This is a genomic window from Aureimonas endophytica (genome assembly GCF_014642635.1).
Classification (GTDB): Bacteria; Pseudomonadota; Alphaproteobacteria; order Rhizobiales; family Rhizobiaceae; genus Plantimonas; species Plantimonas endophytica.
Genome location: NZ_BMIQ01000001.1, coordinates 667,769 through 891,388 on the forward strand (window position 1 = coordinate 667,769; position 223,620 = coordinate 891,388).

A 223,620-nucleotide genomic window follows, 5' to 3' on the forward strand; every position below is an offset into this window, starting at 1 on the left:
ATCTCCTGGACATTGGCCTGGGTGATGCCGAGCTCCTCGGCGTTCAGCAGCGCGAAATGGGTCCACTTCACCACGTCGAACCACTGCGAATCGCCTTGGCGCACGGCCGGCGCCAGCGGCTCCTTCGAGATGATCTCCGGCAGCACGACATTGTCGTCCGGCTTGCTCATTTCGAGACGCGAAGCGTAGAGGCCGGACTGGTCGGTGGTCAGCACGTCGCAGCGGCCGCTGTCATAGGCGGCGTTCACGTCGTTCTGCGCCTCAATGACGACAGGGTTGAACTGCATGTTGTTGGCGCGAAAATAGTCGGCGAGGTTCAGCTCGGTCGTGGTGCCGCTCTGCACGCAGACCGTGGCGCCGGAGAGCTGGAGCGCCGAGGTGACGTTCAGCTCCTTCTTCACCATGAAGCCCTGGCCGTCATAGTAGTTGACGCCCGCGAAATCGAGGCCGAGCGCCGTGTCGCGGCTGAGCGTCCAGGTCGTGTTGCGGGCGAGGAGATCGACTTCGCCGTTCTGGAGGGCCGGGAAGCGCTGCACCGCCGAGAGCGGGACATATTGCACCTTGGTCGCGTCGCCGAAGACGGCGGCGGCGACGGCCTTGCAATAGTCGACATCCAGGCCCTGCCACTCGCCCTTGTCGTTCTGCGAGCCGAAGCCCGGCAGGCCGGTATTCACGCCGCAGCGCAGCGTGCCGCGCGCCTTGACGTCGGCGAGCGTCGCGGCCGAGGCGCCGCTCGCCGCCAGACCGGCGATCGCGACGCCGAGAGCGGCCACCACGAGTTTCGTCTTCATACGCATTCGCCTCCAACGCGACAGGTCTTGAGGAAAAACCAGCGGGCCGCCGATCCGGCCGAGTCAGCCCGTTGCCTTCGGCCGAGTTCATGCCATAAAAATCAGCAGGTCAAGAAGCTGGCGCATTTTTTCCTCTGCACATTTGCTATGCAGAGCCAAGAGGTTAGTGCCCAGCTTCGCCATACCAAGGACAATTGCGTTGCACGATTCCGAAAATGCCCCACCGCGCGGCGCGGGCGCCAATACGCGCCTCGCCCACGCGGGCAACAAGCCGTTGAACTATCACGGTTTCGTCAATCCGCCGGTCGTGCATGCCTCGACGGTTCTCTATCCCGACATCGCGACGATGAAGTCGCATTCCCAGAAGTATCGCTACGGCCTCTGGGGCACGCCGACCACGGATGCCCTGGAAGAGGCGCTGACCGAACTCGAAAATGCCGCCGGCACCATCCTCCTGCCCTCCGGCCTCGCCGCCGTCTCGGTTCCGCTGCTCGCCTTCCTGTCCGCCGGCGATCACTGCCTCATCGTCGATTCCGTCTACGGGCCGACGCGCCGCTTCGCCGATACGGTGCTGAAGCGCATGGGCGTCGCGGTCGAATATTTCCATCCGCGCCAGGCCCCGGATCTCGCCGGCCTGATGCGGCCCCAGACGAAGGTCGTGTTTCTGGAAGCGCCCGGCTCGAACACGTTCGAGATGCTGGATGTCGCGGCGGCCGCGTCGATCGCGCGGGCGGGCGGCGCCCTGTCGATGATCGACAACACCTGGGCGACGCCCCTCCTCTTCCGCCCGCTGGACCAGGGCGTCGATCTCTCGATCCATGCGCTCACCAAATATCCGGGCGGCCATTCGGACGTGATGCTGGGCAGCGTCTCCGCCAATGCCCGCACCTATGCCCGGCTGCGCGAAACGCAGATGGTGCTCGGCGTCAACGCCTCGCCGGACGACACCTATCTCGTGCTCAGGGGCTTGCGGACCATGGGCGTGCGCCTCGCCCGCCATGCGGACACGGCGCTGAATCTCGCGACATGGCTGGACGGGCACCCGCAGGTCGCGAAGGTGCTGCATCCCGCCTTGCCGAGCTTCGAAGGGCACGAGCTCTGGAAGCGCCAGATGTCCGGCGCGAGCGGCCTCTTCTCCTTCGTGCTGCGCGGCTCGGAGGCCGAGGCCGCCGCCTTCCTCGATGCCCTGTCGATCTTCGGGCTCGGCTATTCCTGGGGCGGCTTCGAAAGCCTCGCCATCCTCGTCGATCTCTCCGACCGCGTCTTGGCGACCGCGCCGTCGGGCGGACCGGTGATCCGTCTGCAGATCGGCTTGGAGGATCTGGCGGATCTGCGCGCCGATCTCGAAAAAGGTTTCCTGGCGGCCAAATAATTCATCACGACGCAAGAAAGGGCAGACCGACCGGAACCGGACGCGACATGGCGCGTTCCCGAGGTAGGGAGACCGCGCCATGACAACCATCGACATCGACGCCCTGATCCGAGATCGCGCCTACGAGATCTGGGAAAAGGCCGGACGTCCGCAGGGACGCGAGCACGAGCATTGGGCCCGGGCGCGCGTGGAGATCGAGGCCGAGGTGGCGGCCCTGCCATCGGAAGCCAAGCCGGCCGAGGAAGAGGTTCGAGCCGAAGCGACGGTCGGCACGGGCGAGCCCGCCGAAATCGCCCGCCTGCGCCGCGCCCTCTACGATCCGGAGCCGTTCTCCTTCGAGCTCTTCGGCAACGAGTGCCCGAAGATCGATCATCCGATCATCCGGCGGCCGAGCGCGGCGGAGACACCCGCCCGCGAAAGCCGCCGAGCCGCCTGATTTCGAAGGTCGCCAACACCATGAGCCCGGCTGCGGCGACGCAGCCGGGCTTCGTTTTTCGAAGAACCGGCCCATCCGGGCGAACCCGAGGCATCGCGGATCGGGCGCCAAGGGCGCGACGCCGCGATCGTCCGGAAATGCCGGAGCGTCGGTCGAGGCGGATAAGACGTGGTGGAAAGTCGGCAGGTCCGCCGGCGGCGGGCGTGACGAGCCTTCGGCACCTTTGCCGGAACGTCGTCTAAACCTGCAAAAGCATTGGCGACCCCGGCAGGATTCGAACCTGCGACCATCGGCTTAGAAGGCCGGTGCTCTATCCTCTGAGCTACGGGGCCGAGGGGCCGGGGCGGCCCTTAGCAAGGAACCGGGCGTCAATGCGTCCAGGGCTGACGCCGGTCATAGCGGAAATTGTCGGAATAGGACACCCTGCGGCGCGAGGCTTCCTTGGGCTCCTCGACCCGGTAGGGGATCTGATGCCGTTCGGCGAATTCCACCGCCTGCTCGCGGCTGTCGAAGGTCAGCACCACCTGCGGCAGGGTATCGCTGGAGGACTGATAGCCCATCAAGGGCTCGATCCGCAGATCGCTCTGCCGATCGAAGGTCAGCCGCCAGTCCTTCGTCTGCGCCTTGCCGGACTGCATCGCCGTGCGGGCCGGGCGATAGATGCGGGCCACCATCCTCGAAGTCTCCTGAGGTTCATTCCAGGCGACGCGGGGCCGAATGGTCGGAGCGGCAGGATTCGAACCTGCGACCCTCTGGTCCCAAACCAGATGCGCTACCAGGCTGCGCTACGCTCCGTCCGGCTTCGCGTCGAATGTTCTGTAGTGAATGGCGCGAAGCGAGGCAAGCGGCGCGCCCGACTTCCCGCCCGCTTGGGAAACGAAGTTTCAAGCTGCTTGTTTCCCCTCGTGAAGGAGAGCGACGATGAACGACAGGATGCCGGCCCAGACAGACGAGCCGAAGGACGACGCGACGAAGGACCGGCCGGCGCCGAACCCGGCCGCCGGGCCGCATGCGAAGGCCGAACTGACGAACGATGCGGCGACGCCCGGCACCGGCGCCCTGCCCGAACACGAGGGCGAAGGCGATGCCGATGGCGGCGTCGGCTGACCCTTGGCGCCCCTGGCCGTCAGCCCGGCCGCACGCCGCATAAACCATTGCGTGAGGCGCTGAAGACAGGGCTTGGATTCCGGGTGGCGCCATCCTAGGTCGGAGGCGCAATGACGTGTTCGATTTCGAGTCTCTTCCATGCCAAAGGCCGGTGTCGTTGACCGGGAACTCGCAGCCCTCATCCGCGACGTCGTCGCCGCCGAGCTTCTCGCCCCCAACTCGCCCGAATTGAGGATCGCCGAACAGGTGGCGACGTCCGGCCTCGGAACGCTCGATGGCGAAGGCCGGCGCATCTGGGAGAACCGGCTTCTGCCGATCCTTTCCAAGCCGCTGAGCGAGCAGATCGCGATCGCCTCCATCCTGCGCCGGGGCGGCTACGTGCCGCGCCGCATCCAGATGTGATCGCGAGGAGCAGGGACCGCCCCGCCGGGCGCCGCCTACTTGCCTGCCGCAATCGCCGGATGGCGCAGATGATCGCCGAGCTTCACGCCATAGCGCGCGGCGGCGCCGCCATTCAGTTCCAGCACGTAGCGGACCGGCCCGCCGGATGGGATGAGGTCGAGCGATTCCGGCTGCGCCCGCTCCTTGATCCGCGTCACCTCGCCCCGCTCGTTCAAGAACAGCATGTCGAGAGGGATCAGCGTATTCTTCATCCACATGGTGACGGGGGCCGACTGGCCGAATTCGAACAGCATGCCGTGATCGGCCGGCATCGAGCGGCGGTTCATCAGCCCGATCTCCCGCTCCTTCGGCGTGGTCGCGAGCTCGACTTCGAGCTTGTGCGCGCCCGAAGCGGTGACGAGGTTCGCGGCGGAGGTTTGCGCGAAGGCCGGCTGCGCCAGCGCGGCGGCCAGCAACGCGGCGCCGCCGAGGCGGCGCATCGACGGGGAGAAGGGTATCGTCAATGCGCGGCCGGCTGGCTCGGGCCGTCGCTCGGGTGAACCTCGGCGGCCATCAGCCCCTTCGTCCCATTGCCGTAACGCACCAGCACCTCCTGCCCGGGCCGCAATTCCGCCATGCCGTAACGGCGCAGCGTTTCCATATGCACGAAGATGTCCTCGGTCCCCTCGCCGCGCGACAGGAAGCCGTAGCCCTTGGTGCGATTGAACCACTTGACCACCGCCGGCTCGAGGCCGCTCGTCGGCGTTACCGGCATGAAGCTGCGCGAGGGCGGCAGCTGCGACGGGTGGACGGCGCTCGAAACATCCATCGACAGCACGCGCAGCGCCTGCAGGCCGCGATCGCCGCGATGCACCTCGCAGACGACCTGGGTTCCCTCCAACGCCGTGGAAAAGCCGCCGCGCCGCAGGCAGGTCACGTGCAGCAGCACGTCCGGCCCGCCATCGTCCGGCACGATGAAGCCGAAACCCTTGGCCACATCGAACCATTTGATGCGGCCCGCGACGACGTCGATTCCCTCCCGCAGGGAATCCGCCGCCTGAGCTGCAGAGTTGCTATCTGTTTCTGGCATCGACAAAAAAGCGTTCCGGCCGCTCGGACGAATCGTTAGCATTTCAAGATAGCAAGATCTGGCGCTTTGTCAGCGGAAACTCGCCACCCTGTCGATCCCCTTCCGGCCCTGGCGAAGAGCGGCCGGCGCGCTAACCTTGCGGACGCTTCATCGAGGGAGTCTGGGTCATGAGATATCTGCACACGATGGTCCGCATTCGCGACATCGACCAGTCGCTGGACTTCTATTGCGGCAAGATGGGAATGGTCGAGGTTCGGCGCAGCGAAAGCGAGGCCGGGCGCTTCACGCTCGTCTTCCTCGCCGCGTCGGAGGATGTAGCGGCGGGGCGCGAGCATCAGGCACCGCTCCTCGAACTGACCTATAACTGGGACCCCGAGGATTATCAGGGCGGGCGCAATTTCGGCCATCTCGCCTACGAGGTCGACGACATCTACCAGACCTGCCAGACGCTGATGGATGCGGGCGTGACGATCAACCGGCCGCCGCGCGACGGCCGCATGGCCTTTGTCCGCTCGCCCGACGGCATCTCGATCGAACTCCTGCAGAAAGGCGGGGCAAAGGCGCCGGCCGAGCCCTGGCTGTCGATGAAGAATACCGGACAGTGGTAGTTGGGCCACAGGCCTGCCGCAATCTGGCCATATCAATTACAAGAATGTAAGGAGTCGGCTCATTTGTCGCAGCGAATCCCGTTGCGACGCAAGGTGGGGACCTTGGAGAGCTGCTTGAATGTCGGCCTTCGGGCGCGATCGGCAAAGCCGGTCCCGCGCTCGACCGCCGCGGTGGGGGATCGGTCGTCTCGACCGTCGCCGTCGAGAGGATCGAGAGGGGACGGGTTTGACGCCTTCCATTCGACGCATGTCCGTCGGCCGCCTTCGCCGCGACGCCTTCTTCGGAACGGTGCTGCTTGCGGTTCCGCTCGTCGGGGGCTGCGTATCGGCGGTCGAGGACAATGCGGCTTTCGCCGGCAAGCCGGCCGCGCTGGCCGAAGCCGGCAAGGCCACGCCGCAAGCCGATGCCGCCACTGGCGACAAGGCAGGCGACAAGGACGCTTCCGCCGCGAAGGAAGTCTCAACCGCGAAGGCCGAAGAATCGGTAAAGCTCGCGGCGGAGACCGATCGGGCGGCGCCCGGCAAGCCTGCCGCCCTTCCCGCCGCCAACGGCTCGGCCCGGGCCCTCGAAGCGGAAGCCAAGGGCAGCAAGGACGGACCGCTGGCGACGGGTCCCGCCGCCATCGCCGCCTTTGCCGGCTCCACCGTCCTGACGTCGAGCCAGACCGATCAGCCCTCGCTTGCGGCCGGGCGACAGGCGGACCACACGATGTTCGCCTCGCTCTACGCGCAGTCGAAGGCGAAGACGCCGATCCGCAATGTCGACATGGGCAAGACCCGGCGCGTGATCCTCGCCCGCCAGGGCGCCCCGGTCGCGGCAGACGGCGCCGCCGCGCTTCCCGGCGTGCGCAGCGCCTCCTCGCTCTTCGAGATCGGCCAGAAGGCCTCGGCCGATTACGATGCCGATATCATCGACGAAGCCAATGGCGAGGAAGGGCTCTACCAGACCGCCTCGATCAGCGGGCTCGCCCGCCTCGCGCCCAACGGCCTGATGGTGCAGCGGCCGGACGTGCAGACGAGCTGCTTTCAGCCGGATCTCGTTTCTATCATCAAGGCCGTCGAGACGCGCTTCCATACCAAGGTGGTCGTCACCTCCGGCTATCGCAGCCCGACGCACAATCTGCGGGTGAACGGCGCCAAGCGCTCCATGCATCTGCAATGCAAGGCGGCCGACATCATCGTGCCGGGCGCCGACAAGTTCCAGGTGGCCAATTTCGTGCGCGCCCTGCCGAATCGCGGCGGCGTCGGCACCTATTGCCACACCGTCGCCGTGCACGTGGATACCGGCCGCCAGCGCGACTGGAACTGGGCCTGCCGGCGCAACCCCACCGCCGATGCCTCCGTGCTCCTCGCCTCGCAGAAGGTGAGCCGCCCCGCCTCGGACGACTGAGTCTCCGCCGGAGGAGACGACACGGGCTCGATTCGCGCCGCTGGACCAATGCAAGCATGGCGCCGTCCAGCCCGCTCCAGCGAAATGCCCGTCGTCATTCCTCCGTTTCCTGTGGAAGTTTCACTTCGACGGCTTTTCGCTGCGAAAGTGCCTTGCGGCCCCGAGCGAAGCCCCCTATACACCCACCTGCCGCTGCGCCCATCGTCTATCGGTCAGGACGCCACCCTTTCACGGTGGAGAGAGGGGTTCGATTCCCCTTGGGCGTGCCACACAATCCCCCTCCCGATCTGAACTGACCAACCGCCCTCGGATCGAGCCGTCGCGTCCTCCGTCGTCATACGGTGTTGCGATCTGGCGATCGATAGGCGTCCTGGCATTCGCTGTCGCGAAGCGCTCCTGTCCCCGCCGTCGCGGGACTGAAGCGCGATAGTCGGCGGGATATCGCGTCTCACGCATACGTGTCGGTTTTTGATCGCGCCCAGCGCGAACTGGAATTGTTCCGATTCCAAGCTGGCCCATTTGGCAGCCGGACCGTCGGGTTCATCCTTCCCTTGCAGGTCTGTTCGGGCGCCGCTCTCGTGGCTCTTCGCGCCTCGCTCGCCTGCGGCAAGGATCTCCCGCCACCACCCTCGGCCCCGTCGCGGCGGGTCAAAGGATCGGGACGATTCCATGGACGATTGCAGAGATCTCGAACTCAACCGGCGCGACCTCATGGTCGGCGCCTCGACCTCCCTGGCGGTGACCGCCCTGCCCGGCATGGCCTTCGCGGCGGGCGAGGCCGAACCGGGGGCGCCCGTCACCTCGCGCATCGCGCTCACCGTGAACGGCGAGCGACACGAACTGGAGCTCGACCTGCGCACGACGCTTCTCGACGCGCTGCGCGAACACCTTCATCTGACGGGAACCAAGAAGGGGTGCGATCACGGGCAATGCGGCGCCTGCACCGTGATGGCGAACGGCCGGCGCATGAACTCATGCCTGTCGCTCGCCGTGCTGCACGAGGGCGACGCGATCACCACGATCGAAGGTCTCGGCACGCCGGACAAGCTGCATCCGATGCAGGCCGCCTTCATCAAGCATGACGGCTATCAGTGCGGCTATTGCACGCCGGGGCAGATCTGTTCGGCCGTGGCCGTGCTGGAGGAAGTGAAGGCCGGCCTGCCGAGCCATGTCAGCGCCGATCTTCTGGCCGCGCCGGACGCCAGCGCCGCCGAACTGCGCGAGCGCATGAGCGGCAATATCTGCCGCTGCGGCGCCTATTCCAACATCGTTGACGCGATGGTCGAAGTCGCGGGGAGGCCGGCATGAAGCCCTTCACCTTCGAGCGCGCCACGAGCCCCGCCGATGCCGCCGCCAAGGCCGCCGCGCGGCCGGGCGCGAAATTCATCGCCGGGGGAACCAACCTCCTCGACCTGATGAAGCTCCAGATCGAGACTCCGACGCATCTGATCGACGTCAACGGCCTCGCGCTCGACCGGATCGAGCCGACGCCGGAAGGCGGGCTGCGCGTCGGCGCTCTCGTCCGCAACACCGATCTCGCCGCCGACGACCGGGTGCGCAAGGATTACGGCGTGCTGTCGCGCGCGCTTCTTGCCGGCGCGTCCGGCCAGCTGCGCAATCGCGCCACCACCGCCGGCAATCTCCTCCAGCGCACGCGCTGCCCCTATTTCTACGACACCAACATGGCCTGCAACAAACGGCGTCCCGGCTCCGGCTGCTCGGCGCTGGACGGCTTCTCGCGCCAGCTCGGCGTCGTCGGGGTCAGTGACAGCTGCATCGCCACCAACCCCTCCGACATGAATGTCGCCTTGCGGGTTCTCGATGCCAAGGTCGAGACCGTGAAGCCGGACGGCGCGACGCGCGCGATCCCCATCGCCGAGTTCCACCGCCTGCCGGGCGACACGCCGCAGATCGAAACGGAGCTGACGCCGGGCGAGCTGATCACGGCGGTGACACTGCCGAAGCCCCTCGGCGGCCGGCAGATCTATCGCAAGGTGCGCGACCGCGCATCCTATGCCTTCGCCCTGATCTCGATCGCTGCGATCGTCCAGCGCGACGGCTCGGGCCGCGTCGCGGTCGGCGGCGTCGCGCACAAGCCCTGGCGCGTCGAGGCGGCCGAAGCCGAGCTGAAGCGCGGCGCCAAGCCCGCCGCCGACCGGCTGCTCGCCGATGCGCGGCCGACCGAGGAGAACGCGTTCAAACTGCCGCTGGTGGAGCGCAGCCTCGCCTCCGTCCTCGCCGAAGCCAGGAGCTGAGCCGATGAAGTTCGACACGCCCGCCACGACCAATCCGATCGACCGGATGCGCGTCGTCGGCCAGCCGGCCGACCGCATCGACGGCCGCTTCAAGACGACCGGAACCGCGCCCTACGCCTATGAGCGGCACGATGTGGCGCCCGATATCGCCTATGGCTACGTGCTCGGCGCCGCCATCGGCAAGGGCCGGATCGCGGCGATGGATCTCGACGCCGCGCGCCGCGCGCCCGGCGTTCTCGCCATCGTCACGGCGGAGAATGCCGGCCCGCTCGACAAGGGCCAGCGCAACGCCGCCAAGCTCCTCGCCGGGCCGGAGGTCGATCACTACCATCAGGCCGTCGCCCTCGTCGTCGCGGAGAGTTTCGAGGAGGCGCGCCACGCCGCCTCGCTGATCGAGCCGCGCTACGAGACGGCGAAGGGCCTCTTCGATCTCGCCGCGCAGCGCAGCGCGGCGGTGAAGCCCGAAAGCGAGGGCGGCAAAGAGCCGGACTCCACCATCGGCGATTTCGCCGCCGCCTTCGGCGCCGCGCCGGTGCGGCTGGACGAGACCTACACGACCCCCGATCAGGCCCATGCGATGATGGAGCCGCATGCCTCCATCGCCGCCTGGAATGGCGACGAGCTCACCGTCTGGACCTCCAACCAGATGATCGCCTGGGGCGCGGGCGACCTCGCCACGACGCTTGGAATGCCGAAGGAAAAGGTCCGGCTTGTTTCGCCCTATATCGGCGGCGGTTTCGGCGGCAAGCTGTTCCTGCGGGCCGACGCGCTCCTGGCCGCGCTCGGCGCCCGGGCGGCGAAGCGGGCGGTGAAGGTGGCGCTGACGCGGCCGCTGATGTTCAACAACACGACGCATCGCCCGGCGACGATCCAGCGCATCCGCATCGGCGCCGGACGCGACGGGCGGATCGCCGCCATCGGCCACGAGGCCTGGTCCGGCAACCTGCCGGACGGCCGGCCGGAAAACGCCGCCGATCAGACGCGCATGCTCTATGCCGGCGCGCATCGCGAGATCCGCACCCGCCTCGCCCGGCTCGATCTGCCGGAAGGCAATGCGATGCGCGCACCCGGCGAGGCGCCGGGTATGATGGCGCTGGAGATCGCTATGGACGAGATGGCCGAGAAGCTCGGCCTCGATCCGGTGGAATTCCGCATCCGCAACGACACGCAGGTCGATCCCGAGAAGCCGGAGCGGCGCTTCTCGGAGCGCCAGCTCGTCCGCTGCCTCCAGATGGGAGCCGAGCGCTTCGGCTGGAGCGCCCGCAACCCGAAGCCGGCTTCGGTGCGGGACGGCCGCTGGCTCGTCGGTCTCGGCATGGCCGCCGGCTTTCGCGACAGCCCGACCATGACCTCGGGCGCGCGCGTCCGCCTCGGCCGCGACGGCGTGGTGACGGTCGAGACCGACATGACGGATATCGGCACCGGCTCCTATACGATCATCGCCCAGACGGCGGCGGAAATGCTCGGCCTGCCGCTCGGCATGGTCGCGGTCAGCCTCGGCGATTCCAGCTTTCCGATCTCGGCGGGATCGGGCGGGCAATGGGGCGCCAATTCGTCCACCGCCGGCGTTTATGCGGCCTGCGTAAAGCTGCGCGAGGCGGTGGCGCAGAAGCTCGGCGTCAATTCCGCCGACGCCGTGTTCGAGGATGGCGAAGTGCGCTCCGGCAATCGCGCCATCGCCCTCGCCGAGGCCGCGCGCGACGGCGAGATCACCGTGGAAGACAAGATCGAGTTCGGCGACCTCTCGAAGCGCTTTCAGCAATCGACCTTCGCCGGCCATTTCGTCGAGGTCGGCATCGACGCGGCGACGGCGGAGGTGCGCGTGCGCCGCATGCTGGCGGTCTGCGCGGCGGGCCGCATCCTCAATCCGAAGACGGCGCGCAGCCAGGTGATCGGCGCGATGACGATGGGGGTCGGCGCGGCCCTGATGGAGGAACTGGCCGTGGACAAGCGACGCGGCTTCTTCGCCAATCACGACCTCGCCACCTACGAGGTGCCGGTCCATGCCGACATCCCGCATCAGGAGGTGGTGTTCCTCGACGAGGCCGACCCGACCTCCTCGCCGATGAAAGCCAAGGGCTGCGGCGAACTCGGGCTCTGCGGCGTCGGCGCGGCGATCGCCAACGCGATCCACAATGCCACCGGCATTCGCGTCCGCGACTATCCGATCACGCTCGACAAGCTGATCGACCGTCTGCCGAACGTCGCCTGACGGAGGGGCGGCGGGAGGGAGAAGCCGTCCCGCCGTCCGCTCCCGCCACCCTCATTCGAGATCGGCCGGATCGTCCTGCTTCGCGTTCTTGAACAGGACGCGGACAACGTTGTCGGGATCGGTCGGCTTGCGATGGACGGGAATGTCGTCGAGATCGTTCGGGATGAACCAGTCGTCATAGCCGGTGACGAAGATCACCGGGACACCGGTCTCCTTCAGCGCGGAGGCGATCGGAAAGGATGTGTCGTCGCCGAGCCGGATATCGAGGATCGACGCGTCGACGCCCCCCTCCTCGACGATGCGCAGCGCGCTTTCCACATCCGCCACCGGGCCCAGCACGATGCCGCCCACATTCCGCACCGCCTGGGCCATCTCTTCCGCCAGGAAATGCTCGTCCTCGACGATCAGGACCCGCTTGCCGGCCAGATCGGTGAAATCGCGCTCCATCGCCATTTAGGATCGTTCCTCAGGGTCGCACGCCATAGCTTTAAAGGGCCCGGCTCGGGGAAGCGCAACTGCGCCATAAAAGGAATGATCGGTCGGCCCCACGCAAAAACCCATTAGCCACGAAGTTACTCGGAAGTCATTTTCCCGACGGAACGCCGTTGCCACAGTATAGGCCGCAGCGAGACTCTCCGAACTGGAACGATCCTCACGCTCGAAGATACCATCTAAGGTCGAAAAAAAGGAAGCTGCAACTTTGTCGGCTTCTTGAAACACGCCTGGACGGGAACGACCTTCACGAAATCTGCAACCTTTGATTGTTCATACCTATGAGCTCAGTTGGCGGATCGTCCAGCGTCGCCCGTTGCTGCCGATCTCAAGCATCTGAAGCGGCTGGACATCGACGGATCGCGCGGCCCGCAGCGGCGCATTGAGGATATGAACAACCACAGCGCGCATTACCACACCGTGGGTCACGGCAAGCATCCGTCCGTCGGAGGCCAGGCGCGTGTCCAGCCAGCGGCCGATCCGCGCGTCGAGCTCCTCCAAGGATTCGCCCCCTCCTCCCGGCCGGGCCTCGGGATCCTCCAGCCAAGCGGCCAGCGCGCCGGGTTCGGTGGCGGCGACATCCGCGAAACGGCGCCCGGCCCAGGCCCCGTAGTCGACCTCGCCGAGCGCCGGCTCCAGGTCATGGACGAGGCCGAGCGCCTCGGCGGTCTCCCGCGCGGCGCGCGCCGGGCTCGTCACGACCGCGTCGACGCGCGGCCATCGCCGGGCGGCGACGCTCGCCGCCACCCTCGCCGCGTCCTCCAAAGGCTCGTCCGCCGGAAAGGCGGCTAGGCGGGTGGCGCGCGTCGCGCCCTGGCAGAGAAGATAAAGGCGCGCCGGCATGAGCGATCCATTGACACGCCCGCCCCGACCATCCAAGGCTGGAGCCCTAGCGATCGCGGTGCGGAAGCCGGTGGAAGCCCGGCACGGTCGCGCCACTGTGACCGATGGAACTCGCCATCGGAAGTCAGACCTGCCCGCGAGGATCGCTTGAACGCCGTTCGGGACGCGCAATCCCAGGGAAGCCTGACCATGACCGACACCCACCTTACGCCCGCCATCCGCCCGGAGGCGATCCCGCTCGCGCAGATCCTGCCCTGGGCGGTGTTCGCCGGCCTGCTGCTGCTGCTCGCGATCTATTTCGTCGGCGCCGAAGAAGGCGCGACCTCGCTGATCCATGGCATGGCCGTGCATGAATTCGTGCATGACGGCCGCCACCTTCTCGGCTTCCCCTGCCACTGAGGGAAAGACGACCATGGTGCGCTCTCTCCTTTGGCGCGGCCTGCTGGCCGGCGTCCTCGCCGGCCTTTGCGCCTTCCTGTTCGCCCGCGTCTTCGGCGAACCGCAGATCGACTATGCCATCGCCTTCGAGGCGCAGCGCGCAGCGGCCGACGCCGCCGCCGAGCCTGAACTCGTCAGCCGGGCGACGCAGGCCGGCATCGGCCTCCTGACCGGGCTCCTCGTCTACGGCGCGGCGCTCGGCGGGCTCTTCGCGCTGGCCTTCGCCGTCGCGCTGGGGCGCCTCGGCGGGCTGGGCCCGCGTCCGATCGCCGCGATCCTCGCCGCGATCGGCTTCGTCGCCTTCGTTCTGGTGCCGCAGCTGAAATATCCGGCCAATCCGCCGGCCGTCGGCGTCGAGGAGACGATCGCGGCGCGCACCCAGCTCTTCTTCGCCATGCTGCTGATTTCCGGCGCGGCGCTGGCCGCCGGCGCCTCGCTCGTCTCGCGGCTGGTTCTCTCGATCGGGCGCTGGAACGCGGTGCTCGCCGGCATCGCCGTCTTCCTGGCGATCGTCGGGCTCGCCGGCATCGCCCTGCCGGCGATCAACGAAGTGCCGGAAGAATTTTCGGCGACGATCCTCTGGCGCTTCCGCATCGCCTCGCTCGGGCTCCATGCTGTGCTCTGGGCCGGCCTCGGCCTCGGCTTCGGGGCCCTCGCGGACCATCTGCTCGCGCCCGCCCGGCGACGGCCGTCGCCGCTCGGCGCGCGCTGACCGGACATGCGTCGAGCCTTCCTGGCGGCGCTTCTCGCGCTGGCGGCCGTCTCACCGGCCGCCGCCCATGGCTCGGGCGCGGTCGGACCGATCGAGGGCATCGCCATACCCTCCCTCACCCATGGCCAGATGGCCGTGCTGCAGCGCTGGAACGGCGAGATCCTGGCGGAGGCCGCGCGGCAGCCGCGCAGCGACGAACGGTTCCGCCGGATCGCCAATTACGCCGCGCTGCAACGGGCCGCCTGCCTTTGGGGACTCGTGCCGGGCAGCATCGCGAACGAGGAAAGTTCCTTCAACGGCTGCATGCACGCGACGCTAGCGGCGGAGCGGCAGCTCATCGTCGAGATGCGGCGGCTGACGCCGGAACGGGCTACCCTCGCCGATCTCGCCGAGCGGATCGAGCGCGACATGCTGAGCGAGGGCGCCTCGCTCGTCCTCTGCCGCCATAGCGCGGAGGATTTCGATACGGCACGGATCGTCGCGCCCGACTGGCCGATCGCGCAAGCCGGCGTCGCGCCCCTCGCGGCCCTGGCCGGCGGCGTCCTGCTTCTCGCCGGCCTCGCCCGCAGCCGGTACCGGTCGCGAACCCGGCATTAACCCTTCGCCGCGATGATCCCCGATGCCGTCGCAGGGGGATGCTCGCATTGGCCGAACGTTCGAAGAAGAAGCCCGCCTCACGGAAAGCCGCGCCGCCCAAGCGGTCGGGCGGCCGCGGCTGGTTCTCGACCGTCGGCTGGCTCGCGACGGTGGCGGTCGCCGGCGCCTGGGCCGTGTCGGACGGGCGCCCGCTCCGCTACGCGATGTCGCTGACCGAGAAGGCGAAGCCCGAGACCCGCGAGATCGAGGCGGTCGGCGATCGCGTCGCGGCGCTGATCGAAGGCAGCACGCCCTGGCGCCCGGCGCCGACGCGCGAGACGGTCCGCCGCGTGTCCACGCCGGAGGCGCCGGAGCGGACGGGATCGATCCGCCCCGTCCCGCCCGTGCCGGCCGCCGTGCCGAGGCCGCCGGTCGCGCTCCCTCCGCCGCGCGGCGAAGTGCCGGTTCCGGCGGCCGCGCCCCTGCTGCCCTTCGCCAAGCCGCCGATGGAAGCCGCCGCGCCGCGCTCCGCCCCCATGGCCGCGCCGGCACCGATCGCCGCCCCGCCGCCACCGACCACGACGGATCTCGCGACCTCCGGCGCCGCCCAGCGCCATGCGACGCGCAAGCTCGCCGCCCATGCGGCGCCCGACGGCGCCTCGGCGCGTCTCGCCGAGATCGACAGCGGTTCGTCGGTTCTCGTCATGCGCGCGGCCGGCGACTGGCGCTATGTGAAGAGTCTGCGCAGCGGCAGCGAAGGCTGGGTGGACGGCCGCTTCCTCGCCGGCGAGGCGACGGCGGACGCCGGCGCGATGCCGCGCTAGCGCGGAATCTCCGCCGCATCGACGATCCGGAACGACACGGAATCCTGCCCGCGATAGCGGTCGATGGACAGGGTGCCGGCGAGATGCAGCGCCTCGCCGCGCTGGAGGAGCCGCGTGCCCAGCGCCGTCTCGGCGGCGCGAAAGGCGATGCCGGACAGGGTCGTGCCGTCGGCCCCCTGAAGGCTGGCGCGCACATGGCCCGCGCCCATCACCGAGGCCGAGACGACGCGATGGCGCGGCAGCGCGAAGATCGGCTGCGGATGGCCGGCGCCATAGGGACCGGCGCTTTCCAGCCGCGCGACGAGATCCGTCGTCGCGGCGCCGGCCGAGAGGGCGCCGTCGAGCAGCAGGTCGTGCTGGCCTTCGCCGAGCGCTTCGGCCGCGCCGGCCGCCGCTTCGGCGAAATCGCGGAAGTCGCCGAGACGCTCGCGCGCGATGGTGAGGCCCGCCGCCATCGCATGGCCGCCGCCCTTGACGAGAAGACCGGCATCGACCGCCCGGCGGACGAGCGCGCCGAGATCGAAGCCGGGCACCGAGCGGCCCGACCCGGTGCCCCGCCCCGACGCGTCGAAGGCGATGGCGAAGGCCGGGCGGCGATAGCGCTCCTTCAGCCGCGCGGCGATGAGGCCGACGATGCCCGGATGCCAGGTCGCCCGGGCGCCGATCAGGATCGGCGGCCCCTCGCCGCCGCCGATCTCGGCCAGAACCTCGGCCTCGGCCTCGGCGAGCATCGCCCGTTCCATGCCCTGCCGTTCCTCGTTGAGAAGGTTCAGCTCGTCGGCGAGCTCGCCCGCCTCCGCCTCGTCCTCGATCGTCAGGAGACGGGTCCCGAGATGGGCCTGACCGATCCGGCCGCCGGCATTGATGCGCGGGCCGAGGATGAAGCCGAGATGATAGGGATCGATCGGGCCGGAGAGGCGCGCGACACGGGCGAGCGCCCGCAGGCCCGCCTTCTCCTGCCGTCGCATCACGTCGAGACCGCGCATGACGAAGGCGCGGTTGAGGCCGGTCAGGGGCACGACGTCGCAGACCGTCGCCAGCGCCACGAGGTCGAGCAGCGCCATGAGGTCGGGCAGGCCGCGCGGATCGCGCCCCCGTCGGCGCAGCTCGCGCGACAGGGCCGTCAACGTCATGAAGACGACGCCGGCGGCGCAGAGCGCGCCGAGACCGGACAGATCGTCCTGACGATTCGGATTGACGATCGCGAAGGCCGGCGGCAGCGTTTCGCCCGGCTGATGGTGGTCGAGGACGATCGTATCCACCCCGCGCCGCCGCGCCTCGCCGAGCGCGTCGAGGCTCGACGTGCCGCAATCCACCGTGACGATCAGCGTCGCGCCGGCATCGATCAGTTCGCCGATGACACGCGGATTGGGGCCGTAGCCGTCCCTGATGCGATCCGGGATGCGGATCGTCGGCGGCAGGCCGAACTCGGCGAGATAGCGCCAGAGAAGGGCCGAACTCGCGGCGCCGTCGACATCGTAATCGCCGAAGATCGCGATCGTCTCGCGCCGCTCGATCGCGTCAGCCAGCCGGGCCGCCGCCGCGTCCATCGCGGTCAGCGTCGAGGGATCGGGCATCAGGTCGCGGATCGTCGGCGCGAGAAAGGCGCGGCTCGCCTCGACGGCGACGCCCCGGCCGGCGAGCACGCGGCAGACGATCTCGGGCAGGCCCGTCTCCTGCGCCATGCGCAGGGCCGCCGCTTCGGCGCGCGCGTCGAGGACATGCAGCCAGCGCTGGCCGGTGAGCGAGCGGCCGACATTCAGGAACAGGCGCGGACCGGCGCCGCTCATGCCCCGCTCCATTCCCCGCGCGGCGAGTCCCGCCATTCAGAGGCCGAACTTGCCGCGATCGTAATGTCTCGCCACGATCTCACGATAGGTCTTCGTCGCCGACCGCATCACCACCGTATGGGTCTCGATCCGGTCGCGATAGAAGCGCACGCCGTTCAGAAGGTTGCCGTCGGTGACGCCGGTCGCGGCGAAGACGACGTCGCCGCGCGCCATGTCCTGCAGCGAATAGATCCGGTGGGGATCGGAAATGCCCATCTCCTCGGCCCTCGCCCGCTTGTCCAACGTGTCGAGGCGCAGGCGTCCCTGCATCTGGCCGCCGACGCAGAGCAGCGCCGCCGCCGCCAGCACGCCTTCCGGCGCGCCGCCGATGCCGAGATAGATGTCGATGCCCGTCTCGTCCGGGTCGGACGTATGGATGACGCCCGCGACGTCGCCGTCGCCGATGAGGCGGATGGCGGCACCGGTCGAGCGGACATCCTCGATAAGCTGCGCATGGCGCGGGCGATCGAGGATGCAGGCGGTGATCTCCTGCACCTTCACGCCCTTCGCCTTGGCGAGGGCTTCCAGATTGTCGGGGGCCGGCCGCGACAGGTCGATCAGCCCTTCCGGATAGCCGGGGCCGATCGCGATCTTGTCCATATAGACGTCGGGCGCGTTCAGCAGGCTGCCGCGCGCGGCGATGGCGATCACCGCCAGCGAGTTCGGCAGGTTCTTGGCGCAGACCGTGGTGCCTTCGAGCGGGTCGAGCGCGATATCCACCGCCGCCCCATGCCCGGTACCGACCTTCTCGCCGATGAAGAGCATCGGCGCCTCGTCGCGCTCGCCCTCGCCGATGACGATCCGGCCGTCGATCGGCAGGGTGTTCAGTTCCGAGCGCATGGCGTCGACGGCCGCCTGGTCGGCGGCCTTCTCGTCGCCGCGCCCGCGAAGGGTCGCCGCCGCGACGGCCGCGCGCTCGGTGACGCGCGCGATCTCGATCGTCAGTCCGCGATCGATCCGGTCAAGCGAGGTGGCGCTCAAGGGTGTCGTCCAAGGTCCGAGGATGGAAGGTCGCCGCGATCCGCCGTCAATCCAGCGGCTCGATGCGGATCATGCGCGGTTCACCGGATAGATGTCCATCGCGGGAGATGGCGTCAATCGCCTTGCGCACCGCCGCCTCGGTGGTCTCGTGCGTGATGAGGATCACCGGCGCCTCGGCATCGGCCTCGTGTCCGGCGCGCTTGCGCTGGACGATCGATTCCAGGGAGATCGCGTTCTCCGCCATGCGGCGGGCGACGGAGGCGAAGACGCCGACGCGGTCGTGCACGGTGAGCCGGATATAGTAGCCGCCCTCATGCGCGCGCATCCGCGCCCGGCGATAGGGTACGAGCCCGGTCGGCGCGACGCCGAAGGTCGGGATGCGGGCGCCGGTCGCGACGTCGAGCACGTCGGAAAGAACCGCCGAGGCCGTGGCATTGCCGCCGGCGCCGGGGCCGGCGAGTAGGATCGAGCCGAGAAGATCGGTATCGACGGCGACGGCATTCGTCACGCCGTCGACCTGCGCCAGGGCGGAGCTTGCCGGGATCATCGCCGGATGGACGCGCTGCTCGATGCCGCTCTCGGTGCGCTGCGCCACGGCGAGGAGCTTGATGCGGAAGCCGAGCTCGGCCGCCGCCTCGATATCCTCGGCGGAGATCCGCTCGATGCCTTCGATGAAGACCGATTCCAGATCGATCTCCGAGCCGAAGGCGAGCGAGGTGAGGATGGTGAGCTTGTGCGCGGCGTCGAAGCCGCCGATGTCGAAGGTCGGATCGGCCTCGGCATAGCCGAGCCGCTGCGCCTCGGCGAGGCAGGCCTCGAAGCTCAGCTTCTCGCGCTCCATGCGCGTCAGCATGTAGTTGCAGGTGCCGTTGAGGATGCCGTAGACGCGGCTCACCATATTGCCGCGCAGCGCCTCGCGCAGCGTCTTGATGATCGGGATGCCGCCGGCGACCGCCGCCTCGAAGGCGATGACCGTGTTCTTGCGCGCCGCGAGCTTGGCGAGCGCCACGCCGTGATGGGCGAGCAGCGCCTTGTTGGCGGTGACCACCGGCAGGCCGCGATTGAGCGCCGCCTTCACCGATTCCAGCGCGGCGCCCTCGGCCCCGCCGACGAGTTCGACGAAGACGTCGATCTCGGCCTTCGCCGCGAGTTCCACCGGATCGTCGAACCATTGGAAGGCGCCGAGATCGATGCCGCGATCCTTGGCGCGGTCGCGGGCGGCGACGGCCGCGACCGCGATCGGCCGGCCGCTGCGCCGCTCATAGGCCTCGCCGTTCTCGCCGAGCAGGCGCACGAGCGACGCGCCGACCGTGCCGAGACCGGCGACGCCGAGTTTCAACGGGCTGGACATGGGATTCCTTGTCTAAGCGGAGGGAGCGCCCTTTCGGGCGCTCATGCCGTGCGGCTGAGCGGGACGACGTTTTGCCGTGCTTCCTGCGCCGGCGCAAGGAACCGCTTGATGTTGCGCGCCGCCTGCCGAATGCGGTGCTCGTTCTCGACGAGAGCGATGCGCACGTAGTCGTCGCCATGCTCGCCGAAGCCGATGCCGGGCGCCACCGCCACATCCGCCTTCTCGACCAGGAGCTTGGAGAATTCCAGGCTGCCGAGGCGGCGATAGGGCTCGGGGATGGGCGCCCAGGCGAACATGGTCGAGGACGGCGGCGGCACCTCGAAGCCGGCGCGGCCGAAGCTTTCGACCAGAACGTCGCGGCGGCGCTTATAGATGGCGCGCACCTCGGCGATGGCGTTGTCGCCGGCATTCAGCGCCGCCGTCGCCGCGACCTGGATCGGGGTGAAGGCGCCGTAGTCGAGATAGGACTTCACGCGGGCGAGCGCCGCGATCAGCCGCTCGTTGCCGACGGCGAAGCCGATGCGCCAGCCCGGCATGGAGAAGGTCTTCGACATGGAGGTGAACTCGACCGCGACGTCGATCGCGCCCGGCACCTGGAGGATCGAGGGCGGCGGCGCGCCTTCGAAGAAGATCTCCGCATAGGCGAGATCGGACAGGACGATGATGTTGTGCTTGCGGGCGAGCGCCACGACCTCGGCATAGAAGTCGAGATCGGCGACATAGGCCGTCGGATTCGACGGATAGTTGAGGATGATCGCCAGCGGCTTCGGGATCGAATGGCGCACCGCGCGGTCCACCGCCGCCAGGAACTCGTCGTCGGGCTTGGCGGGGATCGAGCGGATCGTGCCGCCCGCCATCAGGAAGCCGAAGGCGTGGATCGGATAGGTCGGGTTCGGGCAGAGGACGACGTCGCCCGGCGCGGTGATCGCCTGGGCCATGTTGGCGAAGCCCTCCTTCGAGCCGAGCGTCGCAACGACCTGACGGTTGGGATCGAGCTTCACGCCGAACCGGCGCTCGTAATAGGCGGCCTGGGCGCGGCGCAGGCCCGCGATGCCCTTGGAGGCCGAATAGCGATGGGTGCGCGGATCGCGGACCGTCTCGCAGAGCTTGTCGACGACGAAGCTCGGCGTCGGCAGGTCGGGATTGCCCATGCCGAGATCCACGATGTCGGCGCCGCGCCCACGGGCGGCGGCCTTGAGGCGGTTCACCTCCTCGAAGACATAAGGCGGCAGTCGGCGGATCTTGTGGAATTCTTCTGTCATCGGTCCTCGCCCCGGCCCTTTCCCGGGGCCACGTAGCTACTGCGGTCAGCGCCCCTCGATCTGGCGCAGCACGTCGTCGTTGGTCTTGCGGGCGGCGTTCTGCTGCACCTCGATGGAGGTGAGCTCCGTCACGTTCGCCTCATGCTGCGCCCGGATCTTCTTCGCCTGCGCGACGGACTGCTGATATTCCGCGGCGGCGGAGCGGACCTCGGCATTCTGCGCGCGCCCGGAGGCGAGCAGGCTCTGGCGGTCGCTGGCGACGGCCGCGCTGTCCAGCTGCGGCGCGGCCTGGTTCGGGAAGGCGCCGAGCAGCGGATAGCCGTCCTTGTCGAGCCGCTGGGCGGAAGGGCCGAAATTTCGGTCGGGACGCTGCGCCAGGAGCGACGGCCCTTCGGGCGGTATGATATTGCAGGCGGCGAGCGGGGCCGTGAGGCCGAGCATGCCGGCGAGCAATAAAATCCGGGACCAAGAGGTCATTGTCGTTACCTTGAACGCCGAGACATATTTAACCTCATATCCGAATCGCGAGGGGGCGGGAACCCGTCGCGAAGCGGAAGGGTAGCGGGCGCGAAGGCGCCGGGTTCATGCGCGTGGAGGAGAGATCATGTCATCGACCGCAGACCGAGCCGACAAGGCCGCGCCGGGCGGGGCGCCGGGGTCCTACGTCGTGTCCGATCCCGAGGCCTTCACGCGCAACATGGCGCATGTGATCGAGTTCATGGGCAAGGCGGCCTCCGCCTGGGTCGAGCCGCGCGAGCGCGGCGAAGTGGTCGACAATGGTCCGGTGAGCATTCCCGAACTCTTCGCGACCATGTCGAAGGTCGCCGATTTCTGGCTCTCCGACCCCCGGCGCGCCGCCGAAGCGCAGTCGAACCTGATGGCGAGCTATCTGGGCGTCTGGAACGACACGGTGAAGCGCCTCAGCGGCGAGGAGGCCCCGGCCGCCACCCCGCCCGCCGCCGTCGCCGACAAGCGCTTCGCGCACGAGGAATGGACGGCCAATCCGTTCTACGACGCGCTGAAACGCTTCTACCTCACCACCTCCGACTGGGCCGACGAACTGGTGCAGGAGGCGGAGGGCATCGACGAGCACACGCGCAGCAAGGCCGCCTTCTACATGCGCCAGATCAGCCACGCGCTCTCGCCATCGAACTTCGTCCTCACCAATCCCGAGCTGATGCGGGACACGGTGAAGTCGAACGGCGAGAACCTGGTGCGCGGCATGCGCATGTTCGCCGAGGACATGGCGGCGGGGCGCGGCAGCCTGCGCCTGCGTCAGGCCGACTATTCCACCTTCGAGGTCGGGCGCGACATGGCGCTGACCCCCGGCAAGGTCGTCGCCCAGAGCGAGGTCTGCCAGGTGATCCAATACGAGCCGGCGACGCCGACCGTCCTGAAGCGCCCGCTGATGATCGTGCCGCCCTGGATCAACAAGTTCTACATCCTCGATCTCAGCCCGCAGAAATCCTTCATCAAATGGGCGGTCGAACAGGGGCACACGGTCTTCGTCCTGTCCTGGGTGAACCCGGACGAGCAGCACGCCGCCAAGGATTGGCGGGACTATATCCATGACGGCATCGTCTTCGGCCTCGACACGGTGGAGAAGGCGACGGGCGAGCGCGAGGTGAACACGATCGGCTATTGCGTCGGCGGCACGCTGCTCGGCGCCGCCCTCGCCTATCTGAAGACCATCGGCGACGGGCGCATCCGGTCGGCGACCTTCCTCACCACCCAGATCGACTTCACCCATGCCGGCGACCTGAAGGTCTTCGTCGACGAGGACCAGCTCGCCACGCTCGACAACGCCATGCGCACGAAGGGCTATCTCGACGGCAGCCGCATGGCGGCGGCCTTCAACATGCTGCGCGCCGGCGACCTGATCTGGCCCTATTTCGTCAACAACTACCTGAAGGGCAAGGAGCCGATGCCCTTCGACCTTCTCTACTGGAATGCCGATTCGACGCGCATGCCGCGCGCCAACCACATGTTCTATCTGCGCAACTGCTATCTGGAGAACCGCCTGTCGCGGGGCGAGATGGAGATCGGCGGGCAGCGCGTCGATCTCTCCGGCATCGACATCCCGATCTACAATCTCGCGACGCGGGAGGACCATATCGCGCCGGCGCTCAGCGTCTATACGGGCAGCCGCTTCCTCGGGCCGAACGTCACCTTCGTCGTCACCGGCTCCGGCCATATCGCCGGCGTGGTGAACCCGCCCGACCGCAACAAGTACCAGTACTGGACCGGCCCCCGCCCCTCGGACGACATGCCCTACGAGGAATGGCTGCTCCGGGCGGAGGAGACCAAGGGCTCCTGGTGGCCGCATTGGCAGGCCTGGGTCGAGCCGCAATCCGGCCGGCGGGTGAAGGCGCGCAAGCCGGGCGGCCGGCGACTGACGCCGATCGAGGACGCGCCGGGCTCCTATGTCCGTATGAAGAGCTGAAACCCGGCCGCCGCGATGCGGCCGGCCCCGGCCGGAAGACTTGAAGCTTCGGCCGATCGATGCGACATGACCCTTCTGCGGCCCCTCCGCCGGAACCCATCAGGCCCGCGATGACCAGCTACCTCGAAGCCGAAATCCTTCCCGCCCGCAACACGGGCGCCATCCGTCTCTACGATGCCGAGGCCTTCGCGGGCATGCGGCGCGCCTGCCAGCTCACGGCGCGCTGCCTCGACGCGCTCGTCGCCATCGTCAAGCCGGGCGTCACGACCGACGAGATCGACCATTTCGTGCTGCGCTTCGCGCTGGAGAACGACGCTCTGCCGGCGACGCTCAACTATCGCGGCTACATGAAGAGCGTCTGCACCTCGATCAACCATGTCGTCTGCCACGGCATCCCGAACGAGAAGCCGCTGCGCGACGGCGACATCGTCAATATCGACGTGACGCTGATCGTCGACGGCTATCACGGCGACGCCTCGCGCATGTATCTCGTCGGCAAGGTGAAGCGCGCCGCCGAGCGGCTCTGCGAGGTGACCTATCGCGCGCTTATGCTCGGCATCGCCGAAGTGAAGCCGGGCGCGCGGATGGGCGATATCGGCGCGGCGATCCAGATCTATGCCGAGGGCGAGCGCTGTTCCGTGGTGCGCGACTTCTGCGGCCATGGCGTCGGCCGGCTGTTCCACGACGCGCCGAACGTCCTCCATTACGGGCGCCACGGCGAGGGTGCCGAGATGCGCCCCGGCATGATCTTCACCATCGAGCCGATGATCAATCTCGGCCGGCCGCATGTGAAGGTGCTGCATGACGGCTGGACCGCCGTGACGCGCGACCGCACGCTCTCCGCTCAGTACGAACACACGGTCGGCGTGACGGAAACCGGCTGCGAGGTCTTCACCTTCTCGCCCGCCGGCCTCGACACGCCCGGGCTCGGCACCGAGGAACAGGCCAGCCTCGCCGGCTGAGGCCGCCGTGAAGCGGCGACCCGACGGGGGAACGACGACCGAAGGATCGCTCCCTTTCGGCGTCGAGGAGGACGCGGCTCTGCCGCCCTCGCTCGCCAACCATCAGCACGGCCATCGCGAGCGGCTGCGCGAGCGCTTCGCGGAAGCCGGGTCGGACGCGCTGGCCGATTATGAACTCCTCGAACTCCTTCTCTTCCGCACCATTCCCCGCCGCGACACCAAGCCGTTGGCGAAGGCGCTGCTGCAACGCTTCGGCAGCCTCGCCGAGGTGCTGAACGCGCCGGAGGCTCGGTTGCGGGAGGTGAGCGGCATGGGCGAAGCGACGGCGCTCGACTTCCGCATTGTGCGCGCGGTGAACGAGCGGGCGATGCGCTCGGCCATCCGGCAGCGCGAGGTCCTGTCCTCCTGGTCGGCGGTGATCGACTATTGCAATGCCGCCATGGCCCACCAGACCCGCGAGCAGTTCCGCATCCTCTTTCTCGACAAGAAGAACGCGCTCATCGCCGACGAGGTGCAGCATACCGGCACGGTCGACCATACGCCGGTCTATCCCCGCGAGGTGGTGCGGCGCGCGCTCGAACTCTCGGCGAGCGCCCTGATCCTCGTCCATAACCATCCGTCGGGCGATCCGACACCGTCGCGCGCCGATATCGAGATGACGCGGACGGTCGCCGAGACCGCGAAGGCGCTCGGCATCGCCGTCCATGATCACGTCATCATCGGCACGTCGGGCCATACGAGCATGAAGGGCCTGAAGCTCTTCTGAGCGCGGCCCGTCCGCCTCAGTGCAGCTTGCCGAGATCGGTGACCATGCGGATCTCGTGCGGCGCGATGAGCCCGCGATGCATCACCTCCACGGAATGGATGGCGGCTTCGACCTCGCGTCGCCAATGGTCGAGGAAGCGCATCAGGCGCGGATAGTCTGGCGCGATATCGGTGAACTGCCAGAGGAAGGTCTGCAGGAAGGACGGATGATCGGGCATCCGATAGTGGATCTTGGCGGTAGTCAGACTGAAGCCCGACAGCATCTTCTGGAAGTCGGGATCGGCGACAGGACGTGTCTGCATCGTTACGCTCCATCGGTTCGGCCGGGAGGCATCCCGCCCGGCCCATCGATGCTGCGCCCCGACGATTAACCGAGGCTTATCGCCGCCTCGGTTCTGGGCATCGCGCCACCCTGCCCGTTCCGCGATCAGCGCGCGCGGGTATCAGCCTTTCACGCGCAGGGTCGAACGGCCGCCGTCGATGCCGATGACCTGACCGGTGATCCAGCCGCCCTCGGCGGTGAGAAGGAGTTCGGCCATTGCCGCCATGTCGGCGGCCCGTCCGAGACGCGGCAGCGGATGCATCTTCGCCACCGCATCCGCCATCCGTTCGCTGCCCGCCACCTTCTGGCCGAGCGGCGTGTCGGTCAGCGACGGGGCGATCGCGTTGACCCGGATCTCGGGCGCGAGTTCGGCGGCGAGCGTGCGCGTCAGCGCCGCGACGGCGCCCTTCGCCATCGCGATCGAGGCATGGGCGGCGAAGCCCTGTTCCACCGCCACCGTCGAGAAGAGCAGCACGCTGGCACCGTTCTTCGCGGCGCGGAGCTTCGGCAGCATGACCTGGACCGATCGCGCGGCCGCCACGGCATTGAGGCGGAAATCGCCGAGGAAGTCCTCTTCCGTCAGCTTCTCGAACGGCTTCAGGTTGATGGTGCCCACCGCGAAGACCAGTCCGTCCAGCCCGTCCGCGATGTTTTCCGCGAGGCGGGTCAGGTCCTCGTCTTTCAGCACGTCGCAGACGAGGGCGCGCGCGCCGATCCGCTCGGCCACCGCCCGCAGTTCCGGCTCGTTGCGGCCGGCGATGGTCACCTCGTGGCCGCTCGCCCGCAGGCGCTCGGCCACCGCCTCGCCGATCCCGCCATTGCCGCCGAAAATCAGATGATGTCCCATCGCCTCACCTCGTTCGCTTTCGCGCGCAAGTGCGGCGGGCGCCGGCTTCGCCAAGTGCGGCGACTGCGCGCGGCGCGGCGCCTAATTCGCGCCCGGCGGCCGGCCGCCGGCCAGAGCCAGCGCGTCCGGCGTGTCGACATCGAAGCTGGCAGCCCGGCCGATCTCCACCTCGATCACCAAAGGAGCGTGAGCGGCGAGGAGCGATTTCGCGCCGACATCGCCGTGCAGCCGAGCGACTTCATCGCGATAGAGCGTTCCGATGAGAACCGGGTTGAAGCGCTTTCCGCGATCGGTCGCCACGACGATCGAGCCGCGGCCGCTCGGCCGGAACGCCGCGATCAAGCGGTCGAGATGGCCCGCTTCGAGAAATGGCTGGTCGGCCAACATGATCACCACGCCAAGAGTCATCTCGCGCAGGCCGGAAAAGCCGAGCTTGAGCGAAGTCGACAGGCCCTCCGCATGGTCGGGATTGTGGCGCAGCTCCAGTGGCAGGCCTTCGAGCGCCGCCGCCATTTCCGCCGCGCGCGCCCCGAGGACGACGCTGACGCGTGCCGCCGTCGCGCCGAGCGCCACCCGCGCCGAGCGCCGCACCAGCGGTTCGCCGTCGAAGGTCGCAAGGAGCTTGTGAAACCGCCCGGTCCGGCTCGACCGGCCGGCGGCGAGAAGCAGGATCTCGATCGCCTCGTTCATCGCCCGGCCGGCTGGCGCGGCTGCGGGCGCGACGGGATCTCGGCGAGGAGCCCGCCTACACCCATGGCCCGGATGTCTTCGGACGTGACATGAATATCGGCCAGCAAACGGTTTACAACCCAATCGAAGCCGTTTTCCTTCGCGCTGCGCGCGCAGCCCGGTGCTCCAAGGATCGGCCGGTCCCGGAAGCGGCCGACGAGCAACAGATTGCCCGGATCGACCGGCATGCCGAGATGGTCGACATCGCCGCCGGCGAGACGGATCGCCGACGGGATCACGTCCTCGGCATCGATCACCGCCGAGGCGCCGAAGACGATCGCGAGATCGCAGTCTCCGAGGCTCGTGAGCGCATCCGCGAGGGCCTCGGCCGCGTGATCGCAGCGCCGTTCCTCGACGATCGCCGAACCGGCGGGCGCCAGCCGCTCGTCCGTCACGCGCCGCGTCTTGTCGAGAACGCTCTCCTTCAGCCCGGCGAGCCGCGTCTGGACGAGCGCGACGCGCTGCGGCCGGAAGCGGGCCAGCCGCAACGCCGGCCGCGCCCTAAGCAGCGCTGCCGCCCGGCGCACCGCCTCGCCCGGCACGGCGAGCGGGATGATCTTCACCGTCGCCACCATCTGGCCTTCGCCGACGGGCGCGAATTCGGAAAGCGTCGCCAGCGTCAGGCCGGCATCGACGCGGTTTACGCCATCGACCGACGCCCGCTCGACCACGAGAAGGCCGGCGCCGCGCGCGAAGAGATTGACGCGCCCGGTCGCGGCCGGCGCCGCCTCGATGCCGTCTGCCGCGAGCGCGGCGCTGAGCGCCGCCGCCGCCTCGTCCTCGGCGAGATCGCCGGGATCGAGCCGCGCCCCCGTGACGCTTGCGATGCCCGCCGCGCCGAGACGCGCGATCTCGTCGGGGCCGAGCCGGGTGCCCTTGGCGATGCGGCCGGTTTCGAGCTTCGCCGCATGGGCGAGGATCGCGCCTTCCGCCCCGGCGAGCGGCCAGGGGCCGAACCTCACGCGGCGCGCTCCAGGCCGCGCCGCCGGAAGGCGCGGATCACCGAACCGAGGATCGCGACGGCGATCTCGGCCGGCGTCGCCGCCGCGATATCGAGGCCGATCGGCGCCTCGATCCGGGCGATCTCCGCTTCGCCGAACCCCGCCGCGACGAGCCGTTCGACACGGCGGGCATGGGTCTTCCGACTACCGAGCGCGCCGACATAGAAGCAGCCGGCCCGCAGCCCCGCCGCGATCGGCCCGTCGTCGATCTTCGGGTCGTGGGTCAGGGCGACGAGGGCCGAATAGGGATCGAGCGGCTGGCGCGCGAAGACGTCTTCCGGCCATTCGGCCGAGAGCTTCAGTCCCGGAAAACGCTCCGGCGTGCCGAAGGCCGTGCGCGGATCGACGATCTCGATGTCGAAGCCGGCGAGGCCCGCCATCGGTCCCAGCGCCTGGGCGATATGGACGGCACCGATCGCCACGATGCGCGCCGGCGGCACCTGGACGTTCAGGAAGATCTCGCCCGCCTCCGCCGCGATCGTCGCCGAGCGGCCGGAGCGCAGAGCCTCGCCGATCGGCCCCGCCAGGGGGTCGCCCGCCGCCTCCGCCTCGCGCACCAGGCGTTGCGCGCCGCTGGCGAGATCCGTCACGACCACGGCCGCGCGCCGCGCCGCGCGCTCGGCGTTCAAGGCGACAAGAAGCGCCCGCTCCATCAGCCGAGCTTCTCGACATAGACGCGGATGCGCCCGCCGCAGGACAGGCCGACGCGCCACGCGGTCTCGTCGGCGACGCCGAATTCCAGTATCTTCGCCTGCCCCGCCGCGATCACGTCGAGCGCTTCGGTCACCACTTCGCCTTCGACGCAGCCGCCGGAGACCGAGCCCTCGAACCGGCCTTCGGCATCGATGACGAGATGGCTGCCGGTGGGACGCGGCGCCGAGCCCCAGGTCTCGATCACGGTGGCCAGCGCCAGGGACCGGCCCTCGGCGGCCCAGCGCTCGGCTGTCCGCAACACGTCGAGGCGCTCGGCCGGGGCGATGCTGTCGATGTCCATGGCGCGTCCTCCCGTTTCAGGCGGCCTCGGCCGCCTCCAGCCAGCGGCGCGGATCGGTCGCGGCGCCGGCCGGGCTCGACAGGGCGCGGCAGAGCGCCTCCATCGCGTCCAGCGAATGGACGGGCCGGAACTCGTCCACATAGGGCAGCATCGCGCGCACGCCCCGCGCCCGCGCCGCGAAACCGTCGAAGCGCAGGAGCGGGTTCAGCCAGATCAGGCGCCGGCAGGATTTCCTCAGCCGCTCCATCTCGCCCGCGAGGTCTTCCGTGCTGTCGCGCTCCAGCCCGTCGGTGATGAGGATCACGGTCGGCCCGCGCGTCAGGACGCGGCGCGACCAGTCCTTGTTGAAGCTGCGCAAAGCCTCGGCGATGCGCGTGCCGCCGGACCAGTCCTTCACCGCCGCCGAGCAGCGCTCCAGCGCCTCGTCCGGGTCCTTGTGGCGCAGCGCCCGCGTGACATTGCTGAGCCGCGTGCCGAAGAGAAAGGTATGGACGTGACGCCGCCGCTCACCCAACGCATGAAGAAAATGCAGGAAGATACGGGTATACTGGCTCATCGAACCGGAAATGTCGGCAAGGATGACGAGCGGCGGCTGGACCTCGCGCGGCACGCGGAACTTCGGCAGGATCAGTTCGCCGCCGCCCCGCGCCGAGGCTTGCAGGGTGCGGCGCAGGTCGATGCGCCCGGTGCCCGTCGCCGGGCGGCTGCGGCGCGTCCGCACCCGGTCGTCCGGCAGCCGCAGGGCCCGGATCGCCAGTTTCGCCGCCTCGACCTCGCTGGCGCTCATCTGCGCGAAATCCTTGTGCCGGAGCACTTCGCGGCCCGACATGGTGAAGCGCGCGTCGATCTCGATCTCCGGCCGCGTCTGCCGGCTCTCTCGCGTCCGCGCCCCTTCGAGAAGCGCGTCGGACGCGCGCGTCTCGCCGGCCCGCTTCTTTTCCGGCACCGTGTCGCGGGTGACGGTGGAAGAGAACATCGCGATCATCTTCTCGATCAGATCGCGCGATCGCCAGAACAGGCGGAAGGCCTCGGCGAAGACCACCTCGTCCTCCCGGCGGCTGACGAGCACCGCATGCAGCGTCCAGTAGAAGTCGTCGCGCGAGGACAGGCCGCCGGCCCGCACCGCCGCGATTGCATCGAGCACGGCGGCGGGCCCAAGCTTCATGCCGGCCCGGCGCAGGGTGCGGGCGAAATAGGTGATGTTGTCGGCGAGCCGCCCTTCGGGATCGGCGGCCGGGCTCCGCGCCTCGCTCATCCGGCCAGCGCGAGGTCGCGCTTCACCTCGGCGAGGATGTCCTGCCCCTCGCCCTTCGCCAGCCGCGCGATATCGTCCTGATATTTGAGGAGGACGCCCAGCGTGTCCGAGACCTTGGCCGGGTCCAGCGCCACGGCGTTCAGTTCCGTCAGCGCATTCGCCCAGTCGATCGTCTCGGCGACGCCCGGCGCCTTGAAGAGATCGACGGCGCGCAGGCGCTGGACGAAGGCGACGAGCTCGCGAGCGAGATCGGCATTGGCGCCCGGCGCCTTGCGCCGCACGATCTCCAATTCGCGTTCGGCCGCCGGATAGTCGACCCAATGGTAGAGGCAGCGGCGTTTCAGCGCGTCGTGGATCTCGCGCGTGCGATTGGTGGTGATGATGACGATCGGCGGCTCGGCGGCGCGGATCGTGCCGAATTCGGGGATTGTCACCTGATTGTCCGACAGGATTTCGAGGAGGAAGGCCTCGAAGGCCTCGTCCGTCCGGTCGAGCTCGTCGATCAGGAGCACCGGCGCGCGGCCCGGCGCGCCGTCCAGCGCCTGGAGAATCGGCCGGCGGATCAGGAAGGCTTCGGAAAAGATGCCGGCGCGCATCGCGTCGCGATCCGTGTCGCCGCTCGCCTCGCGCAGGCGGATCTCGACCATCTGCGCCGCATAGTTCCATTCGTAGAGCGCCGAGGCGACGTCGAGACCCTCGTAGCATTGCAGGCGGATCAGCGGGCGGCCGAGCGCCGCGCTCAGCACCTTGGCGATCTCGGTCTTGCCGGTGCCGGCCTCGCCCTCCAGGAACAGGGGCCGGCCCATGCGCAGCGCCAGAAAGAGGACGGTCGCCAGCGGCCGGTCGGCGACATAGTCCTGCGCCTCGAGCAGCGCCAGGGTCGCGTCGATCGAGCCCGGCAGGGCTTCTGTCGAATGGGAGCGGATCGTATCCGACAAGGCATCGTCCTTCGGGCGCCTCGGCCCATGCCAGGATATGGATGCCGGCCCGGCTTTCGCAAGCGCCGCGAGGCGCTTCGCGACAGCGCCTAGAGCAGGCGGTAACCGCGTGCGTGATAGAGAAGCGGCGGCGCATCCGCCCCTTCATGCACCGCTTCGACCTCGCCGATTAGGAGATGATGCGTCGCAATGCGGCGCGCCTCGACCAAGCGGCAGTCGAAGCCGACCAGCGCATCGGCGAGAAGCGGCGCGCCGGTCGCCGCCGCGCTCCAGGTGCCATGGGCGAAGCGCTCGGCGGGATCGGCATCGCCGCCCGCGAAGATGCGCGCGAGGCTCTCGCCGCGCTCGGCCGCCAGCACGTTCACGGCGAAATTGCCGTTCGCGCCGAAGCGCTCGTTGGCGGCGCTCGCGGCGTTGAGGCAGACGAGAAGCGTTGCGGGCCGATCGGACACGCCCAGCACCGCCGTCGCGGTGACGCCGCGTCGCCCGGCCGCCCCATCCGTCGTCACGATATGGACGGCGCTGGCGAAGCGGCTCATCGCATCGCGGAAGGCTTTCGGCTCGATGGTCATCGCGATGGCCGCACGCTGGAGAGACGCCGTGACGCCGGGGTCCTGGAAGCGCGGACGGAAGGCGTCCGAGCCTGCGTCGCAGATAGGCAAAGCCGGCGCAACCCTCGCCGCTGTCGCGGCGCGCCGATTCCCCAGGCGTCCGAAGGGGATCGCCATGCTTTCGGGCTCCATCTCTTAAGCCTCTTCCGCTAGGATGGGGCCGATGACTGTCCCACGCGCCCTTCTGGCGAGCCTCCTTCTCGCCACCCAGGTCCAGGCGGCCGAGCCGCCGCGAATCGGCGTCGCGGCGCCTCTGTCGGGCCCCAACGCCGTTCTCGGCACGCAGCTGCGCGAGGGCGCCCGCCTCGCCGCGCGCTCCCGGGCCGCCCTGGTCGAGGCCGATACCGCCTGCACCGCCGAAGGCGGCCGGAACGCCGCGAACCGCTTCGTCGCGGAAAAGGTCGGCATCGTCGTCGGCTTTCTCTGCACCGAGGCGCTGGAAGCCGCCCTGCCGATCCTGCGCCAGGCCGGCATCGCGACGCTCGATGTCGGCGTGCGGGCCGACCGCTTCACCGCCAAGCGGCGCAAGACCGGCGATCTCGTCTGGCGCCTCGCCCCCTCGTCCCACGCGGAGGCGGATGCGCTGGCGAGCCTCGTCGCCGCGCGCTGGCGCGACCTGCCCTTCGGCATTCTCGACGACGGCTCGGTCTATGCGCGCGACCTCGCCGACGCGCTGCGGCAGAAGCTCGAAGCCGGCGGCCTGAAGCCCTTCGCGCTCGACACCTATCGGCCGGCGGAGGAAAAGCAGTTCGGCCTCGCCCGGCGCCTCGCCCGCACCGGCGTGACGCATTTCGTCGTCCTCGGCGAGCGGGCGGATGCCGCCGTCATCGCCCGCGACGCGGCGGCGAACGGCCAGGCGCTGCAACTTCTCGGCGGCGAATCCCTGCTCGACGAGCCGAACGAGGCGGCCGAACTGCCGGTCGACACGCTGGCGACGGCGCCGCAGGACCGCTTTCCCGGCCTGACGCGCGGCGTCGGCACCGACAATGTCGAGCGCCAGGGCTATTTCGGCCCGGCCTTCGCCGCGACCGAAATCGCGATCGCGGCGGCGTCGAATGGGCAGCCGCCCGCCACTGCGCTGAATGCGGAACGCTTCGCGACCGGTCTCGGCCCGGTACGCTTCGACGCCAATGGCGACGGCGATCTCGCGCTCTTCCGCACCTTCCGCTTCAATGGCCGCGACTTCCGCGAAGAGACCGGGGGATGACCCCTCCCTGGCGCCCGGGACCGCGCAATCTCATGACGGACGTCGCCGGCCTGCGGGTCGGCAGTGCCGAGGACGCGGCGCTGAAGAGCGGCACGACCGCCCTTCTGCTCGACGCCCCGAGCGTCGCGGCGGTGGAGATCCTCGGCGGCGCGCCGGGCACGCGCGAGACCGATCTCCTCGCGCCCGACAAGCTGGTGCCGGGCGTCGACGCGCTGGTGCTGTCAGGCGGCTCGGCCTTCGGGCTCGACGCGGCGAGCGGCGTGCAGTCCTTCCTGCGCGAGGCCGGACGCGGTTTCGAGGTGGCGGGCTTCCGCGTGCCGATCGTGCCGGCGGCGATCCTCTTCGATCTCGCCAATGGCGGGGCGAAGGATTGGGGTCGCCATTCGCCCTATCGCGAGCTCGGCTGGCGTGCGGCGGAAGCCGCCGGCCCCGACTTTTCCATCGGCAGCCACGGCGCCGGCGCCGGCGCGACGACCGCCCTCGTCAAAGGCGGCCTCGGCTCGGCCTCCGCCGTCCTGGCGAGCGGCGTCACGGTCGGCGCGCTCGTCGCGGTGAATGCCGTCGGCTCGCCGCTGGTCGGCCAAGGGCCGCATTTCCGCGCCGCGCCCTTCGAGATCGATGGCGAGTTCGGCGGTCTCGGCCTGCCAGCGCCCTGGCCGGCGGACGGCGCCTTGCCGCTGACCAAACTCGCGCCGCGCCCCTTGCAGGCGACGACCATCGCCATCGTCGCGACGGATGCGGTGCTCGACAAGGCCGGCGCCAAGCGGCTGGCCGTCGCGGCGCAGGACGGCTTCGTCCAGGCGCTCTGGCCGAGCCATACGGATTTCGACGGCGATCTCGTCTTCGGGCTTTCGACCGGGACGAGCGGCGTCGCGCTGGAGGGCGCGGCGCGAATCGAGCTCGCGGCGGCCGCGACCGCGACCATGGCGAGAGCCATCGCGCGCGGCGTCTTCGCCGCGACGCCCGCCGCCGGCGACCGCGTGCCGGCCTGGCGCGCGTTCACCGCCGCGCGAGACGCCATTTGAGGTGAGCGCCCCGCTCTGTTAGAGCGCAGCCATACCCGTTTCAGCGCAGGTATGTTCCCCCGCAATTCGTGCGAATAGGCGAGCGCCCGATGATCCCCCGCTATTCCCGGCCCGAAATGGCCGCCGTCTGGTCGCAGGAGACCAAGTTCCGCATCTGGTTCGAGATCGAGGCCCATGCCTGCGACGCGCTGGCGGAGCTCGGCGTCATCCCGAAGAGCGCGGCGGAAACGATCTGGGAAAAGGGCGGCAAGGCGGTCTTCGACATCGAGCGGATCGACGCGATCGAGCGCGAGACCAAGCACGACGTCATCGCCTTCCTCACCCATCTCGCCGAGATCGTCGGGCCGGACGCCCGCTTCGTCCATCAGGGCATGACCTCCTCGGACGTGCTCGACACCTGCTTCAACGTGCAGCTGGTGAAGGCGAGCGACATCCTTCTCGCCGACATGGACGCGCTGCTGGCGGCGCTGAAGCGCCGGGCCTTCGAGCACAAGGACACGGTGACGATCGGCCGCTCGCACGGCATCCATGCCGAGCCGACCACCTTCGGCGTGAAGCTGGCGCTGGCCTATGCCGAGTTCGAGCGCTGCCGCAAGCGCCTCGTCGCGGCGCGGGAGGAGGTCGCGACCTGCGCCATTTCCGGCGCCGTCGGCACCTTCGCCAATATCGATCCGCGCGTCGAGGAGCATGTGGCGAAGGCGCTCGGCCTTCAGCCGGAGCCCGTCTCGACCCAGGTCATCCCGCGCGACCGGCATGCGATGTTCTTCGCGACGCTCGGCGTCGTCGCCTCCTCGATCGAACGGCTCGCCACCGAGATCCGCCATCTCCAGCGCACCGAGGTGCTGGAGGCGGAGGAATATTTCTCGCCCGGCCAGAAGGGCTCCTCCGCCATGCCGCACAAGCGCAACCCGGTGCTGACGGAGAACCTCACCGGCCTCGCCCGCATGGTTCGCTCCTACGCGATGCCGGCGATGGAGAACGTCGCCCTCTGGCACGAGCGCGACATCTCGCATTCCTCGGTGGAGCGCTATATCGGCCCGGACGCGACGATCACGCTCGATTTCGCGCTGGCGCGGCTCGCCGGCGTCATCGACAAGCTGCTCGTCTATCCGGAACGGATGGACAGGAACCTCAACCAGTTCCGCGGCCTCGTCCATTCGCAGCGCGTGCTGCTCGCCTTGACGCAGGCCGGGCTCAGCCGCGAGGATTCGTACCGCCTCGTGCAGCGCAACGCGATGAAGGTCTGGGAACAGGGCGCCGACTTCCTGACCGAGCTCCTCGCCGACCCGGAAGTGACCGCCGCCCTGCCCGAGGCGGAGCTCCGCGAGAAGTTCGACCTCGGCTATCACACCAAGCATGTCGAGACGATCTTCGCCCGGGTCTTCGGCGCGGCCTGATCGCGTTCAGTCGCGGATCCGCGCCACGAGGCGGAGCGCGACGATGGCGAGAAGAGCGTAGGCGACGAGTTCGACGCTCTCCTCGACACGCGGCAGATGCACCCGCTCGGCGATTTCGGCGAGCGCCAGGGTCAGCGCCGAAAGGCCGGTGATCCAGACATAGCGAAGATTGCGGAGATCGAGGACATCGCGCCAGTTCCATCGGCTGAAGCCCATCACCAGGAGGATGGCGAGGCCGACGATCGCGAGCGCGATGTCCTTGTCGGTCTGCGGCACACAGAGATCGCCGGCCGCATAGGGCCCGCCGCAGCGCGGCACCTCCCGCAGGGTCGCGACGAAGGAGGCGCCGGCCATGCAGAGGCTGAAGAAGGCCTTCGAATCCGTGCTCCGCCACGCGCTCCAGCAGAAGACCAGCGTCGTCACGGCCAGAAGCAGCGCCTGAAGGCTTTCGATCGGGCCGTTCTCGTCGAAGAAGGCGTCCGAGACCGAAAGCGCGTCCGAGGCCGCCGCGAAGACGAGCCCGAGACCGACCCCGACGACCGAGCCGATCAGCCAGCGCCGGGCGCTCGGCCGATCGCCGATCCGCCAGGACCGGGCACCGCCCGCCGGTTCCCCCCTTCCGGCGAGGGAATGTCTGGAAGCGGCCTTCGGCATGCGTGCGATCCCTTGCCGCCGGCAAGGTGCCGGCCCTTCGCATCGGCCATGCCGTCACACGAACGACATGAAACCGGCCAAGCGCTTAGGATCGCAAAGCTTCGTCGCGCAAGCGCCATTCGCCACGCCGGCAAAGGATCGCGGTTCAGGATGCGAGCGCCTGGCGCTCTTCCGCCGCGACGTCGATCTTGAACATCTTGTGGTCCGAGAAGGGCTGGTCGAGGATCTCGATCCGGCACCGGGCGCCGAGTTCGGCCGAGACGAGGCAGGTGTCGAGCGCCGCCCGCCAGGGGCCGAAGCGGAAGGTCGGCCCGAGCAGGCGGTTCGCATGGATCAGCCGCCCGCCGCGCAGGAGCGGCTCCAATTCGCCCTCGCCCGACATCGCGTTGAAGTCGCCGACGACGATGGTCGGCCCTTCCCGCTCGGCGATCCAGCCGGCGATCTGCTCGAACTGGCGCAGCCGGGTACGCTTCAGCAGCGCGCAATGCACCACCATCACGCGGATGCCCTCGATATCGATATCGTAGACCAGCCGCTTCTTGCCGTGGTCAAGATAGCGGCGGGTGAAGTCCACCGTGCGATTGGCGAGAAAGGCATTGGATTTGCCGCGCGAGACCGACAGGCGGCGGTATTTGCGCGTGGCGCTGTATTTGTTGTCGATGGTGCCGGTGAGATGGTGATCTTCGCGCAGCACGGGAAACTGGTCGAAGAAGCCGTTGGTGAAGGAGCCCTGGTCGATCTCCACGAAGCAGGAGAGATCGGGCTTCAGCTCGCGCAGAGTGTTCTTGACCAGCGCCAGGCTGCGCAGCTGCGCGGCGCGCGGCGTGAAGACATGGTGATGCATGCGCCGGATATGATGCGCGAGCGAGCCGTCGATCTCCCGCAGATAGCCGAGATTCGCGTAGACGATCCGGATCATCGGGGTCCTCCTCCCGTCGGACGGCGCGACGGGCCGCGCTTCCGATCCTTGGCCGGCTGTCGAGCCCGGCCCCGTGCCCCATATGCGCTGCGGCGCGGGAGCGGCAAGCGTCGGCGCGAACGGCGCCGAGCCGCGAGGCATGACCGAGGGATGAAGTGACGAGCCATTTCGAAGGGAGCCTGTGGTCGGTCGGCATCGCGCTCGTCACCTGGAGCATCGTCTTCGGCGCGCTCATCGTCATCCCGTTCCGCCGCTCGCCCGCCGCGGCCCAGGCCTGGCTGCTCCTGTTCTTCTTCCAGCCCTATGCGGCGCTGGCCTTCTATTTCCTCATCGGCGATTCCCGGCACCCGAAATGGCGGCGCGAGCGCATCAAGTCGGTGCCGAGCCTCGTCAAGCGCGCTTCGCTCGACATTCCGGCCGATGCGACGGATGCCGCCGCGACGCTGCCGCCGAAGAGTCGCACGGCGGCGCGGCTCGTGCGCTCGCTGGGGCAGCTGCCCTGCACCGCCGGCAACGGCATCCAGCTCGACGCCGACTATAACCGCGTGGTCGACCGCATCGTCGGCGATATCGAGGCGGCGCGCCGCCATGTCCATGTGATGTTCTACATCCTGCAGGACGACGAGGCGGGCAACCGCCTGCTGAACGCCATGGAGCGCGCTTCGACGCGCGGCGTCAAATGCCGCCTCCTGATCGACGCCGTCGGCTCGGCCCATCGCCGCAGCGCGATCGTGCGCCGCCTCGCGGGCACCGGCGTCGAGGTGCATCTCATCCTGCCCTTGCGCATCTGGACGCGGGCGACGCGGGCGGACCTGCGCAACCATCGCAAGATCGTGGTGATCGACGGGCGCGTCGGCTGGGTCGGCTCCCAGAACATGCATCGCATGGAATACGAGCCGAACACCTTCTATCGCGAGGTGATGGCGCGGGTGACCGGCCCGGTCGTGCTCGAACTCCAGTCGGTCTTCATCGGCGACTGGTTCCTCGAAACCGACGAGGACATTTCCGGCCAGGACGTGATGCCATGGCCGGAGGCGACGACCGGCAAGGCTAAGGCGCAGGTGCTGCCGAGCGGGCCGGACCATCCCGACAGCCGCATCGACACGCTGATCACCGATCTCATCCATGCGGCGAGCGAACGCGTGGTGCTGACGACGCCCTATTTCATTCCGAACGAGCCGCTCTCCCTCGCCTTGCGCACGGCGGTCGAGAAGGGCGTGAAGGTGACGCTCTTCATGACCGCCACCACCAACAGCCTGTTCATCGATCAGGCCCAGCGCTCCTATTACGACGAGTTGCTGCATGCCGGCGTCGAAGTGATGCTCTATCGCGAGCGCTTCCTGCACGCCAAGCACCTGTCGATCGACGACGAGATCGCGCTGATCGGCTCGGCCAATATCGACCGCCGCTCGTTTGAACTGAATTCGGAAGTGACGCTCGTCGTCTATGATGCCGGCGTGGTCGACCAGCTGCGCCGGATCGAGAACGACTATCGCGCCAAGAGCCGCCGCCTGACGATCGAGGAATGGGACAAGCGGGGCTTCTTCACGCGCCTCGCCGAAAACGCGATGCGTCTCGTCAGCCCCCTGCTATAGGCCGGAGATGAGCCCGACCCTCGTTCCCGAACTCTCCGTCACCGACTGGCGGCGGAGCACCGCCTTCTACCGCGACCTCATCGGCTTCTCGATTCGCTATGGGCGGGAAGACGAGGGCTTCGTCTATCTCGAACTCGGATCGGCGGAGCTGATGCTCGACCAGATCGGCATCGGCCGCGATTTCGAGACGGCGGAACGCCTTGCCGGCCCGCTCGGCGTCGGTCTGAACCTCCAGATCGAGGTGCCGGATGTCGCGGCGATCGCGGCGCGCCTCGACGCGGCCGGCATCGAGCTCGCCCTGCCGATGGAAGAGAAATGGTATCGCACCGGCGAGCGCGAGGCCGGGCAACGGCAACTCGTAGTCGCCGATCCCGACGGCTATCTCGTCCGTCCGGTCCAGTCGCTCGGCGAACGCGCGATCGGCTAACGGATCGGCGCTGCGTCTAGGCCGGCTCGTCGCGCATATAGGCCGCCGCCTCCTGCCCGGACATCGCCTCGTCCGCATAGGTGAACGTGCCCTCCTCCAGCACCTCGCGGCCGGCCCGCGCCAGGGCGCCGAGGGCGGCGCGCGCGAAGGAGCCGCCGACGCTGATCCGCTTCACGCCCGCCTCGGCCAGGTCCGCGACGGTGAAGCGGGCGCCGGTGAGGCCCATCACCACGTTCACCGGCCGCGACACGGCGGAGCAGACGGTGCGGATCGCATCGAGATCGCGCAGGCCCGGCGCATAGAGCACGTCCGCGCCCGCCTTCTCGAAGGCCTGGAGGCGGCGGATCGTATCATCGAGATCCGGCCGGCCGTGCAGATAGTTCTCGGCCCGTGCCGTCAGAACGAAAGGCAGACCGCGCGCCGCCTCCACCGCCGCCGCGACGCGCTCTGCGGCAAGCTCCAGTTCGAAGATGGGATCGGCGGCATCTTCGGTCGCGTCCTCGATCGAGCCGCCGACGAGCCCCGCCTCCACTGCGAGCCGGATCGTTTCGGCGCAGCTCTCGGGCGCCGCGCCGAAACCGTTCTGCAGATCGGCCGAGACCGGCAGATCCGTCGCCTCGACGATCGCCCGCGCATTGTCGAGAAGCGCCTCGCGCGAGATCGCCGTCGCCGCGTCGATCCGCCCGGCCGAGAAGGCGAATCCGGCGCTGGTCGTCGCCAGCGCCTCGAAGCCGAGCGCGGCGAGAATGCGCGCCGAGCCGGCATCCCAGGGATTGGGAATGACGAAGGCGCCCGGCCGGCGATGCAGCTCCACGAAGGCACGATGCTTGTCGATCTGCGAAACCATGGCCGTTTCCTCCCATCGCGAAGAGCCTAGCGCGATTCGAACAAAGGCGGAACAGCCTTGCGCCTCGCTCGTCTTTGACCCAACGCTCCTCCGCTGGCCGAAATCGCCGGTCCCGTCGCTCTCGGAGGATGCCACCCTTGCCGATCTCGATCGATCTGGTTTTCCCTCCCGGGCTCGACGAGCGCATCACCGTGCTGCGGGCCGGCGACGAAGTGGATGCGGTGTTCGTTCGAACCGAACGCTTCGGTGTTCTGATCGACACGCTGAGCACGCCGAGCCTGTGCCGCGAGGCCCTGCGGCGCCTTGGCGTCGATCCCGAGCGCCAGCCGCTGGTCGTCGTCAATTCGCACATGGACTGGGATCATTTCTGGGGCAATGCCGCGATCGCCGGCAAGGCGCCGATCCTCGCGCATGCCAAGGCCTTCCGGCGCTTCGCCGCCCCCGAAACATCGGCGACCCTGCGGGACAAGCGCGGCGAGGAGAACCGCTTCGGGGAGGTCGAGCTCGTCTCCCCGACGATCGGCTTCGACGGCGCGATGGTGCTGCATGGCGGCGATCTCACCCTCGAACTCCTCCATACGCCCGGCCACACACCGGATCACGTCGCGGTCTGGATCCCCGAGCTCCGCACGTGTCTGGCGGTCGATGCCGTCGAGTATCCGATCCCGGAAGTGTGGAGCGAGGCGCCCGAGGATCTGGCCGATCTGCGCGCTTCGCTGGATCGGCTCCGCCGCCTCGACGCGCGGTTCCTGCTGCCCGCCCATGGCCGCACTCATGCGCCCGAGCTCGTTCAGCGCAATATCGACTATTTCGACGAACTCGCGGCGCGCGTCGCGGCCATGCCCGACACGCGCCTGGCGGCCGACGATCCGGCTCTTTTGCCCGGGCTCGCCTTCGAGGATCTCGTGCCGGACTTCACCTCGGCGGAGACGGCGGTGCTCGCCTTCTATCGCCGGTGCCATGCGAGCAATCGGCGCGCGACGATCCGAACTCGACTGGACTCACTTCGGGACGGCGAGAAGACGGGTGCTTGACTTCACCCCTCGCCCTTTGCATCTGCCGCTTCCATGCGCGTATCCCAGGCAGACATCCTGATCGTTCCCGGCTACAAGGGCGCCGGGCCGGAGCATTGGCAGACGCGGTGGGAGCGTCGCCTCTCCACGGCGCGGCGGGTGGAACAGGCCGAGTGGTCGAAGCCGGTGCGCGAGGACTGGGTGAAGGCCGTCGCCGAGGCGGTGAACGCCTCGACCCGGCCCGTCGTCATCGTCGCCCATTCGCTCGGGGTCGCGACCACCGTCCTCGCGGTGCCGCATTTCCGGCACCATGTCGCGGGCGCCTTCCTGGTCGCGCCTCCCGATGTCGCCAATCCGAAGCTGCGGCCGAAGCATCTCATGACCTTCGGCCCCTATCCGCGCGAGCCGCTGCCCTTTCCGTCCTTCGTGATCGCCAGCCAGAACGATCCGTTCTGCGACTATGCGGTCGCCGAGGACATCGCCCATGCCTGGGGCGCGTTGATTCTCGATGCCGGCAATTCCGGCCATATCGATGCGGAAAGCGGCCACGGGCCGTGGCCGGAAGGGCTGCTCACCTTCGGCAAGTTCGTCTCGCGCCTGTCGACCGATCCGCTTCCCCGGCCGGACCTTACGACGTGACGGCGGCGACGAGTTCCGCCGCGCCGGTTCTTAGAAGGGCGATATCCGAGGCGACGCAGACATAGCGGAAGCCGATCTCGACATAGAGCCGCGCCTCCTCGGCGCTCGCCGCATAGATGCCCGCGAGCTTGCCGGCGGCGTTCGCGGCTTCGAGAATTCGTGCGATCGCCGCGCGCGTCGCGGACCCGCCGACATCGCGCCGCCCCTCGGGCGAAAGCGCGATCGACAGATCGGACGGGCCGACGAAGACCCCGTCGAGGCCGGGAACGGCGAGGATGGCGCCGAGATCGTCCAGCGCGGCGCGCGTCTCGATCATGGCGAAGGCCAGCGTCTCGCGATTGGCGACGGCCATGTAGTCGTCCGGCCCGGCATAGCCGTGAAGATCGACGGCGCGGGACGGGCCGAAGGAGCGCAGGCCCTCCGGGCTGTATTTGACCGCCGCGACGAAGGCGGCCGCCTCCGCCGGGGTCTCGATCATCGGCATGACGACGCCGGAAGCGCCGAGATCCAGCGCCCGCGCCGCCATCGCCCGATCCTCGATCGGCACCCTGACGATCGCGGGCTTGCCGAGCCGTGCCGCCGCCGCCACGCCCGCCGCGACGCTCGCCGTGTCGTGCAACCCGTGCTGCATGTCGAGAAGGATCGCCGCGAAGGGCGAGCGCAGCAGGGCCTCGTGCACGAGCGGATCGGCGAGGCTCGACCAGGCCGAGAGCGTCAGCGTCTCGGCGAGGCGTTCGCGAAGGGCGGGAAGCGGCATCCGATCCTTATTCCGTGAGGACCTGACGCTGGGCCTCGAGCATGTCCTCGTCCATCCGGCGGCGGATGCGATGATCGGACTGTTCGATGCGGCCGGCATCGAAGTCGGAGCGAATCTTCTGGAAGAGCCGCTCGTTGCCGTTCTTCTGCAACGCCGCGCTCACCACGTCCTGAGCATAGAGCGTGGCATCGTCGGAGGAAAGGCCGAGCTTCTCGGCGGCCCAGAGACCGGTCAGCCGATTGCGGCGCGCGGTGATCCGAAACTTCAGTTCCTCGTCATGGGCGAAACGATTCTCGAAGGCGCGCTCGCGTTCACGCATCATGGTCGGTCTGCCTCGTCCTGGTGGGTGGCGCTGACTGCGCCCGACAGGAGGGAAGATGCCATTGAGCTCTTGCCATTCGGCCAAGCGAAAAGCTGCAATTCTATCGAATTGGAACGAATCCGGGGAGGCGGCCGGGAGCCCGCGACGGGCGAGCATTGTTTCGCAAGGCCGTATGGTCTATTCACGCGGACGAGATCGACCTTTCGAACGCCTCCGGCCAGGCGTCTCAATCCGGATAGAGCGCTAATCTATGACACGTCGCCGCCGTATCTACGAGGGCAAAGGCAAAATCCTTTACGAAGGGCCGGAGCCCGGCACGCTCGTACAGTTCTTCAAGGACGACGCCACTGCCTTCAACAAGAAGAAGCACGAGATCGTCGACGGCAAGGGCGTCCTCAACAATCGCATTTCCGAATATATCTTCTCCCATCTGAACCGGATGGGCATTCCGACGCATTTCATCCGTCGGCTGAACATGCGCGAGCAGCTGATCAAGGAAGTCGAGATCATCCCGCTCGAAGTGGTGGTGCGCAACATCGCCGCCGGCTCGCTGGCCACGCGGCTCGGCATCGAGGAAGGCACCGTCCTGCCGCGCTCGATCATCGAGTTCTACTACAAGGCCGACGCGCTGGACGATCCGATGGTCTCGGAAGAGCACATCACCGCCTTCGGCTGGGCGACCCCGCAGGAGATCGACGACGTGATGGCGCTCGCCATCCGCGTCAACGACTTCCTGTCCGGCCTGTTCCTCGGCGTCGGCATCCAACTCGTCGACTTCAAGATGGAGACGGGACGTCTCTTCGAGGGCGACATGATGCGGATCATCGTCGCCGACGAGATCTCGCCCGATTCCTGCCGCCTCTGGGATATCCAGACGCAGGAGAAGCTCGACAAGGACCGGTTCCGCCGCGACATGGGCGGCCTCGTCGAGGCCTATCAGGAAGTGGCGCGCCGGCTCGGCATCATGAACGAGAACGAACCGCCCCGCCCCACGGGGCCGGTGCTGGTCAAGTAAGGCGGCGGCGCAAGGAGCCGCGGCCGGCATCGGCTTTGAAACTCGTCTATTCCCGGGACAGGCTTATCAAGTGATCAAGGCGCGCATCGTCGTCACGCTGAAGAACGGCGTTCTCGACCCCCAGGGCAAGGCCATTGAGGGAGCCCTCGGCACCCTCGGCTTCTCCGGCATCGGCTCGGTCCGGCAGGGCAAGGTCTTCGATGTCGAAGTGGAAGGCGAGGACCGCGATAAGGCCAGGGCCGAACTCGCCGCCATGTGCGACAAGCTCCTCGCCAATACGGTGATCGAGAACTATTCGGTCGAGATCGCCTGACGGAGGCCGCCATGAAATCCGCCGTCGTTCTTCTCCCGGGCCTCAATCGCGACCGCGACATGATCGCGGCGCTGCGCAGCATTTCGGGACGGGAGCCCGTCACCGTCTGGCAGACCGACACGGTCGTTCCCGATGTCGATCTCATCGTCGTGCCGGGCGGCTTCTCCTATGGCGACTATCTGCGCTGCGGCGCCATCGCCGCCCGCTCGCCGGTGATGCGGGCGGTGGCCGAACAGGCGGCGCGGGGCGTCTCCGTGCTCGGCGTCTGCAACGGCTTCCAGATCCTCTGCGAGGCAGGCCTCCTGCCGGGCGCCCTGATGCGCAACACCTCGCTGCGCTTCGTCTGCCGCGAGGTGAAGCTGGAAATCGCGAATGCGGCGACGCGCTTCACCCATGCCTATGCGCCGGGCCAGATCATCCGCTGCCCGGTCGCCCATCACGACGGCAACTACTTCGCCGACGAGGCGACGCTCGCCCGGCTGGAGGGTGAGAGCCAGGTCGTGTTCCGCTATGCCGAGGGCACCAATCCGAACGGCGCCGTCAACGACATCGCCGGCATCGTCAATGCGGCAGGCAATGTGCTCGGCCTGATGCCGCATCCCGAGAACCTGATCGAGCCGGACCATGGCGGCACCGACGGGCGCGGGATCTTCGAAGCGGCGCTCGGCCTCGTGAAGGGACTCGCCGCGTGAAGCGGCTGACGACCATCTTCCTGGCCGTCGTCGCGCTTCTCGGCTCGGCCTGCTCGACGGCGCGGCAATCGCCGCCGCCGCCACGCGCCCAATCGGCGCTCGACCGGATGGAGCGCGTCGCGCTCGCCGCCAATCGCTGCTGGTTCCGCTCGAAGGACCCGGCCTTTTCCGGCTACAGCCTCGCCCCGGAACTCTCCTCCTTCTCCGGCCGGCCGCGCATCCTGCTCGTGCCGAAGGGTCGGCCGGAGGCGAAACCGCTTCTGGTGGTCGAAGGGCGCGACGGCTCGTCGGAGATCGCCACCTACGGCCCGGTGATGGACGGCGCCCTCGCCGCCCGCGTCTCCGGCGACATCCGCCGCTGGAACGGCGGCGCCACGGGATGCTCGGCGTGAGGCGCCGCGCCGTCGCGGGTCTCGCCGCGATCCCGGCGCTGCTCTCCGGCTGCCTCTATGCCAGCGCCGGCTACGAGACCTTCGACTGGCGCGTCGAGCCGGCCGCCTATTCGCAAGGGGCCGCCGAGCCCGCCTTGAGCCCGACCGAGATCCGCTATGCCCGCGAGACGGCGCGCATCGTCTTCCGTCGGCGTGCCGCCGAGCGGACGGCCGGTTTCGTCTCGCAGGGACCGGAGGGCTATGCGCTCTGCCTGCGCGCTGGCCGCGACTATGCCCTCCTCGTCTTCGCCCGCCGCGTCTATGACGAGGCGATCAGCCAAGCCGCCGACGACAACACCATCCTGCGTTCCCCCGCCGACACCGCCGTCTGCCGCGCCAGCGGCCGGCGCTGGGTCGCGACCTGACAGTTCTCGAAGAGTCCGCCATGTCCGCCATCGCCATCACGCCGGAACTCGTCGCCGCCCATGGTCTGAAGCCCGACGAATACGAGCGCATTCTCGCGCTGATCGGCCGCGAGCCGACCATCGTCGAGCTCGGCATCTTCTCGGCCATGTGGAACGAGCATTGTTCCTACAAGTCCTCGAAGCGCTGGCTGCGCACCCTGCCGACCAAGGGCGAGCGGGTGATCCAGGGGCCGGGCGAGAATGCCGGCGTCGTCGATATCGGCGACGGGCTCTGCGTCATCTTCAAGATGGAAAGCCACAACCACCCGTCCTTCATCGAGCCCTATCAGGGCGCGGCGACGGGTGTCGGCGGCATCTTGCGCGACGTCTTCACCATGGGCGCGCGGCCGATCGCGGCGATGAACGCTCTGCGCTTCGGCGCGCCCGATCATCCCAAGACGCGCCATCTCGTCGCCGGCGTCGTCGCCGGGGTCGGCGGCTACGGCAATTCCTTCGGCGTGCCGACCGTCGGCGGCGAGGTGAACTTCCATCCGCGCTATAACGGCAACTGCCTCGTCAACGCCTTCGCCGCCGGCCTCGCGCGGACGGACGCGGTCTTCTATTCGAAGGCGGAAGGCGTCGGGCTGCCCGTCGTCTATCTCGGCGCCAAGACCGGCCGCGACGGCGTCGGCGGCGCCACCATGGCCTCCGCCGAATTCGACGAGAAGATCGAGGAGAAGCGCCCGACCGTGCAGGTCGGCGATCCCTTCACCGAGAAATGCCTGCTCGAAGCCTGTCTCGAACTGATGCGGACCGGCGCCGTCGTCGCCATTCAGGACATGGGCGCCGCCGGCCTCACCTGCTCGGCCGTGGAGATGGGCGCCAAGGGCGATCTCGGCATCGAGCTCGATCTCGACAAGGTGCCGGCGCGCGAGGCGCGGATGAGCCCCTACGAGATGATGCTCTCCGAAAGCCAGGAGCGCATGCTGATGGTGCTGCGGCCGGAAAAGCACGAAGAGGCCGAGGCGATCTTCGTCAAATGGGGTCTCGACTTCGCCGTGGTCGGGCGCACGACGGACGACCTGCGCTTCCGCATCCTGTTCGAGGGCCGGGAGGTCGCCAACCTGCCGATCAAGGAGCTCGGCGACGAGGCGCCGGAATATGACCGGCCCTGGATCGAGCCGGAGCCGGCGAAGCTCGTCCATGCCGCCGACCTGCCGGTGCCGGCGGATCTCAGCGCCACGCTCGTCAAGCTGATGGGCTCGCCGGACATCGCCTCGCGCCGCTGGGTCTTCGAGCAATATGACACGCTGATCCAGGGCAATTCGCTGCAGCGGCCGGGCGGCGATGCCGGCGTCGTGCGCGTCGACGGCCATCCGACCAAGGCCCTCGCCTTCACCAGCGACGTGACGCCGCGCTATTGCGAGGCCGATCCCTATCAGGGCGGTCTCCAGGCCGTCGCCGAATGCTGGCGCAATCTCACCGCCGTCGGCGCCGAGCCGATCGCGGCGACGGACAATCTCAACTTCGGCAATCCCGAGAAGCCCCGCGTCATGGGCCAGCTCGTGAAGGCGATCGAAGGCATCGGCGAGGCCTGCCGCGCCCTCGCCTTCCCGATCGTTTCCGGCAATGTCTCGCTCTACAACGAGACGCAGGGGCAGGCGATCCTGCCGACGCCCACCATCGGCGGCGTCGGGCTGATCGAGGACCGCACGAAGACGGCGCGCATCGGCGGCATGCGGGCGGGCGACGCCCTGTTCCTCGTCGGCGGCGAGGGCAGCCATCTCGGCGCCTCGATCTACCTGCGCGAGATCGCCGGCCGCGAGGACGGCGCGCCGCCCCGTGTCGATCTCGATGCCGAGAAGCGCCATGGCGATTTCGTGCGCGGTCTCATCCGCGCCGGTCAGGTCTCCGCCTGCCACGATCTGTCGGATGGCGGCTTCGCGGTGGCGCTGGCCGAGATGTGCATGGCCGCCGGCCTCGGCGCGGAAGCCACCCTCGGCGACACGCATGAACCGCTCCATGCGGCGCTCTTCGGCGAGGATCAGGCGCGCTACATCCTGGCGGTGCCGATGGAGGCGGCGCCGGATGTCACCGAGCGCGGCGCGGCGGCCGGCCTGCCCTTCCGCCGCCTCGGCATTGTGACGGAAGACGGACGGCTGCGCATCGGCGAGGCCGTCGACGTCGCGGTCGCCGACCTGACGATCGCCCATGAGAGCTGGTTCCCGGCCTATATGTCCGGCGAAGTCGTGCCGAGCGCGGCCGCCGCCTGAGCCTTGGAAGGCGGGCGCCAAAGGCGTATATTCCGCTCCGAGCCGGCAAGACGGCTTGGAGAGGACGATGGACCGGGATCACCGCAACGACGAAGCCCATGAGAATGGCTCTCGCCGCGAAGAGAACGATGCTTCCAGCTTTCGCCCGCTGGAGCAGCCTTCCGTCGAGCATGCGCCGCGCGAGCAGGTCATGAAGGCCGCGCGTGGCGTGATGGCGAGATACCATGGCGTGTTGAGAGAGCTGGCGAAGTAGGCACGTGAAGGTCTTTCTTCTGGGAAAGTCCGACGTGCTCCAGATTCATGCGGAGCAGATCGCCGAGCATGGAGGGCTGGCAGGGATTCGGGACGAAGGCCTTCTGGAATCCGCGCTGGCGCGGGCGGACAACCTCATCACCTATGGGCGCGCTGTCGGCATCTGCGACATCGCCGCATCGCTCGGCTTCGGCTTGGCACGCAACCATCCCTTTTTGGACGGGAACAAGCGGACATCGCTTGTCGTCGCCTTGACGGTCCTGGAACTCAACGGCCGCACGGTGGTGGTTCCGCCCGAGCAACTCCTGATCACCTGGCAGGCTTTGGCCGCCGGCGATCTGGGTGAGACGGCTCTCGCGGACTGGCTGCGTCTGAACTCGCAGCCTCTTTAGGGAGGCGCCCGATTGATCACCCCAGCCGCTCTGCCTATCCTTTTCGAAAGCTGCGGTGAATCCTCGCCGGAGTCGCGATACGGAGCCCGCCCATGCCGATGAACGCGAACGACATCGAGAAGATGATCAAGCAGGGGATTCCCGACGCGACGGTGACGATCCGCGATCTCGCGGGCGATGGCGATCACTATGCCGCCGAAGTCGTGGCGGAGAGCTTCCGGGGCAAGAGCCGGGTGCAGCAGCACCAGATGGTCTATCAGGCGCTCCAGGGGAACATGGGCGGCGTCCTGCATGCCCTGGCGCTGCAGACGAGCGCGCCGAAACCCTGACCCATTCAAATTCGCGGCCCGGCATCGTATCTATGGGGCCGAAACCCGATCCGGGCGCGACCCGGCAGAGCAGGAAGAAGCGATGAGCGGCATCAACGAGTGGATCGACAACGAGGTGAAGTCCAACGACGTCGTCCTCTTCATGAAGGGCACGCCGGCCTTCCCGCAATGCGGCTTTTCCGGTCAGGTCGTACAGATCCTCGACTATATCGGCGTCGAGTATAAGGGCATCAACGTCCTTTCCTCGGACGACCTGCGCCAAGGCATCAAGATCTACAGCAACTGGCCGACCATCCCGCAGCTCTATGTGAAGGGCGAGTTCGTCGGCGGCTGCGACATCGTCCGCGAGATGTTCCAAGCCGAGGAGCTGAAGGAGTTCTTCGCCGAGAAGGGCGTCGCCCTGGCCCCCGCCGCCGCCTGATCCCATCTCCCCAATCGCATTCCAAAGGCCCGCGAAACGCTCGCGGGCCTTTTGTCGTCTGAGCCTTCCGGTCACGCCGCGTCTCGCCGGCTTCGGAGGATGTGATCGCCTCTCGCGACGCAGCGCCTTCCTCGCGCTTGCAAAAGCCGCCCCCGGGCGTAATTGGTGCTGGCAACCCGGAAGGATCCGCGATGTCCGAAGCGTTACGCCCCAGCGCAGCGCAGCGCCTGCCCTATTGGGAACTCGTCACCATGATCGCTTCGCTGATGGCGCTGAACGCCGCGGCGATCGACATCCTGATTCCCGCCCTTCAGGAGATCGGCGCGACGCTCGGCGTCGAGACCGAGAACCAGCGCCAGCTGGCGATCAGCGCCTACATCCTCGGCTTCGGCGGGGCGCAGATCGTCTATGGCCCGCTGTCGGATCGCTTCGGCCGCCGGCCGATGCTCTTCGTCGGCCTCGCGATCTACGTGGCGGCGTCGTTCTGCGCGGCGATGTCGCCGAGCTTCGGCGCGCTTCTGTTCTTCCGCTGCATGCAGGGGATCGGCGCGGCGGCGACGCGCGTCCTCGCCACGTCCATCGTCCGCGACTGCTTCGGCGGCGCGCGCATGGCCAGCGTCATGTCGCTGGTGATGATGGTCTTCATGACCATCCCGATCATCGCGCCCAATATCGGCGTCGCGATCATGGCCTTCGGCAGCTGGCAGGAGATCTTCGTCCTGAACGGGCTCTTCGCCGCGCTCGTCACGTTCTGGGTGGCGCTGCGCCTGCCGGAGACGCTGCATCCCGAGGACCGTCGCCCGCTCACCCTGCGCGCGACGGCCGAGTCCTTCCGCATCGTGCTCGGCAACCGCCGCACGCTCGGCTATTCGCTGGCGACGGCGCTCATTCTCGGCGGCCTCTTCGGCTTCATCAACCAGGCGGAGCAGGTCTATACCGGCATCTTCGGCATCGGGCCGCTCTTCACGCTCTACTTCTCCGCCTCGGCGCTGTTCATGGCGGCGGCCTCGCTGACGAATTCGCGGCTGGTGGAGCGCATCGGCATGCGCCGCCTGTCGCATGGCGCGCTGTGCATCTTCGTGCTTCTGTCGGCGTTGCAGTTCCTGGCGGCGGCGATCTTCGGCGTGCCGCCGCTGCCGCTCTTCCTCGTCCTGATCATCGTCTCGTTCGGGATGTTCGGCTTCATCTTCACGAACTTCAACGCGCTCGCCATGGACCCGCTCGGCCATGTCGCCGGCACCGCCTCATCGGTGCTCGGCTTCATGCAGACGCTGGGGGGCGGCATTCTCGGCGCCCTGATCGGCGCCGGCTTCGACGGCACGCTCCGGCCACTCTTCGGCGGCTTCCTCGTCCTCTCGCTCGGCTCGCTGGTCTGCGTGCTCGTCGCCGAGCGCGGGCGGCTCTTCGCCCGCCCGCGCGAGGTTCATGCGCATCTCGCCGAGGCCGAGGCGCAGGCCCCGGCCGAATGAGACGGGCGTCTCAGCCGCCGAAGATCTCGCGGCTGAGCACCTCCCAGCTGGCCTCGTCGGTGGCGACGAGGAGGCCGCCGCCGACATGGCGCGGGCGGTAGGCGGAGCCATCGAGGCGGCGGAACATGCCGCCGGCCTCCTCCACGATCAGCGCTCCGGCGAGATGGTCCCAAGGCATCAGCTTGCCGAAGAACAGGAAGTGCACGGCGCCCGTCGCCATGGCCCAGTATTCGAGTTGCGCGCAGCGATAATTGCCGACGATCCGCAGCTTGTGGAGATTGGCGAAGATCGTCCCCTGCAGGTCCTTCTCGAAATAGCTGGCGCCGCCGGAGCCGACCATCTCGTCGAGCGGCACCGGATTCGCCACGGCGATGCGCGAGCGCTGGCCGCGCCGATCCAGAAACGCGCCGGCGCCCTTCTCGGCCAGGAGGAAGTCCTTGCAGAACGGGTCGTAGAGGAGGCCGCCGACGGTCTCGCCCTTCGCGACGACCGAGGCCATGACGCCGAAGGCGGGCAGGCCGGCGGCGAAATTCGCCGTGCCGTCGATCGGATCGACGACGATCGCGAGCTCGGCCTCGGCGAGACGCGGCAAGAGCGCCGGATCGGCCGCGACCGATTCCTCGCCGATGAAGAGCGCGTCCGGAAAGGCCTCGGCGCAGCGCGCCTTGATCAGCCGTTCGGCCGCCTCGTCCGCTTCGGTCACGAGATCGACGGCCGAGGTCTTCTGGCGCACGTCCCGATCGCCGAGATTGCGGAAGCGCGGCATGATCTCGGTGTCGGCGGCGTCGGCGAGAATGCCGGCGAGCGTCTCGATATTCACGGGGGAAGTCACGGCGTATCGTCCTGTGGCGTTGCGAGGGCGGAGAAGTCGAAAAGGGACGCGTCGAGCAGATGGCTCGGCCGGACGCTGGACAGGGCGCGGATCATCGTCTCCTTGCGGCCTGGAAAGCGCGCCTCGATCTCGCCGAGCATCGTCTTCACGACATTGCGCTGCAGCCCGTCCTGGCTGCCGCAGAGATCGCAGGGAATGATGGGGAATGCCATCGCGGCGGAGAATTTCGCGATGTCGTCCTCCGCGACGCAGATCATCGGCCGCAGCACCATCACGTCGCCCTCGTCGTTCAGAAGCTTCGGCGGCATCGCGGACAGGCGCCCGCCCTGCAGGAAGTTCATGAAGAAGGTCTCCAGACAATCCTCGCGATGGTGGCCGAGCACCAGCGCCTCGCAGCCCTCCTCGCGGGCGACACGATAGAGATTGCCCCGGCGCAGGCGCGAGCAAAGCGAGCAATAGGTGGCGCCGGACGGCACCTTCTCCGTCACGATCGAGTAGGTGTCGCGATATTCGATCCGGTGCGGCACGCCGTGACGCGCGAGAAACTCCGGCAGGATATGTTTCGGAAAGTTGGGCTGGCCCTGGTCGAGATTGCAGGCGAGCAGCTCGACCGGCAGATGGCCGCGCCATTGCAGGTCCGCGAGGATCGCCAGGAGCGCGTAGGAATCCTTGCCGCCGGAAAGGCCGACGAGCCAGCGCGCGCCCGGCCGCGCCATGGCGGCGGCCTCGATCGTCTCGCGCACCTGCCGCACCAGCCGTTTGCGCAGCTTGCGAAAGCCGACGGAGCGCGGCGCGTCGCGAAACAGGCTGTGCCCGCCGGCCTCCTCCTCCGCCGCGTCGGTCTCGTGATCCTGAACCTTGTCCAGCATGGCGCCTCCTGGCGGCGGACATACAGGCCGGCCGCGAAAAGCAAAAGGCCGCCCGAATGGAGCGGCCTTTCGTGACATCGGATCGAGACGGTGAAACCGATCAGCGCGAATAGAATTCGACGACGAGGTTCGGTTCCATCTGCACCGGATAGGGCACGTCCGAGAGGCCCGGAATGCGCTGGTAGGTCGCGACCATCTTGTTGTGATCGGCCTCGATATAGTCCGGCACGTCGCGCTCGGCGAGCTGGGTCGCCTCGATCACCACGACGAGCTGCTTCGACTTCTGGCGAACCTCGATGACGTCGCCGGCCTTGCAGACATAGGAGCCGATATTGGTGCGCACGCCGTTCACGTTCACATGGCCGTGGTTCACGAACTGACGGGCGGCGAAGATGGTCGGCACGAACTTGGCGCGATAGACGATCGCGTCGAGACGGCTCTCGAGCAGGCCGATCAGGTTTTCGGAGGTGTCACCCTTGCGGCGGGCGGCTTCCTCGTAGACCTTGCGGAACTGCTTCTCGGAGACGTCGCCATAATAGCCCTTCAGCTTCTGCTTGGCGCGGAGCTGCAGGCCGAAGTCGGAAACCTTGCCCTTGCGGCGCTGGCCGTGCTGGCCCGGGCCGTACTGGCGGCGGTTCACCGGGGACTTCGGACGACCCCAAATGTTCTCGCCCATGCGGCGATCGATTTTGTACTTGGATTCTGCGCGCTTTGTCATCGCATTTCCTTCAAACGAAAAAGCCCGGGCGGACCCTGATCCGCCGGGCGAGGAAACGCGCCCTCCTCTGCCCGCCTATCGGCGGACTGACAGGACGAGTGACACGAGAGACACCCATCCACGGGACACGTCGAAAACGACAGCGACATGACATCGCGGCCATCGCCGGTGTCGTTAAGGACCGGCGGCCGTCCTGTCAAGCATCGGAGGGATATTCGGCGATCTCGATGAGATTGCCGTCCGGGTCGCGGAAGTAGAGCGAGGTCATCTCGCTACGCGCGCCGTTGCGCCCGACGGGGCCGAGCTCGATCGCGACGCCCTGCCGCTCCAGATGCGCCCTGATCTCCGCCAGCGGCCGATCGGCCACGAGGCAGAAATCCGCCGCGCCCTCGGTCGGGCGGCGCGCCTTCGGCTCGAACGTATGGTCGGCCTGATGGACGTTGATCTTCTGGTCGCCGAAAAGCAGCGCCGCCGGCCGCCCCGGTCGGATCTCGCGTTCGAGACCGAGCACGCGCTCGTAGAAGCCGAGCGTCGCTTCGAGATCGGCGACCGTGATGACGAGATGATCGATCGCCTGGATCATGCGGCCCGCGCTCAATACTTGCCGATCACCCAGACCGCATGGATCACGCCCGGCAGCCAACCGAGAAGGGTGAGGAGGAGGTTGATCCAGAAATGCTTGCGGAAGCCCACCTGCGTGAAGACCGCCAGCGGGGGCAGGATGATCGCGATGAGGATGCGAATGAGATCCATGGAAGCTCCGTGACGCGCGCGATGCCGACGAGGTGATCGAGCTGGCCGAACGTTTCGCGACGGGCGGCGTTCCCGGCGGGAGGTCCGAAGGAGCAGCGATCCGATGATTTTCGTTCGAGCCGGTCTCGGCCTGGCGCTTCTCGTTTCGGCGGTGCCCGCCGCCTCGGCCGATCCCGCCTTTCTCGAACGGTTCGAAGGCGGCTGGCGGGGCTCGGGCTTCGTGCAGCGCGATGTCGATAAGTCGCCCCGGCGCGTCTCCTGCCGGGTGTCCGGCAGCCGGCCGGCGGAGAACCGGCTGTCGATTGCCGGCACCTGCCGGGCGGCCGTCGTCTTCACGCGCCAGATTGGGGCGGATCTGCGCTACGATCCGGGCTCGCAGCGCTTTTCGGGCACCTATACCGGGTCCAGCAAGGGTCCGGCCCGTGTCGCCGGCACGCAGCGCGGCGATGCGCTGGTCCTCACCATCACCTATCCGGTGCCGACCTACGGCGACCGGGTCGCGACCATGGTCATCCGCAATGCCGGCGCCGGCCGCTTCTCGATGGTGGTGGTCGACAAGGTGGACGGCGCCGACAAGGAGACGTCCAATATCGATTTCGGCGAGGGCTGAGCCTTCAGGCCGACAGTCCGAAGCCCTGCATCAGGCGCCGCGCCAGGGGATCGACCGCGCCGGAGGTGAAGACGGCGAGGTCCTTGCCGCGCGGCGCCGCCTCGCCATCGCCCGCCGGCAGGATAGACAGGGCGCGGCGGGCGATCGCCTCGGCCGGGTCCAGCCAATCGACCGGCCAGGGCGCCGTCTTGCGCATGCGATTGACGAGAAAGGGATAATGCGTGCAGGCGAGGACGACGATGTCGGTGCGCCGTCCCGCCTCCTCAATGAAGCACGGCTCGATCTCCGCCCGCACCGCCTCCTCGTCGACGAAGCCGTCGCGCATATAGGCTTCGGCCAGCGTCGCGAGCCGCACGCTGCCGACGAGCTTCACCTGACAGCGCGCGCCCCATTGCTGGATGAGATCGCGGGTATATTGCCGCTTGACCGTGCCGGGGGTCGCGAGAACCGACACGAGGCCGGAGCGCGTGCGCTCGGCCGCCGGCTTGATCGCCGGCACGGTGCCGACGAAGGGCGTCGCCGGATAGGCGGCCCGCAGCGCATCGAGCGCCAGCGTCGAAGCCGTGTTGCAGGCGATCACCGCGATTTCCGGGCGGTGCATTTCGATCAGCCGGCCGAAAAGCTCGACCAGCCGCGCCCGCAGCGCACCCTCCTCCCAGCCGCCATAGGGAAAGCCCGCATCGTCGGCGACATAGACGAACTGTCGGTCGGGCATCAGCACCCGCGCCTCGCGCAGCACGGTGAGGCCGCCGACGCCGCTGTCGAGCATCAGGACGGGTTTGGCGCTCATTCCTGGCCGCCGTCCAGCTTGAACTCGACATGCCGCAGCACGCCATGCAGCGCGTGGACCTCCATCCGGTTGAAATTCGCCTTGGTCAGCGTGGTGCGCAGCTTCTCCGACAGCGCGACCTTGCGCTCCGGCGGGCGGAAATAGCCGAGCCGGTCGAGAAGCGCTTCCGTATGGTCGAGGAAACGGTGGAGATCGCCCTTGTCGGCGGGCTCGGCCTCGGGCGGCGCGAAGCGGGGCGCTTCCTCCGCCCCGTCCTCGCCGCCGGACTGCATCCATTCGTAGCTCATGAGCAGCACGGCCTGCGCGATATTGAGCGAGGCGAAGGCGGGATTGACCGGGAAGGTGACGATCTCGTCCGCCAGCCCGACCTCCTCGTTCGACAGGCCGAAGCGCTCGCGGCCGAAGAGGATGCCGGCCGGCCGGCCGGCCGCGATGCGGGCGCGCAGCTCGGCGCTCGCCGATTTCGGGCCGCGCACCGGCTTCAGGCTGTCGCGCGGCCGCGCCGTGGTGGCGAGCAGCCAGGTGAGGTCGGCCACGGCCTCGCGCACCGTCTCGAAGACGCGGGCGCCGTCGATCACATGGTCGGCGCGGGAGGCCGCCGCGCGCGCCTTCTCGTTCGGCCAGCCGTCGCGCGGGGCAACGAGGCGCAGATCGGTGAGGCCGAAATTCGCCATCGCCCGCGCCACCATGCCGATATTCTCGCCGAGCTGCGGCTCGACCAGGACGATGGCCGGCCCGCCGGCAAGGGATTCCAGGGTTCGATCGGTGCCAGCCACGCTCATCTCCTTTGGCGCCTCGATAACCTTCGCCGATCCGCCGGCCAAGTCCGCCCGGTGCCTTTGCGCCTCGGAAACGCGATGCTATAGCCCGCCCGTTCCGAACCCGTCGAGGAAATGGCAATGGCGAAGATCAAGGTCGAAAATCCGGTCGTGGAGCTCGACGGCGACGAGATGACCCGGATCATCTGGCAGGCGATCAAGGACAAGCTGATCCATCCCTATCTCGACGTGGATCTCGAATATTACGATCTCGGCGTCGAGAACCGCGACGCGACCAACGACCAGGTGACGATCGACGCCGCCAATGCCATCGCCAGGCACGGTGTCGGCGTGAAATGCGCCACCATCACGCCGGACGAGGCCCGCGTGCAGGAATTCGGCCTGAAGAAGATGTGGAAATCGCCGAACGGCACGATCCGCAACATCCTCGGCGGCGTGATCTTCCGCGAGCCGATCGTGATGAAGAATGTGCCGCGCCTCGTGCCGGGCTGGACGCAGCCGATCGTCGTCGGCCGCCATGCCTTCGGCGACCAGTATCGTGCCACCGACTTCAAGTTCCCCGGCAAGGGCACGCTGTCGATCAAGTTCGTCGGCGAGGACGGCCAGGTGATCGAGCACGAGGTCTATCAGGCGCCCGGCGCCGGCGTGGCGATGGCCATGTACAATCTCGACGAATCGATCCGCGAATTCGCCCGCGCCTCGTTCAGCTACGGCCTCCTGCGCAACTTCCCGGTCTATCTCTCGACCAAGAACACGATCCTCAAGGCCTATGACGGCCGCTTCAAGGACATCTTCCAGGAGGTGTTCGACGCCGAGTTCAAGGCCGAGTTCGACGCCCGCAAGCTGACCTACGAGCACCGCCTGATCGACGACATGGTCGCCTCGGCGCTCAAATGGTCGGGCGGCTATGTCTGGGCCTGCAAGAACTACGACGGCGACGTGCAGTCGGACATCGTGGCCCAGGGCTTCGGCTCGCTCGGCCTCATGACCTCCGTCCTGATGACGCCGGACGGCAAGACGGTGGAAGCCGAAGCCGCCCACGGCACGGTGACGCGCCATTATCGCCAGCACCAGAAGGGCCAGGAGACCTCCACCAACTCCATCGCCTCGATCTTCGCCTGGACCCGCGGCCTCGCCCACCGCGCCAAGCTCGACGGCAACGAGGAGCTGAAGCGCTTCTCCGAGACGCTGGAGCGGGTCTGCATCGACACGGTCGAGGCCGGCTACATGACGAAGGATCTCGCCCTCCTCATCGGGCCGGACCAGCATTGGCTTTCCACCACCGGCTTCCTCGACAAGATCGACGAGAACCTGAAGAAGGCGATGGCCGCCTGACGACGGCGCCTATTCGGCCGGCGCGGCTTTCGCGTCGGCCGTGAAATCGGCGGTCCTCCTTTCGGCGCCGAAGCCGGCGAGGAGGGCCACCGCCACGGCGACGACCAGGATCGTCACGAGAAGCGCGCGGCCATAGTCGCCGCCCCAGTGCTCCGCCAGCATGGCCTGGATCGTGGCATTGCCCGAGGCCAGGAGATTGCCGAGCTGGTAGGCGGTGCCCGGAAAGGTGCCACGCACCTCCGGCGGCGAGATCTCGTTGAGATGCGCCGGCACTACGCCCCAGGCGCCCTGCACGAAGAACTGCACCAGAAACGCGCCGGCGGCGAGCAGCACGGCATTGCCGCCTTGCGTCCAGAGCCAGGCCGCCGGCATCGCCAGCAGCGCGGCGACGACGATGGCCTTCCGCCGTCCGACGCGCTGCGACCAGGCCCCGAAGGTCAGACCGCCGAGGATCGCGCCGAGATTGTAGACGACGGCGATCGTGCCCGTCGCCGTGCTGGAATAGCCGAGCTGCTTTTCGAGGAAGGTCGGATAGACGTCCTGCGTGCCGTGGCTGAAGAAGTTGAAGGCGGTCATCAGGAGAACGGCCCAGACGAGCAGGCCGAGATTGCCGCGCACCGCAGCGGCGAAGGAGACGCGCGCGGGCGCCGCCCGCCGCCGCTCGAAAGCCGGCGATTCCTTCACCGTGCGCCGGACATAGAGGACGAGCAGCGCCGGCAGCACGCCGACCATGAATAGCCCGCGCCAGCCGATCATCGGGAAGAGCGCCAGATAGACGACCGAGGCGAGAAGATAGCCGGAAGGATAGCCGGCCTGGAGGATGCCGGAGACGATGCCGCGCGAGCGCTCCGGCACGCTCTCCATCACCAGCGAGGCGCCGATGCCCCATTCGCCGCCCATCGCGACACCGTAGAGGGCGCGCAATACAATCAGCACCGTCAGGTTCGGCGAGAAGCCCGAGGCGAATTCCAGGAAGGAATAGAGGAGGATGTTCACCATCAGCACGGGGCGGCGGCCATAGCGATCGGCGGCGAGACCGAAGAGCAGCGCGCCGATCGGCCGGGCTGCGAGCGTCAGGAAGATCGCATAGGAGACGGCCGAGACCTCCACCTGGAACTCCTCGGCGATCGCCTTCAGGACGAAGACCAGCAGGAAGAAGTCGAAGGCATCGAGGGTCCAGCCGAGATAGCTGGCGAAGAGCGTGTGGCGCTGATCGCGATCGAGCGCCCGGAGATCGCCGAGAAACGCCATGGGACCCCACCTTCCGCCGAGCCCACCCCTGTCGGCGGCCAGCGATCGAACTCTCTGGTTCGATAGGATCTAGCGCGGAGCCGAGAAGTTCAATCGACGCCTCATCTGGAATTGTCGAGGATCGGACGAACCCGATCGAACTTCGCGAGTTTGGCTGGCATCGAAGTTCGGAGAGTCCCATGCGCCGCCCTCGCCTGTCCGCCGTTCTCGCCCTCGCCCTCGGCACGGCCTATGCCGTCGGTCCAGCCGGCGCGCAGGTGCAATATGTCGAGCTGCCGGACGGCGCGATCCTCGCGCCCTGGAACATGACGGTCGACGCGGTGGAGGATCTCGACGTGCTCGGCGCCAATGGCCAGAAGATCGGCGAGGTCGAGGAGGTGATCGGCACCGATCCGGCGACGCCGGCCGCGCTGGTGGTCGATTTCGAGGGTGGGTCGGGCTTCGATACCCGCGACGACATCGCCGTGCCGCTCGATGCCTTCTCGATGGCACCGAAGGGCCTGCTGATGACGCTCAGCGCCGACAGCGTCGCGGCACTTCCGACCTGGGACGACTGATCGGAAAGCGGATAAAGCGCCGATCGGACGGCGGAGACGAAAAAGGGCGCCGATGGGCGCCCTTCGCATTTCAGGCTGCGGTGTCGCGGCTCAAGCGGCGACCGCCGAGGCGCCAAGCACCTCTTCGATCGCCGACAGCGCGGCGGGCGCGTTGTCGCCGTCCGGACCGCCGGCCTGCGCCATGTCCGGCCGGCCGCCGCCGCCCTTGCCGCCGATCGCCGCACTGGCGCGCCGCACCAGATCCACGGCGTCGAAGCGGGGGGTAAGATCGTCCGTCACCCCGACGACGATGCTCGCCTTGCCGTCGGCGACACCGGCGAAGGCGACGATGCCGGAGCCGAGCGAGGCCTTCGCCTCGTCGACGAGCCCCTTCAGGTCCTTCGCCGCGACGCCTTCGAGAACGCGGCCGATGAAGGAGACGCCGCCGATCTCGCGGGCGGGCGAGCCGGACGCGCTCTTGGCGCCGTCGCCGACGAGCGCCAGCTTCTTGCGCAGTTCCGTCACCTCGCGCTCCAGCCGGCGGCGCTCCTCGACCAGCGTCTCGACACGCTCGGCGATCTCGGCCGGCTGCGCCTTCAGCGTCGCGGCGATGCGTCGCACCCGCGCGTCCTGCTCGATGAAATAGTCGCGCGCGGCATCGCCCGTCAGCGCCTCGACGCGGCGCACGCCGGCGCCGACCGCGCTTTCCGAGACGATATGGACGAGGCCGATATCGCCCGTCGCCCGGGCATGGGTGCCGCCGCAGAGCTCGATCGAATAGGCGGCCTTGGCGCTGCCGTCCTTCGCGGCGCCCATGGAGACGACGCGCACCTCATCGCCATATTTCTCGCCGAAGAGCGCCATCGCGCCGAGCGCGATCGCATCGTCCACCGCCATCAGGCGGGTCTCGATCGCGCCGTTCTCGAGGATCACGGCATTGGCCAGTTCCTCGACCTTGGCGAGCTCGGCCGCGTCCATGGGTTTGGGATGCGAGAAGTCGAAGCGCAGCCGATCGGGCGACACCATCGAGCCCTTCTGCGCCACATGGGTGCCGAGCACCTCGCGCAGACCCTCGTGCAGGAGATGCGTCGCGGAGTGATTGGCGCGGATCTTCGCACGGCGGGCGTGATCGACCACGAGATCGAGCGCCGCGCCCGGCTTCAGGACGCCTTCCGCCACCCGGCCGCGATGCACGAAGAGGCCGTTCGCCACCTTCTGCGTATCCAGAACCTCGAAGCGCACGCCCTCGCCGACCATCGTTCCGGTATCGCCGACCTGACCGCCGGACTCCCCATAGAAGGGCGTCTGGTTGAGGACGATCGCGACCTCCTCGCCGGCCTTCGCCTCCGGTCGCTCGGCCCCGCCCGCGACGATGGCGCGGACCTGACCCTCGGCGCGCTCGGTCTCGTAGCCGAGGAACTCGGTCGCCCCTTCCCGCTCGCGGATCTCGAACCAGACGGTCTCGGCCGCCTTTTCGCCGGAGCCCGCCCAGCTGGCGCGGGCCTCGGCCTTCTGCCGCTCCATCGCGCTGGTGAAGCCGGCGAGATCGACCGAGATGTCGCGCTGGCGCAGAGCGTCCTGCGTCAGATCCAGCGGGAAGCCGTAGGTGTCGTAGAGCTTGAAGGCCGTCTCGCCGTCCAGCATGGCGCCGGCCGACAGCGACTCGGTCGCGCTGCCGAGCAGCGCCAGACCGCGATCCAGCGTCGTGAGGAAGCGCTTCTCCTCCAGCTTGATCGTTTCGGTCGTCAGCGCCTCGGCCCGGCCGAGCTCGGGATAGGCGCGGCCCATCTCCGAGACGAGCGTCGGCAGCAGCTTGTAGATCACCGGCTCCTTGGCGCCGAGCAGCTTCGCATGGCGCATGGCGCGCCGCATGATGCGGCGGAGCACATAGCCGCGCCCCTCGTTCGAGGGCAGGACGCCGTCGGCGATGAGGAAGGCGGAGGAGCGCAGATGGTCGGCGATGACGCGATGGCTGGCTTCCGCCCCGCCTTCCGCCTTCGAGCCGATCACGTCCTCGATCGCCGCGATCAGGGTCTTGAACAGGTCCGTCTCGAAGACGCTCTGGACGCCCTGGAGGATGCAGGCCATGCGCTCGAGGCCCATGCCGGTATCGATCGACGGGCGCGGCAGCGGCGTGCGCTCGCCCGGCGCCGTCTGCTCGAACTGCATGAAGACGAGGTTCCAGAATTCCAGGAACCGGTCGCCATCCTCTTCCGGCGAGCCGGGCGGGCCGCCCCAGACATTCTCGCCCTGGTCGATGAAGATCTCGGAACAGGGCCCGCAGGGCCCGGTATCGCCCATCTGCCAGAAATTGTCGGAGGTCGGGATGCGGATGATCCGGTCGTCGGAAAAACCGGCGATCTTCTTCCAGAGGCTGGCCGCCTCCTCGTCCTCGGAATAGACGGTGACCAGCAGCCGGTCCTTCGGCAGGTCGAAGCCCTTGGTGACGAGGTTCCAGGCGAGTTCGATCGCCCCTTCCTTGAAATAGTCGCCGAAGGAGAAATTGCCGAGCATCTCGAAGAAGGTGAGATGGCGGGCGGTGTAGCCGACATTGTCGAGATCGTTGTGCTTGCCGCCGGCGCGCACCACCTTCTGCGCCGTCGTCGCCCGGCTGTAGGACCGCTTCTCCAGCCCGGTGAAGACGTTCTTGAACTGCACCATGCCGGCATTGGTGAACATCAGGGTCGGGTCGTTGCGCGGCACGAGCGGCGAGGACGCAACGGGTTCGTGCCCATTCGCGGCGAAATAGTTCAGGAACGTCGACCGGATGTCGTTGACGCCGCTCATCGCAAGCCTTTCAGAAAAATCCTTCGGCGGCTGCAGGCGGATCGCCGCCGCATCCGCGCCCAAGGGCGAGGTTGTAACGGCGGGACGGAACCCTGTCCATCAGGCGCCGTCGCAAACGCAACAGCCGCCACGCTGGAGAGCGGGCAGCGGCCGAAGTTCACGAAACGAGGCGGAAGAAGCGGAGGATCAATCCTCCGAATCGTCGCCGCCGACATCGGTCAGAAGCTGTTCGGCGAGGAGGCCGGCATTCTGCCGGATCGCCGCCTCGATCTCCGCCGCGACATCGGGATTGTCGCGCAGGAACTGCTTGGCATTCTCGCGGCCCTGGCCGAGGCGCTGGGAATTGTAGGAGAACCAGGCGCCCGACTTCTCGACCATGCCGGCCTTCACGCCGAGATCGACGAGCTCGCCGGTCTTCGACACGCCTTCGCCATACATGATGTCGAACTCGACCTGCTTGAAGGGCGGCGCCAGCTTGTTCTTCACCACCTTGACGCGGGTCTGGTTGCCCGTCACCTCGTCGCGCTCCTTGATCGCGCCGGTGCGGCGGATGTCGAGGCGGACGGAGGCGTAGAACTTCAGCGCGTTGCCGCCCGTCGTCGTTTCCGGCGAGCCGTACATGACGCCGATCTTCATGCGGATCTGGTTGATGAAGATCACCATGCACTTCGAGCGGTTGATCGAGCCGGTGAGCTTGCGCAGCGCCTGGCTCATCAGGCGGGCCTGCATGCCGGGCAGCGACTCGCCCATCTCGCCCTCGATCTCGGCGCGCGGCGTCAGGGCGGCGACGGAATCGACGACCAGAACGTCGATGGCGCCCGAGCGCACCAGCGTGTCGACGATCTCCAGCGCCTGCTCGCCGGTATCGGGCTGCGAGATCAGAAGATTGTCGAGATCGACGCCGAGCTTGCGGGCATAGACGGGATCCAGCGCATGCTCGGCATCGACGAAGGCGCAGATGCCGCCCCTCTTCTGCGCCTCGGCGACGGTATGGAGGGCGAGCGTCGTCTTGCCCGAGCTTTCCGGCCCGTAGATCTCGACGATGCGGCCCTTCGGCAGGCCGCCGACGCCGAGCGCGATGTCGAGGCCGAGCGAGCCGGTGGAAACGGTATCGATGTCCAGTTTCTCGGTCGCGCCGAGCCGCATGATCGAACCCTTGCCGAACGCCCGCTCGATCTGCGAAAGCGCGGCATCGAGTGCCTTGGTCTTGTCCACGGAAACTTCCTCGACGAGGCGGAGCATCTTCTGCGCCATATGTGCCACCTTATCCCATCAGTTGGAGGCGGGTGCAATCGCACGGCCGGTAGCGGTTATGTACTCTTTTTGTTCTCATCCTACAAGCGTGGATGCCGCTTTGTTCGAATTTTATCCTCTTGATTCGAATCGCCTCCCGCCGCCGGGAAAGCTTGCGAATCGATGAACGAGCGCGACGGCCACCAGAGCGCGCCGCGCGTCTTCGCGGCGGGCGGCGCCCATGTCGATCGCCGGGGGCGGGCGAGCCATTCCTTCGTTCTCGGCGCGTCCAATCCGGGCGCGATGGGCGAGACGGCCGGCGGCGCGGTGTTCAATGCCGCGCGCGCCCTCCGGCGTCTCGGCGCGGCGATCACGCTCGTTTCGGCGCGCGGCGGCGACCGCGACGGCGAGACCGTCCGCGACGCCCTCGCCGCGCTCGATCTCGGCGATGGCGCGCTGACCTGGCTCGACCGCCGGACGCCGAGCTACACGGCGATTCTCGACGAGCATGGCGATCTCGTCGCCGGCCTCGCCGACATGGCGCTCTACGATCTGATGCAGCCCCGCGTCTTCCGCCGCCGCCATATCCGCGAGGCGATCGCGGCGAGCGAGGCTCTGCTGATCGATGCCAATCTGCCGGTCGCGACGATCGAGCATCTGACCGAGGCGGCGGGCGGGCGATCGGTCATGGCGATCGGCGTCTCGCCGGCCAAGGTCGGCCGATTGGCGACGGCCTTGCCACGTCTAGACGCCCTGTTCCTGTCCCGCGCCGAGGCCGTCGGCCTCACCGGCCTTGCGGAGAACGCCGCCATCGAGAGCGTGACGACGGCCCTTGCGGCAGCCGGCTGCCGCCGCGCCGTCGTCACCGACGGCCCGCGCGGTGCCGCGATCCTGGAGGCCGGCACGCTCGTCCGGCAGGAGCCCGTCGCGCTGTCGGCGCTGCGCGACGTCACCGGTGCCGGCGACACGCTGGCCGGCGTCGCCTGCTTCGCCCTTCTCACCGGGCGATCCTTCCGGGATGCCGCGCGCCTCGGCATGGCGGCGGCGAGCCTTCATGTCGCCGCCGAGCGCGGCGAGGACGGCGCCGATCTCGCCGAGATCGCGGCTACCGCCGCCCGCATGCCCACCGCCCGTTCCCTTCCGATTTTCCAGCCCAGCGAGACCCCATGAGCCCGCAGCCCTTCGTTCCCTCCCCGGCCGTCGCCGAAGCCCTCGCCCAGGGCAAGCCCGTCGTGGCGCTCGAATCGACCATCATCACCCACGGCATGCCCTGGCCGCAGAATCTGGAAACGGCGACGGCCGTGGAAGCGCTGGTGCGCGCGGAAGGCGCCGAGCCGGCGACCATCGCGGTGCTCGAAGGGCAGTTGCGCATCGGGCTCGACGCGGCCGATCTCGAACGCCTCGCCCAGGCGAAGGACGTGATGAAGCTGTCTCGCGCCGATCTCGCCTATGCCGTCGCCAACCGCCGCAACGGCTCGACCACGGTCGCCGCGACGATGATCGCCGCTCATCTCGCCGGCATCGCCGTCTTCGCCACCGGCGGCATCGGCGGCGTCCATCGCGGCGCCGAGACGAGCTTCGACATCTCGGCCGATCTCGACGAACTGGCCCGCACGCCGGTGATCGTCGTCTCGGCCGGCGCGAAGGCGATCCTCGACCTGCCGAAGACCCTGGAAGTGCTGGAGACCAAGGGCGTGCCGGTGGTCGGCTTCGGCACGGACGAATTGCCGGCCTTCTGGTCGCGCCTGTCGGGCCTGAAGGCGCCGCTCCGCCTCGACACGGCCGAGGCCGTCGCCGCCTTCCAGCGCCAGCGCGCGGCGCTCGGCATCGGAGGCGGCATGCTGATCGGCAATCCGGTGCCGGCCGAGGCCGAACTGTCGCGCGAGACCGTTTCCGTCTGGATCGAGAACTGCCTCGCCGAGGCGGCGGCGCAAGGCATCGCCGGCAAGGCGGTGACGCCGTTCCTCCTCCAGCGGATGTTCGAGCTCTCCGGCGGGCGCTCGCTGGAGACCAATATCGCGCTGGTGCGCAACAATGCCCGCGTCGCGGCGGGAATCGCGAAGGCGCTCGCGGCGGCGGATCTCGCGGACGCCCTGTCGGCCGGCTGAGCCCTATTCGTCCAGCATCTGCTTCACGGCCACCGCCAGCTCGCGCAGCGAGAAGGGTTTGGCCAGGAAGCCGAATTTCTCGCCTTCGGGGAGATTCTTCGCGAAGGCCTCCTCCGCATAGCCGGAGACGAAGATGAACTTCAGGTCGGGCCGGCGGCCGCGCATCTCGCGCAGGAGCGTCGGCCCGTCCATTTCCGGCATGACGACGTCGGAGACGACGAGATCGATCCTGCCGCCGAGTTCTTCCATCACCTCCAGCGCCTCGACGCCGGACGAAGCCTCGTGCACCTCGTAGCCGCGCATCTTCAGGGCGCGGACATTGCCGGCGCGCACATGGTCCTCGTCCTCGACGAGAAGGATGGAGGCGGTGCCGGAGAGATCGCCCGAATCCGCCGGCAGGCTGGCGATGCCGGAGGGACCCGCCTCGGTCTTCGTCGCCAGCGCCTCGGCCGGCACGTGGCGGGGCAGGAAGATGCGGAAGCTCGTGCCCTTGCCGGGCGTCGAGTCGACATAGATGAAGCCGCCCGACTGCTTGATGATGCCGTAGACCATCGACAGGCCGAGACCGGTGCCCTTGCCGATCTCCTTGGTGGTGAAGAAGGGCTCGAAGATCCGCTCGGCGACTTCCGGCGGCATGCCGGTGCCGTTGTCCGAGACCTCGACCAGCACGAACTCGCCTTCCTGCATCTCGACATAACCGAAGGACTTGGCCTCCGGCTCGCCGACATTGCGCGTCGAGATGGTGATCGTGCCGCCGTCCGGCATCGCGTCGCGCGCGTTCTGGACGAGATTGGTCAGCACCTGCTCAAACTGCCCGATATCGGCCATCACCGGCCAGAGATCGCGGGCGTGATGGCGCTCCAGCTTCACGAGGTCGCCGGAAATGCGCTTCAGCAGGAGATGCATGTCCGCCACCACGTCGGTGAGGTTCAGCATCTTCGGGCGCATGGTCTGGCGCCGCGAATAGGCCAGGAGCTGGCGCACCAGCGAGGCCGCCCGGTTGGCGCTCTGCTTGATGAGCAGAAGATCCTGGAAGGAGGGATCGCCGGCCCGCTGGTTGAGGAGAAGGAAGTCGACCGAGGCGGTGATGATGGTGAGAACGTTGTTGAAGTCGTGCGCGATGCCGCCGGCGAGATTGCCGATCGCCTGCATGCGCTGCGCCTTCGCGAACTGCTCCTCCAGCGTCCGCTGCTCGGTGATGTCGACGCCGTAGAGAATGACGCTCTCGCGCGAGCCGTCGGTCGGCGTGCCGGTGCCACTCACATAGACGCGCAGCGCCCGGGCCGAATCGCCGCCGACCTGGACATCGACCGGCGAGGCGGCGACGGCGCGGTGCCGCCGGGCGCTGGCCATGGCCTGACGCAGCGCGTCGCGCCCCTCCTCCTTCACGAGGTCGGCGACCGCGACGCTGCCGCTCGCGACACGGCCGAACAGCTTCTCGAAGGCGGCATTGGCGCGCACCACGCGGCCTTCCTCGTCCAGCGCGGCGATGGCGATCGGCGAGGAATTGAAGACGCGGGCAAAGCGCAGTTCCGCCGCCTGCACGGCGTTCTCGTCTGGCGCCTCGGCGCCGCGCTCGGTGACGATCGCCCGCACCCCGCCTTCGAGCCCGAGACTGTGATCGACATGCAGCCGCACCGGCAGCGGGCGCCCGTCGAAGCCGGCGAGCGCGCTGTCGATGACGCGGGGGCGGTGGTCCGCGTCGCCGACGAGATAGGCGGCGACATCCTTGCCGAGCAGGCTTTCGACCGAGCGCTCATAGGGCTTGATGGTCGCCAGATCGAAGCCGAGCCAGGTGGCGAGCGTCGCGTTCACATAGGTGATGCGGCCCTTGGCGTCGGCGGCGAAGAAGCCGGCCGGCGCGTGGTCGAGATAGTCGATGGCGTTCTGGAGGTTCTGGAAGAAGGTCTCCTGCTCGGCGCGCTCGGCGGTGATGTCGGCGATCTGCCAGGCATGGGCGGTGCCGCTCGCCACCTCGACCGGCCGCACCGAGGCGCGATACCAGCGCGGCTCGCGGGCCGGACGGCCGGCGAGATCGCGCTCCATGCGGAATTCCTCGTGCGCCGCCTCGCCCTTGCCGGCCCGTCCGGCGAGCCGGTAGACGACTTCCGATCCTTCGCGCTCGCGCGCGAGGATGCGCTCCAGCGAGCGCACCTCGTCCGGCGTCGCGGCGCCCGTCGCCTCGCCATAGGCGCGGTTGGCGTAGAGGATGCGGCCCTTGCGGTCGACCACCAGCGTGCCGGTGTCCAGCGTGTCGAGGAAGCGATGCGCGATGCCCGAATCGGCGGAAGGCGAGGCGAAGGACACGAAGCCGAGGGCGAAGGCGAAGATGGCGGCGATGCCGACCATCGCCAGCAGCGAGAAGATGGCGATCAGCGCGAAGCCGCCATAGGCATGGCCGAACAAAGCGAGCAGCGCGGCCACGAAGAGGAGCGAGCCGCCGAGCATCAGCAGGCGGCGCACGCCGGCCGCTTCTGCGCTTCGGTCCACGAGGGGCTTGTCGCTCATGCCGGGGAAGGCTCCGTCCATCGCGATCGCGTATCACGTTGCTCGAAAGGGTTCAGCGGACTTTTAGCGAAGGCGCCCACCCTTGAGGAAGACGCCGAACGCGGCGACCGAACTGGGAATCTAGTGCGCCAACCTATCTTCGCCCTGGATCGAACGATGTTGGCAATTTCGAGGAGGTCCCGGAAAGACCTTGTCGGAACCGGCCAATTCCGGTCTACAGTCGCGCGATTTGCGAGGAGCGAACCATGGGCTCTGGCCTTTCCGATTCCGTCGGCACAAGCTTCGGGCCGCTGGCGAGCTATGCGCTCGCCGCCGTCATCGTGCTTGTTCTCATCATCGTCGTCCTCTTCGTCGCCAAGCGGGTGCTGGGCGCCGGGCCGGTCGGCGGGGTCGGCTCGAAGCGCGGCCCGCGCCTCGCGGTCCTCGATGTCGCGGCGGTGGACCAGCGCCGCAAGCTCGTGCTCGTCCGCCGCGACGAGGTGGAACATCTGATCCTGATCGGCGGCCAGAACGACCTCGTCGTCGAAGGCGGCATCCTGCGCATGCCGGGCGCGCTCCGTTCCGGCGGACCCGAGCGGGCGGGCACCCGCGTCGAGCCGACGGGCGCGATCGCGCCGAGCCCGGCGCCGCTGCCCCGCGCGCCGGCCGCCGGCACCGCGCCGCGTTCCGCCGCGCCCGCTCCGCGCGGCTCGAGCCCGCTGCGCCGCCCCCTGCCCCTCCCGGAACCGCGTCCGGCCGAAGAGCCGCAAGCCGAAGCGCCGGCGGTCAAGGCCGAGCCGGTCTCCGCACCCCTGCCGGTTCCCCCGATCCAGAAGCCCGAGCCGTCCGTGGCGGCCGATCCCGTTCCGCCGCGCGCCGCCGCGCGTCCGGAGGTGATCGAGCGGCCCATTCCGCCGGCCCCGGAGCCGCCGCCGGTGATCATGCCGCCGATCGCGGCCGAAGCCATCCGGCCGGCGCCCCGCGCCGAAGCCCTGCGGTTCGCGCCGGACAGCCGCTCCCTGCCCGAGCCGGTGCCGCCGCGCCCCGCGCCGCCGCGTGCCGAGCCGCCGCAGCCGCCTGCGGAACTGCCATCGGCGCCCGAGCCGCGCGACCGCGCCGAGGACGAGCCGCGCATTCCGGCCTTCCTGCGTCGCGGCGACGTGCCGAAACAGACCCCCGTCCCGCCGGTGCCGCCGGCCGAGCCCCCGCCGCCGCCCGTCGTCGCGCCCTCGCCCGCCGCGGCTTCGCCCGGCGCGCCGGCAAAGCTCGCTCCGCCGCTGCCCTTCCAGCTTCCGACCTTCCGTCCGCCGGAACCCGCGTCGCCCGCGCCGGAAACACGCGTCGCCGAGCGGCAGGATCCGCCGGCCCCGCAGCCCTTCGCGCCGCCGCCGCCCTTCGCGCCGCCGCCCCCCGTCCTCGACATTCCACCGGTGCCGGTCGCCCCGGCGGCGCGGGTCGTGCCGCCGGCGCCGCCCGTCCCGGACCTGCCGCCGCAGCGCGATCCCGCGCCGGGCGAGGATGCCGATCGCCGGCCGCTCGCCGTCCGCAGCTTCGCGACCTCCATCCAGTCGCGCCGCTCGAATTTCGAGCCGGCCCGGCCGCCGGCCGAGCCGGATCGCTTCGCCCCCCTGCCGGTGGCGATGCCGCCCGCGACCGTCGCAGCGCCGCCGATCGCCCCCCCGCCCGTGCCGCCCGTCCGCCCGGCCGCGCCCCCGGTCGCCGCGCCCCTGCCGGCGCCGGACGAGGTCAGCCTGGAGGACACGCTGTCCCAGAAGCTGAACAGCGATTTCGGCGATTTCGCCTGGCCGGACGAGAAGCCGGCCGCCCGGCCGGCGGAGCAGCGCTCGGCACCGGAGCCCGCTTTGCCGGAGCCCGCCCCGCCGGTCGCGGCGGAGCCAGCGAAGGCGCCGGAGCGCGAACTGACGCTGGAAGAGGAAATGGAGCGCCTGCTCGGCGACTTCGATTTCGGCGATCGCCGCAAGTAGCGGCGATACGGCGGTGCCCGCCTTCGGGGCGCCGCCGTATCGCGCGATGTGATGAACCGGCTATGAAAAAGGCGCCCCTGGGGCGCCTTTTTCATCTCCTCCCGATGGATGGACGGGCGGCGGACCGCCCGAGCCTTACTCGTCGCGATAGACCTTCTCACGCCGCTCGTGGCGCTCCTGCGCCTCCAGCGACATCGTGGCGATCGGTCGCGCGTCCAGGCGCTTCAGGCTGATCGGCTCGCCCGTCTCCTCGCAATAGCCGTAGGAGCCGTCATCGATCCGCTCCAGCGCCGCGTCGATCTTCGAGATGAGCTTGCGCTGGCGGTCGCGCGCGCGCAACTCGATGGCGCGATCGGTCTCGGAAGAGGCCCGGTCGGCAAGATCGGCGAGGTTGGAGTTGTCGTTGGCGAGAGCGGCGAGAGTTTCGCGGGATTCGCGGAGAATTTCCGACTTCCACGCAAGAAGCTTCTTGCGGAAATACTCCCGCTGCCGATCGTTCATGAAGCTGCCGTCATCCAAAAGGTCGGCCTCGATATGCAGAACTTCGCTCATATCTCATCCCCTTCCACGGCGATGGCGGGGCTTATAGCGACGGGACGTTTCAGGAACAAGAAGCATTCGGGCAACATTTCGCCAGAAAACACATCTTTGAAAGCAAGGTGTTAACGCTCGGCTAAGTTTTGCCGTTCCTTTCAGCAACGTGCCACGGCGCGATGCCTCTTCCTGCGGCAGGACCACGGTCCGGGCCCGGGGCGTGCCGCCAGGACGGCGATTGCCCGCCTTCGCCAACCGCGCTAGGCCGAAGGCCATGAGCGAGACATCCAAGACGATCCTCTTCGTGCTGCGGCATGCCCATGCCGCCAAGGGCCTGCCGGGGCAGGCCGATTACGACCGTGCCCTGGACGAGCGCGGCCATCGCGAGGGCGAGACGATGCGGCGCGCGATGGAGGCGCGGGGGCTTCGTCCGGCGCGCGTCCTCTGCTCCGGCGCGGCGCGCACCCGCCAGACGCTCGGCCTCGTCGAGGGCGCCTTTCCGTGCGCCGCGACGGAATTCACCGACGAGATCTATTTCGGCGACGAGCGGGTCTATCTGCGGAAAGCCCGGGAGGCCGGCGACGCTCCGAGCCTGATGCTGGTCGGACACAACCCGATGATGGCCGATCTCGTGGCGCTGCTCGCCGGACGGGGCGATGACGAGGCGATGCGCCATCTCGCCGAAGGCTTTCCGCCCGGAACGCTGGCCATTCTCGAATTCGCGACGCCTCTGTCCGAGATCCGCGAGGGGTCGGGCGTCCTGACGGCGCAGCTCGAACCCCGCCGTCTCGCCTGAAGGGAAGCCGCGGCCTTTCGGCGCGCCCCGGCCCCACCTATATGCCCGGTGAGCCCTTTGCCGCACCGGGAAGCCGCCTCTCTCATGCCATCGATTGCCGACGAGGCGCGCATCGCGCTCGACAATCTCGCCGACCGGGCGACCTCGCTCTTCAACCCCACCCTCCGGCTTGGCGTCGCCGGCCTGTCGCGGGCCGGCAAGACGGTGTTCATCACCGCGCTGGTCCACAATCTCCTGCATGGCGGCCGGCTGCCGCTGTTCGAGGCGCAGGCGGCGGGGCGCATCGCCGGCACGCGGCTCGCCGAACAGCCGGACCTCGCCGTGCCGCGCTTCCAATACGAGGATCACGTCCGCCTTCTCGTCGACGAGCGGCTCTGGCCGAATTCGACCCGGGCGATCTCGGAGATCCGGCTGACGATCGACTATGAATCGGCCTCCGCCTTCTCGCGTCTCCTGTCGCCCGGCCGCCTGTCGCTCGACATCGTCGACTATCCGGGCGAATGGCTTCTCGACCTGCCTTTGATCGAGAAGGATTTCGCCACCTTCTCGCGCGAGGCGCTGGACCGCGCCCGCCTGCCGCAGCGCAGCGCCATCGCCGCGCCGTTTCTTGCGCTCGTCGCCGAGCTCGATCTCGCGGCGCCCGCCGACGAGGCGCGCGCCCAGGCGCTGTTCCGCGCCTTCGCCGCCTATCTCCAGGCGTGCCGGGCCGACCGCACGGCGCTTTCCACCCTGCCGCCGGGGCGCTTCCTCATGCCCGGCGATCTCGAAGGCTCGCCCGCCCTCACCTTCGCGCCCCTGCCCGTCGAGGACGGACGCGCCTATCCGCGCGATTCCCTCGCCGCGCTCTTCACCAACCGCTACGAGGGCTACAAGTCGGTGGTGGTGAAGCCGTTCTTCCGCGAGCATTTCGCCCGGCTCGATCGCCAGATCCTCCTGGTCGACGCGCTTCAGGCGATCAATGCCGGACCGGCGGCCCTCCAGGATCTCGAAACCGCGCTGACCGAGATCTTTCTCTGCTTCCGGCCGGGCCGGGCCAGCTGGCTCGGCTCGCTCGTCAGCCGCCGCATCGACCGGATCCTCGTCGCCGCGACCAAGGCCGATCATCTCCATCGCGAAAGCCATGCGCGGCTGGAAGCCATCGTGCGCCGGCTGGTCGAAGAGGCGGCGGCGCGCGCGAAATTCTCGGGCGCGACGGTCGAGATGCTGGCGCTCGCCGCCGTGCGCGCCACGCGCGAAGCCAGCGTTTCCGACAAGGGCGAGCGCCTGCCGGTGATCGTCGGCACGCCCATCGCCGGCGAGACGATCGCCGGCGAGCGCTTCGACGGCCTCCGGGAAACCGCGATCTTTCCGGGCGATCTTCCCGCCGATCCGGGCCGGCTTCTCGCCGGCCTGCCGGCCGAGGAGCGCGGCATCAATTTCGTGCGCTTCCGCCCGCCGCGCCTCGAGCGCAGCGCCGACGGCCTCGCTTTGTCGCTGCCGCATATCCGGCTCGACCGGGCGCTCCAGTTCCTCGTGGGAGACCGCCTCGCATGAGCGACCTGCCGCCCCGCCGCCCGCCGGCCGCCTTCCGCCTGGAGGAGACCGGCGAACCGCCGCCGCTCGCCGAGCGCCTTCGCGCCGAAGAGCCGGGCCGCGCGCCGCGCGCGGTGAACGATCTGTCCTCCGTCGAACTCGAAGCGGCGGACGTGTTCGAGACCGAAGCGCTGGAGCTTCCCGAAACCGCGCCGCTGCCGAAGCGCCGGGGCCTGCCCTTCGCCAAGCTCTTCCTCGCCGCCCTCGGCGCGCTCGTCTCGATCGCCCTCGGCCTTGCCGTCGACAATCTCGTCCGCGACCTCTTCACGCGGGCGGACTGGCTCGGCTGGACGGCGATCGGCCTCGCCGGGCTGCTCCTTCTCGGCGCGCTCGGCGTCGTCGCCCGCGAGATCGCCGGCCTCCTGCGCCTGAAGGCGGTGGAGGCGGAACGCAAGGCCGCGACGAAGGCCTTCGAACTGGATTCGGCGCGGGAGGCGGCCGAGGTCGTCGACCGGCTGACGGGCCTTCTCGCCCAGCATCCCGAAACGGCCGGGGGTCGGAGCCGGCTCGCGGCGCTGAAGGACGAGGTGATCGACGGCCGCGATCTCATCATCCTCGCCGAACGCGAATTGCTGGAGCCGATCGACCGCCGGGCGCGCGCCCTCGTCATGGCGTCGGCGAAGCGCGTCTCGGTCGTCACCGCCGTCAGTCCGAAGGCGCTGGTCGACATTTCCTACGTGCTCTTCGAGAATGTCCGGCTCATCCGCCGGATGTCGGAACTCTACGGCGCGCGGCCGGGCCTCATCGGCCTCGCGAAGCTGACGCGCGACGTCGTCGGCCATCTCGCCGTGACCGGCTCGATCTCGATCGGCGACAGCCTCGTCGGGCAGGTCGTCGGCCACGGCCTCGCCGCACGCCTTTCCGCCCGGCTCGGCGAAGGTGTCGTGAACGGGCTGTTGACGGCGCGGGTCGGCATCGCCGCCATGGACCTCTGCCGGCCCCTGCCCTTCGTGCGGGCGCGCCGACCGCGCATCGGCGATTTCATGAACGATCTCATCGCCCTGCAAGGCGGCGGGCGCATTGGTCGCACCGGCGGCGGGCCTCCGCCGGACCCGGTCTGAAAGCATCGGTTAACCATTCTCGGCGATAAGCCTAAGGGTCACCCGATCCCAAGCCCGGAAGGTTCGATCATGTCGCAAAGGTTCGCCGCCGGCCTTCTCGTCGCCGTTCTCGCCGCCACCGCCCCCGCCCATGCCGCCAATGACGACGCCTTCTTCAAGCGGGTGGTCGGCCAGTGGAACGGCCCCGGCGAGATCGTCGCGGGCAAGTACAAGGGCACGAAATTCGTCTGCACCTTCGACGGCAGCCAGACCGCCAGCACGGGCGGCATCGCGCTCGATGGCTCCTGCCGCATGGGTCTCTTCTCGCAGAAGATGCAGGCGAGCGTCGAGCGCGCCGCCGGCGGCTATCAAGGCTCCTTTCTCGACGGCTCGGAGGGCAAGGGCCTCGACATCATTTCCGGCAATGTCGATGGCGACACCGTGGTCTTCGGCCTGAACCGCAAGCAGCTTCGCGGCGCGATGGTGGCGAAGCTCGCCGCCGAGAACCGCCTGAACGTCACCGTGTCCGTGCGCGTCGGCGGCGAACTCGTGCCGGTGATCGGCATGAATCTGAAGCGCGGCGAAGGCCTGGTGAAGCAGACCGCCCTCGAACAGTGACGGCTCCGGCCGAGGTCAGCCCTTCCACCAGTCCCGATCGTCGCCGAGCGCCTCGATACCGGCGCGGTCCAGTTCGGCCAGCCGCGCGGCGATCGGCACGCCATCGATGCGAAAGTCCGGGGCCACATCGGCGAGCGGTATCAGCACGAAGGCGCGCTCTCCCATGCGCGGATGCGGCAGGGTCAGCGCCGCATCGGCGAGAACCACCCCCTCCATGTCGAGAATGTCGAGATCGATGGTGCGCGGCCCCCAGCGCTCCAGCCGTTCGCGCTTCAAGCCGCGCTCGACGGCGAGGCCGGCCTCCAGCAGCGCGTGCGGCGCGAGGGCCGTGTCGAGGCTCGCCACCGCGTTGACGAAGGGCGGCTGGTCCGTCTTGCCCCAGGGCGGCGTCCGGTAGAGCCGGGAGACCGCCGACACAGCGATGTCGGGGCGGGCGTCGAGCGCCCGGAGCGCCATCCGCATATTGGCGACCGGATCGCCGAGATTGCCGCCGAGACCGAGAAGGGCCCGCGTCATCGCGCCTCTCCCGCCCCGGCCAGCATCGCGTCGGCCAGCGCCAGGGCGTCCCGGTTCACCGCGACGTCGTGGACGCGGAATATCGCGGCGCCGGCGAGGCGCAGGATCACGCTCGTCGCCGCCGTGCCGAAATCGGCGTCGCCCGCCGGGCCGACGGCCTGCCGGACGAAGCGCTTGCGCGAGGTGCCGACGAGCCAGGGCCGGTCGAAACAGGCCGCGACCTCCGCGAAGCGCCGCAGGAGTTCGAAATTCTGCGCCGCCTCCTTGCCGAAGCCGAAGCCCGGATCGAGGACGATCGCATCTTCCTCGACGCCGGCGGCCCGCGCGATCCGCAGCGATTGCGCCAGGAAATGCGCCTGATCCGCCACCGGATCGGCCAGCACCGCGCGGTCCCGGCCCGTATGCATGAGGCAAAGCCCCGCGCCGGTCGCGGCGGCGACCCGCGCGATTTCCGGCTCGCGCTGCGCGCCCCAGACATCGTTGACGATATGCGCGCCCGCCTCGATCGCGAGGCGGGCGGTCGAGGCGCGATAGGTGTCGACGGAGAGGATCATGTCGGACGCCGCGAGGCCCGCGATCACCGGCAGGATGCGACGCTGCTCCTCCAGCGCATCGACGGGCTCGGCGCCCGGCCGGGTCGACTCGCCGCCGATGTCGATGATGTCCGCGCCCGCCTCGCGCAGCCGATAGGCATGGGCGATGGCCGCCTCGACATCAAGATGCCGGCCGCCGTCGGAAAAGCTGTCGGGCGTCACGTTGAGGACGCCCATCAGCCGGCTCCGGTGCCCGAGCCCGATGTCGCGGCCGTGTCCGACCGTCCATTGCGTGATGCTTGCCACTTTCCGCCGCGCCGCCGCCCTTCTTCACCTTGCCGATAGATGGTCGGCGCCGAGCCGCGCAAGTCGCTTGTGCGCGGCGCCCGATCCTCTACCCTCGGGCGCGAGGGCAAACGGGGGGATGTCCATGCAACAGTTGAGCCTCGCGCTCCTCCTGGCGATCGGCTGCGTCGCCGGGACCGTGTCCGCCCGCGCGGGCGGCATCAACGAGCGCACGAACTATTTCACCCTGCGCGGCGCGACGCTGGAGGAGCTCGACCGCGAGATGAACCGCAAGGGGCCGACGACGGGCGTCGGCGAAGGCCGTCATCCCGGCGCCACCCAGGTGAAGTTCGGCGGCTCGGTCAGCTACAAGCCCGTCGCGTCCGGCTGCGCCGTCGGCCGGGTCGATTTCAACCTGCGGCTCGTGAAGATCCTGCCGCGCTGGACGCCGCCGAAATCCGCCTCGGCCGGCACCGTCATCGTCTGGCGCACCCTGTCGGAGGATATCGCCCGCCACGAGGAGGACCATGCCAAGATCGCCCGCGACTATCTGCGGCGCATGGAGGCGGCCGTGCGCAATCTCGGATCGCGCGGCGACTGCCGCGCGATGGAGCAGGCGGTGAACGCCACGACCGGCCGCTATCTCAAGGAACACGAAGCGGCGCAGCGCGCCTTCGACACGATGGAGGGCCGCGAGGTCAACTGGCGCCTGAAGCGCCTGCTCCGCCGCAACATGGATGCGGCGATGTCGGCCGGCGGAGCGGGGAACTGACGGCGCTGGGCGCGTCAGGCCTGACGCGCGGGGACGTGCAGCACCAGCCCGTCGAGCTCCGGCCGCATCTTGATCTGACAGGACAGGCGGGACGTCGGCTTCGCCTCCCAGGCGAAGTCCAGCATGTCCTCCTCCATCGCCTCCGGCTCGCCCACCGCCGCCGTCCATTCCGGATCGACATAGACATGGCAGGTCGCGCAGGCGCAGGCGCCGCCGCATTCCGCCTCGATGCCGGGAACGGAATGGCGCACGGCATTCTCCATCGCCGTGGTGCCGTTCGCCACATCGAGATCGTAGCGCTCGCCGGCGCTGGAAACGAAGGTCAGTCGGGTCATGATCGCCATCGCGGACTGGAAGTCGGCGGAACCGCGCCGATCGACAGGGGAGAACATCGCGAAGCGGGCGAAGTCAACCACTTGCCTGCCCGGCTCTCGAACGGTTCCAATCAGCGCAGCAGCGAACCGATGAAGTCGCGGGCGCGGCCGATCTCCTCGCGCATCGCCGCGAGCGCGGCGGCGGCGGCGGGATGGTCCTCGACCGCCTGCGCCGCGTCAGCGAGGGCGAAGGCGCCGACATTGCGGGCGCTGCCCTTCAGCGCATGGGCCAGCGCGCCGCGCTCGGCTTCCGAAGCCAGTTCCAGCCGCGCCGCGCATTGCTCGACCTGCCGCGCCATGAGCGCCAGGATCTCCCGCTCCAGCTCGCGATCCCCCAGCGTCTGGCTGGCGAGATGGACGAGATCGATCGGCCGCTCCGTCGAAGGCCGCGCCTTCGGCGCGTCGTTCCTCGTATCGGCTTGGCGGGCGAGCGTCTGAAGCATCGGGCGTCCTGGCTTGGCCGGCGAAGGCGGAAGGGATCGGGCGGCGGCGCCCTTTCCCGCAGATATGGAGGCGGGCGACACCTCTACCCACAGATTCGCCGGTAAGGATGGAGAAGCGGTGAATCGGCCGAGAGGGCGCCGTGGAGGAGCCGGACGATCGGCCGGAAGGGTTGAAAAATCGCTTTCGCGGGCCTGCGACGTTAACCTTATGTTTAAAGTTGTAGGAAAGCGCGGGATTCACGATTTGCATCGCCGCCTCTCCTCTCTACGATAAATGATGAGGAAATCCCCCATCCGGTCGACTCGCTCGGCCGGGCGCGGGGTTTCGGCGGGCCGCGTGCGAGTTGATGACGCGGCCTTTTCCGGGGTCGAGGCGGACGGCTCCGGCGCAACGAAATGCGAGGCGCGACGGGACATGGCGAAGATCAAATCTTCCGAGCTTCTTTCGGACGAGGCGTTGAGCGAACTGGAAGCCGCGCTGGAATCCGACTTCAGCGGCACCGAGGACGGCAAGCCCGAACCGACCGCGCAACTCGAGCCCGAGGCGCTGGCGCCCGACACGATGGATATCGACTTCGCGCTGGAGGAGTTCGACAAGCAGCTTCAGGAGGCGACCGGCGCCTTCGCGGAAGCCGAGGCCAAGGTCGAGGCCCCGGCGCCTTCCGCCGCCGCGCAGGACAGCCTTTCCTTCGATCCCGCGGCGCTCGCCGCCGGCGCCGCCACGGCGGGTGCCGCCGGAGCGGTGCTCGGCGCCCGCGCCCCCTCGGCCGGCTTCGGCGCCGGCGCGGCGCCGGCCAACGGTTCCGGCCAGACGTCCAGCTTCACGCCCAATCTGCGCGCCGAGGCGAGCCGGCTGGCGGAGGGCGGCGAAACGCCGGCCCCGACGCTGCCGCGCCCGGCCAATGACGAGGACCGCCGCGCCACCGTGATGGCGCAGGCGCTTCTGGAGCGGCGCGCCTCGAAGACGCCGCTCTATGTCGCCGCCGTCGTGTCCGCCGCCTGGGTCGCGATCGTCGCGGCGCTCGGCTACGGCCTCTATGGCGAGAACGCCTTCGCCGTGCCGGGCAGCGCCGCCGAGGCCGTCGGCCCCGGCCTGCCCATTCTCCTGGCGGCCGCCCTGCTCCCGGTTCTCCTGATCTTCGCCTTCGCCGTGATGGTCCGACGCTCGGCGGAGCTGCGGCTGATGAGCCGCTCCATGGCAGAAATCGCGCTCCGCCTCGCCGAGCCCGAATCCATCGCCGCCGACCGCGTCGCGACCATCGGCCAGGCCATTCGCCGCGAGATCACCAATCTCGGCGAGGGTGTCGAGCGCGCGCTCGCCCGCAGCGCCGAGCTGGAGACCAAGGTCCAGTCCGAGGTCGGCGCGCTGGAGCGCTCCTATGCCGACAACGAGGCGCGCATCCGCACGCTCGTGAAGGATCTCGCCTCCGAGCGGGAGGCGATGCTGTCGCATGCCGAGAAGCTGCGCTCCTCGGTGGTCGGCTCGCATCAGCGCCTCGTGTCCGAGGTGGACGGCGCCTCGACCGCCATCCTCAGCCGCATCGCCGACGCCTCGCACCAGCTCGACACGATGCTGCGCGAGCGCGGCGAGGAGATCGCGCGCTTCTACGACGAGCGCCGCCAGGGTCTGGTGGACCTCTTCGCCGAGCAGAACCGCACGGCCGAGGAGCGGATCACGGCCAATGCCGAAACCCTGCTCGCCCGCATCGGCACGAGCGGCGATGCCGTGTCGGACAAGCTGCGCCAGACCGGCGAGACGATCGCCGCCGCCCTGGAGACGCGGGCGGCCGACGTCCAGACCCGCTCGCAGGATCTGGTCGACCGCCTGACGCAGGCGAGCGATTCGATCAGCCAGCGCCTCGAACACGCCCGCGACGAGATCGGCACCCTGCTGCGCGAGCGCGGCGAGGGCCTCGATCAGGAACATTCGGGCTTCATCACGCTGCTCAACGGCACGCTGGACGAGCGCGCCGAGCGCGCCTCCGGCGAGAACCAGCGCCTGCTCGCCGAGATCGGCGCGCGGCTGGAGGAGCGCGAGCAGGAGCTCGCGGCCGAATCCCGGGCCTTCATCGAGCGGCTCGACGCCGCGCTCGCCGAGCGCTCGGCGCAGCTGCGCCAGGAGCATGCCGAGTTCCTCGAAGGGCTGGCGACCGATCTCGGCGGCCGTACGGAAACGCTCTCCTCGGAAAGCCAGCAGTTCCTCGCCTCGCTCGGTCTCGCCTTCGACGAGCGCCTGCGCCGCCTGGAGGAGGAAGGCACCCGCGTCGTCGAGCGCATCGCCCAGAGCATGGATGAGCGCAACGAGCGCGGCAGCGCCCTCCTGTCGGAGCGCGGTCTCAGCTTCGTCGGCGATCTCGACGACCGGCTGGAGCGGCTCGACGGCGCCCTCGGCGAGCGCGGTCCGCGCCTCGTGGAGGCGCTCGAAACCCGCACCTCGATGATCGTGGACGCCAGCGAGCGCATCGCGCTGTCGCTGCAGACGCGCTCCTCGGAATTCGCCAAGACGCTCACCGAGCGCAGCCGCGAGGTGGTGACGGCCTTCCAAACCGGCTCGACCGAGCTCACCTCGGCGACCGAAGAGGCGCTGGCCAAGGCGCAGGCCCTTCTGGCGGGCGGCACGTCGGAGATCCGCGGTCTTCTGGACGAGCGCGTCGCCGGCTTCAACGCCGCCGTCGAGACCGGCACCCGGGAGATCGACGCCTCGGTCGGACGCCGGCTGGAGGATCTCACCCAGTCGCTCGGCCGCCAGCGCGAAAGCCTCGAAGCCGCGCTCACCGGTGCGGAACAGAGCCTCACGGGCAATCTCGACCAGCGCTCCGGCACGATCGTCGCCGCGCTGGAGAACGGCGTCGAGCGGCTCGGCAGCGCCCTCACCCGGGCCGAGACCGTGCTCACCACCGGCTCCGACGAGCGCGTGCGCAATCTCGAGGCCGCGCTGGAGGAGCGCCGCCTGCATCTGGAGCGTCTGTTCACCGAGCGCGCCGACATCTTCGTCGGCAATATCGAGGCGCAGTCCACCCGCATCATGGGTGCCCTCGACGAGCGGGCCGGCGATCTCGACGCCAATCTCTCCCGCCGCATCGAGGCGACCGAGTCGCTGCTGCGCGACGCGGAAGCCCGCAACATCGCCTCGCTCGACCAGCATCAGGAAACGCTGCGTTCGGCGCTGGACGAGCGCACGGAAGCCCTTCGCCGCATCACCGAGGATAGCGAAGGCCGCTTCATGTCGATCCTCGACGAGCGCATGGCCGGTCTCGGCGTCGTCGTCGGCGACACGGCACGGCGCGTTTCGAGCGATCTCGAAATGCAGGCCGACGCGCTGCGCCGCACGGTGGAGGAGTTCCGCGCCGGCATCGGCGAAGGCTTCGCCGAGCAGCGCCAGGGTCTCGTCGCGACGATCAAGGAGCGCCTCGCCGAGCTCCAGGACAGCCTGGACGACCGCGCCAGCCATCTGCGCTCCATCGTCGAGGATGCGCGCGGCCTCCTGGTCGACGGCTTCGACGAGCGCGCCAACCTCCTGCGCGACGGCATCGCCGGCCAGGCGGTGGCCCTGCAGGGCGTGGTGGACGACGCGCGCCGCCTCCTCATCGAAGGGCTGGACGAGCGCACCGGCCGCTTCTCGGACGATGCCGACCGCAATGCCGCGATGCTCCTGGAGCGGATCGACCGTTCGGCCGAGCAGATGACCGGCGTTATCGCCGGCATCGAGGAGCGCCTGAACGTCGCCTTGGACGACAAGCGCGACAGCATCTCGCGCGTCCTGGAAGACGCGGCCCTTTCCGCCAGCGCCACGCTCAACGACCGCGCGGACGACATCCGCCGCGTCATCGAGCAGAGCGTCACGGAGGTGTCCCGCTCGCTCGAAACGCATCGCGAGGACTTCCTGTCGGTCATCGAGCAGGGCACGGGCGCCGTCGCGACCGCCTTCGACCAGCGCACCGAAACCATCTCGGAAGTGCTGGAGCGCGGGCTCGGCAATGTCGATCGCACGCTGACCAACCGCACCGCCCTCATCGCCGAATCGCTGCGCAACTCGATCACGGCGGCGACGGCCAGCATGACCGACGAGGCGGAAAAGGCCCGCAAGGGTCTCGAAAGCGAGACGCAGGCGATCGCCGCCCATGTCGCGCAGATCGAGAACGCCTTCCACACGGCCGGCGAGGAGGCGCGCCTGCGCCTGGCCGGCGAGGCCGAGCGCTTCACCGCCCGGCTCGGCGAGGTCGCGGCCGGCTTCAGCCGCACCACGGACGATGCGCGCGGCGAACTCACCAGCAGCGCGGAATCGCTCGTCGCGAGCGTCGCGGCCCTTTCCGCCGAGATCCGACGCGAGGCCGAGGCGGCCCGCGAGCGGCTCGGCAACGAGAGCGCCACCTTCTCCACCCAGATCGGCGGCGCCTCCATCGCGATGCGCAGCGAGGCCGAGGCGGCGCGCGAGCGTCTGTCCGCCCTCGCCGCCGAATTCGTCGCCGGCATGGGCACGGCGGCCGAGCGGCTGCGCGGCGATGCCGAGACCGCCCGCAGCATCTTCGGCGAGCAGGCCGACGCGATTGCCGGCGCGATCGCCAATGCCTCGCTCCGCCTGAAGGACGACGCGGCGACGGCGCGCGGCGAGGTCGACGCCCAGGCTTCGGCGATCGCCGACGTGGTCGCGGCCGCCGCCGAGCGGATCCGCGAGGCCGGCGACACGTCGCGCAGCGGCTTCCGCGAGGACGCCTCCTCCATTGCCGAGGCGATCGCCGGCGCGGCGACGCGCCTGCGCGACGAGACGGCGACGGCGCGCGGCGAAGTGGAATCGCAGGCGGCCGGCATCGCCACCGCCGTCCTGGCGGCGGCCGAGCGCATCCGCGAGGCGGGCGACAGCTCGCGCAGCGGCTTCCGCGAGGATGCCTTCGCCATTGCCGGCGCGATCTCGGATGCGGCCGTCCGGCTGCGCGAAGACGCGGCGAATGCCCGCGGCGAGGTCGAGGCCCAGGCCGCGACCGTCACCGAGGCGGTTGCGGCAGCGGCCGAGCGCATCCGCGAGGCCGGCGATCTTTCCCGCAACGGCTTCCGCGAGGATGCGACGGCGATCGCCGGCGCCATCTCGGCGGCGGCGGCCCGGCTGCGCGACGACGCGGCGGCGGCACGTGGCGAGGTCGAGGCGCAGGCCGCGACCGTCGCCGATGCGGTGGTCACGGCGGCCGAGCGCATCCGCGAGGCCGGCGAGCGTTCGCGCGGCGACTTCCGCGAGGAGGCTCTCGCCATCGCGGCGGCCGTCAACGAGGCGGCGCTGCGCTTCAAGGACGACACCGCCGACATTCGCGGCCAGATCGAAGCCGAGGCGGCGACCGTCGCGACCAGCGTCGTGGCGGCGGCCGATCGGATCCGCGAGGCGGGCGACAGCTCCCGCGAACATCTGCGCGAGGACGCGCTGGCGGTGGCCGGCATCGTCTCCGACGCCTCGCTGCGGCTGCGCGACGACGTCGCCAGCGCCCGCAACGAGATCGACGCTCAGGCCAGCGTCATGGCCGATGCCGTGGCGGCGGCGGCGGAGCGCCTGCGCGATGCCGGCGAGCGTTCGCGCAGCGACATCCGCAACGACGCGATGTCCATCGCCGGCGAGATCGGCTCGGCCGCCAATGCCATCCGCGAGCGGACGGAAGCGGCGCGCCAGGAGATCGGCGACAGCACCGGCGCCTTCATGGCGGACTATGCCGGCATCGCGAACCGCCTCGCCGAGAGCGGCCATGCGATCGCCCGCACGCTGGACGAGCGGGTCGAGCGCTTCGCCGCCGAGATGGCGACGCTGTCGCAGGGCCTGACGGCGGCGCTCGGCGGCTCGTCCGAGACGCTCCGCAGCAATCTCGACTCGGCGACGATCGAAATCCGCGAGGAGCTGCGCAGCGCCGCCGAGGCGATGCGCACGGATGTCGGCGAGATCGCGACGCGCCTGCGCAGCGAAGTCGCCAATGTCTCGACCAGCATCGTCCGCGACGCGGATGCGGCGCGCGAGGCCATCGTCGGCAAGGGGGCGGAGATCGCCGCCCAGTTCACCACGGCCGGCAATGTCATCCTGGCGGGCGCCGCCGAGGCGCGCGACGCGATGTCGCGCGAGATCGGCTCGCTGATCGGCCGCCTGGCGGAGACCAATGGCGACCTGCGCGGCCTGGTCGATGCCGCGGCCTCCAATCTCGGCGCGATCGACGCGGCGCTGCGCGACTCCAGCGAGCGCTTCGCCGATAATACCGAGAAGGCGGTCGGCACGATCGAATCCTCGACGCAGATCCTCGACGGCAATGTCTCGCGGCTCGATCGGCTCTCGGCGCAGGCGCTGGACCAGGTGCAACGCATCGCCAGCCGCTTCGGCGAGCATGGCGAGGCGCTGAACGAGGCGGCGCGCCTGATGGAGACAGCGCAGACCGATCTCCAGACGACGCTGACCGAGCGTCAGGCGGGCCTCCAGGAACTCTCGGCCGGGCTGCTCCAGCGCTCGGAAGAGGTCGGCGAGGTCATGCGCTCCTTCGAGGATCTCATCCAGGGTCTGTTCGACCGGTCGGAAGAGCGTTCGCGCCTCCTCTCCTCGCGTCTGGCGTCCGATCTGGAATCCTCGCTCGGCCAGGCCGGCACTCAGCTCGACGAGGTGGAAAGCCGGTCCGAGGCGGCCGTCTCGCGCATCCGCGATGCCGTCCGCCATGTCGTCGAGGACGCGACGGAACGCTTCGCCACGGCGACGGAGGAGATCCGCCGCACGGCCGAGACGATCCGCGAGGAACTCGGCGCGACGCGCGGCGAGATCAAGCGCGGCGTGTTCGAGCTGCCGGAAGAGACGCGCGAAAGCACCGAGGCGATGCGCCGGGCGGTGGCGGACCAGATCCGCGCCCTGCGCGACCTCAGCGACATCGTCGCCCAGTCGGGCCGTGCCTTCGATGTCGGCGCCCGCCGACCGGCGGCTTCGGCTCCGGCACCGCGCGAGGACATGGTGCGCAGCGCTCCGGCCGCCGAAGCGCCGGTCCGTCAGCCGGCCGTCGAGGAGCGCCGTGTGGAAGCCCGGGCTCCGGTCCGCTACGCGACGGACGGCAACCTCGCCCACGACCTGCGCGGCAGCGTCGAGGTCGAGCGCGCCCCGGCCCCGGCCTCGGCGCCGCGCGCGAGCATCAGCGGCACCGGCACGGGCGCGGGCATTCCGGCGCAGCCGGCACCGGCACCGGCGCCCACGCCGAGCGCCGCGCCGGCCGGACGCAGCGGTGGCTGGGTCTCCGATCTTCTGCGTCGCGCCTCGCAGGAGGACGAAGCGGAAGGCCAGGACGAGGCCGACTGGTCGGTCGCGGCCCCGCAGCAACAGCAGCCGGCGAGCCAGCCGGCCGCCCGCTCGCCCGAGCATGTGGTGGAATCGCTCAACTCGCTGTCGGTCGACATCGCCCGGGCGATCGATCACGAAGTCTCGGTCGAGCTCTGGGACCGCTATCGTCGCGGCGAGCGCAACGTCTTCACCCGTCGGCTCTATACGCTGAAGGGTCAGCAGACCTTCGACGAGATCCGTCGCAAGTATCAGCGCGACGGCGAGTTCCGCTCGGCCGTAGACCGCTACATCGCCGACTTCGAGTCGCTCCTGACGGATATCGCCAAGAACGACCCGGACAATTCGATGACCCGGACCTACCTCGCCTCCGATACGGGCAAGGTCTATACGATGCTCGCCCATGCCTCGGGCCGCTTCGACGGCTGAGGCGAGGCATCCATAGAGATCGCGAAAGGGCGGCCCTCGGGCCGCCCTTTTCGTTTGGGCGAAGGGCGAACTGGCGTGGCTCTCCGCTGATGGGCATCGGTCACGTACCGTCTCATACTGACGCGCTTATGCGCTGATCCTTGGCGCCTCCGCCTCAGCTTCGTCATCCCGGGCCCGACCCGGGATCCATGCCTTCCGCAGATCCGCATGAATAAGGGTGGAGATGGGCGTCCTTCCGCATAGCTCCCGGATGGTCGCGGCTGGCTTGGAATGGATCCCGGCTCGGGGGCCGGGATGACGAAGCGGTGAGGTGAGCGGATCTCTGTGAAGGCGCGATGGTATCAGCCGATCCGGCGGGTGGAGCAGCCATCGTAATGAGATTAAGGCACGACGCCGTGCCCAGATCCGCACCGACGCGGCGGCGAGGATGCGCCTTCTTCAAGCCTCCGCTTCGATCCCGCGGCCGGTTTCGATACTCAGCTGGCCGCCAAGGGGTGGGCGGTCGGCGAGAGGCTTCGCGCCGAATTGATGACGCCGGAGCCGGACGAGACTCTCAGTCAGGCATGGCGCCCGCGCACCGCGCAAAAAGAAAGCGGGCCTCGCGGCCCGCTTCCGGCATGACGGGACGGAGGAAGGCGCCGTCAGACGGCGCCGAGCGTCCAGGTGACGATATCGCCGGCGACCTTGTCGAAGGCGCGGTCGAGGGCCGCGACGAAGGCGGGATTGCCGGAGCCCGTCACCGGGCTGCGCTCGCTGAAGGTGCGGCTGGCGCGCACCGTGCCGTTGCGGTCGTTGAGCAGCTTCACCGCGATCTCGATCGTCGCCGTGTTGCGGCCGGCGCCGGCATCGATCTCGAAGCGGCGGATCTCCATGATCACCTGATAGTCGATCGCCAGCCCCTGCCCCGGCACGCCGACCGCGCCGACGCGGCCGGTGGTCTCGAAGGCCTGGACCATCCGAAGCTGGACGATGCGCGGCAGCCGGTCGCTCCACTGGCTGTTCTGCAGCGCCTCGATGGTGAAGGGCGTCGGCTTCACCACGATGCTGGTGGAATCCAGCGTCTTGATCGCCGTCGGGTCGGGCACCAGCAGCTGGACGCGCTGGCGCGAACTGGCGGGCACGCGCGGCGCCGGCGCCGAGATCTCGTAGGTGTCCGGCGGCGTCGACTTGCCGAGGGCCGCGCAGCCGCCGAGCACCGCAGCCAGGAAGATCGCGGTCAGATTGCGGGTGACGTGACGCATCGACAAGCCCTTGAGTGTCGCGACGCGCTGCGGGTCGCGGCCGGAGGTGATGAACGGGGAAGGCTGCGGCTCAACGGCGGTTTCTGCCGTTATACTGCTTGATCTCGTCGCCGCCGAAGATCAGCCGCTGCGGATTGGCCTGGAAGGAATCGATGGCGCTGCCGAGCCGGTTGACGGCATCGGTGGCGGCGCGCACGAAATTCTTCACGTCGCCGAGGCCGCGCGTCGAGAAGTCCTGCACGCTGGCGGTGATCGGCCCGATATTGGCGTTGAGATTGCTCGCCGCCGCGCCGACCTTGTTCGCCGCGTCCTGCACCGCCGCGAGCGAGGTCGAGGCGGTCTTGACGAGACCGTTGGTCGAATCCTCGTTGAGGAAGCGGTCCACGGAGGCCATGACGGTCTCGAGCCGCGACGAGGCGACGTTGATCTTGGCGCTGGTCTGCTTGACGTTCGAGATGATCTCGTTGATGTCGCCGCGCCGCTCGCCGAGGTCGCTGGCGAGGCTCGCGACCTGGTCCGCCGCCCGCGCGACATTGTCCGTCGCCTGGCTGACATTGTCGACCGCCCGCGTCACCGACTGCGGATTGATGCCGGCGAGGATCTGATCGACATGCTGGCGCGTGCCGTTGAGATTGCCGATGGTGAGGTCCACCGTCTTCACGGCGCTGTCCACCCCGTCGAGGATCGACTGCACGGTCGGCGTTTTCTCGTTGAGGCCGGCGACGAAGGACGACACGCTGTCGATCGTCTGGTTGACCTTGCCGGGATCGACGCCGGCGAGGATGTCGTTGGCGCGGTTCACCGTCTGGTTCAGGTTCTCGGCGACGCGGGTCGCGTTGTCGCTGAGCGGCCCGAGATTGGTGAGCAGCTTCTCGACGCTCGGCGTGTTCTCGGCGATGAGGTCGCCGACGCGCCCGACGCTGCCGGCGGCGGTCTTCACCGAATCAACGATGCCGGCGATCGAGCCCGACTGGTCGCGCAGCGTCTGCGAGATCGCCGCGACGTTTTCCAGGGTCCGCCGGACATTGTTCGGATCGACGGAATCGACGAGGCCGCGAACCGAGCGCACCGTCGAGGGCAGCTCCTGGGCGACGATATTGGCGGAGTCCGCCAGCCGGCCGGCGCTCTGGAGGAAGTTGCCGATCTCGTCGGAATTCTCCGCGAGCGTCCCGGTGACGACCTTGATGTTCTGCGAGGTGGCCGTGATGTTGTCGGCCGTCGTGCGCACCGCCGGGCCGATATCGTTCACCACCGCCTCGAACTGGCTGAGGATGTTGTTGGCGCGGTCGGCGATGTCCTTGGCGGTCGCGAGGATATCGGTGACGTCGGACGGATCGGCCTTGATGACCGGCACCGCGCCCTGTTCCTGCGCATATTGGATGATGTTGCGCTCGTTCATCGAGCCGCCCTTCAGCTCGATGAAGGCCTGGCCGGTGAGGCCGGCGAAGCCGATCGTCGCGCGGGTCGAGGTGGTGATCGGCGTCGTGCCGTCGACGCGGGTCGAGGCGATGACGGTGCGCGGATCGTTGGGATCAATGCGCAGGCCGCGCACGTCGCCGACGCGCAAGCCGTTGAAGAGGACCTGGCTGCCGACCGAGAGGCCGTTCACCGAGCCCTCGATCCGCACCAGGAGCTCCACCCGGTTGTCCTGGTTCGCGACATTGGCCGACCAGTAGACGAAGACCATGCTGGCGATGAGGACGATCACCGTGAAGGCGCCGACGAGAACGTAGTTCGCGCGGGTTTCCATGCGGTCAGTTCTTTCCTGCGTTGTCGGAAGCCGCCGCGCCCTCGTCCGAGGTCACCACCGTCCGGGCGCGCTTGCCGTGGAAGTAGGACCGGACCCAGGGTTCGTCGGAATCCAGCATGGTCTGGAGCGGCCCCTCGATCAGGACGCGCTTCTTGCCGAGCACGGCGATGCGGTCGCAGGCCTGGAACAGGCTGTCGAGATCGTGGGTCACCATATAGACGGAGAGGCCGAGCGTGTCGCGCAGCGTCATGATGAGTTCGTCGAACTCGGCGGCGCCGATCGGATCGAGACCGGAGGTCGGCTCGTCGAGAAAGACGATCTCGGGATCGAGCGCCAGGGCGCGGGCGAGCGCGGCGCGCTTGATCATGCCGCCCGAGAGCTCGGACGGGTATTTGTGGGCGGCATCCGGCTGGAGGCCGACGAGATCGATCTTGATGCGGGCCAGCTCGTCCATCAGCTTCGGCGAGAGGTCGAGATATTCGCGCATCGGCACCTGGATGTTTTCCAGGACCGTCAGCGCCGAGAACAGCGCGCCGTGCTGGAAGAGCACGCCCCAGCGCTGCTCCACCGCCAGGCGCTCCTCGTCGCTCGCCTTCTCGTAATCGGTGCCGAAGACCTCGATCGTGCCGGCCTGCTTGGCGTTGAGGCCTAGAATGGTGCGCAGGAGCACCGACTTGCCGGCGCCCGACGGGCCGACGAAGCCGAGGATCTCGCCGCGCCGGACATCCATCGAGCAGTCCTTCAGGATCTCCGCCTTGCCGAAGGCGACGTCGACGCCGCGCACGCGGATGATCACGTCGTCGTCCTCGGCGGAAGCTTCCGTCGCGGAGGCGGTGTCGCTCGCGGCCATGTCAGTATCCGATCGACGCGTAGAAGATGGCGAAGAAGCCATCTACGACGATCACGAGAAAGATGGATTTCACCACGGCGGCGGTGACGTGGAGGCCGAGGCTCTCGGCGCTGCCGCCGACCTTCATGCCTTCCGAGGAGGCGACGATGCCGATGATGATCGCCATGAAGGGCGCCTTGATCAGGCCGGCGAAGACGGTGCCGACATCGATCGATTCGTGCAGGCGCTGGATGAAGGCGGCGGGCGGAATGCCGATATAGGTCCAGGTCGTGACCATGGCGCCGGCGATGCCGGCGATGTCGGCGATGAAGGCGAGGAGCGGCAGCACGATCGTCAGCGCGACGAGGCGCGGGAAGATCAGGACGCCGATCGGATTGAGGCCGATCACCGTCAGCGCATCCACCTCCTCGCGCATCTTCATCGAGCCGATCTCGGCGGTGATCGCGCTGCCGGACCGGCCGGCGATCATGATCGCGGTGATCAACACGCCGACTTCGCGCAGCTGCAGGATGCCGATGAGGTCGACGACGAAGATCTCCGCGCCGAAATTGCGCAGCTGGAAGGCGCCCTGCTGCGCGATGATGCCGCCGACGAGGAAGCTCATCAGCGCGATGATCGGCGTCGCGCGCACGCCCATGCGGTCCATCTGGTTGACGATGGCGGCGAGGCGCACCTGCGTCTGGCCGGTGACGCGCCGGCCGGCGCCGTAGATCGAGGCGCCGACGATGTTGAGGCCGAGAACGATCTCGTCCTTGATCGCGTACATGCCGCGCCCGACCATCTCGAAGGGCACGGTGAGCAGCGAGCCCTCGCGCCCCTTCGGCTCGGGCCGCTCGCGGTCGATCGCGGCGCGCACCGCCTTGAACAGGGCGTTGTCGTCGGCGACGCCGCGCAGCTCGACTTCGGCGCCCTTCTCGCCGAGGGCTCTCGCGAGACTTTCCACGAGCAGGACGCCGGCCGTGTCCATCTTGCCGACGCCCGAGGCGTCGATCGCGATGGCGCGGCCGAGCTCGGCCTCGCGCGTGTCGTTCACGGTCTTCTCGACGGAGCCGACGGTGCGGGCCAGCCAGTCGCCGGCCAGCTGAAGGACGATGCCGCCATCCGCCTTTTCGGCGGTCAGCGTCGGCGCGGCCGGCCGCCGGCCGGCCCGGCCGCCGCCGGCGGGCATCTCACCTTCCTTCGCATCCAGCATTCCCTGATCGACCTCACGGTAGGACGGCCTTGCCGTCGCCGCCCAACTGACGGAAACAAGAACATCGGCGACGGCTCGGATCTGCCGCTCGCCCGCAGATAGCGACGTTAACCGCCCGTCAATGCCCTGTCATGACGAGGGTCGGACGATCGGTGGTCGCGGAAAGGAATTTCGATGGCGCGTCGTCTTTCGGTCACAGTGGAGAGCTTCGAACTGGCTCAGGCCTTCACCATCGCGCGCGGCTCGAAGCGCGAGGCGCGCGTCGTCACCGCCCATGTCGAGGCCGAGGGCCGGGTCGGCCGGGGCGAATGCGTGCCCTATGCCCGCTACGGCGAAAGCATCGAGAGCGTGACGGCCGCGATCGAGACGGCGCGCGCGGCGATCGAGGCCGGCGCGACGCGCGCCGCGCTTCAGGCTCTGCTGCCGGCCGGCGCGGCGCGCAACGCGCTCGACTGCGCGCTCTGGGATCTCGAGGCGAAGCTCTCCGGCCGCGGCGTCGCCGAGGCGATCGGCACGGCGGCGCCCAGGGCGATCGAGACGGCCTATACGATTTCGCTCGGTTCGCCCGAGGAGATGGCCGCCGCCGTGCGGGCGGCGTCCGGCCGCAATCTCCTCAAGATCAAGGTCGGCGGCGGCGAAGGCGATATCGAGCGCATCCGCGCGGTGCGGCGCGAAAGCGGCGGCGCGCGGCTGATCCTCGACGCGAACGAGGGTTGGACGGCGGAGACCATCCGCCCGAACATGCTGGCGGCGGCGGAAGCCGGCGCCATCCTTATCGAGCAGCCCCTGCCCGCCGGGCAGGACGAGATCCTGTCGCGCATCCCGCATCCGGTGCCGGTCTGCGCCGACGAATCCCTGCATCAGACCGGCGATCTCCGGGCTCTGGTCGGCCGCTACGACTATGTGAACATCAAGCTGGACAAGACGGGCGGGCTGACCGAGGCGCTCGCCCTGATCGAGGCGGCGAGCGCCGCCGGCTTCGGCGTGATGGTCGGCTGCATGGTCGCGACGTCGCTCGCCATGGCGCCGGCCGTGCTTCTCGCGCAGCGCGCGCATGTCGTCGATCTCGACGGACCGCTGCTCCTCAAGACCGACCGCCCGAACGGTCTCCATTACGCGGGCTCGCTCGTTTCGCCGCCCGCGCCGCAGCTTTGGGGCTAGAGACCGAGGCGGGAAACGCGCTAGACGGGCTCCGCAAGCTGGAGAACGGATATGGACGATCGGGCGGAAAACAGCGCGTTGCAGAACGAGGTTCGTCGCCCCGACGATCGCGGCCGGGGCGATCGCCCCGCCACTGGAGATCTCGGCGAGCAGGCGCTCTTCTATCACCGCCACCCGAAGCCCGGTAAGCTCGCGATCCAGGCGACGAAGCCGCTCGGCAACCAGCGCGACCTGGCGCTCGCCTATTCGCCGGGCGTCGCCGAGCCCTGCCGCGCCATCGCCGCCGATCCCCAAACGGTCGCCGACTATACGAGCCGGCAGAATCTCGTCGCCGTCCTCTCGAACGGCACCGCCGTTCTCGGCCTCGGCAATATCGGCCCCCTCGCCTCGAAGCCGGTGATGGAGGGAAAGGCCGTCCTCTTCAAGAAATTCGCCGATATCGACGTCTTCGACATCGAGATCGACGCCAAGGAGATCGACCATATCGTCGAGGTCGTGGCGGCGCTGGAGCCGACCTTCGGCGGCATCAATCTGGAAGACATCAAGGCGCCGGAATGTTTCGAGGTGGAGGAGCGCCTGCGCCAGCGCATGGGCATTCCGGTCTTCCACGACGACCAGCACGGCACGGCGATCATCGTCGCGGCGGCCGTGCGCAACGCGCTGGAACTCGCCGGCAAGAGGATCGAGGAGGCGCGCATCGTCTCGTCCGGCGCGGGCGCGGCGGCGATCGCCTGCCTGAACCTCCTCGTCTCGCTCGGCGCGAAGGTGGAGAACATCGTCTGCACCGATATCGACGGCGTCGTCTACGAGGGCCGCGAGGCGCGCATCGACCGCTGGATGGCCGTCTATGCCAAGAAGACGGACATGCGCACGCTCGGCCAGGCGATCGAGGGCGCCGACATCTTCCTCGGCCTGTCGGCCGGCGGCGTCTTGAAGCCGGAACTCCTGGAGAAGATGGCGGCGAAGCCGCTGATCCTCGCGCTCGCCAATCCGACGCCGGAGATCATGCCCGACCTCGCCCGCCAGGTGCGGCCGGACGCGATGATCTGCACGGGCCGGTCCGACTTCCCGAACCAGGTCAACAACGTCCTCTGCTTCCCCTATATCTTCCGGGGCGCGCTCGACTGCGCCGCCACCTCGATCAACGAGGAGATGAAGAAGGCGGCGGTGGACGCCATCGCGGCGCTGGCGCGCGAGGAAGTGTCGGAAGTCGCGGCCAAGGCCTATGGCTCCGAAACGCCGATCTTCGGCCCGGAATATCTGATCCCCTCGCCCTTCGATCCGCGCCTGATCCTCAAGATCGCGCCGGCGGTGGCCAAGGCGGCGCAGGAGACCGGCGTCGCCGCCCGGCCGATCGAGGACATGGGCGCCTATCTCGACCGGCTGAACCGCTTCGTCTTCCGCACCGGCCTCATCATGAAGCCGATCTTCCGCACGGCGCGCGAGTCCGGCAAGCGGGTGATCTTCGCCGATGGCGAGGACGAGCGCGTCTTGCGCGCGACGCAGGTGATCCTGGAGGAGAAGATCGGCGTGCCGATCCTTGTCGGCCGCCCCTCCGTCATCGCGACGCGCCTGGAGCGCTACGGCCTGAAGATCCGGCCTCAGGTCGATTTCGAGGTGGTGAACCCGGAGGACGACCCGCGCTATCGCGACTATGTCGACCACTATTTCTCGAAGGTCGGGCGCAAGGGCATCAACCCGGACACGGCCCGTACGGTGGTGCGCACCAACACGACCGTGATCGCCGCCGTCGCCGTCTCGCGCGGCGAGGCCGACGCGATGATCTGCGGCCTGCAAGGCAACTACTCGCCCCATATCCGCAATATCAGCCAGATCCTCGGCTTCGCCGAGGGCGTGTCGAAATTCGCCGCCCTGTCGATGCTGATCTCGCAGTCGGAAACGAAGTTCTTCCTCGACACCTATGTGCAGCGCGATCCCGGCGCCGAGGATCTGGCGGAGATGACGCTGCTCGCCGCCGCCGAGATCCGCCGCTTCGGCCTCTCGCCGAAGGCCGCGCTCGTCTCCCATTCCAATTTCGGCACCGACGATACCGAGGAGACGCGCAAGCTGCGCCGGGCGCTGCGGCTGATCCGCGAACGGGCGCCGGACCTCGAGATCGACGGCGAGATGCATGGCGACGCGGCGCTGTCGGAACTGACGCGCCAGCGCGTGATGCCGCATTCGACGCTGAAGGGCGACGCCAATCTGCTCGTCTTCCCCAATCTCGACGCGGCCAATATCACGATGAACGTCGTGAAGGTGATGACGGACGCCCTGCATGTCGGGCCGATGCTGCTTGGCGTCGCCCAGCCGGCCCATGTGCTGACGCCCTCCGTCACCTCGCGCGGCATCGTCAACATGGCGGCGATCGCCGTCGCGGAAGCCGTGCAGCGCGGCTGACGCGCCCCTTGCCCAACACCCTCTCTCCCCTTGTCGCGGGAGAGAGCGGCAGACGCCGAAAAGGTCAGGCCAGCCGCGCGGCGACCCGCTCCCGCCCGATCAGCGGCAGCAACGCGGCGAGCTCGGGACCGTGGTCGAGCCCGGTCAAGGCGAGGCGCAGCGGCATGAAGAGCGCCCGGCCCCTGCGGCCCGTCGCGCCCTTGACCGCTTCGGTCCATTCCTTCCAAGTCGTCGGCCCCCAGGGCTCCGGCGGCAGGAGAGCGAGGGCGCTCGCCAGGAAACCCGCATCTTCCAGCGCCGGCAGCGACGGCGCGCCATAGACCACCTCGCGCCAGACGGCCGCCTCCGCGACCCGGGCGCAATTGCCGCGAACCGCCGACCAGAAGGCGTCGACCTCCTCGGGCGGGACGCCCATCGCCTCCAGCGCCGGGCGCACCCGCTCGGCCGGCAGCGCGTGGACGATCTCCGCCGAGAGGCGTTCGAGTTCCGCCGGATCGAATTTCGAGGCCGAGGCCGAGACCTCCGTCAGCACGAGGCGCCGGCCGAGCGCCGCGAGATCGGGCGCCGCCTCGATCGCCCCGGAGAGCCCCGTCAGCACCGCCAGCGAGGCGACCGCCATCGGCTCGATGCCCTCTTCGCGCAGCGAGCGCAGCGACAGGGCGCCGCTGCGCTTCGACAGGCCTTCGCCTTCCACCGTCGTCAGGAGGTTGTGATGGCCGAAGCGCGGCGGGGCGAAGCCGAGCGCCTGGAACAGCGCGATCTGGATGCCGGTATTGGTGATGTGGTCGCCGCCCCGGATGACATGGTCGATGCCGAGCTCGCCGTCGTCGACGACGGAGCAGAGCGTATAGAGATAGGTCCCGTCCTCGCGCACCAGGACGGGATCGGACAGAGAGGCGAGATCCACCACCTGGGGCCCGAGCACCAGATCGTCCCAGGTAACCTCGCTGCGCCGGGGCGCGAAGGGATCGCGCTCGAAATTCGGTAGAAGAAAGCGCCAATGCGGGACGTGGCCTTCGGCGACGAGACGCTGACGCTCGGCTTCGGACAGTCGCAGCGCCTCGCGGCCGTAGATCGGCGGCAGGCCGCGCGCCATCTGCCGCTTGCGCTTCAGTTCCAGGTCCTCGGGCGTCTCGAAACAGGGATAGAGGACCCCCGCCGCCTTCAGCCGGGCGACGGCAGCGTCGTAGACCGCGATCCGGTCGGACTGGCGGTCGATCGCGTCCGGCCGGATGCCGATCCATTCGAGATCGGCGAGGATCGCCTCGGCATATTCCGCCTTCGAGCGCTCGCGGTCGGTATCGTCGTAGCGCAGGAGGAAATGCCCGGCCTCGCCCTGCTCCTTGGCGAAGAGCCAGTTGAAGAGCGCGGTCCGCAGATTGCCGATATGGATATAGCCGGTCGGCGACGGCGCGAAGCGAACCCTGCGCGTCATCGAAAGCCGCCCTCGGCGCTCGCCCGGCCCGAAGAGAAGAATGCCTGCATCGCGCACCCGTCCGTCACGCTTCCTCCATGATTCCCGATCTAGGAACCGCTCGCTCGGGCTTGGCTTTAGCAAGCCGATGGAAGCGGCGCGACCCTTCTCCGGCGGCGTCGCGGGCATTGAGGGAGCCGACCGACATGGCGCAGGGCAACGGCAGCAAGACGGCGCTGCGCTTCTTCGGCCGCTCCTTCGAGCATCTGAAGCCGGCCGAGCGGCGGGTGCTCGAGGCCGCCGTGTCCGGGCGGCCGATCGCCAGCGACATCAACGAGCATCTGGAGGCACGGGAATCCTTCGGCGATCGCCTCGCCGACGACATCGCCCGGATCGGCGGCTCCTGGGGCTTCATCATCGCCTTCGCCGCGTTTCTCGGCGGCTGGGCGCTGATCAACACGTTGATCCTCACCACCGGGGCCTTCGATCCCTATCCGTTCATCTTCCTCAATCTGATCCTGTCGATGCTGGCCGCCGTGCAGGCGCCGATCATCATGATGTCGCAGAACCGCTCGGCCGCCCGCGACCGGCTGGATGCCAGCCACGACTACGAGGTGAACCTGAAGGCCGAGATCGGCATCATGGCGCTGCACGAGAAGTTGGATGAATTGCGGGCGGAGGAGACGGCTGAGATCCGCGCCCTCCTCGCCGTCGTCGCCGAGCGCATCGAGCGGATCGAGCATCGGCTCGGCGCCGATCGTGGATCGGAGCGGCGCGGCGAGCCCACTGAGGACTGAAAGCTGCCGTCAGAGATTGCAAAAGCCCGCGACGTTCCGACATAGGAGGGCGAGCGCCGAAGTCGCGCCGCCCGATTCCAGCCGCCTCTCGGAGCGTTCGTGTACGAAGTCCTCGATCTCGTCAGCAGGTTCGGTCCCATCATCGTCCTGATCGGGACGTTCTTCGAGGGCGAGGTCTTCGCGATCATCGGCGGCTTCCTCGCCTATCGCGGCTCGCATTCCCTGGAATTCATCGTCGCCCTCGCCTTCGTTGGCTCCTTCTGCGGCGACGCGGCGGTGTTTCTCTTCGCGCGCTTTTGCTCGGCCCATCGCTGGGTGCAGCGCTGGAAGGAAAAGCCGAAATTCGCCCGGGCCATCCGCCTGGTCGAGAAGTACCACGCCTATTTCGTGATCGTGAACCGCTACATCTACGGCCTCAGAATGCCGGGCCTCATCGCGCTCGGCCTGTCCTCGATCTCGATCCCGCGCTTTCTCGTCCTGAACTTCATCGGCGCGGGCATCTGGGCCGGCCTGTTCACGACGATCGGCTTTGTCTTCGGCTATTCGATCAATTCGGTCTTCGCGCGGCTGGAAATGATGGAGCGCGGCGTCGGCATCACGCTCGGCGTCATCGCCGTCGGTCTGGCGCTCTGGTTCGCCTGGCGGCAATGGGGGCCGGCGGTCTTCGGCCGGGCGCGCGGCGAGACGCCGGAAAAGCTGGAGGACGACCGGGCGCGCTGAGCGCCCGGCCGTTCGTCGGTCTTTCGATCAGAAGTTGGCGGCCTGCTTCGGCATCTGCGCCGCGAGATCCTTCTTGAGAAGCTCGGCGACGAGGAAGGCGAGTTCCAGCGCCTGATAGGCGTTGAGACGCGGGTCGCAATGCGTGTGGTAGCGGTCGGACAGGTCTTCCGCCGAGACCATGCGCGAGCCGCCGGTGCATTCCGTCACGTCCTTGCCGGTCATCTCGATATGGATGCCGCCGGCATGGCTGCCTTCCGCCTGATGCACGTCGAAGAAGCTCTTCACCTCCGACAGGATGCGGTCGAAGGGCCGCGTCTTGTAGCCGTTCACCGAGATGGTGTTGCCGTGCATCGGGTCGCAGGACCATACGACCTTGCGGCCCTCGCGCTCCACGGCCCGCACCAGCTTGGGCAGATGCGCCTCGACCTTGTCATGGCCGAAACGGGCGATCAGCGTCAGCCGGCCCGGCTTGTTCTGCGGGTTGAGGATGTCGATCAGCCGCAGCAGGCCGTCCGGCTCCAGCGAGGGGCCGCATTTCAGGCCGAGCGGGTTCTTGATGCCCCGGCAGAACTCGACATGGGCATTGCCTTCCTGGCGCGTGCGGTCGCCGATCCAGATCATGTGGCCGGAGGTCGCGTACCAGTCGCCGGACGTCGAATCGACGCGCGTCAGCGCCTGCTCGTAGCCGAGCAGCAGCGCCTCGTGGCTGGTGAAGAAATCCGTCTCGCGCAGCGCCGGATGCGTGTCGGCGGTGATGCCGATCGCCCGCATGAAGTTCATCGTCTCCGAGATGCGATCGGCCAGGTGCCCGTAGCGCTCGCCCTGCGGCGAGCCGGAGATGAAGCCGAGCATCCACTGATGCACATTGTCGAGATTGGCATAGCCGCCCTGCGCGAAGGCGCGCAGCAGGTTCAGCGTCGCCGCCGACTGGCGATAGGCCTCGAGCTGGCGCTCGGGGTTCGGCACGCGCGCCGCCTCGTTGAACTCGATGCCGTTGACGATGTCGCCGCGATAGGCCGGCAGAGTCACCTCGCCCTTCGTCTCGCTGCCCGAGGAGCGCGGCTTGGCGAACTGACCGGCGATGCGGCCGACCTTCACCACCGGCGAGGAGGCCGCGAAGGTGAGGACGACGGCCATCTGGAGGAAGGCGCGGAAGAAGTCGCGGATATTGTCCGCGCCATGTTCGGCGAAGCTCTCGGCGCAGTCGCCTCCCTGAAGCAGGAAGGCGCGACCTTCGGCGACGTCACCCAGGGCCCGGGTGAGCTTCCGCGCCTCGCCTGCAAAAACCAGCGGCGGAAACGAGGCCAGCTTGCGCTCGGTCTCGGCGAGCAGGCCGAGATCCGGATAGACCGGCGCCTGTTCGATCGGCATCGCTCGCCAGCTCTGCGGCGTCCACTCCTTGCCCATGGGTCTTTTCCTTTCGGCCGTCTTCGGCCGGTTTCCGCGCCTTCTTCAGCTTATCCAAACGCGGTTCAACTTGGACGGCGGGGTTTAAGCACGGGCGCGCCGGCTTGTCATCCGCCCCGGATCGCGCCGTCCCGCCGCCAGACGACGGCGATCTCCGGGGCCGACGGGCCGAAGCCGGCGCAGAGGGCCGCGAGCCCCGCCTCGGAGAACGCGCCGTCGAAGGACGCGCGGTCGAGCATCAGATGGTCCGGCAGGCCGCCCCGCGCAAGAAGCGCGCCGAGGCGGCGAAAGAGCTCCGTGTCGCCGAGCGACGGCCGGGCCTCGCCCGGTCGCGCCGGCAGCGCGGTGATCCGCACCGCCGGCCCGGCCAGAAGGGCGGCGAGCTGGCGATCCGGCAGAGCGGCCAGGGCGCGCGGCGCCAGGACGCGGTGCGCATCGGCCAGCGGCAGCGACAGCGCCTCGGACAGGACGAGGACGGGCGACGGCGAGCCGGCAAGCGCGATTTCCGTCGGTGCGTCGATCAGCGTGACGCGAAGCGCGCGGCGCGGCGCGGCCATGGCGGCGGGCCCGGCGAGGACGAGGCCGCCGGCGCCGAGGATCAGGCTGCGCCGCGTGAGCTCGAAGCGCCCCATCGCTCAAGCCTCCGTCACTTCGACGCGCGCGGCGAGAAGCGCGGTGCGGTCGGCGCTCGGTCCGACCAGGATGTCGTAGTCGCCGGGCTCGACGGCGGAGACGAGGTCGGGGCCGAGAAAGCGCAGCGCCTCGACGGGCAGCAGCATCACCGCCCGCCCCGTCTCGCCGGGCTGGAGCTGGAGCTTGGTGAAGCCCTTCAGTTCCAGAAGCGGCCGGGCGACGCGGGCGACGCGCTTGCGGGCGAAGAGGAAGATCGTCTCCTCCGCCGCGGCCGGCCCCTGGTTGGCGAGTTCCACCTCGACCACCAGCGTGTCGGCGGCCATGGCGCGCGCCGGCGTGGCCTTCAGACCCGAATAGGCGAAGCGGCCATAGGTCAGCCCGTGGCCGAAGGGAAAGAGCGGCGCCGTCGAGAGGTCGATATATTTGCTCGTGTAATGCGCGTCGGAGGCCGGGCGGCCGGAGGGCCGTTCGCCGAAGAAGATCGGCACCTGGCCCACCGAGCGCGGCCAGGTCACCGGCAGGCGGCCGCCGGGCGAGGCGCGGCCGGTGAGGAGATCGGCGATCCCGTTTCCGGCTTCGCTGCCGCCGAACCAGGTGGCGAGCACCGCACCCGCCCGCTCGAACAGCCAGGGCACGGCGAGCGGCCGGCCGGCGGCGAGGAGGACCACGGTCGGCCGGCCGAGATCGAGGACGCTTCGGGCGAAATTCGTCTGGTTGCCGGGAAGGTCGAGATCGGAACGGCTGGCCGCCTCGCCGCTCATGTCGCGCGATTCGCCGAGGCAGAGGACGACGAGATCGGCTTCCCGCGCCAGCGCCAGCGCCGGCTCGATGCCCGCCTCGTCCTCGCTGTCGATGCCGATGCCGCGCGCGTGGCGGATGTCGCAATCCAGCCGGGCGGCCCGGAGGCCCGCGAGAAAGGTCACGACTTCCTTCGCATCGCCCGCGCCGGACCAGCTGCCCAGCATGTCGGTCGGCGCGTCGGCGAGCGGCCCGATCATCGCGATGCGCTGCGGATGGGGCTTCAGCGGCAGGAGACCGTCGCGATGGGTGAGGAGCACGGCCGAGCGCCGCGCCGCCTCGCGCGCCGCCGTGCGCCGTTCGTCCCGGCCGGCGGCGATATCGGCCTCGCGCCGGAAGGGATCGTCGAAGAGGCCGAGGCGCTCCTTCAGGCCGAGCACGCGCCGCACCGCCCGCTCGATCGCCTCCATCGTGACGAGCCCCCGCTCCAGCGCGGTCGGCAGGCCCTTCAGATAGGCGTCGCTCATCATGTCGATATCGACGCCGGCATTCAGCGCCAGCGCGGCCGCCTCGGCGAGATCGGCGGCGACGCCATGGATGACAAGCTCGGCGATCGCGTTGTAGTCGCTGACGACGACGCCCTCGAACCCCGCCTCGCGGCGCAGCCAGCCGTCGAGAAGCGGCCCGTTCGCCGTCATCGGCACGCCGGAGAGATCGGAAAAGGCCGGCATCGCGCCCGCCGCGCCGACCCGGACGGCGGCGAGGAAGGGCGGCAGATAGACCTCGCGCAGCGTCCGCTCCGACATGTCGGTCGAGGCATAGTCGCGCCCCGCCACCGCCGCGCCATAGGCGACGAAATGCTTCACCACCGCCGCGACGCTGCCCGGCGCGCCGAGGCTGGCGCCCTGGAAGCCGCGCACCTTCGCCTCCGCGAAGAGCGAGGCGACGAGCGTGTCCTCGCCCGGCCCCTCGGCGATCCGGCCCCAGCGCGGGTCGCGCGCGACGTCGAGCATCGGCGCGAAGGTGATGGCGACGCCCTCGGCGGCGGCTTCCGTCGCGGCGATCCGCGCCGTGCGCTCCCAGAGCGCCGGATCGAAGCTCGCCGTCTCGCCGAGCGGGATCGGAAACAGCGTGCGATGGCCGTGCACCACATCGAAGCCGAGGAGCAGCGGAATCTTCAGCCGCGATTCCTCCAGCGCGATCCTCTGGACGCGGCGCGTCGCCTCGCGGCCGAAGACGTTCAGGAGGCTGCCGGCCTCGCCGCGCCGCACCGAGTCCTCGGCATTGTCCGCCAGAACCGGGCCGGTGACGGAAAAGCCGGCCGAGAGCATCGCCAATTGCCCGAGCTTCTCGCCGAGCGTCATCTCCGCCAGAAGGGAATCGATGCGCGGCACGATGCGTCTCCTCTCACGCCGGTCGGATCAGTCGTCCGCGAAGGCGACGCCGCGCCCGGCGAGCAGCGCGTCGAAGCGCTCCGCCTCGCCCGGCCGCAGCCGGACGGCGCGCGGATAGCGCGGCGCGGCGCGATCGCGGATCACCACGGTCTCGAAGCCCTCCGTCTCGGCCACGAACCGCTCCAGCCCCGCCTCGCCATGGATCGCGAGGAAGCCTTGCAGGACGGCGTCGAGATAGGATTGGAGGATGGCCGAGCCGGTCTCCGCCGCCGTTTCCGTTGTCCGCGTCGCCTCGTAGAGGAAGACGGGCACCGGCACGTCCGGCATGGCCTCGATCGTCAGGACCTCCGGGCCGAGGCTGCGCCGGTCGTAGCCGGCCTCGCGCTCGTCCACCGCCGGCAGATGGTCGGCGAGATCGTAGACGACGACGCCTTGCGTCTCGTGCCCCGGCGCGGGGCGCACCGAAAGAAGCGCGATGCCGACCTCCGGCCGCGGCAGCCAGAAGCGCCGCCAGCCGGTGACGGCGGCGCGGCGCACCGCCAGGAACTTGGTGCGCAGCGTGTCGCGATTGACCAGCGAACCATAGCCGAAATAGGCGACGACCCGGCCCTCGGCGGCGAGCCGCGCGAAGTCCGGGTGATCGGGATGGAGGGACGCCGTCCCCGGCGCCTCAGCCCTCGACACGCGCGCCGTTCCGCAGCCGGTAGCTCGGCTCGTACATGGTGACGAGCTCTTCCGCCGCCGTCGGATGGACCGCCATGGTGCGGTCGAAATCCTCCTTAGTCAGCCGTGCCTTCACGGCGATGCCGAGAAGCTGGCCCATCTCGCCGGCATCCGGTCCGAGGACATGGGCGCCGACCACGCGGCGGCTGGCGCCGTCGACGACCAGCTTCATCACCATCGGCTCGCTGCGTGCCGTCAGCGTCTGGCGCATCGGGCGGAAGCGGGCGCGGTAGACCTCGACCTCGGGCAGGAGCTTGGCGGCGGCGGCCTCCGTCAGACCGACGGCGCCGATCTCGGGCTGCGAGAAGACGGCGGTCGGGATCGTCTCGAAATCCGGCTTGGTCGGATTGTCGCGGAAGGCGGTCTCGACGAAGCACATCGCCTCGTGGATCGCGACGGGGGTCAGCTGCACGCGATGCGTCACATCGCCGACGGCGAAGATATGGGGCACCGAGGTGCGGGAATAGTCGTCCACCTTGACGGCGCCACGCTCGTCCAGCGCGATCCCCGCCGCCTCGCAGCCGAGATTCTCGGTATTGGCCTGCCGGCCGATCGCCAGCATCACCTGATCTGCCTCGATCACGTCGCCGCCGAGAAGATGCGCCGCAAGACGGCCGCCGTCGCCTCGCGTGACGCGCTCGATCGCCTCCTCGCAGCGGATCTCCATGCCCTTCTGCGCCATCGCCTGATGCAACTCGTGCCGCAGATCGTCGTCGAAGCCCTGGAGGATCTCCTTGCCGCGATAGACGAGCGTCACCTTGGCGCCGAGGCCGAGAAAGATATTGGCGAATTCCACCGCGATATAGCCGCCGCCGAGGATGACGACGGAGCGCGGCATCTCCTTCAGATGGAAGGCTTCGTTGGAGGTGATGCAATGCTCGGCGCCCGGCAGGCTCGGATGGCGGCTGGCGCGCCCCCCGACCGCGACAAGGATCGTCTCGGCCGTAACGCGGCGGCCGTGGTCCACGAGGCGGATCTCGTGCGGCCCTTCCAGGACGGCGCGGGTCGGAAACAGCTCGACGCCGGCCTTCGCCAGATTCGTCTGATAGATGCTTTCGAGCCGGGCGATCTCCCGGTCCTTGTTGGCGATCAGCGTCGGCCAGTCGAAGCTCGTCTCGCCGACCGTCCAGCCATAGGCGGCGGCATCCTCGAAGCTTTCGGGAAATTGCGAAGCGTAGACGAGGAGCTTCTTCGGCACGCAGCCGCGAATCACGCAGGTGCCGCCGAAGCGATATTCCTCGGCGATGGCGACGCGCTTGCCGAGTATCGCCGCCCGGCGGGCGCCGCGCACGCCGCCCGAGCCGCCGCCGATGACGAAGAGATCGTAGTCATATGCCTGGCTCATCGAAGCCGCCCCTCATCGCCCCGCGACATTTGCGGGATCGACAACAAAGAAAAGGCGGCCGTCAAGGCCGCCTCGATCCCGCCCGCGCCTGCGAAAGCGCGCTTACTGCGAGGAGGCCTGGCCCGCCGTCGTCGTCGGCAGGGCCGCGCCGCCCGGCAGCGTCGCGCCGCTGCCGTTCTGGGCGAGAAGTTGGGACATGCCCTCGGCCGCCTTGGAGCGCAGGTCGCGCAGGATGCCGTTCGACCAGACATCCGCCGCCGCCAGCATCTCGCGGCTGGCGATCGGGCCCTGCTTCAGAAGCTTCTTGCCGGCGGCGGAATTGTAGAAGGCGGCGATGTCCTTCAGTTCCTGCTCGGTGAAGAGCTTGGCATAGACGCGGCTGACCTCGGTCTCGAGATCGGCGCGGCGCGGCGCGAGCTCCAGCGCCTTGTCGTCCACCATGTCGGAAATCTGCGGCTGCATGTCGGGATTGCTGCCGATGAGATCGGATTTGATCTGCGTCGCGGCGTTCATGAGGATGTTGTCGAACTGCTCGGTCGAGTCGATCGCGTCGACCGCCGCCCGCGCCGCCGCGAGATGCGAGGGGGCGATCTCCTGCGCGGCGGCCGGCACCGTCACCGCCAGACCGGCGACGACGACGGCGAGAATCCCGCCGCGAATCGTGTTCATGAGAACCATGACAGTCCTGTCTCCATCCCTAAGGCGATGCGCGCGCCCGGTAGGTCGTTGATCCGGCGGCGTTCCTAACCAATCGGCCAGCGAAGCCGCAAGCCCCGTCCGCGCCGTGCCCGCAAAGGCGATGGCGACAGCGGCCGGCGGCCCCGGCCGCATGGCGGCTAGGGATTGCCGAGAATGCTGATTCCGTCGTCGCCGGCGATGAGGGCCGCCTTGGCATAGCCGATGAACAGGCCATGCTCCACGACGCCGGGAACAGCATGAAGGGCTTCCGAAAGCGCTTCTGCGTTCGGAATGCGGCCAAAAGATGCGTCGAGGATCAGGTGGCCGTTATCGGTGATGAAGGGTTCGCCCCCGGCCCGCCGCAGCGTGATCTCGCCGGAAAGGCCCAGCCTGTCGGCCGCGCGGCGAATCGCCAGATAGGTCGCCATCAGGCCGAATCCGTTGACCTCGATCGGCAGCGGAAAGGCGCCGAGCGTCGCCACCGTCTTGGAGGCATCGGCGATGACGAGCATGCGGCCGGAGGCCGCCGCGACGATCTTCTCGCGCAGGAGCGCCCCGCCGCCTCCCTTCACGAGGCGCAGCTGCGGATCGATCTCGTCCGCCCCGTCAATCGTGAGGTCCAGTTCGGGAAGCTGCTCGAGCGTCACGATCGGAATCTTCAATTCGGCGCAGAGCCTGGCCGTGCGCTCCGAGGTGGCGACGCCGGTGATCCTGAGACCGCCGGCGACCTTCTCGCCGAGCGCGCGGACGAAGGCCTCGGCCGTCGAGCCGGTGCCGATGCCGAGCCGCATGCCGTCGCGGACATGCGCGAGGGCGGCCCGGCCCACCTTGTCCTTCAACGATGCCGCGTCGGCCATGGCCCGCCCTCCCCGCGCCGCGTGCGAGCGGCCTTTCCCGCGATCTAGCCGAATCGTCCGCCCCTGTCGAACCGTGCCGCTTGACGCTGCGGCGGGGCCGGCGGAGAAGCGGCTTCCCGGACCAAGGACGACCCCATGCCGCTCGCCGTTTTCGATCTCGACGGAACGCTGGTCGACACGGCGCCGGACCTTCTCGCGAGCCTCAATCACTGCCTACTTGCCGCCGGCCTGCCCGCGACGGTGCTGGAGACCGTCCGGCCCTTCGCCGGACACGGGGCGCGGGTGATGCTGGAACAGGCCTATCGGCAGGAAGGCCGTCTCCTCTCGCCGGCGGACCTCGACGAGCAGCTGCCGCGCTTCCTCGCCTTCTACGAGGCCCATATCGCGGATGCCTCCCGACCCTTCGAGGGCGCGGTCGCGGCGATGGACCGCCTGACGCAAGCCGGCTTCACGCTCGCGATCTGCACCAACAAGACCGAGCGCCTCGCACGCATTCTCATGGAAACGCTCGGCCTCGCCGAACGCTTCGCGGCGATCTGCGGCGCCGACACCTTCGCGCAGCGCAAGCCCCATCCCGCCCATCTCCTCGGCACGATCGCCCGTGCCGGCGGCATCCCGGCGACGAGCGTGATGATCGGCGACACGGCGACCGACACGGACGCCGCCGCCGGTGCCGGCCTGCCCGCGATCCTCGTCGATTTCGGCTATGCCCCGGACCTGCGGGCCCGGACGGAGGCTTCGGCGATCGTCACGAGCTATGCGGAGCTCGGACCGGAGCTCTGCCATCGCCTGATCGGCGCGGGACGCGATTGACGCCCGCCTCGACCTCGCCTATGAGGGCGCATGGTCACGCGCCGAACGGCGCGAAGGGCGCGTAGCTCAGCGGGAGAGCACCTCGTTCACACCGAGGGGGTCACAGGTTCGATCCCTGTCGCGCCCACCATAACGACCTCCATCATCGTCATCGACCGGCGGCCGCCATCCTCGCGTGGCGCCGATCTGCCAGTTGCAGGCAAGGCTTGGCTGCCATGGCTCGCGGAGCGCGCGAGGAGGCCGCCCGATGTCGGACCCCAATCCCCAGACCTACGTCACCACGCATTTCCGCACGCTCGGCTATGCCGGCGCCCTGCTCTTCACCCTCGCCCCGCCCTTCTTTTTCTACGAGATCTATCTCACCTTCTATACGACCGCCGTCGAGGAGAACCCGACGATCGGCCCGTTCATGGCGATCGCCCTCGTCCTGTCCTTCGCCAGCATTCCGATGATGCTGGTCGGCCGCCGTCAGCGCTATTCCATCTCGCCGACGACGGACGAATCGCCCCGGCGGTGAACCGCGCGGCGAAGCGCTAGCCGGCGCGGCGCGGCCAGGCGGCCTCCGGCAGGCCGTCGCGCAGCTCCGCCAGCCAGACATCGGCGAGACTGTCGGACGGGGCGCGCCAGTCGCCGCGCGGCGAGAGACTGCCGCCGGCCGAGATCTTCGGCCCGTTCGGAATGGCGCTGCGCTTGAACTGGCTGGTCTGGAAGAAGCGCCAGAGGAAGCTTTCCAGCCAGCGCGCGATGGTGGCGAGATCGTAGGCGTTCCTGCCGTCCTCGGGAAAGCCCGCCGGCCAGCGCCCTGCCGCCGCGTCGTGCCAGGCATGCCAGGCGAGGAAGGCCGTCTTCGAGGGCGGCAGCCCGTAGCGCAGGATATGGAACAGGAAGAAGTCGTGCAGCTCGTAGGGGCCGATCTTCGACTGCGTGCTCTGGATCACGCCGTCCTCGCCCGCCGGCACGAGTTCGGGTGAGATTTCGGTGGCGAGGATCGCCTTCAGCACCGTGCCGGCTTCCGGCCCGAGCTGGTCGGTCGCGACGGTCCAGCGGATCAGATACTGGATCAGCGTCTTGGCGAGCCCGGCATTCACCGCATAATGGCTCATCTGGTCGCCGACGCCATAGGTGCACCAGCCGAGCGCCAGTTCCGACAGGTCGCCGGTGCCGATGACGAAGCCGTCGCGATGATTGGCGAGACGGAACAGATAGTCGGTGCGCAGCCCCGCCTGCACGTTCTCGAAGGCGATGTCGTAGACGGGTTCGCCGCGCGCGAAGGGATGGCCCATATCGGTCAGCATCTGCCGCGCCGCCGGGCGGATGTCGATCTCGTGCGCCTCGACGCCGAGGGCACGCATCAGCGTCCAGGCATTGCCCTTCGTCTCGTCCCCCGTCGCGAAGCCCGGCATCGTATAGGCAAGGATCGTGTCGCGCGGCCGGCCGAGGAGATCGCAGGCCTTCGCCGCGACGATGAGGGCCTGGGTCGAATCGAGGCCGCCCGAGACGCCGATCACCATATGCCTGGCGCGCGTCGCCTCCAACCGCTTCACGAGGCCCTGCACCTGGATGTTGAAGCTCTCGTAGCAGTCCTGGTCGAGCCGTTCGGGCGTATCCGGCACGAAGGGGAAGCGCCGCTGCGCGCGGCGGAGCCCGACATCGGCGAAGCTCGGGCGGTGGGCGAAGCTCACGCTGCGGAAGCGGGTCTCGGGATGGCCAGCGCGCGCCGCCGCGTCGTTGAAGGTCGGCACCCGCATGCGCTCCAGGCGGATGCGCTGGACATCGACATCGGCGACGATGAGCTGGGGCTCGCGCGCGAAGCGCTCCGACCGGGCGAGAAGCTCGCCCATCTCGTGGATCGAGCCCTGCCCGTCCCAGGCGAGATCGGTGGTGCTCTCGCCGGTGCCGGCCGCCGAATAGGCATAGGCGGCGATGCAGCGCATCGACTGCGAGGCCGACAGGAGCGAGCGGTCCTCGGCCTTGCCGACCGTGATCGGCGAGCCGGACAGATTGCAGAGGATCAGCGCGCCCGCCAGCGCCCCTTCCGTCGAAGGCGGGGTCGGCGCCCAATAGTCCTCGCAAATCTCGATATGGAAGACGAAATCGGCAAGATCCTCGGCCTTGAAGAGAAGATCGGTGCCGAAGGGCGCCTCCTGTCCGGCGAGTTCGATCGTCAGGCCGGACAGGCCATGGCCCGAGGCGAACCAGCGCTTCTCGTAATATTCGCGGTAGTTCGGCAGGAAGACCTTCGGCACGACGCCGAGAATGCGGCCACGGGCGAGTGCGATGGCGCAATTATAGAGGCGGCCGTTGCGCCGCACCGGGCCACCGACGAGGATGACGGGCTGGAGATCGCGCGTCGCCTCGGCGAGCCGCAGGACGGCCGCCTCGACGCCGCCGAGCAGCGCATCCTGAAGATGCAGGTCGTCGATCGCATAACCGGAGAGATTGAGTTCCGGAAAGATCACGAGATCGACCGCCTCCCGCGCGGCGCGCTCGACGATCTCTTGCGCCGCCGCGCCGTTGCGGGCGGGATCGGCGACGGCGACGATCGGCGTCGCGACGCCGATCCGCACGAAGCCCTGCTGATGATGGGAATGGAAGCGGCGCGGATCGGGGGTCATTCGCAGTGAACCGGTGGAACCGCCCGCAGAGATAGGCCGCCGGCCCGGCCAAAGAAATGGCCGACGGCGCGATGGCGCGCCGAGATCGGTGGACGCGCACCGAAAAGAGAACAAACGTCTTGCGTTTGTTCTCCGCCATGCCAAATCTTAAAGGACCCTGTCGTCGGACCGGAAACTGCGAAAGGCCTTGGCCGTGACCACATTGCGCGAATTCGAGGAAGCGTTGCGCGAACAGGGCCTCACCTCCGCGCTGTCCGTGCTGGAGACGCTGCGCGAGCGCGACAAGGCCAAGCGTTCGATTCGCCCCGCACGGCGCATCACCGGCAAGAAGATGACGCCCGACATCGCCCGGCGCATTCTCGAACTGCACGAGCAGACGAAGATGACCCAGCAGGAGATCGCCTTCCGCATCGGCGTCAACCAGGGCCGGGTGAACGAGGTGATCAAGCGCGGCAAGTGGCTGACCGAGGACCCGGCCGCGCCGGAGGCCGTGGCGCGCGACAAGGCGAAGGAGCGCATGCGCCGCCAGCGCGACGAGGTTCAGGCGCCGCGCCGCCGCGCCTCGAAGAAGGAAGGCCCGGCGCAGCTGATGTTCGGCGATTTCTGAACGCCGCCGCTCGGCGCCGAGCGGCCGGCTCGCGCGATTCCGGGAGCGGCGACGATCCCCGCCTCACCCGCTCCGAACCGACGAGGCGAAGACGGCGGACCGATCGGCCGCAAGCGATCGTCGCCTCACGAAAGGCGCGTTTCGAGCCGCTTCATAGTGTCGATCAATCGAGGAGAGATTTGAATGGCTCCCTGAGCAGGACTCGAACCTGCGACCATTCGATTAACAGTCGAACGCTCTACCAACTGAGCTATCAGGGAACGCTGCCCGTTTCCGAGCGTGGGGCAGCGTATAGCGAAGGATTCCGAGCTTGCCAAGCCGGGTCGGCGAACTTTCCGGCGAGATTTCTGGGAACAAGGCGAGACCCGCCACATTCGCTTCCCATCTCTTGTCTCACCCCGCACGAGGCGCGAAGGAACTCAGATCGGATGGAACGCAACCTGCCCCGCTTCTTCAGCCTGCGCGGGCGCCGGCTGGAAATCTTCGGTCGGGGCGTGACGCTTCCCGCCTCGCGGGCGGCGCGGATCGCCATCGGCATCCTGTTCATTATCGGCGGCTGCTTCGCCTTCCTGCCGATCCTTGGCGTCTGGATGATTCCGCTGGGGCTGATGATCCTGTCGATGGACATCGCCTTCGTGCGGCGGGGACGGCGGCGCACGGCGGTGCGCTGGGCCCGCTGGCGGGCGGAACGGCGTCGGCGCGCCGAGGCGAAGCTCGCCGTCCCGCCGGCACCGGTGGCCCCCCGCCCCGCCGCCCGGCCCTCGATCGAGGCCTGAGGCCGGCCGCCCGGCATTTCTCTTCGCACACGGCTCTTGCGGAACGATACGTGCTTCAGTAGGTAAGCCCCGGTGAGGCCTCGTGGCGGAGTGGTTACGCAGAGGACTGCAAATCCTTGTATTCCGGTTCGATTCCGGACGAGGCCTCCAACGCGACGCCGGCAAGCGAGTCTTGGCCGGGCTTTTCTCTCGATCCTTGTAAATCACGGCTTTGCGCGGTTTCGGCGCGCCGATGATCCTTGCCAGGGGCGGATGCGGGCAATAGTTTCCCGCTCACCGCGAAAGGCTCGTTCGATCATCCCATGTCCAGGCATCCCAACCTTCTCGGCGCGATCGGCAACACGCCGCTGATCCGGCTCAATCGGGCTTCGGAGGAGACGGGCTGCGAGATCTACGGCAAGGCCGAATTCATGAATCCCGGCCAGTCGGTGAAGGACCGCGCGGGCCTGTTCATCATTCAGGACGCCGAGAAGAAGGGGCTCCTGGAGCCGGGCGGCATCATCGTCGAAGGCACGGCGGGCAATACCGGCATCGGCCTGTCGCTCGTCGCCGATGTCCTCGGCTACCGCACCGTGATCGTTATTCCCGACACGCAGAGCCAGGAGAAGAAGGATGCGCTGCGGCTGATGGGCGCCGAGCTGGTGGAAGTGCCGGCCGTGCCCTATCGCGATCCGAACAATTACGTGAAGCTCTCCGGCCGCCTTGCCGAACAGCTCGCCGCCACGCATCCGCAAGGCGCGATCTGGGCCAACCAGTTCGACAATGTCGCCAATCGCGACGGCCATGTCGTGACGACGGCCGAGGAGATCTGGAGCGCGACCGGCGGCCAGGTCGACGGCTTCGTCTGCGCCGTCGGCACCGGCGGCACGCTCGCCGGCACGGCCGAGGGGCTGAAGAAGCATAGCGGCCATATCAAGATCGGGCTGGCCGATCCGATGGGCGCGGCGCTCTACAGCTACTACACGACCGGCGAGTTGCGATCCGAGGGCTCCTCGATCACCGAGGGCATCGGCCAGGGCCGCATCACCGCCAATCTCGAAGGCTTCCATCCCGACTTCGCCTATCAGATCCCGGACGAGGAGGCGGTGCGGATCATCTTCGACCTCCTCACCGAAGAGGGGCTCTGTCTCGGCGGCTCGTCGGGGGTCAATATCGCCGGCGCGATCCGCATGGCGCGCGAGATGGGTCCCGGCCACACGATCGTGACCATCCTCTGCGACTACGGCAACCGCTATCAGTCGAAGCTCTTCAACCCGGACTTCCTGCGTTCGAAGAACCTGCCGGTGCCGGCCTGGATGGAGCCGCGCGAGCGCGGCTTCGACATTCCCTTCCTGCCTTCCGCCTGATGGACACGAGGCAGCTCTACCAGGACGACGCCTATCTGACCGCGACGGAGGCGATACTCCTGCGGATCGAGGGCGCGCGCGGCCTCGTCTTCGATCGCACGGTCTTCTTCGCCGCCGGCGGCGGCCAGCCGGGCGATACGGGGCGCATCATCTGGCCGGGCGGCGCGTTGCGGGTCGCCGAAAGCGTCTATGGCGCCGACCGCAGCGCCATCCTCGCGCCGGCCGAGGGCGACGGCCCCTTGCCGGCGCCGGGCGAGACGTTGCGGCTCGAACTCGACTGGGCGCGGCGCCACAAGCTGATGCGCATGCACACGGCCTGCCATCTTCTTTCCGTCGTCTGCCCCTTTCCGGTCACGGGAGCGGCGGTCGGCGAGGAGGAGAGCCGCATCGATTTCGACATCCCCGAAGCCGAGGCCGACAAGGCGGCGGTGACGGAACGGCTGATGGCGCTCGTCACCGCCGATCATCCCGTCTTCACGCGCTGGATCACCGATGCCGAGCTCGACGCCAATCCGGGTCTCGTGGAATCCGCCAATGTGCGCCCGCCGCGCGGCTCCGGCCGCATCCGCCTCGTCTGCATCGGAACGGACGGCGCGATCGACACGCAGCCCTGCGGCGGCACGCATGTGCGCTCGACGGGCGAAATCGGTGACGTACATATCGGCAAGATCGAGAAGAAGGGTAAGAGCAACCGGCGCTTCCGCATTCGATTCGGTCGGGCGCCCGCCTGATAGGCGGACCGAAAGGATAATTCCATGGGCAGCAATCCCCATCTGATCCCGCCCGAGGCGCTGTCTGGCCTCCTCGGCTCCGACGGGCTGTCGATCGTCGATGCCTCCTGGTATCTGCCGGCGCAGAATCGCGACGCGCGCGCCGAATTTCTGGAGGGTCACATTCCGGGGGCGGTCTTCTTCGACCAGGACGCGGTGGTCGATCCGGCGGCGAGCCTGCCCCATAGCCTACCCTCGCCGGAGGTCTTCGCCGCGGCGGTCGGCCGGCTCGGCATCCGGGAGACCGATTCGATCGTCGTCTATGACGGCATGGGGCTGTTCTCGGCGCCCCGCGTCTGGTGGCTGTTCCGCACCTTCGGCGCGAAGGACGTGCGGATTCTCGACGGCGGCTTTCCGGACTGGCGCGCGGCGGGTCTCACCATCCGTTCGGGCGAGGCGGTGCTCCAGCCCCGCCAGTTCACCCCGCATTTCGACGCCGGGGCCGTCGTCGCTCTCGCCGAGATGCGCGAGCATGTTTCCGCCGGGGACGTCCAGATCGCCGATGCCCGCTCGCGCGAGCGCTTCGAGGGACGCGCGCCGGAGCCGCGCGCCGGCGTGCGCTCCGGCCATATGCCGGGCGCCCGCTCCCTTCCCTTCACCGAACTCGTGGCGGACGGACGGCTGAAGCCCTCCGAGGGCCTGCGGCAGGCCTTCGCCGGCGCCGGGCTCGATCCGGCGGCGCCGGTCGTCACCTCCTGCGGCTCGGGCGTCACCGCCGCCGTGATCAGCCTCGCCCTGGCCTCGCTCGGCAACGACGCGGCCAAGCTCTATGACGGGTCCTGGACCGAATGGGGTTCGGCCTCGGATACGCCGGTCGAGACCGGACCGGCGCCGGTGCGCCCTTGACCCATCTCGTCAAGGCAGTCGTCTCGCTGATGGAGCGGCGCGGCCCGGCGCCGCGCGTCGCGCCGCCGCGCGTCGGGGCGGATCTGGTGCTGCGCGACTATGCGCGCATTCCGCTGGACCTCTACCGCCATCTCTACGATGCCGTCGGCCGGCCGCATCACTGGACCTCGCGCCTTCTGCCGGACGCGGCGCTGAGCGCGCAGATCCATGCCCCCGGCATGGCGGTCTTCGTCCTCGAAGCGGACGGACGCCCCGTCGGCTGGTTCGAGCTCGAAGCCAGCCGGCAGGGACGGCGCACGCGCATCGTCCATTTCGGCATCATGCCGGAATTTCGCGGCCAGGGCTTCGCCCGCCATCTCCTGGCGCGGGCGATCGAGGCCGCCCTCGCGACCGGCGCTGAGGTCGTGACCCTCGAGACGAACTCGCTCGACCATCCGGCCGCCCTGCCCCTTTATACCGAAGCCGGCTTCGTCTGCGTCGACAAACGCTTCGTCGCGACGCCCGCGATCGAGGACTGATCATCATGGCCAAGCGCCGGGCCGGCACCATTCTGCGGATCCTCGTGGCCGTTCTCGCCCTTCTCGCGATCGTTCTCGGCGCGCTCTGGCTTTTCGGCCCGCGCGAGCCGGCGACCTATGCGATCCGTTTCGACCCGGCGGTCATCGGCCCGGACCCGGACGCCTATCTTGCCCGCACGGAAGCCGACGTGCCGAATCTGCGCCCCGAAGCGGCGAAGGAGATCGTCTGGGCCTATCCGGCGAGCCATGCCCGCACGCCGCTCGCCATCGTCTTCATCCACGGCTTCTCGGCCTCGAAGGGCGAGCTTCGCCCCCTGCCCGATCTCGTGGCGAAGGCGCTCGGCGCCAATCTCTTCTATACCCGCCTCGCCGGGCATGGCCGCGACGGCGCGGCGATGCCGCAGGCCAATGTCGACGACTGGATGAACGACGTCGCGGAAGCCCTCGCCATCGGACACCGCCTCGGCGAGCGGGTCGTCGTCATGGGCAATTCGACCGGCAGCACGCTCGCGATCCTCGCGGCCAGCGATCCGACCCTGTCGCGGGAGATCGCCGGTCTCGTGCTCCTTGCGCCGAACCTGCGCGTCAACAACCGCTGGAGCTTCGTGCTCGACCTGCCCTTCGCCCGCGACTTCGCGCCCTGGCTGTTCGGCGAGGAGCGCGGCGAGGCCTCGGCCGATCCGCGCGTCAACGCCGTCTGGACCGCGCCCTATCCGAGCGTCGCGGTCCTGCCGATGGGCGCGGCGGTGCGCGCCGCCCGGACCAGCGACATCGCCGCGATCAAGATCCCGGCGCTGTTCCTGTTCTCGCCGAACGACAAGGTGGTCGATCCGGAAGCGACCCGCCGCGTCATTGAGCGCTGGACCGCGCCGAAGGAGGCGGTGGAAGTCACCGACAGCCAGACGGCGGATCAACATATTCTGGCCGGCGATCTCCTGTCGCCGAACACGACGCAGCCGCTGGCGACGCGCATCGCCGCTTGGATCGCGGCGCTGCCGAAGTCCTGAGAACCCGTCTCAGTCGAGATGGAAGGAGCGATGCGCCTCGCGCAGCGCGTCCGGCCGACTGACGCCGATGTCGCGAAGCTGGTCGTCGGTCAGGTCCAGGAGATCCCGCCGCGAGCGCCGCAGCAGCGTCCGCCGCAACCAGGCGCGACAGCCAAGAAGCAGCGCTTCGGCCGGCGACGGCACGCGCCAGCCGGCCGCGACAGGCCGCGTCGGCCACCAGGACCGATTCAATCCGTCGTCCCAATCGTCCTTGAACATATTGTCACCCAAACATTCCCGTAAAGCGGTGACAATTTGTACGATTGACCTCATCAGCCGCGCAAGATAGCTTTTTGTCACCATGACAAAATGGACGATCACCCCCGCCGCGGGCGACGGCCCCTATTATGTCCGTCTGGCCGAGGCCATCGAACAGGCGGTGGAAGCCGGTGCGATTGCGTCCGGCGACAAGCTGCCGCCACAGCGCAACCTCGCCTATGATCTCGGGGTGACAATCGGCACAATCGGCCGGGCCTACAGCCTGCTGCGCGAGCGCGGCATCGTCAGCGGCGAGGTCGGGCGCGGCACCTATATTCTCGGCCAGGACACGACCAGCGCGCCCGGCGCCGGGGCGGACCATTTCTCGGAACGTTACGCCGGCACACGGCACGAGGAGGCGCCGCGCGACAAGCTGCGGCTCGACACGACGGCGGCGCCCGATATCGGCCAGGGGCCGGCGATCGGCGCCGTCCTCGCCGCGATCGTCACCGAACATCCGCTCGAAGTCGCGAGCTATTCGCGCAGCCATCCGGCGCATTGGCTGGAAGCGGGACAGCGCTGGCTGTCACGCAACGGCTGGAGCCCGGCGCCCGAATGCGTGGTGCCGACGCATGGCGCCCATGCGGCGGCGCTGGCCGTCGTCTCGGCGGTGACGGCGGCGGGCGACCGCATCGCCTTCGAAGCCCTGACCTATAGCCAGCTCAGCCGCGCGACGCGCCTCATCGGACGGCGCACCGCCATCGTCGCCTGCGACGAACAGGGCATGGTGCCGGAGGATTTCGAGCGCGTCTGCGCCCAACAGCATCCCAAGCTCGCCTTCCTCATGCCGGCGGCGCAGAATCCGACGCTGGCCGTCCTGCCGGAGGAGCGGCGGCGCGCCATCGCCGAGATCGCCCGGCGGCACGGCGTCTGGCTGATCGAGGACGAGATCTACGGCGTCCTGTCGGAAGATCCGACGCCGCTTGTCGCGAGCTTCGCGCCGGAGCGCACCTTCGTCGTCGGCGGCCTGTCGAAATCGGTGGCGGCGGGCGTGCGGGGCGGCTGGGTCGCCTGCCCGCCGCATTTCGCCCGCCGGCTGAAGGTGACGCATAAGATGACGACGGGCGGCATCTCCTTCGTGCTTGCGGAAGCCGGCGCGCGGCTGGTCCTATCGGGGGCCGCCGACGAGATCCGCCGGAGCGCCATCGCCGAGATCCGCGAGCGCCAGGGCCTCGCCGAGACGATCCTCGCCGGCTACGACGTCGCCTCGCATCCGCAGTTGCCCTTCCTCTGGCTGAAACTGCCGGAGCCCTGGCTGTCGGGCACGTTCAAGAACGCGGCGCTGCGCGAGGACATCCTCATCGACGACGAGGACGAGTTCAAGGCCGACCGGCTGGAGCGCACCTTCCACCGAGTGCGCATCGCCTTCTCCTCCTCCGGGCGGCGCGAGGTGGAAGCCGGTCTGCGCCGCCTCCGCCGGCTTCTTGATAGCGGCGCCGCCGGCTATGGCGGCGAAGACTAGCGATCGAAACCGGCCTCGCCGATGCGGATCGGCGACGAGGCAGCTCTGCTCCGGGTCAGCGACGGGCGATCGACGGGCGCGCCAGTCGCGCCGACGCGGCGTCGAACGGAGGCGGACGCCTTCGCGCCATCGGATCGGCCAGCCCCGAAGCCGAAGCGACGAGCCATCTCCTCCGATGGCTGCCGAGTCACGTCACCTCAATGTGAGCGGCGGCACCGCCCGACACCTTCGCCTATGGCTCTCGTCCTCGGGGACCGGTTCGCGGGATCGAGCAAGCGCCGCCGCGTGGAGGGCTCGCCTGAATCGCCATGCACATTGCGCATGGCTACTATTCCCTTCAGTCATTCGCGCTGATCTTCATTCGTTTGCTGCGTCGTCACAGCGATTTTGGCGGTAGATCTATGTCTTACGCGGAATACAACTGAAAATTACGGCGCTTGTCAGCCGAGAAAACATGCGATAGGCGGCCGTCATTAACGACGTGGTCTCAGCTAACGATTATCCTGGTTGGACTCGCGACTGGAGCCGGCTGGAGACGACCCGCGTTGATACGACGTTACTTGCGATGCGACCAAGGCAGTATCGCCGTCCCGACCGTGTTCTGTCTGATCGCCCTGATGGCGGTCGGCGCCTTCGCGCTGGAACTGTCGAACGCCTATCTGCAATCGCTGCATCTGCAACGGGTGGCGGATCTTTCGGTCCTTGCCGCCGCCGCCTCGGGTGATCCGATCCATGGCGGGCGCCTCGATCCCGCCGCCGTCGCCGCCGGCCGGAGCCTTGCCGCGAGCAATGGCCTCGCGCCGGAGAAATTGCAGATCGAAGCCGCCGCCTCGCCGCTCGGCGACGGCGCCATGGCGATCAAGGCGCGGATCGCGGAGGAGGCGAAGCTGGGTCTCGCATCCTTCGTGCGTTCAAACGCCGTCTTACCCGTCGCGGCGGAGGCCTGGGCGGGCGTCCGCAGTTCGAATGTCGGCGATTGCCTGCAATCGCTGGTCGGGCCGACGAATATCTACAACAGCGCCGTCGCCGGCGGCCCCGGCTGCAAGCTGCGCGCCGCCACCTATTTCTATGCCTGCCATAAGGCGAAGGTCATCCTGCGGGCCGCCAGCGTGAAATACAAGGCGCGCCAGGAGGCGCCCTATCTCTGCGCCCCCGCCAATGTCACGCTGGACAAGGCCGCCTTCGACTATGGCGTGGCGAGCACCGATCCCTTCGCGAATGACGAGCGCCTCCTCGCCATCAAGACGCGGCTCGCGCGCATGCGCTCGCCGGGCTGGCCCTATGGCCACCAGCAACCGGCCAAGCTCCTCGACCCGGAGGTGCCGAAGGGTGCCGACGGCGCCTTCGCCGGCGCGACCGCGACGATCGAGGCCGCGTCGCATTACGGCAATCTTGCCGTCGCCTCCTCGACCCTGACCTTCTCCGGCGGCGGCGCCGATCCCACCTGCCGGACGCCGACCACCATCGCCGGCAATCTCATCCTGACGGGCGACAACCGGCTGGTCCTCGGCGCCGGGTGCTACGTGATCGGAGGCTATATCGACGCGACGGACTCGACGAGGACGAGCTTCGAGGCGGCGCCGGGGGCGCAGATTACCTTCGTCGTCAAGAAATACATCCGCAACGGCGCCGGCCGCCTGATCTTCCCGGACGGCACCTATTCCATCCATGGCGATGTCGACAACGGCGCGCCCGGCATGATGAGCTTCGGCGACGGCGACATGGTGTTCGGCGCCGGGATCAAGAACGGCGCGATGACGCTCGCCTTCGGCGACGGCATCCATACGCTCGACGGCGGCACGGTGACGAACGGGCTCGGCACCCTGACATTCGGCTCGGGCGCCTTCCGCCTCTGGGGCGGGTCGCTCGCCAATGCGTCCACCGGCACGATCCGTTTCGGCGACGGCCCGTTTCTCTTCTATGGCGGCACCGTCACCAATGTCGGCGGCGTCATGAGCTTCGGGCGCGGGCCCTTCGCCTTCAAGGGCGGCTCGCTCAGCCTCGACGCCAATTCGACGACGAGCTTCGGGGTGGGCGATCTCGATTTCTACGGCGGGAGCGCCAGCTTCGGCGGCCGCGCCGTGACGCTCGGCGCCGGCGGCTCGGCCGAGACGGGTGGCAGCAGCGTCTTCTTCAGCGGCGGCTCGTTCTCGCTGCCGACCGGCACTCTCACCGCGATCGGCACGACCTTCGCCTTCGACGGCGGCACGACGAGCTTCTACGGCCCCGGCGCGATGACCATGACCGCGCCCTTTGCCAACGCGCCCCGATACGGCTATCGCGACATTCTCATCGTCGTCCAAGGCGGCGCCTTCAACCTCCATAAGTCGGCGCCGGTCACCGACACGCTGTCCGGCCTCATCTACGTGCCGCGCACCAATGCCTCGATCTACGGCAAGGGCAGCGTCGTGCGGCCGGAGAAGGGCTGTCTCCAGATCGTCGCCGGCATCCTCGACATCTATCAATACGCGGCCCTCGACATGCAGAGCTGCGGCTCACGCTCTCCCTCCGCGTCCCGTCCCCGGCTGATTCAATGACGCCCCCTGCCTCTCCGGCCGCCCGGCCGCCCGGCTTCGCGCGCGCCGACAGCGGCGTCGCGGCGACCGAATTCGCGCTGCTCCTGCCCGTACTGCTCCTTCTCGCCGGCGGCATCCTGGCGCTCGGCTTCACCATCGACCTGCGGATGCGCCTCACGGCGGCCGTCTCGGAAGCGGCGCATCTCGCTTCCGCCGAGGCCGCGCTCGCCAATGCCGAGGGCTTCTCGCGGCTCCGCGATACTTTGAACGAGTGCCTGCATGCGCGTCTCGGCGAGGCGGCGAGCGTCGCGGTCCGGCTGAACGCGGCTGCCGACACCTCGCGGGCCGGTCGCTATTTCTGCCTCGCCGCGGACGAGGCCTCCTGGCGCGACGCCGGTTCGACGCCGGCACCCTGCCCCGATGGCAGCCCGGCCGGTCGCTTCGTCACGATCGCCGTCGATCTGCCGATGCCGCCCTTTCTCGCCACGCTGGCCGGCTCGCTGCTCGCGGACCGGATGGCGGACCAGGCGACGGTGCGGGTCGAATGATCGCGCGTTTCGCCGAGGACCGCCGGGCCGCCAGCGCATTGGAATTCGCCTTCGTCGCGCCGGTCCTGATGCTCATCGTCTGCGCCACCGCCAACTATGCGCTGGCGCTCTGGACCAAGGGGATTCTCGACAGCACGGCGGCTGTAGCCGCGCGTTGCGGCGGCGTCGCCTCGCCGCTCTGCGCGGCGCCGATGCCGGGCTGCGGCGGCAGCGGCGTGCAATGCTACGCGGTCGAGGAGGCGAAGCGGCGCGGCCTCGGCTCGCTGAAAGCCGAGCAGGTCGAGGCCGGCACGGAAACGGGAGAGGCGGCGACGCTCTTTCGCGTCGCCATTGCCTATGACTTTCCCTTCATGGGCACGAGCCTCGCCCTGAAGGCCGAGGCTCGTTTTCCGGTGGCGGCCGGCGGCTGAGCCGCGAGCGCCGGCTCAGATCAGGAGATCGGCCATGATCCGGTTGTCGGTGATGTCCTGATAGGCCGTGCCGCTGTCGTCCAGACGGCGGAAGATGGTGTCGAAATTGGCCGGGTCCTTCGTCTCGATGCCGATGAGGATCGAGCCGAAGTCGCGGGCCGACTTCTTCAGATATTCGAAGCGCGTGACGTCGTCGTCCGGCCCGAGATAGCCGAGGAAGTCGCGCAGGGCGCCGGGCCGCTGGGCGAGACGCAGGATGAGGTATTTCTTCAGCCCGTCGAAGCGCAGCGCGCGCTCCTTCACGTCCGGCAGGCGCTCGAAGTCGAAATTGGAGCCGGACACGACCAGCACCACCGTCTTGCCGGCGATCTCGGGGCCGAGATCGTTCAAGGCGTCGATGGCGAGGGCGCCGGCGGGCTCGAGCACGATGCCCTCGATGTTCAGCATTTCCAGCATGGTGCCGCAGAGCCGGCCTTCCGGCGAGAGGATCACCTGTTCGGGCCGGGCATGGCGCAGGGTCTGGAACGGGATCGCGCCGATCTCGGCCACCGCCGCGCCGTCGACGAAGCCTTCGAGCTGGGCGAGCTTCACCAGCCGCCGCTCCTCCAGGCTGACGCGCAGGCTCGGCGCGCCGAGAGGCTCGGCATAGCGCAAGGCCGGCCGCTCCTCGGCCGATTCCGTGACGTAGCGCGTGACGCCCGAGGCGAGGCCGCCGCCGCCGACCGGCAGGACCAGCATGTCGGCGCGCTCGTCGCCGAGCTGCGCCATGATCTCGTGGCCGACCGTCGCCTGGCCCTCGATGATGTCCTCATGGTCGAAGGGCGGCACCAGCGCCGCCTGCCCGCTCGCGGCATAGGCCTTGGCTGCAGCGTAGCAGTCGTCGAAATAGTCGCCGACGAGTTCCACCTCGATCGCCTCGCCGCCGAAGATCTTCGTCTTCTGGATCTTCTGCTGCGGCGTCGTCACCGGCATGAAGACGCGCCCCTTCAGCCCGAAGAAGCGGCAGGCGAAGGCGAAGCCCTGCGCATGATTGCCGGCGGAAGCGCAGCAGAAGGCGCCGGACGTCATGCCGGACGCGATGCGCTTGCGCATGAAGTTGAAGGCGCCCCGGATCTTGTAGGAGCGGACCGGGGTGAGATCCTCGCGCTTCAGAAAGATTCGCGCGCCGTATTTCGCCGAGAGATGCTCGTTGATCTGCAGCGGCGTCGCGGGAAAGAGGGCGCGCAGCGCCTGTTCGGCGTCCTCGACGCCGGTTCTGAAGGAAGGAGCGGTCATGCGTTCCGGCTAAGCCCGCGCGCGCCTTTTGTCCATGGGGTGGGCCGGGCGGACGGGCTTTGCAAGCGTCCTCATCGGCATTAGGAAGGCGGACGGAGCGGACGTGGCGGAACTGGTATACGCAGCGGACTTAAAATCCGTCGCCTTCGGGATTGCGGGTTCGATTCCCGCCGTCCGCACCACATGGCGAAGGACGCCCGAATGGGTGCTTGACTTCGAGCGCGCTCGAACCCGTAGCTTCTCCCGCGTCGTGACGAGAGACAGGCGCGCATGAAGATCGGCGAACTCGCGAGGCGTTCGGGGCTGACGGCCCATACGATCCGCTATTACGAGCGCATCGGGCTCCTGCCCCATGCCGATCGCGATCGCTCCCACCAGCGCGACTACGACGCCTCGATCCTCGCCTGGATCGAGTTCCTCGGCCGCCTGCGGACGACAGGCATGCCGATCCGGCAGATGCTGCGCTATGCCAGGCTGCGCGAGGCCGGCGCCGGCACTGCCGCCGAGCGCCGGGCGCTGCTGGGAGAGCATCGCGACCAAGTCCGGGCCCATGTCGAAGCGCTGAACGCCTGTCTCCTCGTCCTCGATACCAAGATCGGCGCCTATGCCGAACCGGACCAGAGGAGCGATGACCATGACGCAGCCCTTCCCCGCACCCGCGACGAGCCGCCTGGAGCGCGGCCGGCAGGCGCTGGCCGCGATCGACGGCGAGGCCGGCCATAGGGTGGTCGCGGCGCTGGCCGACATCGCGCCCGACTTCGCCACCTATCTCCTCGAATTTCCCTTCGGCGACATCTATTCGCGGCCCGGCCTCGACCTGCGCTCGCGCGAGATCGCCACCATCGCGGCGCTCGCCGCCATGGGCAATGCCGCCCCGCAATTGAAGGTCCATATCGAGGCGGGGCTGAATGTCGGACTGACGCGGGCGGAGATCGTGGAGATCCTCATGCAGATGGCCGTCTATGCCGGCTTTCCGGCCGCGCTCAACGGTCTGTTCGCGGCGAAGGACGTCTTCGCGCGGGCGCCCGACACGGCGTCGCCCACGCCGGCACCCTGAGCCGGCCCGGCATCGATTCCCGGCTATCGGGAAAGAGGCGCGCTTCGGCCGCTCGCCCCTGGCGCGCGCGTCTCAACCATGGTTGACTTCGGTCATTCCTGTTTCGGCGTGTATGGGCCGGCTGTCCGGAGACGCGGCATGTCGCGAACGTTCGAAAACGATCTCATCACGGCCGAGTCCGAGGCGCGGCGCCTCGACGGTTTCAGCGAATCCGCCTCGGCGCGGCTGATCGATCGGCTGCGCGTCGAGAACCGGGCCCTCGGCCGCCTGCGCGAGGCACTCGCCTGCGAGGATCGCGGGTTCTGCGCCGATTCTCTCCTTTCGGCCTGAGCCAGATTTGAGCGGCCGCGCCGCCCTTTTCGGCGGCACGGCCCGGATGTCATTCGCTCAGCCGAAGAGCTTCGCCGCGATCTCAGCGATATGCTTGCCCTGGAAACGGGCCGCGTCGAGTTCGGTCGGGCTCGGCTGGCGCGAGCCGTCGCCGCTGGCGATGGTGGTGGCGCCATAGGGCGAGCCGCCGACGATCTGGCTGTTATCCATCTGGCCCTGGAAGGAATAAGGCAGCCCGACGACGATCAGGCCGTGATGCAGCAGCGTCTTATGGATGGAGAAGAGCGTCGCCTCGTTGCCGCCATGCTGGGTGGCGCTGGAGGAGATGGCGCCGCCGACCTTGCCGATCAGCTTGCCCTGCGCCCAAAGGCCGCCGGTGCGATCCCAGAAGGCCGCCATCTGCGACGACATGTTGCCGTAGCGGGTGGGCGCCGCGACGATGATCGCGTCGTAATCGGCGAGATCGTTCGGCTGCGCCTCGGGATGCGAATTATCCACCTGGAAATGCGCGGCCTGGACGACTTCCGGCGGCGCGGTCTCCGGCACGCGCTTCACGTCGGCGCTGGCGCCGACGGCGGCGGCACCCTCGGCGGCGGCCACGGCCATCTGCCGGATATGGCCGTAGCTGGAATAATAGAGAACGAGAACCTTCGCCATCGCCTTTGGACCTCCTGCCGTTTCGCGATCGGGAGCGCGCGAATCCCTCAGCGCGTCGCGGCGACAAGACAGGGTTTCGCGGCGGAGGGAAAGCCGGGGCGGCGTGACGGACCGTAAACGCGGCGACGACAGGCGGCTTGCCTTTCCCGGCCCCTGCCCCTCCTACTGCGGCGAAGGCCCGAGAGACGCGCACCATGACCGCCAGCCCCGCCCCCACCGCCGCCATGATCGCGATCGGCGACGAAGTCCTGTCCGGGCGCACCAAGGACAAGAATATCGGCCATCTCGCCGAGCTCTTCACCCTGGCGGGCATCGACCTGAAGGAAGCGCGGATCATCGGCGACGAGCCGACGCAGATCGCCGACACGGTGAACACGCTGCGCCGGGCCTATGACATCGTCGTCACCTGCGGCGGCATCGGCCCGACGCATGACGACATCACGGCGGACGCGATCGGCGCCGCCTTCGGCCTGCCGGTCGGCGAGGAGCCGGAAGCGCTGCGGCGCCTTGCGGCGAGCTATGCCGAGCGCGGCATCGAATTCACCGAGGCGCGGCGGCGGATGGCGCGCATGCCGGAAGGCGCGACGCTCATCGACAATCCGGTCTCGGTGGCGCCCGGCTTCCGGGTCGACAACGTCTTCGTCCTCGCCGGCGTGCCCTCCATCTTCCAGGCGATGCTGGACAACGTTCTGAAGGAGCTGCCGACCGGCGTGCCGATCGTCAGCGCGGCGCTGGACTGCCGCTTCCCGGAAGGCGATATCGGCGGCCCGCTGCGCGAGATCCAGAAGAGCCATCCGGGCACGTCGATCGGCTCCTACCCGCGTTTCGACGGCACGCGCCACTCGACCGAACTGGTGATCCGCTCGCGCGACGCGGCGGCGCTGGAGGCGGCGCGGCAGGCGGTGGCGGCGATGCTCGCCGATTTCGAGGCGAAGAGCGCTTCATAAGCAACCGCCGCGCGCGGCCGGCATATTGCGCCCCGCCGCGCGATTCGCTTAACCGCTCGGGGAAACGACACCGGAAGGCGCCACGATGACCCCTGACAAGTCCTTTCCCGTTTCCTGGGATCAGTTCCACCGCGATGCGCGCGCCCTCGCCTGGCGGCTGGCCGGCATTCGCGAGGACTGGAAGGCGATCGTCTGCATCACGCGCGGCGGGCTGGTGCCGGCCGCCATCATCTCGCGCGAGATCGGCACGCGCCTCATCGAGACCGTCTGCATCGCCTCCTATCACGACTATGACGAGCAGGGGGAACTGAAGATCCTGAAGGAGATCAATCCGAGCCTCCTCGAGGAGGACGGCGACGGCATCCTGATCGTCGACGACCTGACCGACACCGGCAAGACCGCCGCCATCGTCCGCGCCATGCTGCCGAAGGCGCATTTCGCCACCGTCTATGCCAAGCCGAAGGGCCGGCCGCTGGTCGACACCTTCATCACCGAGGTCAGCCAGGACACCTGGATCTTCTTCCCGTGGGATCTCGGCCTCGCCTTCCAGGCGCCGCTCTCGAAGGGCAGCGCGGGCTGAACCGCCTTGCGCGGGGGGCCTCGCGCCATCGGCGGCGCGGCCCCGCGCGGACCCATCTGGCCGCCGAATCAGGCGCGGCTAAGAAGATCCTGATTTTCCCCGTTTTCCACGGCGCCATCCACAGCAACGGTTAACGATCCTCGGCGATCATCATCGGCCTTGCGCAAGATGACAGGCTGATGGAACTTGCCGCCACGTCGATGATGGAAGCTGTGGATAAGGTCCCGGGTCCTGGAACCTTGGAACCCTTGAAAACTTGAGTCTCGACTCCGTGGGGCCCCTTCCCTCAAGTTTTAACCATTCTGAATCATGAGCGCCGGGCCCCGGCTGGACGAGCAGACCCGACTCACCTACACTATATGTAGTGGATGGGTCGAACCTAGACACTAGATAACGGCAAATCGCAGCGATTGACCGGCGCCGAAAGGATTCGGCGAAGGCTTTGGCGCGTCCTGCCGCCTTCTGCATGGGACAAGGACCGGACCGATGGGCATGACAATCGAGCGCCGCTATACCAAGGCCGGCGAGAGCGCCTATCAGGCCGTCGAATTCCGCAAGGCGACGAGCGAGATCCGCAATCCGGACGGCTCGGTCGTGTTCCGCCTCGCCGATATCGACGTGCCGGCGCAGTTCAGCCAAGTCGCGGCCGACATCCTGGCGCAGAAATACTTCCGCAAGGCCGGCGTGCCGGCGCGGCTGCGCAAGGTGGAGGAGAACGACGTTCCCTCCTGGCTCTGGCGCTCGGTCGCCGACGAGACGGCGCTGGCGGCCTTGCCCGAGGCCGAGCGCTACGGCTCGGAGATGGACGCGCGTCAGGTCTTCGACCGGCTCGCCGGCACCTGGACCTATTGGGGCTGGAAGGGCGGCTACTTCAAGTCCGAGGAGGATGCCCGCGCCTTCCGCGACGAACTGGCCTTCATGCTGGCGACCCAGAAGGTGGCGCCGAACTCGCCGCAATGGTTCAATACCGGCCTGCACTGGGCCTATGGCATCGACGGCCCCGGCCAGGGCCATTTCTATGTCGACTACCGCACCGGCGAGCTGACGCGCTCGGCTTCGGCCTACGAGCATCCGCAGCCGCATGCCTGCTTCATCCAGTCCGTGGCGGACGACCTCGTGAACGAGGGCGGCATCATGGATCTCTGGGTGCGCGAGGCGCGCCTGTTCAAATACGGCTCGGGCACCGGCTCGAACTTCTCCAAGCTGCGCGGCGAGGGCGAGAGGCTGTCCGGCGGCGGCAAGTCCTCCGGCCTGATGAGCTTTCTGAAGATCGGCGACCGCGCGGCGGGCGCCATCAAGTCCGGCGGCACGACGCGCCGCGCCGCCAAGATGGTGGTGGTCGACATCGATCACCCGGATATCGAGGCCTATATCAACTGGAAGGTGCGCGAGGAGGAGAAGGTCGCGGCGCTGGTCACCGGCTCGAAGACCGTGTCCAAGCATCTGAAGGCGATCCTTTCGGCCTGCGTGAACTGCGAGGGTTCGGGCGACGACTGCTTCGACCCGCTGAAGAACCCCGCGCTGAAGCGCGCCGTCCGCGAGGCGAAGCGCGCCCAGGTGCCGGAGAACTACGCCAAGCGCGTGATCCAGTTCGCCCGCCAGGGCTTCAAGGAGATCGAGTTCCCGATCTACGACACCGACTGGGACTCGGAAGCCTATCTGACGGTGGCCGGCCAGAATTCCAACAATTCGGTGCGCGTCACGGACGAGTTCCTGCATGCCGTGGAGAATGACGGCGACTGGAACCTCACGGCCCGCATCACCGGCAAGGTGACGAAGACGCTGAAGGCGAAGGACCTCTGGGACCGGATCGGCTATGCCGCCTGGGCCTCGGCCGATCCCGGCATCCAGTACCATACGACGATCAACGACTGGCACACCTGCCCGGCCGCCGGCCCGATCATCGCGTCCAATCCGTGCTCGGAATACATGTTCCTGGACGACACGGCCTGCAATCTCGCCTCGATCAACCTCCTGCAGTTCCGCGAGGCGGACGGGCGTTTCGACACGGTCGCCTTCGAGCATGCGACGCGCCTCTGGACGATCGTCCTCGAGGTCTCGGTGCTGATGGCGCAGTTCCCCTCGAAGGAGATCGCCCAGCGCTCCTACGACTATCGCACGCTCGGCCTCGGCTTCGCCAATATCGGCGGCCTCCTGATGACGGCCGGCATTCCCTACGATTCGGCGGAAGGCCGTGCCATCTGCGGCGCCATCTCGGCGCTGATGACCGGCATCGCCTACAAGACCTCGGCGGAGATGGCGGGCGTTCTCGGCGCCTTCCCCGACTACGAGCGCAATGCCGAGCACATGCTGCGCGTGATGCGCAACCACAGCCGCGCCGCCCATGGCATCGCCAATGGCTACGAGGCGCTGTCCGTCGATCCGGTGCCGCTCGACCATGCCTCGCTGAAGGACAAGCGCCTGTCGGGCCGCGCCAAGGCGGCCTGGACGGAGGCGGTGGAGCTCGGCGCGCGCCACGGCTACCGCAACGCGCAGGTCTCGGTCGTCGCGCCGACCGGCACGATCGGCCTCGTGATGGATTGCGACACGACCGGCATCGAGCCCGACTTCGCCCTGGTGAAGTTCAAGAAGCTGGCCGGCGGCGGCTATTTCAAGATCATCAACCGCGCCGTGCCGGAGGCGCTGCGCACGCTCGGCTATTCGGAAGCCGAGATCGGCGAGATCGAGGCCTATGCCGTCGGCCATGGCAATCTCAACCAGGCGCCGGCGATCAATCTCGGCTCGCTGAAGGCCAAGGGCCTCACCGAGGCCGAGATCGAGACGATCAACGGCGCGCTGAAATCGGCCTTCGACATCAAGTTCGTCTTCAACCGCTGGACGCTCGGCGACGAGGCCATGCGCCGGCTGGGCGTTTCCGACGCGCAGCTCGCCGACATGAGCTTCGAGCTCCTGCCCTTCCTCGGCTTCGCCAGGAAGGAGATCGAAGCGGCCAATGTCCATGTCTGCGGCGCGATGACGCTCGAAGGCGCGCCGCATCTGAAGGAGAAGCATCTCGCGGTCTTCGACTGCGCCAATCCCTGCGGGCGCATCGGCAAGCGCTATCTCTCGGTGGAATCGCATATCCGCATGATGGCGGCGTCGCAGCCCTTCATCTCCGGTGCGATCTCCAAGACGATCAACATGCCGAACGACGCCACCGTCGAGGACTGCAACAAGGCCTATATGCTGTCCTGGCAGCTGGCGCTGAAGGCGAACGCGCTCTATCGCGACGGCTCGAAACTGTCGCAGCCGCTGAACGCCTCCTTGATCGAGGACGGCGAGGACGACGACGACGCGGCGGAGGACGCCGCCGCGGCCCTTCTCGCCGCGCCCGCCGCCGCGCGCACGACGGAAGTCGCCGAGCGCATCATCGAGCGGATCGTCGAGCGCACGGTCGAGAAGGTGGTGCGCAGCCAGGAGAAGCTGCCGAGCCGGCGCAAGGGCTATACGCAGAAGGCCAAGATCGGCGGCCACACGATCTTCCTGCGCACCGGCGAATATGACGACGGCCGTCTCGGCGAGATCTTCCTCGACATGAACAAGGAAGGCTCGGCGCTGCGCGCCTTCATCAACAACTTCGCCATCTCGGTGTCGCTCGGCCTGCAATATGGCGTGCCGCTGGAGGAATATGTCGACGCCTTCACCTTCACGAAATTCGAGCCGGCGGGCTTCGTGCAGGGCAATGACGCGATCAAGAACGCGACCTCGATCCTCGACTACGTGTTCCGCGAGCTGGCGATCTCCTATCTCGGCCGCAACGACCTCGCCCATGTCCAGCCGGACGACATCGCCTCGACGATGAATCGCGGCGCCGGCGACGACAGGCCCGCCTCCCTGCCGATCTCCTCCGGCATGGTGCGCGGCCAGACGGCGAAGTTCCGCGTCGTGGCCTCGAACGAGCCGGCCGGCGCGGCCGGCGGGGCCCCCGCGACGGCCTCCGCCGCGCCGATCCGCACCGGAGCGACCAGCTCGACGCCGCGCGCGACGGCGGCCGCTGGCCCCCGCGCCAGCGCCCTCGCCGTCCAGCCGAGCGCCGAGGCGGCCACCGGCTTCCGCCGCGACATCGCCCCGGCGGCCGAGGCCTCGCCGGCCCAGGCGCTGTTCGAGACCGCCGCTCCGCGGCCGGCCGAGCGCAGCGACACCGCCCCCCGCGCCGCCGAGACGGAACGCCGGACGCTGTCGATGATGAAGGGCTATACGGGCGACAACTGCTCGGAATGCGGCAACTACACGATGGTCCGCAACGGCACCTGCCTGAAATGCGACACCTGCGGAAGTACAAGCGGCTGCAGCTGACGCCAGCCTAAGATAGGCCCCTGCGACGTCAGCGAATCCCGCTCGGCGCCGCAATGGTTCGCTCGATCGCACTGGAAGCTCGGTTACCTCCGGCAGCGCCCGAAGGGACGCAATCGGACAGCGATGAAGAAAACCGACCGTCCCTCCAGGGGCGGTCGGACATCACAAGAGGAACATTTCGTGAATCCCTGAGGAGAGCCCAGGTGCCCATGGCAATGCGATACCGCTGTCTCAATTGCGGCGAACGCTTCGGGACGTCGATCCTCACGCCGGACGAGGTCGGAGGTTCGGCAGCTTCGCAACCGTCTGTCTCGGACAGCGGACTGTCCGAGAGCCACTCACTACTGCCGTCTCAAGTTGCGGACGCGAACGCGAACGCTCAGAAGCGGTCCGCCCGCTTTCGCCCGCTCCAAGTCGTTTGAGTCTTCCGTGATGCTCCGCGTATAGCGGACGTTTCCTTGTCCCTTGAGCGAGCCTGCTGATGCCCCCTCCTCTCCACCTCACCGAAGCTGAGTGCCGAGGCGCCCTCGCCAAGAGGGTCGGCCGTTGATTCCTTGGGTGCCGCTTGGAACCGCACCCGTTCCGGGCGGCGGCGAACTGCGTCTCATGCGGCGCGGACCGGAATATTCCATCATGATCGGCGGGACCGAGCTGATGAACAGCCGCCTCAGCGGCTCGGAGGAGGCCCTGGCCACGCTGGCGGCAGAGCGGATCGGCCCGCGCACCGCCGCGCGTGTCCTGATCGGCGGTCTCGGCATGGGTTTCACATTGCGTGCCGCGCTGGCGAGCCTCCCGCCGAAGGCCAGCATCACCGTCTCCGAACTCGTGCCGGGCGTCGTGGAATGGGCGAAGGGGCCGATGGCCGATCTCTTCGGCGAAGCGCTGTCTGATCCCCGTGTCGCCATTGCCGTGGAAGATGTGGCGGAGATGATCGGCCGGGCACGCGGTGCCTACGATGCGATTCTCCTCGACGTCGATAACGGGCCAGGCGGCCTGACGCGAAGCGGCAATGATCGGCTTTATGGGTCGGCCGGCCTTGCCATCTCCCTGCGGGCGCTGACGCCGGGCGGCATCCTTGGCGTCTGGTCGCAAGGGCCGGACCCGGCCTTCACCCTGCGCCTCGGCCGCGCCGGCTTCAAAGTGGAGGAGTTGCGTGTGAAGGCCGGACGCGGGCGCGGGACAAAGCATGTGCTCTGGTTCGCCACGAAGGCCGCCCGTCAGACCTGAGCATCATTCCCGGAGATTCCCTTACCGGGCGGTTCAAGGACCGAGGGCACCTCGACAGCCGAGCCCTTCGAAGCATGAGGATCGGACGTCCGGCAACCGGCCGATCCGCTTTTGATCTTCTCCGCCGCTGCCTGCCTTGTCTCGCTTGCCCGGAAACGAACGGCTTCACAGGACGACCGTACTTCTGCGCCTCAGCGGTCGGACAGCAGGGAATCAACTGCGGCGAGGATCTCGCTTCGTGCTCTGGCGTCCAGGGGAAGCAGCGGGCGTGGCGGCTGCGCTTGTCCGAGCCCGAGAGCTTCGAGCAGCACGTACATCACGCGCAGGCTGCCATAGGCCTTGAAGGTATTCCACAGCGGCTGGAGCAGGTCGTCGAGGCGCCTTGCCTCCTGCGCCTCACCAGCGCTCGCGGTCCTGGCGATCGCCAGCATCGGGTACGGCAGGAGTCCGCCGAGCACGCTGTAGAAGGCATCCGCTCCCGCCAGCATCGCCTCCACCATGCCCCAGTCGCCGCTATAGCCGATCGCGAGATCGGTCCGCTCGCGCAAGGCCGCCAACTCGCCGGCGATGTCGCCGCCGGCCGGAAGCGGCATCTTGACGGCTCGGATCGTCGGCAGGTGGGACAGGCGCTCCAGAAGCTCAATGCCGAAGGTGAAGTGCGTGGTGCCGGGATTGTTGTAGACGCAGAAGGGCAAGGCGGATGCCGAGGCCACCGCCCGATAGTGCTCGAACGCCTCGTTCTGGGTCAGCGGTGTGTAGGAGACCGGCGCCATCAAAAGCGCGTCCGCACCGGACGTTTCGGCATCGCGGGCGAGATCCACGGCGTCATCCGTCCGCAGCGCCCCGACGCCGACGATGAGCGGCACGCGCCCTCCCACGCATTCGACCGCCGCCGCGACTGCACGGCGCCGCTCCTCTCGCGTCAGGTAGGCATAGGTGCCTGTCGAGCCGAGGAGACCGATCGAGTCGACCTGCGCCTCGCAAAGGCGCTCCAGGAGCAGGGACAGCGTTTGCGCATCGACGCGTCCGGCGGCATCCGCCGGCGTGAGGGGAAAAGCCGACATACCGTGGAAGGGATGGTGTCGGGCGGCGATGTTCATGAGGTAAACCTGCCGGCGGCAGCGATACTGTCATGCGGTCCCAAGCCAGCCGTCTCGATCCAGTTTCGAAACGCCAGCCTTCTGCGGCCCGCGTCGCGGCCCGGCGCGACCAGCAGGTGGAAGTCGGCCATGCCCATCGGACGATCGGGGAATAGCGGGACCAGTCGTCCTTGCGCAATGTCCGATGCCACAAGCGCGCTCGGACCGATCGCAATATCGACACCATCGATCGCCGCCTGGAGCGAATGATACAAAGGCTCGAACCGAAGTTGCGAGCGGCCCCGCACGTCAGGACAATTCGCCTGCCTCAGCCAGTCCGGCCAGAGATGGGCGACGGATTCCGCATGAAGGAGCGTGTGCGCATCGAGATCACGGAGCTGCACGACCGGGCGATCAGCCGGAAGGGATGGGCTCGCCACGGGGACGCAGGTTTCCGCGAGGAAGGGCGTACTGGCGGCACCCATCGCCCCTCGCCGGATCGCGATATCGAACCGGTCGGCGATCGTTTCGACCGGGGCGATCGAGGCCGACAGGCGGATTTCGACCTCCGGGTAAAGGGCAGCGAAGCTTGGCAGGCGCGGAATCAGCCAGCGCATCGTGAAGGTCTGCGGCGCGTTGACCCGGAGCAGCCGCGATCCATGCCGCCAGGTCATCGCCTCGCTGGCAGCGGCGAGGCCATCCAAAAGCCCCGTCGCCTCCACCAGGAACTGCCGACCCGCCGTCGTCAAGGCGAGCCCGCGCCCATGCTTGACGAACAGGCGCAAGCCGAGCCAGTCCTCTAGGATTGCGACCTGGCGGCTGATCGCGCCGTGGGTGACGCCAAGCTCGGCTCCGGCGGCGGCGAAGCTTCCGAGCCGGCCGGCGCATTCGAACGCTTTCACCGCGTTCAGAGGCGGAAGGCGGCGTCTCATTCGTGAGCTTTCCTGACAGGTGCCGCAGGCTAACTCGATTGTCCGCGGACGGAAAGGCCGCCACCAAAGGAGGCCAAGATGGAACCTCCTCATGTCCACCTCCCCCCGGACCGAACTGCTCCTCGTCCGCCCGCTTCTCGCCTCCGACTTCCTTTCGGAGCTGACGGCGCTGCTTCATTCGTCCTATGGACGCCTCGCGCGCATGGGCCTTCGCTACATGGCAACCCATCAGAGCGAGGCCGTCACGCGCGAGCGGGTCGAGGGCGGCACCTGCCTCGTCGCGGTGGATGGTGGCAGGATCGTCGGGACGATCCTTTTCCGCAGTCCGGAACAGACCGCGGGATGCTCCTGGTACGACCGGCCCGAGGTCGCCTCGTTCGGCCAGTTCGCGGTCGATCCGGCGATCCAGGCGCGTGGGATCGGCCTGCGGCTCCTACGCGATGCCGAACGCCTTGCCCTTGCGAGCGGCGCCCATGAATTCGCCCTCGACACGGCCGAGCCCGCTACGCATCTGGTCGACTGGTACACGCGTCTCGGCTACCGCTTCGTCGAACATGCGCAATGGTCGCACACGAACTCCCGAAGCGTGATCCTCAGCAAGCGCCTTCCGGATGATCTCCACCCCTTCCGCCGGCATACGATCCGTCCCGCTTCGACAGCGCCGGCAGAAGCTGCGAAGGCTCATGCCGGCTTTCTCGGCCAGCGTGAATAGCATCAGGTCGCGGTCGAGTTGGGAGGCGATCCAGCCGTGAAGATCCTGGAACGTCTCGTCTGCCGCCCGAAGGGCAAGCGTCGCGCTGAACTGTGACTGAAACTCGCGATAGAGAGCCGCCGAATAAAGCAGCGCCTGAAAAATAAGTTGAATCAATGATCTGGAGAAGTCGAATTCAGGGCGCTGCTTGCGCCACGAGCGGGAAAAACGACGGGGGCGCTTCGCGGTCTGCCAAGAAGCGCCCAAAGGTCGTCGGCAGACTTCTCGCCGCCGTCATCGACCGGATCGTGGCCGGGTCTAGCGGCTGACCACCGAAGTCCCGTCCACGTTGCGCAATTGCAGATGCGCGGCGGCCTCCGCCTTCAGCAGGGCGCGGCGGATATCTTCGCGTGGCACGGTCATCTCGTGCCGGCGGAAATCCTCCATCACCTTCTCGATCAGGCCCTCGTCGCCCTTGCCGGCAAGGTCGAGATTGACGAGCGCGCGGGCATAGTCCTCTTCCTCCGCCTCGCCGATGCCGAACATATGGGCCGCCCAAAGGCCGAAGCGTCGGTCGCGTGCCATCCGCGCGAGAAAGGCCACTTCCTGCTCATGCGCGAACTTGCGCTCGAAGGCCGCCTCGCGGTCCGGGAAAATGCTCATCTGCCTCTCCTCAGAAAGAACGTCCCCTCGCGACCCTCCATATAGGGTGGCGGAGCGGAATGGCGCAGCGGGAGCGAAGCGAAAACGCCGGGCCGTTTCGGCACGACGCCGTGACCGCAAATTCTTCATGCCTGCCGGTGCGAAACGGCGTCCGGGCTCGTGGCACTGGCCGGACGCGGCGCGGTTCCTCGCCGCGCGAGCGGCGCTCAGGCCGCCGCGATGTCGCGAGCGTCCGGTTCGTCTTCCGCCTCGGCCGCGCCGGCGACGAGGTCGCGCAGCCTGTCCTCCGGCATCGGCCGGGCCAGGAGGTAGCCCTGCACCTCGCGGCACTGGTCGCGCGCGAGCAGCGCCAGCTGGCCGTTCGTCTCGACGCCCTCCGCCGTGACGCTGAGGCCGAGCGAGCGGCCGAGGCCGAGGATCGCCTGCACCACCGCCCGGCCGCCGCCGCTGCCTTCGATATCGGCGATGAACTTGCGGTCAATCTTGATGACGTCGAAGGGAAAGTCGCAGAGATAGCTCATCGACGAATAGCCGGTGCCGAAATCGTCCATCGCCAGCTTCACGCCGAGCGCCTTCAACTCGCCGATGATGCCGCGCGCCCGCTCCGCGTCCTCCATCAGCACGCCTTCGGTGATCTCCAGTTCGAGGCGCGAGCCGGCAAGACCGGACTCCGCCAGCGCCGAGGCGACGATCGCGACGAGATCGTCGTCGCGGAACTGCACCGGCGAGACGTTGACCGAAACGCCGATCCCGTCGAGGGGCGCGACGGTTTGACAGGCGGTGCGCAGGATCCATTCGCCGAGCGGCACGATGAGGCCGCTGCGCTCGGCGAGCGGAATGAAGTCGGCCGGGCTGATGCGGCCGCGCTCGGGATGGGCCCAGCGCACCAGCGCCTCGACGCTGCGGATGGCGCGGGAATTCGTCTCGTAGCGCGGCTGGTATTCAAGGAAGAACTCGCCGACCGAGATGCCGCGCCGCATCTCCTCGGCCAGGCTGCGATGGGCGGCGATCCGCTCGTGCCGCTCCAGCGAATAGTAGCTGTAGATGTTGCGGCCGTCCTGCTTCGAGCGGTAGAGCGCGGCATCGGCGCAGCGCAGGAGCTCGTCCGCCGAGGTCGCGTCGGACGGCGCGATGGCGATGCCGATCGAGGCCGTCACCGCCAGTTCCGCATCCTCGTGGCGGATCGGCGCCGAGAGCGAGGCGAGGAGCCGCAGGCAGAGCGTCTCGATCTCCTCGTCGCCGAGATTGGGCGCGGCGATCACGAATTCGTCGCCGCCGACCCGCGCCACGATCTGGTCGTCCTTCAGGAGACGCCGCAGCCGATCCGCGATCTCGCCGAGCACCCGGTCGCCGACCGGATGGCCATAGGTGTCGTTGATCGGCTTGAACCGGTCGAGATCGATGTAGAGAACCGCCATGCGGGCCGCCGGATGCGGCAGGGCCGAGGTCATGAAGCTCGCGAGGCGCGCCCGGTTCGGCAGGGCGGTCGCCGGATCGTGCTGCGCCTGCCGCTTGGCGTCCTCGTAGGCCTCGGCGATCGCCACGTTCTCCGTCACGTCGCTCGCGAACTTGATCACCTTGAACGGCCGGCCGTCGAGATCGAGGACCGGGTTGTAGGTCGCCTGGAGCCAGAGTTCCCGTCCGTCCTTGCCGCGCCGCTTGTAGAGCCCGCTGTGAAAGGCGCCGGAGCGCAGCTTGTCCCAGAGGTCGCGATAGTCGTCGGTCTCGATCTGGCCGGGTTCCACCAGAACGGTGTGATGGCGCCCGCGAAGCTCCGCCAGATCGTAGCCGAGAATGGCGAGGATGTTGTCGTTGGCGTCGAGGATCGTACCGTCGAGCGCGAGGGTGATCACGCCTTGCGACTTGTGGATCGCCGCGATCTGGCCCTCGAAATCGGCGCGGCGCAGCTTCTCGCCGGTGATGTCGACCGCATATTGCACGACCTTGAAGGGGCGGCCGCCCATGTCGAGGATCGGGCTGTAGGTCGCCTGCAGCCAGACGTCGCGCCCGTCGCGCCCGACGCGGCGGAACTCGCCGGCCTGCGCCTCGCCCTTGGCGAGCGTCGCCCAGAAGGCGCGCTCCGCCTCCTCGCCTCCCGCCCCCGCCGGCACGAGGATGCGGTGCGGCTTGCCCAGGATCTCGGAATAGCGATAGCCGACCGTCTCGAGGAAATTGTCGTTCGCGTCGAGGATCGTGCCGTCGAGCGCGTAGGACACGACGCATTGCGACTGGTGAATGGCGGCGATCTGCCCCTCGTGCTCGGCCTGCTGCAGCCGCTCCTCCGTGACGATGCTGGCATATTTCACCACCCGCATCGCCCGGCCGTTCATGTCGAAGATCGGGTTGTAGGTCGCCTGCAGCCAGACCTCGCGGCCGTCCTTGCCGATGCGGCGATATTGGCCGGAGCGGTGACGCCCGGCGCGCAGATCGCGCCAGAATGCGGCATATTCGGAACTATGGGCATGGGCCGGCTCGACGAACATGCGGTGATGGCGCCCGCGCACCTCGTCGAGCGAATAGCCGAAGGCTTCGAGAAAGAGCGCGTTGGCGTCGAGAATGGCGCCCTGCATGTCGAAGGCGGCGACGGCCTGCGACTTATGGATGGCGGCGATCTGCCACTGATATTCGGCCTGGCGCAGCTTCTGCGCCGTCACGTCGGTCGCGTATTTCACGATCTTCGACAGGCGGCCCGACGGATCGAAGATCGGACTATAGGTGGCCTGGAGCCAGATCTCGCGGCCGTCCTTGCCGATGCGGCGATATTCGCCGGCCTGATGACGGCCCTCGGCGAGCGTCGTCCAGAAATCGGCATAGGCCTCGCCTGCGGCCTCCTCCGGCGCGACGAACATGCGGTGATGGCGCCCGATCACCTCGTTCGCCGCATAGCCCATCGTATGGAGAAAGAGGGCGTTCGCGGCGAGGACGGTGCCGTCGGCGGCGAAATGCACGACCGCCTGCGCCACGTCGATCGCCTCGATCTGGCCGCGATCGTCGGCCGTCCGCAGCAATTGGTCGGAAACGTCGGAGACGATCACGGCGGTTTCGATCAGCCGCCCATCCGCGTCGCGGATCGGCGCGAAATGGCTCTCGACCCAGAGTTCGGAACCGTCCTTGCGCAGCCGGCGCAACCGCTTCGTCCAGTTCTCGCCGGGCCGCACGCGCGGGCGATCGGCCGGACGGCCGGAGGTGTCGTCCTTCGGCGCGAAAATCGAGACGTCGCGGCCGACGATCTCCTCCAGCTCGTAGCCGAACAGCCGCAGGAAGCGGTTGTTGGCGCGCGCGATCCGCCCTTCGGCATCGAGGACGAGGGTCGCGAAGCTTCGGTTCAGCGCCTGCATCTCCGCCGGGACGTTGCAGGGCTCGGCAGGCGTGGTCCGCACGAAGAGGCACTCGGTTAGGTATGCCGGCAGTCTAGAAAGACATTCTTGACCGGCCGTGAAGCCCCCATCGGGATTCCTTGCCAGATCAGGACGTTATCTTGCCTGGCTATCCATATCATAGCCGGTGGATGCGCACGCCCGGCTCGACGCTCGCGGCGATGTCGCAGATATGCCGGTGATGGGTCAGGTAGACGACCTGCCCGAGGCGCGACATCTCGGCGAGGAGGCGCAGCACCTCGGTGGAGCGCGGCTCGTCGAAGGTCTCCATGATGTCGTCGGCGACGAAGGGCACGGCCCGCCGGGCGGTGGCGAATTCGCGGTAGCCGGCCAGCCGCAGCGCCAGATAGAGCTGGAAGCGCGTCCCCTTCGACATGTCGGCGGCGAGCTTCGAGCCGCCCTCGCGGGCGAGGCCGATCAGCGTCTCGCGATCCTTGTCCGAACGGGTGGAGAGCCCGGCATAGTCGCCCCGCGTCATCGCCGCGAAGGCTTCGGAGGCGCGGTTCATCATCGAGCTCTGATGCTTGTCGCGATAGACGCGCAGCGCGCCCTGCGCGACGAGCGCGCCGGTGCGCAGGCGCAGATAGCGCAGCGCCGCCTCCTCGATCCGCAGAAGCGCGGTGCGCCGCTCGGTCTCCAGCCGCGCCACCGCGTCGTCGCCGCCGACGGCGGCCAGCCGGTCCTCGGCGCGAGTCCGCTCGCCGAAGGCCGCCTGACGGCGCGCTTCGAGATCGTCCAGCCGCGCGGCGAGTTCCGCCTCCTCGCGCTCGACGGCCGGCAGATCGCCCGTCGCCAGTTCGGCGAGAGCCTCGTCCAGCGAGGCGGCCCGCAATTCGCCGAGGATCCGCCGCGCGAGTTCGGCGCGCCGCACCTCGATCCGGTCGCGTTCGGCGCAGGCCGCGACGGCGCTGTTCACTTCGTCCAGCGTCGCGACGGCGAAGAAGGCGGTGAGTTCCGCCTTGCGCTGGCCCTGGCGCTCGAGATCCGCGGCGATCGCCTCGGCCTCGCCGCAGAGCCGGTCGCGCTCGGCCAGCCTTTCCCGCCGCGCGTCGCGCGCCCGCTCGGCCCGTTCGAGGGCGAGGCCAAGGTCGCGCGCCGCCTCCTCCGGGGCCTCCGGCCGCGTCTCGTGGCCGAGCCGCCGGCAAAGCCCGGCGACGGCCAGGACGAAGGCCTCGCATTCCTCTTCCAGGCTTGCAATGCGGCGCCGCGCCTCGTTCCGCTCGCGCAACAGGGCCGGCAGGCGGTCGAGCACGCTCAAGACCTCGCGCACCGCGCTGAGCGGCTGATCCGCCGGCATCCAGGTGGCGGCCAGGGCCTCCCGCCAGCGCCGGTCCCAGGTCGCCGCCTCGGCGTTGGCGGCGTCCCGATCCTCCCGGCGGGTGGCCAGCGCCGCCTCGGCCTCTCCGACGCGCCGTGTGAGGGCCAGCCGTTCGGCCTGCTCCGCCGTCTGGCGCGTCAGCAGCGCTTCCGCGAGGGCCACAAGGTCCGGCAGCGTCAGGCCGTCGCCGCTTTCGCCGCAACGCGCGAGCGCCTTCGCCAGCGCCTCCCGATCGCGCTCCGCCGTCCGGTCGAGCCCCTCCAGCTCGGCTTCCCCATCGGCGAGAAGCGTAAAGGCCCCGAGCGCCTCGTCGCGGCGGCGGCTCCAGCCGGCGATCCGGTCGAGACGCGTCTCGACCGGCGTCTCCGCCGTCCAGCCGAGATCGAGCGGCAGGGCCTCGTCGATTTCGGCGAGAAGCGCCGCCGCTTCAGTCTCCGCTTCCGTTTCCAAGGCGGCCTCGCGGGCGGCGGCGCGGTGCTCGTCATCGAGACGCGCCTTGGCCGCCCGCAGATCGGCGATAAGGGCCGCCTGCCGGAGACGATCGTCGGTCAACCGGTCGTCCGCTTCCAGCGCCGTCGCGAAATGCCGCGCGCTGCCCTCATCGAGCCGTTCGAGATGCGCGGTCCAGGCGGCGTCACGCGCCGCGCGCAGCCGCGCGGCTTCGGCATCGTCGATCGCGCCGACCGTCATGCGCAGGCCCGCCAGCCGCGCCTCGCCCTCCGCCATCGCCTCCGCCAGCGCGCGGCGGCGGTCCCGGTGCCCGGTCTGCCGCCGCTCGATGGCGCCGGCCCGTGCCCGCCAGGCCTCGATGCGCCGCGCTTCGGGCAGATTCAGCGCCCGCAGCCGCGCGGCGTCGCCGCTCCAGGGCGCCAGAGCCTCGATCGCCTCGGCGACCCGCCGGTGCTGCCGGGCCAGGTCCTGCTCGGCAAGACGCCGCCGCGCGGCGGTCTCGCCCTGGCGCAGCCGCCGCAGCACGACCTCGACGGCGCGAAGCTCGGCTTCGCCGGCCGCATCCGCGCCGGCCGCGCGCTCTTCCCCCTCGCGCGCCTGCCGGAGGCGCTCGCTCGCCTCGCGCCATTCCCGCTCGGCGGTCGCCTGCCTCGCCTCGATGCCGGAGCGCGTCTCGATCAGCTCGCGCAGCGCGCCGGCAACGGGCGCGGGGAGAACGAGCGCCGAGGCGTCACCCTCCGCCGGCCGACCGAGAGCATCGACAAGGCCGGCGATGGCGCTTTCGGCGCTGGCCAGCGCGAGACGGCGCTGCGGCAGATCCTCGGCGGCGCCGGCGAAGCGACCGCGCCGCTCGACCAGCGACCGGATCGCCTCGCCTTCCGCGAGCAGCGCCTCGTCGACGGTGATCGTCCCGATCTCGGCGCCGAGCCGCGCGATGGCCTCGGCCACGCCCTCGCGGCGAGTTTCCAGGCGCGACTGCGCGACCATCAGGCCGGGCAGTTCCGCCGACCAGTCGGCGGGCGGACGTGGCAGGCCGGCATGGCGCGCGAGATCGCGGCCGAGATCCTCCTGCTCGACCGCCAGGGGATGGGCGCGCAGCAGGCGTCGCGCGCGGTCGAGCCGCGCCTTGACCTCGGCGGTCTCGGCCATCGTCGCCTCATAGGTCTCCGAGGCCCTGGCAAGGCCGGCGCGCAGACTCGCGAAGGCCGAAACGGCGGTATCGATCGCCTCGCGCTCGCCCTTCAGCTCGCGCAGGCGGTGCTTCAGCCCCGCGATCTCCGTGCTCTGCGCCTTCTTGCGGTGGATGCGCCCCGCCTCTTCGCCGAGTTCGGCAAGGACCGCGCTGACCTCGGCGAGCCCGGCACTCGCGGAGAACAGCAATTCGCCGAGATCGCCCTTGCTCTGGAGAATGGCGTCGCCGCCTCGTTCCAACGTCTCGTCGTCCAACGAGAACATGGTGCGATAGGCGTCGCGCGTCAGGCCCGACAGCGCGCCGGCCAGAAGGGTCTCGCCGACCGGGCGCCCGCTCGGGTCGAGCAGAGAGCCGGCCCGGAGCTTGCGCCGGACGAGATCGTGCGACGCCCCGTCGAATTCGAGACAGGCCCCGACTTCCATCGCCGGATAGGCATGGAGGAAATTGTAGCGGCTGCGCTCCTCGATGCCGAAGAGAAGATCGAGATAAGCGGCGAAGGCCGTCGACTTGCCCGCTTCGTTCAGGCCGTAGACGATATGGAAATCCGGTTCGCCCGGCGCCGAGGCGCCGAAATCCAGCGAGCGCTCGGTGAACTTGCCGTAGCGCGTCAGGTCGAGACGGCGCAGGCGCATCAGGCCTCCTCCGCCATGCCGCCGGCGATGAGGCGCGCGAGGACGTCGCGGCTGCCATCCTCCAGAAGACGATCGACGAAGGCCTCGAACCCGGCCTCGTCCCCGCCGCTGAAGTTGCGGATCTCGCCCGGCAGGTCCTCGCCGAGTTCCTTGACGAGCTGGCGCACCTCCTCGCGCAGGCCCGGACTGCCGGCGATCTCCGCCCGCATGAGGGCGCCGAATTCCGTCACGGGATCGGCGCCGGAACCGCGCAGGCGATCCTCCGCCTCCCGCGTCGCGATGCCGATCTTCTCGATCCAGACCTTGCCGATGCCCTCGGCCTGCCGTTCCGCCTCGGCGAGCATCAGGTCGAGATCGCGATGCAGCTGCCAGGACAGGGGCGTCGCGCCGGTGAGCGTCAGCCGGGCGACGAGATGCGGCGAGGCCGCCCCGGTGCGGGCCTTGGCCAGAGCCCGGCCCACCGCGTCCACCGCCTCGCGCCAGGTCGCCGACCCCGAAAGATCGACCTCGACCCGGCCGAATTCGGCGATGCTGGTGCGCCGCTCCTCGACCGCGATCGTGCCGTCGTCTCCCACCGTCACCAGCGAGACGGTCTTGGCGCCGGCCTCGTTGATGTCGCGGCCCTGCGGAATGCCGGGCATCACCACCGTCGTCGCGCCGCGATGCTCGGCGCGCTGGTGGATATGGCCGAGCGCCCAGTAGCGGAAGCCGTGCTTTTGCAGATCGGCGAGGCTGACCGGCGCGTAGACGTCGTGGCCGAGCGCGCCGCCGAGGCTCGTATGCATGATGCCGATATTCACGGCGTCCGGCACCGGCGGCCGGTAGCCGGGCAGAAGGCTGTCCGGCGCCTGCGGCTTGGCGAAGCTCATGCCGTGGATGACGATGTCGCGGCCGCCCGCGTCGCGGACCACCGCCTCGGCCCGCCCGCCGAACACCCTCACGGAGGGCGGCAGCTGCAATTCGCGCGTGATCTTCGACAGGGAATCGTGGTTGCCGCGCACCTTGAAGACGGCGATCCCGGCCGCGTGGAGGCGCGCCATCTCGCCGGCGAGAAAACGGGCCGTCTTCATCGAGGTCTGGTCGCCGTCATAGAGATCGCCCGCGACGATCAGCGCGTCCACCCGCTCCTCCAGGCAGAGATCGACGATCGCGACCAGCGCCTGGCGCGTCGCATCGCCGATCAGCGCGGCGAGATCCGGATTGCGCAGCGACAGCGAGCGGAGCGGCGAATCGAGATGGATGTCGGCGGTATGGACGAAACGGAACGGCATGAAATCTCGGGTCACGAAACCGGCAGACTCATGCACCCCGCCGCCCGCCGGCGCAAGGCGAGGCAGGCTCGTGAAGGAAAATCGTCCTATCCGTGCGACGAAGCCGCGGTCTCAGAGACGCGGATCGATGATGGCGATGCCGGTCTGCGAAGACTTGCCCATCCCGGTCAGCGCCGGCACGGCCTCCGCGAGGCCGATGGTGCGCCCGATCAGCCGCTCCGGGTGCAGCTTGCCGGCCTCGATCATCGCGAGCATCGCGTCGTAGCGCCAGGCCTGCATGCCGTGGCTGCCATAGATCTCCAGTTCGTGGGCGATCACCCGCGCCATCGGGATTGCCGGCGTCGCGTGGTCGGCGAGCATCAGACCGACCTGAACGTGGCGGCCGCGCCGGCGCAGATTGGCGATGGAGTTGAAGCAGGTCTCGGGATGGCCGAGCGCGTCGATCGAGAGATGCGCGCCGCCGCCGGTGATCGCGCGCACCGCCTCCACCACGTCGGGCACCTCGCGGCTGTCGACCGTCGCTTCCGCGCCCATGGCGCGGGCGAGCGCCAGCTTGTCCGCCGCGACATCGACCGCCACGACCCGCGCCCCTTCGGCCGCCGCGATCATGATCGCCGAAAGGCCGACGCCGCCGCTGCCATGGACGGCCACCCATTCGCCCCCGCGCACGCGGCCCTGATCGACGACGGCGCGAAAGGAGGTGGCGAAGCGGCAACCGAGGCTGGCGGCGGTGGCGAAGGCCATCGTCTCCGGCAGCGGCACGAGATTGCTGTCGGCATGGTCGATCGCGACATAGTCGGCGAAGGAGCCCCAATGGGTGAAGCCCGGCTGGAACTGCGCCTCGCAGACCTGCTGATGGCCGGCGCGGCATTCGCCGCAATGGCCGCAGGCCGCGATGAAGGGCACCGTGACGCGCTCGCCGATCCGGAAGCGGCGCACGTCGCGCCCGACGGCGGCGATCGTGCCGGAAAACTCGTGGCCCGGCACGTGCGGCAGGCGGATGTCGCTGTCATGGCCCATCCAGCCATGCCAGTCGCTGCGGCAGAGGCCGGTCGCCTTCACCTCGATCACGACGCCGTCCGGGGCCGGCGCGGGATCGGGCACCTCTCGGATCTCCGGCCGTTCGCCGAAGGCCTCGAAGATCATCGCTTTCATGACGCCCTGCCCTCCTTCGAGCCGTTCGACGCCGGCCGCCCGTGAAGGGCTATGCCATCGGACGAGTGCCTTTCAACGGCGCGGAGGATTTTCTTGCGCGATCGCCGCCGACCGTGGACTAAATTTCCGCCATTCCGCCCAGCATTTAGGCACGAGGCTCTATCTATAAATGCCGTAGACATTAGCCTTGGCGATGACGGGCGGCCCGCCGTCCGCGTGTTTCGACCTTCTTCCATCGAGTGCTTGCCATGCGCCTTGCAGCTTCCGCCCCGTCCCGCAGCCGCCGTACCGTCCTCGCCCTCATGGTCGCCGCCCTGCCGCTGGCCGGCCTCGGCCTGTCGGCCGCGCAGGCGGAGACGAAGAGCATCAAGGTCGGCATCATGAGCGGCGAGGACGAGGATGTCTGGCGCGTCGTGACGGCGGAGGCCGCCAAGAAGGACCTCAAGATCGAGACCGTCGTCTTCAACGACTACACCCAGCCGAACGAGGCACTGGAGAATGGCGAGATCGACGCCAATGCCTTCCAGCACCAGCCTTATCTCGACAACCAGATCAAGACCAACGGCTATCATATCGTCAATGCGGGCTTCACCGCCGTCTGGCCGATCGGCCTTTATTCCCGCAAGGCCCATTCCGTGGCGGAGATCCAGGAGGGCGCCGTGATCGGCGTGCCGAACGATCCCTCGAACGAGGGCCGCGCCCTGAAGCTTCTCGAACGCGAGGGCGTGATCAAGCTGAAGTCCGGCACCGGCATCCTGGCGACGATCGCCGATATCGAGAGCAATCCGAAGAAGGTCGAGATCAAGGAACTCGATGCCGGTGTCGTCGGCCGGGCGATCGACGATCTCGACGCCGCCGTCGTCAACACCGACTGGGCGCTGAAGGCGGGCCTCGACGCCGAGAAGGACCGCATCGCCCAGGAGCCGATCGCCGACAATCCCTATCGCAACTTCATCGCGGTGAAGGCCGGCAGCGAGAACGAGCCCTGGGTGAAGGCGCTGGTCGCGGCCTATCAGAATCCGGTCGTGAAGGTGGAGTTCGACCGCGTCTACAAGGGCACGGGCCTGGCGGCCTACTGATCCCGCCCCATCCTTTCGAAAGGACATGAGCTGCGGCGTCGGCCCGGGCAACCCGGCCGCGCCGTCCCGTTTCGGAGACCTGTCGGATCGCCGCGCCCATCATGAATCAGCATGTTCCCACCGCGAGGCTCGAAGCGGATGTCGCGCCCGCGTCCGAGATCGTCCGCCTCGTCGATGTCCGGCGCCGCTTCGGCGCGACGCAGGCGCTCGGCGGCATCTCGCTCGGCGTCGCCAAGGGCGAGATCCTCGGCATCATCGGCCGCTCGGGCGCCGGCAAGTCCACCCTCATCCGCTGCCTGAACGGGCTGGAGCGGCCAGACAGCGGCCGGATCGAGATCGAGGGCCGCGACATCGCCGGGCTGGCCGAGGCCGAATTGCAGCCGTTGCGCCGCCGCGTCGGCATGGTGTTCCAGCATTTCAACCTCCTCGCCGCCAAGACGGTGGCGGAGAATGTCGGCCTGCCCCTGAAGATCGCCGGCGAGGCGAAGGCGAAGCGGGCGACGCGCGTCGCCGAGCTTCTCGATCTCGTCGGCCTCGCCGAGAAGGCGGAGGCTTATCCGGCACAGCTTTCCGGCGGCCAGAAGCAGCGCGTCGGCATCGCGCGGGCGCTCGCCGCCCATCCTGCCCTCCTCCTGTCGGACGAGGCGACCTCCGCCCTCGATCCCGAGACGACGCGCCAGATCCTGGCGCTCCTGAAGGATATCAACCGCCGGCTCGGCGTCACCATCGTCCTCATCACGCATGAGATGGAGGTGGTGCGCGCTATCGCCGACCGCGTCGCGGTGATCGAGGCGGGGCGGATCGTGGAGGAAGGTCCGGTCTGGCGCGTCTTCGCGCGGCCGGAGACGGACCTGACACGCAGCCTCCTCGCCGGCATCCGCCCCGAACTGCCGGCCGAAATCGCCGGCCGGCTGTCGCCGGCGCCCGGCGCCTTCGCGGTGGTCCGGGCCGATCTCGTCGGCGCGGGCGCGGGCACGCTTCTCGGCGATCTCGCGGCCGCGACGGGCCGGACGGCCGAACTCCTCCATGGCGGCATCGACCAGATCCAGGGCCGGCCGGTGGCGAGCCTCTTCCTGAAGATTCCCGCCCAAGGGGAAAGCCTGGCGGAGGCGCGGCGCGTCCTCGACGCGCGCGGCGGCACGACGGAGGTGCTCGGCTATGTCTGAGACGATGATCCGCCTGCTGCTGCGCTCGATCTGGGAAACGATCCTGATGACGGCGGCGTCCGGCGCCATCTCGCTCGTCGTCGGCCTGCCGCTCGGGCTGCTGCTCGTCGCGACAACCAAGGGAGGCTTCGCCGAGAACCGCGTCGTCAACGGCGTGCTCGGCGCCGTGATCAACGGCTTCCGCTCCGTGCCCTTCATCATCCTTCTCGTCGCGCTGATCCCGGTGACGCGCCTCATCGTCGGCACCTCGCTCGGCACGGCGGCGGCCATCGTGCCGCTGGCGATCGCGGCGACGCCCTATTACGCGCGCATCGCCGAGGTCTCGCTGCGCGAGGTCGATCCCGGCCTTGTCGAGGCGGTGCGAGCGATGGGCGGCAATCGCTGGCACATCGTGCGCGAGGTGCTGGTGCCCGAAGCCCTGCCCGGCATCGCGGCCGGCTTCACCGTCACCCTCGTCACGCTGGTCGGCGCCTCGGCCATGGCGGGCGCGATCGGCGCAGGCGGCCTCGGCGATCTCGCCATCCGCTACGGCTATCAGCGGTTCGAGACCGGCGTGATGATCGCGGTCGTCGCCGTGCTGATCGTGCTCGTCTGCGCCCTGCAATGGGTGGGTGACCGCGTCACCGCCCGGCTCGATCACCGGTAGGCGCCGGCGGGCCGGACCTTACATCCGTTTCGAATTCCATTGCCGGAGACGATGGCCGTGGTCAGACAGTTGAAGCTCGGCGCCTTCATGCGCCCGGTCAGCATCCATACCGGTGCCTGGCGCTATCCGGGTGCCTGGCGCGACGCCAATTTCAGCTTCCCGCGGCTCAAATATCTCGCCGGGCGGCTGGAGGCGGCGCGCTTCGACGCCTTCTTCATGGCCGACCACCTGGCCGTCCTCAACATGTCCACCGAAGCGCTGCGCCGCAGCCATACGGTGACCTCCTTCGAGCCCTTCACGCTCCTCTCGGCGCTCGCCGCCGTCACGAGCCGCATCGGCCTCGTCGCCACCGCCTCGACCAGCTTCGAGGCGCCCTATCACGTCGCGCGCCGCTTCGCCTCGCTCGACCATCTGAGCGAGGGTCGCGCCGGCTGGAACATCGTCACCACGTCCAATCCCGACGCCGCGCTGAATTTCGGCCTGGAGGACCATCTGGATCACGACGAGCGCTATGCCCGGGCGCGCGAGTTCTACGACGTCGTCACCGGCCTTTGGGACAGCTTCGCCGACGACGCCTTTCCGCGCGACCCGGAGAGCGGCACCTATGTCGAGCCGGAGCGGATGCGGGCGCTCGACCATGCCGGCAGGTTCTACCGGGTGCGCGGGCCCCTCAATATCGCGCGCCCCGTCCAGGGCTGGCCGGTGATCGTCCAGGCGGGGGCCTCCGAGGCCGGCCGCCAGCTCGCCGCCGAGACGGCGGAAGTCGTCTTCGCCGCGCCGAACGGCCTTTTCGACGGCCGGGAACTCTATGCGGACATCAAGGCGCGCATGGCGCGGCTCGGCCGCGATCCCGATCATCTGAAGATCCTGCCCGGCGCCTTCGTCGTCGTCGGCGACACCGAATCGGAGGCGCGGGAGAAGCGCGCCCGTCTCGACAGTCTCGTCCATTACGAGAATGCCATCGGCTCGCTCTCCATCGCGCTCGGCCACGACGCGCGCGGCTTCGATCCCGACGGGCCGCTGCCGGAGATCCCGGAAAGCAACGCCTCGAAGAGCGGGCGGCAGAAGACCATCGATCTCGCCCGCCGCGAGAACCTCACCGTGCGCCAGCTGGCGCAGCGGCTCGGCGGCTATGGCGGCCTCTCCTTCGTCGGCACGCCGGCGACCATCGCCGACGCGATGCAGGAATGGCTGGAGACCGGCGGCTCGGACGGCTTCAACGTGATGTTCCCCTATCTGCCGGGCGGGTTGGACGATTTCGTCGACAAGGTCGTGCCGGAACTGCAACGGCGCGGCATCTTCCGCCGCGACTACGAGGGCCGGACGCTGCGCGACCATCTCGGCCTGCCCCGCCCCGCCAATCGCTTCTTTCCCAGCGGAGCCTGACCCGCGATGTCCGACGCCCCTCGCCCCGCGGAACCTCCTCGGATCGATCGCCTCGCCCCGGTCGTCGGCTCGGTGCTCGACCTCATCGGCCGCACGCCGATGGTGGAACTGAAGAAATTCGACACCGGCCGCTGCCGGCTCTTCCTCAAGCTGGAGAGCCAGAATCCCGGCGGCTCGATCAAGGACCGCATCGCCGTCTCGATGATCGCCGATGCCGAACGGACCGGCCGGCTGAAGCCGGGCGGCACGATTGTCGAGGCGACGGCCGGCAATACCGGCCTCGGCCTTGCCCAGGTCGGCATTCCGAAGGGCTATCGCATCGTCCTCGTCGTGCCCGACAAGATGTCGCGCGAGAAGGTGCAGCACCTGCGCGCCCTCGGCGCCGAGGTGCATCTGACGCGCTCCGATGTCGGCAAGGGCCATCCCGAATATTATTCGGACATGGCGGCGCGGATCGCGCGGGAAACGCCCGGCGCCTTCCATGTCGACCAGTTCGCCAATCCCGCCAATCCGCTGGCGCATGAGGAGACGACGGGGCCGGAGCTCTGGCAGCAGCTCGGCGGCGATATCGACGCGGTGGTCGTCGGCGTCGGCTCGGGCGGCACGCTGACCGGTCTCGGCCGCTTCTTCGCCCGCCTGTCGCCGAAGACCGAGATGGTGCTGGCCGATCCCGCCGGCTCGGTGCTCGCCCCCTTCGTCAAGACCGGTCGCCTGGAAGAGGCCGGCAGCTGGACGGTGGAAGGGATCGGCGAGGATTTCGTGCCGCCGAACGCCGATCTCTCGCTGGTGAGGAAGGCCTATTCGATCACCGACAAGCAGAGCATGCTGGCGGTGCGCGACCTCCTGGCGCGCGAGGGCATTCTCGCCGGTTCCTCGTCGGGCACGCTCCTTTCAGCGGCTCTGCGCTATTGCCGCGAGCAGACCGAGCCGAAGCGGGTCGTCACCTTCGTCTGCGATTCCGGCAACAAATATCTGTCGAAGGTCTTCGACGATGTCTGGCTCGCCGAACAGGGCCTCGCCGAGCGCGAGCAGCATGGCGACCTCACCGACATCGTCGCCCGCTCGCACCGGCTCGGCCAGACGATCATCGTCTCGCCGACCGACAGCCTGCTCGACGCCTATGGCCGCATGCGCCGGGCCGACGTCTCGCAGCTTCCCGTCCTGGCGGATGGCCGCCTCGTCGGCATCATCGACGAGGGCGACATCCTCTCCCATGTCGAGGGCCCCTACGAGGGACGCTGGGACCGCTTCAACGCGCCGGTCTCGAAGGCCATGACGCGCGACGTCCACACGCTCCAGGCGAGGCAGACGCTGGACGCGCTGCTGCCGGTCTTCGACCGGAACGAGGTGGCGATCGTCATGGACGGCGACAGCTTCTTCGGCCTCGTCACCCGCATCGATCTCATCAATCACCTGAGGCGCGCCCGATGACCCGGACCCCGACGAACCGGCTCGCCTTCGCCACCCGCACCATCCATGGCGGCCAGTCGCTCGATCCGACGACGGGCGCCGTCATGGTGCCGATCTACGCCACCTCGACCTATGGCCAGGAGAGCCCCGGCGTCCACAAGGGCTTCGAATATGCCCGGAGCCAGAATCCGACGCGCTTCGCCTTCGAGCGCGCCGTCGCCGATCTCGAAAGCGGCACGGCGGCCTTCGCCTTCGCCTCCGGCCTCGCCGCCATCTCCACCGTGCTCGAACTCCTCGATGCCGGCTCGCACATCGTCGCGACGGACGACATCTATGGCGGCAGCTTCCGCCTGATGGAGAGGGTGCGCAAGCGCTCGGCCGGGCTGGCGATCAGCTTCGCCGACTTCACCGATCCCGCCGCCGTGGAGGCGGCGATCCGGCCGGAGACGCGGCTGCTCTGGATCGAGACGCCGACCAATCCGCTTCTGCGCATCGTCGATCTCGAGGCCGTGGCCGCGCTCGCCAGGCGTCGCGGCATTCTCACCGTCGCCGACAACACCTTCTGCAGCCCGGCGCTCCAGCGCCCGCTCGAAAAGGGCATCGACATCGTCGTCCATTCCACGACGAAATATCTCAACGGCCATTCGGACATGGTCGGCGGCTGCGCCGTCGTCGGCGAGGATCGCGATCTCGCCGACCGGTTGAAATTCGTCCAGAACGCGGTCGGCGCGATCTCCGGTCCGTTCGACAGCTTCCTGGCGCTGCGCGGCCTGAAGACCCTCGCCCTCAGGATGGAGCGTCATTCGGCGAACGGCCTCGCCATCGCCCGCTGGCTGGAGACGAGGCCGGAGGTGCGCCGCGTCGTCTATCCCGGCCTCGAAAGCCATCCGCAGCACGCGACCGCCCGGCGGCAGATGGCGGGCTTCGGCGGCATGATCACGGTCGAGCTCGACCGCGACCTCGCCGGCACGAAGCGCTTCCTGGAGCGGACGGAGCTCTTCACGCTCGCCGAAAGTCTCGGCGGCGTCGAGAGCCTGATCGAGCATCCGGCTCTGATGACGCACGGCTCGATCCCGGCGGAAAAGCGCGCCGCGATCGGCATCTCCGATTCGCTCGTCCGCCTGTCGGTCGGCATCGAGGATGCGGATGATCTGATCGCCGATCTGGAAACGGCGCTCGGCCAGTCCTGACCGGGCCGGCTAGGCGGCCGTGCCGTCGACGATGAGAACCGGGCGGCCCCGCGAGCAGGGTTCGACCCGGGCGTCGACGCGATAGACCGTGCGCAGCATCGCCGGCGTGATCACCTCGGCCGTCGGGCCGCCCGCCACCATCCGGCCCTCGGCGATGACGATCGTCTGGTCGCAATAGCGCAGCGCGTGATTGAGGTCGTGGAGCGCGATCAGGACCGCCATGCCGGTGTCGCGCGCGCGGCGCCGCATGAAGTCCAGGACCTCGATCTGGCGATAAAGGTCGAGAGCCGAGGTCGGCTCGTCCATCAGGAGCACTCGGGGCCTGCGGATCAGCGCCTGCGCGATCGAGACGAGCTGGCGCTGGCCGCCCGACAGCTCGCCGAGCCCCCGAAAGGCCAGGGCGTCGATCTGCAGCGCGGCGAGGACCGCGTCGATCTCGGCGAGTTCGGCATCCGCGACGCTCCAGCCGGAGCCCTGCTTGGCGGCGAGCAGCACCGATTCGTAGACGCTGAGGACGGCGTTGCCGCCGGTGTCCTGCGGCATGTAGCGGATGGCGTCGGCGATGCTCGCCCCGTCCGCCAGCTCGACGGTGCCGGGTCCGGCGAGGAGGCCGGCGATCCGCTTGAAGAGCGTCGACTTGCCGGCGGCGTTCGGGCCGATCACCGCCGTCAGCGAGCCGGCCGGCAGGTGGCCGGTCTCGATATCCGACAGGATCGTGCGCCGGCCGTAGCGCGCGCCGATGCCCTTGAGCGCGAGCGCTACCATGCGCGCCTCCGATTGGTGAAGATCAGCACGAAGAAGAAGGGCACGCCGACCAGCGCCGTGATCACGCCGATCGGCAGGATCGCGCCCGGCAGGATCGTCTTCGAGACGACGGAGGTGACCGACAGGAGCAGCGCGCCGCAGAGAACCGAGGCCGGCAGGAAGAAGCGCTGGTCCTCGCCGACGAGCATCCGGGCCATATGCGGCCCGACGAGCCCGACGAAGCCGATCGTGCCGACGAAGGAGACGGGGATCGCGGCGAGAAGGCTCACCATCAGCATGGTGTTGAGGCGCAGGCGACGGACATCGACGCCGAAGCTCGCCGCCTTCTCCTCGCCGAGGCGCAGCGCGGTGAGCGCCCAGGCCTGGCGGGCGAAGACGGGCAGCGCCACGACGAGCACGGCGAGCGTGATCCAGAGCTTCGGCCAGTTTGCCTTGGTGAGGCTGCCCATCGTCCAGAACACCACCGCCGCCAGCGCCTGTTCCGAGGCGAGATATTCGAGCAGCGACAGGAAGGCGTTGAAGGTGAAGACGAGCGCGATGCCGAGGAGGACGATCGTCTCCACCGTGACCCCGCGCATGGTGGAGGCGAAATGGATGAAGAGCGCCGCGACCATCGCCATCAGGAAGGCGTTGAGCGGCACCATGTAGGTGACCGCGAAGGGCAGGATCGCCGTGCCGGCGACGAGAGCGAGCGCCGCGCCGAAGGAGGCGGCGGCCGAAATGCCGAGCGTGAACGGGCTCGCCAGCGGATTGGCGAGGATCGTCTGCATCTGGGCGCCGGCCACCGAGAGCGAGGCGCCGACCGTCACCGCCATCAGGGCGATCGGCATGCGGATATCCCAGACGACGACGCGAAGCTGGTCGCCCACCATGGCCGGCCGGAAGATCGAATCGAGGATCTGGCCGATCGTGTAGTTCGCCGGGCCGAGCGCCATATCGACGCAGACGCTGACGACCAGCGCGGCGAGAAGCGCGAGGATCAGCCCGACACGCCGCAGGGCGAGGGTGCGATAGCGCCCCCGCCCCTCGGCCCGGGCCCCGCTTGCGGCGAGGACGGCCATCCGCTCAGCGATCCGTCAGCGAGACGAAATAGCCCGGCTTGTAATCCAGCGGCAGGAAGCGGGCATGAAGCTCCTTGAAGGTCGCGTCCGGGTCGAGATCCTTGAAGAGATTGGGATGCAGCCACTTCGCCATCTCCTGGATCGCGACGAACTGGTAGGGATTGTTGTAGAACTGGTGCCAGATCGCGTGGACCTGGCCCGTCTTCACCGCCTTGATGCCGGTGAAGGCCGGACGCTTCGTCAAAGCCTCCAGCTTGACGCGCGCCTTCGCGTCGTCCGCGCCGTAGCCGACGCCGACCCAGGCGCCGCCCGGCACGTAGCCTTCCCAATTGCCGCCGGTGACGATGACCTGATCCGGGTTCGAGGCGATGATCTGCTCGGGGTTCACCGTGCCGAATGTCCCGGGAATCATGGTCTTCGCCATGTTCGTGCCGCCGGCGAGCTCGACCATGCGGCCGAAATTCTCATCGCCGAAGGACATGCAGCAATCGTCCGAATAGCCGCCGGCGCGCTCCATGAAGACCAGCGGCCGGGCGGGCTTCTCCTTGTCGAGCACGTCCGTCACCGCCGCGATGCTCTTCGCGCGGAAGGCGATGAAATCCTCGGCCACCTGCTCCTTGCCGAGAAGCTGGCCGATGAGGCGCATCGAGGGCTCGGTATGGATCATCGGCTTCTCGCGGAAGTCGACATAGACGAGCGGGATGCCGACCTTCTTCAGCGTCTCGATATAGCCGGCCTCCTCGGTGGCGGCCTTGGCATCGACATTCATGATGATGACGTCCGGCTTCAGCGCGATCGCCTGCTCGACGTCGAAGGAGCCGTCCTTCATGCCGCCGAAGGTCGGCAGCTTGGCGATCTCGGGATATTTCGCAAGATAGGCGGCATAGGTCTCGGGATCGGCCTTGGAGAGATCGTCGCGCCAGCCGACGACATGGCTGAAGGGCGCGTCGCGATCGAGCGCCGCGACGAAATAGATCTGCCGCCCCTCGCCGAGGATGACGCGCCGCACGGGCGTCTCGACCTCGACCTCGCGCCCCGTGACGTCGGTGATCTTCGTCATGCCGGCGAAGGCCGGACCCGTCAGGACGGCGACAAGAGCGAAGGCGGCGGCGGCCAGCCGGCGAACGACCCGCATGATCTGATCTCTCCTTGGAAGATGACGCGTTCTATGAATTGCTGAGATTGACAGTCAACTTCTATCTTTTAGAAGCATTCGAAGCTGGACGGAGGCCGCGATGACAGTTCGGGGGAATTTCGACCTGCGGGACGAGATCCAGGCCTTCTGGTCGGACCGGGCCGCGAGCTTCGATGACTTCCCCGGGCACGAGATCTTCTCCGAGCGCGAGCGCCGGGCCTGGCACGATCTGCTGTCGCGCCATCTCGGACCGGCGGCGGGGCGCGGCGTGCTCGATCTCGCCAGCGGCACCGGCGTCGTCTCGCATCTCCTCGACGATCTCGGCTTTCGCGTCACCGGGCTCGACTGGTCGGAGCCCATGCTGGAGCGGGCGCGGCGGAAGGCGGCGGATCGCGGACGCGCCATCGCCTTCCGGCTCGGCGATGCCGAGCGCATCCTGGAGGCGGACGAGAGTTTCGACGCGATCGTCACGCGCCATCTCGTCTGGACCCTGGTCGATCCCGCCGCCTGCTTCGCGGAATGGCTGCGCGTCCTGAAGCCCGGCGGCATGCTGCTGATCGTCGATGGCGACTTCGTCGGCCAGGGCGCGGGCGAGCGGCTCCTGATGCGGATCGAGGCCTTCGCCCGCCGGCACGGACTGGCGCGGGACCGGGGACCGGCATTGTCGGCCGAGCTCGCCGGGCGGCACCGCAGCATCCTGTCGCGCGTCCATTTCTCCGGCGGGGCGCGGGCCGAGGATGTCGCGGCGCTTCTCGCCGAAGCCAGCTTCGCCGGGATCACGGTCGATCGCCGGCTCGGCGCGATCCACCGGGCGCAGGGGCGCCACATGCCCTTGCTGAAGGGTCTCGCCCGGCAGGTGCAGCACCGCTACGCGATCCGGGCGACGAAGCCGCCGATCTGACGCGCCCGCCTCGCGCAAGTCGCGCCGGGATGGCATGGTCCGCCGGATCTGAGTCGCTGGCGGACAGGGAGCGTCCATGATGAGCAATGCGCTGAAGTTCTATATCGACGGCGCCTGGGTCGAGCCCGCGCCCGGCGCGACGCGCCTGCCAGTGATCGACCCTTCGACCGAGGAGGCCTATGCCGAGATCGCGATCGGCACCGGCGCCGATGTCGACCGGGCGGTGGCGGCCGCGCGGCGCGCCTTCGAGACCTATTCGCAGACGAGCCGCGAGGAGCGTCTCGCGATCCTGCGGCGCGTTCTCGCCGTCTACGACCGGCGCGCCCGGGAGATGGGCGCGGCGATCAGCCGGGAAATGGGCGCGCCCCTGCCCTTCGCCATCTCCAACCAGGCCGGCAGCGGCCGGGCGCATCTCGCCAAGATGATCGAGACGCTGGAGAATTTCCGGTTCGAGGAACTGCGCGGCACGACGCTGATCGCGCGCGAGCCGATCGGCGTCGTCGGCATGATCACGCCCTGGAACTGGCCCATGAACCAGATCGCCTGCAAGGTCGGCCCGGCGCTCGCGGCCGGCTGCACGATGGTGCTGAAGCCGTCCGAGATCGCGCCGATGAGCGGCCTGCTCTTCGCCGAGATCATGGACGAGGCGGGCGTGCCGAAGGGCGTCTTCAACCTCGTGAACGGCGACGGACCAAATGTCGGCGAGGCGATGTCCGCCCATCCCGGCATCGACATGATGTCCTTCACCGGCTCCACCCGCGCCGGCATCCTCATCGCCAAGGCGGCTGCCGACACGATCAAGCGCGTCCATCAGGAGCTCGGCGGCAAGTCGGCCAACATCCTCCTGCCGGATGTCGATCTGGAGAAGGCGGTGAGCGAGGGCGTCGCGGAATGTTTCGGCAATTCCGGCCAGAGCTGCAACGCGCCGACGCGCATGTTCGTGCCGATCGACCGGCACGAGGAGGCGGCGGCGATCGCGGCGCGGGCGGCCGCCACCTTCAAGGTCGGCCCGGCCGATGCCGAGGGCACGAAGCTCGGCCCGGTGGTCAGCCAGATCCAGTACGACAAGATCCAGCGCCTGATCGAGACGGGCATCGAGGAAGGGGCGCGGCTCGCCGCCGGCGGGCTCGGCCGGCCGGACGGCATGAACCGGGGCTATTTCGTCAAGCCCACCGTCTTCGCCGACGTCACGCCCGAGATGACCATCGCCCGCGAGGAGATCTTCGGCCCGGTCCTCTCCATCCTCTCCTATCGCGACGAGGACGAGGCGGTGGCGCTCGCCAACGACACGGTCTACGGCCTCGCCTCCTATATCCAGTCGGCAGACCTTCGGCATGCGCGCCGGCTCGCCGCCCGCATGCGCTCGGGCAATGTCTATATCAACAACCCCGCCTGGGACACCGGGGCGCCCTTCGGCGGCTACAAGCAGTCCGGCAACGGGCGCGAATATGCCGATTTCGGCCTTCACGAGTTCCTCGAGATCAAGGGCATCGTCGGCTACGGCGCGGCCTGAGGCGGCCATGCTGCTGGTTCTCGGCAACGCGACCATCGACGAGGCGATGGCGGTCGACGGCTGGCCGGCGCCCGGCGAGACCGTGATCGTCGGCGCGCCGCGCCACGATCTCGGCGGCAAGGGCGCCAACCAGGCACTGGTCGCCCATCGGGCCGGCGCCCGCCTGCGCTTCGTCGCGCCGGTCGGGCGCGATGCGCCGGGCGCGACCATCGCCGCCGCCCTCGCCGAGGAAGGGCTCGATCCGGCGGATCTGATCGAGGTCGCGGCGCCGACCGACCGGTCGCTGATCTTCGTCGGCCGGGATGGCGAGAATGCCATCGCCAGCATCACCGGCGCCGCCGCCAGCCTCGACGCCGGAATGGCGGAGCAACTGGCCGGCGCGCTCGGACCCGCCGACCAGCTTCTCCTGCAAGGCAATCTCTCGGCGCGGGCGACGGCGGCGGCGCTCCTTGTGGCGCGGCGGCGCGGCGCTGCGACGCTGTTCAACCCTTCGCCGCTGCTGCCCGAATTCCGCGACCTGCTGCCGCTCGTCGATCTCGTCGTCGTGAACGCAAGCGAAGGCGCGGCGCTCGTCGGACCGATGGAGCCCGCCGCCATCGTCCTGGCGCTGCGCGAAGCGGGCGCGGCGGGCGCCGTCCTGACGCTCGGCGGTCACGGCGTCCATTTCGCGGGGCGCGCGGCACAGGGTCATGTGCCGGCCCGCGCCGTCCCGGTGGTGGATACGACCGGCGCCGGCGACACGTTCATGGGCGTCCTCGCGGCCGCCCTTCATTATCATGGCTTCGACCTTGCCGGCGCGGTCGCGGCCGCCAACGACGCCGCCGCCGTCACCGTCGGCCGCCATGGCACGCTCGCCGCCTTTCCGAGCCGCGCCGAGATCGCGGCGATCCTCGATCGCCATCGCGCGACGGGCTGATTCCCTTCCTCCCAGCCCAGGCCGGCGCCAAGCCCGAGCGCCGCGCCGCTTCGAAAGATCCGCTCCGATGCCTTCTCTTCCGCCGACCGTTCTCCTCGATCTCGACGGCACGATCATCGATTCCGAACCCGGCATCGTGGCGAGCTGCCGCGCCGCGCTTCTGAGCCTCGGTCTCGCCATGCCGCCGCAGCCGGATATCGCCCGGCTGATCGGCCCGCCGATCGCCGACGTGATGGCCTATCTCCTCGGCGCGCAGGGAGACGATCGCGTCGCGGAAGCCGTCGCCGCCTATCGCGCCGACTACGGCGCGCGCGGCCTCTTCGACTGCCGGCTTTATGCCGGCATCGAGACGGCGCTGCGCGACCTTCACGCCGCCGGCATGCCGCTGGTGCTCGCCACGTCGAAGCGACGCGACTTCGCCGAGCGTATCCTGGAGAATCTCGGCCTTCTCCCCCTCTTCGCCGCCGTCTACGGCTCCGGTCCCGCGACCACCTCGCCGCACAAGGACGAGATGATCGCCGGCATTCTCGCCGAGCGCGGCCTCGACCCGCGCGCTGCGGTGATGGTCGGCGATCGTCGCTTCGACATCGCCGGCGCCCATGCCAACCGCCTGCGTGCCATCGGCGTGCTTTGGGGCTATGGTGCAAGGAACGAGCTGGAGGAATGCGGCGCCGATCTTCTGCTGCATGATCCCGCCGATCTGACGCCGGAGGCCGTGCGGCATGCGCTCGGCAGCGCTCCTCGCGCCGATTGACCGGGATCAAGGCGCGCCCGCCGGCGAAGGCTTAGACCGTATTCGTCCCGGACGGAGATGGATCGATGACGGACCTTCGTTTCGCAAGCGTGATGGTGGGCGTCGATGCCGGCGTCGGGACGGAAGCGCGCGTCGGGCTCGCCGCGGAGATCGCCCACCGCTTCGCCGGCCTCACCATCGGCATCGCGGCGGAAGCCGTGCCGCTGGCGCTCTATACGGATGCGGCGGAAGCTTTCGACGAGGAATTCGTCCTGGCCGAGCAGAAGCGCATCGACGACCGGCTCGGGGAGTTGGAGCGCCTCTTCCGCCGGGCGGCGGGCGGCGCGTCGGAATGGCGCCAGGCGATCGACGAGCCGACCGGCTTTCTCGTGCGCCAGGCCGTGGCGGCGGATCTCGTGGTGCTCGGTCGCGGCGGACCGGACGACCCCGCGCTCGGCCGCACGGGCATCGATCTCGGCGAAGCCGTCATCGGCGCCAGCCGTCCCGTGCTGATCGTGCCGCCGCACGACGAGCGCGCCGCCGCGCGCCATGTCCTCGTCGCCTGGAAGGATACGCACGAAGCCCGCCGGGTCGTCGCCGACGCCCTGCCGTTCCTGCGCCTCGCCGAAGAGGTGACCGTGCTGACCATCGGCGAGGAGCGGGAGGTCGACGGGCTCGACGACATCTGCCGCAACCTGGAACGGCACTCGGTCCGGGCGAGGCCGCTGCGGGTCGCCGTCCCCCAGGGCTCGATCGCTGACGAGATCATCCTCCAGGCCGAGCAACGCGGCGCCGATCTCCTGGTGGCCGGCGCCTATGGACACGGCCGGCTGCGCGAATGGATCTTCGGCGGCGTCACGCACGAATTGCTGCGGCGGACGCCCTGCCCCTGTCTTCTGTCCCGCTAGGGCCGATCCCCGCGCCTCGCGCGGCCCGGCGCCGGGCGACCGGCGCGGCGGGGCGCCCGCGCAGGCCGTCCGCCAGGACCGGCGCATCCGGCCAGGGGCCGAAGCCGCTGGCGATGTTGATATGGCCGGCGGAACCGAGATCGATCAGCGCCGAGCCCCAGAGCTTCGCCTGACGCTCGGCCTGCGAAAAGCGCATGAAGGGATCGTCGCGGCTGCCGACGAGGATGGAGGCGAAGGGCAGCGGCCCCTCGGGCGCCGCCGCGAAGCTGCGCACGGTCGGATGGCTGTCGGCCAGCGCCTCGAGATCGGCCGGCGCGACGAGAAGCGCCCCGCCGACATGCGAGGCCGCCGGCCGGCCCGCCAGGGCCGCGACGAGGGCGCAGCCGAGGCTATGCGCCACGAGAATGACGCCCGGCGCGCTTGCCTCGATCCGCGCCTCGAGGCTATGCAGCCAGTCGACCAGCACCGGGCGCGAGAAGCTTTCCTGCTCCACCAGTTCGGCGTGCCGGTCCTCTTCTGCCCAATGCCATTGCCAATGGCCCTCCGGCGACCCGTTCAGCCCCGGAACGATCAAGGTTTCGATCACGTCGGCTCTTCCCTCGATGCTCTCAATCCAGACGGGAAACTAGGGCCTCGAGCGCCGCGTCGGAACGAATAAAATACTCAATCCGTAGACGGATGGAGCAGCTTCGTCCGTTCGCGTCCGGACGATTCGACAAAGCGAGGTTTCGGTGACCCATGCGATTTCGCATAGGTCGTCCGCGATGCCGAGATAGCGAAGATCGGCGGACCACCCATGCGATATTGGCGCTACTCCGCCGCGTATGCCGCGCCTACATTCCGGGTGTCGAAAGAAACCGCAACGGACCGCTCCCACCGATGAGGAGCGAAGATGGAGAAAGACCCATGAACCTCGCCCGCACCTTCCGCAACTGGCGCGCCTATCGCGAGACCGCGACCGAGCTGAACCGTCTGTCGCAGCGCGAGCTCGCCGATCTCGGCATCGCCCGCTCGGACATCCCGGCCTTCGCCCGTCAGGCGGTCCGCTAAGAAATTCCAGGTTCTGCTCCGGCCTTCTCCTCCTCCCATGGCCGGGGCGGATCGGCCGGCGGTTCCTCCCACCGCCCGCCAGCATGCCCGCTGTCTCCTCCCGACGCGGGCATCGAACCAGCGCCCACCGGTCCTCCCCCGGTGGGCGTTTTGGTATCTGCCGCAGGCGGCGCGACGGGAGGGGAATCACCGCCGCGAACGCCCGCTGTCAGCGTGGACGGTCGCGGCGCGATCCCGTCTCGGCGACAGCCGACCCTCGAAGGTCGGATCCTCCGTCCCCTGGCAAGCCGCCGGCCCCCATCTGGATTTCCATCGAATCGAACGGCAGGCTGGACGGCCGGCCCGGCGCAGCGGCGACGGCCGGCGCCTTCGGCGTGACGAGCAGAATGCCGAGAAAGATCGTCGCGACGCTGCCGCCGATCCAGGGCGAGATCGTCTCGCCGAGCAGAAGAACGCTCCAGCCGAGTCCCGCCAGCGTGATGAGATAGGAGCACTGGCTGGTGAAGACCGATCCCGAGCTCGCGATAAGGGATTGGAAGAGATAGTTGGCCAGCGCCGCGCAAAGGCCGAGCGCCAGCACCACCGCCTCCAACCGGCCGGCCGGCACCGCGAGCCACAGGAAATCCTCGCAGAAAAAGGCGATGCCGAAGGCGATCGCCGCGCCCATGCCCTGCATCAGCGCGATGCCGGCGATCGGATCGATCTCGGGCGGCTTGCAGGCGGCGATCAGCAGGTTCTCCGTCGCATAGCAGATCGGCAGGCCGAGCACGGCGAGAAGCGTCAGCGTCAGGCTCTGGTCCGGTGCAGCTACGGTGCTGGCTAGCACGGGGATCAGCCCGACGAAGCCGAGGGCGAGCCCCGCGAAGCGTCGGGCGGTCGGCGCTTCCAGGCGCAGCGCCGCCGCGAGGGCGAAGACGATGAAGCCTTCCAGAATGACGATGACGGAAATGGTGCTGGAGGCGATTCGGCCGGCGACCCAGAACAGCAGCGCCTGGGGAATCACCGTGCCGAGCAGGGCCCAGGCGAGAAAGAAGACGGCGGCGGCCGGTGTCGGCAGCACGATCGTCCGCCGCCGCAGCGCGATCGTCAGGCAGATCGTGGCGCTGATCGCCGAGACCCAGCCCGTGAGACCGAAGGGCCCCGCCCCGAAGCGGGAGGCGAGGCTCGACAGCGGCACGACCAGCCCCCAGATCGCGCCGAGAGCGAGAAGCCCGAACCGCGCCTTGAAGGAAGAGGAGGCGGCGCCTGCCGCTGTCCGCCTCGGCACGCGCCGGCGGGGATCGTCGGCGCGATCGAAGGGTGGCGGATGGCCCATGACAAGGCTCCAGGTCGCAAGCTTCGGCTACCGCCGGCCGTCGAGCCGGCATGCGCATGCGAGCGGCTGAAACTCCTGCAACCGCTGGATCTGAACTGGGAACAAGGAGACGCGAACCGCACCCCGAATGCGGGACGCCTTTCGTTCGAATGGCCCCCCGACGAACAGGGTGCCGAAAGAAACTTTTTATTCCCCAGCGTCAACTAGACCCTTGCATCTAGTCCCCTGAGCAAACGACAGAATTACCCGCCCAGGTAGCAAATCATTGGGATGGATTTCGCCTTCGCGCAATCCGCCTTTCGCCCAAGCGAGCCGAGACGGCCCTTTTCTCATCATTCAGAATAAGGTCGACTCAGGCAGATCGTCTTGCAGGGGCGCCTCATGGCTGCGGGTAAGCTTGCAACCGTCGCGTCTCGCCTTTTGCGAAAGTGATGTCGGATGGACGATGTCGTACCGACTTGGCGATGGACCCTTGGTGAACCCGTCACAGCTTCGTCGTCCCAGGCGTAATCCGGAACTCATGCCTTCAGCAAAACCGCATGGACGAGAATGGGGATGAGCGTCCCTGCGCATCGTTCGCGCCGGGTCGTAGCCGGCTTGGAATAGATCCCGACGCAGCGCCGGCCGGACCAGACGGCAAGGGGAGCGGGTCTCTGCGAAGACGCGATGGTGTCAGAGGCGAATCGACGGCGCGCGGGCCTGAAATAGTCCAAGCCTCGGCGATCTCGCTGATAGACCGAAGTGGCGACACAGGCCGGTGTTCGGAAGGTGCGAGGACTCGATTCGCGCCGCGAGAGGTCTGCCGATTCCCAACAGCCTTAACTCGGGAACGACACCAGCGTCCTGAGTGAACCGCCGAGCGGAAGGCAATACCGGCCAAAGACAAACAGACCAGCGACCCGGCCTTGGGCGCCGGACGACAGTCTCGTCTAGTATTGGAAGTTTTCAGCGCTTGGAGGATTGGTGGGTGTACTAGGGCTCGAACCTAGGACCCGCTGATTAAGAGTCAGCTGCTCTACCAACTGAGCTATACACCCGTTCCGAAGGCCTTGGAGTTTCATCCGCGCCGTCGGGATGAGCGCGTTATAAGAGGGCTTTTCGGCGCTGTCCACCCCCTTTTCGCGGGCTTTGCGATCTTTCTTTCGCGGGCGCCCTCGCCCCTCAGTTCCAGCGGAAATGGCGCGTCAGGGCGCGCGGCAGCGGCTCCGGCACGAGCTTGGCGATGGTCTGCGACGGATGGGCTTCCGGCGGCGCGGCGCTCGCCATGGGCGAATTGGGAAGCGTCAGTTCCTCTTCCTCGTCCACGAAGTCGAGGAAGCGGATGCCGGCGAAGGTGCCGCGGCGATAGACGAGGCGCGCCGGCCGGATCGTCCGGTCGTCGCCGATGCGCACGCCGAATTCCTTCGGCAGATGCGCGGCCTCGTCGATGGTCAGAAGCGCACCCGTCGACGAGATATTGCGCACGACGCAGTCGAAGACGGAAAAGTTGTTGTTGAACAGCACCTGCGCCCGCTTCAGCACCTTGGTGCGCGGGGCGATCCGGCGCTCGGCGCCATCGGCCTCTTCGGCGGCATGGCCTTCTTCGTAGATCAATGCACTCAACGGCGTGCGTCCCTCGACCGCCTCAGCGTTCCTCGACGTCGGGTCGATTATGGGAACAGACCCCCTAACAAAGCGTTAGGACGGCACGCCAGACGGGTGCGGCCTTTCGGCCGCACCCGTTCCGTCCGCGAGATCAGTTGCGGGTCTTGTCGACCAGGGCGTTCGACTTGATCCAGGGCATCATGCCACGCAGTTTGGCGCCCACTTCCTCGATCTGGTGGCTGTCGTTGACGCGGCGGATGCCCTTGAAGCGAGCCGCGCCCGAACGGTATTCCTGCATCCAGTCGGAGGTGAACTTACCGGTCTGGATGTCCTTCAGCACGCGCTTCATCTCCGCCTTGGTCTCGTCGGTGATGATGCGCGGGCCGGTGACATATTCACCCCATTCGGCCGTGTTCGAGATCGAGTAGTTCATGTTGGCGATGCCGCCCTCGTAGATGAGGTCGACGATCAGCTTCACCTCGTGCAGGCACTCGAAATAGGCCATCTCGGGCGCATAGCCGCCCTCGACCAGCGTCTCGAAGCCGGCGCGGATCAGCTCGACCAGACCGCCGCAGAGCACGACCTGCTCGCCGAAGAGGTCGGTCTCGCATTCCTCCTTGAAGTTCGTCTCGATGATGCCCGAACGGCCGCCGCCGACGCCGCTGGCATAGGAGAGCGCGAGTTCCAGCGCGTTGCCCGAGGCGTTCTGATGCACGGCCACGAGGCAGGGCACGCCGCCGCCCTTCTGATATTCGCCGCGCACCGTATGGCCCGGGCCCTTCGGCGCGATCATCACCACGTCGACCGAGGCCTTCGGCTCGATCAGGCCGAAATGGACGTTGAGGCCATGGGCGAAGGCGATCGCGGCGCCGTCGCGGATGTTCGGGGCGATCTCCTGCTTGTAGATGTCGGCCTGGAGCTCGTCCGGCGTCGCCATCATCATGAGATCGGCCCAGGCCGCCGCCTCGGCGACGGACATGACCTTGAAGCCGTCGGTCTCGGCCTTCTTGGCGGTGGCCGAGCCCGGACGCAGCGCGACCGCGACATTGGCGGCGCCCGAATCCTTCAGGTTCAGCGCATGGGCGCGGCCCTGGCTGCCATAGCCGATGATGGCGACCTTCTTCGACTTGATGAGGTTCAGATCGGCGTCGCGATCGTAATAGACACGCATGATGGTCTTTCCTTCCCTTGTGTTTGGAAATCCGCCCTCAGCCGGCCGTGACGCCGGCTGGGGATGTCTGTTTCGCCCCGTAAAGGGCGAGAAACTGTCCGGCCGCGCGGGCGGCGTCGCGATCGATCGCCTCCGTGGCGGCGGGTTCCGGGTCGCCGAGCAGAAGGCGGATCTGCACGTCGCGCACGACGAGACCGAAGAAGGTGCTGAAGGCCTCCTCCTCGCTGGCGAAGACGATGAGGCCGCCGGCCTTGCCGGCATGTAGCACCGGCGCGAGACGCCGGCGCATGGCGAGCGGGCCGTTCTCCAGGACGATCCGGCCGAGATCGCGCCCCTCGTCGCCCGCCTCGCCGATCGCCAGCCGATTCAGCGCCACCGAGGTGCGGCCGCCGAGCGTCGCCAGCCAGTCCCGGGCGAAATGTTCGAGGCTCACCCGCAGCGATTCGCGGTCGAAGCCCTCCGGCGGCACGGCCACCGGCCTGACCTTCGCCGCCTGCCACTGCACGGTCGCCGTCAGCAGCCCGTCGCGACCGCCGAACCATTTGTAGAGCGTTTCCTTCGAGCAGCTCGCCCGATCCGCCACGGCGGCCATGGTGAGCTGGCGTTTCGGATCGACGAGAAGGGCGAGCGCGGCGTCCAGCACCTCGCGCTGGCGCGCCGTCGGCGCCTCCTCCGTCTCCGCTGCCCTGTCGAGAACGTCCAACGCCATGACCGTACCGTACGTTACGGTACAGCGCTCTAGCGGCTTCCGACGCCGAGATCAAGGCGCCGAAAGCCTAAAGTGGTCGAGGCTCCCCTCAGGTCCCGCGACAGGCGGCGAGGAAGCGGCGGACGGTTTCCGCCATGCCGAATTCCAGCGCATCCGCCGTCAGCGCGTGCCCGATCGACACCTCGGCGAGCGCGGGAATGCGGGCGAGGAGCGGCGGCAGATTGGCGACGGTGAGGTCGTGGCCGGCATTCACCGCGAGGCCTTCCGCATGGGCCGCGTCGGCGGTCTTGCCGAGCGCCTCGATGATGCGCGCCGCCGCGTCCGGGTCGCTGTGGCAGCCGCCATAGGGGCCGGTATAGAGCTCGATCCGATCCGCCCCGACTTCGGCGGCGAAGGGCGCCTGTCCGGGATCGGCGTCGACGAAGAGGGAAACGCGCATGCCGCCCTCCTTCAGGCGGGCGACGATCGGCCTCAGCGTTTCGCGCTCCGCGCGCACGTCCCAGCCGTGATCGGAAGTCGCCTGGCTCGGATCGTCCGGCACCAGCGTCACCTGCTCCGGCCGCGTGCGCTCGACGAGTTCCATGAAGTCGCGGCTCGGAAAGCCCTCGATGTTGAACTCGGCTCCCGGAAACTCATCGTCGATCAGGGCGCGCAGCTCCGGCAGGTCGGAAAAGCGCACATGGCGCTGATCGGGGCGCGGATGGACGGTGAGGCCATGCGCGCCGGCCTGCAGCGCGATGCGGCCGAGACCGGTGACGCTCGGCCAGGGCAGATCGCGACGATTGCGCAGCATGGCGATCGCGTTGACATTGACGGAGAGCTGAGTCGGCATCATCGACCTCCCGAGAGCGTTGGGCGATGTTTCGCGCCGCGCGCGATCCGCCGCAACGGCTTTCTGCGCCGGCGCGCCGGCCACCGGCCGCGCGCGTCGACAGGACATGGCATCGCCCCTCCCATCGGCTAGAGGGGAACGGGTCGAACGAAGGCATGAAGCGGCGGAACATGGACGTGACGCGGGAGATCATTCCTTGGGTCTGGCAGGGGGAACGCCTGGCGATTGGCCTCGATCGCGTCGGGCACGGCCCCGTCCTTCTCGCTTTGCCGGCGCCGAGTTCGATTTCGACACGCGGCGAACTCATGCCCCTCGCTCGGAGGCTCGGCACGCGCTTCACGCTTCTCTGCGTCGACTGGCCCGGCTTCGGCACCCATGCGAAACCGGCGCTCGCCTGGACGCCGGAGGCCCAGGCGGCGTTTCTGCGCCATCTTCTCGATGCCGTCGCGCCGCAGCCCTTCGCGACGCTCGCGGCCGGGCATGGGGCCGCGACGCTCCTCACCGTCGCGGCGGAGCGCGACGCGGGACGCCTCTGCCTGCTCGCGCCGACATGGCGCGGTCCGCTGCCGACGATGCTCGGGAGCCGCGCGGCCCTGTTCGAGCGCATCGCGGCCCTCGCCGAACATCCGATCCTCGGCCCCCTTCTCTACCGCGCCAATGTCAATCGGCCGATGATCCGCATGATGGTGGGCGGGCATGTCTTCGAGGACCGGGCCGGCCTGACGCCCGAATGGCTAGCCGCGAAGGCCGAAGTGGTGAACGCGCGGGGCGCGCGGCATGCCTCGCTGCGCTTCGTGACGGGCGCTCTCGACGCCTTCGCCGACCGCGCCGAATTCCTGGCGGCGGCGAGCCGTCTGCGGGCGCCGATCCTCTGTCTCTATGGCGACCGGACGCCGCGACGCTCGAAAGCCGAGATGGCGGCCCTCGGCGCGCTGCCAGGAGTGCGGACGCTCGTCCTGCCGCGCGGCAAGCTCGGCCTCCACGAAGAGTATCCCGATCTCGTCGCCGATGCGATCCGTCGCTTTCTCGACGAAGGCTCGGACCAGACCGCGTGAGACCCTCCGGGGCGAGGGTCGGAAGCACTCAGAACGCGAAGGACGTCCGCCGCCAGACGACCACCCGACCATCCTGCACCGGCGCGAAGGCGGGCACGAAATTGGTGCGCAGGCGCTCGGCGATCTCTTCCGCCTCGGCCGAGTCCGACAGGCGCAGCAGCGCATGCAGGGCTTCGAGGACCCGCGCCTTGGTTCTTCCGGGCGTGCCGCCGCGTTTGTCCGCACCCGCTTCGATCTTCTCGAGTTCGACCACGAGGCTGATGATGTTTCGCCGCTCGCCGATCTTCAGATCGTCGATGCGATAGGCCTTGCCGTAAAGATCATCATACGACGATTTCTTGCCATATGGGCCAATCATCCGTCCCATTGTCTTGGCTCCCATGCCCGAGGATATGGGAGTACCGTAGCGATGGGCCGACCATCACTCCAATGCAGCACTGTTACATGCGTGGCACGAATGTTGACCGGTTAACGAACCGATATCAGGCGCCCGTCAGCGCACGATGGTCAGCGTCTCCGCCGCGCGGGTGATCGCGGTATAGAGCCAGCGCTCGCGCGTTTCCTTGAAGGCCCAGCTCTCGTCGAACAGCACGACATCGTTCCACTGCGAGCCCTGCGCCTTGTGGACGGTCAGCGCATAGCCGTAGTCGAAATCGTCGAAGCGCTTCTTCAGCGACCAGGGCACCTCGGCATCCGGCTCCTCGAAGGCCGATTTCAGGAGCTTGATCTTCGCCGCCCCGCCATCGACATCGTCCTCGTCCGGCTTGACGATCAGGTTGATGCCCGGCTTCGTCGTTTCGGGCGAAGCCGTCATCACCTGCCAGAGCGAGCCGTTAAGCAGCGATTTCGTCGGATCGTTGCGCAGGCAGACGAGCTTGTCGCCGGCGCGCGGCAAGGCGCCGTCGAAGCCCTTCAGCTCGCGCAGCCGCGCATTGTAGCGCCGCCGGGTGCGATTGGTGCCGACGAGCACCTGATCGGCCTTCATCACGGCATCCCGGTCGACGTCGCGCTTGCCGATCACCCGGGCCGAGCCGAACTCGCCATAGTCGAGCTCGCCGCCCTCGCGCACCTTCTGCGCCAGCGCGACGATCGGATTGTCGCGGGCCTGACGGTGGATTTCCGTCAGGAGAAAGTCGGGCTCGGCTTCGGTGAAGAACCCGCCGCCCGAGACCGGCGGCAGCTGGCCCGGATCGCCCAGCACGAGGACGGGCGTGCCGAAGGACAGGAGATCGCGCCCGAGCTGCTCGTCCACCATCGAGCATTCGTCGACGACGACGAGCTTGGCTTTCGCGAGCGGACTCTGCCGGTTGAGCGAGAAGGTCGGCGAGACGCGCGACGTGCCCTTCTCCTCGTCCTCGACGGTTTCCTCGCCGCGCGGCCGGTAGATCAGCGAATGCAGCGTGCGGGCGTTCTTCGCGCCCTTGCTGCGCAGCACCTGCGCCGCCTTGCCGGTGAAGGCGGCGAACTGCACGGTGCCGTCGACATCGGCGGCGAAATGCTTGGCGAGGGTCGTCTTGCCGGTGCCGGCATAGCCGAAGAGGCGGAAGAGCGGCTGGTCGCCGGCCTTCAGCCAGTCGCCCACCGCCTTCAGCGCCTCGTCCTGCTGGGGAGAGAATTTCATGGCCTAGCCGAGATCCGTATGGGCGAAGTCGTTGCCCTTGTAGAGCAGCTTCGCGCGGGCAAGCTTCGCCATGGCATAGGAGAAGCAATCGCCCATGTTGAGGCGGGCGGGGTGACCCGAGCCCTTGCCGAAGCGAGAGGAGGCCTCGATCGCCAGCCGGCCGGCCTCGCCGGTGATCGGCACGAGCGCGATCTCGGATTGTTCGAGGAAGTTCAGGACGATCTCCGCCGCCTCTACCAGAGGAATGGATTTGACGCGGGCGACGGCATGCGCGGCTTCGTAGAGCGCGATGGCGGACGTCGTCGCCGTCGTGCCTTCCAGCAGGCGAATCAACTGCTCGCCTTCGGTCTCGCGATTGAGGATGGCGACGATCGCCGATGCATCGACGAACATCAGTCCTCCTCGTCGTTCAAGGAATCGTAGAAGGCTTTGTCGGGGACAAAGCCGGTATTCGGCAGGGCGTCGAGGCGATCGAAGAGCGGTTGCAGGCGCTCGCGCAGCGGCACCTTGCCCTTCTCGCGCGCCAGTTCGTTCTCGACCGCCTCGCGCACCGCCTCGGTCAGCCCGACGCCTTTGCGCGACGCGAGTTCGCGCACCAATGCGTCCGTCCGCTCGTCCCGGATATGAAGCGCCATCATCGCCTCCGTGTAGATGCGCGTCCATAGCATCTACACGATAGGAACACAATGAGAACGAAGGTCAGCGCAGCATCGGCCAGAGCGTCGCGACGAGAAGCAGGCCCATCACGATGTTGAAGATCCGCAGCCGCTTCGGATCGGCAAGGAAACCGCGCAGCGCGACGCCGAAGCCGGTCCAGATCGCCGCGCTCGGGATGCCGACGACAAGGAAGGCGGCCGTGACGATGGCGACCGAGAGAACCGGCATGTCGTCGCTGACATAGGCGCCCATGGCGACGAGCGCCATCGCCCAGGCCTTCGGATTGACGACCTGGAACAAGGCCGCCTGCGCAAGGCTGATTGGCTTCGCCTCCCCCGTCTCGTCGCGGGCGGCGGCCGCCTTGGCGAAGGCGATCTTCCAGGCGAGCCAGAGGAGATAGAGGGCGCTCGCCGCCTTCATGACGAGCGACAGCGCCGGCACCGCATGGATCAACGCGCCGAGCCCGGCCCCGACCGCCAGCAGAAGCAGTCCGAAGCCGATCTCGATGCCGAGAATATGCGGGATGGTGCGGCGGAAGCCGAAATTCACCCCGGAGGTCATCAGCATCATATTGTTCGGCCCCGGCGTCACCGAAGACACGAGAGCGAAGGTGGCGAGCGCCACCAGGACGTCGAACGGCATCGGACGGGCCTCGGAGGATAAGCGGTCAGGTCGCCTCGGCGCCGCGCGTCAGAGCGGCGACGCCGGTGCGGCAGACTTCGACCAAGCCGATCGGCTTCATCAGCGAGATGAACTTGTCGATCTTGGAGCTCCGGCCGGTGATCTCGAAGACGAAATGCGTCGTGGAGGAATCGACCACCTTGGCGCGGAAGACATCGGCGAGGCGCAGCGCCTCGACCCGCTTGTCGCCGGAGCCCGCGACCTTGACGATCGCGAGCTCGCGCTCGATCGGGCCGGTCTCGCCGTCATCCCCCGCCACGCGGGTGAGATCGACCACGCGATGCACCGGCACGATGCGGTCGAGCTGGCTCTTGATCTGCTCGATGATGTGGCGCGTGCCGCGCGTGACGATGGTGATGCGCGAGAGATGCTTCTCGTGCTCGGTTTCCGAGACGGTAAGGCTCTCGATATTGTAGCCGCGCCCGGAGAACAGGCCGATGACACGGGCGAGCACGCCCGGTTCGTTGTCGACCAGAAGCGCCAGAGTGCGCGCCTCGGCGCTCTCCTTCTCGGCTTCGATGAAATAGGCGGAGGCGGGCGGCTGGATCGTGCGGCTCATAAGGCTCGGACTCGTTCGCGGATGAAATTCATTAGAGAAGCTTGGGAACAACCGGCAACTCCGCCGCCGATCGCTGAGCACGTTTCACGAGCGCCGCATCGAAGCTCAGGAACTCGTCGCACTCGCGGGCGCCCGCCAGATGGATGGCATCGGCGAAATCGAGCCCTGCCCTGAACAGGGCCAGGGCATCGATCACGAGGTCTTCCTGCTCCAGCTCGACATTCGGCAAGGACAGCAGCGCCTCCAGGCTCGCGGCCAGCCTTTCGGGCGAGAAGCCGAACGCGCTTCGCAAGACCCATCCGGTCTCGAGCAGCACGGTCGTCAGGACCAGGACGGGACCGGACTCGAAGAGGCGGCGGACCTTTTCGAATTGCGCCGGATCGTCCCGGGCAATCAACCGGACGAGAATGTTCGTATCAATCGCCCTTGGCATGCCACCGCCGCTTCGCCTCGTCGAGGATCGCCGCCTGAATCATGTCGTCGGTCACGGCCGGTCCTTCGTATCGCGGGACGCGGGCCACGAATTCGTCGATCGTGATCGGCGGATATCGTTCCCGGCGGCGTGACGCCTTCGGCCGAAGCAGGACTTCTCCCCGATGAGCGACGATCTCGAGCTCGGTCCCGGCTGCCCAGCCGTTCGCCTCGCGTACGGACCGCGGGATGAGGACCGAACCGACTTCCGAGATCTTCGCCGTCATCGTCATGGGCTTCAGCTCCGGCCGAAACGAGCGCCGGCCGAGACCGGCGCCCGTTTCGCCTCTTACACCAATTCGCGCCCCTTGGCGTCGATCGCGTTGGCGACTGCCTCGTCCGTCGCCTCGTCCGGCAGCATCATCTCGTTATGCGCCTTGCCCGAGGGAATCATCGGGAAGCAGTTGGCAAGATTGGCGACGCAGCAGTCGAAAATCACCGGCCGGTCGACCGTGATCATCTCCTCGATGGCCGCGTCGAGATCGCCCGGCTTCTCGCAGCGCAGGCCGACGCCGCCGAAGGCCTCCGCCAGCTTCACGAAATCGGGAAGCGCCTCCGAATAGGAATGCGACAGGCGGTTGCCGTGCAGCAGCTGCTGCCACTGGCGGACCATGCCCATATACTGGTTGTTCAGGATGAAGATCTTGATCGGCGCCCCATACTGCACGGCCGCCGACATCTCCTGCATGGTCATCTGCACCGAGGCGTCGCCGGCGATGTCGATGACCAGCGCGTCGGGATGGGCGATCTGCACGCCGAGCGCCGCCGGCAGGCCGTAGCCCATGGTGCCGAGGCCGCCGGAGGTCATCCACCGGTTCGGCTCCTCGAAGCCGTAGAACTGCGCCGCCCACATCTGGTGCTGGCCGACCTCGGTCGTGATGAAGGTCTTGCGATGCTTGGTCAGTTCGTAGAGCCGCTGAATGGCATATTGCGGCATGATGGTGCCGCCGTCCTGGCGATAGGCGAGACAGTTGCGCGCCCGCCAGGCGTCGATCCGCTTCCACCAGCCGGCCAGCGCCTCGGCATCGACCGCCCTCTTCTCCTCCTTCCAGATGCGCAGCATGTCGGCGAGGACATGGCCGACATCGCCGATGATCGGCAGCTCGACATGCACCGTCTTGTTGATCGAGGACGGGTCGATATCGATATGGATCTTCTTGGAATTCGGCGAGAAGGCGTCGAGCCGGCCGGTGATGCGGTCGTCGAAGCGCGCGCCGATGCAGAGCATGACGTCGCAATCATGCATCGCCAGATTGGCCTGATAGGTGCCGTGCATGCCCAGCATGCCGAGCCAGGCCTTGCCGGAGGCCGGATAGGCGCCGAGGCCCATCAGGGTGGAGGTGACGGGAAAGCCGGTCACCTCCGCCAGTTCGCGCAGCAGGCGGCTCGCCTCCGGTCCGGAATTGATGACGCCGCCGCCCGAATAGATGATCGGCTTCTTCGCGCCGGCCAGCATGGCGACGGCGGCGCGAATGCGCTCGATCTCGCCGTCGAGCCTCGGCCGATAGCTCTCGTGGACGACGCGCGAGGGCGGCGGCGTATAGGTGCCGGTGGCGAACTGGACGTCCTTCGGCACGTCGACGACGACCGGGCCGGGCCGGCCGGAGGTCGCGACATAGAAGGCCTCGTGCAGGATGCGCGCCAGATCCTCGACATCCTTCACCAGCCAGTTGTGCTTGGTGCAGGGCCGCGTGATGCCGACCGTGTCGCATTCCTGGAAGGCGTCGGAGCCGATCAGCGTCGTCGGGACCTGGCCGGAAATGCAGACGAGCGGAATCGAGTCCATCAGCGCGTCCTGGAGCGGCGTCACGGCATTGGTGGCGCCCGGGCCAGAGGTGACGAGCATGACGCCCGGCTTGCCGGTGGAGCGGGCATAGCCCTCCGCCGCATGGCCGGCGCCCTGCTCGTGCCGGACGAGAATGTGCTTCACCTCGTCCTGCTGGAAGAGCACGTCGTAGATCGGCAGGACGGCGCCGCCCGGATAGCCGAACAGATGTTCGACGCCATGGTCCTTCATCGCCTGGACGACCATCTGGGCGCCCGTCATCCTGCGTTCTCCGGCAGTCATGTGCTTGATCCGTTTCCTGTCTCGCCGCACTCGCCGTCTGCGCGGCCTGATGTTGCGGAATGAGGGTTGAAGCTGAATTCGGGCAATAAAAAAGGCCCGCGAGGGGCCTTGGATCGAGCGCACACGTGGCATCAGCCGGACGGTCCCTAGACCGTCTCGCGTGTGCGCTCCCGTACGAGAATAAGCTTCTTCGTCATGGCGGAGACGCTAGCGAAGTCGCGGCGCCCCGTCAACACCTCGTCAAGCAAGGCCTCACCCGCGATCGAGATCGATGCGCCGATAGCGCGCCTCGACGAAGGCATAGACGCCGAAGGCGACGAGGCCGAGGCCCGTCGCGGCGAGCGCCAACCAGCCGAAGCGCCAATTGGCCATCTCGTCCAGCGCCGCCTCCAGCCCGGGCGTCTCGCCGGACCGGTAGGAGGCCGCGCCGGTGAAGATCAGCCAGGCGAGGATCAGGAAGGTGACGCCGCGCGCCACGAGGCCGAACTGGCAGATCGGCTTCAGGAAGCGCGAGCGATCGGGCGGCAGGCGCAGATATTTCATGAAGCCGGCCTTCGCGCCCTTCACGATATGGGCGATGCCGACCCCGGCGAGAATCGCCGCGACGAGGAAGGTCAGCGCGCGGCCGAAGCCGGCCTCGTAGGCATAGGCGATCGCCGTCCGCTTCGCGTCTCCGCCCGAGGAGGCCTGCGCGCCGATCGCCAGATGCCCGGCGAACAGCGCGAGCGCGCCATAGGAGATCGCGCTGCCGACGAGACCGGCGCGGACCACCAGCCCCTTGGCGCCCGATCCGTGCCCGTCCGGGTCCTTCCAGGCCTGGAGGACGCGCCAGAGCGCGAAGGCGACGAGCGCCAGGACGAGAATGCCGAGCAGGATCGCGCCGCCCGCCGTGCCGAAGACGAAGGAGACGGCATCCTTCGAACTCATGGTCTGGCCCGTCGAATAGGCGGCCTTGGCGGCGAAATAGCCGATGATGAGGAAGACCGCGCCCCGCGCGACATAGCCGGCGCGGGCGGCGGCGGCGATCCGCTCCTCGTGGCGTTGAACGAACTCGCTCGTGGACATGCCTGTTCTCCCCCGGTGCCGCAAAACCGGAGAAGGCGGGGCCGAGTTCCCACGGAACGGCTCAGTCCGGCATGCTGGAAAGTTCGGGCATTTCCCGCGCTTGCCAGGACGCGTCCAGCTGATGCCGGAACCAAGTGTCCTGCCGCTTCGCATATTGCCGGCTGCGGGTGATCGCCCGCTCGACCGCCTCGGGCAGCGACAGGCCGCCGGCGAGATGGTCCAGCAGCTCCGGCAGGCCGATCGCCTTGCCGGCCGTCGCTCCGGCCACCAACTCGCCACGCCGGAAGCGCGCCGCCTCCTCGAGTGCGCCGGCCGCCATCATCTCATGGAAGCGGCGGGCGATCCGCTCGCGCAGAAGGGCGCGCGGCGGCCGCAGGACGATCTTGATCGCCGCCGCCGTGTCGATCAGCGGGCGCCCTGCCCCTTGCTGCATCTCGCCGATCGGCCGGCCCGTGGCGGTGACGAGTTCGAGCGCGCGGACGATGCGCTGCGGATCGCTCGGCCGGATGCGGGCGGCGGCGGCGGGGTCGAGGCGCCGCAGTTCCTCGTGGAGCGCCGCCGGCCCCTCGGCGAGCGCTCTGGCGCGATAGGTCTCGCGAATCGCGGCCGGAACGGCCGGCATCGCGTCGATGCCGCCGAGCAGCGCGCGAAAATAAAGGCCGGTGCCGCCGACGACGATCGGCACCCGGCCCGCCTCGCGCAAGTCGGCGAGCAGCGGCTCGACATCCCGCATCCAGGCCCCGACGCTGTAATCCGTCGCCGGATCGACATGGCCGTAGAGACGGTGGGGAACGGCGGCGAGATCGGCATCGGAGGGCTGGGCCGACAGGATCTCGATGCCGCGATAGACCTGCATCGAATCGGCATTGACCACGGTGCCGCCGAGCCGGCGCGCATAGGCGAGCGCCAGCGCCGACTTGCCGCTGGCGGTCGGCCCCGCTATCAGCACCGCCGAGTTCTGCCTGTCCTTCCGGGTCATATTCTTCCATGCATGTGGCGACGTTGATTTCCGCCCGCGCCGCCCGGCGCCTGTCCCCGGATCTGGCGCGGGAGGCCGCCCGGCGTCTCGGCGCCGCCGAACCGGACTGGCTGGAAGCCGAGGTCGCCTGCGATCTCGCCCTTCCGGCGACGCCGGCGGCCGGGACCGTCGCGGAGCTCCAAGCCTTCCTCGCGGCAGCCGCGATCGACTGCGTCGTGCAGGAGGCCGCGACGCGGCGCAAGCGCATTCTCATCGCCGACATGGATTCCACCATGATCGGCCAGGAATGTATCGACGAGCTCGCGGACATCATCGGCATCAAGACCGCCGTCGCCGCGATCACCGCGCGGGCGATGAATGGCGAGATCGCCTTCGAGCCGGCGCTGCGCGAGCGCGTCGCTCTTCTCAAGGATCTGCCCGAGGCGACGATCGGCCGGGTGATCGAGGAGCGGATCACGCTGGCCGAAGGCGGCCGGACGCTCGTCCAGACGATGCGCGCCGAGGGCGCGGTGACGGCGCTGGTCTCCGGCGGCTTCACCGCCTTCACGAGCGCCGTGGCCGCGATGCTCGGCTTCCACGAGACCCGCGCCAATCTCCTCCTCGTCGAGAACGGGCGGCTGACGGGGCGCGTCGCCGATCCGATCCTCGGCAAGGAGGCGAAGGTCGCCGCGCTGGAAGAGATCGCCGCAGCCAACGGCCTGACGCCGGGCGACGCGATCGCGGTCGGCGACGGCGCCAACGATCTCGGCATGATCCAGCGCGCCGGAACGGGCGTCGCGATCCACGCGAAACCCGCCGTCGCAAGTGCCGCGCCCCATCGCATCGACCACGGCGACCTCACCGCCCTCCTCTTCCTGCAAGGCTACCGGGCGGTGGAATTTCGGAACTGAAGGATCCGTCGAGCAAGAGGCGACGTCCCCGCCGGCGCGCTCGACAACCTTTTCAAAGAATCAGCCCGAGAGGGCGGGATCAGTGGCCCGTCCTCATCCCTTCCCATCCCACGGCCAGAATGTCCGAAGCAGGCGCGCCGACCAGCGTTCCGGCAGTCGCGGCCGGATGGGCTGTGAGGAAAGTCTCGGTGATCCGCCAGCCGATCGCATAGCCGGCCCAGCGGGGCAGATCGCCGTTGCCGAAGAACCAGGCGGTATGGTCGTAGGCGGCACCCGAGCTCTCGCGTTCCGCCGCCTCGATCACCGCCCGCGTCAGGTCCGACGACCGCGCCCAGGGCGGCGGCGGGCGGCCCGTCACCTCGCAGGCGAAGTGATCGGCGAGCCCCTCCGAGACCAACGCCTCGCCGAGGGTTTCGCCATAGCCGACCGAAGCATGGCGCATCGCGTGATGCAACTCATGCGCCAGGGTCGCCGCGAAGTCACCGGCTTCGACGCTGGCCGCAAAGGCGGCGTTGCCGGGATCGAGAGCGATGGTCGCGAGGCTCGGCTCGTAGCAGGAGCCGCCGAGGCCGATCTCCGGGATGACGCCCCATGCGGAATGCCGGATCACGACATCGACGGCATGCGCTTGGGCGTTCCGCTCGACGAGCGCGTCGATGCGGCGCGACACCGCTTCCGTCTCGTCTTCGATCCGGTGCCGCCAGGGGGCCAGCGATCCGTTGGCTTCGAGAAAATGCAGCCGGAGATCCATCGCCGACCCTACTGGATCGGCACGATCACCACGCGCAACTCGCCGCTGGCCGAGGCGAGGAGGAGGAGCGCGTTCTTGCGGCCGTCCGTCTTCAGCTTGGCCAACTTCTCGGCGACGTCCTTCGCCTTGGCGACGCTTTCCTGTGCCACTTCCTTGATGACGAGGCCGGGCTCGATGCCCTTCTCGGCGGCCGGTGAATTGGGCGCGACCTTGGTGATCACCACGCCGGCCAGCCCTTCCGCCAGCTTGTACTGCTTGCGCAGCTCGTCGGTCATATCAGCGAAGGTCATGCCGAGCGCTCCCGGCGCGGTGGCGGCCTCGCCGGGCTTGGCCTTATCGCCCGGCTTCGCGCCGCCTTCGGCCTCGCTCATCAGCTTCTCGCCGTCTTCCAGGCGGCCGAGCGTGATCTGGACGGTCTGTTCCTGCATGGGGTCGGTCGGCGTCGCCTTGCGCAAGAGCTTGATGTCCACCGACTTGCCGACCGGCGTCTCCGCCACGATGCGCGGCAGGTCGCGCGAGGAGGTGATCGGCTTGCCGTCGAAGGCGGTGATCACGTCGCCGATCTTCAGCAGCCCGTTGTCGGACGGGCCGCCCGGCACGATGCCCATGACGAGCGCGCCCTTGGCGTCCTGAAGCCCGAGCCCCTCGCCGATCTCGTCCGTCACTTCCTGCAGGCGGATGCCGAGCCAGCCGCGCCGCGTCTCGCCGAAATCGCGCAGCTGCGTCACGACATTGGCGGCGAGCGCCGAGGGAATCGAGAAGCCGAGGCCGATCGAGCCGCCGGTCGGCGACAGGATCGCCGTGTTGATGCCGACGACATCGCCGTTCATATCGAAGAGCGGACCGCCGGAATTGCCCTTGTTGATCGCGGCATCCGTCTGGATGAAATTGTCGTAGGGGCCGGCATTGATGTTGCGGCCGCGCGCCGAGACGATGCCGATCGACACCGAGCCGCCGAGGCCGAAGGGATTGCCGATCGCCAGCACCCAGTCGCCAATGCGGATCTTCTCCGAATCGCCGAACTTCACCGATTTCAGCGGGTGTTTCGACTCCACCTTCAGGACGGCGAGATCGGTCTTGGTATCGACGCCGAGGAGCTTGGCGTCGAGCTTCGAGCCATCGGCGAAATTGACGGTGATCTCGTCGGCATCGGCGATGACGTGATTGTTGGTGACGATCACGCCGCTCGGATCGATGACGAAGCCGGAGCCGAGCGATTCGACCTTGCGCGCTTCGCCGCCCTGGCCGTCCTTCAGCAGATCGTTGAAGAAATCCTGGAGCGGCGAGCCTTCCGGCGCCTTCAGCTGCGGCGTCTGCTCGTCACTGGCGCCATCCTCCACCTTCTGGGCGGTCGAGATATTGACCACCGAATCGAGAAGGCTCTCGGCGAGATCGGCGACGGAATCGGGTCCCTTGTGGCGCGGCAGCGCATTGGTCGGGCTGGCCGGCACGCCCGGCGCGGCGGGATTGATCGTGTCCGCCGCCGGCTTCTGCGGCGCGACCGGCTGGTCGCCGGGCGGCGGCGCGATCACCCCCTGCGCTTGGACGGACAGCGCCGTGCTCGCGCAGAGAAGAACGGCCAGCGCCCCGGCCATGCCGCCCGAAATACGTCCGGCCATCGCAGATCCTCGATTCCATCGCTCGGCGCGGCTGGCAAGGCAGCCGACCCGTTCCAGAAGGCAATCCGAAAAGCGCCCGACAATCAAGACCGGCGGCGCGGCTCGAACCATATGCGAAAAGGGCACGGGAAGCCCTGCGGCGCCCCGTGCCCTCGCGTTTCAGGTCGCCGTCACGGCGCCGGCGCGGGCGCCGGAGGGGCACTGGCCGGCGGCGCCGAGGGCGCGGCGGGGGGTGGCGCCGGCGGCGTCGCGCCCGCCGCTGGCGGTGTCGCGCCCGGCGCCGGCGGCGTGAAGCGTCCGCCCTGCCCGTCCGCGTCGAAATAGCGGAAGAAGTCGTTGCCTTCCGGCGAGACCATCATGGTCGTGCCGCTGCCGAGGGCGGTGCGATAGGCTTCCAGGCGACGGAAGAAGTCGAAGAAGCTGGCATCGCGACCATAGGCCTCGGCGAGGACACGGCTGCGCTCGGCCTGGCCCTCGCCTTCGAGGGCGGCGGCATCGCGCTGGGCCTCGGCGGTCAGCGTCACCGCCTCGCGATCGGCGGCGGCGCGGATCTCGCGCGCCTTCACCTGACCGTCGGCGCGCAGCCGCTCGGCCTCCGCCAGACGCTCGGCCGACATGCGGGCATAGGTCCGCTCCGAGACTTCCGGCGTCAGATCCGTGCGGCTGATGCGCACGTCCTCCAGACTCACGCCGAGATTGGCGGCCTCGGGGCGCACCTGATCGCGCACCTCGACCATCATCTCGGCGCGCGCCGCCGACAGCGCCGCGTCGAAGGTCCGGCGGCCATAGGTGGCGCGGATCGCCGAGTTGAAGCGGGTGAGGAGACGCTGCTCGGCGACGTCGAGCTGGCCGCCCGCCACCGCCTGGCGGAACTTGCGCGCATCGGTGATGCGATAGACCATGAAGGCGTCGACCTCGTAGAAGGCGCCGCTCGCCACCTGCACGCGCAGATCCGTCAAGTCGGAGCGCAGGAGACGCGTCGGCAGCTTCTGAACGTTGTCAGCATTGGCGAAGGCGAAGGGCATCTTCACATAGAGGCCCGGCTGGTCCAGGACGCGCTGGATCTGGCCGAAGCGCAGCACCACGGCCTGCTCGCCCTGGCGCACGACGAAAAGCGCGTTCCAGACGACGAAGAGCACCAGGACGACGAGGATCAGGAGGCCGTAGAAGCGGTTCGAGATCATTGGGCGCCCTCCTGCGTGCCGGCGCCGAGCGAGGTGCTGCGCGCCCCGTTGCCGACCGTCGCGCCGCCCGCCGTGCGCGAGGCGCCGGTGGACTGGAGGGGCGGCGCGCCGCTGATGCCGTTCGACGCGGCGTCGGCCTGCGGCCGGGGCAGCTGATCGAGCGGCAGATAGGGCACGATGCCGTTGGCGCCGGTGACGTCGCCCTCCACCAGGACCTTGCGCGCCTTCTGCATGACGGCCTCGACCGTCTCCACCCAGAGGCGGCGGCGGGTAATGTCGGGCGCGTTCAGATATTCGGTGAGGATCGAGCTGAAGCGCCGCGATTCACCCTCGGCCTCCTGCACGACGCGGTCCTTGTAGGCGGCGGCGTCCTGCCGGATCTGCACCGCCTCGCCGCGCGCGTCGCCGAGCTTGCGGTTGCGGTAGAGATTGGCCTCGTCGACGAAGCGGTCCTGGTCCTGAGCGGCGCGCTGCACCTCGTCGAAGGCGCTCGCCACCTGCTGCGGCGGCGCGGTCTCCTCGATCGAGACGGCATTGATGCGCACGCCCGCGCCATAGCGGTCGAGCGAATCCTGCATGATCGAGCGCACCTGCTCGGCGATCGCGGCGCGCGCGTCGCGGAAGAGGTCGTCCACCGGGCTGCGGCCGACCACCTCGCGCATCGCGCTCTGCGCCGTCTGACGCAGGAGGCCCTGCGGATCGGCGATGTTGAAGAGATAGGCCTGCGGATCGGTGATCTGATAGAGCACCGCGAACTGGACGTTCACGAGATTCTGGTCGCCGGAGAGCATCAGCCCGGCCTGCCCGCTCGTGTCGCGGCCGATGACGAGCTGGTTCTCGACAGCCGGCACGGTCTCGAAGGTTTCGAGCGGCCAGGCGGTAAAGGCGAGGCCCGGCTGGATCAGCTCCTCGCGCGGCTTGCCGAGAAAGACCTTCACGCCGTACTCGCCGGGCTGCACCATATGGACGGCGTTGACCGCCCAGACGATGCCGAGCACGGCGAGAAGACCGGCGCCGAGGGCGAGCCCGCCGCCAGAGCCATGGCCGCCCGGCAGGGCGCGTTTCAGACGGTCCTGGCCCCGGCGCAGAATGTCCTCGAGATCGGGCGAATGGTTGTTTCCCGGCCGGGGAGACTGGGGACCCTGCCCCCAGGGGCCGCCGCCGTTGCCGCCGCTTCCGCCGCCGCGCCAGCCGCCTCCCCCCGTCTGATTGCTCCAGGGCATCTAAATCCTTCCGCCTGACATGAAAGGCGCGGGACACTGCCCGCGCGATCCTCGACCTCTTTTGCCACTTATAGGAAGCGCGTTCCGCCCTTTCAACGAAGGGCGCGCGAAATGCTGGCTCTCGCGTGGCGCTATGGTGAGCGGGCCGTTCAGGACTCCGGCGGCGCGGCGCGATCCCAGACGGTGAAGCGCGTGGCGGCGCTGTCCTTCTCGCCGGCCGGCACCTTCTCTTCGCAAACAAGGCGCCAGCATGCCGGATCGACCGCCGGAAAGAAGGCGTCGCCCTGCGGCTCGGCCTCGACCACGGTCAGATAGATGCGATCGAGCCGGTCGAAGAACAGGCGATAGATCTCGCCGCCCCCGGCGATCACGATTTCGTCGGCGCCGCGTGTGGCGGCGCATTCGCGCGCCTTCTCCAGCGCCTCGTCCGGCGTCGCCGCGTGGTACGCGCCAGCGAAGGCGAGCTCGGCCCGGCCGGTGAGGACGATCGTGTCGCGTCCGTCGAGCACGCGGCCGATCGAGTCCAGCGTCTTCCGGCCCATGATCATCGGCTTGCCCAGGGTCAATTGCCGATAGCGCTTCAGATCGGTGGCGAGGCGCCAGGGCATCGCGCCCTCGCGCCCGATCACGCCGTTGCGGGCGGCCGCGACGACGGCGACGAGCCTCGGCATCAGACCGCGACCTTCGCCGCGATATGGCCATGCGCCTCGTAGCCCTCGATCGCGATGTCCTCGAAGCGGAAATCGAAGATGTCGCGGATCTCGGGATTGAGCCTGAGGCGCGGCAGCGGCAGCGGCGCGCGGGTCAATTGCAGCCGGGCCTGCTCGAAGTGATTCGAATAGAGATGCGTGTCGCCGAGCGTATGGACGAAGTCGCCCGGCTCCAGCCCCGTCGCCTGCGCCATCATCGCGGTCAAGAGGGCATAGGAGGCGATGTTGAAGGGCACGCCGAGGAAAAAGTCGCCCGAGCGCTGGTAGAGCTGGCAGGACAGCCGGCCGTCCGCAACATAGAACTGGAACAGGCAGTGGCAGGGCGGCAGCGCCATCTCATCGACGAGCGCCGGGTTCCAGGCGGAGACGATGAGCCGGCGGGAATTCGGATTCCTTCGGATGTCGTCCTGCACCTTGGCGATCTGGTCGAGATGGCCGCCATCGTAATCCGGCCAGGAGCGCCATTGCGCGCCGTAGACGGGGCCGAGATCACCGTTCTCGTCGGCCCATTCGTCCCAGATGCGCACGCCGTTCGCCTTGAGATAGGCGATGTTCGTCTCGCCGCGCAGGAACCAGAGCAGTTCGTGGATGATCGAGCGCGTGTGCAGCTTCTTCGTCGTGACGAGCGGAAACCCCTCGCGGAGATCGAAGCGCATCTGCCGGCCGAAGACGGCGCGGGTGCCCGTGCCCGTCCGGTCGAGCCGGTCGGTGCCGTTGTCGAGGATATCGGCGAGAAGATCGAGATAGGCGCGCATGACGGAAACTCCGACGCTGAGCCGGATGAAAGGCCGTGGAAGGGCTCAAGACTCTATTAAGCAGCACTTTCGCCAAGCGGTGGAATCGCCCGGCATGCTTAACGTTTTCTGAACGAGAGGATTCAACAAATCCCGCGAGGAGTCGAATCCTCGCCGCTCCAGAGAGCGGGGCGCAAGGATTCGCGGGGCTGGAGCCTGGCTGGCGCTTCCTTCGCATTTCCCCGTCGAGCGCCCTTTCGCCGAGCGCGGGAAGCGCCTATATTCCGCTTGCCGGTCGCAAGACCGGCTATGGCGATAAACGGTCGATGTAATAAACCATTCGGACCCGGGGGCGGTACCCGGCGCCTCCACCCGAAGACCTGCTGGACGGGTCCTGGGGCGGGGGCGAAACAGGATCGACGAGGGTGTAAAGATCGAACTTTCGCTCGGCATGGTACCGCCGTTATCGGGCTAAATCTATAGTTGCCAACGACAACTATGCGGAAGCCCGTCTCGCTGCTTAATGCAGCGCGATAGCTTCAATCAAAGCCCTGCGGGTTCGCACTCGTAGGCGGGGTCCGGAGGCACCTGGCAACAGAAGCCTCCACTTGCTTTTCTGCCTCACGACCTGTTCAAAGGCGGGATATTCGGGGGCGGTTTTGGGCGTCGCGATGAGTCAGGATCTCATAAGATACGATATTCTCGCGCAGGAAGCGCTGCGCGGGGTGATCCGCAAGGTGCTGGGCGAGGTCGTGAAGACCGGCCTGCCCGGGGACCATCATTTCTTCATCACCTTCCTCACCTCGGCGCCGGGCGTGCGCGTCTCCTCGCGGCTGCGCGAGAAATATCCGGAGCTGATGACCATCGTCATCCAGCACCAGTACTGGGACCTCGCCGTCACCGAGACCTCCTTCGAGGTCGGCCTCTCCTTCTCCGACATTCCCGAACGGCTGCTCGTGCCCTTCGCCGCCATTCGCGGCTTCTACGATCCGGCGGTGAATTTCGAGCTCGAATTCGACGTGCGCGACGCCGAGGCGGCGAACAGCCCCGGCAGCGAGGCGGGCGCCGCGCCGCTCGCCCTCGCCCCGGTGCCGCTCGCGGCCGAGGACAAGCCGAAGCGTTCGGCCGCGCCGGCCAAGCTCGCGACGAAGGCCGCCGACATCTCGGCCGAGGACGAGGCGGCGGATGCGCCGGCCGGCGAGCCGAAGAAGGCCGCCGACGTCGTGTCGCTCGACGCCTTCCGCAAGAAGACCTGATCTCCGCCTTGGCCGAGATCGTCAATCTCCGGCAGGCCCGCAAGCGGGCCGCCCGCGCGGCGAAGGACGCGGAGGCGGAGGCCAATCGCCGCGCCTTCGGCACGCCGCGCGCGGTGAAGCACGCGGCCGAGCAGGAGAAGGCGCGCGAGGCGCGCCATCTCGACGGCCACCGGCTAAACGAGGGCCGGACCGGACCCGACGACGGGCGATGACCCCTCTTCTTCGCAGCCGATGACCGTGAAGCGGTCGATCGCCATTCGCGGCCACCGCACCTCGATCAGCATCGAGGACGAGTTCTGGAGCGAGTTCCAGGCGATCGCCGAGGACCGCCGCCAGCCCGTCGCGGCTCTGGTCGCCGAGATCGACGCCAAGCGCAGCCCCGCCGTCAACCTGTCTTCTGCCGTCAGACTCTTCGTCCTGGCCGACGCCCTGCGTCGGGCCGCCGCCGATCAGTAACCGGAGGGCGGCCGCACGCCCGGCAGATTGGGCGCGAAGGGCGCTGCCGGCGGCACGGGGGCCGGTGTCGGCGATAGTTCGAGATCGAGATCGGTCGGCGCCGGACCGCTCCCGGACGGCACCGCTGCGCCGCGTGCCGCATCGGCGTCGCGAAGCCGCTCTTGCGCCGCGCGGGCTTCCGCCTCCACTTCCGCTGCCTCCCGGCTACGCTCGGCCGCCTGGCCCTCGCGGCGGCGGATATCCTCGCTGCGTCCGACCTCGGCCGCAGCAGCCGCATTCTCCGCCGCGCGCCAGCGATAGAGCCGGGCCTCGCGGCGCAGCCGCAGCTTTTCCTGCAAGGCGCCCTGGATGGCCTCGACACGCGCCTGTTCCCGCTCCAGAGCGCGAATGGACAGGTAGTTGGCGAGCGGCTGGGCATCGGGCACGAGGCGCGGGCCGGCGACGGGACCGACGAGTTCGTAGACGACCGCCGGCGCCGCGCCTTCCACCGCGTCGTCGCCGGGATCGAGATCGAGGCGCAGGGTGCCGGCGACCGTGGCGCGCGCCAGATCGAGCGCGCCCTCGGCCGTCAGCACCTCGCCGGAGCCCGCCTGCCGCAGCGCCGGAAAGCGCGCGACGCCGCCCGCGACGGAGAAGTCGCTCGTCAGCGCGGGCACCGGAAAGCGGGAGGCCTGGCTCTGGCGGGCGACGAGCCCGGCGACATTGGCGGGCGTCGGGTCGAAGCCCGGCACGTCGGCCGCCTTCAGGACATCCGGCAGAAGATCGGGTTTGAGGCCCGCCACGGCGCCGTTTTCCAGCTTCAGCTTGCCGGCGCCGGTCATCGCGGAGAGGAGCGCCGCATAGGACTGGCCGCTGCCGTCGAGCCGCAGCGCCGCGTCGAGCGTCCCGGCGATCGGCGGCGGCGTCACCGCCTCGGGCGCCGCCGCGTCCTCTTCGCTCGGCAGCGCGAAGCCGTTCAGGGCGATGCCGCCGAGATCGAGCCCCTGAAGGTCGGCCGTCGCGCTGAAGGCGCCGACGCCGTTGGCATTGCGAAATTGCAGAAGGCCGGCGCCGTAACCGCCGCCGAACGTGCCGCGCAGGTCGCTCAACGTCACGCTGTCCGGCGTCGTCTCCAGATGGGCGGAGGCATCGCCGAGCGCCGCCGAGCCGCCGAGGCTTACCTGATCGGCCGTCACGTCGAGTGCCAACCGGGTGGCGGGCAGGAGCGGATGGCCGAAGGCGGCGGCGTTCCAGGCGCCGGGCCGGGCGGGATCGGCCGGCGGCTGGCCGTAGACGAGACCGGCCAGCCAGGGCACCGACAGATCGGAGACGAAGACCTCGCCGGTCACCGGCCCCTCGGCGCGCCTCTCCAGCTCGGCGGAGAAATCCGTCGCGCCGATGCTGCCTTCGAGGCCCTTGAGGGACAGGGCGGCGCCGTCATAGCCGAGATCGCCGGCGAAGGTGGCGGGCAGGCTGGCGCCGGCCGCCGCGCCGAAGGCATTGCCCGTCGCCAGGAGCCAGGGCACCGCGTCGTCGCTGCCGGCCGACACGGCCAGCGTCGCCGCGCCGATGCCCGTCGCGGCGACGGCGAGCTCGCCCGAGGCGGAAAGATGCGAGCCCGGCGCCTCGGCGGTCAGCGTCGCGGCCACCGGTCCAGTAGCGCCGGCCGAGAGCGCCAGTTTCAGCCCGAGCGGCGACGGAACCGGAAGGGGAAGCGTCTCGAAGCCGATCTGGCCGAGCAATTGCGGCGGCTCGGCGCTGGTCAGGGCCAGATCGAGACCGAAGCGGCCGGCCGAGCCGCCGGCATAGATGCCGTTGCCGAGCAGCATCGACAGGCCGATCTCGGTCGCGGCCGCCGTGCCGGCGAGGTCGACATTCAGCGTCGGCCGCTCGCTCGCCGTGCCGGGCACGGTGTGCAGCATGCCGGACAGGCTGAGCGGCGCCAGCCGGTCGGCCCTGTCGCGCAGCGCGCGAAGGATCGGGATCGGCGGCAGGCGCGCCGCCAGGAGATCGAGCAGCGGGCCGACCCGTTCCGAGGCGAGCGAGACTTCCATCCGCCCGCTCGGCGTGGCGCCCAGCCCGGCGACGCTGCCCTTGGCATGAAGAGCGCTGCCGGCGAGATCGGCGATGTCGAGGCGCTCGATGGCGAGCGTATGGCCGTCGAAGGCGAGATCGGCATCGACGCGGCCCGCCTCGATGCCCTGGAAGGCGACGGGGCCGGCGGCGAGCTTCAGGCTGCCGCGCCGGGCATCGGCGATCGAATCCGTCTCGCCGGTGAAGAGCCGCGATAAGGCGACGAAGGCATCGAGATCGAGGCGACCGCCCTTGAGATCGGCGGCGAGCACGCGCTCGCCCGCCGCGCCAGACCGGTCGAGGCTGCCGGCGAGGCTGGCGCCGCCGAGATCGACCTCGAGATCGCGGAAGGACTGGTGCTCGGGCGAGAGGTCGACATCGGCCGAGAAGCCGGCCTGGGCGAGCGTGCGGATCGCCGGATCGACGCCGCCGGTCAGCCATTCGGCGAAGCCGGTCGGCTGGCGCGCCGCAACGAGGAGGGAGCCACGAAAGCCGGGGGCCTGCGCCACTGAGAGTTCGCCCGCCGCCTCCATGCGGGTGCGGCCGGGCAGTTCGGCGGCGAAGCGGCGGACGCTCCAGCCGTCCGCGCGCGGCGCGGCCTCCACCACGAGATCGCGGATCGTCGTGTCGCCGGCGACGACGACCGGCAGCGACAGGCGCGCCGTGCCGGGCAAAGCCGGGCGCGGGATCGCGGCGATGACGGAGCGCGCCGCTTCCAGGCGCCCGGCGAAGGCGAGGCCCGCCTTCGGCTCGCCGCCGGCGGCGAGCGCATCGATATCGAGCTGCTCGCCGGCGAGATCGAGACGGAATTCGGGGGCGGCACCCACCGTCAGCCCGGCGGAGCCGGTGAGGATATAGGGTTTCGGCCCGGCTCCGACCGCAAGCCGCGCGTCGCTGAGATCGAGCGCGGCGGCGGTCGCCGCGAACTTGCCCGTGAGGGTGAAGACCGGCAGGAGCCGGGCCTTCGTTTCGGCGGCCGGCTGCGGCGCGTCGGCGCCGCCGGGCGGCGTCTTCGGCGGTGCGAGCGTCGCGGTGCGGATCGTCCCCTCGAAGCGCGGACCGGTCGCCGCGAAGGCCAGCGCGCCGTCCAGCGTCGTGGAAAGGTCGAGCCCGTTGTCGTCCAGCGTCAGCTTGGCCGGCAGGCCCTTGCCGCCTTCCGCCGTGCCGGTGGAAAGCTGGAAGGCCAGCGGCCGGCCCTCGGCGCGCAGCGTGCCGCCGCCGGTCAGCGGCCCCGCCAGCGAGCGCGCGGCGAAGGCGCCCTGGATGTCGGACAGGGTGAAGCTGCGCCCGGCCCGGGCATCCGTCACCGTCACCACGCCGTCGGAAACGCTGACGTCCTCCAGGACGACCGTGGCATTCGTCGGCAGGACGCCGCCTCCGAAGGACGAGGTGAAGCGGCCGTCCGGCCCGATGCCGAGATCGAGGCGCGGCGCCTCCAGCCGCATCGAGAAGATGCGCAATTCGCCGGAAAGATAGGGCGCGAGCTCGGCATCCATGCGGAAGCTCCTGGCCGTCAGCATCGGCCGGCCCTCGCCGCCGACCTCGATATCGCCGAAGGTCACGCTCGGAAAGGGCAGGATGCGCACGACCGCCGGGCCGCGCACGGCCACCGGCTGGCCGAGAATGCGGCCGGCCTCCCGCTCGAAATCGGCGCGATAGGCGCTCCAGTCGATGAAGAGGGGCGCGACCAGCACCGCGAGAAGCGCAAGCACCACCAGACCGCCGATCGCGACGAAGCCCTTGACCAGCGTCGATTCTCCCTAGCACGCCCGTTCTTCCGGGCTCTTACAAAAGATTAGCGGGAAAATCCGAGCATTTGTCGAGGAAAGCCCGTCGTATTCCTCAAGTGCCGATCACGCTTCGTTAAGGCTCGACAAACCGGCGCACCCGCCGCCGGCAGGAGATCGGCGATTTCCATCCGGTGCCGCTTCGGGTTAAGGAGCGCTGGCGCGCGCCAGCTGGAAACGCCGCGCCTTCGATGATTTCCTTGCCGAGCGCTGATGGCGACCCGACCGACGCTTCCCTCCCCCTTCGTGCCGCGCGCCGTTCTCAAACGCGACGTCTTCAGCGAGATCGCCGTCGGCTCGCTGCGCGACGAGCCGGAGCGGACCGTGACCTATCGCCGCGTCGCCCATTCGGCGCCCTGGTCGCGCCCCCTCGCCTGGGCGCTGGCGAAGCGGGAGATCCGCGCGCTCGCCGCCCTGCAAGGCCTGGAGAACACACCCGAACTCCTGGGCGTCGACGCGTCCGGTCTCTACCGCTCCTGGATCGAGGGTGCGCCGCTCCATGTCGCCAAGCCCTTCGGCAACGCGGCCTATTTCCGCGACGCCAAGCGGCTTCTCCATGCGCTGCACCGGCGCGGGGTCGCGCATAACGATCTCGCCAAGCCGCAGAACTGGCTGATGACGCCGGACGGCCGCGCGGCGCTGATCGACATGCAGCTCGCCACCGTCTTCAAGAAGCGCACGGCCCTGTTCCGGCTTCTGGCGCGCGAGGACCTGCGCCATCTCCTCAAGCAGAAGCGCACCTGGTGCCGCGCGGCGCTGACCCCGTCCGAGAAGCGGCTGCTCGCGAGCCGCAGCCTGCCGGCGCAGATCTGGATGAAGACCTTCAAGCCGGTCTATAACGGCGTGACGCGCGGCATCTTCCGCTGGTCGGACGGCGAAGGCACCCGCGACCGGATGGACAGCGAGGGGCAGGCCATCGCGGCGCGGCTCGACGCCGATCCGGCCGTCGCCGGCCATGCGGTCCTGCCCTTTCCCTATCCGAAGAGCCGGGGCGGCATCGGCATCTACGCCTTCGTGGAGGCCATGCCCGGCGTCGTGCCGGCGGATCTGGAGGCGCGGCTGCGCAAGGCGCCCTCGCCCCGCCCCGACATCGTGCAGGTGGTGCGGCAATTGCCGCGCGATGCGGCGGGCACGGTGCGCGAGGATCTCCTGCGCCTCGTCGCGATCAACCATGTGGAGGAGATCGACGGGCTCGCCGGCGAGGCGGCGACGCGCGACCTGATGCGCGAGATCGCCGCCGGACGCGGCAATCTCACCGATCGCCGCCTCAAGCTCTAGGAGTTTTCGCGAAACTTTCGGGCGAAGGATGGTCGGGGCGCGGGGTTCGCCCCGACCGACGAAGAGCCGGCCAGCCGGGCTCGCGGGATTCCGTCAGGGTGTCTGAGCGGCGAGCTTGTCCTTCAGGAAGGCCACCGTCCGCTGCCAGGCGAGATCGGAGGCGGTCTTGTCGTAGCGCGCCGAGGACGTGTCGTTGTTGAAGGCGTGGTTCACGCCGTCATAGACATAGATCTGGTGCTCGACCTTCGCCGCCTCCAGCGCCTTGCGATAGGCGTCGATGCCGGCATTGATGCGATCGTCGAGGCCGGCATAGTGCAAAAGCATCGCGGCCTTGATCTTCGGGACGTCGGCCGCGTCCGGCTGGCTGCCGTAATAGGCGACGCCGGCCTTGAGGCCCGGCGCCGCGACCGCCAGCGAATTGACGAGCCCGCCGCCCCAGCAGAAGCCGACCGCGCCGACATTGCCGTTGCCGCCCTCGACCTTCGTCAGCCAGCCGAGCGCGTCGGCGGCCTCGGCCACGGTGCGCGCCTTATCGAGCTTGCCGATGAGATCGCGCGCCTTGTCCTCGTCCTCCGGCGTGCCGCCGTCGTCCGACAGAAGGTCCGGCGCGAGCGCCAGGAAGCCGTCCTTGGCGAAGCGGCGCGCCACATCCTCGATATGGCCGTTGAGACCGCGATTCTCGTGGATGACCAGCACGCAAGGCAAGGCATTGGCGGCCTCGACCGGCCGGGCGAGATAGCCCTTCATCTCGGTGCCCTGGGTGGTGAAGGTCACGCGCTCGGTCTTCACGGCCGGGTCCGTCTCCGGCACGATCGCGGCCTTGGCCTTCGAGGCGCCGATCAGCGGCGCGATCGCCGCGGCGGCGGCGGCGGAACCTGTCAGCGCCGTCAGCTTTTCCATGAAGCCCCGACGATCGAGCGTCAGATGCGTATATTCGTCATAGGCCGCGATCATCGCCTGGGTGATCTTCGGTGGCCGGCGAGTGTCGTCCATGGCGCATCTCCTTGGTTCTCGCGTCTAAGCATGGGCTTGCGGGGTGGCGCGGCAAGGCGTGTTCCACTAGTGTTCCGGCAACGACCGATTAAATAGACCGTGATGACTCGACCGGACGACCATTCCCGGCCGCTCGCCGGCGCGCCCGAGCGCCCGTCGGGCGGCATCGCAGCGCGAGCCCTGGCGGCGCGCGGCGGACCCGCCGCGATGCGCGAGGCGAACTATCTCGCGAACCTCAATCCCGAACAGCGGGCCGCCGTGGAAACGACGGAAGGCCCCGTCCTGGTGCTGGCCGGCGCCGGCACCGGCAAGACGCGCGTCCTCACCACGCGCATCGCCCATATCCTGGCGAGTCGCCTCGCCTATCCCTCGCAGATCCTCGCCGTCACCTTCACCAACAAGGCGGCGCGCGAGATGAAGACCCGTATCGGGCTCTTCGTCGGCGCCGAGGTCGAGGGCATGCCCTGGCTCGGCACCTTCCATTCGATCGGCGTGAAGATGCTGCGCCGGCATGCCGAGCTCGTCGGTCTGAAGACCAATTTCACGATTCTCGACACCGACGACCAGATCCGGCTGATGAAGCAGCTGATCCAGGCGGAGAATCTGGACGACAAGCGCTGGCCGGCCCGCACCTTCGCCAACATGGTGGACGGCTGGAAGAACAAGGGCCTGAAGCCCGAGGAGATCCCGGAAGGCGACGCGCGCGCCTTCGCCAACGGCAAGGGCCGCCAGCTCTATGCCGCCTATCAGGAGCGGCTGAAGAGCCTCAACGCCGCCGATTTCGGCGATCTCCTGATGCATCCGATCGCGATCTTCCGCGCCCATCCAGACGTGCTGGCCGACTATCATCGCCGCTTCCGCTACATCCTAGTCGACGAGTATCAGGACACCAATGTCGCGCAATATCTCTGGCTGCGCCTTCTCGCGCAGCGCTCGCGGCGCACCGGCGACGACACGGACGAGCCTATCAATGTCTGCTGCGTCGGCGACGACGACCAGTCGATCTATGGCTGGCGCGGCGCGGAGGTGGACAATATCCTGCGCTTCGAGAAGGACTTTCCGGGCGCGGCCGTGATCCGCCTGGAGCGGAACTACCGCTCTACCGCCCATATCCTCGGGGCCGCCTCGCATCTCATCGCGCATAATGAGGACCGGCTCGGCAAGACGCTCTTCACCGATGCCGGCATCGAGCCCGACCACGAGAAGGTCGAGGTCAATGCCGCCTGGGATTCGGAGGAGGAGGCGCGGGCGATCGGCGAGGAGATCGAGCAGCTCCAGCGGCGCGGCCACAAGCTGAACGACATGGCGATCCTGGTGCGCGCCTCGTTCCAGATGCGCGAGTTCGAGGACCGCTTCGTCACGATGGGTCTCAACTACCGCGTGATCGGCGGCCCGCGCTTCTACGAGCGCCTCGAGATCCGCGACGCCCTCGCCTATTTCCGCTGCACCGTGCAGCCGGCGGACGATCTCGCCTTCGAGCGCATCGTCAACACGCCGAAGCGCGGGCTCGGCGACACCACCGTCCGCCTGCTCCACGACCATGCACGGGCGAAGGGCATCCCGCTGATGGCGGCGGCCGCCGAGATCGCCGCGACGGAGGAGCTGAAGTCCAAGCCCCGCCGGGCGCTGGACGACCTGACGAAGAACTTCGCCCGCTGGGCTTCGCTTCTCGCCAATACCAAGCATACCGATCTCGCCGAGATGATCCTGGAGGAGTCCGGCTATACGGAGATGTGGCAGAACGACCGCTCGGCGGAAGCGCCGGGCCGGCTCGACAATCTCAAGGAGCTGATCCGCTCCATGGAGCCCTACGACTCCCTGCCCGGCTTCCTGGAGCATGTGGCGCTCGTGATGGATGCCGAGCAGAATGCCGATCTCGACGCCGTGTCGATCATGACGCTCCATTCCGCCAAGGGGCTCGAATTCGAGACGGTCTTCCTGCCGGGCTGGGAGGAAGGTCTGTTTCCGCATCAGCGCTCGCTCGACGAGGGCGGCCGTTCCGGGCTGGAGGAGGAACGCCGCCTCGCCTATGTCGGCATCACCCGCGCCAAGCAGCGGGCGAAGCTCTGGTTCGTCTCGAACCGGCGCATCCACGGCCTTTGGCAGTCGACCATTCCCTCGCGCTTCCTGGACGAATTGCCGGAGGACCATGTCGAGGTGAAGGAGGCTAATTCCTCCTATGGCGGCTACGGGCGCGGCGGCATGGGGGGCTACGGCGCCTCGCGCTGGGACGCCGACGCCTTCTCGACGACCTCCTACCAGACCCCGGGCTGGAAACGCGCGCAGGCGGCCCGCGCGGCCGAGACGCGGCCCGACACCGCCTGGGGCTCGCGCTCCGGCCACAAGGAGCGCGCCATCTCCTATGGCGATCAGGGCGTCTCCGGCTCGGATGTCCGCCGCTCCAACCGCGAGACGGATCTAGCCGCCAAGGCGGATCGCTACGCCCGGATGAGCGAGGAACGGGCGCAGGGCGGCAGCGGCACCGCCATGCCCTCCAACGGCTTCGCCGGGCGCCTGGAGCGGTCGGGGCGCGGCGTCTACGAACCGGCTTCGGGTGGCGGGCGTGGCAGCAACCGGCCACCGAGCCGCGGACTCGGCCTCAACGCCGCGGCGCGCGATGGCGGCCCGCGCGAGATCGAGGGCACGCTGGTCGCCAAGTCGGTCGCGACGGAGGAAAGCCGCTTCAAGGTCGGCGATCGGGTGTTCCACCTGAAATTCGGCAATGGTTCCGTCGCCGCCGTAGAGGGCAACAAGCTGACGATCGACTTCGATCGCGCCGGCCAGAAGCGCGTGCTGGAAGGCTTCCTGCAGGACGCCTGAAAACCGTCGCGGCGCCGGCATGACCGGCCTCGGAGGTAGCCGGACGGTGTGCGCTGGCGCGCAACGGCCGAGTTGGTTAGTCGCGGCGGTCCCGCCGTTCCGACTTGATCATATCTTCCATTGCGTCAGTGCGTCGGAGGCCGAGGGATCGCGGCGCGGCAGGGCACGCAATGCCAAAGGGAATGCGCGATCATCCACCCTGACGGCGACGGAAGTCCCCCGTCACGCCGTCAGGCGCAAGTATTGCTGCAATGCAACCACGCTGGATCGTCAGCGGATAATCGGGTTTTCCGCCGACAATTCATTTGCGGACATGCGCCATGCTGGTCGCGCGGTTCAAACCGACGGCGATCGACATGGCGAGCGTGCCCAGACCCATCAGGATCAAAGACAAGGGGACGAGCGCGAGCGACAGAGCCCGCCGTCTGACCTTGACCCAAGACGTTCCGCTTCGCCTTTCGCGGTCGAATATCACGGAGTCGTGTATGGATACCATTTTTTACCTCCCTTTTGTGTAGTTTTTTAGTGAACCACTCCCGCCGGATCACCTTAGCCTGGACGGTTTAATGGAAACTGGCGCGCCAAGCTTGTCCTTCCAAGATGGAAAAGAAATCGCTTCCAGTAAAGATCCAAAACTTTCCTTAGCTGTGGATCGAAAGAGCGATATCCGAACGATCGAGTGCCATCGACCTTTGGGCGTAATCACAGGCGGCTGACGCGAAGGTGAGATCGCGCGGGAACCTCGGCGCCCGCCTCGCCCTTTGGCGAACAGGGACATGTTCGGAGGTTATTCCCATGAAAATCCTGAGGTTCGCCGGAGCGCGCCTCCTGGCGGTGGCGCTGGCCTTTTCCTTCGTGCCCGCCGTGGCGCCGTCCGGCACGCCGCTCATCGGCGTCCAGACCGCGTCGGCCGCGCCCTGGAACGACGGCGTCCCGGGCAATTGGCGGCGGCACGGCGGCTACAATCACGGACCCGGCTATTATCCGCGCGGACGCTACTATGGCGGCGATCGCCGCTATTATCGCGACCGGCGCTCCTACGACCGCCGCTACTACCGTCACAACAATACCGGCGCGGCGGTGGCGGCCGGCATCATCGGGCTCGGCGTCGGCGCGGCCATCGCCAATTCGGCCCGCCCGCGCTACGCCGCGCCGCCGGTCTATCGCGGCGGGCTCTCGGCGCATGACCGCTACTGCCTGTCGAAATACCGCTCCTACGATCCGGCGAGCGGCACCTACCAGCCCTATAACGGGCCGCGCCGCTACTGCCGCTGAGGCGGACGCAAAGACAAGGGAAAGGCGGGGCCGCGACCCCGCCTTTTTCATGACGAAACGGCGAATGCTGCACTGCAACAAGCAGATGGCAGCTATGCAGTCGGGAGAGTGGTCGCCACGCGGTGGCAGCCGCATATTCCAGCCTGGGAGAGCCAGACGACCGACGCATGCCAGGAGCTTCCCGATGACGCCCCGCTATTTCGAACGCGCCACCCGCAACCACTCGCGCCAGGGCGTGATGAGTTCCGACGCCTTCGATCGGCTGATGGACCATCGCCAGCGCCGGGCCGCCCGCCACTGCACCTCGTCCATGCTGATGTTCTGCCACGGCGGGCGCGAGCATTCCGAAAACGAGCGCCGGTTTCGCGGCGATTTCGCCGCGCCGAGCCGGGCCTGAACCCGGCGGCGGCGCTCAGCCGCGCTTGAGATGCAGCGTCACCCAATCGCCGCGCGTGATCGTCGCGCGGTGATAGAGATGCTGGTCGCGATAGGCCGCCAGCACCGCGTTGCGCTGCCGGACGAGAATGCCGGAGAGAACGACGTCGCCGGAGGGCGCGAGGCTTCTCGCGACGGCCGGCGCGAGCTTCGCCAGCGGCCCGGCCAGGATGTTCGCCACCACGAGATCGAAGGGCGCGCGCCGGCGGATCGCGGCGCCGGACATGCCGGTCGCGACCTCCGCGGTGACGAGCCCGGCGACGCGATTGTTGGCGATATTCTCGCGCGCCACCGCGATCGCCACCGGATCGATATCGGTGGCGAGCACCGGCACGCGCGCGAGCTTCGCCGCGCCGATCGCCAGCACGGCCGTGCCCGTGCCGAGATCGAGGACATTGCCCGGCCGGCGCCGGCGCACGATGCGGTCGATCATGTCGAGGCAGCCCGCCGTCGTGCCGTGATGGCCGGTGCCGAAGGCCTGGCCCGCCTCGATCTCGATCGAGAGATCGTTCGGCCGGACCACGCTCCGGTCATGCGCGCCATGGACGACGAAGCGCCCGGCCCGCACCGGCTTCAGCTCGGCGAGCACCTGCTTCATCCAGTCGGTTTCGGGAATGGCCTCCCGCTCCAGCCGGGCGCGCAGCGGCGCGTCCAGCACGGCGGCGACCTCCGCTTCGCGATCGCCCTCCGCGTCGTCGAAATAGATGGACACCTCGTGGAGATCCGCGGCCTCGTCGATCTCGCGCATGCCGACGGGCGCGCCCTCGTCCTCGAAGGCGGCGTCCCATAGGGCGAAGATGCGGCCGACCTCCTCTTTCGAGGCACGGACGAAGAAACGGGTCTCAGACATGGCGCTCCGAAATCAGCTGGCGGCGAGGCGTTCGAGCTTGGCCTTGGCGCTCGTCTCGTCCTCGTCATAGGCGAGCGTGCCGAAGAGCCGCCCGCCGGAATCGAGAAGGAAGGTCGTGGCGGTGTGGTCCATGGCGTAGTCGCGCCCCTCGCCCACCTTCTTCCAGTAGACGCCCCAGCCCTTCAGCATGGCGGCGACATCGGCCTGCGGCCCGGTCAGGGCGACGATGTCCGGCGAGATCGCGCCGACATAGGTCTTCAGGAAATCCGGCGTGTCGCGGGCCGGATCGACCGTGACGAAGACGATCTGGAAGTCCTTGCCCTTCGCCTTCAACGCCTCGCGATAGGCGCCGAGTTCGGACATGGTGGTCGGACAGACGTCGGGGCAGTTGGTATAGCCGAAGAAGACGGCGCTCGGCCGGCCGCGGAACAGCGCCTCCGTCACCGGCCGGCCGTTCTGATCCTCCAGCCGGAAGGGCGTGCCATAGGGCTGGTCGGCGATGGCCAGCGGCCCGTCGCCGCGCATAAAGGTCAGGGCGAGGGCGGCGCCGCCGAACAGGGCGATCATGGCCCAGAGGGCGACGCGGAAGAGCGCGAGCCGGCGCATAGGTTGCAGCCTCCGGGATTGTCGACGATGAGCGGGATATATCAGTCCGGCCGGGACGAAAAGGCTTCGCGCCGCCCCGCGCCGACCGTGCCCTCGCCGAAAAGCGCGCAGAGGAGAGCCACCGCCGGGAAGCCGAGGCCGAGAAGGCAGAGGCCCGTCCAGCCGAAATGCGCGAGCGCCGGGCTGGTCAGGGCGGAGCCGAGCGCCCCGCCGGCGAAGAAGGTCGCCATATAGACGGCATTCAGCCGGTTGCGGATCGTCGGATCGAGCTGGAAGATTTCGCGCTGGCCGATGACGAGATTGGCCTGGACGCCGAGATCGACCAGGATGCCGGCGACGACGAGGGCCGCCACCGAATGCGGCCCGGCCAGCGCCAGGGCGAAGCCGGCGACGACGCAGGACATGGCGGTGAGCGTGCCGCGCCGCGAATGGCCTCGATCGGCGAGCCGGCCGGCGACCGGAGCGGCGAAGACGCCGAGCACGCCGGACAGGGCGAAGAACGCGATGCCGGTCTGCGTGAACTCGTGCGGCGGGCGCATCAGGATCAGCGGCGCGCCGGTCCAGAACAGCGAGAAGGCGGCGAACATCGCCGCGTGATAGAGCGCGCGCCGCCGCAGCACCGGCTCGGACAGAAACAGGCGGCCGAGCGAGGCGACGAGCTCGCCATAGGAATGGGCCGCCGCCGGCTTGCGCTTCGGCAGGAGAAGGACGGCGCTCGCGAGAACGACGAGCAGCAGGCCGGCCGAGGCGAGGAACACGCCGCGCCAGCCGATCTGGACGGAAAGGAAGCTCGACAGCGGCCGGGCGAGCAGGATGCCGCCGAGAAGGCCGCTCATCACATTGCCGACCACCCGGCCGCGCGCCGCCGGCGGCGCGAGATGGGCGGCGAGCGGCACCAGCATCTGCGCCGCGCAGGAGGTGAGCCCGACGATCAGCATCATGGCGAAGAGCGTCGCGGCGTTCGGCGCCATGGCGAAGCCGACGAGGCTGAGGATGGTCGCCGCCATGGTCGAGAGGATCAGCCGGCGGTTCTCCAAAACGTCGCCGAGCGGCACCAGCGCGGCGAGGCCGAGGCCGTAACCGACCTGCGCCGCCGTGACGATGGCGCTTTCGATCGAGACGTCGAGGCCGATCGACTGGGCGATCGGCGCGACGAGCGGCTGGGCATAATAGAGATTGGCGGCGAGCGCGCCGCAGGCGAGCGCGAAGAAGGCGGTGAGGCCGAGGCTCGGCCCTTCGTGCGGCGCGGCGGGATCGTTCGTCATGGGGCCGTGCTAGGCCCGTTCGCCGCAAGGAACAAGGTGGCCGCCACTGAACGCCGCGTTGACCAAACTCTCACCAGGACCGGGAATGGCACCCGAGGCCTCTTAGCAAGCGCCGGCCGCGCCCCCATATAGGACGCGGAAAACCGCAACAGGAACCGGATGCGATGCTCACCTCCCGCAAGACCAGGCTTCTCACGGCGCTCGGCGCCCTGGCCGTGGCCTTCACGATGGTGACGGTGGACATGGCGGAAGCGCGGCGCGGCGGCAGCTTCGGCAGCCGCGGCACGCGCACGTTCCAGTCGGTGCCTTCCACCAACACGGCGCCGAGCGTCGCCCCGGTGCAGCGCACGATGACGCAGCCGGGCGCGGCGACGCAGGCCCCGGCCGCCGCGCCGGCTTCGAGCTTCAATCGCCCGAGCTTCGGCGGCTCGCTGTTTCGCGGCCTGATGATCGGCGGCCTGATCGGCCTTGTCTTCGGCGGTGGTTTCGGCGGCCTCGCCGGCATGTTCGGCTTCCTGATCCAGGCGCTCATCATCGCGGCGCTGGTGATGCTGGCGCTGCGCTTCTTCCGGTCGCGCTCGTCGGCGCCCGCGATGGCGGGCGGGCCGCAGCGCATGGAGCGGAACGGCTATGACGCCCCCCGCCAGGGCGGCGGCATTCCGGGCATCGGCTCGCGTCTCGGCGGCGGCGGATCGGCGCGCCCCGCGACGCGCGACGAGGTCGCGGTCGGCCCGAGCGATCTCGACATGTTCGAGCGCCGTCTCGGCGAATTGCAGACCGCCTATTCGCGCGAGGACTATGCGGCGCTGCGCGCCATCACCACGCCGGAGATGATGGGCTATCTGTCGGAAGAGCTCGGCCAGAACGCCTCGCAGGGCGTGAGGAACGAGGTCGCCGACGTGAAGCTCCTCCAGGGCGATCTCGCCGAGAGCTGGCGCGAGGGCAGCCGCGACTACGCGACGGTCGCGATGCGCTATTCCTCGCGCGACGTGACGCGCGAGCGGGCGACGGGCCGCATCGTCGCCGGCGACGAGCGCCCGAGCGAGACGACGGAAATTTGGACTTTCCTGCGCGATCCGGGCGGCGACTGGAAGCTCTCCGCCATCCAGGAGGTCTGACCCGCCTCTCCTTCACGGACCTGACGGACGGGCGCCCCAGGGCGCCCGTTCCTGTTTCTTGGCTCAGGCGGCGCGTAGCATGTCGTGCGGGTCGAGCACGTATTTCACCGCCGCGCCCTTGTCGAAATCCTGGTAGCCGGCCGGCGCCTCCTCCAGCGAGATCACCTTCGCGTTGACGATGTCGGCGATCGGCAGGCGGCCATGCAGGATCGCCATCATCAGCTGGCGGTTGTAGCGCAGCACCGGCGTCTGGCCGGTATGGAAGGACTGGGCCTTGGCCCAGCCGAGACCGAGCCGCAGCGACAGGCTGCCCTGCTTGGCGGCCTCGTCCACCGCGCCGGGGTCTTCCGTCACATAAAGGCCCGGAATGCCGATCGAGCCGGCGGCGCGGGTGATCTCCATCATCTGGTTGAGCACGATCGCCGGCTGTTCGCCGCCCGAATGGCCGCGCGCCTCGAAGCCGACCGCGTCGATCGCGGCATCGACTTCCGGCACGCCCACCACCGCCTCCACCATCTCGCCCAGCCTGTCGTGCTTCGAGAGGTCGATCGGCGTGAAGCCCATCTTCTCGGCATGGGCGAGGCGTTCGGGATTGAAGTCGCCGATCATCGTCACGGCGGCGCCGAGAATGCGGGCCGAGGCCGCCGCCGCGAGGCCGACCGGGCCGGCGCCCGCGACATAGACGGTGGAGCCGACGCCGACGCCCGCCTTGATCGCGCCGTGGAAGCCGGTCGGCAGGATGTCGGACAGCATGGTGAGATCGCGGATCTTCGCCAGCGCCTGGTCGCGATCGGGGAATTTCAGCAGGTTGAAATCGGCATAGGGCACCATGACGTAGCGCGCCTGGCCGCCGATCCAGCCGCCCATGTCGACATAGCCATAGGCGCCGCCGGCCCGGGACTCGTTCACATGCAGGCAGACGCCGGTATCGCCCGACTTGCAGGTGCGGCAGCGGCCGCAGGCGACGTTGAACGGCACGGAGACCACGTCGCCCTTGCGCAGCATCTCGACATCGGCGCCGGCCTCGATCACCTCGCCGGTGATCTCGTGGCCGAGCACGAGCCCGGCGGGCGCCGTGGTGCGCCCGCGCACCATATGCTGGTCCGAGCCGCAGATATTGGTCGAAAGAACCTTCAGGATGACCGCGTGCTCGATCCGGCGGCCATGCGGGTCCTCGAATTTCGGATCGTCGATAGTCTGCACCTCGACCTTGTTCGGCCCGAGATAGACGACGCCACGATTGCCAGACATCCTCATTCCTCCCTTTGGATGCGTCGCGCGCGGCCCGGCCGTTCCTCCCGTCCGGCCGCGCGACGACGAAACTGGCAGGCTCTCGGACCCGTGCAAGGCCGGCGGGCGACGGGGGATGTCGGCGCTGGACCACTCAGGCCCCATGCCGCGCCCGGCGGGCGTTCAGAAGCCCTTGGCGCGCATCAGGGCGACGAGGGCGGTCGCCCCGAAGATCACGAGAATGTGCGGAAAGCGGAAGGCGGCGAGGCCGGCGACGGCGAGGACCGCGCGTTCGAGCCAGGTGCCGTCGACGAAGCCCGGCACGGCGATCGTCACGAGCACCGCCGCCGGCACCGCCTCCAGCGCCTGCTCGACGCGCGGATGGAGGGTCCTGAACCGCGCGATCGCCAGATAGCCGCCGATGCGCGTCGCATAGGTCAGGAGCGCGCCGAGGATGACGACCCACCACATCTCGTTCACGGCGTGACATCCTTCGGCTGCTTCGGCTTGACCGAAGCGGCATAGGCGATGCCGGCGAGCCCGCCGACGGTGACATGCCAGGGCGAGCCGACCGTCGCGTAGAGGATGCCGGAGGCGAGCGCGCTGATCACGGCGACGGGCAGGAAATTGGCGCGGCTGCGGAAATCCGTCACCAGCGCCAGGAAATAGACCGGCAGGATGAAGTCGAGCGCCACGTCATGCGGGTCGCGGATCAGCCGGCCGAACTCGTAGCCGAGCCAGCAGGACAGGACCCAGGTGGCGTAGAGCGCGACGGCATAGGTGAAGTAGAAGGTCCTGGTCAGCGGCGCCTTGGCGACGCGGGCCTCCGCCGCGCCGAAGCTCGGATCGACCAGCAGGAAGAAGGCGAGCGCCTTCTGAGCCGCCGAGAAACGCGTCAGATGCCGGCCGATCGACGCCGAATAAAGGACATGGCGGAAGTTCAGCGCGAAGATCGCCAGCACCGCCGACCAGAGCGGCGCGCCATGGCTCATCATCTGCAAGGCGACGAGCTGGCTCGCGCCGGCATAGATCAGGCCGCCGAAGCCGAGCGTCTGGCCGAGGGTGAGCCCGGATTGCAGCGCATAGGTGCCGAAGATCGCCCCGAAGGGCAGGATGACGAACAGAAGGGGCAGGACTTCGCGCAGTCCGGCCCGTGCTTCATGGGATTGGGACAAGAAAGGCACCGGTGAGAAACGAGGGCGTCAGCTTCCCGTCGCGGCGAAGCGCCGCTCCTCAAAGCCACCGAACGCGGCCGAAAGCAATGCCGAAAGCTGGCGGAACTCGGCGCCGCCGCCCGCGAGAAGCGCGCTGTGGTCGCCCGCCTGAAGCGCCTTCATATGCCGGCATTCGGCGCGGAAGCGGGCGCCCGGACAGGAGCAGAACAGGCGCCGGTCCCCCTGCCCGTCCGTGCGCAGCACCATGTCGTAGGGCGTGCCCTTGCTGCCGCTGACGCGGAAGCGAAGGATGTTCTCGAGCTTCGGCCGGCCGAGCCGGGCGGCCAGCGCCCGTTCGGCGATGCCGCCCGCCTTCGCCGCCGCGATCGCGGCGACGGGCCGGCGGAGGCCGAGCGTCTCCGCCATGTCGGCGACCGAGGCGGCGCCGGTCTCTCGCATGCCTTCGAGCGCGATCTCGGCACAGGCCATCGCATCCTCGCCGGCATGGTGATGCGAGAAGCCGATGCCGAACTTCGCCGCCAGCGCCGAGAGGCGTTTGCTCGGCTCTTCCGGCCAGAGCCGGCGGGCGAGGCTCACCGTGCAGAGCGAAGCGAAGCCCGGCTGCGCCAGGCGGTAATGCTGGAGCGTCGCCGAGAGCACCTTGAGGTCGAAGGGCGCGTTATGGGCGAGGACGAGCGCGCCCTCCAGCTCGCCCGCGAGACCGCGCCAGAGCGTCGGGAAATCGGGCGCATCCACGACATCGGTCGGGCGAATACCGTGGATGCGGATATGACCCGGCTCGAATACGATCTCGGGCGGACGCAGCAGGCTGTAGAACCGCCGCGCCACGCGGCCATCCTCGATGAAGGCGAGGCCGATGGCGCAAGCGCTGGCCGGCGAGCGGTTCGCGGTTTCGAAATCCAGGGCGACGGTCGTCATGCCCTCGATGAATCAGGCTTCTCCGATCAAGGCAAGCCATTCCGATTCGGTGATGACCTTCACGCCGTGTTTCTCGGCTTCGGCGAGCTTCGAACCGGCGCCCGGGCCGGCGACGACGAGATCGGTCTTCTTCGACACCGAGCCGGAGACCTTGGCGCCCAGCGCCTCGGCCCGCTTCGTCGCCTCCGGCCGCGTCATCTGTTCGAGCGAACCGGTGAAGACCACCGTCTTGCCCGCCACCGGCGAGGCGGAGGACACTTTCGGCCGTTCGTTGCTGGTCGAGACGCCCGCCGCCAGAAGCGCCTCCACCGCCTCGCGGTTATGCGCCTCCTCGAAGAAATGGATGAGCGAGGAGGTCGCGACGGGCCCGAGATCGCCGTCCTTGGCGAGATCGAGATAGGCCTCGCCCGGCGCGCCGGCCTGCGCCTGGCGGATCGCGTCGCGCAGGCCGGCGGCATCGCCATAGCGCTCGCGCAGCGCCACGCGCTGATTGGCCTTCAGCGTCAGCTCCGCGTCGCGGAACGGGTCCCATTCGGGATCTTCGAGCTTGGCCGGATCGAGCGCCATCATGCGGCCGAAGGTGCCGCCGCCCACCGTGCGCAGCGCGCCGAGCTCGGACCAGGCCTCGCCGGCCTGGGCGGCGCTGGCCGCCGCGATGCCCGCCATCAGGCTCGGCACGTCGTCGAACTTGCGGGCCAGCGCCTTGGCGCTCGTCTCGCCGATCTCGGGAATGCCGAGCGCGAAGACGAAGCGGTCGAGCGGCACGGTCCGGCGCGCCGCGATGCCGGACAGGAGATTCTCGATCGCCTTCGTGGTCTCCGCCTTCTTGGCGGGCTTTTCGGCGGCATCCTTGCCTTCGGCGGCACGGCGCGCTTCGGAGATCGCCTTGCGCCGCGCCTCGATCGCGGCGCGTAAGGGTTCGAATTCGAGGTGGAAGATATCGGCCGGCTGGCGCACCAGCCCGGCGTCGAACAGCGTCTCGATGAAGGTCTCGCCCAGCCCCTCGATGTCGAAGGCGGGCCGCGCCACGAAATGCTTCAGCCCTTCCCGCGCCTGCGCCGGACAGGTGAGATGCGCCGTGCAGACGCGGTTGGAATCCGGCCGCCCGGTGCGCGGATTGATCTCGCGCACCGCCGTCGAGCCGCAGGCCGGGCAATGGTCGGGAAAGCGGAAGCGTTCCGCCGCGGCCGGCCGCTTCTCCAGCACCACGTCCACCACCTGCGGGATGACGTCCCCCGCCCGCTGGATGACGATCGTATCGCCGATGCGGATGTCCTTGCCCTCGCGGATCGGCCCGCCATCGGCGTCGCGTCCGGCGATGTAATCCTCGTTGTGCAGGGTGACGTTGGAGACGACGACGCCGCCGACCGTCACCGGCTCCAGCTTGGCGAGCGGCGCCAGCTTGCCGGTGCGCCCGACATTGATCTCGATCGCCCGGACCACGGTCGTCGCCTGCTCGGCCGAGAACTTGTGGGCGATGGCCCAGCGCGGAAAGCGCGACACGAAGCCGAGCCGTTCCTGCAGCTTGAGATCGTCCACCTTGTAGACGACGCCGTCGATATCGTAGCCGAGCGCCGCGCGCTCCGCCTCGATCATGCGGTAATGGCGGATGAGGCCCTCGATATCCTCGAAGCGGCGCATCAGCGGATTGGTTTGGAAGCCGAAGCCGGCCATCGCCTCGACCACCTCGGTCTGGGTGGCGCCCGGCACGGCGCTCGCCTGTCCCCAGGCATAGGCGAAGAAGCGCAAGGGGCGTTCGCGCGTCACCGCCGGGTCCTTCTGGCGCAGCGAGCCGGCCGCGGCGTTGCGCGGATTGGCGAACTGGCGCACCTTGCGCGCCGGCTCGGCCCCCGCCTCGCCTTCCGCCGCCGGCGCCGCCTCTTCGGGGTCGTCGCCGCGCGCCAGCCGCTCGTTCAGCGCGGCGAAATCGGCATGGGTCATGTAGACCTCGCCGCGCACCTCGAACACGGCCGGCGCATCGCCCATCAGGCGGTTCGGAATGTCGTCCAGGGTGCGGGCATTCGCCGTCACGTCCTCGCCGACCGAGCCGTCGCCGCGCGTCGCGGCGGAGACGAGCCGCCCCTCCTCGTAGCGCAGCGACAGCGACAGGCCGTCGATCTTCGGTTCGGCAGTGATCGCCAGCGGCGCGCTGTCGGCAAGCTTCAGGAAGCGCCGGACGCGGCGCGCGAAATCCGCCACGTCCTCGTCCGAAAAGGCATTGTCGAGCGAGAGCATCGGCACGGCATGCCGGATCTTGGCGAATTTCGCGGAAGGCGCGGTGCCGACCTTCAGCGACGGCGAATCGGCCCGGACGAGATCGGGAAAACGCGCCTCGATGGCGAGATTGCGCCGGCGCAGGCCGTCATATTCGGCATCCGAGACGGCCGGCGCATCTTCCTCGTAATAGTGGCGGTCGTAATCGGCGAGAAGTGCCGCAAGGCGTTCGAGTTCGGCGGCGGCCGCCTCGGGCGTCAGGTCGTCGACCGGGGTCTCGTTCGCCATCGGAAAAGCCGCCGCCTATCGTTGGATCAGTCCGCGCGGACCATGACGCGCCATGCTTTACGAGTCGTCAAAGCGCCGCGCCGATCAGACGCTTGGCGGCGGCGCGCGCTTCCTCGGTGATGCTTTCGCCGGCCAGCATGCGGGCGATCTCTTCGGTACGGTGTACGGCTTCCAGCGCCGCGACGCGTGTCGCCACCCGCTCCTTCTCCGCCTCGCTGGCGCTTTTCGAGATGAGGAGATGGGTCGTGGCGCGGGCCGCGACCTGCGGCGCGTGGGTGACGGACAGGACCTGCACCCGGCTCGCCAGCCGGGCCAGCCGCCGGCCGATGGCATCGGCCACCGCGCCGCCGACGCCGGTGTCGATCTCGTCGAAGACGAGGGTCGGCGCCGAGCCCTTGTCGGCGAGTGCCACCTTCAGCGCGAGGAGAAAGCGCGACAGCTCGCCGCCGGAGGCGACCTTCATCATCGGGCCGGGCCGCGTGCCGGGATTGGTGCGCACCCAGAATTCCACCGTGTCGATGCCGGCGGCGGAGGGCCGCTCGGCATCGCTGCGCATCTCGACGATGAAGGTCGCGCGTTCGAGCTTCAGGTCCGGCAGCTCGGCCATCACCGCCGCTTCGAGATCGGCCGCCGTCGCGTGCCGCTTGGCGGAAAGATCGGCGGCCAGCCGGTCGAAGACCACACGCCGCTCGGCGACGAGCTTGGCGAGCTCGGCAAGGCGCGTCTCGCCGGCATCGAGATCCGCCAGATCGCCGATCATCCGCGCCGCGAGATCCGGCAGGTCGTCCACCGGACAGGTGAACTTGCGCCCCGCCGCGCGCAGCGCGAACAGCCGCTCCTCGCATTCCTCCAGCGCGCGCGGATCGTATTCCAGACTGCGCAGCGCCGATTGCAGGCCCATCTGCGCGTCCGAGAGCGAATCCAGCGCCGTGTCGAGCCGCTCGATCACCTCGTCGAGGAGACCCGGCAATTCGTCCTTCTTGCGGTCGAGCCGTTTCAGGAGGCCGGCCAAGGCCGGGATCGGCGAACCGTTGCCGGCCAGTTCCTCGAAGGCGTCGTTGACGTCGGTCGCGATCTTCTCCGACTTCATCATCACCTGCCGGCGCTCGGCGAGCTCCGTCTCTTCGCCGGCGAGCGGCGCGAGCTCGGACAGCTCCTCGACGGCGGCCCGCAGATAGTCCGCCTCCCGCGCCGCCGCCTCGACCTTGGCGCGATGCCGGGTCAGCTCGGTTTCGGTGCCCTTCCACTCGGCATAGGCGCGGGCAACGGCCTCGACCTCGGTGGAGAAGCCGCCATAGGCGTCGAGCAGCATGCGGTGGGCGTCGGGGTCGACCAGCGCGCGGTCGTCGTGCTGGCCATGGATCTCCACCAGATGGACGCCGAGATCGCGCATCAGGGAGACGCTGGACGGCCGGTCGTTGACGAAGACGCGGCTGCGGCCGTCGGCGCTTTGGACGCGGCGGAGCACCAAGTCGCCGTCGTCGTCGAAGCCATTCTCGGAAAGGAGGCGCCGCGCGGCATGGCCGGCCGGCAGATCGAAGACGGCGGTGATCTCGCCCTGCTTGGCGCCATGGCGCACGAGACCGCCATCGCCGCGCCCGCCGAGCGCCAGCGACAGAGCGTCGAGCAGGATCGACTTGCCGGCGCCCGTTTCGCCCGTCAGGACGGACAGGCCGTCGTTCAGGCTCAAATCGAGGCGCTCGATCAGCACGATGTCGCGGATCGAAAGGTGAACAAGCATGGAGCTATGTCGCTAGTCCCGGATGCCAGAAAAGGCAAGCGAGGCGAAGATAGGAAGCCACGGAACGATCAGGAAGCGGCAGACATGGATGTTTCGGTCGGGAAGGTCATCGGCGCTCAGGATGCCATTTCATCGAAACCTCGGGAAAGCCAAGCCGCCGGCTCCATGCGCTCGTGCAGGACGCGGAGGACGACGGTCTCGGCCCGCCGCCCCGGAAGCGGCAGAACATAATAGACACAATGCGCCGCCGCATCACGCCGCCATGCGAGGCGACCGAGAGCCAGCATGCGCAGGCCGGGCGCAAGCGCGTCGCGCGGAACTGTCGTCAAAGCGAAGGGATCGTCGGCGAGGAGATCCAGGCTCTTCTGGATAAGGTCGGCATAGAGCCCGAACTGGTTCGGCCCGAAGCGATGCAGCGTTTCGGCGAGGATTTCGGCGATGTCCTCGTCTGCCAGTCGCGTGAGCCTCGGCCTCACCGCTCCCCGGCTCGCTGCCGCACATCGGCCGCGATCTCCGCGACCGTTCGGCTGGAGAACTCGTTCACCGCTGCGGCATCGAGCCCACGTTCGATTTCGCGCCGCAACGCCGCCGTCTGGCGTTGCGCCGCGCGCTCGCGGCGAAGCAGACGAAGAGCTTCGCCGACGACTTCGCTCGATGTGCGGTAGTCGCCCGCCGCGACGGCGGCGTCGATGAACTCGATCATGTCGTCGGAGAGATCCAAGCGCATCGTCGACATTTCGAACCTCCAGGTATCCGTCGAGAGTTTGGTCCAGACACCCGGCTTGTCAACGAAGGGCGACGCGCCTCAGCCCGCGCCGGTGATCGCCCGCGTCGCCTTGGTGAACCAGGAATCGCCGGTGGCCGCGCGCGGCTCCAGGCCCTTCGATTGCAGGAGGGCGTAGGAATCCTTGTACCACTGCGAATCGGGGAAGTTCTGGCCGAGCACCGAGGCGGAGGCCTGGGCTTCCTGCGTCAGCCCCATCGCGTAATAGGCCTCGGTCAGGCGCGACAGCGCCTCCTCGACATGGCGCGTCTGCGGATATTGGTCGACCACCGTCTTGAAGCGGTTGATGGCAGCCAGATATTCGCGGCGCTCCAGATAGTAGCGGCCGACCTGCATCTCCTTGCCGGCGAGCTGGTCGCGGGCGACGCGGATCTTGGACCGCGCGTCCTCGGCATATTCGGACTCAGGATAGCGGTCGACCACTTCCTGCATGGCGCCGACGGCGCGGGCCGTGTCGCGCTGGTCGCGCGTCACGTCCGGGATCTGCCGGAAATAGGACAGGCCCATGATATATTGGGCATAGGCCGCCTCGGACGTGCCGGGATAGGTCGCGAGATAGCGCTTGGACGAGGCGACGGCCGTGTCGTAGTCGCCGTTGCGATAGGCGGCGAAGGCCCGCATCACCAGAGCTTTGCGGGCCCATTCCGAATAGGGATACTGGCGGTCGATCGCCTCGAACTTCTTCGTCGCCTCCCCGAGGCGACCGCCGTCGAGATTGGCGAGGCCCTGGTTGTAGAGCTTGTCGGCGGGCTCCGTCTGGGCGGCGAGCGCCAACGGATCGACATCGTCCTTGCCGCCCCCGAACAGGCAACCCGAAAGCGACATCGCGCTCGCGAGGGTAAGGCCCGTACAAATGACGAGCCGAGCGGACGACGCCCGCATCACGACGCTGCGCATGGCTACGACTTCCCCCTGATCGTCCCCAGAATGGCCGCTGCGTTCTACCGAACGCGCCGGGCCCCCACAATGTTGAGAAAGCGTTTATGACGCCTTTTTTAAGGCGGTGGAGTCTTGCCGCCCCCGGCCGCAGCGTTATGCGCGCGCGATGCTTCGATCGACCGAAGTTCGCGCCGGTAAAGGACATACACCCTGAAGATGAAGCGAGGACATCCGGCGCGTGACGACCGGATCGGGACGCCGATGCCTTACCTGACGGGGCTATGACGAGCCTCGCGCGGAAATGTGATCACGACGCCGCGAGAATCACGATTCGCACGGGCCACCACCGGTCCGCGACGGGAGAATCAGAGCGTCTGCGGGCCGTAGGCCGGGGCCGCCACGGCCGCGATCAGCGGCGAGTGACGGACGATGTCGCGGCGGCGCGAGGGCAGCTCGATCATGTCATAGGCGGCGCCGTCGCGCAGCAGCGCCTGGAGCGCCAGCGCGTTCAGCTTATGGCCGCCGCGATAGGAACGGTAGCAGCCGAGGATCCGCGCCCCGGCGAGCGCCTGGTCGCCGATCGCGTCGAGCGCCTTGTGACGCACGAATTCGTCGGCATAGTGCAGGCCGTCCGGGTTGATCACGCGGCCGTCGTCGCCGATCACGACCGAGTTCTCCAGCGAGGAGCCGAGCGCGTGGCCGGAGGCCCAGAGCCGCTCGACATCCTTCATGAAGCCGAAGGTGCGGGCCCGGGAGACCTCGGACTTGAACAGGGTCGGCGTCAGCTCGGCCGAGAAGGTCTGGCGGCCGATCGCCTTGGCGGCGAAGTCGATCTCGATCTCGAAGCGCGTGCCGTAATGCGGCAGGAACTCCGCCCAGCCGGCGGCGGTCTCGACGCGAACCGGCTTCACGACGCGGATGTAGCGGCGCTTGGCCGCCTGACGCTCGATGCCGACGCGCTCGATCGCCGCCACGAAGGCCGCCGAGCAGCCGTCCATGATCGGCACTTCGCGGCCGTCGATCTCGACGATCACATTGTCGATGTTCATGGCGTAGAGGGCCGCCATCAGGTGCTCGACGGTGGAGACATGCGCACCGCTCGGATCGCCGATGATCGTGGCGAGATCGGTGGCCGGAGCATTGGAGGACAGGGCGGCGATCGCCTTGGTTCCGCCCGAAGCATCCTTGATATGGAACGTGACGCCGCAGTCGATGCCGGCGGGAACGAGATGGAGGGAGACCGGCTTTCCCGAGTGAACGCCGACACCCGAAAACTCGACCCGATCCCCGATCGTCTGCTGATAAATGATCACGTCTGGCAGTTCCTTACACCGAAACCGCATCCCAGCGGCGAGACTACTATCCGTCCGAGATGGCGTTTCGGCTTGCTGGCCTTCGGCGCCGGGAGGGGGCGCCGGAGGCACGATCCGTCATGCTTGTCCAACTGACAAAGTACGGGGGCGTTGCATTTCGGCCAAATCACGGATTCTAACCCCCTGTTACTGAGGGGTCTCGACTTCCAATGCTAAATCGACAGTTATTTCCAATAGTTAAAATGTTTGTCCCGCCATCTCGCGACGGCGGGACTGTGCCTCATCGGCAACGCGCTCGGATCAGTTCGACTGGCGGCGCAGGAAGGCCGGGATCTCCAGCTGCTCGTCGTCGCTCATCGGGCGCTGCGAGCTCTGGGGCCGCGACGGGGATTCGGCGGCCGGGCGGCGCGGCGCATAGGGGTTCGGCGCGACCTGACGGGCCGGCTGGCGCGTCTCGACGGCCTGCTGCGCCTCTTCCTGCTCGCGGCGCGACAGGCCGCGGGTGAGCTTGCCGAGCAGGCCGGAGACCGGACCCTTGTCCTCGGCGCCCGTCGGGGCGGGCTCGACCTGCGCGGTGCGCTGCGTCACCTCGGCCTGCACCATCGGCGGGAAGTCCTCGACGCGCGGCATGCGGGCCGGGGCGGCCGCCTCGCGACGCATGGCCGGCTGCGGCGCCGGGGCGGCGATGGTCGCCTGGGCGATCTCGGCCTCGAGCGCGGCGGTGAAGTCGTCCTCCATCGCGGCGGGCATCGCCGCCGGGGCGGCCGGCGCCGGCTGGGCGATGGCGGCCGGGGCCTCGTAGGCCGGCATCGGGGCCGGGCGCGGCGCGGGCGCCGGCTGAGCCATGGCGGGAGCCGGCTGGGCGGCGCCCGGGCGCTGCATCATCGGCGCATGGCGCACCTCGATCGGGCGCTCGGCGAGCTCCGTCGCGGTCTTGTCGATGCCAGTGGCGACGACGGAAACGCGGATGACGCCTTCGAGATTCTCGTCGAACGTGGCGCCGAGGATGATGTTGGCGTCCGAATCGACCTCCTCGCGGATGCGGGTCGCGGCCTCGTCGACCTCGAAGAGCGTCAGGTCACGCCCGCCGGTGATCGAGATGAGCAGGCCCTTGGCGCCCTTCATCGAGGTCTCGTCGAGCAGCGGATTGGCGATCGCCGCCTCGGCCGCCGCCATGGCGCGGCCGTCGCCCGACGCCTCGCCCGTGCCCATCATGGCCTTGCCCATCTCGCGCATCACCGAGCGCACGTCGGCGAAGTCGAGATTGATCAGGCCTTCCTTCACCATCAGGTCGGTGATGCAGGCGACACCCGAATAGAGCACCTGGTCGGCCATGCCGAAGGCGTCGGCGAAGGTGGTCTTGTCGTTGGCGATGCGGAAGAGGTTCTGGTTCGGAATGACGATCAGCGTGTCGACATTCTTCTGCAGGTCCTCAATGCCCTGGTCGGCGATGCGCATGCGGCGCTGACCTTCGAAATGGAAGGGCTTCGTCACGACGCCGACGGTGAGGATGCCCTTCTCGCGGGCGGCGCGGGCGACGACCGGCGCGGCGCCCGTGCCGGTGCCGCCGCCCATGCCGGCGGTGACGAAGCACATATGCGAGCCGAGCAGATGGTCGCAGATCTCGTCCAGCGATTCCTCGGCGGCGGCGCGGCCGACCTCGGGCTGCGAGCCGGCGCCGAGACCCTCGGTCACCGCGACGCCCATCTGGATGATGCGCTCGGCGCGCGAGGACCGCAGCGCCTGGGCGTCCGTGTTGGCGATGACGAATTCGACGCCCTCGAGGCCGGCATCGATCATGTTGTTGACGGCGTTGCAGCCGCCGCCGCCGACACCGAACACGGTGATGCGGGGCTTCAGCTCGGTGATGTCGGGCTTGGCGAGGCTGAGGGCCATTTCCTGTTCCTTTTTCGATCTCGGGCCGCAGCGCCGCGCCGGCCGTCTTTCGTTGGACTTCACTAAGGCGCGCGGCGCGCGCATGGCTGGATTCCGGGGGCTCGGCGCCCGTCAGAAGCTTCTTCGAAACCAGTTCCCGACCCGGCCGACGGGCGTGCGCTCGTCGAACACCATGTCGGCGGCCGAGAACCCTTCGGCGAAATGTTCCATGGTCGAGACCTGGGGATAGATCAGGAGACCGACCGAGGTGGCGAAGGCCGGGCTCTTGTTGGCGGTCGAGAGGCCGGCGACGCCGAGCGGGCGGCCGAGACGCACGTTCCGCTGCATCACCGAGCGCGCCGCGCCCTGGAGGCCGGCGAGCTGGCTCGCGCCGCCCGTCAGCACCACGCGCTTGCCGATCACATGGCCGAGGCCGGAGGCGGCGAGCCGGTCGCGGATCAGCTCGAAGGTCTCCTCGACGCGCGGCCGGATGATGCGGGCGACGAGCGAGCGCGCGACGTTGATCGGCGCGTCGGCCTCCTCGTCGCCGAGCGGCGCCACCTCGATCGTGTCGGAATCCTCCAGCATCTCGCTCATGGCCGAGCCGTGCATCACCTTCAGCCGCTCGGCATGTTCCGGGCGGATCGACAGGCCGCGCGCCAGATCCATCGTGATGTGATGGCCGCCAAGCGCGACGGAATCGGCATAGACGAAGCGGCCGTTCTGGAAGATGCCGATCGTGGTCGAGCCGCCGCCCATGTCGATGCAGGCCGAGCCCATCTCGGCCTCGTCGTCGACGAGCGTGGCGAGGCCCGAGGCGAAGGGCGTCGCGACGAAGGCCTCGACCACGAGCTGGGCGCGGTTGATCGCGGCTTCGAGATTGCGCAGCGGCGTTTCCTCCGCCGACAGGAGATGCACGTCGGCGCCGAGCACACGGCCGACCATGCCGACGGGATTTTCGAGATTGCCCTCGCCGTCGAGCGCCATGTCGAAGGGAACGGAATGGAGCAGCAGCCGGCCGCGATCGATCGGCGCGCGCGCCGCGCCGTTGAGGACGCGCTTCACGTCGCCGGCGGAGACCGCCTCGCCATCCACCTGCCGCTCGGCATGGCCGCGCAGGCTCTTGAGGCGGCCGGCGGTGACGGAGACGATCAGGGATTCGATGGTGAGACCCGCCATGCGCTCGGCCGCGTCGACGCAATAGCGGATCGACTTCTCCGCCGCCTCGAGATCGACCACGACGCCCGACTTGATGCCGCGCGAGCGCTGGTAGCCGATGCCCACCACCTCGACTTGATGGGTGCGGTTCGGCAGGACTTCGCTGTCGGCGCGCGGCTTCAGCTTGGCGATCAGGCAAGTGATCTTGGTGGTGCCGACATCCAGCACCGAGACGATGCGGGTGCGCCGGCCCGGCAGGGCGCGCATGCGCGGCAGCGCCTTGTTGCCGGTCTTGAAGGGATTGAGGCTCACGCCGGCTTCTCCTTCTTGCTGCGGGCGATCAGCTTGTCGCGCTCCTTCACGGCCGCATCCCGGCGCGTCACGGCCTCCGGCGTCAGCCGCACCGTCACGCGGTCGGCGATGCGCATGTCGACCACGGCGATATCGCGCGACAACAGGCCCATTTCCTTATCCATACGCACCACGTCCGCGGCAGCCTCGACGGCGCCCTCCTCCGGAAGGCGGACGGTGACGCCGTTGTCCAGACGCAGGTCCCAACGCCGGTCACCGACGCGAATGTAGGCCTTCACCCTTGCGCGAAGCTCGGGGACTTTCTCCAATCCATCAAGCAATTGGGCCGCCGCGACATCGGCGCCGGGGCCGACGACGAAGGGCAGGCTCTGAAAGCGATTGGCGAGATAGGGCATGATGTCGCGGCCCTGGCGATCGATCACCGCGAGCTCGCCGCCCTTCTGCCAGAGCGCGAAGGGCTTCTTCTCGACCAGCGAGATCGAGACGCGGTCGGGATAGGTCTTGGCGACGGCGGCCTTGTCGATCCAGGGCATCGCCTCCAGCGTGCGGCGCGCCGCCTCGACGTCGAGCGCCGGCAGGCTCTGCGCCCCGGTCGACCAGAGCGCCTGAAGCACGTCGATCTCGGAGGTCTCGGTATTGCCGGCGACATCGACCTTGTCGATCGAGAAACCGAGCGGCTGCGCGACGCTGTCGATCGCCCCCGTCGCGTGGCCGCCGATCGACATGCCGTAGAGCGTCGTGGAGCCGAGGACGACGGTCGCGAGCGTCGCGAAGTTCGGCAGGGGCGTGCGCGAGAGGATCTGGCCGAGCGCCGCGAGGCGCCGCCCGACATAGGAGAGGCGGAAGGCGCGCCGGCGGCCGAGCGAGCGCTCCATCACCGGCTCGGCGCGCTCGCCCCGGTTCAGCGCCGGCATGAGGCGTCCTCCACCATCCAGGTCAGAAGCTCGGGAAAGGAATGGCCGACGGCTCTGGCGATGTCGGGCACGAGCGAGGTCGGCGTCATCCCGGGCTGGGTGTTGATCTCCAGCCAGATCACCTCGCCGTTCTCGCCGCCGCGATCGTCGTAGCGGAAGTCGGATCGCGACACGCCCCGGCAGCCGACGGCGCGATGGGCGGCGAGCGCATAGTCCTGCACCTTGCGGGCGATGGAGGGCGGCAGCGGCGCCGGGATCTTATGGACCGAGCCGCCCGGCAGGTACTTGGAATCGTAGTCGTAGAAGGCGTGGCCCTCCGTCGCGATCTCGCAGACCGGCAGGGCGACGTCGCCCATCACCGCGCAGGTCAGCTCGCGCCCCGGAATGAAGCGCTCGACCAGCAGCATCTCGCCGAAGGTCCAGTCGGCGGCGTGGAGCTGCTGCGGCGGATGCGCCTGGTCCTCGCGCACGATGAGCACGCCGAAGCTCGATCCTTCCGCGATCGGCTTCACCACATAGGGCACCGGCATCGCGTGCTTCTCGGCGATGACGCGCCGCTCCAGCACCTTCGCCTCGGCGACGGGCACGCCGGCGGCCTTGGCGACGGTCTTCGCCTTCACCTTATTCATGGCGAGGGCGGAGGCGAGAACGCCGGAATGAGTGTAGGGAATCTCGAGATATTCAAGGATGCCCTGGATCGTGCCGTCCTCGCCGAAGGGACCGTGCAGCGCGTTGAACACCACGTCGGGCCGGAGCTGGCCGAGCACCTGTCCGACATCGCGATCGACATCGATCTTCGTGACGGTGAACCCGGCGGATTCTAGCGCCGCCGCGCAGGCATTGCCGGAGGAAAGGCTGACCGGCCTCTCGCTCGACCAACCGCCCATCAGAACCGCGACGTGCTTCGGCATTGCCAATGATCCTCGTGCCCCTCGGGGCCTTGAGGCCCATTGATGCGACCCGTTTGGTTAAGGTGTGGTTAACCGCCCTGGAACGGCGAAACGAAATCGAAAGGTCGTTCGCAAGGCGTTGGAAAGCGCGGCGTTTCGGACACAACGGCACCGGCCTGTCCAAAAGTTAATGAAACCAACCGGGACGCCGCCAGTTCTCTGAGCGCTCCGAGGCGAGCTCACAAAACAATTCGAACGCGGGACGCGACGCATGACGTGCTGGATACAGTTCGGCGACCTCCACGCGTGCGAAGGAGACGGCTGGGAGAGCCTCGAACTCTTCGCCCGGCTCGTCGAGGAGGCGAACCGGCTGCGTCCTGGGGCCGTCGATTTCGCCGTCCTGCCCGGCGACAACGCCAATCACGCTACGGAAGAGCAGTTCCACCGTATCGCCGCGGTGGCCGGCCGCCTCGCGCTGCCGCTGCATGTCCTGCCGGGCGACCACGACTTCGAAGCCGGCTCGCTCGACACCTTCCGCGCCCTCCTGGCGCCGGCGCCGCTGCCGCGCCTCGAGCACATCGCCGGGGCGCGCTGCCTCTTTCTCGACATCGTCTCGGCCGGCTCGGGCGGACCCGACTTCCGTCTCGGCGCGCGGCAGATGGCCTGGCTGCGCCGGCAGCTGGCGGAGGATCCGGGCGACGCCCCGACCCTCGTTTTCATGCACGCCTTCCCCTGCGATCTTACCGAAGGAGGCGATAGCGTGGCGCGGGCCTTCGCCGAGGCCGGGGTCGCCTATGTCGGCACCGGCCATACCCATTACAACGACCTTCTGAACGACGGCGCCGTGATCTACGGCGCGACGCGCTCCACCGGCGAGATCGAGGAGGCAGGCGGCGCCGGCTTCTCGCTTTCCGCGCTCGACGGCGACGTGTTGTCCTGGCGCTTCAAGGCCCTCGACGCGCCTTGGCCCTTCGTTCTCGTTACCTCGCCCGCCGACCACCGCCTCGCGACAGATATCCAGTCGCGGACCCAGATCCCGGAAGAAGGCTTCGAGGTGCGGGCCCGCGTCTTCGCGGCCGATCCGCCGCGCCATGTCGAGGCGCGGCTCGGCGACGCCCCGCCGCGACGGATGACGAGCGAGGACGGGCTGCGCTGGACCGCGCGCTTCGACGGGGTCGCCGATGGTCTGCACCGCCTCGCGGTGACGGCGATCGGCACCGATGGCCAAGCGGATACCGACCGGATCGAGGTGCTCGTCCGGCGCGGACGGGAGCGGCCGAAGCGACGGCCGATCGTCGCGCCCGGCCACGACGTCCATTCGGTCCGCGCCTGGCCGGAACATGGCATTCCCGGCGGCCAGCTCGGCCCGAACCGCAACGGAGGGAAATGGTGATGGCTCGATCCTCCGTGGCAGGCGATCATCGCAAGCCGCTCGAATGGCTGAACTTCTTCATGGCCGACATGCAGGCCGGCATCGGCCCGTTCCTCGGCATCTTCCTTCTCGCCCATGGCTGGCAATCCGGCTGGATCGGCACGGTGATGACGATCGGCGGCGTCGCCGGCATGCTGATGACCATTCCGGCCGGGGCGCTGATCGATGCCAGCGACCGCAAGCGCATCTTCGTCATCGTGCCGGGCATCTGCACGGTCGTCGCCTCCTGCCTGATCCTCGTCTCGCAGGAATTCTGGGTCGTCGCGGCCTCGCAGGTCGCGACCGCCATCGCCGGCGCCGCGATCATGCCGGCGGTCATCGCCATCACCCTCGGCATCGTGAAGCGCGAGGGATTCAGCGATCAGAACGGCCGCAACCAGGCCTTCAACCATGCCGGCAACATGGTGGGGGCCGGCCTGTCCGGGCTTCTCGGCTGGCAGTTCGGCTATGTCTGGATCTTCGTCCTCGCCGCCGCCTTCGGCCTCGCCTCCATCGCGACGGTCCTGCTGATCCCGCGCGAGGCGATCGACAACCAGGCGGCGCGCGGCATGAAGGAGGGCGGCAAGGACGACAAGGCGAGCGGCATCAAGACGCTGCTCGAATGCAAGCCGCTCCTCATCCTCGCCGCCTGCCTCGCCTTCTTCCATCTCGGCAACGGCGCGATGCTGCCGCTCTACGGCCTCGCCGTGACGGCCGCCAAGGGCGACGGCGGCGGCTCGCTCTTCGTCGCGAGCACGGTGGTCGTCGCCCAGGCGATCATGATCGGCACCGCGCTCCTCGCCATGCGCATGGGCGGCCGCAAGACCGGCGGCTACTGGCTGGTGATGCTGGTCTCCTTCATCGCCCTGCCGGTGCGCGGGCTGATCGCCGCCCATCTGATCAAGACCTGGGGCGTCTTCCCGGTGCAGATGCTGGACGGTATCGGCGCGGGCCTGCAGAGCGTCGCCGTGCCCGCCCTCGTCCAGCGCATTCTCGACGGCACGGGCCGCGTCAATGTCGGCCAGGGCGCGGTGATGACCGTCCAGGGCGTCGGCGCCTCCTTGAGCCCGGCGATCGGCGGCTGGCTGGCGCAGGATCTCGGCTATCCGACCGCCTTCACCATTCTCGGCGCCTTCGCCATCGGCTCGATCGTGCTCTGGACCGTCTTCGCCGGCACGATCCGGCAGGCGACGGGCGGCGCGGCGAAGCCGGCCGGGGCCGGCCCCGCGCCCGCCCCGGCCTGAAGGGTCAGGCGACGAAGGCCTGAACCTCGTGCCCCGGCGCGAAGCGACCGAGCCGCTTGATCTCCCAATGGAGAAGGATGCCGGAGGTCTCGTGGACGCGCCGGCGCACCGTCTCGCCGAGACGTTCGAGATCGTGGCCGGTCGCCGCGCCGGCATTGATCATGAAGTTGCAGTGCATCTCCGACATCAGCGCGTCGCCGATCCTGAAACCCCGGCAGCCGGCACGATCGATCTCCTTCCAGGCGGAGGTCCCGTCCGGGTTCTTGAAGGTCGAGCCGCCGGTCTTCTCGCGCACCGGCTGCACCGTCTCGCGATGGTGCTGCACCTCGTTCATCCGCGCGCGGATCTCGGCCGACTCGGCGGGCTCCCCTTCCATCAACGCCGAGGTGAAGATGAGGTCGGGCGCCGCCGAGGAATGGCGATAGGCATAGCCCATCGCCTCGACGGACAGAATGTGAAGCTCGCCGCGCCGGTCGATCGCCCGCACCTCGCGCACCCGCTGCCGCGTCTCGACGCCGTTGGCGCCGGCATTCATCCGCAGCGCGCCGCCGATCGAGCCCGGAATGCCGTGGAAGAAGTGAAAGCCGCCGAGCCCGGCGTCCAACGCCGCCGCCGCGACGCGCTTGTCGGGCGCCGAGGCGCCGGCGCGCAATTGCGTCGCACCGACGCGAACCACCTCGCCGAAGCCCTTGGCCGACAGGCGGATGACGACGCCTTCGAGGCCCCCGTCGCGCACGAGGAGGTTGGAGCCGATGCCGACACAGGTGACGGGAATCTCCTCCGGCAGCGCGCGAAGGAAGTTCGCCAGATCCTCCTCGTCGGCCGGCTGGAACAGGAGCTCGGCCGAGCCGCCGGCGCGGAACCAGGTGATCTTCGCCATGTCCGCATCGGGCGTCAGCCGGCCGCGAATCGCGCCGAGCCGGTCGCCCAGCGCAGCCAGAAGCGCCGCGCCGCTCATCGCGGATACTGGGCGTTCAGCGCCTCCAGCTCCTTCGGCAGCGCGTAGGCCCATTGGGTGATCGAGCCGGCGCCGAGGAAGACGACCATGTCGTTCGGCTCGGCGATGCGATGCACCAGCGGCGCGATCTCCGCCGGGCCGTCGACGAGGCGCGCGTCGCGATGGCCGCCGAGCTTCAGCCGCTCGACCAGCATTTCGGAATTGACGAACTCGATCGGCTCCTCGCCCGCCGCATAGACCGGGGCGAGCACCACCGTGTCCGCGTCGTTGAAGCAGGCGGCAAATTCCGGGAAGAGGCTCTGGAGGCGCGTGAAGCGGTGCGGCTGGACGACCGCGACGACCCGCCCCTTGGCCGAGGCCCGGGCCGCGGCCAGAACCGCGCGGATCTCCACCGGATGGTGGCCGTAATCGTCGTAGATGTCGATGCCGTTGACGGTGCCGGTATGGGTGAAGCGCCGCTTCACCCCGCCGAAGGACGCAAGGCCGCTGCGGATCGCCTCCACCGTCACGCCGATGCGATGGGCGACGGCGATCGCCGCCGTGGCGTTCGAGACGTTGTGCCGGCCCGGCATCGGCAGGACGAGGTCGCGCATCTCGGTCGTCGCCCCGGAGACGCGGTCGCGGATCACCACGTCGAAGGTCGAGCGCGGCCCGTCCATGCGCAGATTCTCGAAGCGCGCGTCGGACTGGATGTTCTCGCCATAGGTGATGATGCGGCGGTCCTCGATCTCGGCGACCAGCGTCTGCACTTCCGGGTGGTCGAGGCACATCACGGCGAAGCCGTAGAAGGGCACGTTCTCGACGAAGGCCTTGAAGGCGGCCCGCACCTTGTCGAAGGTGCCGTAATGGTCGAGATGCTCGGGATCGATATTGGTGACGATCGCCACGTCGGCCGGCAGGCGCAGGAAGGTGCCGTCGGACTCGTCCGCCTCGACCACCATCCAGTTGCCGCCGCCCATGCGGGCATTGGTGCCGTAGGCGTTGATGATGCCGCCGTTCACGACGGTCGGGTCGAGCCCGCCGGCATCGAGCAGCGTCGCCACCATTGAGGTGGTCGTCGTCTTGCCATGCGTGCCGCCGATGGCGACGGCTTGGCGGAAGCGCATCAGCTCGGCCAGCATCTCGGCGCGGCGCACGATCGGCAGGAGGCGCTCGCGCGCGGCGGCGAGTTCCGGGTTGGAGCGCTTGATCGCGGTCGAGACGACCACGACCTCGGCCTTGCCGAGATTTTCCGCCTTGTGGCCGATGAAGACCTCGACGCCCTTCTCGCGCAGCCGCTGCACATTGGCATTCTCGGCCGCGTCCGAGCCCTGCACCGTATAGCCGAGCGTCACCAGCACCTCGGCGATGCCGCTCATGCCGATGCCGCCGATGCCGATGAAATGCACCGGGCCGATATTGGGCGGCATTTTCATGAGGTTTCTCCGGCGTCTACTGTCTTTGCTCGCGTCACGCGGCCATAGACTCTACGAGATCGGCAAGCAACCGCGCGGCATCGGGAATGCCGGTGGAGCGGGCGGCGGCGGCCATCGCGCCGGCCTTCGCCGGATCGCCCGCCAGCTCCGCGATGAGGCTCGCCAGCCGCTGCGGCGTGAGGTCGGACTGGCGCGCGACGATCGCGCCGCCGGCCGCCTCGATCCGCGCGGCATTGGCCGCCTGATCGTGGTCGAGGGCGTAAGGGTAAGGCACGAGGATCGCAGGACGGCCGATCACGGCGATCTCCGACACGGTCGAGGCACCCGAGCGGCTGACGACGAGATGGGCCGCGCCGATCCGCGCCGCCATGTCGCCGAAGAAGGGCGAGACCTCCGCCGCGATCCCAGCGCCGCGATAGAAGTCGCGCACGGCCGCCTCGCCGTCGGCGCGGGCCTGCTGCGTCACGACGAGGCGGCGGCGCAGCTCTTCGGGCAGAAGGCGCACCGTCTCGGGCATCACGTCGGAAAAGAACTGCGCGCCCTGGCTGCCGCCGAAGACGACGAGGCGGAAGGGCTCGCCCGGTCCGCTCGGACGATAGGGCTGCGCCGCCGCCTCGATCACGGCAGGACGCACCGGATTGCCGGTCACGACCATCTTCACCGCGACGGCCGGCGCCGCGCCGTTCTGCGGAATGCCGGCGGCGATGGCGCGGACGCGCGGCGCGAGAAAGCGGTTGGCGCGGCCCATCACCGCGTTCTGCTCGTGGATCAGCGTCGGCCGCCCGGCCTGCACCGCCGCCATCATCGGCGGCACGGTCGGATAGCCGCCGAAGCCGACGACCACCGCCGGCCGCAGCTTGCGGATCGTCGCGCCCGCCTTGCGGAAGCCGGACCAGAGTGTCCAGAGCGAGGCGGCGATCCGGGCCGGATTCTTCGAGCCGAAGGTCGCCGAGGGGATGACATGCAGCGCCGCGACCGGAAAGCGGTCGGCAAAGCGACCCGCCCGCTCGTCGGTGGCGAGATGCACCTCGTGGCCGCGCGCCTTCAGCTCGTGCGCCAGCGCCTCGGCCGGGAAGAGATGGCCGCCGGTACCGCCGGCCGAAAGGAGGATCGGACCCGCCATGCGCTTCGCCTCAGGCTCCGCGCAGCACGAGCGTACGCGCCATCAATTCGGCCGTGCGCGAGGAATTCTCGGGCTTCCTGCGGGTGAGCGCCAGGATGAAGCCGGCGGAGATGGCGATGGCCGTCATGGAGGAGCCGCCATAGGAGATGAAGGGCAGCGTCATGCCCTTGGCCGGCATCAGCTGGAGGTTCACCGCCATGTTGATGATCGACTGGAGGCCGAAGAGGAGGACGAGGCCCGAGATCGCGAGGCGCGAGAAATAGTCGCGCTGCGCCAGCGCCACGGAGAGGCCGCGCACTACGATGAAGCAGAAGATCGAGGCGAGCGCCATGCAGGTGATGATGCCGAACTCCTCGGCGATCACCGAGAAGGCGAAGTCGGTATGGCTGTCGGGCAGGATGCGCTTCACCGTGCCCTCGCCCGGCCCCTGGCCGAACCAGCCGCCGCGCAGGATCGCCTGATAGGCGGTCTCCACCTGGAACGTGTCGCCCTCGCCCGTGGTGAAGCGGTCGATACGCGAGGCGACATGCGGGAAGACGAGATAGGCGGCGCAGAAGCCGCCGACGCCGAGACCGCCGAGCACGACGATCCAGAGCCAGGGCAGGCCGGCCATGAAGAAGAGACCGCCCCAGGTGCCGGCCGTCAGCATGGTCTGGCCGAGATCGGGCTGGGCGACGAGCAGCGAGCAGACGACGAGCAGCAGGATCATCGCGAAGAGATTGCCCGGAATCTCCTTCTTGCGCGCCCGCTCGGCGAAGAGCCAGGCGCAGATGACGACGAAGGCCGGCTTCATGAACTCGGAGGGCTGGATGGTCAGCGGGCCGAACTCGACCCAGCGCCGCGCGCCCTTCACTTCCATGCCGAAGAACAGCGCCAGCACCATGAGGACGAGCGAGGAGCCGAAGAGGAAGAGCGACAGGCGGCGGATGCCCCGCGCGCTCAGCATCGAGGTGCCGATCATCACCGTCATCGCCGGGATGAGGAACAGGGCGTGGCGCTTGACGAAGTGGAAGGGCTCGAGGCCGATCTTCTCCGCCACCGGCGGGCTCGCCGCGAAGGACAGGACGAAGCCGCCCACCATCAGACAGATGAAGGCGGCCAGGAACCAGCGGTCGATCGACCGCCACCAGTCCGCGACGATGCCCCGTTCCGCGCGCCCGGCCATGCCCTATCCCTTCGCGAAGATCTCGATACCGGCGAGCCGGCCGACCTCGGTCCGGAAGGCGTCGCCCCGGACCTCGAAATTGCGGAACTGATCGAAGCTGGCGCAGGCGGGCGACAGGAGGACGACCTCCTCCTCGCCCGTCGCTCCGGCCTCCTCTGCGGCGCGCGCCACGGCATTCGCCAGCGTGCCGGCGATCTCGAACGGCACCTTGTCGCCGAGCGTCGCGGCGAAGCCCGGCGCCGCCTCGCCGATCAGATAGGCCTTGGCGACGCGGCCGAAGAGCGGCTCCAGCGCCGCGATGCCGCCCGCCTTCGGCAGGCCGCCGGCAATCCAGTGGATGCGCTCGAAGGCCGAGAGCGCGGGCGCGGCCGCCTCGGCATTCGTCGCCTTGGAATCGTTGACGAAGAGCACCCGGCCCTGCCGGCCGATCTCTTCCATGCGGTGGGCGAGACCCGGAAAGGTCTTGAGGCCATGCTCGATCTCGGCTGCGGAGAGCCCGCTGGACGCCAGCGCCGCGACGGCGGCGGCGGCGTTCTGGCCATTGTGTCGGCCGCGCAGCGAGCCGATGCCGGCGAGCGGATAGACCGCCTCGCGCCCGTCGATCCGGGCGGTGACGCGGCCGTCCGCGAAGAACGCGCCGGCATCGAGCGCCGTCCGGTTCGAGATGCGCAGCACCCGCCGGCCCTCGGCTTCCAGCGCCTCGGCGATCGCCCGGCAATGGTCGTCGTCGATGCCGACGACGGCCGTGCCGGCCTTGGCGAGGAGCCGCGCCTTCACCGCCGCGTAATTCTCCATCGTGCCGTGCCGGTCGAGATGGTCGGGCGTGAGGTTCAGGAGGATCGCGACGGAGGGCTCGATCGTCGGTGCGAGATCGATCTGATAGGAGGAGCACTCCACGACATAGAAGCGCTCCGGCGCCGGCGGCGCCAGCGTCAGGACGGCCGTGCCGATATTGCCGCCGAGCTGCGTGTCGCGCCCGGCCGCCCGCAGGCAATGGGCGATCAGCGCCGTCGTGGTCGACTTGCCGTTGGTGCCGGTGATCGCGACGAAGGCGGAGGTCGGAGCTGTCGCCCGGCGCTCGCGCCCGAAGAGCTCGACATCGCCGATCACCTCCGCGCCGGCGGCGCGGGCGAGATCGACGGTCCAATGGGGCTTCGGATGGGTCAGCGGCACGCCGGGCGACAGGACGAGCGCGCGCGTGCCCCGCCAGTCGAAGCCGCGCAGATCCGCCGTCGGAATGCCGGCCTCGCGGGCCGCCGCGACGCTCGCCGGATTGTCGTCGAAGGCGGTGACGTCCGCGCCGCCCGCGACGAGCGCTTCCGCCGTCGCCCGGCCGGAGCCGCCGAGGCCGAAGAGCGCGACCTTCTCGCCCTTGAGAGTGGTGACCGGGATCATCGCAGCTTCAGCGTCGACAGGCCGATGAAGGCGAGGATGAAGGCGATGATCCAGAAGCGCACCACGACCTGGCTCTCGGTCCAGCCGAGCTTCTCGAAATGGTGGTGGATAGGCGCCATCAGGAAGACGCGCTTGCCGGTGAGCTTGAATGAGCCGACCTGGATGATCACCGACAGCGCCTCGATGACGAAGAGGCCGCCGATGATGGCGAGCACCAGCTCATGCTTGGTGGCGACGGCGATGGTGCCGACCATGCCGCCGAGGGCGAGCGAGCCGGTATCGCCCATGAAGATCGCGGCCGGCGGGGCGTTGAACCAGAGGAAGCCGAGCCCCGCGCCGATGACGGCGCCGCAGACGACGGCGAGTTCACCCGTGCCGGCGACGTAATGGATCTGGAGATAGTTGGCGAACTGGATGTTGCCGGCGAGATAGGAGATGAGGCCGAAGGCGGCCGCCGCGATCATGATCGGCACGATGGCGAGGCCGTCGAGACCGTCGGTGAGGTTCACCGCGTTGCCCGAGCCGACGACGACGAAGCCGGCGACGACGATGTAGAACAGGCCGAGATCGAGAAGCAGCGACTTCACGAAGGGAAAGGCGAGCGAGGTGGCGAAGCTGCCCGTTCCGGCATGGACGATCAGCCCGGTCGCGGCCAGGGCGATGACGAATTCGAGCGCGAGGCGTGCCTTGCCGGAGAAGCCGAGATGGCTCTGCTTCGTCACCTTCAGATAGTCGTCGTAGAAGCCGATCGCGCCGAAGCCGACGGTGACGAGCAGCACCGCCCAGACATAGATATTGGTCAGCTCCGCCCAGAGCAGGATCGAGACGAGAAGGCCGGTCAGGATCATCAGGCCGCCCATCGTGGGCGTGCCGGCCTTCTTGAAATGGGTCTGCGGGCCGTCGGCGCGGATCGGCTGGCCCTTGCCCTGGCGGATGCGCAGCGCGGCGATCGTCGCCGGCCCGAACAGGAACACCACGATGAACGAGGTGATCATCGCGCTGGCGGTGCGGAAGGTGATGTAGCGGAAGACGTTGAACGCCGCGACGTCGCTGGCGAACTGGCCGAGAAAGGCGAGCATGGGTCAGCGGCCCCGCGCTGGCGCGGCGCCGGCAGGCCGGGCGGCCGGTCCCGAGGGGGCGGCGATGATGCGGTCCACGATTTTCGACAATCCCATGCTGTTCGACGCCTTCACCATCACGACGTCGCCGCTGCGAATCTGCCCGAGAAGGCTTGCTTCAAGCTCGCCGGCCGATTCGTGCCATTCGCAGGCGATGCGCCCGTCCAGCGCGTCGTCCAGCGCCTTCATCGCCTCGCCCAGCATGAAGACCTTATCGGCCCGCGCCCCTTCCAGCGGCTCGGCGAGCCCGGCATGGAGTTCGCGCGTCTGGTCGCCGAGTTCCAGCATGTCGCCGAGAATGGCGATGCGCCGGCCGCCCTCGCCGGTCGGCGTCGCGCCGAGCACGGCGATCGCGGCGCGCATCGAGGTCGGATTGGCGTTGTAGCTCTCGTCGAGAAGTTCGACCTCGCCGCCGCCCGGCCAGGCGATCCGATGCTTCTCGCCGCGCCCCTTGCCGACGCGCCAGCCGGACAGAGCCGCCGCCGTCGCCGGCAGGCTGGCGCCGAAGAGCGCGGCGCAGCCGAGCACCGCCGTCAGATTCTGCGCGATATGGCGACCGGGCGAGGACAGCCCGACATCGAGCATCGTGCCCTCGACGGCGGCGCGCATGTGCGCGCCCTCGGCGAGCGGCTGGAACTCGACCAGCCGATAATCCGCTTCAGGATGCTCGCCGAAGGTCTTGATCCGGCTGACCCCGGCGGCCTTCGCCATTCCAGCCAGCGCCGGGGCGAAGGGATCGTCGGCATTGACGAGGGCCGTGCCGCCCTCGACCACGCCCTCGAAGATCTCGCCCTTGGCGGCGGCGATCTCGTCGAGGCTGGCGAAATGGCCGAGATGGGCGGGTGCGATCAGCGTCACCATCGCCACATGCGGGCGCACCAGCTTCACCAGCGGCCGGATCTCGTCCGGGTGGTTCATGCCGATCTCGAAGACGCCGAAGCGAGCCTCGGCCGGCAGGCGCGCGAGGCTGAGCGGCACGCCCCAATGATTGTTGAAGGAGGCGGCCGAGGCATGGACCGGGCCGGATGCCTCCAGCGCGTGGCGCAGCGCCTCCTTGGTGGTGGTCTTGCCGACGCTGCCGGTCACCGCGACGATCTGCGCCTTCGAGCGGGCCCGGGCGGCCATGGCGAGGCGCCCCAGCGCCGCCAGCACGTCGTCCACCACGATGAACGGGCTCTGCATCTTGCCGAGCGCCGGCAGCTTGCGCTCGCTCACCACCAGCACCGAGGCCCCGGCGGCCCCGGCGGCGGTGAGATAGCTATGGCCGTCCACCCGGTCGCCCTTGATGGCGAAGAAGGCCTCGCCCGGCCGGAGTGAGCGCGTGTCGATCGAGAGGCCCGTGATGCCGGCCGGCATGGCGCCATGCGCCCGCCCGCCCAGCGCCTCGATCAGCGCGTCGATCTCCCACAGCCATTCGGTCATCGGCCAAGCTCCGTGATCGCGGCGCGAACCTCTTCATGGTCGCTGAAAGGATGGGTCACGCCGGCGATCGTCTGGCCATGCTCGTGGCCCTTGCCGGCGACGACGACGGTGTCGCCCGTCCTCGCCTCGCCGAGCGCGGCGCGGATCGCCGCGCGGCGGTCGCCGATCTCGGTCGCGCCGGGCGCGGCGGCGAGGATCTCGGCGCGGATCGTCGCCGGGACCTCGGAGCGGGGATTGTCGTCGGTGACGATGACGAGATCGGCGAGCCGCGTCGCGATCTCGCCCATGATCGGCCGCTTGCCCTTGTCGCGGTCGCCGCCGCAGCCGAAGACCACGATGACGCGGCCCGTCGTGAAGGGCCGGACGGAGGCAAGGACGTTCTCAAGGGCTTCCGGCTTGTGCGCGTAATCGACGAAGACGGGCGCGCCGCCCTGCGTGGTGCCGGCGAGATCGAGCCGGCCCGGCGCGCCTTCGAGGCTCTCCAGGGCTTCGAGGGCGATGTCGGGATCGACGCCGGTGGCGATGGCGAGACCCGCCGCGACGAGCGCGTTCGCCATCTGGAACTCGCCGGCAAGCGGCAGCACGACGCGATAGAGCCGGCCGCCATGGTCGATCTCGGCGATCTGCCGGCTGCGCTCGTGTTCGAGCCGCTTCAGCGACAGGAAGGTGCCCTTGCGCCCGACGGTGAGAAGATCGGCGCCGGAATGGAGCGCGACGGCCGTGGCGCGGTCGGACCAGACATCGTCCGCGAAGATCACCGCCGGCGCGCCCTTCGGCAGAAGCGTGTCGAAGAGCCGCATCTTGGCGGCGAAATAGCTTTCCATGTCGGGATGGTAGTCGAGATGGTCGCGGCCGAGATTGATGAAGGCGGCGGCGGCGAGCTTCACCCCATCCAGACGGCGCTGGTCGAGCCCGTGGCTGGAGGCTTCCATCGCGACATGGCTGACGCCCTCGCCCGCGAGTTCGGCGAGGAGCCGCG

The 223,620-nt window shown here is 68.8% G+C and carries 210 protein-coding genes, 8 tRNA genes, 1 other RNA gene and 1 pseudogene (2 of these 220 only partly in view); 100 read left to right on the top strand and 120 right to left on the bottom strand.

The window, feature by feature from the left end; all coding sequences use genetic code 11:
- Nucleotides 1-791, bottom strand: the 5' portion of a protein-coding gene (locus tag IEY14_RS03375; RefSeq protein ID WP_188906780.1) for an amino acid ABC transporter substrate-binding protein. Its footprint begins 229 nt before the window's first position; only the first 791 of its 1,020 coding nucleotides appear in the window; the start codon lies at nucleotides 789-791; its stop codon lies off the left edge, out of view.
- Between the two features lie 199 nt (nucleotides 792-990).
- Here IEY14_RS03375 and metC point away from each other — a divergent pair, with 199 nt between their 5' ends.
- Both metC and IEY14_RS03385 read left to right on the top strand, forming a co-directional pair.
- Nucleotides 991-2,163, top strand: coding sequence for a cystathionine beta-lyase (metC, locus tag IEY14_RS03380; protein WP_188906781.1), 1,173 nt, complete (start codon nucleotides 991-993; stop codon nucleotides 2,161-2,163).
- A gap of 79 nt (nucleotides 2,164-2,242) precedes the next feature.
- Entirely contained in the window at nucleotides 2,243-2,599 is a 357-nt protein-coding gene (locus IEY14_RS03385; protein ID WP_210318263.1) for a DUF2934 domain-containing protein, read from the top strand.
- 256 nt (nucleotides 2,600-2,855) lie between these two features.
- Here the strand turns inward: IEY14_RS03385 and IEY14_RS03390 are convergent.
- The 3 genes from IEY14_RS03390 to IEY14_RS03400 form a co-directional block, all read right to left on the bottom strand.
- Nucleotides 2,856-2,931 (bottom strand) — tRNA-Arg (locus IEY14_RS03390).
- Between the two features lie 36 nt (nucleotides 2,932-2,967).
- Nucleotides 2,968-3,273: an ETC complex I subunit gene (locus tag IEY14_RS03395; protein WP_188906782.1), complete on the bottom strand. Its 306-nt coding sequence runs from the start codon at nucleotides 3,271-3,273 to the stop codon at nucleotides 2,968-2,970.
- Between the two features lie 44 nt (nucleotides 3,274-3,317).
- Nucleotides 3,318-3,394: transfer RNA gene (locus IEY14_RS03400), tRNA-Pro, on the bottom strand.
- 126 nt (nucleotides 3,395-3,520) lie between these two features.
- Between IEY14_RS03400 and IEY14_RS03405 the strand changes: the two genes are divergently transcribed.
- Nucleotides 3,521-3,706 carry a hypothetical protein gene (locus IEY14_RS03405; RefSeq protein WP_188907410.1) on the top strand — a complete coding sequence of 62 codons (186 nt, stop codon included), beginning with the start codon at nucleotides 3,521-3,523 and terminating at the stop codon, nucleotides 3,704-3,706.
- A gap of 138 nt (nucleotides 3,707-3,844) precedes the next feature.
- A complete protein-coding gene (locus tag IEY14_RS03410) occupies nucleotides 3,845-4,108 on the top strand; it encodes a hypothetical protein (protein ID WP_188906783.1) in 264 nt (87 codons plus the stop codon).
- Nucleotides 4,109-4,143: 35 nt separating this feature from the next.
- Here IEY14_RS03410 and IEY14_RS03415 read toward each other — a convergent pair whose 3' ends face one another.
- Nucleotides 4,144-4,587 (bottom strand): DUF192 domain-containing protein, encoded by a 444-nt coding sequence (locus IEY14_RS03415; RefSeq protein WP_188907375.1) that lies wholly within the window; start codon nucleotides 4,585-4,587, stop codon nucleotides 4,144-4,146.
- A gap of 20 nt (nucleotides 4,588-4,607) precedes the next feature.
- A complete protein-coding gene (locus IEY14_RS03420; RefSeq protein ID WP_188906784.1) occupies nucleotides 4,608-5,177 on the bottom strand; it encodes a cold-shock protein in 570 nt (189 codons plus the stop codon).
- Nucleotides 5,178-5,344: 167 nt separating this feature from the next.
- Here IEY14_RS03420 and IEY14_RS03425 point away from each other — a divergent pair, with 167 nt between their 5' ends.
- The 6 genes from IEY14_RS03425 (at nucleotide 5,345) to paoC (ending at nucleotide 11,642) form a co-directional block, all read left to right on the top strand.
- Nucleotides 5,345-5,785, top strand: a complete 441-nt coding sequence (locus IEY14_RS03425; RefSeq protein ID WP_188906785.1) for a VOC family protein — start codon at nucleotides 5,345-5,347, stop codon at nucleotides 5,783-5,785.
- Between the two features lie 247 nt (nucleotides 5,786-6,032).
- A complete protein-coding gene (locus IEY14_RS03430) occupies nucleotides 6,033-7,175 on the top strand; it encodes a D-Ala-D-Ala carboxypeptidase family metallohydrolase (protein WP_188906786.1) in 1,143 nt (380 codons plus the stop codon).
- A gap of 194 nt (nucleotides 7,176-7,369) precedes the next feature.
- Nucleotides 7,370-7,444 (top strand) — tRNA-Glu (locus IEY14_RS03435).
- A 400-nt stretch (nucleotides 7,445-7,844) separates the two neighbouring features.
- Nucleotides 7,845-8,483, top strand: a complete 639-nt coding sequence (gene paoA, locus IEY14_RS03440; protein ID WP_188906787.1) for an aldehyde dehydrogenase iron-sulfur subunit PaoA — start codon at nucleotides 7,845-7,847, stop codon at nucleotides 8,481-8,483.
- Nucleotides 8,480-9,430: an FAD binding domain-containing protein gene (locus IEY14_RS03445; protein ID WP_188906788.1), complete on the top strand. Its 951-nt coding sequence runs from the start codon at nucleotides 8,480-8,482 to the stop codon at nucleotides 9,428-9,430. Before paoA ends, IEY14_RS03445 begins: the two co-directional genes overlap by 4 nt.
- 4 nt (nucleotides 9,431-9,434) lie before the next feature.
- Complete coding sequence (gene paoC / locus IEY14_RS03450) at nucleotides 9,435-11,642, top strand: aldehyde oxidoreductase molybdenum-binding subunit PaoC (RefSeq protein ID WP_188906789.1); 2,208 nt, start codon at nucleotides 9,435-9,437, stop codon at nucleotides 11,640-11,642.
- A 51-nt stretch (nucleotides 11,643-11,693) separates the two neighbouring features.
- Here the strand turns inward: paoC and IEY14_RS03455 are convergent, their stop codons facing one another.
- Nucleotides 11,694-12,095 (bottom strand): response regulator, encoded by a 402-nt coding sequence (locus tag IEY14_RS03455; RefSeq protein WP_188906790.1) that lies wholly within the window; start codon nucleotides 12,093-12,095, stop codon nucleotides 11,694-11,696.
- Nucleotides 12,096-12,413: 318 nt separating this feature from the next.
- Nucleotides 12,414-12,977 carry a histidine phosphatase family protein gene (locus IEY14_RS03460; protein WP_188906791.1) on the bottom strand — a complete coding sequence of 188 codons (564 nt, stop codon included), beginning with the start codon at nucleotides 12,975-12,977 and terminating at the stop codon, nucleotides 12,414-12,416.
- A gap of 189 nt (nucleotides 12,978-13,166) precedes the next feature.
- On the opposite strand from IEY14_RS03460, the gene IEY14_RS03465 reads away from it, so the two are divergent.
- The 4 genes from IEY14_RS03465 to IEY14_RS03480 are packed head-to-tail and all read left to right on the top strand — an operon-like array spanning nucleotide 13,167 to nucleotide 15,527.
- Nucleotides 13,167-13,376 carry a CbtB domain-containing protein gene (locus tag IEY14_RS03465; protein WP_188906792.1) on the top strand — a complete coding sequence of 70 codons (210 nt, stop codon included), beginning with the start codon at nucleotides 13,167-13,169 and terminating at the stop codon, nucleotides 13,374-13,376.
- Between the two features lie 13 nt (nucleotides 13,377-13,389).
- Complete coding sequence (locus IEY14_RS03470; protein ID WP_188906793.1) at nucleotides 13,390-14,127, top strand: CbtA family protein; 738 nt, start codon at nucleotides 13,390-13,392, stop codon at nucleotides 14,125-14,127.
- Nucleotides 14,128-14,133: 6 nt separating this feature from the next.
- Nucleotides 14,134-14,724, top strand: coding sequence for a hypothetical protein (locus IEY14_RS03475; RefSeq protein WP_188906794.1), 591 nt, complete (start codon nucleotides 14,134-14,136; stop codon nucleotides 14,722-14,724).
- 47 nt (nucleotides 14,725-14,771) lie between these two features.
- Nucleotides 14,772-15,527, top strand: a complete 756-nt coding sequence (locus IEY14_RS03480) for an SH3 domain-containing protein (RefSeq protein ID WP_188906795.1) — start codon at nucleotides 14,772-14,774, stop codon at nucleotides 15,525-15,527.
- Here the strand turns inward: IEY14_RS03480 and recJ are convergent.
- From recJ to IEY14_RS03505, 5 genes are read right to left on the bottom strand one after another with little or no spacing between them, the layout of a single operon-like run.
- Complete coding sequence (gene recJ, locus IEY14_RS03485) at nucleotides 15,524-17,317, bottom strand: single-stranded-DNA-specific exonuclease RecJ (RefSeq protein WP_188906796.1); 1,794 nt, start codon at nucleotides 17,315-17,317, stop codon at nucleotides 15,524-15,526. The two genes, IEY14_RS03480 and recJ, sit on opposite strands and share 4 nt — an antisense overlap.
- Before the next feature lie 36 nt (nucleotides 17,318-17,353).
- The gene (gene glpX / locus IEY14_RS03490; protein ID WP_188906797.1) at nucleotides 17,354-18,337 is read right to left on the bottom strand and encodes a class II fructose-bisphosphatase; all 984 of its coding nucleotides are present in this window, start codon (nucleotides 18,335-18,337) and stop codon (nucleotides 17,354-17,356) included.
- 46 nt (nucleotides 18,338-18,383) lie between these two features.
- Entirely contained in the window at nucleotides 18,384-19,688 is a 1,305-nt protein-coding gene (locus IEY14_RS03495; RefSeq protein WP_188906798.1) for a homoserine dehydrogenase, read from the bottom strand.
- A gap of 41 nt (nucleotides 19,689-19,729) precedes the next feature.
- On the bottom strand, nucleotides 19,730-20,950 hold the full coding sequence (locus IEY14_RS03500; protein ID WP_188906799.1) for an LL-diaminopimelate aminotransferase: 1,221 nt from the start codon (nucleotides 20,948-20,950) through the stop codon (nucleotides 19,730-19,732).
- 45 nt (nucleotides 20,951-20,995) lie between these two features.
- Nucleotides 20,996-21,427, bottom strand: a complete 432-nt coding sequence (locus IEY14_RS03505; protein ID WP_188906800.1) for a hypothetical protein — start codon at nucleotides 21,425-21,427, stop codon at nucleotides 20,996-20,998.
- A gap of 127 nt (nucleotides 21,428-21,554) precedes the next feature.
- Here IEY14_RS03505 and phaC point away from each other — a divergent pair, with 127 nt between their 5' ends.
- The 3 genes from phaC to radC all read left to right on the top strand — a co-directional run bounded on the left by phaC (nucleotide 21,555) and on the right by radC (nucleotide 25,121).
- The gene (phaC, locus tag IEY14_RS03510) at nucleotides 21,555-23,393 is read left to right on the top strand and encodes a class I poly(R)-hydroxyalkanoic acid synthase (protein ID WP_188906801.1); all 1,839 of its coding nucleotides are present in this window, start codon (nucleotides 21,555-21,557) and stop codon (nucleotides 23,391-23,393) included.
- 110 nt (nucleotides 23,394-23,503) lie between these two features.
- Entirely contained in the window at nucleotides 23,504-24,355 is an 852-nt protein-coding gene (map, locus tag IEY14_RS03515) for a type I methionyl aminopeptidase (protein ID WP_188906802.1), read from the top strand.
- Between the two features lie 7 nt (nucleotides 24,356-24,362).
- Nucleotides 24,363-25,121: a RadC family protein gene (gene radC, locus IEY14_RS03520; RefSeq protein ID WP_188906803.1), complete on the top strand. Its 759-nt coding sequence runs from the start codon at nucleotides 24,363-24,365 to the stop codon at nucleotides 25,119-25,121.
- Nucleotides 25,122-25,137: 16 nt separating this feature from the next.
- Here radC and IEY14_RS03525 read toward each other — a convergent pair whose 3' ends face one another.
- The 8 genes and pseudogenes from IEY14_RS03525 to IEY14_RS03560 all read right to left on the bottom strand — a co-directional run bounded on the left by IEY14_RS03525 (nucleotide 25,138) and on the right by IEY14_RS03560 (nucleotide 31,778).
- Nucleotides 25,138-25,422, bottom strand: a complete 285-nt coding sequence (locus tag IEY14_RS03525) for an usg protein (RefSeq protein WP_188906804.1) — start codon at nucleotides 25,420-25,422, stop codon at nucleotides 25,138-25,140.
- Nucleotides 25,423-25,563: 141 nt separating this feature from the next.
- Nucleotides 25,564-26,289, bottom strand: coding sequence for an SDR family NAD(P)-dependent oxidoreductase (locus IEY14_RS03530; RefSeq protein WP_188906805.1), 726 nt, complete (start codon nucleotides 26,287-26,289; stop codon nucleotides 25,564-25,566).
- An 81-nt stretch (nucleotides 26,290-26,370) separates the two neighbouring features.
- Nucleotides 26,371-27,980, bottom strand: a pseudogene (locus IEY14_RS03535) (NTP transferase domain-containing protein).
- Nucleotides 27,977-28,672 (bottom strand): XdhC family protein, encoded by a 696-nt coding sequence (locus tag IEY14_RS03540; protein ID WP_188906806.1) that lies wholly within the window; start codon nucleotides 28,670-28,672, stop codon nucleotides 27,977-27,979. The pseudogene IEY14_RS03535 and the gene IEY14_RS03540 overlap by 4 nt, the downstream one beginning before the upstream one ends.
- The gene (locus tag IEY14_RS03545) at nucleotides 28,672-29,013 is read right to left on the bottom strand and encodes an XdhC family protein (RefSeq protein ID WP_188906807.1); all 342 of its coding nucleotides are present in this window, start codon (nucleotides 29,011-29,013) and stop codon (nucleotides 28,672-28,674) included. The genes IEY14_RS03540 and IEY14_RS03545 overlap by 1 nt, the downstream gene beginning before the upstream one ends.
- A gap of 16 nt (nucleotides 29,014-29,029) precedes the next feature.
- Nucleotides 29,030-30,268 carry a vWA domain-containing protein gene (locus IEY14_RS03550; RefSeq protein WP_188906808.1) on the bottom strand — a complete coding sequence of 413 codons (1,239 nt, stop codon included), beginning with the start codon at nucleotides 30,266-30,268 and terminating at the stop codon, nucleotides 29,030-29,032.
- The gene (locus IEY14_RS03555; RefSeq protein WP_188906809.1) at nucleotides 30,265-31,206 is read right to left on the bottom strand and encodes an AAA family ATPase; all 942 of its coding nucleotides are present in this window, start codon (nucleotides 31,204-31,206) and stop codon (nucleotides 30,265-30,267) included. The genes IEY14_RS03550 and IEY14_RS03555 overlap by 4 nt, the downstream gene beginning before the upstream one ends.
- A gap of 89 nt (nucleotides 31,207-31,295) precedes the next feature.
- Nucleotides 31,296-31,778 (bottom strand): flavin reductase family protein, encoded by a 483-nt coding sequence (locus IEY14_RS03560; protein WP_244639281.1) that lies wholly within the window; start codon nucleotides 31,776-31,778, stop codon nucleotides 31,296-31,298.
- 202 nt (nucleotides 31,779-31,980) lie between these two features.
- Between IEY14_RS03560 and IEY14_RS03565 the strand changes: the two genes are divergently transcribed.
- The 3 genes from IEY14_RS03565 to purB all read left to right on the top strand — a co-directional run bounded on the left by IEY14_RS03565 (nucleotide 31,981) and on the right by purB (nucleotide 35,446).
- Nucleotides 31,981-33,024, top strand: coding sequence for an ABC transporter substrate-binding protein (locus tag IEY14_RS03565; RefSeq protein ID WP_188906810.1), 1,044 nt, complete (start codon nucleotides 31,981-31,983; stop codon nucleotides 33,022-33,024).
- On the top strand, nucleotides 33,021-34,049 hold the full coding sequence (locus tag IEY14_RS03570) for a P1 family peptidase (protein WP_188906811.1): 1,029 nt from the start codon (nucleotides 33,021-33,023) through the stop codon (nucleotides 34,047-34,049). The genes IEY14_RS03565 and IEY14_RS03570 overlap by 4 nt, the downstream gene beginning before the upstream one ends.
- Before the next feature lie 89 nt (nucleotides 34,050-34,138).
- Nucleotides 34,139-35,446: an adenylosuccinate lyase gene (gene purB, locus IEY14_RS03575; RefSeq protein ID WP_188906812.1), complete on the top strand. Its 1,308-nt coding sequence runs from the start codon at nucleotides 34,139-34,141 to the stop codon at nucleotides 35,444-35,446.
- A 6-nt stretch (nucleotides 35,447-35,452) separates the two neighbouring features.
- Here purB and IEY14_RS03580 read toward each other — a convergent pair whose 3' ends face one another.
- Nucleotides 35,453-36,100 (bottom strand): hypothetical protein, encoded by a 648-nt coding sequence (locus tag IEY14_RS03580; protein WP_188906813.1) that lies wholly within the window; start codon nucleotides 36,098-36,100, stop codon nucleotides 35,453-35,455.
- Nucleotides 36,101-36,245: 145 nt separating this feature from the next.
- On the bottom strand, nucleotides 36,246-37,019 hold the full coding sequence (locus IEY14_RS03585; protein ID WP_188906814.1) for an endonuclease/exonuclease/phosphatase family protein: 774 nt from the start codon (nucleotides 37,017-37,019) through the stop codon (nucleotides 36,246-36,248).
- Nucleotides 37,020-37,174: 155 nt separating this feature from the next.
- Here IEY14_RS03585 and cls point away from each other — a divergent pair, with 155 nt between their 5' ends.
- Together cls and IEY14_RS03595 are read left to right on the top strand one after the other, a co-directional pair.
- Nucleotides 37,175-38,614 (top strand): cardiolipin synthase, encoded by a 1,440-nt coding sequence (cls, locus tag IEY14_RS03590; RefSeq protein WP_188906815.1) that lies wholly within the window; start codon nucleotides 37,175-37,177, stop codon nucleotides 38,612-38,614.
- A 7-nt stretch (nucleotides 38,615-38,621) separates the two neighbouring features.
- Nucleotides 38,622-39,041: a VOC family protein gene (locus tag IEY14_RS03595; protein ID WP_188906816.1), complete on the top strand. Its 420-nt coding sequence runs from the start codon at nucleotides 38,622-38,624 to the stop codon at nucleotides 39,039-39,041.
- Nucleotides 39,042-39,057: 16 nt separating this feature from the next.
- Here IEY14_RS03595 and IEY14_RS03600 read toward each other — a convergent pair whose 3' ends face one another.
- Nucleotides 39,058-39,888, bottom strand: coding sequence for an isocitrate lyase/PEP mutase family protein (locus IEY14_RS03600; RefSeq protein WP_188906817.1), 831 nt, complete (start codon nucleotides 39,886-39,888; stop codon nucleotides 39,058-39,060).
- Between the two features lie 137 nt (nucleotides 39,889-40,025).
- On the opposite strand from IEY14_RS03600, the gene IEY14_RS03605 reads away from it, so the two are divergent.
- Both IEY14_RS03605 and IEY14_RS03610 read left to right on the top strand, forming a co-directional pair.
- Entirely contained in the window at nucleotides 40,026-40,922 is an 897-nt protein-coding gene (locus tag IEY14_RS03605; protein WP_188906818.1) for an MBL fold metallo-hydrolase, read from the top strand.
- A 33-nt stretch (nucleotides 40,923-40,955) separates the two neighbouring features.
- On the top strand, nucleotides 40,956-41,540 hold the full coding sequence (locus IEY14_RS03610; protein ID WP_188906819.1) for an RBBP9/YdeN family alpha/beta hydrolase: 585 nt from the start codon (nucleotides 40,956-40,958) through the stop codon (nucleotides 41,538-41,540).
- Here the strand turns inward: IEY14_RS03610 and IEY14_RS03615 are convergent.
- On the bottom strand, nucleotides 41,530-42,297 hold the full coding sequence (locus tag IEY14_RS03615; RefSeq protein WP_188906820.1) for an HpcH/HpaI aldolase family protein: 768 nt from the start codon (nucleotides 42,295-42,297) through the stop codon (nucleotides 41,530-41,532). The two genes, IEY14_RS03610 and IEY14_RS03615, sit on opposite strands and share 11 nt — an antisense overlap.
- A gap of 7 nt (nucleotides 42,298-42,304) precedes the next feature.
- Complete coding sequence (locus tag IEY14_RS03620) at nucleotides 42,305-42,619, bottom strand: DUF1476 domain-containing protein (RefSeq protein WP_308422004.1); 315 nt, start codon at nucleotides 42,617-42,619, stop codon at nucleotides 42,305-42,307.
- A 250-nt stretch (nucleotides 42,620-42,869) separates the two neighbouring features.
- Here IEY14_RS03620 and purC point away from each other — a divergent pair, with 250 nt between their 5' ends.
- The 11 genes from purC (at nucleotide 42,870) to IEY14_RS03675 (ending at nucleotide 50,550) form a co-directional block, all read left to right on the top strand.
- Nucleotides 42,870-43,634: a phosphoribosylaminoimidazolesuccinocarboxamide synthase gene (purC, locus tag IEY14_RS03625; protein ID WP_188906821.1), complete on the top strand. Its 765-nt coding sequence runs from the start codon at nucleotides 42,870-42,872 to the stop codon at nucleotides 43,632-43,634.
- 70 nt (nucleotides 43,635-43,704) lie between these two features.
- Nucleotides 43,705-43,947: a phosphoribosylformylglycinamidine synthase subunit PurS gene (gene purS / locus IEY14_RS03630; RefSeq protein ID WP_188906822.1), complete on the top strand. Its 243-nt coding sequence runs from the start codon at nucleotides 43,705-43,707 to the stop codon at nucleotides 43,945-43,947.
- An 11-nt stretch (nucleotides 43,948-43,958) separates the two neighbouring features.
- Nucleotides 43,959-44,639: a phosphoribosylformylglycinamidine synthase subunit PurQ gene (gene purQ / locus IEY14_RS03635; RefSeq protein WP_188906823.1), complete on the top strand. Its 681-nt coding sequence runs from the start codon at nucleotides 43,959-43,961 to the stop codon at nucleotides 44,637-44,639.
- Complete coding sequence (locus IEY14_RS03640) at nucleotides 44,636-45,031, top strand: hypothetical protein (RefSeq protein ID WP_188906824.1); 396 nt, start codon at nucleotides 44,636-44,638, stop codon at nucleotides 45,029-45,031. Before purQ ends, IEY14_RS03640 begins: the two co-directional genes overlap by 4 nt.
- The gene (locus tag IEY14_RS03645) at nucleotides 45,028-45,435 is read left to right on the top strand and encodes a hypothetical protein (protein WP_188906825.1); all 408 of its coding nucleotides are present in this window, start codon (nucleotides 45,028-45,030) and stop codon (nucleotides 45,433-45,435) included. Before IEY14_RS03640 ends, IEY14_RS03645 begins: the two co-directional genes overlap by 4 nt.
- A 20-nt stretch (nucleotides 45,436-45,455) precedes the next feature.
- Nucleotides 45,456-47,687, top strand: coding sequence for a phosphoribosylformylglycinamidine synthase subunit PurL (purL, locus tag IEY14_RS03650; protein ID WP_188906826.1), 2,232 nt, complete (start codon nucleotides 45,456-45,458; stop codon nucleotides 47,685-47,687).
- 67 nt (nucleotides 47,688-47,754) lie between these two features.
- Nucleotides 47,755-47,940: a hypothetical protein gene (locus IEY14_RS03655; protein ID WP_188906827.1), complete on the top strand. Its 186-nt coding sequence runs from the start codon at nucleotides 47,755-47,757 to the stop codon at nucleotides 47,938-47,940.
- A 4-nt stretch (nucleotides 47,941-47,944) separates the two neighbouring features.
- Nucleotides 47,945-48,331, top strand: a complete 387-nt coding sequence (locus tag IEY14_RS03660) for a type II toxin-antitoxin system death-on-curing family toxin (RefSeq protein WP_188906828.1) — start codon at nucleotides 47,945-47,947, stop codon at nucleotides 48,329-48,331.
- Nucleotides 48,332-48,423: 92 nt separating this feature from the next.
- Nucleotides 48,424-48,660, top strand: a complete 237-nt coding sequence (locus tag IEY14_RS03665) for a BolA/IbaG family iron-sulfur metabolism protein (RefSeq protein ID WP_188906829.1) — start codon at nucleotides 48,424-48,426, stop codon at nucleotides 48,658-48,660.
- 82 nt (nucleotides 48,661-48,742) lie between these two features.
- Nucleotides 48,743-49,081 (top strand): Grx4 family monothiol glutaredoxin, encoded by a 339-nt coding sequence (grxD, locus tag IEY14_RS03670; RefSeq protein WP_188906830.1) that lies wholly within the window; start codon nucleotides 48,743-48,745, stop codon nucleotides 49,079-49,081.
- Between the two features lie 191 nt (nucleotides 49,082-49,272).
- On the top strand, nucleotides 49,273-50,550 hold the full coding sequence (locus tag IEY14_RS03675) for a multidrug effflux MFS transporter (protein ID WP_373288900.1): 1,278 nt from the start codon (nucleotides 49,273-49,275) through the stop codon (nucleotides 50,548-50,550).
- A gap of 10 nt (nucleotides 50,551-50,560) precedes the next feature.
- On the opposite strand, the gene IEY14_RS03680 is transcribed toward IEY14_RS03675, so the two are convergent.
- From IEY14_RS03680 to IEY14_RS03700, 5 genes are all read right to left on the bottom strand, one after another.
- Nucleotides 50,561-51,382, bottom strand: coding sequence for an inositol monophosphatase family protein (locus tag IEY14_RS03680; RefSeq protein ID WP_188906831.1), 822 nt, complete (start codon nucleotides 51,380-51,382; stop codon nucleotides 50,561-50,563).
- Entirely contained in the window at nucleotides 51,379-52,251 is an 873-nt protein-coding gene (gene ttcA / locus IEY14_RS03685) for a tRNA 2-thiocytidine(32) synthetase TtcA (RefSeq protein WP_188906832.1), read from the bottom strand. Before ttcA ends, IEY14_RS03680 begins: the two co-directional genes overlap by 4 nt.
- Before the next feature lie 100 nt (nucleotides 52,252-52,351).
- Nucleotides 52,352-52,969, bottom strand: coding sequence for a 30S ribosomal protein S4 (rpsD, locus tag IEY14_RS03690; RefSeq protein WP_188906833.1), 618 nt, complete (start codon nucleotides 52,967-52,969; stop codon nucleotides 52,352-52,354).
- A 196-nt stretch (nucleotides 52,970-53,165) separates the two neighbouring features.
- Complete coding sequence (locus tag IEY14_RS03695; protein WP_188906834.1) at nucleotides 53,166-53,552, bottom strand: VOC family protein; 387 nt, start codon at nucleotides 53,550-53,552, stop codon at nucleotides 53,166-53,168.
- A gap of 11 nt (nucleotides 53,553-53,563) precedes the next feature.
- Nucleotides 53,564-53,722 (bottom strand): YqaE/Pmp3 family membrane protein, encoded by a 159-nt coding sequence (locus IEY14_RS03700; RefSeq protein ID WP_188906835.1) that lies wholly within the window; start codon nucleotides 53,720-53,722, stop codon nucleotides 53,564-53,566.
- A 103-nt stretch (nucleotides 53,723-53,825) separates the two neighbouring features.
- Here IEY14_RS03700 and IEY14_RS03705 point away from each other — a divergent pair, with 103 nt between their 5' ends.
- Entirely contained in the window at nucleotides 53,826-54,332 is a 507-nt protein-coding gene (locus tag IEY14_RS03705; RefSeq protein ID WP_188906836.1) for a hypothetical protein, read from the top strand.
- A gap of 4 nt (nucleotides 54,333-54,336) precedes the next feature.
- On the opposite strand, the gene murI is transcribed toward IEY14_RS03705, so the two are convergent.
- Both murI and IEY14_RS03715 read right to left on the bottom strand, forming a co-directional pair.
- Nucleotides 54,337-55,122, bottom strand: coding sequence for a glutamate racemase (gene murI / locus IEY14_RS03710; RefSeq protein WP_188906837.1), 786 nt, complete (start codon nucleotides 55,120-55,122; stop codon nucleotides 54,337-54,339).
- Nucleotides 55,119-55,898 (bottom strand): RNA methyltransferase, encoded by a 780-nt coding sequence (locus IEY14_RS03715; protein ID WP_188906838.1) that lies wholly within the window; start codon nucleotides 55,896-55,898, stop codon nucleotides 55,119-55,121. Before IEY14_RS03715 ends, murI begins: the two co-directional genes overlap by 4 nt.
- A 123-nt stretch (nucleotides 55,899-56,021) precedes the next feature.
- On the opposite strand from IEY14_RS03715, the gene IEY14_RS03720 reads away from it, so the two are divergent.
- Complete coding sequence (locus IEY14_RS03720; protein ID WP_188906839.1) at nucleotides 56,022-57,236, top strand: NADP-dependent isocitrate dehydrogenase; 1,215 nt, start codon at nucleotides 56,022-56,024, stop codon at nucleotides 57,234-57,236.
- A gap of 9 nt (nucleotides 57,237-57,245) precedes the next feature.
- Here the strand turns inward: IEY14_RS03720 and IEY14_RS03725 are convergent, their stop codons facing one another.
- Nucleotides 57,246-58,487, bottom strand: coding sequence for an MFS transporter (locus tag IEY14_RS03725; RefSeq protein ID WP_188906840.1), 1,242 nt, complete (start codon nucleotides 58,485-58,487; stop codon nucleotides 57,246-57,248).
- Between the two features lie 179 nt (nucleotides 58,488-58,666).
- On the opposite strand from IEY14_RS03725, the gene IEY14_RS03730 reads away from it, so the two are divergent.
- Nucleotides 58,667-59,044 carry a PRC-barrel domain-containing protein gene (locus IEY14_RS03730; RefSeq protein ID WP_188906841.1) on the top strand — a complete coding sequence of 126 codons (378 nt, stop codon included), beginning with the start codon at nucleotides 58,667-58,669 and terminating at the stop codon, nucleotides 59,042-59,044.
- 90 nt (nucleotides 59,045-59,134) lie between these two features.
- On the opposite strand, the gene alaS is transcribed toward IEY14_RS03730, so the two are convergent.
- Together alaS and recA are read right to left on the bottom strand one after the other, a co-directional pair.
- Nucleotides 59,135-61,810: an alanine--tRNA ligase gene (alaS, locus tag IEY14_RS03735; protein WP_188906842.1), complete on the bottom strand. Its 2,676-nt coding sequence runs from the start codon at nucleotides 61,808-61,810 to the stop codon at nucleotides 59,135-59,137.
- Between the two features lie 186 nt (nucleotides 61,811-61,996).
- Nucleotides 61,997-63,064, bottom strand: a complete 1,068-nt coding sequence (gene recA / locus IEY14_RS03740) for a recombinase RecA (protein ID WP_188906843.1) — start codon at nucleotides 63,062-63,064, stop codon at nucleotides 61,997-61,999.
- 162 nt (nucleotides 63,065-63,226) lie between these two features.
- On the opposite strand from recA, the gene IEY14_RS03745 reads away from it, so the two are divergent.
- Nucleotides 63,227-64,213 carry a carbohydrate kinase family protein gene (locus IEY14_RS03745; RefSeq protein WP_188906844.1) on the top strand — a complete coding sequence of 329 codons (987 nt, stop codon included), beginning with the start codon at nucleotides 63,227-63,229 and terminating at the stop codon, nucleotides 64,211-64,213.
- Nucleotides 64,210-65,151 (top strand): pseudouridine-5'-phosphate glycosidase, encoded by a 942-nt coding sequence (locus tag IEY14_RS03750; RefSeq protein ID WP_188906845.1) that lies wholly within the window; start codon nucleotides 64,210-64,212, stop codon nucleotides 65,149-65,151. The genes IEY14_RS03745 and IEY14_RS03750 overlap by 4 nt, the downstream gene beginning before the upstream one ends.
- Before the next feature lie 3 nt (nucleotides 65,152-65,154).
- Here IEY14_RS03750 and cckA read toward each other — a convergent pair whose 3' ends face one another.
- Complete coding sequence (cckA, locus tag IEY14_RS03755) at nucleotides 65,155-67,659, bottom strand: cell cycle histidine kinase CckA (protein ID WP_188906846.1); 2,505 nt, start codon at nucleotides 67,657-67,659, stop codon at nucleotides 65,155-65,157.
- Between the two features lie 245 nt (nucleotides 67,660-67,904).
- Here cckA and IEY14_RS26085 point away from each other — a divergent pair, with 245 nt between their 5' ends.
- The gene (locus IEY14_RS26085) at nucleotides 67,905-69,623 is read left to right on the top strand and encodes a flagellar biosynthetic protein FliO (RefSeq protein ID WP_188906847.1); all 1,719 of its coding nucleotides are present in this window, start codon (nucleotides 67,905-67,907) and stop codon (nucleotides 69,621-69,623) included.
- A gap of 135 nt (nucleotides 69,624-69,758) precedes the next feature.
- On the opposite strand, the gene dksA is transcribed toward IEY14_RS26085, so the two are convergent.
- Complete coding sequence (dksA, locus tag IEY14_RS03765) at nucleotides 69,759-70,175, bottom strand: RNA polymerase-binding protein DksA (RefSeq protein WP_188906848.1); 417 nt, start codon at nucleotides 70,173-70,175, stop codon at nucleotides 69,759-69,761.
- Nucleotides 70,176-70,431: 256 nt separating this feature from the next.
- Between dksA and IEY14_RS03770 the strand changes: the two genes are divergently transcribed.
- The 4 genes from IEY14_RS03770 to IEY14_RS03785 all read left to right on the top strand — a co-directional run bounded on the left by IEY14_RS03770 (nucleotide 70,432) and on the right by IEY14_RS03785 (nucleotide 74,183).
- Nucleotides 70,432-70,953, top strand: a complete 522-nt coding sequence (locus IEY14_RS03770; protein ID WP_188906849.1) for a SixA phosphatase family protein — start codon at nucleotides 70,432-70,434, stop codon at nucleotides 70,951-70,953.
- 84 nt (nucleotides 70,954-71,037) lie between these two features.
- Nucleotides 71,038-72,486 carry a YcjX family GTP-binding protein gene (locus tag IEY14_RS03775; RefSeq protein WP_188906850.1) on the top strand — a complete coding sequence of 483 codons (1,449 nt, stop codon included), beginning with the start codon at nucleotides 71,038-71,040 and terminating at the stop codon, nucleotides 72,484-72,486.
- Nucleotides 72,483-73,586 (top strand): YcjF family protein, encoded by a 1,104-nt coding sequence (locus tag IEY14_RS03780; RefSeq protein WP_188906851.1) that lies wholly within the window; start codon nucleotides 72,483-72,485, stop codon nucleotides 73,584-73,586. Before IEY14_RS03775 ends, IEY14_RS03780 begins: the two co-directional genes overlap by 4 nt.
- A 69-nt stretch (nucleotides 73,587-73,655) precedes the next feature.
- Nucleotides 73,656-74,183: a hypothetical protein gene (locus IEY14_RS03785; protein WP_188906852.1), complete on the top strand. Its 528-nt coding sequence runs from the start codon at nucleotides 73,656-73,658 to the stop codon at nucleotides 74,181-74,183.
- 15 nt (nucleotides 74,184-74,198) lie between these two features.
- Here IEY14_RS03785 and folK read toward each other — a convergent pair whose 3' ends face one another.
- Both folK and folP read right to left on the bottom strand, forming a co-directional pair.
- Nucleotides 74,199-74,699 (bottom strand): 2-amino-4-hydroxy-6-hydroxymethyldihydropteridine diphosphokinase, encoded by a 501-nt coding sequence (folK, locus tag IEY14_RS03790; protein ID WP_188906853.1) that lies wholly within the window; start codon nucleotides 74,697-74,699, stop codon nucleotides 74,199-74,201.
- Entirely contained in the window at nucleotides 74,696-75,538 is an 843-nt protein-coding gene (gene folP / locus IEY14_RS03795) for a dihydropteroate synthase (protein ID WP_244639282.1), read from the bottom strand. Before folP ends, folK begins: the two co-directional genes overlap by 4 nt.
- Before the next feature lie 124 nt (nucleotides 75,539-75,662).
- Between folP and IEY14_RS03800 the strand changes: the two genes are divergently transcribed.
- Nucleotides 75,663-76,289 carry a DUF922 domain-containing Zn-dependent protease gene (locus IEY14_RS03800; protein WP_188906854.1) on the top strand — a complete coding sequence of 209 codons (627 nt, stop codon included), beginning with the start codon at nucleotides 75,663-75,665 and terminating at the stop codon, nucleotides 76,287-76,289.
- A gap of 14 nt (nucleotides 76,290-76,303) precedes the next feature.
- Here the strand turns inward: IEY14_RS03800 and IEY14_RS03805 are convergent, their stop codons facing one another.
- Nucleotides 76,304-76,624 (bottom strand): 2Fe-2S iron-sulfur cluster-binding protein, encoded by a 321-nt coding sequence (locus IEY14_RS03805; protein ID WP_188906855.1) that lies wholly within the window; start codon nucleotides 76,622-76,624, stop codon nucleotides 76,304-76,306.
- Between the two features lie 110 nt (nucleotides 76,625-76,734).
- Nucleotides 76,735-77,106, bottom strand: a complete 372-nt coding sequence (locus IEY14_RS03810; protein ID WP_188906856.1) for an Hpt domain-containing protein — start codon at nucleotides 77,104-77,106, stop codon at nucleotides 76,735-76,737.
- 415 nt (nucleotides 77,107-77,521) lie between these two features.
- On the opposite strand from IEY14_RS03810, the gene IEY14_RS03815 reads away from it, so the two are divergent.
- Entirely contained in the window at nucleotides 77,522-84,811 is a 7,290-nt protein-coding gene (locus IEY14_RS03815) for an apolipoprotein A-IV repeat region-like domain-containing protein (RefSeq protein ID WP_188906857.1), read from the top strand.
- Between the two features lie 641 nt (nucleotides 84,812-85,452).
- On the opposite strand, the gene IEY14_RS03820 is transcribed toward IEY14_RS03815, so the two are convergent.
- From IEY14_RS03820 to IEY14_RS03835, 4 genes are all read right to left on the bottom strand, one after another.
- The gene (locus tag IEY14_RS03820) at nucleotides 85,453-86,052 is read right to left on the bottom strand and encodes an ABC-type transport auxiliary lipoprotein family protein (protein ID WP_188906858.1); all 600 of its coding nucleotides are present in this window, start codon (nucleotides 86,050-86,052) and stop codon (nucleotides 85,453-85,455) included.
- 70 nt (nucleotides 86,053-86,122) lie between these two features.
- On the bottom strand, nucleotides 86,123-87,802 hold the full coding sequence (locus IEY14_RS03825; RefSeq protein ID WP_188906859.1) for an MlaD family protein: 1,680 nt from the start codon (nucleotides 87,800-87,802) through the stop codon (nucleotides 86,123-86,125).
- Nucleotides 87,803-87,806: 4 nt separating this feature from the next.
- Complete coding sequence (locus IEY14_RS03830; protein ID WP_188906860.1) at nucleotides 87,807-88,652, bottom strand: ABC transporter ATP-binding protein; 846 nt, start codon at nucleotides 88,650-88,652, stop codon at nucleotides 87,807-87,809.
- Nucleotide 88,653: 1 nt separating this feature from the next.
- On the bottom strand, nucleotides 88,654-89,844 hold the full coding sequence (locus IEY14_RS03835; protein ID WP_188906861.1) for an ABC transporter permease: 1,191 nt from the start codon (nucleotides 89,842-89,844) through the stop codon (nucleotides 88,654-88,656).
- 174 nt (nucleotides 89,845-90,018) lie between these two features.
- Between IEY14_RS03835 and dgcA the strand changes: the two genes are divergently transcribed.
- Both dgcA and IEY14_RS03845 read left to right on the top strand, forming a co-directional pair.
- Nucleotides 90,019-91,005: an N-acetyl-D-Glu racemase DgcA gene (gene dgcA, locus IEY14_RS03840; protein WP_188906862.1), complete on the top strand. Its 987-nt coding sequence runs from the start codon at nucleotides 90,019-90,021 to the stop codon at nucleotides 91,003-91,005.
- 51 nt (nucleotides 91,006-91,056) lie between these two features.
- Complete coding sequence (locus tag IEY14_RS03845; RefSeq protein WP_188906863.1) at nucleotides 91,057-93,405, top strand: NADP-dependent malic enzyme; 2,349 nt, start codon at nucleotides 91,057-91,059, stop codon at nucleotides 93,403-93,405.
- Between the two features lie 64 nt (nucleotides 93,406-93,469).
- On the opposite strand, the gene IEY14_RS03850 is transcribed toward IEY14_RS03845, so the two are convergent.
- Nucleotides 93,470-94,840 (bottom strand): glutamate--tRNA ligase, encoded by a 1,371-nt coding sequence (locus tag IEY14_RS03850; protein WP_188906864.1) that lies wholly within the window; start codon nucleotides 94,838-94,840, stop codon nucleotides 93,470-93,472.
- Nucleotides 94,841-95,025: 185 nt separating this feature from the next.
- On the opposite strand from IEY14_RS03850, the gene IEY14_RS03855 reads away from it, so the two are divergent.
- A complete protein-coding gene (locus tag IEY14_RS03855; protein WP_188906865.1) occupies nucleotides 95,026-95,616 on the top strand; it encodes a DUF1003 domain-containing protein in 591 nt (196 codons plus the stop codon).
- A 99-nt stretch (nucleotides 95,617-95,715) separates the two neighbouring features.
- The gene (locus IEY14_RS03860) at nucleotides 95,716-96,336 is read left to right on the top strand and encodes a DedA family protein (protein ID WP_188906866.1); all 621 of its coding nucleotides are present in this window, start codon (nucleotides 95,716-95,718) and stop codon (nucleotides 96,334-96,336) included.
- A 27-nt stretch (nucleotides 96,337-96,363) separates the two neighbouring features.
- On the opposite strand, the gene IEY14_RS03865 is transcribed toward IEY14_RS03860, so the two are convergent.
- The 7 genes from IEY14_RS03865 to rpiA all read right to left on the bottom strand — a co-directional run bounded on the left by IEY14_RS03865 (nucleotide 96,364) and on the right by rpiA (nucleotide 104,111).
- Nucleotides 96,364-97,743 (bottom strand): class II 3-deoxy-7-phosphoheptulonate synthase, encoded by a 1,380-nt coding sequence (locus IEY14_RS03865; protein ID WP_188906867.1) that lies wholly within the window; start codon nucleotides 97,741-97,743, stop codon nucleotides 96,364-96,366.
- A 107-nt stretch (nucleotides 97,744-97,850) separates the two neighbouring features.
- Nucleotides 97,851-98,375: a hypothetical protein gene (locus IEY14_RS03870; protein ID WP_188906868.1), complete on the bottom strand. Its 525-nt coding sequence runs from the start codon at nucleotides 98,373-98,375 to the stop codon at nucleotides 97,851-97,853.
- A gap of 3 nt (nucleotides 98,376-98,378) precedes the next feature.
- Nucleotides 98,379-100,508 (bottom strand): glycoside hydrolase family 3 N-terminal domain-containing protein, encoded by a 2,130-nt coding sequence (locus IEY14_RS03875; protein WP_188906869.1) that lies wholly within the window; start codon nucleotides 100,506-100,508, stop codon nucleotides 98,379-98,381.
- 27 nt (nucleotides 100,509-100,535) lie between these two features.
- Nucleotides 100,536-101,192 (bottom strand): gamma-glutamylcyclotransferase family protein, encoded by a 657-nt coding sequence (locus IEY14_RS03880; RefSeq protein ID WP_188906870.1) that lies wholly within the window; start codon nucleotides 101,190-101,192, stop codon nucleotides 100,536-100,538.
- Nucleotides 101,179-102,576, bottom strand: coding sequence for a glutathione-disulfide reductase (gene gor, locus IEY14_RS03885; RefSeq protein WP_188906871.1), 1,398 nt, complete (start codon nucleotides 102,574-102,576; stop codon nucleotides 101,179-101,181). Before gor ends, IEY14_RS03880 begins: the two co-directional genes overlap by 14 nt.
- Nucleotides 102,577-102,678: 102 nt before the next feature.
- Nucleotides 102,679-103,254, bottom strand: a complete 576-nt coding sequence (locus IEY14_RS03890) for a DUF2059 domain-containing protein (RefSeq protein ID WP_188906872.1) — start codon at nucleotides 103,252-103,254, stop codon at nucleotides 102,679-102,681.
- Between the two features lie 158 nt (nucleotides 103,255-103,412).
- Entirely contained in the window at nucleotides 103,413-104,111 is a 699-nt protein-coding gene (gene rpiA, locus IEY14_RS03895) for a ribose-5-phosphate isomerase RpiA (RefSeq protein ID WP_188906873.1), read from the bottom strand.
- 135 nt (nucleotides 104,112-104,246) lie between these two features.
- On the opposite strand from rpiA, the gene IEY14_RS03900 reads away from it, so the two are divergent.
- The 3 genes from IEY14_RS03900 to IEY14_RS03910 all read left to right on the top strand — a co-directional run bounded on the left by IEY14_RS03900 (nucleotide 104,247) and on the right by IEY14_RS03910 (nucleotide 105,441).
- Complete coding sequence (locus IEY14_RS03900) at nucleotides 104,247-104,924, top strand: HAD-IA family hydrolase (RefSeq protein WP_188906874.1); 678 nt, start codon at nucleotides 104,247-104,249, stop codon at nucleotides 104,922-104,924.
- 55 nt (nucleotides 104,925-104,979) lie between these two features.
- Nucleotides 104,980-105,054: transfer RNA gene (locus tag IEY14_RS03905), tRNA-Val, on the top strand.
- A 117-nt stretch (nucleotides 105,055-105,171) separates the two neighbouring features.
- The gene (locus IEY14_RS03910; RefSeq protein ID WP_188906875.1) at nucleotides 105,172-105,441 is read left to right on the top strand and encodes a hypothetical protein; all 270 of its coding nucleotides are present in this window, start codon (nucleotides 105,172-105,174) and stop codon (nucleotides 105,439-105,441) included.
- A gap of 16 nt (nucleotides 105,442-105,457) precedes the next feature.
- Here the strand turns inward: IEY14_RS03910 and IEY14_RS03915 are convergent, their stop codons facing one another.
- Nucleotides 105,458-107,539: an NAD(+) synthase gene (locus IEY14_RS03915; protein WP_188906876.1), complete on the bottom strand. Its 2,082-nt coding sequence runs from the start codon at nucleotides 107,537-107,539 to the stop codon at nucleotides 105,458-105,460.
- A 193-nt stretch (nucleotides 107,540-107,732) separates the two neighbouring features.
- On the opposite strand from IEY14_RS03915, the gene IEY14_RS03920 reads away from it, so the two are divergent.
- Entirely contained in the window at nucleotides 107,733-108,146 is a 414-nt protein-coding gene (locus IEY14_RS03920; RefSeq protein ID WP_188906877.1) for an RNA polymerase subunit sigma-70, read from the top strand.
- A gap of 184 nt (nucleotides 108,147-108,330) precedes the next feature.
- Here IEY14_RS03920 and IEY14_RS03925 read toward each other — a convergent pair.
- Nucleotides 108,331-108,406, bottom strand: a tRNA-Asn gene (locus IEY14_RS03925).
- A gap of 168 nt (nucleotides 108,407-108,574) precedes the next feature.
- On the opposite strand from IEY14_RS03925, the gene IEY14_RS03930 reads away from it, so the two are divergent.
- The 7 genes from IEY14_RS03930 (at nucleotide 108,575) to IEY14_RS03960 (ending at nucleotide 113,409) form a co-directional block, all read left to right on the top strand.
- Nucleotides 108,575-108,922 carry a hypothetical protein gene (locus tag IEY14_RS03930; protein WP_188906878.1) on the top strand — a complete coding sequence of 116 codons (348 nt, stop codon included), beginning with the start codon at nucleotides 108,575-108,577 and terminating at the stop codon, nucleotides 108,920-108,922.
- A gap of 76 nt (nucleotides 108,923-108,998) precedes the next feature.
- Nucleotides 108,999-109,072: transfer RNA gene (locus IEY14_RS03935), tRNA-Cys, on the top strand.
- A gap of 152 nt (nucleotides 109,073-109,224) precedes the next feature.
- Nucleotides 109,225-110,268, top strand: a complete 1,044-nt coding sequence (locus tag IEY14_RS03940) for a cysteine synthase A (protein ID WP_188906879.1) — start codon at nucleotides 109,225-109,227, stop codon at nucleotides 110,266-110,268.
- The gene (locus IEY14_RS03945) at nucleotides 110,268-110,999 is read left to right on the top strand and encodes an alanyl-tRNA editing protein (RefSeq protein WP_188906880.1); all 732 of its coding nucleotides are present in this window, start codon (nucleotides 110,268-110,270) and stop codon (nucleotides 110,997-110,999) included. The genes IEY14_RS03940 and IEY14_RS03945 overlap by 1 nt, the downstream gene beginning before the upstream one ends.
- A gap of 24 nt (nucleotides 111,000-111,023) precedes the next feature.
- The gene (gene sseA / locus IEY14_RS03950; protein WP_188906881.1) at nucleotides 111,024-111,884 is read left to right on the top strand and encodes a 3-mercaptopyruvate sulfurtransferase; all 861 of its coding nucleotides are present in this window, start codon (nucleotides 111,024-111,026) and stop codon (nucleotides 111,882-111,884) included.
- Entirely contained in the window at nucleotides 111,881-112,402 is a 522-nt protein-coding gene (locus IEY14_RS03955) for a GNAT family N-acetyltransferase (protein ID WP_188906882.1), read from the top strand. The genes sseA and IEY14_RS03955 overlap by 4 nt, the downstream gene beginning before the upstream one ends.
- Nucleotides 112,403-112,407: 5 nt before the next feature.
- Complete coding sequence (locus IEY14_RS03960) at nucleotides 112,408-113,409, top strand: alpha/beta hydrolase (protein WP_188906883.1); 1,002 nt, start codon at nucleotides 112,408-112,410, stop codon at nucleotides 113,407-113,409.
- 9 nt (nucleotides 113,410-113,418) lie between these two features.
- On the opposite strand, the gene IEY14_RS03965 is transcribed toward IEY14_RS03960, so the two are convergent.
- The gene (locus tag IEY14_RS03965) at nucleotides 113,419-113,769 is read right to left on the bottom strand and encodes a YjiS-like domain-containing protein (RefSeq protein ID WP_244639283.1); all 351 of its coding nucleotides are present in this window, start codon (nucleotides 113,767-113,769) and stop codon (nucleotides 113,419-113,421) included.
- On the opposite strand from IEY14_RS03965, the gene IEY14_RS03970 reads away from it, so the two are divergent.
- The 4 genes from IEY14_RS03970 to IEY14_RS03985 all read left to right on the top strand — a co-directional run bounded on the left by IEY14_RS03970 (nucleotide 113,750) and on the right by IEY14_RS03985 (nucleotide 118,642).
- On the top strand, nucleotides 113,750-115,168 hold the full coding sequence (locus IEY14_RS03970; RefSeq protein WP_188906884.1) for an aminotransferase-like domain-containing protein: 1,419 nt from the start codon (nucleotides 113,750-113,752) through the stop codon (nucleotides 115,166-115,168). The two genes, IEY14_RS03965 and IEY14_RS03970, sit on opposite strands and share 20 nt — an antisense overlap.
- Before the next feature lie 560 nt (nucleotides 115,169-115,728).
- Nucleotides 115,729-117,705: a pilus assembly protein TadG-related protein gene (locus tag IEY14_RS03975; RefSeq protein ID WP_280515022.1), complete on the top strand. Its 1,977-nt coding sequence runs from the start codon at nucleotides 115,729-115,731 to the stop codon at nucleotides 117,703-117,705.
- The gene (locus IEY14_RS03980) at nucleotides 117,702-118,232 is read left to right on the top strand and encodes a TadE/TadG family type IV pilus assembly protein (RefSeq protein ID WP_188906886.1); all 531 of its coding nucleotides are present in this window, start codon (nucleotides 117,702-117,704) and stop codon (nucleotides 118,230-118,232) included. The genes IEY14_RS03975 and IEY14_RS03980 overlap by 4 nt, the downstream gene beginning before the upstream one ends.
- Nucleotides 118,229-118,642: a TadE/TadG family type IV pilus assembly protein gene (locus tag IEY14_RS03985; RefSeq protein WP_188906887.1), complete on the top strand. Its 414-nt coding sequence runs from the start codon at nucleotides 118,229-118,231 to the stop codon at nucleotides 118,640-118,642. The genes IEY14_RS03980 and IEY14_RS03985 overlap by 4 nt, the downstream gene beginning before the upstream one ends.
- A gap of 15 nt (nucleotides 118,643-118,657) precedes the next feature.
- Here the strand turns inward: IEY14_RS03985 and ilvA are convergent, their stop codons facing one another.
- Complete coding sequence (gene ilvA, locus IEY14_RS03990; RefSeq protein WP_188906888.1) at nucleotides 118,658-119,917, bottom strand: threonine ammonia-lyase IlvA; 1,260 nt, start codon at nucleotides 119,915-119,917, stop codon at nucleotides 118,658-118,660.
- Between the two features lie 97 nt (nucleotides 119,918-120,014).
- Here ilvA and IEY14_RS03995 point away from each other — a divergent pair.
- From IEY14_RS03995 to IEY14_RS04010, 4 genes are all read left to right on the top strand, one after another.
- Nucleotides 120,015-120,099 (top strand) — tRNA-Leu (locus IEY14_RS03995).
- Nucleotides 120,100-120,187: 88 nt separating this feature from the next.
- Nucleotides 120,188-120,640, top strand: a complete 453-nt coding sequence (locus IEY14_RS04000) for a MerR family transcriptional regulator (RefSeq protein WP_188906889.1) — start codon at nucleotides 120,188-120,190, stop codon at nucleotides 120,638-120,640.
- The gene (locus IEY14_RS04005) at nucleotides 120,546-120,974 is read left to right on the top strand and encodes a carboxymuconolactone decarboxylase family protein (RefSeq protein WP_188906890.1); all 429 of its coding nucleotides are present in this window, start codon (nucleotides 120,546-120,548) and stop codon (nucleotides 120,972-120,974) included. Before IEY14_RS04000 ends, IEY14_RS04005 begins: the two co-directional genes overlap by 95 nt.
- A 138-nt stretch (nucleotides 120,975-121,112) precedes the next feature.
- Entirely contained in the window at nucleotides 121,113-121,304 is a 192-nt protein-coding gene (locus IEY14_RS04010; RefSeq protein WP_188906891.1) for a hypothetical protein, read from the top strand.
- 57 nt (nucleotides 121,305-121,361) lie between these two features.
- Here the strand turns inward: IEY14_RS04010 and wrbA are convergent, their stop codons facing one another.
- Nucleotides 121,362-121,961: an NAD(P)H:quinone oxidoreductase gene (gene wrbA / locus IEY14_RS04015; RefSeq protein WP_188906892.1), complete on the bottom strand. Its 600-nt coding sequence runs from the start codon at nucleotides 121,959-121,961 to the stop codon at nucleotides 121,362-121,364.
- A 194-nt stretch (nucleotides 121,962-122,155) separates the two neighbouring features.
- Between wrbA and IEY14_RS04020 the strand changes: the two genes are divergently transcribed.
- The 4 genes from IEY14_RS04020 to IEY14_RS04035 all read left to right on the top strand — a co-directional run bounded on the left by IEY14_RS04020 (nucleotide 122,156) and on the right by IEY14_RS04035 (nucleotide 129,011).
- Nucleotides 122,156-122,908 (top strand): competence/damage-inducible protein A, encoded by a 753-nt coding sequence (locus IEY14_RS04020; RefSeq protein WP_244639284.1) that lies wholly within the window; start codon nucleotides 122,156-122,158, stop codon nucleotides 122,906-122,908.
- Between the two features lie 85 nt (nucleotides 122,909-122,993).
- Complete coding sequence (gene gpt, locus IEY14_RS04025; protein ID WP_188906893.1) at nucleotides 122,994-123,488, top strand: xanthine phosphoribosyltransferase; 495 nt, start codon at nucleotides 122,994-122,996, stop codon at nucleotides 123,486-123,488.
- 492 nt (nucleotides 123,489-123,980) lie between these two features.
- The gene (locus tag IEY14_RS04030) at nucleotides 123,981-127,784 is read left to right on the top strand and encodes a vitamin B12-dependent ribonucleotide reductase (protein ID WP_188907382.1); all 3,804 of its coding nucleotides are present in this window, start codon (nucleotides 123,981-123,983) and stop codon (nucleotides 127,782-127,784) included.
- Nucleotides 127,785-128,330: 546 nt separating this feature from the next.
- A complete protein-coding gene (locus IEY14_RS04035) occupies nucleotides 128,331-129,011 on the top strand; it encodes a spermidine synthase (RefSeq protein ID WP_188906894.1) in 681 nt (226 codons plus the stop codon).
- Nucleotides 129,012-129,202: 191 nt separating this feature from the next.
- Here the strand turns inward: IEY14_RS04035 and IEY14_RS04040 are convergent, their stop codons facing one another.
- A complete protein-coding gene (locus IEY14_RS04040) occupies nucleotides 129,203-130,111 on the bottom strand; it encodes a dihydrodipicolinate synthase family protein (RefSeq protein WP_188906895.1) in 909 nt (302 codons plus the stop codon).
- Nucleotides 130,108-131,022, bottom strand: a complete 915-nt coding sequence (locus IEY14_RS04045) for a LysR substrate-binding domain-containing protein (protein WP_188906896.1) — start codon at nucleotides 131,020-131,022, stop codon at nucleotides 130,108-130,110. Before IEY14_RS04045 ends, IEY14_RS04040 begins: the two co-directional genes overlap by 4 nt.
- Nucleotides 131,023-131,113: 91 nt before the next feature.
- Between IEY14_RS04045 and IEY14_RS04050 the strand changes: the two genes are divergently transcribed.
- Nucleotides 131,114-131,734, top strand: coding sequence for a GNAT family N-acetyltransferase (locus IEY14_RS04050; protein WP_188906897.1), 621 nt, complete (start codon nucleotides 131,114-131,116; stop codon nucleotides 131,732-131,734).
- Nucleotides 131,735-132,031: 297 nt separating this feature from the next.
- Here IEY14_RS04050 and IEY14_RS04055 read toward each other — a convergent pair whose 3' ends face one another.
- The 5 genes from IEY14_RS04055 to IEY14_RS04075 form a co-directional block, all read right to left on the bottom strand.
- Nucleotides 132,032-132,376 (bottom strand): ATPase inhibitor subunit zeta, encoded by a 345-nt coding sequence (locus IEY14_RS04055; RefSeq protein WP_188906898.1) that lies wholly within the window; start codon nucleotides 132,374-132,376, stop codon nucleotides 132,032-132,034.
- Between the two features lie 206 nt (nucleotides 132,377-132,582).
- Nucleotides 132,583-135,756, bottom strand: a complete 3,174-nt coding sequence (locus IEY14_RS04060; RefSeq protein ID WP_188906899.1) for a PAS domain S-box protein — start codon at nucleotides 135,754-135,756, stop codon at nucleotides 132,583-132,585.
- A 115-nt stretch (nucleotides 135,757-135,871) separates the two neighbouring features.
- Nucleotides 135,872-139,345: an ATP-binding protein gene (locus IEY14_RS04065; protein WP_188906900.1), complete on the bottom strand. Its 3,474-nt coding sequence runs from the start codon at nucleotides 139,343-139,345 to the stop codon at nucleotides 135,872-135,874.
- Complete coding sequence (locus tag IEY14_RS04070) at nucleotides 139,345-140,616, bottom strand: metallophosphoesterase family protein (RefSeq protein WP_188906901.1); 1,272 nt, start codon at nucleotides 140,614-140,616, stop codon at nucleotides 139,345-139,347. Before IEY14_RS04070 ends, IEY14_RS04065 begins: the two co-directional genes overlap by 1 nt.
- Nucleotides 140,617-140,727: 111 nt before the next feature.
- Entirely contained in the window at nucleotides 140,728-141,771 is a 1,044-nt protein-coding gene (locus IEY14_RS04075) for a zinc-dependent alcohol dehydrogenase family protein (RefSeq protein ID WP_188906902.1), read from the bottom strand.
- A gap of 248 nt (nucleotides 141,772-142,019) precedes the next feature.
- Between IEY14_RS04075 and IEY14_RS04080 the strand changes: the two genes are divergently transcribed.
- From IEY14_RS04080 to IEY14_RS04105, 6 genes are all read left to right on the top strand, one after another.
- Nucleotides 142,020-142,850, top strand: a complete 831-nt coding sequence (locus IEY14_RS04080; protein WP_188906903.1) for a MetQ/NlpA family ABC transporter substrate-binding protein — start codon at nucleotides 142,020-142,022, stop codon at nucleotides 142,848-142,850.
- Nucleotides 142,851-142,951: 101 nt separating this feature from the next.
- Nucleotides 142,952-144,016 carry a methionine ABC transporter ATP-binding protein gene (locus IEY14_RS04085; protein WP_188906904.1) on the top strand — a complete coding sequence of 355 codons (1,065 nt, stop codon included), beginning with the start codon at nucleotides 142,952-142,954 and terminating at the stop codon, nucleotides 144,014-144,016.
- Complete coding sequence (locus IEY14_RS04090) at nucleotides 144,009-144,662, top strand: methionine ABC transporter permease (protein ID WP_188906905.1); 654 nt, start codon at nucleotides 144,009-144,011, stop codon at nucleotides 144,660-144,662. Before IEY14_RS04085 ends, IEY14_RS04090 begins: the two co-directional genes overlap by 8 nt.
- A 51-nt stretch (nucleotides 144,663-144,713) precedes the next feature.
- Nucleotides 144,714-146,048, top strand: coding sequence for an LLM class flavin-dependent oxidoreductase (locus tag IEY14_RS04095; RefSeq protein WP_188906906.1), 1,335 nt, complete (start codon nucleotides 144,714-144,716; stop codon nucleotides 146,046-146,048).
- A gap of 6 nt (nucleotides 146,049-146,054) precedes the next feature.
- Complete coding sequence (locus IEY14_RS04100; protein ID WP_188906907.1) at nucleotides 146,055-147,479, top strand: pyridoxal-phosphate dependent enzyme; 1,425 nt, start codon at nucleotides 146,055-146,057, stop codon at nucleotides 147,477-147,479.
- Nucleotides 147,476-148,648: a trans-sulfuration enzyme family protein gene (locus tag IEY14_RS04105; protein ID WP_188906908.1), complete on the top strand. Its 1,173-nt coding sequence runs from the start codon at nucleotides 147,476-147,478 to the stop codon at nucleotides 148,646-148,648. Before IEY14_RS04100 ends, IEY14_RS04105 begins: the two co-directional genes overlap by 4 nt.
- Before the next feature lie 9 nt (nucleotides 148,649-148,657).
- On the opposite strand, the gene IEY14_RS04110 is transcribed toward IEY14_RS04105, so the two are convergent.
- From IEY14_RS04110 to IEY14_RS04120, 3 genes are read right to left on the bottom strand one after another with little or no spacing between them, the layout of a single operon-like run.
- Nucleotides 148,658-149,413, bottom strand: coding sequence for an ABC transporter ATP-binding protein (locus IEY14_RS04110; RefSeq protein ID WP_188906909.1), 756 nt, complete (start codon nucleotides 149,411-149,413; stop codon nucleotides 148,658-148,660).
- A complete protein-coding gene (locus IEY14_RS04115) occupies nucleotides 149,407-150,474 on the bottom strand; it encodes a FecCD family ABC transporter permease (RefSeq protein ID WP_188906910.1) in 1,068 nt (355 codons plus the stop codon). The genes IEY14_RS04110 and IEY14_RS04115 overlap by 7 nt, the downstream gene beginning before the upstream one ends.
- 4 nt (nucleotides 150,475-150,478) lie before the next feature.
- A complete protein-coding gene (locus tag IEY14_RS04120; protein ID WP_188906911.1) occupies nucleotides 150,479-151,609 on the bottom strand; it encodes an ABC transporter substrate-binding protein in 1,131 nt (376 codons plus the stop codon).
- A gap of 100 nt (nucleotides 151,610-151,709) precedes the next feature.
- On the opposite strand from IEY14_RS04120, the gene IEY14_RS04125 reads away from it, so the two are divergent.
- From IEY14_RS04125 to IEY14_RS04145, 5 genes are all read left to right on the top strand, one after another.
- Nucleotides 151,710-152,510: a class I SAM-dependent methyltransferase gene (locus IEY14_RS04125; protein ID WP_188906912.1), complete on the top strand. Its 801-nt coding sequence runs from the start codon at nucleotides 151,710-151,712 to the stop codon at nucleotides 152,508-152,510.
- Between the two features lie 79 nt (nucleotides 152,511-152,589).
- Nucleotides 152,590-154,023, top strand: coding sequence for an aldehyde dehydrogenase family protein (locus IEY14_RS04130; protein WP_188907383.1), 1,434 nt, complete (start codon nucleotides 152,590-152,592; stop codon nucleotides 154,021-154,023).
- Between the two features lie 7 nt (nucleotides 154,024-154,030).
- Nucleotides 154,031-154,939: a PfkB family carbohydrate kinase gene (locus IEY14_RS04135; protein ID WP_188906913.1), complete on the top strand. Its 909-nt coding sequence runs from the start codon at nucleotides 154,031-154,033 to the stop codon at nucleotides 154,937-154,939.
- A gap of 67 nt (nucleotides 154,940-155,006) precedes the next feature.
- Nucleotides 155,007-155,693 carry an HAD hydrolase-like protein gene (locus IEY14_RS04140; protein WP_188906914.1) on the top strand — a complete coding sequence of 229 codons (687 nt, stop codon included), beginning with the start codon at nucleotides 155,007-155,009 and terminating at the stop codon, nucleotides 155,691-155,693.
- Between the two features lie 65 nt (nucleotides 155,694-155,758).
- Entirely contained in the window at nucleotides 155,759-156,580 is an 822-nt protein-coding gene (locus IEY14_RS04145) for a universal stress protein (protein WP_188906915.1), read from the top strand.
- Here the strand turns inward: IEY14_RS04145 and IEY14_RS04150 are convergent.
- Nucleotides 156,528-157,166, bottom strand: coding sequence for an RBBP9/YdeN family alpha/beta hydrolase (locus IEY14_RS04150; protein WP_188906916.1), 639 nt, complete (start codon nucleotides 157,164-157,166; stop codon nucleotides 156,528-156,530). The two genes, IEY14_RS04145 and IEY14_RS04150, sit on opposite strands and share 53 nt — an antisense overlap.
- Nucleotides 157,167-157,486: 320 nt before the next feature.
- On the opposite strand from IEY14_RS04150, the gene IEY14_RS04155 reads away from it, so the two are divergent.
- Nucleotides 157,487-157,630, top strand: a complete 144-nt coding sequence (locus IEY14_RS04155; protein WP_188906917.1) for a DUF1127 domain-containing protein — start codon at nucleotides 157,487-157,489, stop codon at nucleotides 157,628-157,630.
- 208 nt (nucleotides 157,631-157,838) lie between these two features.
- Here the strand turns inward: IEY14_RS04155 and IEY14_RS04160 are convergent, their stop codons facing one another.
- From IEY14_RS04160 to IEY14_RS04185, 6 genes are all read right to left on the bottom strand, one after another.
- A complete protein-coding gene (locus tag IEY14_RS04160; RefSeq protein WP_188906918.1) occupies nucleotides 157,839-158,945 on the bottom strand; it encodes a DMT family transporter in 1,107 nt (368 codons plus the stop codon).
- A gap of 961 nt (nucleotides 158,946-159,906) precedes the next feature.
- Nucleotides 159,907-159,982, bottom strand: a tRNA-Lys gene (locus tag IEY14_RS04165).
- A 124-nt stretch (nucleotides 159,983-160,106) separates the two neighbouring features.
- Nucleotides 160,107-160,547: a PilZ domain-containing protein gene (locus IEY14_RS04170; RefSeq protein WP_188906919.1), complete on the bottom strand. Its 441-nt coding sequence runs from the start codon at nucleotides 160,545-160,547 to the stop codon at nucleotides 160,107-160,109.
- A 133-nt stretch (nucleotides 160,548-160,680) separates the two neighbouring features.
- Entirely contained in the window at nucleotides 160,681-161,700 is a 1,020-nt protein-coding gene (ilvC, locus tag IEY14_RS04175; protein WP_188906920.1) for a ketol-acid reductoisomerase, read from the bottom strand.
- Between the two features lie 37 nt (nucleotides 161,701-161,737).
- A complete protein-coding gene (locus IEY14_RS04180; RefSeq protein WP_188906921.1) occupies nucleotides 161,738-162,409 on the bottom strand; it encodes a TetR/AcrR family transcriptional regulator in 672 nt (223 codons plus the stop codon).
- 88 nt (nucleotides 162,410-162,497) lie between these two features.
- Nucleotides 162,498-163,241 carry a pyridoxine 5'-phosphate synthase gene (locus tag IEY14_RS04185; protein WP_188906922.1) on the bottom strand — a complete coding sequence of 248 codons (744 nt, stop codon included), beginning with the start codon at nucleotides 163,239-163,241 and terminating at the stop codon, nucleotides 162,498-162,500.
- A gap of 305 nt (nucleotides 163,242-163,546) precedes the next feature.
- Here IEY14_RS04185 and IEY14_RS04190 point away from each other — a divergent pair, with 305 nt between their 5' ends.
- Nucleotides 163,547-164,296, top strand: a complete 750-nt coding sequence (locus tag IEY14_RS04190; RefSeq protein WP_188906923.1) for an alpha/beta fold hydrolase — start codon at nucleotides 163,547-163,549, stop codon at nucleotides 164,294-164,296.
- Between the two features lie 28 nt (nucleotides 164,297-164,324).
- Here IEY14_RS04190 and IEY14_RS04195 read toward each other — a convergent pair whose 3' ends face one another.
- The 11 genes from IEY14_RS04195 to miaA form a co-directional block, all read right to left on the bottom strand.
- A complete protein-coding gene (locus IEY14_RS04195) occupies nucleotides 164,325-164,663 on the bottom strand; it encodes a hypothetical protein (protein WP_188906924.1) in 339 nt (112 codons plus the stop codon).
- A 126-nt stretch (nucleotides 164,664-164,789) separates the two neighbouring features.
- A complete protein-coding gene (locus tag IEY14_RS04200; RefSeq protein ID WP_188906925.1) occupies nucleotides 164,790-165,917 on the bottom strand; it encodes an ATP-dependent DNA helicase in 1,128 nt (375 codons plus the stop codon).
- A 3-nt stretch (nucleotides 165,918-165,920) separates the two neighbouring features.
- Nucleotides 165,921-166,310, bottom strand: a complete 390-nt coding sequence (locus IEY14_RS04205) for a type II toxin-antitoxin system VapC family toxin (protein WP_188906926.1) — start codon at nucleotides 166,308-166,310, stop codon at nucleotides 165,921-165,923.
- Nucleotides 166,310-166,552: a type II toxin-antitoxin system VapB family antitoxin gene (locus IEY14_RS04210; RefSeq protein ID WP_188906927.1), complete on the bottom strand. Its 243-nt coding sequence runs from the start codon at nucleotides 166,550-166,552 to the stop codon at nucleotides 166,310-166,312. The genes IEY14_RS04205 and IEY14_RS04210 overlap by 1 nt, the downstream gene beginning before the upstream one ends.
- A gap of 64 nt (nucleotides 166,553-166,616) precedes the next feature.
- Entirely contained in the window at nucleotides 166,617-167,216 is a 600-nt protein-coding gene (locus IEY14_RS04215; protein WP_188906928.1) for a LysE family translocator, read from the bottom strand.
- Between the two features lie 25 nt (nucleotides 167,217-167,241).
- Nucleotides 167,242-167,814, bottom strand: coding sequence for an acetolactate synthase small subunit (gene ilvN, locus IEY14_RS04220; protein WP_188906929.1), 573 nt, complete (start codon nucleotides 167,812-167,814; stop codon nucleotides 167,242-167,244).
- Nucleotides 167,815-167,845: 31 nt separating this feature from the next.
- Nucleotides 167,846-168,247, bottom strand: coding sequence for a type II toxin-antitoxin system VapC family toxin (locus IEY14_RS04225; protein ID WP_188906930.1), 402 nt, complete (start codon nucleotides 168,245-168,247; stop codon nucleotides 167,846-167,848).
- Nucleotides 168,231-168,518, bottom strand: coding sequence for an AbrB/MazE/SpoVT family DNA-binding domain-containing protein (locus IEY14_RS04230; RefSeq protein ID WP_188906931.1), 288 nt, complete (start codon nucleotides 168,516-168,518; stop codon nucleotides 168,231-168,233). The genes IEY14_RS04225 and IEY14_RS04230 overlap by 17 nt, the downstream gene beginning before the upstream one ends.
- Nucleotides 168,519-168,574: 56 nt before the next feature.
- Nucleotides 168,575-170,332, bottom strand: coding sequence for an acetolactate synthase 3 large subunit (locus tag IEY14_RS04235; protein WP_373288905.1), 1,758 nt, complete (start codon nucleotides 170,330-170,332; stop codon nucleotides 168,575-168,577).
- A 273-nt stretch (nucleotides 170,333-170,605) separates the two neighbouring features.
- The gene (locus IEY14_RS04240) at nucleotides 170,606-171,418 is read right to left on the bottom strand and encodes a DUF1206 domain-containing protein (protein WP_188906933.1); all 813 of its coding nucleotides are present in this window, start codon (nucleotides 171,416-171,418) and stop codon (nucleotides 170,606-170,608) included.
- A 61-nt stretch (nucleotides 171,419-171,479) separates the two neighbouring features.
- Nucleotides 171,480-172,397: a tRNA (adenosine(37)-N6)-dimethylallyltransferase MiaA gene (miaA, locus tag IEY14_RS04245; RefSeq protein ID WP_188906934.1), complete on the bottom strand. Its 918-nt coding sequence runs from the start codon at nucleotides 172,395-172,397 to the stop codon at nucleotides 171,480-171,482.
- An 8-nt stretch (nucleotides 172,398-172,405) separates the two neighbouring features.
- On the opposite strand from miaA, the gene serB reads away from it, so the two are divergent.
- Nucleotides 172,406-173,287, top strand: a complete 882-nt coding sequence (gene serB / locus IEY14_RS04250) for a phosphoserine phosphatase SerB (protein WP_188906935.1) — start codon at nucleotides 172,406-172,408, stop codon at nucleotides 173,285-173,287.
- Nucleotides 173,288-173,366: 79 nt separating this feature from the next.
- Here the strand turns inward: serB and IEY14_RS04255 are convergent, their stop codons facing one another.
- The 6 genes from IEY14_RS04255 to IEY14_RS04280 all read right to left on the bottom strand — a co-directional run bounded on the left by IEY14_RS04255 (nucleotide 173,367) and on the right by IEY14_RS04280 (nucleotide 179,529).
- Entirely contained in the window at nucleotides 173,367-174,038 is a 672-nt protein-coding gene (locus IEY14_RS04255; protein WP_188906936.1) for a DUF2268 domain-containing putative Zn-dependent protease, read from the bottom strand.
- 8 nt (nucleotides 174,039-174,046) lie between these two features.
- Nucleotides 174,047-175,657: a Do family serine endopeptidase gene (locus IEY14_RS04260; protein WP_188906937.1), complete on the bottom strand. Its 1,611-nt coding sequence runs from the start codon at nucleotides 175,655-175,657 to the stop codon at nucleotides 174,047-174,049.
- A 170-nt stretch (nucleotides 175,658-175,827) separates the two neighbouring features.
- Nucleotides 175,828-176,841 carry a protease modulator HflC gene (hflC, locus tag IEY14_RS04265; protein WP_308421997.1) on the bottom strand — a complete coding sequence of 338 codons (1,014 nt, stop codon included), beginning with the start codon at nucleotides 176,839-176,841 and terminating at the stop codon, nucleotides 175,828-175,830.
- The gene (gene hflK / locus IEY14_RS04270) at nucleotides 176,838-178,064 is read right to left on the bottom strand and encodes an FtsH protease activity modulator HflK (RefSeq protein ID WP_210318265.1); all 1,227 of its coding nucleotides are present in this window, start codon (nucleotides 178,062-178,064) and stop codon (nucleotides 176,838-176,840) included. Before hflK ends, hflC begins: the two co-directional genes overlap by 4 nt.
- Nucleotides 178,065-178,213: 149 nt before the next feature.
- Entirely contained in the window at nucleotides 178,214-178,735 is a 522-nt protein-coding gene (locus tag IEY14_RS04275) for a dihydrofolate reductase (RefSeq protein WP_188906938.1), read from the bottom strand.
- Nucleotides 178,735-179,529: a thymidylate synthase gene (locus IEY14_RS04280; RefSeq protein WP_188906939.1), complete on the bottom strand. Its 795-nt coding sequence runs from the start codon at nucleotides 179,527-179,529 to the stop codon at nucleotides 178,735-178,737. Before IEY14_RS04280 ends, IEY14_RS04275 begins: the two co-directional genes overlap by 1 nt.
- Nucleotides 179,530-179,759: 230 nt before the next feature.
- On the opposite strand from IEY14_RS04280, the gene ssrA reads away from it, so the two are divergent.
- From ssrA to IEY14_RS04300, 4 genes are all read left to right on the top strand, one after another.
- Nucleotides 179,760-180,117: a transfer-messenger RNA gene (gene ssrA, locus IEY14_RS04285) on the top strand.
- Between the two features lie 62 nt (nucleotides 180,118-180,179).
- Nucleotides 180,180-180,764, top strand: coding sequence for an SspB family protein (locus tag IEY14_RS04290; protein ID WP_188906940.1), 585 nt, complete (start codon nucleotides 180,180-180,182; stop codon nucleotides 180,762-180,764).
- Between the two features lie 8 nt (nucleotides 180,765-180,772).
- Nucleotides 180,773-180,976 (top strand): DUF4169 family protein, encoded by a 204-nt coding sequence (locus tag IEY14_RS04295; protein WP_188906941.1) that lies wholly within the window; start codon nucleotides 180,773-180,775, stop codon nucleotides 180,974-180,976.
- A gap of 19 nt (nucleotides 180,977-180,995) precedes the next feature.
- Nucleotides 180,996-181,220: a ribbon-helix-helix domain-containing protein gene (locus tag IEY14_RS04300; RefSeq protein WP_188906942.1), complete on the top strand. Its 225-nt coding sequence runs from the start codon at nucleotides 180,996-180,998 to the stop codon at nucleotides 181,218-181,220.
- Here the strand turns inward: IEY14_RS04300 and IEY14_RS04305 are convergent.
- Nucleotides 181,214-184,987, bottom strand: a complete 3,774-nt coding sequence (locus tag IEY14_RS04305; RefSeq protein WP_188906943.1) for an AsmA family protein — start codon at nucleotides 184,985-184,987, stop codon at nucleotides 181,214-181,216. The genes IEY14_RS04300 and IEY14_RS04305 overlap by 7 nt on opposite strands.
- 285 nt (nucleotides 184,988-185,272) lie before the next feature.
- Here IEY14_RS04305 and IEY14_RS04310 point away from each other — a divergent pair, with 285 nt between their 5' ends.
- The gene (locus IEY14_RS04310) at nucleotides 185,273-186,337 is read left to right on the top strand and encodes a serine/threonine protein kinase (protein ID WP_188906944.1); all 1,065 of its coding nucleotides are present in this window, start codon (nucleotides 185,273-185,275) and stop codon (nucleotides 186,335-186,337) included.
- A gap of 93 nt (nucleotides 186,338-186,430) precedes the next feature.
- Here IEY14_RS04310 and IEY14_RS04315 read toward each other — a convergent pair whose 3' ends face one another.
- Complete coding sequence (locus IEY14_RS04315; RefSeq protein ID WP_188906945.1) at nucleotides 186,431-187,330, bottom strand: dienelactone hydrolase family protein; 900 nt, start codon at nucleotides 187,328-187,330, stop codon at nucleotides 186,431-186,433.
- Nucleotides 187,331-187,429: 99 nt separating this feature from the next.
- Between IEY14_RS04315 and IEY14_RS04320 the strand changes: the two genes are divergently transcribed.
- The 3 genes from IEY14_RS04320 (at nucleotide 187,430) to IEY14_RS04335 (ending at nucleotide 191,822) form a co-directional block, all read left to right on the top strand.
- The gene (locus IEY14_RS04320; protein WP_444542171.1) at nucleotides 187,430-190,150 is read left to right on the top strand and encodes an ATP-dependent helicase; all 2,721 of its coding nucleotides are present in this window, start codon (nucleotides 187,430-187,432) and stop codon (nucleotides 190,148-190,150) included.
- A 795-nt stretch (nucleotides 190,151-190,945) separates the two neighbouring features.
- On the top strand, nucleotides 190,946-191,425 hold the full coding sequence (locus IEY14_RS04330) for a BA14K family protein (protein WP_188906947.1): 480 nt from the start codon (nucleotides 190,946-190,948) through the stop codon (nucleotides 191,423-191,425).
- 184 nt (nucleotides 191,426-191,609) lie between these two features.
- Nucleotides 191,610-191,822 (top strand): hypothetical protein, encoded by a 213-nt coding sequence (locus tag IEY14_RS04335; RefSeq protein ID WP_188906948.1) that lies wholly within the window; start codon nucleotides 191,610-191,612, stop codon nucleotides 191,820-191,822.
- 15 nt (nucleotides 191,823-191,837) lie between these two features.
- Here the strand turns inward: IEY14_RS04335 and IEY14_RS04340 are convergent, their stop codons facing one another.
- From IEY14_RS04340 to IEY14_RS04350, 3 genes are read right to left on the bottom strand one after another with little or no spacing between them, the layout of a single operon-like run.
- Nucleotides 191,838-192,710: a 50S ribosomal protein L11 methyltransferase gene (locus tag IEY14_RS04340; protein ID WP_188906949.1), complete on the bottom strand. Its 873-nt coding sequence runs from the start codon at nucleotides 192,708-192,710 to the stop codon at nucleotides 191,838-191,840.
- A gap of 12 nt (nucleotides 192,711-192,722) precedes the next feature.
- Nucleotides 192,723-193,316: an SCO family protein gene (locus IEY14_RS04345; protein WP_188906950.1), complete on the bottom strand. Its 594-nt coding sequence runs from the start codon at nucleotides 193,314-193,316 to the stop codon at nucleotides 192,723-192,725.
- Between the two features lie 41 nt (nucleotides 193,317-193,357).
- Nucleotides 193,358-194,581, bottom strand: coding sequence for an MFS transporter (locus IEY14_RS04350; protein ID WP_188906951.1), 1,224 nt, complete (start codon nucleotides 194,579-194,581; stop codon nucleotides 193,358-193,360).
- Nucleotides 194,582-194,745: 164 nt separating this feature from the next.
- On the opposite strand from IEY14_RS04350, the gene IEY14_RS04355 reads away from it, so the two are divergent.
- Nucleotides 194,746-195,699: a Tim44 domain-containing protein gene (locus tag IEY14_RS04355; protein WP_188906952.1), complete on the top strand. Its 954-nt coding sequence runs from the start codon at nucleotides 194,746-194,748 to the stop codon at nucleotides 195,697-195,699.
- Between the two features lie 63 nt (nucleotides 195,700-195,762).
- Here the strand turns inward: IEY14_RS04355 and fdhA are convergent, their stop codons facing one another.
- The 14 genes from fdhA to IEY14_RS04425 form a co-directional block, all read right to left on the bottom strand.
- Nucleotides 195,763-196,950, bottom strand: coding sequence for a formaldehyde dehydrogenase, glutathione-independent (gene fdhA / locus IEY14_RS04360; protein ID WP_188906953.1), 1,188 nt, complete (start codon nucleotides 196,948-196,950; stop codon nucleotides 195,763-195,765).
- A gap of 162 nt (nucleotides 196,951-197,112) precedes the next feature.
- Entirely contained in the window at nucleotides 197,113-197,400 is a 288-nt protein-coding gene (locus tag IEY14_RS04365) for an AzlD family protein (protein WP_244639342.1), read from the bottom strand.
- 5 nt (nucleotides 197,401-197,405) lie between these two features.
- Entirely contained in the window at nucleotides 197,406-198,104 is a 699-nt protein-coding gene (locus tag IEY14_RS04370) for an AzlC family ABC transporter permease (protein ID WP_188906955.1), read from the bottom strand.
- A gap of 27 nt (nucleotides 198,105-198,131) precedes the next feature.
- The gene (locus IEY14_RS04375; RefSeq protein WP_188906956.1) at nucleotides 198,132-199,022 is read right to left on the bottom strand and encodes a 3'-5' exonuclease; all 891 of its coding nucleotides are present in this window, start codon (nucleotides 199,020-199,022) and stop codon (nucleotides 198,132-198,134) included.
- A gap of 12 nt (nucleotides 199,023-199,034) precedes the next feature.
- Nucleotides 199,035-201,524: an NAD-dependent DNA ligase LigA gene (gene ligA / locus IEY14_RS04380; RefSeq protein ID WP_188906957.1), complete on the bottom strand. Its 2,490-nt coding sequence runs from the start codon at nucleotides 201,522-201,524 to the stop codon at nucleotides 199,035-199,037.
- Between the two features lie 67 nt (nucleotides 201,525-201,591).
- On the bottom strand, nucleotides 201,592-203,265 hold the full coding sequence (recN, locus tag IEY14_RS04385) for a DNA repair protein RecN (RefSeq protein WP_188906958.1): 1,674 nt from the start codon (nucleotides 203,263-203,265) through the stop codon (nucleotides 201,592-201,594).
- 116 nt (nucleotides 203,266-203,381) lie between these two features.
- Nucleotides 203,382-203,741: a type II toxin-antitoxin system RelE/ParE family toxin gene (locus IEY14_RS04390; RefSeq protein WP_188906959.1), complete on the bottom strand. Its 360-nt coding sequence runs from the start codon at nucleotides 203,739-203,741 to the stop codon at nucleotides 203,382-203,384.
- A complete protein-coding gene (locus IEY14_RS04395) occupies nucleotides 203,738-204,001 on the bottom strand; it encodes a type II toxin-antitoxin system ParD family antitoxin (RefSeq protein WP_210318267.1) in 264 nt (87 codons plus the stop codon). The genes IEY14_RS04390 and IEY14_RS04395 overlap by 4 nt, the downstream gene beginning before the upstream one ends.
- A gap of 69 nt (nucleotides 204,002-204,070) precedes the next feature.
- A complete protein-coding gene (locus IEY14_RS04400; protein WP_188907387.1) occupies nucleotides 204,071-204,931 on the bottom strand; it encodes an outer membrane protein assembly factor BamD in 861 nt (286 codons plus the stop codon).
- 362 nt (nucleotides 204,932-205,293) lie between these two features.
- Entirely contained in the window at nucleotides 205,294-206,241 is a 948-nt protein-coding gene (gene lpxC / locus IEY14_RS04405) for a UDP-3-O-acyl-N-acetylglucosamine deacetylase (protein WP_244639285.1), read from the bottom strand.
- Between the two features lie 300 nt (nucleotides 206,242-206,541).
- Nucleotides 206,542-208,137, bottom strand: a complete 1,596-nt coding sequence (ftsZ, locus tag IEY14_RS04410; protein WP_188906961.1) for a cell division protein FtsZ — start codon at nucleotides 208,135-208,137, stop codon at nucleotides 206,542-206,544.
- A gap of 111 nt (nucleotides 208,138-208,248) precedes the next feature.
- The gene (ftsA, locus tag IEY14_RS04415; RefSeq protein ID WP_188907388.1) at nucleotides 208,249-209,541 is read right to left on the bottom strand and encodes a cell division protein FtsA; all 1,293 of its coding nucleotides are present in this window, start codon (nucleotides 209,539-209,541) and stop codon (nucleotides 208,249-208,251) included.
- Between the two features lie 41 nt (nucleotides 209,542-209,582).
- Complete coding sequence (locus tag IEY14_RS04420; RefSeq protein ID WP_244639286.1) at nucleotides 209,583-210,500, bottom strand: cell division protein FtsQ/DivIB; 918 nt, start codon at nucleotides 210,498-210,500, stop codon at nucleotides 209,583-209,585.
- Nucleotides 210,488-211,411, bottom strand: a complete 924-nt coding sequence (locus IEY14_RS04425) for a D-alanine--D-alanine ligase (RefSeq protein WP_188906962.1) — start codon at nucleotides 211,409-211,411, stop codon at nucleotides 210,488-210,490. The genes IEY14_RS04420 and IEY14_RS04425 overlap by 13 nt, the downstream gene beginning before the upstream one ends.
- A gap of 250 nt (nucleotides 211,412-211,661) precedes the next feature.
- Between IEY14_RS04425 and IEY14_RS04430 the strand changes: the two genes are divergently transcribed.
- Both IEY14_RS04430 and IEY14_RS04435 read left to right on the top strand, forming a co-directional pair.
- Nucleotides 211,662-212,783, top strand: coding sequence for a metallophosphoesterase family protein (locus IEY14_RS04430; protein WP_188906963.1), 1,122 nt, complete (start codon nucleotides 211,662-211,664; stop codon nucleotides 212,781-212,783).
- Nucleotides 212,783-214,045: an MFS transporter gene (locus IEY14_RS04435; RefSeq protein ID WP_188906964.1), complete on the top strand. Its 1,263-nt coding sequence runs from the start codon at nucleotides 212,783-212,785 to the stop codon at nucleotides 214,043-214,045. Before IEY14_RS04430 ends, IEY14_RS04435 begins: the two co-directional genes overlap by 1 nt.
- Nucleotides 214,046-214,049: 4 nt before the next feature.
- Here the strand turns inward: IEY14_RS04435 and murB are convergent, their stop codons facing one another.
- The 8 genes in view from murB to IEY14_RS04475 are tightly spaced (at most 34 nt apart) and all read right to left on the bottom strand, a layout consistent with a single transcriptional unit that may run on beyond the window.
- Nucleotides 214,050-215,003 (bottom strand): UDP-N-acetylmuramate dehydrogenase, encoded by a 954-nt coding sequence (murB, locus tag IEY14_RS04440; protein WP_188906965.1) that lies wholly within the window; start codon nucleotides 215,001-215,003, stop codon nucleotides 214,050-214,052.
- Nucleotides 215,000-216,418 carry a UDP-N-acetylmuramate--L-alanine ligase gene (murC, locus tag IEY14_RS04445; protein ID WP_188906966.1) on the bottom strand — a complete coding sequence of 473 codons (1,419 nt, stop codon included), beginning with the start codon at nucleotides 216,416-216,418 and terminating at the stop codon, nucleotides 215,000-215,002. The genes murB and murC overlap by 4 nt, the downstream gene beginning before the upstream one ends.
- A gap of 34 nt (nucleotides 216,419-216,452) precedes the next feature.
- Complete coding sequence (murG, locus tag IEY14_RS04450; RefSeq protein ID WP_188906967.1) at nucleotides 216,453-217,541, bottom strand: undecaprenyldiphospho-muramoylpentapeptide beta-N-acetylglucosaminyltransferase; 1,089 nt, start codon at nucleotides 217,539-217,541, stop codon at nucleotides 216,453-216,455.
- Nucleotides 217,542-217,551: 10 nt separating this feature from the next.
- Nucleotides 217,552-218,706: a putative lipid II flippase FtsW gene (ftsW, locus tag IEY14_RS04455; protein ID WP_188906968.1), complete on the bottom strand. Its 1,155-nt coding sequence runs from the start codon at nucleotides 218,704-218,706 to the stop codon at nucleotides 217,552-217,554.
- 3 nt (nucleotides 218,707-218,709) lie between these two features.
- A complete protein-coding gene (murD, locus tag IEY14_RS04460) occupies nucleotides 218,710-220,101 on the bottom strand; it encodes a UDP-N-acetylmuramoyl-L-alanine--D-glutamate ligase (RefSeq protein ID WP_188906969.1) in 1,392 nt (463 codons plus the stop codon).
- Nucleotides 220,098-221,180, bottom strand: coding sequence for a phospho-N-acetylmuramoyl-pentapeptide-transferase (mraY, locus tag IEY14_RS04465; RefSeq protein ID WP_188906970.1), 1,083 nt, complete (start codon nucleotides 221,178-221,180; stop codon nucleotides 220,098-220,100). Before mraY ends, murD begins: the two co-directional genes overlap by 4 nt.
- Nucleotides 221,181-221,183: 3 nt before the next feature.
- Nucleotides 221,184-222,641: a UDP-N-acetylmuramoylalanyl-D-glutamyl-2,6-diaminopimelate--D-alanyl-D-alanine ligase gene (locus IEY14_RS04470; RefSeq protein ID WP_188906971.1), complete on the bottom strand. Its 1,458-nt coding sequence runs from the start codon at nucleotides 222,639-222,641 to the stop codon at nucleotides 221,184-221,186.
- Nucleotides 222,638-223,620, bottom strand: the 3' portion of a protein-coding gene (locus IEY14_RS04475; RefSeq protein WP_188906972.1) for a UDP-N-acetylmuramoyl-L-alanyl-D-glutamate--2,6-diaminopimelate ligase. 466 nt of this gene lie beyond the right edge of the window; only the last 983 of its 1,449 coding nucleotides appear in the window; the start codon falls outside the window, past its right edge; its stop codon occupies nucleotides 222,638-222,640. The genes IEY14_RS04470 and IEY14_RS04475 overlap by 4 nt, the downstream gene beginning before the upstream one ends.

Coding starts and splice junctions, on each gene's coding strand:
- ilvN (WP_188906929.1), bottom strand. CDS start 167,814: ATGAGCCGCACGATCCAGCCGCCCGCCTCCGCCTATTTCATCGAAGCC.
- IEY14_RS04375 (WP_188906956.1), bottom strand. CDS start 199,022: ATGACGACCGTCGCCCTGGATTTCGAAACCGCGAACCGCTCGCCGGCC.
- serB (WP_188906935.1), top strand. CDS start 172,406: ATGCATGTGGCGACGTTGATTTCCGCCCGCGCCGCCCGGCGCCTGTCC.
- IEY14_RS03565 (WP_188906810.1), top strand. CDS start 31,981: ATGACTGTCCCACGCGCCCTTCTGGCGAGCCTCCTTCTCGCCACCCAG.
- murC (WP_188906966.1), bottom strand. CDS start 216,418: ATGAAAATGCCGCCCAATATCGGCCCGGTGCATTTCATCGGCATCGGC.
- IEY14_RS04080 (WP_188906903.1), top strand. CDS start 142,020: ATGCGCCTTGCAGCTTCCGCCCCGTCCCGCAGCCGCCGTACCGTCCTC.
- IEY14_RS03870 (WP_188906868.1), bottom strand. CDS start 98,375: ATGGGGCGCTTCGAGCTCACGCGGCGCAGCCTGATCCTCGGCGCCGGC.
- IEY14_RS04040 (WP_188906895.1), bottom strand. CDS start 130,111: ATGAACATCGCCGCCCGACACCATCCCTTCCACGGTATGTCGGCTTTT.
- ligA (WP_188906957.1), bottom strand. CDS start 201,524: ATGGCGAACGAGACCCCGGTCGACGACCTGACGCCCGAGGCGGCCGCC.
- IEY14_RS04215 (WP_188906928.1), bottom strand. CDS start 167,216: ATGCCGTTCGACGTCCTGGTGGCGCTCGCCACCTTCGCTCTCGTGTCT.
- IEY14_RS03750 (WP_188906845.1), top strand. CDS start 64,210: ATGAGCCCGCAGCCCTTCGTTCCCTCCCCGGCCGTCGCCGAAGCCCTC.
- IEY14_RS03785 (WP_188906852.1), top strand. CDS start 73,656: ATGTCGCAAAGGTTCGCCGCCGGCCTTCTCGTCGCCGTTCTCGCCGCC.
- IEY14_RS03890 (WP_188906872.1), bottom strand. CDS start 103,254: ATGGTTCTCATGAACACGATTCGCGGCGGGATTCTCGCCGTCGTCGTC.
- IEY14_RS03675 (WP_373288900.1), top strand. CDS start 49,273: ATGTCCGAAGCGTTACGCCCCAGCGCAGCGCAGCGCCTGCCCTATTGG.
- IEY14_RS03500 (WP_188906799.1), bottom strand. CDS start 20,950: ATGACAGAAGAATTCCACAAGATCCGCCGACTGCCGCCTTATGTCTTC.
- IEY14_RS04160 (WP_188906918.1), bottom strand. CDS start 158,945: ATGGGCCATCCGCCACCCTTCGATCGCGCCGACGATCCCCGCCGGCGC.
- IEY14_RS04290 (WP_188906940.1), top strand. CDS start 180,180: ATGAGTCAGGATCTCATAAGATACGATATTCTCGCGCAGGAAGCGCTG.
- IEY14_RS03505 (WP_188906800.1), bottom strand. CDS start 21,427: ATGACCTCTTGGTCCCGGATTTTATTGCTCGCCGGCATGCTCGGCCTC.
- wrbA (WP_188906892.1), bottom strand. CDS start 121,961: ATGGCGAAGGTTCTCGTTCTCTATTATTCCAGCTACGGCCATATCCGG.
- IEY14_RS04225 (WP_188906930.1), bottom strand. CDS start 168,247: ATGCCAAGGGCGATTGATACGAACATTCTCGTCCGGTTGATTGCCCGG.
- map (WP_188906802.1), top strand. CDS start 23,504: ATGACCAGCTACCTCGAAGCCGAAATCCTTCCCGCCCGCAACACGGGC.
- dgcA (WP_188906862.1), top strand. CDS start 90,019: ATGGCGCGTCGTCTTTCGGTCACAGTGGAGAGCTTCGAACTGGCTCAG.
- rpiA (WP_188906873.1), bottom strand. CDS start 104,111: ATGGCCGACGCGGCATCGTTGAAGGACAAGGTGGGCCGGGCCGCCCTC.
- IEY14_RS04190 (WP_188906923.1), top strand. CDS start 163,547: ATGCCCCTCGCTCGGAGGCTCGGCACGCGCTTCACGCTTCTCTGCGTC.
- IEY14_RS03540 (WP_188906806.1), bottom strand. CDS start 28,672: ATGGAGCGGGCGCTTCTTGTCGCCTTGAACGCCGAGCGCGCGGCGCGG.
- murI (WP_188906837.1), bottom strand. CDS start 55,122: ATGAGCGCCAAACCCGTCCTGATGCTCGACAGCGGCGTCGGCGGCCTC.
- rpsD (WP_188906833.1), bottom strand. CDS start 52,969: ATGACAAAGCGCGCAGAATCCAAGTACAAAATCGATCGCCGCATGGGC.
- IEY14_RS04085 (WP_188906904.1), top strand. CDS start 142,952: ATGAATCAGCATGTTCCCACCGCGAGGCTCGAAGCGGATGTCGCGCCC.
- IEY14_RS03745 (WP_188906844.1), top strand. CDS start 63,227: ATGAACGAGCGCGACGGCCACCAGAGCGCGCCGCGCGTCTTCGCGGCG.
- miaA (WP_188906934.1), bottom strand. CDS start 172,397: ATGACCCGGAAGGACAGGCAGAACTCGGCGGTGCTGATAGCGGGGCCG.
- IEY14_RS03800 (WP_188906854.1), top strand. CDS start 75,663: ATGCAACAGTTGAGCCTCGCGCTCCTCCTGGCGATCGGCTGCGTCGCC.
- IEY14_RS03805 (WP_188906855.1), bottom strand. CDS start 76,624: ATGACCCGACTGACCTTCGTTTCCAGCGCCGGCGAGCGCTACGATCTC.
- purL (WP_188906826.1), top strand. CDS start 45,456: ATGTCCGCCATCGCCATCACGCCGGAACTCGTCGCCGCCCATGGTCTG.
- ilvC (WP_188906920.1), bottom strand. CDS start 161,700: ATGCGTGTCTATTACGATCGCGACGCCGATCTGAACCTCATCAAGTCG.
- IEY14_RS04400 (WP_188907387.1), bottom strand. CDS start 204,931: ATGCGGGCGTCGTCCGCTCGGCTCGTCATTTGTACGGGCCTTACCCTC.
- IEY14_RS03610 (WP_188906819.1), top strand. CDS start 40,956: ATGCGCGTATCCCAGGCAGACATCCTGATCGTTCCCGGCTACAAGGGC.
- IEY14_RS03495 (WP_188906798.1), bottom strand. CDS start 19,688: ATGTCCAGCCCGTTGAAACTCGGCGTCGCCGGTCTCGGCACGGTCGGC.
- purQ (WP_188906823.1), top strand. CDS start 43,959: ATGAAATCCGCCGTCGTTCTTCTCCCGGGCCTCAATCGCGACCGCGAC.
- IEY14_RS04255 (WP_188906936.1), bottom strand. CDS start 174,038: ATGGATCTCCGGCTGCATTTTCTCGAAGCCAACGGATCGCTGGCCCCC.
- recA (WP_188906843.1), bottom strand. CDS start 63,064: ATGGCGCAGAAGATGCTCCGCCTCGTCGAGGAAGTTTCCGTGGACAAG.
- IEY14_RS04330 (WP_188906947.1), top strand. CDS start 190,946: ATGAAAATCCTGAGGTTCGCCGGAGCGCGCCTCCTGGCGGTGGCGCTG.
- IEY14_RS04355 (WP_188906952.1), top strand. CDS start 194,746: ATGCTCACCTCCCGCAAGACCAGGCTTCTCACGGCGCTCGGCGCCCTG.
- ftsA (WP_188907388.1), bottom strand. CDS start 209,541: ATGCGCGCCCTGCCGGGCCGGCGCACCCGCATCGTCTCGGTGCTGGAT.
- IEY14_RS03725 (WP_188906840.1), bottom strand. CDS start 58,487: ATGGCGTTTCTCGGCGATCTCCGGGCGCTCGATCGCGATCAGCGCCAC.
- IEY14_RS03395 (WP_188906782.1), bottom strand. CDS start 3,273: ATGGTGGCCCGCATCTATCGCCCGGCCCGCACGGCGATGCAGTCCGGC.
- IEY14_RS04435 (WP_188906964.1), top strand. CDS start 212,783: ATGGCTCGATCCTCCGTGGCAGGCGATCATCGCAAGCCGCTCGAATGG.
- paoA (WP_188906787.1), top strand. CDS start 7,845: ATGGACGATTGCAGAGATCTCGAACTCAACCGGCGCGACCTCATGGTC.
- IEY14_RS04010 (WP_188906891.1), top strand. CDS start 121,113: ATGTCGCGAACGTTCGAAAACGATCTCATCACGGCCGAGTCCGAGGCG.
- IEY14_RS03730 (WP_188906841.1), top strand. CDS start 58,667: ATGCGCCGCCCTCGCCTGTCCGCCGTTCTCGCCCTCGCCCTCGGCACG.
- IEY14_RS04115 (WP_188906910.1), bottom strand. CDS start 150,474: ATGGCCGTCCTCGCCGCAAGCGGGGCCCGGGCCGAGGGGCGGGGGCGC.
- IEY14_RS03420 (WP_188906784.1), bottom strand. CDS start 5,177: ATGCCAGAAACAGATAGCAACTCTGCAGCTCAGGCGGCGGATTCCCTG.
- IEY14_RS03405 (WP_188907410.1), top strand. CDS start 3,521: ATGAACGACAGGATGCCGGCCCAGACAGACGAGCCGAAGGACGACGCG.
- IEY14_RS03600 (WP_188906817.1), bottom strand. CDS start 39,888: ATGGTTTCGCAGATCGACAAGCATCGTGCCTTCGTGGAGCTGCATCGC.
- IEY14_RS03470 (WP_188906793.1), top strand. CDS start 13,390: ATGGTGCGCTCTCTCCTTTGGCGCGGCCTGCTGGCCGGCGTCCTCGCC.
- IEY14_RS03705 (WP_188906836.1), top strand. CDS start 53,826: ATGATTTTCGTTCGAGCCGGTCTCGGCCTGGCGCTTCTCGTTTCGGCG.
- IEY14_RS04235 (WP_373288905.1), bottom strand. CDS start 170,332: ATGACGGGCGCCCAGATGGTCGTCCAGGCGATGAAGGACCATGGCGTC.
- IEY14_RS03970 (WP_188906884.1), top strand. CDS start 113,750: ATGACAAAATGGACGATCACCCCCGCCGCGGGCGACGGCCCCTATTAT.
- IEY14_RS04205 (WP_188906926.1), bottom strand. CDS start 166,310: ATGTTCGTCGATGCATCGGCGATCGTCGCCATCCTCAATCGCGAGACC.
- IEY14_RS03570 (WP_188906811.1), top strand. CDS start 33,021: ATGACCCCTCCCTGGCGCCCGGGACCGCGCAATCTCATGACGGACGTC.
- IEY14_RS04020 (WP_244639284.1), top strand. CDS start 122,156: ATGACCGCCAGCCCCGCCCCCACCGCCGCCATGATCGCGATCGGCGAC.
- IEY14_RS04125 (WP_188906912.1), top strand. CDS start 151,710: ATGACAGTTCGGGGGAATTTCGACCTGCGGGACGAGATCCAGGCCTTC.
- gpt (WP_188906893.1), top strand. CDS start 122,994: ATGACCCCTGACAAGTCCTTTCCCGTTTCCTGGGATCAGTTCCACCGC.
- IEY14_RS04260 (WP_188906937.1), bottom strand. CDS start 175,657: ATGGCCGGACGTATTTCGGGCGGCATGGCCGGGGCGCTGGCCGTTCTT.
- IEY14_RS03595 (WP_188906816.1), top strand. CDS start 38,622: ATGAGCCCGACCCTCGTTCCCGAACTCTCCGTCACCGACTGGCGGCGG.
- IEY14_RS04230 (WP_188906931.1), bottom strand. CDS start 168,518: ATGACGATGACGGCGAAGATCTCGGAAGTCGGTTCGGTCCTCATCCCG.
- IEY14_RS04430 (WP_188906963.1), top strand. CDS start 211,662: ATGACGTGCTGGATACAGTTCGGCGACCTCCACGCGTGCGAAGGAGAC.
- IEY14_RS03460 (WP_188906791.1), bottom strand. CDS start 12,977: ATGCCGGCGCGCCTTTATCTTCTCTGCCAGGGCGCGACGCGCGCCACC.
- IEY14_RS03865 (WP_188906867.1), bottom strand. CDS start 97,743: ATGGGCAAGGAGTGGACGCCGCAGAGCTGGCGAGCGATGCCGATCGAA.
- IEY14_RS04335 (WP_188906948.1), top strand. CDS start 191,610: ATGACGCCCCGCTATTTCGAACGCGCCACCCGCAACCACTCGCGCCAG.
- IEY14_RS04130 (WP_188907383.1), top strand. CDS start 152,590: ATGAGCAATGCGCTGAAGTTCTATATCGACGGCGCCTGGGTCGAGCCC.
- IEY14_RS03810 (WP_188906856.1), bottom strand. CDS start 77,106: ATGCTTCAGACGCTCGCCCGCCAAGCCGATACGAGGAACGACGCGCCG.
- IEY14_RS03820 (WP_188906858.1), bottom strand. CDS start 86,052: ATGCGTCACGTCACCCGCAATCTGACCGCGATCTTCCTGGCTGCGGTG.
- IEY14_RS04145 (WP_188906915.1), top strand. CDS start 155,759: ATGACGGACCTTCGTTTCGCAAGCGTGATGGTGGGCGTCGATGCCGGC.
- IEY14_RS03560 (WP_244639281.1), bottom strand. CDS start 31,778: ATGACCATCGAGCCGAAAGCCTTCCGCGATGCGATGAGCCGCTTCGCC.
- IEY14_RS04180 (WP_188906921.1), bottom strand. CDS start 162,409: ATGGCGTTGGACGTTCTCGACAGGGCAGCGGAGACGGAGGAGGCGCCG.
- IEY14_RS03410 (WP_188906783.1), top strand. CDS start 3,845: ATGCCAAAGGCCGGTGTCGTTGACCGGGAACTCGCAGCCCTCATCCGC.
- IEY14_RS04070 (WP_188906901.1), bottom strand. CDS start 140,616: ATGCCGTTCCGTTTCGTCCATACCGCCGACATCCATCTCGATTCGCCG.
- IEY14_RS03775 (WP_188906850.1), top strand. CDS start 71,038: ATGCCATCGATTGCCGACGAGGCGCGCATCGCGCTCGACAATCTCGCC.
- IEY14_RS04155 (WP_188906917.1), top strand. CDS start 157,487: ATGAACCTCGCCCGCACCTTCCGCAACTGGCGCGCCTATCGCGAGACC.
- IEY14_RS04100 (WP_188906907.1), top strand. CDS start 146,055: ATGTCCGACGCCCCTCGCCCCGCGGAACCTCCTCGGATCGATCGCCTC.
- IEY14_RS03815 (WP_188906857.1), top strand. CDS start 77,522: ATGGCGAAGATCAAATCTTCCGAGCTTCTTTCGGACGAGGCGTTGAGC.
- murD (WP_188906969.1), bottom strand. CDS start 220,101: ATGATCCCGGTCACCACTCTCAAGGGCGAGAAGGTCGCGCTCTTCGGC.
- dksA (WP_188906848.1), bottom strand. CDS start 70,175: ATGAGCGAAGTTCTGCATATCGAGGCCGACCTTTTGGATGACGGCAGC.
- phaC (WP_188906801.1), top strand. CDS start 21,555: ATGTCATCGACCGCAGACCGAGCCGACAAGGCCGCGCCGGGCGGGGCG.
- grxD (WP_188906830.1), top strand. CDS start 48,743: ATGAGCGGCATCAACGAGTGGATCGACAACGAGGTGAAGTCCAACGAC.
- IEY14_RS03915 (WP_188906876.1), bottom strand. CDS start 107,539: ATGACCCCCGATCCGCGCCGCTTCCATTCCCATCATCAGCAGGGCTTC.
- recN (WP_188906958.1), bottom strand. CDS start 203,265: ATGCTTGTTCACCTTTCGATCCGCGACATCGTGCTGATCGAGCGCCTC.
- IEY14_RS04210 (WP_188906927.1), bottom strand. CDS start 166,552: ATGGCGCTTCATATCCGGGACGAGCGGACGGACGCATTGGTGCGCGAA.
- IEY14_RS03585 (WP_188906814.1), bottom strand. CDS start 37,019: ATGATCCGGATCGTCTACGCGAATCTCGGCTATCTGCGGGAGATCGAC.
- gor (WP_188906871.1), bottom strand. CDS start 102,576: ATGAGCCAGGCATATGACTACGATCTCTTCGTCATCGGCGGCGGCTCG.
- IEY14_RS03850 (WP_188906864.1), bottom strand. CDS start 94,840: ATGACGCGCAGGGTTCGCTTCGCGCCGTCGCCGACCGGCTATATCCAT.
- IEY14_RS03455 (WP_188906790.1), bottom strand. CDS start 12,095: ATGGCGATGGAGCGCGATTTCACCGATCTGGCCGGCAAGCGGGTCCTG.
- IEY14_RS03550 (WP_188906808.1), bottom strand. CDS start 30,268: ATGAGCGAGGCGCGGAGCCCGGCCGCCGATCCCGAAGGGCGGCTCGCC.
- IEY14_RS04000 (WP_188906889.1), top strand. CDS start 120,188: ATGAAGATCGGCGAACTCGCGAGGCGTTCGGGGCTGACGGCCCATACG.
- IEY14_RS03825 (WP_188906859.1), bottom strand. CDS start 87,802: ATGGAAACCCGCGCGAACTACGTTCTCGTCGGCGCCTTCACGGTGATC.
- IEY14_RS03530 (WP_188906805.1), bottom strand. CDS start 26,289: ATGGGACATCATCTGATTTTCGGCGGCAATGGCGGGATCGGCGAGGCG.
- hflK (WP_210318265.1), bottom strand. CDS start 178,064: ATGCCCTGGAGCAATCAGACGGGGGGAGGCGGCTGGCGCGGCGGCGGA.
- IEY14_RS04200 (WP_188906925.1), bottom strand. CDS start 165,917: ATGAAATTCTCTCCCCAGCAGGACGAGGCGCTGAAGGCGGTGGGCGAC.
- IEY14_RS03700 (WP_188906835.1), bottom strand. CDS start 53,722: ATGGATCTCATTCGCATCCTCATCGCGATCATCCTGCCCCCGCTGGCG.
- ftsZ (WP_188906961.1), bottom strand. CDS start 208,137: ATGGCCCTCAGCCTCGCCAAGCCCGACATCACCGAGCTGAAGCCCCGC.
- IEY14_RS04470 (WP_188906971.1), bottom strand. CDS start 222,641: ATGACCGAATGGCTGTGGGAGATCGACGCGCTGATCGAGGCGCTGGGC.
- ilvA (WP_188906888.1), bottom strand. CDS start 119,917: ATGACCGCTCCTTCCTTCAGAACCGGCGTCGAGGACGCCGAACAGGCG.
- IEY14_RS04345 (WP_188906950.1), bottom strand. CDS start 193,316: ATGCGCCGGCTCGCGCTCTTCCGCGTCGCCCTCTGGGCCATGATCGCC.
- IEY14_RS03835 (WP_188906861.1), bottom strand. CDS start 89,844: ATGCTGGATGCGAAGGAAGGTGAGATGCCCGCCGGCGGCGGCCGGGCC.
- IEY14_RS03580 (WP_188906813.1), bottom strand. CDS start 36,100: ATGCCGAAGGCCGCTTCCAGACATTCCCTCGCCGGAAGGGGGGAACCG.
- IEY14_RS04310 (WP_188906944.1), top strand. CDS start 185,273: ATGGCGACCCGACCGACGCTTCCCTCCCCCTTCGTGCCGCGCGCCGTT.
- alaS (WP_188906842.1), bottom strand. CDS start 61,810: ATGAGCGGCGTCAACGACATCCGGTCGACGTTCCTGAACTATTTCGCC.
- IEY14_RS26085 (WP_188906847.1), top strand. CDS start 67,905: ATGGGCTCTGGCCTTTCCGATTCCGTCGGCACAAGCTTCGGGCCGCTG.
- IEY14_RS04090 (WP_188906905.1), top strand. CDS start 144,009: ATGTCTGAGACGATGATCCGCCTGCTGCTGCGCTCGATCTGGGAAACG.
- sseA (WP_188906881.1), top strand. CDS start 111,024: ATGGGCAGCAATCCCCATCTGATCCCGCCCGAGGCGCTGTCTGGCCTC.
- IEY14_RS04135 (WP_188906913.1), top strand. CDS start 154,031: ATGCTGCTGGTTCTCGGCAACGCGACCATCGACGAGGCGATGGCGGTC.
- IEY14_RS04300 (WP_188906942.1), top strand. CDS start 180,996: ATGACCGTGAAGCGGTCGATCGCCATTCGCGGCCACCGCACCTCGATC.
- IEY14_RS03620 (WP_308422004.1), bottom strand. CDS start 42,619: ATGATGCGTGAACGCGAGCGCGCCTTCGAGAATCGTTTCGCCCATGAC.
- paoC (WP_188906789.1), top strand. CDS start 9,435: ATGAAGTTCGACACGCCCGCCACGACCAATCCGATCGACCGGATGCGC.
- fdhA (WP_188906953.1), bottom strand. CDS start 196,950: ATGTCTGGCAATCGTGGCGTCGTCTATCTCGGGCCGAACAAGGTCGAG.
- murB (WP_188906965.1), bottom strand. CDS start 215,003: ATGAGCGGCGCGGCGCTTCTGGCTGCGCTGGGCGACCGGCTCGGCGCG.
- IEY14_RS03385 (WP_210318263.1), top strand. CDS start 2,243: ATGACAACCATCGACATCGACGCCCTGATCCGAGATCGCGCCTACGAG.
- IEY14_RS03475 (WP_188906794.1), top strand. CDS start 14,134: ATGCGTCGAGCCTTCCTGGCGGCGCTTCTCGCGCTGGCGGCCGTCTCA.
- IEY14_RS03770 (WP_188906849.1), top strand. CDS start 70,432: ATGAGCGAGACATCCAAGACGATCCTCTTCGTGCTGCGGCATGCCCAT.
- IEY14_RS03430 (WP_188906786.1), top strand. CDS start 6,033: ATGTCCGTCGGCCGCCTTCGCCGCGACGCCTTCTTCGGAACGGTGCTG.
- IEY14_RS03615 (WP_188906820.1), bottom strand. CDS start 42,297: ATGCCGCTTCCCGCCCTTCGCGAACGCCTCGCCGAGACGCTGACGCTC.
- cckA (WP_188906846.1), bottom strand. CDS start 67,659: ATGAGCGACAAGCCCCTCGTGGACCGAAGCGCAGAAGCGGCCGGCGTG.
- IEY14_RS04105 (WP_188906908.1), top strand. CDS start 147,476: ATGACCCGGACCCCGACGAACCGGCTCGCCTTCGCCACCCGCACCATC.
- IEY14_RS03945 (WP_188906880.1), top strand. CDS start 110,268: ATGGACACGAGGCAGCTCTACCAGGACGACGCCTATCTGACCGCGACG.
- IEY14_RS04240 (WP_188906933.1), bottom strand. CDS start 171,418: ATGTCCACGAGCGAGTTCGTTCAACGCCACGAGGAGCGGATCGCCGCC.
- IEY14_RS03720 (WP_188906839.1), top strand. CDS start 56,022: ATGGCGAAGATCAAGGTCGAAAATCCGGTCGTGGAGCTCGACGGCGAC.
- IEY14_RS04315 (WP_188906945.1), bottom strand. CDS start 187,330: ATGGACGACACTCGCCGGCCACCGAAGATCACCCAGGCGATGATCGCG.
- IEY14_RS04030 (WP_188907382.1), top strand. CDS start 123,981: ATGACAATCGAGCGCCGCTATACCAAGGCCGGCGAGAGCGCCTATCAG.
- purB (WP_188906812.1), top strand. CDS start 34,139: ATGATCCCCCGCTATTCCCGGCCCGAAATGGCCGCCGTCTGGTCGCAG.
- IEY14_RS04075 (WP_188906902.1), bottom strand. CDS start 141,771: ATGAAAGCGATGATCTTCGAGGCCTTCGGCGAACGGCCGGAGATCCGA.
- IEY14_RS03830 (WP_188906860.1), bottom strand. CDS start 88,652: ATGGCCGCGAGCGACACCGCCTCCGCGACGGAAGCTTCCGCCGAGGAC.
- IEY14_RS03960 (WP_188906883.1), top strand. CDS start 112,408: ATGGCCAAGCGCCGGGCCGGCACCATTCTGCGGATCCTCGTGGCCGTT.
- IEY14_RS03940 (WP_188906879.1), top strand. CDS start 109,225: ATGTCCAGGCATCCCAACCTTCTCGGCGCGATCGGCAACACGCCGCTG.
- IEY14_RS03695 (WP_188906834.1), bottom strand. CDS start 53,552: ATGATCCAGGCGATCGATCATCTCGTCATCACGGTCGCCGATCTCGAA.
- IEY14_RS04110 (WP_188906909.1), bottom strand. CDS start 149,413: ATGGTAGCGCTCGCGCTCAAGGGCATCGGCGCGCGCTACGGCCGGCGC.
- mraY (WP_188906970.1), bottom strand. CDS start 221,180: ATGCTCGCCTTTCTCGGCCAGTTCGCCAGCGACGTCGCGGCGTTCAAC.
- ftsW (WP_188906968.1), bottom strand. CDS start 218,706: ATGGCCGGGCGCGCGGAACGGGGCATCGTCGCGGACTGGTGGCGGTCG.
- IEY14_RS03855 (WP_188906865.1), top strand. CDS start 95,026: ATGGCGCAGGGCAACGGCAGCAAGACGGCGCTGCGCTTCTTCGGCCGC.
- IEY14_RS03985 (WP_188906887.1), top strand. CDS start 118,229: ATGATCGCGCGTTTCGCCGAGGACCGCCGGGCCGCCAGCGCATTGGAA.
- IEY14_RS04005 (WP_188906890.1), top strand. CDS start 120,546: ATGACCATGACGCAGCCCTTCCCCGCACCCGCGACGAGCCGCCTGGAG.
- IEY14_RS04275 (WP_188906938.1), bottom strand. CDS start 178,735: ATGCCGAGGCTCGTCGCCGTCGTCGCGGCCGCCCGCAACGGCGTGATC.
- IEY14_RS03930 (WP_188906878.1), top strand. CDS start 108,575: ATGGAACGCAACCTGCCCCGCTTCTTCAGCCTGCGCGGGCGCCGGCTG.
- IEY14_RS04140 (WP_188906914.1), top strand. CDS start 155,007: ATGCCTTCTCTTCCGCCGACCGTTCTCCTCGATCTCGACGGCACGATC.
- IEY14_RS03845 (WP_188906863.1), top strand. CDS start 91,057: ATGGACGATCGGGCGGAAAACAGCGCGTTGCAGAACGAGGTTCGTCGC.
- purC (WP_188906821.1), top strand. CDS start 42,870: ATGACACGTCGCCGCCGTATCTACGAGGGCAAAGGCAAAATCCTTTAC.
- IEY14_RS03525 (WP_188906804.1), bottom strand. CDS start 25,422: ATGCAGACACGTCCTGTCGCCGATCCCGACTTCCAGAAGATGCTGTCG.
- hflC (WP_308421997.1), bottom strand. CDS start 176,841: ATGATCTCGAACCGCTTCTACGGCCTCCTGATCCTCGTCGTCCTGGTG.
- IEY14_RS04195 (WP_188906924.1), bottom strand. CDS start 164,663: ATGGGACGGATGATTGGCCCATATGGCAAGAAATCGTCGTATGATGAT.
- IEY14_RS04055 (WP_188906898.1), bottom strand. CDS start 132,376: ATGAGCATTTTCCCGGACCGCGAGGCGGCCTTCGAGCGCAAGTTCGCG.
- IEY14_RS03665 (WP_188906829.1), top strand. CDS start 48,424: ATGCCGATGAACGCGAACGACATCGAGAAGATGATCAAGCAGGGGATT.
- IEY14_RS04120 (WP_188906911.1), bottom strand. CDS start 151,609: ATGCGGGTCGTTCGCCGGCTGGCCGCCGCCGCCTTCGCTCTTGTCGCC.
- IEY14_RS03980 (WP_188906886.1), top strand. CDS start 117,702: ATGACGCCCCCTGCCTCTCCGGCCGCCCGGCCGCCCGGCTTCGCGCGC.
- IEY14_RS04395 (WP_210318267.1), bottom strand. CDS start 204,001: ATGTCGACGATGCGCTTGGATCTCTCCGACGACATGATCGAGTTCATC.
- IEY14_RS03415 (WP_188907375.1), bottom strand. CDS start 4,587: ATGCGCCGCCTCGGCGGCGCCGCGTTGCTGGCCGCCGCGCTGGCGCAG.
- IEY14_RS04420 (WP_244639286.1), bottom strand. CDS start 210,500: ATGCCGGCGCTGAACCGGGGCGAGCGCGCCGAGCCGGTGATGGAGCGC.
- IEY14_RS04095 (WP_188906906.1), top strand. CDS start 144,714: ATGGCCGTGGTCAGACAGTTGAAGCTCGGCGCCTTCATGCGCCCGGTC.
- IEY14_RS04050 (WP_188906897.1), top strand. CDS start 131,114: ATGTCCACCTCCCCCCGGACCGAACTGCTCCTCGTCCGCCCGCTTCTC.
- IEY14_RS04045 (WP_188906896.1), bottom strand. CDS start 131,022: ATGAGACGCCGCCTTCCGCCTCTGAACGCGGTGAAAGCGTTCGAATGC.
- IEY14_RS04185 (WP_188906922.1), bottom strand. CDS start 163,241: ATGCCGACTCAGCTCTCCGTCAATGTCAACGCGATCGCCATGCTGCGC.
- IEY14_RS03425 (WP_188906785.1), top strand. CDS start 5,345: ATGAGATATCTGCACACGATGGTCCGCATTCGCGACATCGACCAGTCG.
- IEY14_RS04280 (WP_188906939.1), bottom strand. CDS start 179,529: ATGCGCGCCTATCTCGATCTTCTCGCCGATATCCTCGACAACGGCACC.
- IEY14_RS04065 (WP_188906900.1), bottom strand. CDS start 139,345: ATGCGCCTGCGCCGTCTCGACCTGACGCGCTACGGCAAGTTCACCGAG.
- IEY14_RS03545 (WP_188906807.1), bottom strand. CDS start 29,013: ATGGACATCGACAGCATCGCCCCGGCCGAGCGCCTCGACGTGTTGCGG.
- ttcA (WP_188906832.1), bottom strand. CDS start 52,251: ATGCTGGACAAGGTTCAGGATCACGAGACCGACGCGGCGGAGGAGGAG.
- murG (WP_188906967.1), bottom strand. CDS start 217,541: ATGGCGGGTCCGATCCTCCTTTCGGCCGGCGGTACCGGCGGCCATCTC.
- IEY14_RS03655 (WP_188906827.1), top strand. CDS start 47,755: ATGGACCGGGATCACCGCAACGACGAAGCCCATGAGAATGGCTCTCGC.
- IEY14_RS04340 (WP_188906949.1), bottom strand. CDS start 192,710: ATGTCTGAGACCCGTTTCTTCGTCCGTGCCTCGAAAGAGGAGGTCGGC.
- recJ (WP_188906796.1), bottom strand. CDS start 17,317: ATGAGCGGCGCCGGTCCGCGCCTGTTCCTGAATGTCGGCCGCTCGCTC.
- IEY14_RS03900 (WP_188906874.1), top strand. CDS start 104,247: ATGCCGCTCGCCGTTTTCGATCTCGACGGAACGCTGGTCGACACGGCG.
- IEY14_RS03465 (WP_188906792.1), top strand. CDS start 13,167: ATGACCGACACCCACCTTACGCCCGCCATCCGCCCGGAGGCGATCCCG.
- IEY14_RS03445 (WP_188906788.1), top strand. CDS start 8,480: ATGAAGCCCTTCACCTTCGAGCGCGCCACGAGCCCCGCCGATGCCGCC.
- IEY14_RS04425 (WP_188906962.1), bottom strand. CDS start 211,411: ATGCCGAAGCACGTCGCGGTTCTGATGGGCGGTTGGTCGAGCGAGAGG.
- IEY14_RS04365 (WP_244639342.1), bottom strand. CDS start 197,400: ATGTGGTGGGTCGTCATCCTCGGCGCGCTCCTGACCTATGCGACGCGC.
- IEY14_RS03910 (WP_188906875.1), top strand. CDS start 105,172: ATGTCGGACCCCAATCCCCAGACCTACGTCACCACGCATTTCCGCACG.
- IEY14_RS03780 (WP_188906851.1), top strand. CDS start 72,483: ATGAGCGACCTGCCGCCCCGCCGCCCGCCGGCCGCCTTCCGCCTGGAG.
- folK (WP_188906853.1), bottom strand. CDS start 74,699: ATGACGCGGGCCCTTCTCGGTCTCGGCGGCAATCTCGGCGATCCGGTC.
- IEY14_RS04350 (WP_188906951.1), bottom strand. CDS start 194,581: ATGACGAACGATCCCGCCGCGCCGCACGAAGGGCCGAGCCTCGGCCTC.